A 184,045-nucleotide genomic window follows, 5' to 3' on the forward strand; every position below is an offset into this window, starting at 1 on the left:
ACCACCTTAGCCGAAGTGGGGTCGCGGGTTCGAATCCCGTCGGTTCGCTTAGAGAGGCCGGGGTGGCGGAACTGGCAGACGCACAGGACTTAAAATCCTGCGATTGGTAACGATCGTACCGGTTCGATTCCGGTCCTCGGCATAATATAATGAGCACCCTTAGCTCAACTGGATAGAGTACCTGACTACGAATCAGGCGGTTAGAGGTTCGACTCCTCTAGGGTGCATTTTTCTTTTTAACTCGGGAAGTAGCTCAGCTTGGTAGAGTACTTGGTTTGGGACCAAGGTGTCGCAGGTTCGAATCCTGTCTTCCCGATTAATTATCTGGATACTTGAGGTATCTTTTTTTCTTCTTTGTCAACTGTAGTGGGTTGAAGAAAAGTTAAGCTCTAGAAAGGACAAATTTCGTCCTTTCTTTTTTCTACAACAAAATAGGCTCCATAATATCCATAGGGGATTTACCCACTACAAATATTATAGAGCCTCTTTTTTTTATGTTTAGAGCCATATTATTTATCTTAAGGGAGAATCAGTTTGGTTCTCTCTTTTTTGGGTAAAAGTAATTCATGTTATAAAATGATAGTCAATTAAAATTATAGTATTTTTTGTTGCTAGGCTTTTTAATAACTACTGTTGTGTAGGTATACACTTGAAATGAAAGAGTTTTTATAAATCTTACTAATTTTTAAGAAAGCAATAAAAAATCTTTTGGCACAACGTATAATATATGTGCTTATAGGATAAAAATTTCAATTCTTGAGTTTTTAAATGAGTATTATTTTACGTTATAGTATGAATTGGATTTCATATCACTTTGAAGGAAATGAATATAGATTCTTATCTATTAGTGTTTTGTTGTGTAATGTTTCTTGATTCTTTTAAACAGAACCTTTTATGACATTTGTCATATCTCCTTATGACAGAAGCTTCTAGTGGCAGTAGCTTCAAAGAATTATAATAGATGTATCAAATGGAGGAAGGAAAAATGAAACATAAAGTAATTGTCGCAATGAGTTTAGTAGCAGCAGGAGTCATGACTTATCTCATGTTTTCAGGATTAGATGAAGGAGTTTATCATTTTCCTTGGGAGCTATTTGCTGGCTTTGGGATGATGTCTTGGCTTGTCAGAGAAGGTTTGAAATTAGTCTCAGATGTAAAAAAGGAGTTTGAGGAATGAAAAAAGCAATCATCTATTTCTTTATTGGACTGTCGCTAGTGGTATGGTTGGTAGAAATGTCTACAGGTTGGTTTGTTCAAGCCTTCCTTCACCAATTCATCCGTGGTGTATGGGGATTAGGATTTATGATTTTTATCGCCTTTCCAATGGGAAAGGAGTGGCTGAAAGGAGAATATTATGAACATGATTAAAGTACAAGCCTTACATAAAAACATCAAGGGTAAGGCTATTTTGAAGGATATTTCCTTTGAGGTAGCTGAAGGTGAATGTGTCGCTTTGATTGGGCCAAATGGTGCTGGTAAGACGACACTTTTGGACTGTTTACTTGGAGATAAACTGGTCACCAGTGGACAAATATCTATCCAAGGATTGCCAGTGACGAGCTCTAAGTTAGACTATACAAGATCCTATCTTCCTCAAGAGAATGTGATTGTTCAGAAATTAAAGGTCAAAGAGTTGATTGCTTTCTTTCAACGTATCTATCCAAACCCCTTGAGCGAGCAGGAAATCAATCAACTATTGCAGTTTGATAAACAACAAAAAGACCAGTTTGCAGAAAAATTGTCAGGTGGGCAAAAGCGTCTCTTTTCTTTTGTCTTGACCTTGATTGGGCGACCAAAGCTTGTCTTTTTAGATGAGCCAACTGCTGCCATGGATACCTCTACCCGTCAACGTTTTTGGGAAATTATTCAGGATCTAAAAGCGCAGGGAGTTACCATTCTCTATTCGTCCCATTACATCGAAGAGGTAGAGCATACAGCGGACCGAATCTTGGTCTTGAATAAGGGAGAGTTGATTCGCGATACAACACCTCTAGCCATGCGCAGTGAGGAGATTGAAAAGCACTTTATTCTTCCTCTGGCATACAAGGAAATTGTTGAGCAGTCTAACTTGGTTGAAAACTGGGTACAAAAACAAGATGCTCTGCAAGTAGTCACACTAGAGGCAAATGCTTTTTGGGAACTGTTAGTTCAAGCAGGATGTAGCATACAAGAAATCGAAGTTAATAACCGTAGTTTGCTAGATACAATCTTTGAAGAAACACAAAAGGGAGATGACTAAGATGAAACGATGGATCGCACTAAACAAGATAGAATTTCTATTAACCAAACGACAATTAGTCTATTATCTATTATCCGTAGGGATGCCGACAGCCTTCTATTTATTCTTTTCAGGCATGTACCAGGAAACACCAGGTGGGCCGGCTAATTTTATGCGCGACTACCTCATCTCCATGACGGCTTTTTCCATGATGTCGACAGCTATGTTTTCATTCCCAGTTGTTTTACATACCGACAAGATCAACAACTGGCAGAAAATATTACGTCATAGCCCTGTAAATATGGTAGAATATTATCTATCAAAGATAACAAGTATGATAGCTGATTATTTGGTCTCAATTCTGGTTGTTTTCTCAGTTGGGCATTTTGTAAGAGGTGTGGATATGTCTCTTGGAAACTGGATTGGGGCTGCAATTTTACTGATAGTAGGAAGTATTGCCTTTGTAGCGCTTGGCTTGACCTTGACACTCTTGCCTTCTAGTCAGCTGATGTCTGTCGTGGGCAATCTTCTTTATCTAGGCTTGGCTGTTTTAGGCGGACTCTGGATGCCCATCTCTTTATTTCCAGACTGGATGCAAGCAATCGGGAAGTGTCTACCAACTTATCAGTTGATGGAGTTGCTCAAGACCTTCTTAAACGAGGGTGGCATCAATTTATCAGCCACAGTTTATCTACTTGTTTTTTCAGCAGTTTTGTTTGGTTTGACCATTTACCTTCAAGGTCATAAGGAGAATTCTTAATGCTTGAAAGACTGAAAAGCATACACTATATGTTTTGGGCCAGTTTAATTTTTATGATTTTCCCCATCCTACCTGTAGTGACTGGGTGGCTTTCTGCCTGGCATTTATTGATTGATATTCTATTTGTAGTGGCATATTTGGGTGTTTTAACAACTAAGAGCCAGCGCCTATCTTGGCTATATTGGGCTCTCATGCTGACTTATGTAGTTGGGAATACTGCCTTTGTTGCTGTTAATTATATCTGGTTTTTCTTTTCCTATCCAATCTCTTAAGTTATCATTTCAGCGTACGTAGTTTAAAGTCTTTACATGTCTGGACTTTTCTTCTTGCTCAAGTCCTTGTTGTGGGGCAACTTGTGATTTTTCAGAGAATAGAAGTTGAGTTTCTATTCTATCTACTTGTAATTCTTGCTTTTGTCGATTTAATGACTTTTGGCTTGGTTCGGATTCGGATTGTGGAGGATTTGAAAGAAGCGCAGGCTAAGCAAAATGTCCAGATAAATCTATTGCTTGCTGAAAATGAACGCAGTCGTATCGGTCAAGATTTGCATGATAGTCTGGGGCATACCTTTGCTATGCTTAGTGTCAAGACAGATTTAGCCTTGCAGTTATTTCAGATGGAGGCTTATCTACAGGTGGAAAAGGAATTAAGAGAAATACAGCAAATTAGCAAAGAATCAATGCGTGAAGTGCGAACCATTGTGGAAAATATTAAGTCTAGAACTTTGACATCCGAACTAGAGACTGTGAAAAAGATGTTAGAAATTGCTGGAATTGAGGTGGAAATAGCTAATCAACTAGATACAGCTAGCTTAACTCAGGAATTGGAGTCAACGGCTTCCATGATTTTGCTTGAATTAGTGACCAATATCATCAAACATGCTAAAGCGTCTAAAGTCTACTTGAAATTAGAACGGACAGAGAAAGAACTCATTCTAACAGTGAGAGATGATGGCTGTGGCTTTGCTTCTATAAAGGGGGATGACCTCCATACAGTTCGAGATCGTGTTCTTCCATTTTCGGGAGAAGTAAAGGTAATTAGTTGGAAACAACCGACAGAAGTTCAGGTTCGACTACCTTATAAGGAGAGAAACTAAGATGAAACTACTTGTTGCAGAAGATCAAAGTATGTTGCGAGATGCCATGTGCCAGTTGCTCACGCTTCAACCAGATGTAGAGTCTGTCTTACAAGCCAAGAATGGGCAAGAAGCAATCCAACTATTAGAAAAGGAGTCTGTAGATATCGCCGTTCTTGACGTAGAAATGCCTGTTAAGACAGGTCTTGAAGTCTTGGAGTGGATACGAGCAGAAAATCTAGAAACAAAGGTGGTTGTGGTGACAACTTTCAAGCGTCCTGGGTATTTTGAACGTGCGGTCAAGGCTGGAGTAGATGCTTATGTATTAAAAGAAAGAAACATTGCAGACCTCATGAAAACCTTGCATACCGTCCTCGAAGGACGCAAGGAGTATTCGCCTGAATTGATGGAAGTGGTGATGACGCACCCCAATCCATTAACGGAACAAGAAATCGCAGTTTTAAAGGGAATCGCTCAGGGCTTCTCTAATCAAGAAATTGCAGATAAACTTTATCTATCCAACGGAACAGTCCGAAACTATGTCACCAATATTCTTTCGAAACTAGATGCAGGTAATCGAACAGAGGCAGCTAATATCGCGAAAGAATCGGGTTGGTTGTGATGATATAATATTTTTTTGAACATTATGTGCTAAAATCGATGGGATGGGATTGAATGGAACAATACCAAACTTTAGGAGGGGGGATTCCTCCTTTTCTTTCTTTTAGAAGCGGGATACCAGAGCTGAAATTGGTAAATTCCCAAACTAACTTCCACTGGTTTTACTAATGCTTGATTTCATCGCTTTGTAGCCGAAAGGAATCGAAAAAAAGAGCGCACAAAATCCCCTCATCTGAAAGCGTTTCAGATTAAGTTCCGCTATGGTGGAAGTTACTTTGAGAAGTTACCATTAACAATAAAAAAGAAAAATATCTTGACAACCAAGGGAAAATTTTGTTACAATAATAGACGGTACTTTTTACTTTTGGTCTCTCAAGAGTGTACAGGGACGTGCTGACAAATGTTGCAAAAGTACACACAGATGATAGCTGTCACCAAGTGTATCATCACCAAAAATAAAAAAACACAGGAGAATGTAGATGCCTACAATTAACCAATTGGTTCGCAAACCGCGTAAATCAAAAGTAGAAAAATCTAAATCACCAGCTTTGAACGTTGGTTACAACAGTCATAAAAAAGTTCAAACAAACGTTTCTTCACCACAAAAACGTGGTGTTGCAACTCGTGTTGGAACAATGACACCTAAAAAACCTAACTCAGCCCTTCGTAAATTCGCTCGTGTACGTTTGAGCAACCTTATCGAAGTTACTGCCTACATTCCAGGTATCGGACACAACTTACAAGAGCACAGCGTGGTTCTTCTTCGTGGTGGACGTGTAAAAGACCTTCCAGGGGTACGTTACCATATCGTCCGTGGTGCACTTGATACTGCAGGTGTTAACGATCGTAAACAAGGCCGTTCTAAATACGGTACTAAACGTCCAAAAGCATAAGGAAAGGGGATAAAGAGAAATGAGTCGTAAAAATAGAGCTCCAAAACGTGACGTATTGCCAGATCCGCTTTACAATTCACAACTAGTTACTCGTCTTATCAACCGCGTTATGCTTGATGGTAAACGTGGTACAGCTGCTTCAATCGTTTACGGTGCCTTTGAGCAAATCAAAGAAGCTACTGGTAACGATGCACTTGAAGTATTTGAAACAGCTATGGAAAACATCATGCCTGTACTTGAAGTACGTGCACGTCGTGTTGGTGGTTCTAACTACCAAGTCCCAGTTGAAGTTCGTCCAGAACGTCGTACAACACTTGGACTTCGTTGGTTGGTAACAATCGCTCGTCTTCGTGGTGAACACACAATGCAAGACCGTCTTGCAAAAGAAATCTTGGATGCTGCTAACAACACTGGTGCAGCTGTTAAGAAACGTGAAGACACTCACCGTATGGCTGAAGCTAACCGTGCATTCGCACACTTCCGTTGGTAATATAGGATGCGAAAGCGTTAAGAAAGTCTCAGAGAAAATAGGGAATCGAAGCAGGTTGCGATTGCAACCAATGAGATTCATCTTTTTCTCCAGACTTTTAGCTTGAGCTCAACTAGGTCATGATGCTAGGAACGGTAAGGATGCAAGGTGAGAATAGGAAACTGACGCAGTATTCGATGAATACAAGGAAGTTTATCTTTTTCACACAGCATCCCGTTCCAGCTCAAATGGGCTAACGAACTTTAGCCCGAGTTCAATTCAACTTGTAGTTCTACAAGTCGAAACCAACAATAGCATGAAAATATTGAGAACGGGTAGGTCCTGCCTATCCGTTTTTATTAAAATCGTGTTATAATAGAATAGAAATCAAAAATAAATAGGAGAAACAAACCTCATGGCACGCGAATTTTCACTTGAAAAAACTCGTAATATCGGTATCATGGCTCACGTCGATGCTGGTAAAACAACAACTACTGAGCGTATTCTTTACTACACTGGTAAAATCCACAAAATCGGTGAAACTCACGAAGGTGCGTCACAAATGGACTGGATGGAGCAAGAGCAAGAACGTGGTATCACTATCACATCTGCTGCGACAACAGCTCAATGGAACAATCACCGTGTAAACATCATCGACACACCAGGACACGTGGACTTCACAATCGAAGTACAACGTTCTCTTCGTGTATTGGATGGTGCGGTTACCGTTCTTGACTCACAATCAGGTGTTGAGCCTCAAACTGAAACAGTTTGGCGTCAAGCAACTGAGTACGGAGTTCCACGTATCGTATTTGCCAACAAAATGGACAAAATCGGTGCTGACTTCCTTTACTCTGTAAGCACACTTCACGATCGTCTTCAAGCAAACGCACACCCAATCCAATTGCCAATCGGTTCTGAAGATGACTTCCGTGGTATCATCGACTTGATCAAGATGAAAGCTGAAATCTATACTAATGACCTTGGTACAGATATCCTTGAAGAAGATATTCCAGCTGAATACCTTGACCAAGCTCAAGAATACCGTGAAAAATTGGTTGAAGCAGTTGCTGAAACTGACGAAGAATTGATGATGAAATACCTCGAAGGTGAAGAAATCACTAACGAAGAATTGAAAGCTGGTATCCGTAAAGCGACTATCAACGTTGAATTCTTCCCAGTATTGTGTGGTTCTGCCTTCAAAAACAAAGGTGTTCAATTGATGCTTGATGCGGTTATCGACTACCTTCCAAGCCCACTTGATATCCCAGCAATCAAAGGTATTAACCCTGATACAGACGCTGAAGAAACTCGTCCAGCATCTGACGAAGAGCCATTTGCAGCTCTTGCCTTCAAGATCATGACTGACCCATTTGTAGGTCGTTTGACATTCTTCCGTGTTTACTCAGGTGTTCTTCAATCAGGTTCATACGTATTGAACACTTCTAAAGGTAAACGTGAACGTATCGGACGTATCCTTCAAATGCACGCGAACAGCCGTCAAGAAATTGACACTGTTTACTCAGGTGATATCGCAGCTGCCGTTGGTTTGAAAGATACTACAACTGGTGACTCATTGACAGATGAAAAAGCTAAAATCATCCTTGAGTCAATCAACGTTCCAGAACCAGTTATCCAATTGATGGTTGAGCCAAAATCTAAAGCTGACCAAGACAAGATGGGTATCGCCCTTCAAAAATTGGCTGAAGAAGATCCAACATTCCGCGTTGAAACAAACGTTGAAACTGGTGAAACAGTTATCTCTGGTATGGGTGAGCTTCACCTTGACGTCCTTGTTGACCGTATGCGTCGTGAATTCAAAGTTGAAGCGAACGTAGGTGCTCCTCAAGTATCTTACCGTGAAACATTCCGCGCTTCTACTCAAGCACGTGGATTCTTCAAACGTCAATCTGGTGGTAAAGGTCAATTTGGTGATGTGTGGATTGAATTTACTCCAAACGAAGAAGGTAAAGGATTCGAATTCGAAAACGCAATCGTCGGTGGTGTGGTTCCTCGTGAATTTATCCCAGCGGTTGAAAAAGGTTTGGTAGAATCTATGGCTAACGGTGTTCTTGCAGGTTACCCAATGGTTGACGTTAAAGCTAAGCTTTACGATGGTTCATACCATGATGTCGACTCATCTGAAACTGCCTTCAAGATCGCGGCTTCACTTGCCCTTAAAGAAGCTGCTAAATCAGCACAACCAGCTATCCTTGAGCCAATGATGCTTGTAACAATCACTGTTCCAGAAGAAAACCTTGGTGATGTTATGGGTCACGTAACTGCTCGTCGTGGACGTGTAGATGGTATGGAAGCACACGGTAACAGCCAAATCGTTCGTGCTTACGTTCCACTTGCTGAAATGTTCGGTTATGCAACAGTTCTTCGTTCTGCATCTCAAGGACGTGGTACATTCATGATGGTATTTGACCACTACGAAGATGTACCTAAGTCAGTACAAGAAGAAATCATTAAGAAAAACAAAGGTGAAGACTAATTAGTCCTCCCTCTAGAAGGAAGTCACTTAGTGGCTTCCTTTTGTCTTTAGAAAATACCTCTAAATATGGTAAAATAGTAGAAGAATAATGTGAGGAAAATGAATGTCAAATAGTTTTGAAATTTTGATGAATCAACTGGGGATGCCTGCTGAAATGAGACAGGCTCCTGCTTTATCACAGGCTGATATTGAGCAAGTTGTGGTTCATAAAATTAGTAAGGTATGGGAGTTTCATTTCGTATTTTCTAATATTTTACCGATTGAAATCTTTTTAGAATTAAAGAAAGGTTTGAGCGAGGAATTTTCTAAGACAGGGAATAAAGCTGTTTTCGAAATCAAGGCTCTGTCTCAAGAATTTTCAAATCAACTCTTGCAGTCCTACTATAGAGAGGCTTTTTCTGAGGGACCATGTGCTAGTCAAGGTTTTAAGTCCCTTTATCAAAATTTGCAAGTTCGTGCGGAGGGAAATCAGCTCTTTATTGAAGGCTCTGAGGCGATTGATAAGGAACATTTTAAGAAGAATCATCTTCCTAATTTAGCGAAACAACTTGAAAAGTTTGGTTTTCCAACTTTTACTTGTCAAGTAGAGAAAAATGAAGTGCTGACCCAAGAGCAGGAAGAGGCCTTTCATGCTGAAAATGAGCAGATTGTTCAAGCTGCCAATGAGGAAGCGCTCCGTGCTATGGAGCAACTGGAACAGATGGCACCTCCTCCAGCAGAAGAGAAACCAGCCTTTGATTTTCAGGCCAAAAAGGCTGCGGCTAAGCCAAAGCTGGACAAGGCAGAAATTACTCCTATGATCGAAGTGACGACGGAGGAAAATCGTCTGGTCTTTGAAGGGGTTGTATTTGATGTGGAGCAAAAAGTGACTAGAACAGGGCGTGTTTTAATCAACTTTAAAATGACGGACTACACTTCAAGTTTTTCGATGCAAAAGTGGGTTAAGAACGAGGAAGAGGCCCAGAAGTTTGATCTCATCAAGAAAAATTCTTGGCTCCGAGTTCGTGGGAATGTAGAGATGAATAACTTCACACGCGATTTGACTATGAACGTGCAGGATGTGCAGGAAGTTGTTCACTATGAGCGGAAGGATTTGATGCCAGAAGGTGAGCGGCGGGTTGAGTTTCATGCTCATACTAACATGTCGACCATGGATGCTCTACCAGAGGTTGAAGAAATCGTTGCGACAGCTGCTAAGTGGGGACACAAGGCGGTTGCCATCACGGACCATGGGAATGTCCAGTCCTTCCCACACGGCTATAAGGCGGCTAAGAAAGCGGGAATACAGCTAATCTATGGAATGGAAGCCAATATCGTGGAGGATCGTGTCCCTATCGTCTATAACGAAGTGGAGATGGACTTGTCGGAAGCGACCTACGTGGTCTTTGACGTGGAAACGACGGGTCTATCAGCCATCTATAATGACTTGATTCAGGTTGCGGCCTCTAAGATGTACAAGGGGAATGTCATTGCTGAATTTGATGAATTTATCAATCCTGGGCATCCCTTGTCAGCTTTTACTACTGAGTTGACTGGGATTACAGATGACCATGTCAAAAATGCTAAACCACTGGAACAAGTTTTGCAAGAATTCCAAGAATTTTGTAAGGATACGGTCCTAGTCGCCCACAATGCGACCTTTGACGTTGGCTTTATGAATGCCAACTATGAGCGTCATGGTCTTCCTAAAATTAGCCAGCCAGTTATTGATACGCTGGAGTTTGCTAGAAACCTCTATCCTGAGTATAAACGTCATGGTTTGGGGCCTTTGACCAAGCGTTTTGGTGTGGCCTTGGAACATCACCATATGGCCAATTACGATGCGGAAGCTACTGGTCGTCTGCTCTTTATCTTTATCAAAGAGGTAGCAGAAAAACATGGTGTGACCGATTTAGCTAGACTTAACATTGATTTGATTAGTCCAGATTCTTATAAAAAAGCTCGGATTAAGCATGCGACCATTTATGTCAAGAATCAGGTAGGTTTAAAAAATATCTTTAAGCTAGTTTCTTTGTCCAATACTAAGTACTTTGAAGGAGTGCCGCGGATTCCGAGAACAGTTCTAGATGCCCATCGGGAAGGTTTAATTTTAGGTTCAGCTTGCTCAGAGGGTGAAGTTTTCGATGCAGTTGTTTCTCAAGGTGTGGATGCGGCGGTTGAGGTGGCCAAGTATTATGACTTTATCGAGGTCATGCCACCAGCTATCTATGCGCCATTGATTGCCAAGGAGCAAGTCAAGGATATGGAGGAGCTCCAGACCATTATCAAAAGTTTGATAGAAGTGGGAGACCGTCTTGGGAAGCCCGTTTTGGCTACGGGAAATGTCCACTATATTGAACCAGAAGAAGAGATTTACCGCGAAATTATCGTCCGTAGTTTGGGCCAAGGGGCGATAATTAACCGTACCATTGGTCACGGTGAGCATGCCCAACCAGCTCCTCTTCCCAAGGCTCATTTTAGAACGACTAATGAGATGTTGGATGAATTTGCCTTCTTGGGAGAGGAACTGGCTCGTAAATTGGTTATTGAAAATACCAATGCCTTGGCAGAAATTTTTGAACCTATTGAGGTGGTTAAGGGTGACTTGTACACGCCTTTCATTGATAAGGCTGAAGAAACAGTTGCTGAGTTGACCTATAAGAAAGCTTTTGAGATTTATGGAAATCCGCTACCAGATATTGTTGATTTGCGGATTGAAAAAGAACTGACTTCCATTTTGGGGAATGGATTTGCTGTGATTTATCTGGCTTCCCAGATGTTGGTGCATCGTTCCAATGAACGGGGTTACTTGGTTGGTTCTCGTGGGTCTGTCGGATCTAGTTTTGTTGCGACCATGATTGGGATTACAGAGGTTAATCCTCTCTCTCCTCACTATGTCTGTGGTCAGTGTCAGTACAGTGAGTTTATCACCGACGGTTCTTATGGTTCAGGTTTTGATATGCCCAATAAGGATTGTCCAAACTGTGGTTACAAACTCAGCAAAAACGGACAGGATATTCCTTTCGAGACCTTCCTTGGTTTTGATGGAGACAAGGTTCCCGATATTGACTTGAACTTCTCGGGAGAAGATCAGCCTAGCGCTCACTTGGATGTACGTGATATTTTTGGTGAGGAATATGCCTTCCGTGCGGGAACAGTTGGTACGGTGGCTGCTAAGACTGCCTATGGATTTGTAAAGGGATACGAGCGAGACTATGGCAAGTTTTATCGTGATGCAGAGGTAGAACGCCTCGCTCAAGGTGCTGCTGGTGTCAAACGAACGACAGGACAACACCCGGGGGGAATCGTTGTTATTCCGAACTACATGGATGTCTATGATTTCACACCTGTCCAGTATCCAGCAGATGATGTCACGGCTGAATGGCAGACCACTCACTTTAACTTCCATGATATTGATGAGAACGTCCTCAAACTCGATGTACTGGGACATGATGATCCGACTATGATTCGAAAACTGCAGGACTTGTCTAGTATTGACCCCAATGAAATCCCTATGGATGACGAAGGTGTGATGGCCCTCTTTTCTGGGACGGATGTGTTAGGGGTAACACCTGAGCAAATTGGAACGCCAACGGGCATGCTGGGGATTCCTGAGTTTGGAACCAATTTTGTCCGAGGCATGGTAGATGAGACCCATCCGACGACTTTTGCAGAATTGCTTCAGTTGTCAGGGTTGTCTCACGGTACCGACGTTTGGCTTGGCAATGCCCAAGATCTGATTAAGCAAGGAATTGCGGACCTGTCGACCGTTATTGGTTGTCGGGACGACATCATGGTTTACCTCATGCATGCGGGTCTGGAACCTAAGATGGCCTTTACCATTATGGAACGGGTACGTAAGGGATTGTGGTTGAAGATTTCCGAAGAGGAACGTAATGGCTACATCGAAGCCATGAAGGCTAATAAGGTGCCAGAGTGGTATATCGAGTCCTGTGGGAAAATTAAGTACATGTTCCCTAAAGCCCATGCGGCAGCCTACGTTATGATGGCCTTGCGTGTGGCCTACTTCAAGGTTCACCATCCCATTTATTATTACTGTGCTTACTTCTCAATCCGTGCCAAGGCTTTTGATATCAAGACCATGGGTGCGGGCTTGGATGCCATCAAACGCAGAATGGAAGAAATCTCTGAAAAACGGAAGAACAATGAAGCCTCTAATGTGGAAATCGATCTTTATACAACTCTTGAGATTGTCAATGAGATGTGGGAACGAGGTTTCAAGTTTGGAAAGCTCGATCTCTACCGTAGTCAGGCGACAGAGTTCCTTATCGATGGGGATACCCTCATCCCACCATTTGTAGCAATGGATGGTCTGGGAGAGAACGTTGCCAAGCAGTTAGTGCGAGCGCGTGAAGAAGGAGAATTCCTCTCTAAAACAGAGTTGCGCAAGCGTGGTGGACTCTCATCAACCTTGGTTGAAAAGATGGATGAAATGGGCATTCTCGGAAATATGCCAGAGGATAACCAGTTGAGTTTGTTTGATGAGTTGTTTTAAAAAATAGGAATTTTGAGTTACAGATTGAAGGGAAATACCAGACTAAAAGGTATATTTCTTCAATCTGTTTCATTGTAAAAAAGAAATTTATTGCGAATAGTATAAGTGAATTATGATATAATAGAGGTGATAGTTATCAGGAGGAAAGCTATGAGTTATAAAGATATATATAGTCCTGAGTTTTTGAAAAAATTTGGAGAATATGAACAAAATATTGCAAATATTCCTTTAGGAACAAGCCAAGAAATAGATGTCAATGCAATAGCTCGAGCATGCGATATTGATGTGAAATTTGATTTTGTTGGCCACTCTGGTTGGAGTATTAATAATGATGAAGAGAACCAACAACGAGAAATTATTGTAAATCAGTTTGAGCCTGAATATAGGCAAAGATTTACTATTGCTCATGAAATTGGACATATTATATTGGGCCATAAAGGGAAATCATATCGAACAGATGATATGACAAAATATAAAAATACTATTGATAGAATGAATGAAGTTGCTGCTAATAATTTTGCGGCAGATTTGATAATGCCTAGAAATTTAGTTATAAGTGTAATAATGGAGTCTATAGCTAATCTAGGGTATTCTGTTGATCAAAGTTTTGATGAATATGATATTTCGGAGATTACTAAATTGGCTGCTGTGACACTCAATGTATCTAAGCAAGCTCTAAGTTATAGACTGGAGAATTTACAGGTATTTATAGATGGATAATTCTAGTGAATGGACAGAAGACTCATACAATAAAATTTTTCAAAAATATAAATCTGAAGACTATTTTGATGAAGTTGAGATAGTTATAAACTATGTAAAAAATTTAGATGCTCAACCAGATGGGAGAGTATATAAAATTCAATCATTACAGATTGGTGAATATAATGAGCAAAATGATTATTTTAGCGAGTTGAAAAATTTTATTGATCTTTTTAACAATATTTTATTTGGAAATAGTTATCCTGATGATTGGCAGCTGTTTTATGTATATAAGGAATTATTTCAATTTTGCATTGGTAAAGCTAAGAAAGGTAGCTGCAACTATTTCCGAGGTCAATCGCATCATTACGATTTGGTACCTGGTATATTGAGAGGAAATGTCCAAAACTCTTATAGAAAAGAATTCGAATCATTATATTTAAAAATCGCAAATGAGTTTCCCGACAAAGTATCTTACTTTGACTTTAGATCGTCCGATAGCATAGAGCAGAGAGAGTATCAATTATCTTTATTGCAACATTATGGTTTAAAAACAAGTCTTTTAGATATAACCAAAAATCCATATATAGCCATGTTGTTTATGTTATCAGAACAATTTAATGAATATAAAGAACCAACTATTTATCTTTTTAATATAGATGAACAAGTTCATAGGAAGAAGCATCTATTTACTGAAGTGAAAAAAAGTAAGAAAAATGAACGAATAATAGCGCAACAAGGGGCTTTTTTAAATTTTGATAAGATTTTTAATAATAAATCTTTTGATATAGAAAAAATAACCTGTATAAAAATAGTCTTACATTTTTCAGAAGATTATTATACAAATTATCTAGATGAAGAGAAGGAAAATTTATCAAATATTGAAAAATTAGATGATTCTGATAGCAAGGCTGATTATGAACAATTGTTGGATAGGGAAAAACATCAAATTCAAAATTCTAAATTGAACTGTTTAAAGTTTATTAAAGATGAGCTTACTCGGAAATTGAGAGAATATTATTATTTTGAAGAGGATTTATTTCCAGATTTTGAGAAGCGAATACAGTATTTATCAGAAAAATATGAGTCAAATGGACAAGAAAAGAAAATCTCAAGCTGATTATATTTCAGTTTATTTTAAAAAATTTAAATCTGAGGCGATATGATAAGATGTCTAGCTCTTAAATATATATAAATTTATTTTAAATTGACAGATATAAAGCCATTGCTTTAGCAGGATTATTCTCTGCTTTGAAAGAAAAATAAAAATAGAAAAGAGAAAACAACATGGTTTTACCAAATTTTAAAGAAAATCTAGAAAAATATGCGAAATTGTTGGTTGCGAACGGAATTAACGTGCAACCTGGTCACACTTTGGCTCTCTCTATCGATGTGGAGCAACGTGAGTTGGCGCATCTAATCGTCAAAGAAGCTTATGCTTTGGGTGCACATGAGGTGATCGTTCAGTGGACAGATGATGTCATTAACCGTGAGAAATTCCTCCATGCGCCGATGGAGCGTCTGGACAATGTGCCAGAATACAAGATTGCTGAGATGAACTATCTTTTGGAGAACAAGGCTAGCCGTCTTGGAGTTCGTTCATCTGATCCAGGTGCCTTGAACGGTGTGGATGCTGACAAGCTATCAGCTTCTGCTAAAGCTATGGGACTTGCCATGAAGCCGATGCGTATCGCAACTCAATCCAATAAGGTTAGCTGGACGGTAGTAGCCGCTGCTGGACTTGAGTGGGCTAAAAAAGTCTTTCCAAATGCTGCGAGCGATGAAGAAGCAGTCGATCTTCTTTGGGACCAAATCTTCAAAACTTGCCGTGTCTATGAAGAAGATCCTGTTAAGGCTTGGGAAGAACACGCTGCCATTCTTAAGAGCAAGGCAGATATGCTTAATAAAGAGCAATTTTCAGCCCTTCACTACACAGCTCCAGGGACAGATTTGACACTTGGCTTGCCGAAGAACCACGTTTGGGAATCAGCTGGTGCTATCAATGCACAAGGCGAAGGATTCTTGCCAAATATGCCGACAGAAGAAGTCTTCACAGCGCCTGATTTTCGTCGTGCAGATGGTTATGTCACCTCTACAAAACCGCTTAGCTACAACGGAAATATCATTGAAGGTATTAAGGTGACCTTTAAGGATGGACAAATCGTTGACATTACTGCTGAGAAGGGGGATCAGGTTATGAAAGATCTTGTCTTTGAAAATGCGGGTGCGCGTGCCTTGGGTGAATGTGCCTTGGTACCAGATCCAAGCCCAATTTCTCAGTCAGGCATTACCTTCTTTAACACCCTTTTCGATGAGAATGCTTCAAACCACTTGGCTATCGGTGCAGCCTATGCGACTAGCGTCGTTGGTGGTGCAGAGATGAGCGAAGAAGAGCTTGAAGCTGCAGGACTTAACCGTTCAGATGTTCACGTAGATTTTATGATTGGTTCTAACCAAATGGATATCGATGGTATTCGTGAGGATGGAACACGTGTACCTCTCTTCCGTAACGGAGATTGGGCAAATTAAGGAGACAAGATGATAGGAAGTATGTTTGTTGGTCTCCTAGTGGGATTCTTGGCAGGTGCTTTGACCAATCGTGGAGAACGAATGGGGTGCTTTGGGAAAATGTTTCTCGGTTGGATTGGTGCCTTTCTGGGTCACTTGCTTTTTGGAACTTGGGGACCGATAATAGCAGGAACTGCCATTATCCCTGCAGTATTAGGAGCCATGATTGTCTTAGCGATTTTTTGGAGACGAGGAAGTTAATTTCTTAAATCTGATACTCAATGAAAATCAAAGAACAAACTAGAAAGCTAGCTGCAGGTTGCTCAAAGCACTGTTTTGAGGTTGTAGATAGAACTGACGAAGTCAGCTCAAAACACTGTTTTGAGGTTGCAGATAAAACTGACGAAGTCAGTAACATATATACGGCAAGGCGATGTTGACGCGGTTTGAAGAGATTTTTGAAGAGTATGAAACGAAAAGGAGGTTGGTCATTGTACCAGCCTCCTTTTGAGTGTGATATAATAGTTCTATGAGATTAGATAAATTTTTAGTTGCCTGCGCTGTAGGGAGTCGGACAGAGGTCAAAAACTTGCTCAAGGCTGGGCGCGTGACTGTAAATGGTAAAAAAGAAAAATCAGCTAAATTGCAAATTGATGAAGAAAGAGATGAGATTCGCTTTGATGGGCAAGTGTTGGAGTATGAAGAGTTTGTCTACTACATGATGAACAAGCCTCAAGGTGTTATTTCAGCGACTGAGGATCCCAAGCATAGAACCGTTCTGGACTTGTTGGATGACTTGGCTCGGAGCAAGGAAGTTTTCCCAGTAGGGCGCTTGGATATTGACACGCATGGTCTCTTGCTCTTGACTAATGACGGCAAGCTTGCCCATGCTCTTCTTTCGCCCAAGCGTCATGTAGACAAGACGTATCTGGCACAAGTCAAGGGAATCATGACCCAAGAAGACGTGGAGACATTTGCCAAGGGTATTTCTCTCAAAGACTTTACTTGTCAGCCTGCTATACTGGAGCTTGTGTCCATAGATCCAGAAAAGAATCAAAGCCAAATCCGTGTGACCATTGCAGAAGGGAAGTTTCATCAGGTCAAGCGTATGGTGACCTACTGTGGCAAGGAAGTGGTGGACTTGCAACGTTTGACTATGGGAACGCTAGTATTGGATGAGAGCTTGCAGAGAGGAGAATGGCGTCGCTTGACCAAGGAAGAATTAGAAATTCTCCGTGCTAGCATTGCTTAATTTGGTTTATAATCGAAAAAGGTGAGGGAGAATGTCCTTGCCTTTTATGTTTTTCAGTTGCTTCCTTTGTGAAAAGAGTTATAATAGACTGTAGAATAAAAGGAGGAATCTATGAACGCGATTCAAGAATCATTTACTGATAAACTATTTGCCAACTATGAAGCAAATGTAAAATACCAAGCGATTGAAAATGCTACTAGTCACAATGGAATTTTTGCAGCACTAGAACGTCGCCAAAGCCATGTAGACAACACACCTGTTTTCTCATTAGATTTGACCAAGGATAAGGTAACCAACCAGAAAGCGTCTGGTCGTTGCTGGATGTTTGCAGCTCTCAACACCTTCCGCCACAGACTTATCTCTCAATATAAACTGGAAAACTTTGAGTTATCACAGGCCCACACATTCTTCTGGGACAAGTATGAGAAATCAAACTGGTTCTTGGAGCAAGTCATTGTGACTGCAGACCAAGACTTGACGAGCCGTAAGGTTAAATTCCTACTTCAAACACCACAACAAGACGGTGGTCAGTGGGATATGGTCGTTTCTCTCTTTGAAAAATACGGTGTCGTGCCCAAGTCAGTTTATCCTGAATCTGTTTCATCAAGCAGTAGTCGTGAGTTGAATGCCATCCTCAACAAATTGCTTCGTCAAGATGCTCAAATCTTGCGTGACTTGCTTGCTTCTGGCGCAGACCAAGCGGCTGTTCAAGCTAAGAAAGAAGACCTCTTGCAAAAAATCTTTAACTTCCTTGCAATATCTTTAGGACTTCCACCACGTAAATTTGATTTTGCTTATCGTGATAAGGATAACAACTACCAAAGCGAAAAGGGTATCACGCCACAGGAATTTTACAAGAAATATGTCAATCTTCCTCTAGAAGACTATGTTTCTGTTATCAATGCTCCAACTGCAGACAAGCCTTACGGTCAATCTTACACAGTTGAGATGTTAGGAAATGTGGTTGGTAGTCGTGCAGTTCGCTACATCAACGTTCCAATGGAGCGCTTGAAAGAATTGGCGATTGCTCAAATGCAAACAGGTGAGACTGTTTGGTTTGGTTCTGATGTCGGCCAGCTCAGCAACCGAAAAGCTGGAATCCTTGCGACTGATGTTTATGACTTTGAATCAAGCATGGACATTAAACTTACTCAAGACAAGGCTGGACGTCTGGACTACAGCGAAAGCTTAATGACCCACGCTATGGTCTTGACAGGTGTGGACTTGGACGAAAATGGGAAATCAACTAAGTGGAAGGTTGAAAACTCATGGGGAGACAAGGTTGGTACAGATGGTTACTTTGTTGCCTCAGACGCTTGGATGGACGAATACACTTACCAAATCGTTGTTCGTAAAGAATTGCTGACAGCAGAAGAACAAGCTGCTTATGAAGCAGATCCAATCGTACTCGCACCATGGGATCCAATGGGAGCTTTGGCTGAATAAAAACATAGAAAAAAGGAATCAGATTTTAGAACCTGATTCCTTTTGAGTTTCTTGATTACATGATACCGAAGAAACGAGCTGCGATACCTACTGCAAAGAGTGCAAGGATGATTGAGATAGGTGATACTTTTTTCTTAAGCAACCACATGCAAAGGAAAGTAAGGAGAAGTCCCATCAATCCTGGGATCAATGAATTCAACTGACCTTGAAGAGTTTGTGGTTGAATCTTATCTAGGCTCAATCCACCAAGTGCTTGACCAAGGATACCTTTCAATTCAGCACCTGATACAGGACCTTCTGGGAAGTTGATGTAGGCACCTTCAGCCAATTGTTTACCTGGAAGGTTAACAGTGAAGTTGATCGATACCCAACGTTGTACAAGAACGGCAAGAATAAACATACCAAGGATAGAAGCACCTTTAGTGATGTCTTTCAAGATACCACCAGACATGTCTTTAGTGATTTCAGATCCAGCTTTGTAACCAAATTCTTGTGTGTACCATAGGAAGGCCATACGGATCGCATTCCATCCGAAGAAGAAGAGAAGTGGCCCAACCAAGTTACCAGATGCAGCAAGTGATGCACCAAGGGCTCCAAGGATAGGACGAACTGTGAACCAGAATACTGGGTCACCGATACCAGCAAGAGGTCCCATCATACCGATTTTAACCCCTTGGATAGCAGCGTCGTCGATTTCAACACCGTTAGCACGTTCTTCTTCAAGTGCAAGAGTAACCCCCATGATTGGAGCAGCTACGTATGGGTGAGTGTTGAAGAACTCAAGGTGACGCTCAAGAGCAGCAGCTTGGTCTTCTTTAGTAGTGTACAATTTTTTGATAGCTGGGATTAATGAATAAGTCCAACCCAAGTTTTGCATACGCTCGTAGTTCCAAGAACCTTGAAGGAATTGTGAACGCCACCAAACTTTTTTACGATCTGATTTTGATAATTGAAGTTTTTCAGTCATGATTGTTCCCCTTTCTAGTAGTCTTCTAGGATATCCCCGATTGGGTCGTTAGAAGTCGCAGCTCCTCCGCCACCGTTACCACCTTGTTTTGAAAGGTTAAGGTAGATGAAGGCAAGGGCAACACCGATTACACCAAGGGCAATCAAAGTCAATTGAGAAATGGCAGCAAAAGCAAAACCGAGTGCGAAGAATGGCCATACTTCACGAGTTGCCATCATGTTGATAACCATAGCGTAACCAACGGCAACGACCATAGCACCACCGACAGCCATACCACCATTCAACCAGTCTGGCATCAATTTAAGAGCGTCTTGAACGGCAGAAGCAGGGATAGCGATAAGGAAGGCAGCAGGGATAGCAATACGAAGACCTTGAAGAAGAAGTGCGATAAAGTGAGCACGTTCAACAGCCGCAATATTTCCTTCTTTTGCAGCAGCATCTGCAGTATGAACCAAACCAACTGAGATTGTACGAACAATCATAGTCAAGAAAAGTCCAGCTACGGCAAGAGGGATAGCTGTTGCTGTTGCAACGGCGATACCTTCAGTAGTAAAGTTACCACCTTTGATCAAGATGATTGCTGCGGCAACAGATGCAAGAGCAGCGTCAGGAGCTACGGCAGCTCCGATGTTTGCCCAACCAAGGGCGATCATTTGAAGTGATCCACCAAGCATAACACCTGCTTCGAGGTTACCAGTTGCAAGTCCGATAAGGGTACAAGCGACGATTGGTTGATGGAATTGGAATTGGTCGAGGATACCTTCAAGACCTGCAAGGAAGGCAACAACTACAACCAAGACAGCAGAAATAATTGAAATATCTGACATGGTTTTATTCCTTTTCTATTTAATGATAATAAAGTGAAAAATTTTCTTAGAATTCTTCGATAGTTATTGATGTCTATTATTGAACGTTGGCTTTGTTAATCAAGTCAAACAAATCTTTTTTAGTGTCGTTTGGTACTTTACGTACGTCAAATTCAACACCAAGGTCACGCATTTTTTCAAATGTAGCAACGTCTTCTTTGTCCATAGACAAAACGTTGTTGACCATTGTTTTACCTGTTGAGTGAGCCATTGATCCTACGTTAAGGGTCTTGATTGGCACGCCACCTTCGATTGCACGAAGGGCATCTTGAGGTGTTTCAAACAAGATAAGGGCATGTGTTTCTCCAAAGCGTGGGTCTTTTGAAACCTCGATTAATTTTTGAATTGGAACCACATTGGCTCTGACATTATTCGGAGCCGCTTGTTTAATCAATTCTTTACGAAGATCGTCGTTGGCAACGTTATCTGAAGCAACGATGATACGGTCTGCTTTTGAATCTGGAGTCCAAGCAGTTGCAACCTGACCGTGAAGTAGACGAGTGTCTAGACGGGCAAGATTGATTTTCAGTTTACCGTCACCGATAACAGTTCCTTCTGGGATAGCAGCTTGGGCAACTGGAGCAGCTGCAGCACTTGCAACTTCTTCAACTGGATTTAACTCTTCTGGAAGAGCTTTGATGCCATCTTTGGCTTCTTTGATAATATTCGCAGCGACTTTTTCCACACCTGCTGTAGCGTCCATGAGGCGCTCTGTATAGGCTTGGATTAACATCGGTAAGTTAAGTCCTGTGATGATGGCAAACTTACGATCAGGATTTTCTCCCATCACGCGGCTAGCTTGGTTGAATGGAGAACCACTCCAAAGGTCAGCCAAAACTAGCACCTCATCTTCTGCGTCAAATGCAGCCACAGCGTTGTTAAATTTAGCATATAGGTCATCTGGACCTTCATTTGGCATAAAGGTTACAACTTGAACCTTTTCTTGTTCACCAAAAATCATAGATCCTGACTGATGAATACCTGCAGCGAATTCACCGTGGCTCGCAATAATGATTCCGATACTCATTATTGTCATTCCTCCTTATAAAATGTTGTGCCCATTGTTTCAGAAAACTTTAAGACTAAAATAGTATAAACCGTTTTCATAAAAAAATCAACTATTTGATATAGAATTTTTTTTAAAAACAAAATACATATATTTTGAAATATTGATATATAAATGTTTTTGAGGAGAGAATATTTTTTATTTTAAAAATTTAATATAAAAAAGTTGGAAGAGGCATCCAACTTTTTTATATAGGTTTCCATTGAATTAGTTTGTGAAATCAAGTACCATACGTCCTTGAATTTGACCTTTTTCCATTTCGTCGAAAACGGCTATCGCATCTTCTACTGGACGTTTTTGGACAACTGGTACTACCAAGCCTTCTGCTCCGAATTGGAAGGCTTCTTCCAAGTCTTTACGAGTTCCTACAAGAGAACCGATGACTTGGATTCCATCTAGAACTGTTTTCACGATACTAAGTTCCATCATTTCAGAAGGAAGACCAACAGCAACTACGCGACCACCCGCACGAACTGAGTCAACCGCTTGGTTAAAGGCGACTTTAGATACAGCAGTTACGACAGCTGAATGAGCTCCGCCATCTGTTTTTTCTTTAATAAGTCCTGGTACATCTTCAACTTCGAGGCCGTTAATCACAATGTCAGCGCCTACTTCTTTTGCAAGGGCAAGTTTATCGTTGTTGATATCAACTGCGACAACATGAGCGTTGAAAACTTTTTTAGCATATTGAACAGCTAAATTACCAAGTCCACCAGCACCGTAAAGAACAACCCACTGACCTGGTTCAACTTTGGCTTCTTTAATGGCTTTATAGGTTGTTACACCAGCACATGTGATAGAAGAAGCTTGGGCTGGATCAAGTCCGTCAGGAACTTTGACAGCATAGTCTGCAGTTACAATACATTGTTCAGCCATGCCACCATCTACTGAGTAGCCAGCATTTTTCACTGTACGGCAAAGGGTTTCGCGACCAGTTGTACAGTATTCGCAAGTGCCACATCCTTCAAAGAACCAAGCAACGCTGACGCGGTCACCAACTTTAAGGCTTTTAACATCTGGGGCAATTTCTTTAACGATACCAACACCTTCGTGTCCTAGGACACGTCCTGGTACTTGACCAAAGTCACCATGGGCAACGTGGAGGTCAGTGTGGCAAACACCACAGTATTCAATTTCTACAAGTGCTTCCCCAGTTTCAAGTGGACGGAGTACTTTTTCTTCAATAGCAACACCAGTGCTTTCTGGATTTACAACAACAGCTTTCATAGCTATCCTCCTTGATATTGACCGAGAACAGGGACAACAGGACTGGATTGATTTTGTTTCAACAGAGTCGAGTGTGACGAGCTCTCTTGTATTTATATGTGAAGTATATCACAAAAGAAAGCCTTTTCCAAGGTTTTGGGGGTAAAAAATAGAACAATCGATTAACTGGTTGATGAGACTGTGAAAAGAACACAAAGACCAGCTTGCAAGCTAGTCATACTCTTCGAAAATCTCTTCAAACCACGTCAGCTTCGCCTTGCCGTATATATATGTTACTGACTTCGTCAGTTTCATCTACAACCTCAAAGCAGTGCTTTGAGCAACCTACGGCTAGCTTCTTAGTTTGCTCTTTGATTTTCATTGAGTATCAGTATAAGTTATAAGAACAAATCTTGCAGGGTTTTGGCAACCCCATCTTGGTCATTGGTTAGGGAAATTTGCTCATCTGCATAAGGGAGTAGCTCTGGGTTGGCATTTTTCATGGCATAGCCCTTCCCAGCAAAAGCGAGCATTTCGGTATCATTGTGTTCATCTCCAAAGGCAATCAAGTCCTTTTTATCACGGTTCATTACCGTGAGCAAGTAGTCCAAAGCAAAGGCCTTGTTGACACCTTTTGGGGTACATTCAAGGATATTGAGAGGTCCACCCCAGGTATTGATAGACAGTTGATGCTGGTAGAAGGCGTTCATTTCTTTTGCCAGGGCATACTTGTCACCAGCTCTGGTCTGCAGCAGAATACAGTTAGGGTCCTTGGTCACCAATTCAGGATTGAATTGATCTTCAGGCTGGAAAGCTTCTACACCAAATAGTTTGGGATTGGCAATTTCTTCATTAGGATTTGTAATGTAGAATTTTTTACGATATTCTCCAGCGATAAAATCAGCTTGAATGTCCTCAGAACGTCGAACCATATCTAAAAGATATTTTTTGTCTACGGTCAAACACTTTTCAAAGTCCCAAATTTGGTCTGGCAAATGAGTGAGAGAACCGTTGAAATTAATCATAGGAGTGTCTAAGCCTAGTTCACGGTAGAAATCTTTTGACATGCGGTAAGGGCGACCTGTCGTAATAATAACCTGATGTCCTTTTTCAGCAACTTTTTTAATGATTTCTTTGGTAAAGTCAGAAATCTGACTGTCTGAGTTGAGCAGGGTTCCATCCAGGTCAACTGCAATAATTTTTTTCGTCATATAAACCTTTCTAGTGTCTTTCCAGATAAGATGTCTTCTATTATAACAAAAAGTAGGTAGAAAAGCAGATTCCAAACAAAAAATGAAATTGCATCAATTTCTTAAATAAATCAAACAAAGATATTGAAAAAGTGAATGATAAATGATATAATTCTATTATTGTTCGTAAAAATTAAAAGGAGATTGATAATGGACAAATTATTTAAACTAAAAGAGAACGGTACAGACGTTCGTACGGAGGTTCTCGCTGGTTTAACAACTTTCTTTGCAATGAGCTATATTCTCTTTGTAAACCCACAAATTCTTTCGCAAACAGGAATGCCTGCTCAGGGTGTGTTTCTCGCTACGATTATTGGTGCAGTAGCTGGTACCTTGATGATGGCCTTCTACGCTAACTTACCTTATGCCCAAGCACCAGGTATGGGTCTTAATGCCTTTTTTACCTTCACAGTCGTATTTGGACTTGGTTATTCTTGGCAAGAAGCTCTAGCTATGGTCTTCATCTGTGGGATTATCTCATTGATTATTACCTTGACAAATGTTCGTAAAATGATCATTGAATCAATTCCGAATGCCCTTCGCTCAGCTATTTCAGCTGGTATCGGTGTTTTCCTTGCCTACGTGGGAATTAAGAATGCTGGACTTTTGAAATTTACGATTGATCCAGGCAACTATATTGTTGTGGGAGAAGGGGCTGACAAGGCTCAAGCAACGATTGCAGCAAACTCTTCAGCAGTTCCAGGATTGGTCAGCTTTAATAATCCAGCTGTTTTGGTGGCTCTTGCAGGACTTGCCATTACTATCTTCTTTGTTATCAAAGGAATTAAAGGGGGAATTATTCTCTCTATCTTGACAACAACTGTTCTTGCTATTGCAGTTGGTTTGGTAGATTTGTCTAGTATCGATTTTGCTAACAACCATGTTGGTGCAGCCTTTGAAGACTTGAAGACAGTCTTTGGTGCAGCTCTTGGTTCAGAAGGTTTGGGAGCTTTGATTTCAGATACAGCTCGCTTACCTGAAACTCTTATGGCTATTCTTGCCTTTTCGTTGACAGATATTTTTGATACAATTGGTACTTTGATCGGTACTGGTGAAAAAGTTGGTATCGTAGCTACAAATGGTGAAAATCACCAATCAGCTAAGTTGGACAAGGCTCTTTACTCTGATTTGATTGGTACTTCAATTGGTGCCATCGCAGGTACTTCAAACGTAACGACTTATGTTGAGTCTGCTGCTGGTATTGGTGCAGGTGGACGTACTGGTTTGACAGCCTTGGTTGTGGCAATCTGTTTTGCGATTTCAAGCTTCTTTAGCCCACTTCTAGCTATTGTACCAACAGCTGCTACAGCTCCAATCTTAATTATTGTTGGGATTATGATGTTGGCTAGCTTGAAAAATATTCATTGGGATGATATGTCTGAAGCGGTTCCTGCTTTCTTCACATCTATCTTTATGGGATTCAGCTACTCTATCACTCAAGGGATTGCAGTTGGTTTCTTGACTTACACTTTGACTAAGATTGTCAAAGGTCAAGCTAAAGATGTTCATGTCATGATTTGGATTTTGGATGCCTTGTTTATCCTTAACTATATCAGCATGGCCTTATAATAGGATGACCCAGGGGGATTTTCCCCCTTTTTTAATACAAAGGAGATAGGTAATGAAAGAGAAAAATATGTGGAAAGAATTATTGAATCGTGCAGGTTGGCTGTTAATCTTTCTGCTAGCGACAATTTTATATCAGATTCCTATAGGGGTTACTGCTATTTTAACTTTAAATGCAGTACCATTGTTACAGTCAGGGCTGATAGTTGCTGGTATTTCGATTGTGGTTTTGGTACTATTTATTTTTGGAGCTCGTAAAACACAGTTAGCAAGTTTTAATTTTTCTTTTTTTAGAGCTAAAGATTTGGCACGTTTGGGCTTGAGTTATTTAGTCATTATCTGTTCAAATATACTTGGTTCTATCTTGTTACAACTGTCAAATGAGACGACAACAGCTAACCAGTCTCAGATTAACGACATGGTTCAGAATAGTTCTCTGATTTCCAGTTTCTTCTTGCTAGCCGTACTTGCTCCGATTTGTGAGGAAATCTTGTGCCGTGGGATTATTCCTAAAAAGGTTTTCCGAGGTAAGGAGAGCTGGGGATTTGTAGTCGGTACGATTGTGTTTGCTTTATTGCATCAACCAAGTAATTTACCTTCTTTATTGATTTATGGAGGTATGTCGATCGTTCTGTCTTGGACGGCTTACAAGACCCAACGTTTGGAAATGTCTATCTTGCTTCACATGATTGTTAATGGTGTTGCTTTCTGTTTGTTGGCTCTTGTGGTGATCATGAGTCGGACATTAGGGATTTCTGTTTAAGATTTTTGACAATTGCTTACTTGTTTCTACTGGGAAAAAGATGAATGCAATCGTGTCCATCTTTTTCTTTTTATGGTAAAATAGAGAAATAATATGATGAAAAGCCTTGAGGGAGTGACCGATATGTCAAGTAAAGCCAATCATGCAAAGACAGCTATTTGCGGAATTATCAATGTAACCCCAGACTCCTTTTCGGACGGTGGTCAATTTTTTGCTCTTGAGCAGGCACTCCAGCAGGCTCGTAAATTGATAGCAGAAGGGGCTAGTATGCTAGATATCGGCGGAGAATCGACTCGCCCGGGCAGTAGCAGTAGCTATGTTGAGATAGAAGAGGAAATCCAGCGTGTTGTTCCAGTGATCAAAGCGATTCGCAAGGAAAGTGATGTCCTCATTTCTATTGATACTTGGAAGAGTCAAGTAGCAGAAGCTGCTTTGGCTGCTGGTGCCAATCTAGTCAATGATATCACTGGTCTCATGGGTGATGAAAAAATGGCCCATGTGGTAGCAAAGGTTGGAGCGAAAGTAGTCATTATGTTTAATCCAGTCATGGCGCGACCTCAGCATCCTAGCTCGCTCATATTTCCTCATTTTGGTTTTGGTCAAGCTTTTACAGAGGAAGAGTTAGCTGACTTTGAAACATTGCCAATCGAAGACTTGATGGAGGCTTTCTTTGAACGAGCACTAGCGAGAGCAGAGGAAGCTGGTATTGCACCAGAAAATATCCTGCTGGATCTAGGGATTGGATTTGGTCTGACCAAGAAAGAAAATCTGCTTCTTTTACGGGACCTGGATAAACTACATCAGAAGGGCTATCCAATCTTTCTTGGAGTGTCGCGCAAGCGGTTTGTCATCAATATCCTTGAAGAAAGTGGTTTTGAAGTCAATCCTGAGACGGAACTTGGTTTCCGCAATCGAGATACGGCTTCGGCTCATGTAACTAGTATCGCTGCAAGACAAGGTGTAGAAGTGGTGCGCGTGCATGATGTAGCTAGTCACAGGATGGCAGTTGAAATTGCCTCCGCCATTCGTCTGGCTGATGAAGCGGAAAATTTAGATTTAAAACAATATAAATAAGATGAAAGAAATTGAAAACAATCAGTGGATTGCTAGCTATCGGACGGATCAACCGCATTTTGGCTTGGAACGAATGGTGGAACTGTTAGCTTTGCGTGGCAATCCCCATCTCAAACTCAAGGTTATCCATATCGGAGGAACCAATGGCAAGGGCTCGACCATTGCTTTTTTGAAAAATATGCTGGAAAAGCTAGGCCTGAGAGTTGGTGTGTTCAGCTCGCCCTATCTCATTCACTACACTGACCAGATTAGCATCAATGGGGAATCGATTTCAGAAGCGAGGCTAGAAGTCCTCATGGCAGACTATCAGTTTTTGCTAGAGGGAGAAGCGGCCGCCAATTTACAGGGCACAACTGAGTTTGAGATTATTACAGCCATAGCCTATGATTACTTTGCAGCAGAGCAAGTAGATGTGGCTATCATGGAAGTCGGCATGGGTGGGCTTTTAGATAGTACCAATGTCTGCCAGCCAATTTTAACAGGCATCACGACCATTGGACTGGATCATGTAGCCCTTCTTGGTGACACCTTAGAAGCCATAGCTGAGCAGAAAGCTGGTATTATCAAACAAGGAGTTCCCTTGGTGACAGGTTGCATTTCTCTAGAAGCTTTGGCTGTGATTGACCACATTGCGGCAGGGAAAGATGCGCCGAGACTTGCCTACGGGGCAGATTATCAGGTTCGTCATCAAGAAAGTGTGGTGACAGGGGAAGTCTTTGATTATACTAGCTCTCTCAGACAAGGTCACTTCCAGACTGGCCTACTTGGTTTGCACCAGATAGAGAATGCTGGGATGGCCATAGCTTTACTTGATACTTTTTGTCAAGAAGATGGTCGAGAACTAGTAAGTAATGACTTGCTTGCTCAGACCTTGGAAGAAACAAGGTGGCCGGGGCGCTTGGAAGTTGTGTCTAGAGACCCCTTGATGATTTTGGATGGGGCCCACAATCCCCATGCCATCAAGGCTTTAGTAGCAACCTTGCAAGAACGCTTTGCGGATTATCACAAGGAAATCCTCTTTACTTGTATCAAAACCAAGGCCTTGGAGGATATGTTGGATTTGTTGGAGCAAATCCCAGATACCGAGCTTACTCTGACACATTTTGACGATAGTCGGGCGACTGATGAAAGTGTGCTGAAAGAGGCAGCTAAGTCTAGAAATCTCAGCTACCAAGATTGGCAGGATTTTCTAGAGCAGAAATTAACAGATAAAAAAGAAGAGAGAAAAACAGTTAGGATTGTCACAGGTTCCTTGTATTTCTTGAGCCAAGTGAGAGCCTATCTGATGGAGAGGAAAAACGAGAATGGATACACAAAAGATTGAAGCAGCTGTAAAAATGATTATCGAGGCTGTCGGAGAGGACGCTAATCGCGAGGGCTTGCAGGAAACACCTGCTCGTGTGGCCCGTATGTACCAAGAGATTTTTTCAGGTCTTGGTCAAACAGCGGAGGAACATTTGTCAAAATCCTTTGAGATTATTGATGATAACATGGTGGTAGAAAAGGATATTTTTTTCCATACCATGTGTGAGCACCACTTCTTACCATTTTATGGTAAAGCGCACATTGCCTACATTCCAGATGGTCGTGTGGCAGGTTTGTCTAAGCTAGCCCGTACGGTTGAAGTTTATTCTAAAAAGCCGCAAATTCAAGAACGTTTGAATATCGAAGTGGCCGATGCCTTGATGGAGTATCTAGGTGCTAAAGGAGCCTTTGTTGTTATTGAGGCGGAACATATGTGTATGAGCATGCGTGGTGTAAGAAAACCTGGCACTGCAACCTTGACGACAGTAGCTCGTGGTCTATTTGAAACAGATAAGGATCTTCGAGATCAGGCTTATCGTTTAATGGGACTATAAAAAAGAATCCGCTTTGGGCGGATTTTTCTAGAAAGGAATCATTATGGATCAACTGCAGATTAAGGATTTGGAAATTTTTGCCTATCATGGTCTTTTTCCTAGTGAGAAGGAATTGGGGCAGAAGTTTGTCGTTTCAGCCATCTTATCCTATGATATGACCAAGGCGGCTACAGACTTGGATTTAACGGCTTCTGCCCATTATGGAGAACTGTGTCAGCAGTGGACGACTTGGTTTCAGGAAACGAGTGAAGATTTGATTGAAACGGTAGCTTATAAACTGGTGGAACGTACTTTTGAGGCTTATCCTCTTGTCCAAGAAATTCAGCTGGAACTCAAAAAACCTTGGGCGCCAGTGCATTTGCCGCTAGATACTTGCTCGGTAACAATTCATCGCCGCAAGCAACGAGCCTTTATCGCCCTAGGAAGCAATATGGGAGATAAACAAGCAAACTTGAAACAAGCCATTGAGAAAATGCGAGCTCGAGGTATCCATATTCTCAAAGAGTCCAGTGTCTTGACGACGGAGCCTTGGGGTGGTGTGGAGCAAGATAGCTTTGCTAATCAAGTGGTTGAGGTTGAAACCTGGTTGCCTGCCCCAGTTTTATTAGAGACCTTGTTAGACATTGAGTCAGAGATGGGAAGGGTGAGAGAAGTGCATTGGGGACCTCGATTGATTGATTTGGACTTGCTCTTTGTGGAGGACCAGGTCATTTATACAGACGACCTCATCTTGCCCCATCCTTACATAGCGGAACGCCTTTTTGTCCTTGAGTCCTTACAGGAAATTGCACCTCATTTTATCCATCCTACATTAAAGCAACCTATCCGTAACTTGTATAATGCTTTGAAAAAATAGAAAAACTCTAGTTTTCAGTCACTTGCAACTGAAGGCTAGAGTTTTTATACTCTTCGAAAATCTCTTCAAACCACGTCAGCTTCCATCTGCAACCTCAAAGCAGTGCTTTGAGCAACCTGCGGCTAGTTTCCTAGTTGGCTCTTTGATTTTCATTGAGTATTAAAATAGGTCATTTTCTTCTGGGAGGAGGATAGTCTCTCTACCATCCATGTCTAAAACTAGTACTCTTGGGGGATAAAGAGGGTCAAAAGGATGGTTAAAGTCAAAATCAATAGCTGTAGGGAGGTGTTGACTTGAAAAGTGGAAGGTAATTTTTCCTTGGTTATTAAGCAATTGAAACTCGAGTTCTTCTTCCAATTCAAAGACATTTTTTAAGAAGTGGTCAATAATATACCAAAAAGAGTCAATGACATCATCAGGTAAACTGGTAACAATGCCAAAACTAGCCGACCGCATCTGGGTATTGGTAAAAGCCATATCTCTGCCTCCTTTCTTTTCCCTTATCATACAGCAAATAGGATTAAAAATCAAGAAAAGGTGATTTTTTCTTCATAAACATAGCTTTCTATGAAATTTTTTTCAAACAATCTTCAAAAAAAGCTTGAAAGTGTTTACAAATAGTGATAAAATGGAATAAGTAGAATCATGAAAACGAAATTTTCATACCGTCTCTTTTTTTGGAGTCTCGTGAGGTATGATATAGAAAGGAAATGAAATGAATACAGACGATACAGTAACGATTTATGATGTCGCCCGTGAAGCAGGAGTTTCAATGGCGACAGTTAGCCGTGTAGTCAATGGCAATAAGAATGTAAAAGAGAATACTCGAAAAAAAGTGCTTGAGGTGATTGACCGTTTGGATTACCGTCCAAATGCCGTGGCGCGTGGTCTTGCAAGTAAAAAGACAACCACTGTCGGTGTCGTGATTCCAAATATTACCAATGGCTATTTCTCAACGCTTGCTAAAGGGATTGATGATATTGCTGAAATGTACAAGTATAACATCGTCCTTGCCAATAGTGATGAGGATGATGACAAGGAAGTTTCAGTGGTTAATACACTGTTTTCTAAGCAAGTGGATGGTATCATTTTTATGGGGTACCACTTGACTGAAAAAATTCGTTCAGAGTTTTCTCGCTCTCGGACACCAGTTGTTCTTGCAGGGACAGTGGATGTAGAACATCAACTTCCAAGTGTCAATATTGACTACAAACAAGCTACGATTGATGCGGTGACCCACCTTGCTAAAGAAAATGAGCGTATTGCTTTCGTTAGCGGTCCACTAGTGGATGACATCAATGGTAAGGTTCGTTTGGTTGGCTACAAGGAAGCCTTGAAAAAAGCAGGTATTTCTTATAGCGAAGGATTGGTATTTGAATCTAAATACACTTATGAAGACGGCTATGCCTTGGCAGAACGCTTGATTTCATCAAATGCAACTGCAGCAGTTGTAACAGGTGATGAATTGGCAGCAGGTGTCTTGAACGGCCTTGCTGATAAGGGTGTGTCAGTACCAGAAGAATTTGAAATCATTACTAGTGATGATTCGCAAGTCTCTCGCTTTACCCGTCCAAACTTGACAACTATTGCCCAACCTCTTTATGACCTTGGAGCTATTAGTATGCGTATGTTGACTAAGATTATGCACAAGGAAGAGTTGGAAGAACGTGAAGTTCTCTTACCTCATGGTTTGACAGAACGTCGTTCAACACGAAAACGTAAATAGAAAAAATCAGGGAATCGTGAAGATTTCCTGATTTTACTTTCTAGAGAAGAGACTTAGCCTTCCATATAGTCTTTCAAAGCTTGTCCTTTTAGTCCAGCATTGAGGGCGATGAGGAGCTTCAAGCGAGCTTTTTGAGCGTTGAGTTCTTTAACAAAGAAGACACCAGATTTTTGCAACTGCACGCCTCCACCTTGGTAGGCATAAACAGGTTCTGCTATACCGTTAAAGCATCGTGAAACTAGGGCGACTGGGATTCCTCTCTGCAGAAGGCTTTCTAATTTTTGAGCCGTTTCTTTGGGAATATTACCAGCTCCGAAGGCTTGGATAATCAAACCGTCCAATTGTTCCAAATCCAGCATATCAATCAGCTCATCTGTCATACCAGCATAAGCAGAGATGATAGGGACTAAGCCTTGTATGTGATCAAGGTCAAAGCGGACGCGGGGTTCAGCTGTTTTAAAGTAGAGTATTTCCTGTTTCATGATGAGACCAAGTGGACCGTGAGTAGGAGTCTGGAAGGTGTTGACGTTGGTTGTATGCGTTTTGGTAACATACTTGGCAGCGTGGATTTCATCGTTCATAACGACCAAAACTCCTTTATCAGCAGCTCTGTCATCGCTAGCCACTCTTAAAGCGCTCAGATAATTATAAACCCCATCACTACCGAGTTCGTTGGAGCTGCGCATAGCACCTGTTAGAACGATAGGCATACGGGGAACTTCCATGGTATCAAGGAAATAGGCTGTTTCCTCTAAAGTATCGGTCCCGTGTGTGATTACCACTCCATCGTAGTTAGCAGCTTCCTCTTTGATTTTTTGGTAGAGAGCCAGCATATGCTTGGGTTTGATATGGGGGCTTGGTAGGTTAAAAAAGTCCAAGGCGTGGACTTGGATTCCTTCAAGAGGGTTGGACACATGGTTCATGGGATTATCTGAACTCGTCACAACAGCGCCAGAAGCATCGGCTTGCATGGAAATAGTCCCACCCGTATGTAAAACAAGGATTTTCTTAGGCATGATTTACTCACTCTTTCTGAAATGTGGTATAATCATTGTATCACAAAAGGGGAGATTGGGATAGGATGGAAGTCAAAGCTGTTTTTTTTGATATCGATGGAACCTTGGTCAACGATCGCAAGAGTGTTTTGAAATCCACTAAGGACGCGATTAAAATTGTTAAAGAACAAGGAGTGCTAGTTGGTGTAGCAACGGGGCGAGGACCTTTTTTTGTTAAGGAATTGATGGACGATTTGGATCTGGATTTTGCGGTAACCTACAATGGCCAGTATATCTTTACTAAAGACAGAGTCTTGTTCACGAGCCCAATTTCCAAGTTACATTTACGCCAGCTCATTACTTATGCTAAAAAAGAGGGTAAGGAGATTGCCCTAGGGACTAAGGATGACATGTTGGGTTCCAAAATCATGTCCTTTGGTCTGGGTTCTTTTTCCCAACGAATCAGTCGCTTCGTTCCCTCTGTTTTAACTCGGACAGTGAGTCATTCCTTTAATCGTATGGTCAGCAAGGTTGTTCCCCAAAAGGAAGAAGACCTGCTTCATCTGATGAATCAGCCTATCTACCAAGTCTTGATGCTGATGACACCAGAGGAATCTGAGAAGGCAGCGGCTGATTTTGAAGACTTGAAATTGACACGTAGCAATCCTTTTGCTGCGGATGTCATTAATCAAGGAAATTCTAAATTGGAAGGTATTCGTCGAGTTGGGAAAGAATATGGTTTTGACCTCAACCAAGTCATGGCCTTTGGTGACTCAGATAACGACCTAGAAATGCTGGCAGGTGTCGGTATGTCTGTTGCTATGGGAAATGGTAGTAGCAGTGTCAAGGAAGTGGCTAAGCACATTACCACCAGCAATCAGCAAGATGGAATCCATAAGGCCTTGGAACATTTCGGTGTTCTGGCCTCAGAAAAAGTCTTTGTCAGCCGTGACTATCACTTCAATAAGGTCAAGACCTTCCACCACATGATGGATGAACGGACCCAAGAAGAACCTCGAGTTTGGGATTTAGAAGGTGCAACCCACAGGGCTGGTTTTAAAATAGAAGAATTGGTGGAGTTTGTTCGAGCAGCCAGTCCTTCTGAAGAGGATTTTGGTCAAGCTCTATCGCAACTTCATCAGGCCCTTGATAAGGCAGCAGATAAAGTGGCCAAGAAGACGCCAGCCCAGGAAGATTTGGTGGGGCAAGTGGATGCTTTGATTGACACGCTTTACTTTACCTACGGTAGTTTTGTCTTGATGGGGGTGGACCCAGAACGTATTTTTGATATTGTCCATCAGGCCAATATGGGGAAAATTTTCCCAGATGGCAAGGCTCATTTTGATCCAGTGACCCACAAAATCTTAAAGCCAGATGATTGGGAAGAAAAATATGCTCCAGAACCTGCTATTAAAAAGGAACTGCAGCGTCAGCTCAAGGCTTATGAACGCCATAAAGAGAGAAATAAACAGTAAACAAAAAGGAGCTTTTGGCTCCTTTTCTTCGTGATTATAAGGTCTTTTCTTGTTCTCTCACAACCAGCAAATCGACCTTAGCATGGCGGAGAATGTATTCAGATGAAGAGCCGACCAAGAGGCGTTCAAAGGCGTTGAGACCAGTTGCGCCAACGAGGATGAGGTCCACTTCCTCAGCATCAGGAATAGTACGTGCCAATAGGGTCTTTGGATTTCCCATTTCAATGACGATATGAACATCTGCCACACCAGCATCTTTAGCACGTTTTTCGTACTCTTTCATCAGACTTTCAGCGTCGACTTGGAGTTCTTCGTAAACTTCAGCATCAAAGGTGGATACGCTTTGGAGTGCGCGTGTGTCAATGACATGTGCGATGGTGAGTTTAGCGTCGTTTCGTAGAGCAGAATGAACTCCCTTGACAAAAGCCAAGTCCGCTTCTTTAGAACCATCGATTGCGACCATGATATTTTGGTAACGTTGTGCCATAATGAAACCTCCTGAAATTTTCTTACTATAATTGTAAACCTTTTCACTATAGAAGTAAAGCAAAAAAAGTATTTTTCGAAAGAATGTTAGCGCTTAAAATCTATATAAATATATGATAAAATAAAAGAAAGGATAGCAGGAAATAAGTGAAGGGAGGGATAATGATGAAAAATGCTTTTCAAAAATCAAATTTCCTTTATTATGGAATCATCCTAGTGTCGGTCTTGGTAGAAGTTATCATGATTTGGCAATTAGATAGGTTGATTCCGCTTCTCTATCCAGGTTTTGTTGGCTTTTTAGTCTTTCACCTACTCTACCATTTGCTATTATTCCTGGTTGCAAAACGAAGTGGTCGTTGGGATTACTTGATGATATGGTGGCTTTTCATCATGTTCAATTTTCTCTATGATTCCTTTTTAGGCTTGCTTTTTCTAGGTTTATCTTTTGGTATGTGATTTCTCTCTGGCAAAATACCTGCTATCTCCCCTGTCTTGACCTCGCTTTTAGTGAGGTTTTTCTTCTATAGGAATCTAGTAACACATTTCAGCAAACTTGTCGCATTCTCTTTCTAATGGTATAATGTTACTATCATCCCGAAGAATTGAGGAAACAAGATGAAAGAATATAACAAGTCTAGTAAGTTAGAGCATGTTGCTTATGATATCCGTGGTCCTGTTTTGGAAGAAGCCATGCGGATGCGAGCAAACGGAGAAAAGATTTTACGTCTGAATACAGGAAATCCAGCAGAATTTGGCTTTACAGCGCCAGACGAAGTCATTCATGACTTGATTATGAATGCGCGTGATAGTGAAGGTTATTCTGACTCCAAGGGGATTTTCTCAGCCCGTAAAGCTATCATGCAGTATTGTCAACTGAAGAAATTCCCAAACGTAGATATTGATGATATCTACCTTGGAAATGGTGTCAGTGAGTTGATTGTCATGTCCATGCAGGGGCTTTTGGACAATGGGGATGAAGTCTTAGTTCCAATGCCAGACTATCCTCTCTGGACGGCCGCTGTCAGTCTAGCTGGAGGAAATGCTGTTCACTATATCTGTGATGAAGCTGCAGAATGGTACCCAGATATTGACGATATCAAGTCAAAAATTACTTCCAATACCAAGGCAATCGTCCTTATCAATCCAAACAACCCAACTGGAGCCCTTTATCCTAAGGAACTCTTGTTGGAGATTGTTGAGATTGCCCGTCAAAATGATTTGATTATCTTTGCGGATGAAATTTACGACCGCATGGTCATGGATGGACATGTGCATACGCCTGTGGCGAGCTTGGCACCAGATGTCTTCTGTGTTAGCATGAATGGTCTATCAAAATCCCACCGTATTGCTGGTTTCCGTGTGGGTTGGATGGTCTTGTCTGGACCTAAGACTCATGTCAAGGGCTATATCGAAGGGCTCAATATGCTGTCCAATATGCGCCTTTGTTCTAACGTTTTGGCCCAACAAGTCGTACAAACTTCCTTGGGTGGTCACCAATCAGTTGATGAATTGCTCCTTCCTGGTGGACGAATTTATGAGCAAAGAAACTTCATCTACAATGCTATTCAAGATATTCCAGGTTTGTCTGCGGTTAAACCCAAGGCAGGGCTCTATATCTTCCCTAAAATCGACCGCAATATGTACCGTATCGATGATGATGAGCAGTTTGTCCTTAATTTCTTGAAGCAGGAAAAGGTTCTCTTGGTTCATGGTCGAGGCTTCAACTGGCAGGAACCAGACCATTTCCGTATCGTTTACCTTCCTCGTGTCGATGAACTAGCCCAAATCCAAGAAAAGATGACTCGTTTCTTGAAACAGTATCGCAGATAGGGCTTACATTCGAAAAAGCAGTAAACATTTGCCTTGAGCTATTGACAAAAGTAAAAGAATCAGATAGAATAGTAAAGTATGTTTAGTAACTGATCACTTTATAGCCGGCTAAACGAATACAAAATCTATGAGGAGGTATTCATCGTGAAACGTACTTATCAACCAAGTAAACTTCGTCGTGCGCGCAAACACGGATTCCGTAACCGTATGTCAACTAAAAACGGTCGTCGCGTATTGGCAGCTCGTCGTCGTAAAGGACGCAAAGTTTTGGCTGCATAATCCAAACGAACTATATCAAAAATCAGTAGGAACTCGAGTCTACTGATTTTTATTTTTGTAAAAAAGTACAAAAAACTTTATATTTTCGCTTGAATAGTGTATAATATCTCACATACTGTAAAATTGGAGAATAATCATGAAGAAATCAAAAGTTATGCTTTTTGGAGCTATGGCTTTGACAGCAGGTCTAGCTTTAGCAGCGTGTGGATCATCTCAATCAAGTAATACAGACAAGACTTACTCTTATATCTTTGTCAATAACCCAGATACCTTGGATTATATTACCTCTACACGAGATTCTACATCTAGTATCACAACCAATTTGATTGATGGTTTGTTGGAAAATGACCAGTATGGAAATCTCATCCCGTCTATGGCTGAGTCATGGACTGTGTCAAAAGATGGTTTGACCTACACTTATAAGATCCGTCAGGGGGCTAAATGGTACACTTCTGAAGGAGAAGAGTATGCGGATGTAACAGCTCATGACTTTGTGACTGGTCTTAAGTATGCGGCTGATAAAAAGGCTGAAAACTTGTACTTGGTACAAGATTCTATCAAGGGGCTAGCAGACTATGTTGAAGGGAAATCATCTGATTTTGGAACTGTTGGTGTTAAGGCAGTGGATGATTACACACTACAATACACCCTCAATCAACCTGAGACTTATTGGAACTCTAAAACAACAGCAAGTATTCTTAGTCCTGTAAACGAAGCTTTCTTGAAGTCTCAGGGAGATGACTTTGGAAGTGTGACACCATCAAGCATCTTGTCAAATGGTCCTTACTTATTTAAATCATTCACATCCAAATCTTTGATTGAACTTGACAAAAACCCTAATTACTGGGATAAGGACAATGTTAAAATCGAGAAAGTGAAACTCTCTTTCTTTGACGGTTCTGACCAAGATAGTATTACAAGAGGATTTTTGGAAGGCAACTACACAGATGGTCGTATCTTCCCAACAAGTTCAGTCTTTGCTGAACTTAAGAAGGGAAATGAGGACAAGATTACCTATACACCGCAAAACTCAGTTACTTTCTATTATCTTTTCAACGTGAATCGTCAAAGTTACAAGCAGACTATGAAACAGTCTGATAAGGAAAAGACAGATTCACGCGCAGCTATGCAGAATAAAGATTTCCGTCAGGCTATCAACTTTGCCTTTGACCGTCATGCCTATGCGGCACAGACAAATGGTGAAGATGGAGCAGACCGTATCTTGCGTAACACAGTTACACCGAGTAACTTTGTCCAAGTTGGCGATAAGAACTTCGGTGATATTGTCAATGAAAAAATTGTCAACTACGGTAAAGATTGGGCAAATATCAACTTAAACGATGGTAAGCAAGCCTTCTTGAATCCTGAAAAGGCCAAAGAGAAATTTGCTAAGGCCAAAGAAAGTCTGCAAGCTCAGGGAGTAACCTTCCCAATTCATTTGGATATGCCAGTTGACCAGACTGCTAAGTTGGATGTGCAACAGGCTGGTTCCTTCAAGCAAACAGTAGAAACCACTCTTGGTAAGGAGAATGTAGTCATTGATGTTATCCAACTTTCTCCAGATGAAAAAGACCAAGCAACCTACTTTGCAGATACAGCAGAACAAAAAGACTACGATATTGACGTCTCAGGATGGGGTGGAGACTACTCAGATCCTAAGACTTACCTAGCGATTCTAGATCCAGAGACTGGTTCTCAGTTGAAAAACATGGGCTTGTCTGAAGGAAAAGACAAGGAAGTTAAGGATAAGATTGGTCTTGCTGACTACAAGAAACTCTTGGATCAGGCAGACGCTGAAATCACAGATACTCAGGCTCGCTATGAAAAATATGCTGAAGCCCAAGCTTGGTTGACAGATAGTGCCCTCTTCCTACCAGTTCAAAGTGGCGGAGCTAATCCAATCTTTCGTAAGACAGTACCGTTTACAGGTCCATTCTCATTTGTTGGTCATAAGGGAAATGCGGACAACTACAAATATGTTGAATTGCAAAAAGAGCCAGTAACTGCTAAACAGTACCAAGAACTCTATGAAAAATGGCTGAAAGAAAAAGCTGAGTCAAATAAAAAAGCTCAGGAAGATTTAGCTAACCACATTCAATAATATGCCTAGTCATTCTTTTCAGTTAATACTCAATGAAAATCAAAGAGCAAACTAGAAAGCTAGCCGCAGGCTGCTCGAAGCAGTGCTTTGAGGTTGTAGATGAAACTGACGAAGTCAGCTCAAAACATGGTTTTGAGGTTGCAGATAGAACTGACGAAGTCAGTAACATATATAAGGCAAGGTGAAGCTGACGTGGTTTGAAGAGATTTTCGAAGAGTATAAGCATAGTGACTGGATTTAGAAAAAGGCCTTACTAGAGCTTCTTGGTTCTGGTAGGGCCTTTTCTTTATTCTTTTAAGTGATAAGAGTAGCTAGCGACAACGACGTCTTGGTGCCAACGAAGGGCGTATTTGAGTTTGAGGCTCATCTGATTGTGCAGGATATTCTGCCAAGGTTTATTAGGGATAAACTGAGGAACGAGGACAGTGACTGTATAGTTCTTTTTCTGTGCTTCCTCGGAAATCCGTTTGACATACTTGACAGTAGGGGTGATGATGTCGCGGTAGCTGGTCTTGATATTTTTCAGAGTAATGGTTGGGAAGTAATCGGCAAATTCTTGGAGAATTTCTTGATCTTTTTCTGCTGTTTCCTTGGTAGAAATATGCATGGCTAGGACTTCGTCACCAATACTTTGAGCGTAGTTAATGGCTCCGACGCTGACTCGGGTGACATTTCCTACTAGGACCAGAACCAGATTGCCGTCGTAAGTACGTTTTTCGACTCCTTCATAGAGTCGCAGTTGTTGGGCTACTTTTTGGTAATGACTGTGAATTGCCAAGAAGAGTAGGGTGAGTACGAGAATAATCGGGAAGAAGGGCCAGATATCACTGAGACGGAAAAAGAGCAGGATCAGCACGATAGCGTAGCAAATGATTGCCCCAAGGATATTAGCAAGAGCAGGTTTTAAGAAATTTGCTCCTTTTTCCTTTTTCCAATGACGAATCATTCCAGTCTGAGAAAGGGCAAAGGGAACGAAGACCCCGATAGTATAAAGAGGAATCAAGCGTTCTGTATTGCCATTAAAAATGAGAAGAAGAATCATAGCCCCAAAAGCCAGAGTTAAAATTCCATTGGAGTAACCTAGGCGGTCTCCTTTTTCCATAAAGAGATGGGGCATGTATTTGTTTTTAGCCATATTGTAAGCTAGCATAGGGAAGGCCGAAAAGCCAGTATTTGCAGCTACGGCCAAAATCAAGGCTGTGGAGAATTGGAAGATATAATACCCAAGGTGGCCTAAGAAGGAATGACCAAGAATACCTTGAGCCATCTGTGAAAGAATAGTTTCTCCGTGTTGCGGCATAATCCCCATCCAGTAGTTTAGGAAGGTGATACCAGCAAAAAGAAAACCTAAAATCAGTGACATAATGGTCAAGGTTTGAGCGGCATTCTTTTCTTTTGGATCCTTGAAAAAGGGAACGGCATTTGAAATAGCTTCAACCCCTGTCAAAGAGGCAGATCCGCTGGTAAAAGCTCTTAGAATGAGAACGATAGACAGGCTCGGAACAGCATGCCCAATAGGTGAAGTTGCCTGATAGCTGAGAGAACCTGTCACTAGTTGAAAGATTCCATAGAGCAAGAGAAAGACAGTGCTGATGATAAAGAGATAGACAGGAATCATCAGTGAACTGGCAGATTCTTTTAAGCCCCGTAAGTTCAAGAGCATGAGCAAGCAAACCAGAAAAATGGAGATGTGGAGGTTGTAGGGGTGAAGAGCAGGGAGAGCTGCTGTGATAGCGTCAGCTCCAGAAGAAACAGATACCGCTACGGTCAACATATAGTCAACCAGAAGACTGCCTCCAGCTATCAAGCCAAGTTGGGGAGATAGATTTTCTCGAGTAACCATATAGGCCCCTCCCCCTTGAGGATAGGCATGGATGATTTGACGGTAGGAAACGGTCAGGCTAGCTAGGAGCAGGAGGACAAAGAGGCCGATAGGAAGGCTCCACCATATAGCTAGAGGAGAGAGACTAGCCAAGACGAGGACTACTTGCTCAGGCCCATAGGCAATGGAAGATAGAGCGTCGCTTGACAACATGGCTAGCGCCTGCATTTTTCCCAGTAGTCCCCCTTCGCCTTCGGTTAAGGACTTGAGAGGACGACCGATAAAGGTCTGTTTTAATTTTGTAAACATAGTTGTTTCCTTTGTTGAAAAATTCAATAAGTGTTATTATACTGCTTTGAAAAAATAGCGTCAAGAGACGACAATAGATTTTAGAATATTTTTTATAGATGAGGAGAGAGGTCAGTTTTTTTGCTATAATAGAAGATAGAAAACGAGGTTAGAAGAGATGATTTTTGATACACATACACACTTGAATGTAGAAGAATTTGCAGGTCGTGAGGCAGAAGAAATTGCCTTGGCTGCTGAGATGGGTGTGACACAGATGAATATTGTTGGTTTTGATCAACCGACGATAGAGCGTGCCTTGGAGTTGGTAGATGAGTATGACCAACTCTATGCGACTATTGGTTGGCATCCGACAGAAGCTGGGACTTACACAGAGGAGATTGAAGCTTACTTGCTTGACAAGCTCAAACATCCCAAGGTTGTGGCTTTAGGTGAAATTGGTTTGGATTATCATTGGATGACAGCGCCAAAAGAGGTGCAGGAGCAGGTTTTTCGCCGTCAGATTCAGCTATCTAAGGACTTGGATTTGCCTTTTGTTGTCCATACCCGTGATGCGCTGGAAGATACCTATGAGATTATCAAGAGTGAGGGCGTTGGTCCTCGAGGTGGTATCATGCATTCTTTTTCGGGAACTCTTGAATGGGCAGAGAAGTTTGTTGCGCTTGGCATGACTATTTCCTTCTCAGGAGTGGTGACTTTCAAGAAGGCAACTGACATCCAAGAGGCTGCTAGAGAACTTCCTCTGGACAAGATTTTGGTGGAAACAGATGCGCCTTACTTAGCACCTGTACCCAAGCGTGGTCGTGAAAATAAAACAGCCTACACTCGCTATGTGGTGGATTTTATAGCGGATTTACGTGGGATGACGACAGAAGAGCTGGCGGCAGCAACGACTGCAAATGCAGAACACATTTTTGGATTGGACAGCAAGTAATGAAAGAAAAAATTTCCCAAGTTATCGTGGTGGAAGGGCGAGATGATACGGCCAATCTCAAACGTTATTTCGATGTTGAGACCTATGAGACTCGAGGTTCTGCCATCAATGTTCAGGATATAGAGCGGATTCAGCGCCTGCACCAACGTCATGGAGTCATCGTCTTTACAGACCCAGATTTTAATGGGGAGCGGATTCGTCGCATGATTATGACGGCTATTCCAACAGTGCAACATGCTTTTCTCAAACGAGATGAGGCCGTACCTAAGTCCAAGACCAAGGGGCGGTCTCTGGGAATTGAGCATGCCAGCTATGAAGACCTGAAAACGGCTCTAGCTCAGGTGACAGAACAATTTGAACATGAGAGTCAGTTTGACATTGGTCGTAGCGACTTGATTCGTCTTGGTTTTCTAGCGGGAGTAGATAGTCGTAAGCGACGAGAATATCTAGGAGAGGCTCTCCGAATTGGCTATTCCAACGGCAAGCAACTCCTCAAACGCTTAGAGTTGTTTGGGGTCACCTTGGCAGAAGTGGAAGAAGCTATGAAAAGTTATGAGTAGGAAAGATGTAGCCGTTACAATTTTTTAAGTTTCACAGTATTTTTCGAAGCAGGTAGAAGAGGAGGCGTCTGATGTTAATTGGTCAAAAAATTAAAGAGATTCGGATAGAAAAAGGAATTAGTCGTTCAGATTTTTGTGGAGATGAGCAAGAACTGACAGTGCGTCAACTGTCGAGAATTGAAAGTGGAGCTTCGCAACCGAGTTTGCCCAAGTTAGACTATATTGCTCGCCGATTAGGAGTTCCAGCTTATAGCCTTATGCCAGATTTTTCAGCTCTTCCTTCTGCTTATTTAGAATTGAAATACCAGATTTTACGTGAACCAATCTATGGGAAAGAAGAGGAGTATGATAAGAAAGAAGCGTGTTTGGAAGAGATAGAGAACTTGTTTTATGAGCAACTTCCTAGTGAGGAAAAAGTATGGTTTGAAGCTACTAGAGCAACGATAGATGTTATTCGAAGCGGACGACCAGAATACGGGGAAACCGTACTGGACGATTATTTTAAAACAATTTATGATAAGGAATTGTTTTTGATAAATGAATTAGAAGTTATCAACTTATATTTTGCTATAGTGCTTACAAAGATAAAACAAGGTCAAAATCAGATTGAAGAAATTAACAGAATTCATTCGTTTTTAGTTCGTTTGACAAATCATGTAGAATTAATTGCACCAGAATATCTGTTTGCTTTAAGTAACACTTTGTTTTCGGGTCTAGCCTGTTTGGATAATTTATCGACTTATGATTCACTAGAAACCTATATCTTTAGCCTTAATCACATAATGGAAAAAACACAAGATTTTCAGAAGAAACCAATTATATTAATGTTGGAGTGGAAATTATCCCTAATAATAAAAAATGATTATGTTTCTGCCGAACAGTTCTATCAGAAATCGAAGCTATTTGCTGATATAATAGAAAATTCTTATTTAGTTACTATGTTAGAAAAACAATGGCAAGAAGATTTAAAAAAATATTTATAAATATCGTGAAGCAATGACAAAAATGTCCTTGTTCTTGTATCAAAACAGTTCTAAAGTTCGTCTTTAGGGCTGTTTTTTTATATATAAGCTAAAAATGTCACGAAATGGTTATATTTTAGGGACATTGATGTCCTTTGAGTTTATTTAAGAATAATTTATAATTAATTAAAACGTGAAAGGAAATTACAATATGAACTTTTTTAGTTTATTTTATTTAGTGACTTGGTGGTTTAAATAAAATTTAGTTATGTCTACTTAGTTTCAAAATAGACTCTTTAGGGCAAAGTGTCAGTTTATTAGGATAGTTATGATAAAAATGTATATTTCGAGGAGAAAATAAAATGAAAAATAAGATTTTAACAAAAACAGCAATTGTTTTAAGTTGCTTTTTAACATTAAGTACTGTTGCTCTCCCATCTGCAACTGCTTTTGCTTCTACATACTCAGTTTCGGATAAAGCAACTCAAGTTTCAAAACGTTCTACGGCAACTAATGGTGAAGGAAAACATATCTACGTAGATAACGGACGTATATTAGAATTTGATAAAGATACTGTTTCGCAAGAGGATATCCAAGCTGCTAAAATGGACAGAGGAAAGTGGTCTTTTTCAGTTACAGCTATTCGAAAAGGTTATAGTAAACTCCCTTCGAATGTTAAAAGATGGATAAATCAATATATAGGATTGAATTCTATATTGAGTACACTAGAACACTTTACTGGTTGGATTGAAGATGGAATCTACCAGGCTTGTAAGCGTGCAGGTATGCCAGATTGGATGGCTTGGACAGTAGCTAAAGCTTTGACCTTGATAGCACTATAGTTTATGAAAAAATTAAAAAAATACCTTCCATTCTTTTTCTGTCTACTATACCTAATACACGGAATACTTGATTTATCAACTTTAAATATTTTAGGTGCAATCTTTAAAATTATAATTAGTACTTTGGGTATAATAGTTACATATCCGTTTTATAAAGAAGGAAACGAATAATTTAAAGAAATAATTCTGTAATCAGTCTTACTTAGTTATTCTCATAGTAGTAGGAATAATCCGTGTTTACCATCTGCGAGTAATAAATAATAATCCTTAAAAAAGTCTCTGACAACTAGTGATTGATTTTTCTCGGATTAGTTTCACACAATTGTTTATACGAATGATTGGAGATTATGTTAAATTTACTTTGTGGTATTTTGAAATCAGAGTACATCAAATAGGCACCTTTTTATGTGTCCTTCGTTTTACAATAGGGTAAGAATATTTATAAACATAGTGAAGCAATGACAATAATGTCCTTGTTCTGGTCTTGAAATAGTTCTAAAGTTCGTCTTTAGAACTGTTTTTTTATATATAAGTAAAAAATAAAATGAAATAGTTAGATTCTAAGGACATTGACGTCCTTGATAGTTCTTGAAAAAACGGATATAATATATTTGAAGATGTTGCTAGTAGAAAGAATTTAATAAGCTTCTTAACATCGCAGTGACTGTGGTCACCTTCTCACTAAGTGACCAAGTAACTTTTTGGAGGAAATGATGAAACGTTTATTTATTTTGATTTCAATGGTATTGGTATCGCTTTATATGGTGATAACTTCCGTTGACCATCGAGAAGAGATTTTATTTGGTAACTATCCCTCTGTTGATGTGACAGGAATGGTGATAAATCAACCAGTAGCTAGTCGCGAAGAGGTGACAGAGGCTTTGAGTCACTTGGCGGTAGAGCATAATAGTCTTATCGCCCGTCGAATTGTTGAGCCAAATGAAGCTGGAGAAACACGCTTTACCTATGCCACTTACGGTCAGGGAGAGCTTCCAGAAGGTCTGACCATTTCCTCCAAGGAGAGTGCAGAAACGAGTGATTTATTAGGGTCTTACTTGATTGTGTCAGGAAGTTTGGATGGAGTGAGCTTACAGACCACCTTGAAAGAACTTGGCTATCAAGGCTTTGTTTCGAATGGAGAAGATCCATTTTCGATAGTCTTACTATTGGCGGCCACCCCTATGGGGCTACTGAGTCTAGCTATTTTTCTGCTGACCTTTATGAGTCTGACCCTGATTTATCGGATCAAGTCCCTTCGTCAGGCAGGGATTCGTTTAATCGCTGGTGAGAGCTTGTTTGGGGTGGCTCTCAGACCAGTGTTAGAAGATATGAGACAGCTTATCTGCTCAGTGCTGGTATCCAGTCTTTTGGGATTGGGGATTCTCTGGTATCAAGGTGCCTTGTTTATGGCAACGGTGCAACTGGTCATCATTGGTCTTCTACTTTATGGATTGACCTTGGCAGGGATTTCTACCTTATTAAGTGTCGTGTATCTACTTGGTTTACAGGAAAATAGTCTGGTGGATCTATTGAAAGGGAAACTCCCTCTCAAACGTATGATGACATTGATGATGGTGGGGCAACTCTTGGCTGTGCTGGTGGTCGGCTCGAGTGCGACTGCTCTCCTACCCCACTACCGTGAAATGCAGGAGATGGAGAGAGCTAGCGATAAATGGAGCCAGTCCTCAGACCGTTACCGTCTATCCTTTGGTTGGTCTAGTGCATTTGCCGATGAAGAAGGAATGCGTAAGGATAATCGTGAGTGGCAGACATTTACTGAAGAACGGTTAGCCAATACAGACTCTTTTTATATTATGAGCAATGTTGACAAATTCTCAGATGGAGCAGAAGTGGATCTAGATGGCAATCGTCTCAATGACTACACACCGTCAGGGAATGTCATCTATGTCTCACCGCGCTATCTGGTAGAAGAAAAGATTACCATTTCTTCAGAGTTTATGGACAAGATGCAAAACTTGTCTGAGGGAGAGTTTGGGCTGATCTTGCCTGAGAGCTTGCGAGAGCAGTCTGCCTACTATCAAGGATTATTTACAGATTACCTGCAAAACTTTTCATCTGAAAGTGTAGAGGCGACGAGTCAGAAACACTACCTCCCACAGGTAACGCTAGCTTTTACAGAAACAGGACAGGAACGCTTCCTCTATAACGATGGGTACAAGACGACACACCAGTACCTAAAAGATCCGATTATTGTAGTTTTAACGCCGCAAGCGACTGGAACAAGACCTGTTGCAGGAATGTTATGGGGAACTACGGCTAATAGTGCCTTAAAACTAGATCGATATGGAGATAGTATCACAGCTCTAAAAGAGCAAGGTCTGTATCACAAAGTCTCTTACTTGGTAAAAAGCCAGCTATTTTTTGCCAAGGTACTAAATGACAAACGGATGGAGTTCTACTCTCTCCTTATTGGGACGATTTTGACCCTGTCTACGGCTATCTTGTTATTTGATTCCATGAATCTTCTCTATTTTGAGCAGTTTAGACGGGAGATCATGATTAAACGTCTTTCTGGTATGACAATCTATGAGCTTCATGGCAAGTACTTACTGGCGCAAGGAGGAGTTCTCTTGCTTGGCCTAGTCCTATCTAGTGTTTTGACAGGAGATAGCTTGATTAGCGCTTTAGTTGTAGCTTTATTTACTCTTAACGCCCTCTTGATTTTAGTAAGGCAGGATAAAAAAGAAGAAGCTGGTAGCATGGCAGTATTGAAAGGAAAATAAGATGATTGATATTCAAGGATTGGAAAAGAAGTTTAATGACCGCGCGATTTTCTCTGGTTTAAACCTCAAGCTGGAGAAGGGCAAGGTTTATGCCTTAATCGGGAAGAGTGGAAGCGGAAAGACGACTTTGCTTAATATCTTAGGAAAGCTAGAAAAGATAGATGGTGGAAGGGTTCTCTATCAGGGGAAAGATTTAAAAACCATTCCCACTCGTGAGTATTTTCGAGACCAGATGGGCTATCTCTTTCAAAATTTTGGCCTTTTAGAAAACCAATCAATCAAAGAGAATTTGGATTTGGGCTTTGTTGGTCAGAAAATCTCAAAAGTAGAACGTTTGGAAAGGCAAGTGGGGGCTTTAGAAAAAGTTAATCTAGGGTATTTGGATTTAGAACAAAAAATTTATACTTTATCTGGGGGAGAGGCCCAACGAGTTGCCCTTGCGAAGACTATTTTGAAAAATCCACCCTTGATTTTAGCGGATGAACCAACAGCAGCTCTTGATCCTGAAAATTCAGAGGAGGTTATGAATCTCTTGGTGGGCTTGAAAGATGAAAATCGAATGATCATCATTGCGACCCATAATCCCCTAGTCTGGAATAAGGCCGATGAAATCATTGATATGAGGGAGCTTGCTCATGTGTGAAAAAATCCGTATTCGCAGGGTATCTGATTATCCTAGTGTCAGAGGTGGTTTAGAAGATATTCTCATCATGGAAAACATGACCAATCATCTTCTTTTAGTTCAAATCCGAGTGAATGGCTATTTGCTTGATTTTGCTAGTATTGAAGGGCAAAGGCAAAAGCATTATCGTTTGAAAAATTTACCTCAAACGGTTGAACTGACAGTGGACGATGTGGAGGAGGATGTAGATTTGACCCTACCTGAAAATCGAAGTTATCAAGAAGCTGATTTTTTCGAACGGATGTTTCGAGAGAACCGCTAAGGCCACTTTTAAAGATTTCCAAGACTATCTTTCTTCATGAGGAAAGATAGTTTTTTGGTATGATTTTCACCTCCAAAATACAAGGGGAATGTGTTACAATAGAAGTAACAGATAATAGAAAAGAGAATAGATGAGAATTGCAGATTATAGCGTGACCAAGGCAGTGCTAGAGCGTCACGGTTTTACCTTTAAAAAGTCCTTCGGGCAAAATTTCTTGACGGATACTAATATCCTTCAAAAGATCGTGGATACGGCTGAAATTGATGACCAGGTCAATGTCATTGAGATTGGTCCAGGGATTGGTGCTTTGACGGAGTTTTTGGCTGAGCGTGCAGCAGAGGTTATGGCCTTTGAGATTGACCACCGTTTGGTACCGATTTTGGCAGATACCCTGCGTGATTTTGACAATGTGACCGTAGTCAACGAGGATATTCTCAAGGTTGACTTGGCGCAACATATCCAGAATTTTAAAAATCCTGCCCTACCAATCAAGGTAGTGGCTAATCTACCCTACTACATCACGACGCCTATTCTCATGCACTTGATTGAAAGTGGCATTCCTTTTAGTGAATTTGTCGTCATGATGCAAAAGGAAGTGGCGGATCGCATCTCCGCCCAGCCAAATACCAAGGCTTATGGTAGCTTGTCGATTGCGGTGCAGTATTACATGACTGCCAAGGTTGCCTTTATCGTGCCTCGTACGGTCTTTGTGCCAGCGCCAAATGTGGATTCAGCCATCTTGAAAATGGTCCGCCGTCCAGAGCCAGCTGTAGCAGTGGAAGACGAGAACTTTTTCTTTAAGGTTTCCAAGGCTAGTTTTACCCATCGCCGCAAGACCTTGTGGAATAACTTGACAGGTTACTTTGGCAAGACTGAAGAGGTCAAGGACAAGCTGACCAAAGCTTTAGATCAGGCAGGCTTGTCACCAAGTGTGCGTGGGGAAGCTCTCAGCTTGGCAGAATTTGCCAGCCTAGCAGATGCACTTAAAGGGCAAGGACTCTAAGATGCAGGGACAAATCATTAAAGCCTTGGCTGGGTTCTACTATGTGGAGAGTGAGGGCAAGGTTTATCAGACACGGGCGCGTGGAAATTTCCGTAAAAAAGGTCACACACCCTACGTTGGGGATTGGGTAGATTTCTCTGCGGAGGAAAATTCAGAGGGCTATATTCTCAAGATTCACGAACGGAAAAATAGTCTGGTCCGTCCGCCCATTGTCAATATCGACCAAGCTGTAGTAATCATGTCTGTCAAAGAACCTGATTTTAATAGCAATTTGCTGGATCGGTTCTTGGTTCTTTTGGAGCACAAGGGCATTCATCCTATCGTTTATATTTCTAAAATGGACTTGCTGGAAGATAGAGGTCAACTGGATTTTTATGAACAGACTTATGGTGACATCGGCTATGACTTTGTGACCAGTAAGGAGGAACTTTTGCCCTTGTTAACAGGCAAGGTTACAGTCTTTATGGGGCAGACAGGTGTTGGAAAATCAACCCTCCTCAATAAAATCGCACCAGACCTCAATCTTGAAACAGGAGAAATCTCAGACAGTCTGGGTCGCGGTCGTCATACTACTCGAGCTGTTAGTTTTTACAACCTCAATGGAGGTAAAATCGCAGATACACCGGGTTTTTCATCATTGGATTATGAAGCATCAACGGCGGAAGACCTCAATCAGTCCTTCCCAGAGATTGCTACTGTTAGCCGAGACTGTAAATTCCGCACTTGTACCCATACCCATGAGCCATCCTGTGCAGTTAAGCCAGCTGTTGAAGAGGGCGCCATTGCCACCTTCCGTTTTGATAACTACCTGCAATTCCTCAGCGAAATTGAAAATCGCAGAGAAACCTATAAAAAAGTCAGCAAAAAAATTCCAAAATAAGGAGAAACCTATGTCTCAATACAAGATTGCTCCGTCAATTCTGGCAGCAGATTATGCCAACTTTGAACGTGAAATTAAACGCCTAGAAGCAACTGGGGCAGAGTATGCCCATATCGATATTATGGATGGTCATTTTGTACCGCAAATCAGTTTTGGTGCGGGTGTGGTCGAATCTCTTCGTCATCATAGTAAGATGGTTTTCGACTGCCACTTGATGGTGTCAAATCCTGAGCATCATTTAGAGGACTTTGCGCGTGCAGGTGCGGATATTATCAGTATCCATGTGGAAGCAACGCCTCATATTCATGGTGCCCTCCAAAAGATTCGTTCACTCGGTGTCAAGCCTTCAGTCGTTATCAATCCTGGTACGCCTGTTGAGGCCATTAAGCACGTGCTTCACCTAGTTGACCAAGTCCTAGTCATGACAGTTAACCCTGGATTTGGTGGTCAAGCCTTTCTGCCAGAAACCATGGATAAGGTTCGTGAGTTGGTTGCACTTCGTAAGGAAAAAGGTTTGAACTTTGAAATCGAAGTGGATGGTGGGATTGATGACCAAACTATTGCTCAGGCTAAAGCAGCTGGTGCGACCGTTTTTGTAGCAGGTTCTTATGTCTTTAAGGGAGAAGTCAATGAGCGAGTACAAACTCTCAGAAAACAACTGGACTAAGGTTGCAGTTTTTGCAGGCGGAGACCGCGGCCATTATCGGACAGATTTTGATTGTTTTGTTGGTGTAGATCGAGGCTCGCTCTGGGTCTTGGAAGAAAATCTTCCTCTTGCTCTAGCGGTTGGAGATTTTGATTCTGTCACTGCAGAAGAGCGTCAGTTGATTCAAAAACGTGCCCAGTATTTTGTCCAAGCCCGACCAGAAAAAGATGATACCGATTTGGAATTGTCTCTCTTGACCATCTTTGAACAAAATCCTCAGGCTGAGGTTACTATTTTCGGTGCTTTGGGTGGTCGTATTGACCATATGCTGGCTAACGTCTTTCTACCTAGTAATCCCAAGTTGGCACCCTATATGCGCCAGATAGAGATTGAAGATGGACAAAATTTGATTGCCTATTGTCCAGAAGGGGCCAGTCAGCTACAGCCTCGTTCAGACTACGACTATATTGCCTTTATGCCGGTTCGGGATAGCCAGCTGACTATTCTCGGAGCTAAGTATGAGTTGACAGAGGAGAATTTTTTCTTTAAAAAAGTGTACGCTTCTAACGAATATATAGATAAGGAAGTGTCGGTGACTTGCCCAGATGGCTATGTGGTTGTGCTGCATAGTAAGGACAGGAGGTAGGATGGAAAGTTTACTTGTTCTATTATTAATTGCCAACCTAGCTGATCTCTTTCTGATTTGGCAAAGGCAGGATAAGCAGGAAAAACATCTCAATAAGAGCTTGGAGGATCAGGCAGATCACTTGTCAGACCAGTTGGATTACCGTTTTGAACAAGCCAGACAAGCTAGTCAGTTAGATCAAAAAGATTTGGAAGTGGCTGTCAGTGACCGTTTGCAAGAAGTGCGAATTGAATTGCACCAAGGTCTGACTCAGGTTCGTCAAGAAATGACAGATAATCTCTTGCAAACCAGAGACAAGACCGACCAACGGCTTCAAGCCCTGCAGGAATCAAATGAGCAACGCTTGGAACAAATGCGTCAGACGGTCGAGGAAAAGTTAGAGAAGACCTTACAGACACGCTTGCAGGCTTCCTTCGAGACAGTTTCCAAGCAACTAGAGTCGGTAAATCGAGGCCTAGGAGAAATGCAGACAGTTGCCCGCGATGTTGGCGCCCTCAACAAGGTTCTCTCTGGAACTAAAACGCGAGGGATTCTGGGAGAATTGCAACTGGGGCAAATCATCGAAGACATCATGACACCTGCCCAGTATGAACGAGAATACGCAACGGTTGAAAACTCCAGTGAACGAGTGGAGTATGCCATCAAGTTACCTGGCCAAGGCGACCAAGAATATGTCTACCTACCGATTGACTCCAAGTTTCCACTGTCAGATTATTACCGCCTAGAAGAAGCTTATGAAGCAGGTGATAGGGACGAGATTGAACGTTGTCGTAAATCGCTTTTAGCAAGCGTCAAGCGCTTTGCCAAGGATATCAAGAGTAAGTACATAGCACCGCCTCGGACGACCAATTTTGGAGTTTTGTTTGTTCCGACAGAAGGTCTCTACTCAGAAATCGTCCGCAATCCTGTCTTCTTTGATGATTTGAGACGGGAGGAGCAGATTATTGTCGCAGGTCCAAGTACCCTATCAGCCCTGCTTAACTCTCTATCAGTTGGTTTCAAAACTCTCAATATCCAAAAGAGTGCCGACCATATCAGCAAGACTCTTGCCAGTGTCAAGACCGAGTTTGGCAAGTTTGGTGGCATTCTGGTTAAGGCACAAAAACACCTCCAACATGCCTCTGGCAATATTGATGAATTATTAAACCGTCGCACTACAGCTATCGAGCGGACGCTCCGTCACATTGAGTTGTCAGAAGGTGAGCCTGCGCTTGATCTATTCCATTTCCAAGAAAATGAGGAAGAATATGAAGATTAGTCACATGAAAAAAGATGAGCTATTTGAAGGCTTTTACCTAATCAAATCAGCTGACCTGAGGCAAACTCGAGCTGGGAAAAACTACCTAGCCTTTACCTTCCAAGATGATAGTGGCGAGATTGAAGGGAAGCTCTGGGATGCCCAACCTCATAACGTTGAGGCCTTTACCGCAGGTAAGGTTGTCCACATGAAAGGGCGCCGAGAAGTTTATAACAATGCCCCTCAAGTCAACCAAATTACTCTCCGTCTGCCTCAACCTGGTGAACCCAATGATCCAGCTGATTTCAAGGTCAAGTCACCAGTTGATGTCAAGGAAATTCGTGACTACATGTCGCAAATGATTTTCAAAATTGAAAATCCTGTTTGGCAACGGATTGTCCGAAAGCTCTACACCAAGTACGACAAGGAATTTTACTCCTATCCAGCTGCCAAGACTAACCACCATGCCTTTGAAACGGGTTTGGCTTATCATACGGCAACCATGGTGCGTTTGGCAGATGCTATTAGCGAGGTCTATCCTCAGCTCAATAAGAGCCTGCTCTATGCGGGGATTATGCTGCATGACTTAGCTAAAGTCATTGAGTTAACAGGACCAGACCAGACTGAGTACACGGTCAGAGGCAATCTCCTTGGGCATATCGCTCTAATTGATAGTGAAATTACTAAGACAGTGATGGAACTCGGCATCGATGATACCAAGGAAGAAGTCGTTCTGCTCCGCCACGTCATCCTCAGTCACCACGGTTTACTTGAGTATGGAAGTCCAGTCCGTCCACGCATTATGGAAGCAGAGATTATCCATATGATTGACAATCTGGATGCAAGCATGATGATGATGTCAACAGCTCTGGCTTTGGTAGATAAAGGAGAGATGACCAATAAAATCTTCGCTATGGACAATCGTTCCTTCTATAAACCAGATCTAGATTAATAATTTAAGAAAAATGAGCATTTTTCAGGATAAGAATGTTCGTTTTTTTATGTGAATATGGTATAATAGATAAAATATCAAAATTAAATGAAGTGGGAAATAGAAATGAAATTAAGAAGAAGTGATCGGATGGTTGTCATTTCCAACTATTTGATTAATAATCCTTATAAACTAACTAGTCTCAATACTTTTGCTGAAAAGTATGAATCTGCTAAATCATCCATCTCAGAAGATATCGTCATTATCAAACGTGCCTTTGAGGAAATTGAAATCGGTCATATCCAGACAGTAACTGGTGCTGGTGGTGGTGTCATTTTCACACCATCAATCTCAAGCCATGATGCCAAGGAAATGGTTGAGGACTTGTGTGCCAAGTTGTCAGAAAGTGACCGTATCTTGCCAGGTGGTTATATCTACCTGTCTGATCTGCTTAGCACACCAGCTATCTTGAAAAATATTGGTCGCATTATTGCCAAGAGCTTTATGGACCAAAAAATTGATGCAGTTATGACTGTAGCGACTAAGGGTGTTCCACTTGCAAATGCAGTTGCTAATGTCCTCAATGTTCCTTTTGTTATTGTGCGCCGTGACTTGAAAATTACCGAAGGTTCAACGGTTAGCGTCAACTATGTTTCAGGTTCAAGTGGTGATCGCATTGAGAAAATGTTCCTTTCAAAACGTAGTCTCAAGGCAGGCAGCCGTGTCTTGATTGTGGATGACTTCTTGAAAGGCGGAGGAACTGTCAACGGGATGATTAGTCTCTTGCGGGAGTTCGATTCAGAACTGGCAGGTGTTGCAGTCTTTGCGGACAATGCCCAAGAAGAACGTGAAAAGCAGTTTGACTACAAGTCACTCTTGAAGGTCACCAATATTGATGTCAAGAATCAAACCATCGATGTTGAGGTTGGAAATATCTTTGACGAAGATAAATAAGAGATAGAACTAAAGGTTGGAACGATTGTCCCAGCCTTTCTTTGCAAATAGAATAGAAGGAAGTATATGAAAACACCATTTATCAATAAAGAAGACTTAGAAGCGATTGTTGCCGAGTTCCCGACTCCCTTTCACTTGTATGATGAGAAGGGAATTCGTGAGAAGGCCAGGGCCGTCAACCAAGCCTTTTCGTGGAACAAGGGCTTTAAGGAATATTTTGCAGTTAAGGCTACTCCAACTCCAGCTATTTTGAAAATTCTCCAAGAAGAAGGTTGTGGCGTGGACTGCTCTAGTTATGTAGAGCTTTTGATGAGTCATAAACTGGATTTCCCTGGTTCTGAGATTATGTTCTCTTCAAACAACACGCCAGACAAGGAATACGCCTATGCGCGTGAATTGGGTGCGACCATTAACTTGGATGCCTTTGAAGATATTGAACATCTAGAGCGTGCAGCAGGCATTCCAGAAACCATCTCATGTCGTTACAATCCTGGAGGCGTTTTTGAGCTAGGAACAGATATTATGGACAATCCTGGCGAGGCCAAGTTTGGTATGACCAAGGATCAACTCTTTGAAGCTTTTGCCATCTTGAAGGAAAAAGGAGCTAAGACCTTTGGGATTCACTCCTTCCTAGCGTCCAATACCGTGACCCATCTCTATTATCCAGAGTTGGCGCGTCAGCTTTTTGAATTGGCTGTTGAAATCAAGGAAAAGTTGGGTATTTCGCTAGACTTTATCAATCTTTCTGGCGGTATTGGTGTCAATTATCGTCCAGACCAGGAGCCAAATGATATTGCCTTGATTGGTGAGGGAGTTCGTAAGGTGTATGAAGAGGTCCTTACGCCAGCAGATCTTGGTCAAGTTAAGATTTTCACCGAATTAGGTCGCTTTATGCTAGCCCCTCACGGTGCTTTGGTCACAAGAGTTACTCATAAGAAGAAAACCTACCGTACCTATCTAGGTGTGGATGCATCAGCAGTCAACCTCATGCGTCCAGCTATGTACGGAGCTTATCATCATATTACTAACGTGACCCATCCAGATGGACCATCTGAAGTGGTAGATGTGGTTGGTTCACTCTGTGAAAACAATGATAAATTTGCAGTGAATCGTGAACTGACTCATACAGAAATCGGTGATTTGCTGGTCATTCATGATACAGGTGCTCACGGATTTTCAATGGGCTACCAGTACAATGCCAAACTTCGTTCTGCGGAAATCCTTTATACTGAAGAAGGAAAAGCCCGTCAAATCCGCCGTGCAGAGCGCCCTGAGGACTATTTTGCAACCTTGTATGGTTTTGATTTTGAAGAATAAAATGATAATTAATTGAAAATGAAATTGAAAAACAGATTGCTTTCTAAAAAATAGGCAAAAATCTTGTTTTTCCTTCAAGTCATGATATAATAAAACTATAAAACGTTTTCAAGGAAGGTAACGATATGTCTGAAGAAACAATTGATTATGGACAAGTGACAGGAATGGTGCATTCAACGGAGAGCTTTGGTTCGGTAGACGGACCTGGTATTCGCTTTATTGTCTTTTTGCAGGGCTGTCACATGCGTTGCCAGTATTGCCACAACCCAGATACTTGGGCGATGGAGTCCAATAAATCACGTGAACGGACGGTAGATGATGTCTTGACAGAGGCCTTGCGCTACCGCGGTTTCTGGGGGAATAAGGGTGGGATTACAGTCAGTGGGGGAGAAGCCCTCTTGCAGATTGATTTCCTGATTGCCCTCTTTACCAAGGCTAAGGAACAAGGAATCCACTGTACTTTGGACACCTGTGCCCTTCCATTCCGTAATAAACCACGTTACCTTGAGAAGTTTGACAAACTCATGGCTGTCACTGACTTGGTCCTCTTGGATATTAAGGAAATCAACGAAGAACAGCACAAGATCGTTACTAGCCAAACCAATAAAAATATCTTGGCCTGTGCCCAGTATCTATCAGATATTGGGAAACCTGTCTGGATTCGTCACGTGCTAGTTCCAGGATTGACAGACAGAGACGATGACTTGATTGAACTTGGGAAGTTCGTCAAGACTCTCAAAAATGTGGATAAGTTTGAAATTCTACCTTATCACACCATGGGTGAGTTCAAGTGGCGTGAATTGGGAATCCCTTATTCGCTCGAAGGGGTTAAACCCCCAACAGCAGACCGCGTCAAGAACGCTAAAAAACTCATGGATACCGAAAGTTATCAAGACTATATGAAACGTGTACATGGATAAAAAAGAAGCCTGATGGAAACATCGGGCTTTTAAGTTTGCATAAATATACATAATTAAATAAAACAAAATTTTATACTCTTCGAAAATCTCTTCAAACCGCGTCAACGTCGTCTTGCCGTATGTATGGTTATTGACTTCGTCAGTTTCATCCACAACCTCAAACCCATGTTTTGAGCTGACTTCGTCAGTTCTATCTGCAACCTCAAAGCAGTGCTTTGAGCAACCTACGGCTAGCTTCCTAGTTTGCTCTTTGATTTTCATTGAGTATTAAATCTTTTTTACTCTCTAAATTCTGAAAAAAATCCGAAAAAGAATGTGTAAGATATAGTTACTTTTAGAAATATTAAATAGAATAGGAGAACATCATGGAACAAAGTATTACCATTAAAAATTTATGTAAGTCGTATGGCCAAACTCAAATTTTAAAAGATATTTCTTTTGAAGCAAAAGCAGGTAGAGTGACTGCTTTCCTGGGTCCAAATGGAGCTGGTAAAAGTTCAACCTTACGTATTTTATTAGGATTAGACAAAGCAACATCTGGACTTACCAAAATTGGAGATCAAACTTATAAGGAATTAAAATTTCCTCTAAAGACTGTAGGAGCTTCATTTGACAGTGTCGGTGCTCCTGATGATCGGACTGTTTATCAACATTTGAAAATTGTTGCTGCTAGTAATGGGATATCCAGTCAGCGAATTGAGCAAGTCTTGGATATGGTGGATATTAGTCATAAGAAAAAATCTAAAATTGGGAAATTATCATTAGGAGAAGGACAACGATTAGGAATTGCAACAGCTCTATTAGGAAATCCTCAATATCTGATATTGGATGAACCGACTAATGGGTTGGATCCAAGAGGAATTCGGTGGTTTAGAGAGTTTATAAAAAAACAAGCTCAAGAAGGAAAGACAGTCTTGCTATCATCTCATATATTATCGGAAGTGGAAGCAGTAACAGATGATGTAGTTATCATAAATAAAGGAAAAGTTCTTATAAAAGGGACTTTACAAGAAGTGATGAAAAATCTTTCTTCACTAGAAGAAGTCTTCTTTAGTTTGACAGAAGGAGGAAAGTGACATGGCACTTATTTACTCTCTTCATTCTGAAATATTGAAATTATTTTATAAGAGAGCTACTCATATTGTACTATTCTTGATACTCGTATTTCAAACATTTTTAGCAAATATTGGTGCTTCTCAAATTGTTTCAGTTGGTATCCATGCTACACCAGAGACAAATCCAGAATTAGCAGAAGCTATACCTCCGATTGAATTTTTAGGTTTTGATGTCACTTTATTTGGTGTTTTTATTATGATTATCCTAGGCTCAATTTACGGAGCCGAGGAGTATAAATGCTCTGCTATTCGTACAAGCCTCCTCTCTATTACAAATCGAAGTACTTTCCTAGTTTCAAAAACATTAGTTTGGCTTGTATTTTCTTTTTTCATTTCCTTTCTATCAATATTCCTGACGATTAACATGACACATTATGTTTTAGGACAAGATGGCTTATTACTTTTTTCACTAAATGGGACAGTTTGGTTCTATATATTTTTAGCCAGTATAGCTTGGACTTTGTTGGGACTGCTAGCCTATATTATGGCTTTGACATTTAAAACAGCCATTGTTCCTCTATTATTTTTGCTTCCTCAAGTCTACAATTTAGGAACATTTTTAGCAAACTATATATCGGTTGCCAAATTTCTTCCAGTTGCATTGGGGCAAGGATTGATTGCTACATCTCCTCAAATTTTAGAACATAATAGTTTACAAAATATTTTATTTTTACTTTATTGGAACTTCTCATTCTTGGCTTTAGCAATTTACCGCTTACTTAAGTCAGATATTGGAGGAGGTGAATAAGTTGAAAGAGCAACTTAAAAGTGAGTATCTCAAGTTTATGATGAATCCTTGGTACTGGTTGATTATAGGTGCTCTATTACTGTGTGTTCCAGCGTTAGTTATTTTTTTAAATAATAAGCCAGACCAGTTGACTCTACAGTTTGTTTTGGAACAGCTATTGCAAAGTCTCTATTTAGGACAGGCAGGTTTCGTTAGTCTAGCGGTTCTATTTATAGGTCAAGAATTTACAGGTTCTAGCCTTCGTACCAGTTTTCTTACCTGTCCAAACCGTTTGAAATTTATAATCTGTAAACTAGCTATTGTATTATGTGTGGAAATTGTATTATTGGTCGCTGTAATATCATTATGCATACTAATCGCGCAAGGATACTACAATATCAATCTTTTGAGTAATATTAAACATGTTCTAACAATTCTATTTCCAGCTTGTATTTCTATTCTAACCTTCGCTCTTTTAAGTGGTATTTTTGTATTTATTTCCCAGTCTTTTATCTTAATTTTGGGAATCAGTTTATCCCTTTTATTGGGGTTGGGACAAATGTTATTACAATTCAGTTCTTTTTTTAGAAATTTACCATTACTGGCTAGTATGAATTGTTTTTATACCTATCCATTGTCTCTTTATTATCCAGTATGGCAAGGCTTAGGAATACAAATAGTTTGGTTATTAATTGTTTTTCTATTTGCTATATTGATACTTATAGGAAAAAATGTACGCTAAAGACAGGGGATATCCTGTCTTTTTCTCAGTTAGTGCTATAATATATTCAGGAGGGTGAGTTATGGCTTATAAAATTTTGGTTGTAGATGATGATCTTGCTATTCTTCGCCTAATAAAAAAAGTACTAGAATATGAAAAATATGAAGTAGTCATACGAAATAAGATAGAAGAGATTGATCTTTGTGATTTTACAGGCTTTGACTTGATTCTATTAGATATTATGATGCCTGTTAGTGGTTTAGAGATCTGTCAGATGATTCGCGAACAGATAACTGTTCCTATCTGTTTTATAACTGCCAAGGATATGGATGAAGACTTAGTAGCTGGAATCAATGCAGGTGCTGATGATTATATTATGAAGCCCTTTAGTATGCAAGAATTGTTAGCACGTGTTAAAATGCACTTACGTCGTGAAGAACGGATTAAAGGAAATGTTCATCAAATAAAGATTGGGAAGCTTATACTATATACGGATAGTAAGGAACTATTTGTAAACGATGATAAGATTGCTCTGACAAGGAGGGAATTTGACATAGTGAATTTTTTGGCAAGCAACCCAAGTAAAATATATTCTATTGAGGAAATTTATAATTATCTATATCCACAAAGTTCAGAAGCGCTTTTACGTTCGGTTTCAGAGTATATTTATCAAATTCGTCAAAAGCTGAAACCTTATCAATTAAATCCAATTAAAACCTTATATGGTGGAGGATATCAATGGGTAGAATCAAAAGTTTTAGACAATTAATTCGAGAAACCTGTTGGAGAATTATTTGGCAGTTTAGTCTTGGCTTACTAATGGCCTATATTATTCCCTTAGCTTCAGTATCTATACAAATAAATGAAGACGGGAAACCTCTAAAAAATAGTGGTGTTCTATCAATCTTTTTTAATGTGTCATCATGGATATATATTTGTGTTTTATTGATTGTTCTAATAAGTTATCACATTGGAAAATTGTTGAAAAAACTGAGTTATGAAATGACTTTGATTTATGAAAATAGTATGTGGTTGGAGAGGGAATGTACAGAAAGTTTAACGGTTAAAGAATTTCGTGAGACAGGAAATCGGATTATTGTGATGCAAGATAGAATTCGACAATTAATAGTTGATGAGAAACAGCAGAAAGAAGATTTGATGTTTCAGGTTTCAGCAGCTTCTCATGATTTAAAAACTCCCTTAACCATTATTAGGGGAAATGTGGAATTTTTGCAGGCGATAACTGAAAACGACCAGTCTCAAGAATGCTTAGCAGATATAGAAAGAGCTAGTCAACAGTTACTAGATTATTTCAATCAATTGATTCACTATTCGAAAACCTATTATGATGATGAGACAGGTTGGACGGAGTATTCCTCTTCAGATTTTATCAATGAATTAGAGAAAGAAGTCTCTTTTTTGATAAAAAATCAGATGAAGTTTTCTTTTGAACAAAATGTGAAAGGAACTGAAAACTATTATATAAATCCATCTCTTCTGATTCGTGCCATACAAAATATTTTAACAAATGCTTTGGAGTATGCAGATAAACAGAATCCTAAAATTAAAATTAGGGTAGAGCAAGAGGCGAAAGAATTGAAAATAGGTATATGGAATAATGGCTCTGAATTTCCAGAGGAAGTTTTAACTAATTTTGGGAAGCTCTTTTATCGTATGGATAAAGCTAGATCGGTTAAAGAGCAACATTATGGTATTGGACTTAGTTTTGTATGTAGAGTTGCAAAACTACACAAAGGCCGAGTTGAGCTTAGAAATAGAGACGAGGGAGCAGAAGTTTTAATGACTGTGAATTGTATTAAATCATAGTGAGTTACTTGTTAATTTATGATTGAATCGTTTTTATATGTGAGCTTTTAAACTATTTAACTTTTCGATTAGTATAAGATGTAACGGTAGATAATAAAAACGAATGATGATATCTAGTTGATGAAAACTATTTATCATTCATTCGTTTTTTAATTATTGGATAATATACGTAGCTTTATCTTGAACGTTGTTTTCCAGCGTTGCGATTTTTGTGTTTTTTCTTGCTTGTGATAGCAGTTGGTTGTTCAGGGGTAACGTCTTTTCGTCCACTTGGTGTAGAGAAAGAACTTGCTTTTGGTGGGTTCTTTGCCAGTTCTTCACGGACTTTTTTGCGAAGTTTTGGACGAACGATATAGTTGACGATAAACTGTTGGAGAATCATCATGAAACCACCGACAACCCAGTAAAGTGTGACACTGGCTGGTGAAATGAGGGAGAAGACAACAATCGTGATTGGGCTTACGTAAGCCATTTTCTTGATTTGTTCTCTTTGCGTTTCATCTTCTACTCCGTGAAGTGAAAGGAGCGATTGAAGATAGTAAAGGACACCTGCGCAGGCAACCAAAATCATACTTGGAGAACCTAGAGGAATGCCTAGGTAGCTTGCTTGAGCAACCCCTTCAGTATGTTGGGCAGCAAAGTAAATTGCAGAGAAGAAAGGCATTTGAAGGAGGATAGGGAAACATCCTACACCACCAAACATGCTGATGCCGTGTTCTTTTTGAGCTGCAAAGAGAGCTTGTTGGGCTTCGAGTTTTTCTTCTTGAGTAGTCGCTTCCTTGAGACGAGTTTGATGTGGCTCAAGGACGTGCTTGAGGGCGTTCATCTTTTCAGAGTGAAGCGTTGCCTTCCATGATTGGTAGATACCAAGTGGCAAGATAATCAAGCGCACGATAATGGTTACGATGATGATAGCGACACCAAAGCCTAGACCTTGATCAGTAGCGAAGTACTTGATAGCTTCAGCCATAGGTGCTCCGAAAGTATTCCAAATAAATCCTGTTGGCTCTCCTGTTGCTTTATCGACGCTAACACAGCCAGTCAAGACAAGCAACATAGCCACTCCCATAGCCGAGAGTGCAAAATGTTTAATAGATTTCACTGTTTTTATTCCTTCTTAAAAAATTATACCTTTCTATTCTACTGTTTTTTTACAAAATATACAATAGTTCTAGAGACTTAATTTGCGATTTTAAAGTCAGGGTAGGGAGGAAAGTTGCTCAGTTTGACATCTAAGTAGCTGACTTTTGAAAAAGGTGTGGGTCCTTTGCGGATTTCTTGGATAAATTTCGCCATGATAGCAGATGAGTCTGCTTGGGCTAATATTTCCACTGTGCCATCGTCGTTATTCCATACCCGACCTGTGATGCCACCAATTTCAAGTGCCAAGCTGTAAACACCCCAACGAAAGCCGACCCCCTGCACCCTGCCTTGGGCAATCATTCTAACCTTTTGCATACCAATCCCCTTTGATTGTGTTATAATATTTCTATGACTATTATAACCTCAAAAGCCAATTCTGTGGTAAAAAATGCCAAGAAATTACACCAAAAAAAATACCGCAAGTCAGCCTATTTGATTGAAGGCTGGCACTTGTTTGAAGAAGCTGTTCAAGCTGGGGTGACGATTGAGAAGATCTTTGCCCTAGAAAATTACCGAGATCAGTTAGCCTCGTTTCCGCAAACTGTCTGGGTGTCAGAGGATATTCTGCTAGATTTAGCGGATTCTCAGACTCCACAGGGAATTGTTGCGGTGGTTCAAAAAGAAGAAGTAGGAGAAGCTGACTTTAGTCAGGGTAAATTCTTGTTTTTGGAAGATGTGCAAGATCCTGGTAATGTGGGAACCATCATTCGGACTGCAGATGCAGCAGGTTTTACTGGAGTGATTGTTTCAGATAAGTCGGCAGACATCTACAGTCTCAAGACCTTACGTTCCATGCAAGGCAGTCATTTTCATCTGCCCATTTACCGGATGTCGAGCCAAGCGCTTCTCGAGAAAGCTAAAAAGGCAGGTATCTCAGTGCTGGCAACAACCCTATCTAAAGATTCTGTTGATTACAGAGAACTGCCTCCTATAGAAAATTTTGTACTAGTCATGGGAAATGAGGGTCAAGGAATTAGTTCCCTCATGGCTGAAAGTGCAGATCAGTTGGTTCACATTAGTATGAAGGGGCAGGCGGAGAGTCTGAATGTTGCAGTTGCAGCAGGTATTTTGATTTTCCATTTAAGCTAATTTTAACTTTCTTTGTTATAATCAAGGAAAGATGTTCATAGAAAAGGAGAAAAGATGAATCACACTATTATTCACGACCGCGCAGGTCTCAATCAATTTTACGCTAAGGTTTATGCCTTTGTTGGTCTGGGAATCGGACTATCTGCTTTGGTATCAGGCCTTATGTTGACGGTCTTTCAGTCTCAGCTAGTTTACTTTTTGATGCAGGGGCGTCTCTGGTTGACCATTGCAACCTTTGCGGAACTAGCCCTAGTCTTTGTTGCCAGTAGCATGGCTTCAAAGAATAGCCCAGCGGCTCTTCCAGTATTTTTACTTTACTCAGTATTAAACGGCTTTACCCTCAGTTTTGTGGTGGCCTTCTATACTCCAGGTACCGTTTTATCTGCCTTTGTATCAAGTGCCCTTCTCTTTTTTGTCATGGCGGCAGTCGGTATGTTCACTAAGAAGGATTTGAGTGGGATTGGTCGAGCGATGATGGCAGCGCTTATCGGTTTGCTGATTGCCATGGTAGTTAATATTTTCTTGGCTAGTGGTTTCTTTGATTATATGATTAGCGTAGCCATGGTCTTGGTCTTCTCTGGGCTGATTGCTTGGGACAACCAAAGGATTCGCCTTGCCTATGAACAATCACAAGGTCGTGTAGCGACAGGTTGGGTTGTGTCAATGGCTCTCAGTATCTATCTTGATTTTATCAATCTCTTCCTAAGTATTTTACGTATCTTCGGTCGTAATGACTAAAGGTCTATGAAATCAGTGTTTTGAATGACACTGATTTTTTTTAAAATTTCTCTTTTCTTTTCTTGGAAATAGGTGTATAATGCTTTTAATTAAATTTTTGAGGAGTAGTTTATGAAGAAAAGTTTTATCCACCAACAAGAAGAAATTTCCTTTGTCAAAAACACTTTTACCCAGTATTTGAAAGACAAGCTAGAAGTCGTCGAAGTTCAAGGCCCTATCTTGAGTAGAGTCGGTGACGGGATGCAGGACAACTTATCAGGTGTTGAGAATGCCGTATCGGTCAAGGTTCTCCAAATCCCTGATGCTACTTATGAAGTGGTGCATTCACTTGCTAAATGGAAACGCCATACCTTGGCTCGTTTTGGTTTCGGTGAGGGTGAAGGTCTTTTCGTCCACATGAAGGCCCTTCGTCCAGATGAAGATTCGCTGGATGCAACCCACTCTGTCTTTGTGGATCAGTGGGACTGGGAGAAAGTTATCCCAAATGGTAAGCGTAACATCGCTTATCTAAAAGAAACAGTTGAGAAGATTTATAAGGCCATTCGTTTGACAGAACTAGCTGTTGAAGCTCGCTATGACATCGAGTCTGTCTTGCCAAAACAAATCACCTTTATCCACACAGAAGAGTTGGTAGAACGCTACCCAGACTTGACACCGAAAGAACGTGAAAATGCTATCTGTAAAGAATTTGGAGCAGTTTTCTTGATCGGTATTGGTGGTGAATTACCAGACGGTAAACCGCACGATGGACGTGCACCAGACTATGATGACTGGACAAGCGAGTCTGAGAATGGCTACAAGGGTCTGAATGGCGATATTCTTGTCTGGAATGAATCTCTGGGTGGAGCCTTTGAGTTGTCTTCTATGGGAATCCGTGTAGATGAAGAAACGCTTCGCCGTCAGGTTGCCATCACAGGTGATGAAGACCGCTTGGAATTGGAATGGCACAAGGCTTTATTGAATGGCCTGTTCCCATTGACAATCGGTGGAGGAATTGGACAATCTCGTATGGCTATGTTCCTACTTCGCAAGAAACACATCGGAGAGGTGCAAACAAGTGTTTGGCCTCAAGAAGTTCGCGATACTTACGAAAATATTTTGTAGAGAATCGAACCGCAAGGTTCGGTTTTCTTTCTCTTTTCGCCCATAATTTGGTATAATAAACGGTATGAAAATCGTATCAGGAATCTATGGGGGACGTCCCCTCAAGACACTAGAAGGAAAGACGACAAGACCTACTTCGGATAAGGTTAGGGGAGCCATTTTTAACATGATTGGTCCCTACTTTGAAGGGGGACGAGTCTTGGACCTGTATGCAGGTAGTGGTGGTTTATCTATCGAGGCAGTATCGCGTGGCATGTCCAGCGCTGTTTTGGTGGAGCGAGACCGTAAGGCTCAGACAATCGTGGCTGAAAATATTCAGATGACCAAGGAAGTTGGAAAATTTCAACTCCTCAAGATGGATGCAGAAAGAGCATTGGAACAGGTATCTGGGGAATTTGACCTCATTTTCTTAGACCCTCCTTATGCCAAGGAACAAATCGTAGCAGATATTGAAAAAATGGCTGAGAGAGCGCTTTTTTCTGAAGATGTCATGGTCGTGTGTGAGACGGATAAAGCCGTTGAACTTCCAGAAGAAATTGCCTGCCTTGGTATCTGGAAGGAAAAAATTTATGGAATTAGTAAGGTGACAGTCTATGTCAGATAAGATTGGATTATTCACAGGCTCATTTGATCCGATGACAAATGGGCATCTGAATATCATTGAACGGGCGAGCAGACTCTTTGATAAGCTCTATGTCGGTATTTTTTTTAATCCCCACAAACAAGGATTTCTTCCTATCGAAAATCGTAAACGGGGGTTAGAAAAGGCTTTGGAACATTTGGGGAATGTTAAAGTCGTGTCTTCTCATGATAAATTGGTGGTTGATGTTGCAAAAAGACTGGGGGCTACTTACCTAGTGCGAGGCTTGAGAAATGCTTCGGATTTGCAATATGAAGCCAGTTTTGATTACTACAACCATCAGCTGTCTCCTGATATAGAGACCATTTATTTACATAGCCGACCTGAACATCTCTATATCAGTTCATCAGGTGTTAGGGAGTTGTTGAAGTTCGGTCAGGATATTGCCTGCTATGTTCCTGAGAGTATTTTGGAGGAAATAAGAAATGAAAAAAAGATTAGATGGCCCTTGTACGTCATTGCGGCCTTGATTGTGACTTTTTTGGCGTTTGTAGTGCCCTTGCCCTACTATATAGAAGTTCCAGGTGGTTCGGAAGATATTCGTCAAGTCCTTAAAGTAAATGACACAGAAGATAAGGAAGCTGGGGCCTATCAATTCGTTACGGTTGGTGTCCAGCATGCCACTTTAGCTCATATGATTTATGCATGGTTGACGCCTTTTACAGATATTCGTAGTGCCCAGGAGACCACAGGTGGTTCTTCCGATGTTGAATTTATGCGGATCAATCAATTCTACATGCAAACATCGCAAAATATGGCCAAGTATCAAGGGCTAAAAACAGCTGGTAAGGATATTGAACTTAAATACCTTGGGGTTTATGTTTTGACTGTGACGGATAATTCGACCTTTAAAGGGATTCTCAACATCTCTGATACGGTCACAGCAGTCAATGATCGGACCTTTGATAGTTCCAAAGACTTGATTGATTACGTCAATTCTCAAAAACTAGGGGGCTCCGTCAAGGTAACTTATGAAGAGGATGGGCAAACCAAGTCTGCAGAAGGTAAGATTATCACCTTGGAAAATGGCAAAAATGGAATTGGAATCGGCTTGATTGACCGTACAGAAGTGACCAGTGATGTCCCAATTCGCTTTTCAACAGCTGGTATCGGCGGTCCAAGTGCAGGTCTCATGTTTAGTCTGGCCATCTATACCCAAATAGCTGACCCAGGTCTTCGTAATGGTCGTATCGTTGCCGGTACAGGGACCATTGACCGTGATGGTAATGTGGGAGACATTGGAGGTATTGATAAGAAAGTTGTAGCTTCGGCTAGAGAAGGTGCCGCGATTTTCTTTGCCCCTGATAACCCTGTTAGTGAAGAAGAACAAAAAGAACATCCAGATGCGAAAAACAACTACCAAACAGCTCTGGAAGCTGCTAAAACAATCAAGACAGATATGAAAATTGTGCCTGTTAAAACCCTACAAGATGCAATTGATTACTTGAAAAACAATCCCTAGTTTTTGAGTGAAGTTTCCAAACTAGCGCACAAACAGAGAAGATGGTATAATAGTCAAATGGTTCAATTATTATTCACTCTAAGCAGTCATATGCTCTTTATTTATGTGAGTTTTTACCTTTTAAAGGATCTTGTTAGATGGGAAAAGGTTTTAAAAGTGACAGCTGAGAATACAGGAAAAGTTCGTTTACTAGTAGCCTTTTTTAGCATTTTCATGGGCTATATCTTGAGTTCTTTCTTTATCAGCCTGTATCAGTTGTGGCAAGAAGCACTTAGAGGACTATTATAATTTGCGTGTTTAAGAAATTACTTTCAAGATATTATTAAACTTATAGGGAGAAATAGAATTCATGGATATTATAATCTTATTATTGATAACGCTATTAATTTATTTGTTACCTCAAAATAAGGAGTATCTAAATGTTAAATCTACATCAGGGCTTAGAGGATTTCTAGCTATAGGAATAATATTTCATCATTTGTCACAATGGGTTACATCTGGTGATGAATTTTCTAATTTTTCCTATATGGGAACTTATATCGTTTCTATTTTCTTTTTTTTATCAGCCTATGGATTGTATTTTCAGAACGAAAATAAGAAAAACTATCTAGATAATTTTTTAGTTAAGAGACTTTCTAAAATTCTAGTTCCATTTTTTTCTATATCTTTGATTTATATGTTTTACAGATTTTTAAACGGTCAATTAATGGATTTAAATTTTTTTGCTAATTTATTTAAAAAAGGAAGTACAATTATTTATAATGGTTGGTTTGTCGATATTATAATTTTAATGTATATATTTTTTTATATATCGTTTAAGTTTTTCAGAAATAAGTTTATTTCTATTGTTATCAATACAGTATTCATAATTGGTTATATCTGTTTAGCTATAAAATTAGGTTACGGTTTTTGGTGGTATAATAGTGTTTTTCCCTTCATTATTGGCTTAATATGGGCTAAAAATAAAGAGAAAATTGATGGAGTTTTAGATAGACATTATTTTATCATACTTGTTTTAGTAACTGTGTTACTCTTTATTTCACATCAATACGATATTTTGTTGAGGTATGTGCATTTAGAAGATAGTTATAGTTATGCGTTAGCTGCTAATTTAGATAATATTATTTTTACAATCTACTTTATTACTGTTTTTTTGAAAAAAATAAATTTTTCAAATATATATTTGATTTTAATAGGTAGTATATCATTTGAATTATATATGATACATGGATTAGTAATCTCTATTCTAGAAAAAATATTTGTGTCATCCAGAGTAAATGATGTGTTATTTACATTTTTTGTATTGATGATAAGTCTGATTTTAGCTTGGATTATTAACAAATTAGTTAATAGGTTTATTCAACAAGTAAGTCTATTTATAAAATCAACATTAAAGGAAAATACTCTATGGAAAAAATTGTAGTTCAAGGTGGCGATAATCGTCTGGTAGGAAGTGTTACGATCGAAGGAGCAAAGAATGCAGTCTTGCCCTTGTTGGCAGCGACTATTCTAGCAAGTGAAGGAAAGACTGTTTTGCAGAATGTTCCTATCTTGTCAGATGTTTTCACTATGAATCAGGTGGTTCGTGGTTTGAATGCCAAGGTGGATTTTAATGAAGAAGCTCATCTTGTTGAGGTGGACGCGACTGGCGATATCACTGAGGAAGCTCCTTACAAGTATGTCAGCAAGATGCGTGCATCTATCGTTGTCTTGGGACCAATTCTTGCCCGTGTAGGTCATGCCAAGGTATCCATGCCAGGTGGGTGTACCATTGGTAGCCGCCCTATTGACCTTCATTTGAAAGGCCTGGAAGCTATGGGGGCTAAGATTAGTCAGACAGCTGGTTACATCGAAGCCAAGGCTGATCGCTTACATGGGGCTCATATCTACATGGACTTCCCAAGTGTTGGTGCTACGCAGAACTTGATGATGGCGGCGACTCTGGCTGATGGAGTTACAGTGATTGAAAATGCTGCGCGTGAGCCTGAGATTGTAGACCTAGCCATTCTCCTCAATGAAATGGGAGCTAAGGTTAAGGGTGCTGGTACAGAGACCATTACCGTTACCGGCGTTGAGAAACTTCATGGTACGACTCATAATGTAGTCCAAGACCGTATCGAAGCAGGAACCTTTATGGTAGCTGCTGCCATGACTGGTGGTGATGTCTTGATTAAAGACGCTGTTTGGGAGCACAACCGTCCCTTGATTGCCAAATTGCTTGAAATGGGGGTGGAAGTGACAGAGGAGACTGAAGGAATTCGTGTTCGTTCTCAACTAGAAAATCTAAAAGCTGTTCATGTGAAAACCTTGCCCCACCCAGGTTTTCCAACGGATATGCAGGCTCAATTTACAGCCTTGATGACCGTCGCAAAAGGGGAATCAACCATGGTGGAGACAGTTTTCGAAAATCGTTTCCAACACCTAGAAGAGATGCGCCGCATGGGCTTGCATTCTGAGATTATCCGTGATACAGCTCGTATTATTGGTGGTCAACCTTTGCAGGGGGCAGAAGTTCTTTCTACTGACCTTCGTGCCAGTGCTGCCTTGATTTTGACAGGTTTGGTAGCACAAGGAGAAACTGTAGTTGGTAAATTGGTTCACTTGGATAGAGGTTATTACCAATTCCATGAGAAGTTGGCGCAGCTAGGTGCTAAGATTCAGCGGATTGAGGCAAGTGATGAAGATGAATAAGAAATCAGGCTACGTAGTCAAGCGTTTACTTTTAGTCATTCTGGTACTGATTTTAGGTGCTCTGGCTCTAGGAATCGGTCTAATGGTAGGTTATGGAATCTTGGGCAAGGGTCAAGATCCATGGGCTATCCTGTCTCCGGCAAAATGGCAGGAATTGATTCATAAATTTACAGGAAATTAGGCTGGAGAACCAGCCTTTTTTAAAGATAAGGAGAAATATGAACAAAAAAACAAGACAGACACTAATCGGACTGCTAGTGTTATTGCTTTTGTCTGCAGGGAGCTATTATATCAAGCAGATGCAGTCGACAGCTAATAGTCACAAAACCAAGGTTAGTCAGAAAAAACAAGCGTCTGAAGCTCCTAGTCAAGCATTGGCAGAAAGTGTCTTAACAGATGCAGTCAAAAGCCAAATAAAAGGAAGTTTGGAGTGGAATGGATCAGGTGCTTTTATCGTCAATGGAAATAAAACAAATCTAGATGCCAAGGTTTCAAGTAAGCCCTACGCTGATAATAAAACAAAGACAGTGGGTAAGGAAACTGTGCCAACCGTAGCAAATGCCCTCTTGTCTAAGGCTACTCGCCAGTACAAGAATCGTGAGGAAACGGGGAATGGTTCGACTTCATGGACCCCTCCAGGCTGGCATCAGGTTAAGAATCTAAAGGGCTCTTATACCCATGCAGTAGATAGAGGTCACTTGTTAGGCTATGCCTTAATCGGTGGCTTGGATGGTTTTGATTCCTCAACAAGTAATCCTAAAAACATTGCTGTTCAGACAGCTTGGGCAAATCAGGCGCAAGCTGAGGATTCGACGGGTCAAAACTACTATGAAAGCATGGTGCGTAAAGCCTTGGACCAAAACAAGCGTGTCCGTTACCGTGTAACCCTTTATTACGCTTCAAACGAGGACTTAGTTCCTTCAGCTTCACAGATTGAAGCCAAGTCCTCAGACGGAGAATTGGAATTCAATGTTCTAGTTCCCAATGTTCAAAAGGGGCTTCAACTAGATTACCGAACTGGAGAAGTAACGGTTACTCAGTAAAAGATAAGATAAACTCCTATGTCACTTGTGGATGTAGGGGTTCTTTTTTTACTAGTTTCAGCAGGGCTAGAATAGATACTAATACTCAATGAAAATCAAAGAGCAAACTAGGAAACTAGCCGCAGGCTGTACTTGAGTACGGCAAGGCGACGTTGACGCGGTTTGAAGAGATTTTCGAAGAGTATAAGAAAAAAATAATATGTACTGGACTATATTTTGTGATATAATAAAAGATAAGTTACTATTTTAGGAGAAGAACTATGGAAGACCCAAGTAGTCAGAATTTGTTGCTACAATTTGTTTTATTGTTTATCTTGACGGTGTTGAATGCCTTTTTCTCAGCCACAGAAATGGCCATGGTGTCACTAAACCGTGCGCGTGTTGAACAAAAGGCAGAAGAAGGAGATAGACGCTATATCCGTCTGCTGAAGGTACTAGAAAATCCTAACCACTTTTTATCAACCATTCAAGTAGGAATTACCCTGATTACGATCTTATCAGGGGCGAGTTTGGCAGAAACTCTGGGACGAGAAATTGCTTCTTGGCTTGGAAATAGCGAAACAGCTTATGCCGTTGCAAGTTTTCTATCTTTAGCATTTTTGACTTATATTTCCATCGTTTTTGGGGAATTGTATCCCAAAAGAATCGCTCTTAATCTAAAGGATGCCTTGGCGATTCGTACAGCGCCAGTTATCATTGGGCTTGGGAAACTAGTTAGTCCCTTTGTTTGGCTCTTGTCTGCATCTACCAATCTCTTGAGTCGCTTGACTCCGATGACCTTTGATGATGCTGATGAAAAAATGACCCGTGATGAAATTGAGTACATGTTGACAAATAGTGAAGAAACACTAGATGCTGACGAAATTGAAATGTTACAAGGAATCTTTTCACTGGACGAATTAATGGCCAGAGAAGTTATGGTTCCTCGAACGGATGCCTTTATGGTGGATATTCAGGATGATAGTCAAACCATTATCCAAAGTATTTTAAAACAAAATTATTCCCGTATCCCTGTTTATGATGGAGACAAGGATAATGTGATTGGGATCATTCACACCAAGAGTCTTCTTAAGGCGGCTTTTGAAGACGGTTTTGACAATATTGTATGGAAGAGAATTTTACAAGATCCACTCTTTGTTCCTGAAACTATTTTTGTGGATGACTTGCTAAAAGAATTGCGCAATACCCAAAGACAAATGGCAATCTTGCTAGATGAATACGGTGGTATGGCTGGTTTGGTGACACTTGAAGACCTCTTAGAGGAAATCGTTGGGGAAATCGATGACGAAACAGATAAGGCTGAAATCGAAGTTCATCAAATCGGAGAAGATACTTATATTGTTCAAGGTACCATGAATCTCAATGACTTCAATGACTATTTTGATGTTGAACTGGAAAGTGATGACGTTGATACCATCGCTGGTTATTATTTGACAGGAGTTGGGACCATTCCAACGACTGAGAAACTCAGCTATGAATTGGTTAGTCAAAACAAACAGCTTATCCTAACCAATGATAAGGTAAAAAATGGACGTGTTACCAAGGTAAAAGTCCAAATCACAGAAGTCGAAATAGAAGAAGAAACAGAGTAAACTAGAGGCTTTTGTCACCAGGCGTGACGAAGCTTTTTTCAGTTGATTTCAAAAGGGAATTGTGTCCTCGAAAAAACTCAGCCCAAACTTGCCCCAAAAGTTTTTTAAAGTTATACGTATTTATTCGAGGAAAAATAAAAAAGCCCTTCAAACTGGGCTTTCTGTTCGTTTGGAACCTGATAAATCAAGTTCATAGAAGGCGGTAGACGGATTTGAACCGACGATCAAGCTTTTGCAGAGCCGTGCCTTACCACTTGGCTATACCGCCTTTACTTTTATTATTATACCTTGAAAATCATTCACAGTCAATAGCTTTTTCAGATTTTTTGTATGAATAAGCCTAAATATTCTGAAAATTCGTTTACTTTTCTCGAAATCTATGTTATAATTGATAAAACCTATACTTTAATAAGAGGAGTAAAGAAATGAAAAAAAGTAGAGTCTTTGTTGCAGCAGGAGTTGCTTTATTAGCAACAGGTGTATTAGTAGCTTGTGGGAATTCAAAATCATCTGATTCGACAGCTCCAAAAACCTATGGTTATGTCTATTCGGCTGATCCAGAAACATTGGACTATCTTATCTCTGGAAAAGAGAGTACGAAAGTGGCTACTTCAAACGGGATCGATGGCCTCTTTACAAATGATAAATACGGGAATTTGACTCCTGCGGTTGCAGAAGACTGGTCTGTATCAAAAGATGGATTGACTTATACCTACAAAATTCGTAAAGGTGTCAAATGGATGACATCCGATGGTGAAGAATATGCCGAAGTGACTGCTAAAGACTTCGTGAATGGATTGAAACATGCGGCAGATAAGAAATCAGAAGCTCTATATCTAGCTGAGACTTCAGTAAAAGGTTTATCTGATTATTTGGCTGGGAATTCAAAAGATTTTTCTACAGTAGGTGTTAAAGCGGTTGATGACTATACTCTTGAGTATACTTTGAACCAACCAGAACCTTACTGGAACTCTAAGATGGTTTATTCAATTTTCTGGCCATTAAACGAAGAATTTGAAAAATCAAAAGGCTCTGATTTTGCTAAAGCGACAGATCCTACATCATTGCTATATAATGGACCTTTCTTGCTTAAAGGTTTGACTGCTAAATCTTCTATCGAATTTACTAAGAACGAGCAGTACTGGGATAAAGAGAATGTTCATTTAGATAAAGCAACACTTGCATATTTTGATGGTTCGGACCAAGAATCACTTGAGCGTAACTTTACAAGTGGAGCTTATAGTTTTGCTCGTCTTTACCCAACAAGTTCAAACTTCTCAAAGGTAGAGGAGTCATACAAGGATAATATTTTCTACACTCCGTCAGGAGCTGGTATTGGAGGTTTAGGTGTAAATATTGATCGACAAAATTACAAATATACATCTAAAACGACAGATGAAGAGAAAACATCTACTAAGAAAGCTCTTCTTAACAAAGACTTCCGCCAAGCCTTGAACTTTGCCTTTGACCGTACAGCTTATTCTGCTCAAGTTAACGGTAAAGAAGGTGCTCCTCTAGCAGTTCGTAATTTATTTGTGAAACCGGACTTTGTTTCCGCAGGTGAAAAAACTTTCGGTGACTTGGTTGCTGAAAAAGTTACGACTTATGGAGACGAGTGGAAAAATGTAAACTTTGCTGATGGTCAAGACGGTCTCTTTAATGCTGATAAAGCTAAAGCAGAATTTGCTAAAGCTAAAACTGCTCTGGAAGCAGAAGGTGTGAAATTCCCTATCCACTTGGATGTTCCAGTAGACCAAGCGTCTAAAAACTTTATTGCACGGATTCAGTCGTTCAAACAATCAGTTGAAAAAGTTTTAGGCGAAGAAAATGTTGTCATTGATATTCAACAGATTTCTAAAGATGAATTCTTTAATGCAACTTATTATGCTGCTAATGCGGCAGCTGAGGATTGGGATCTTTCAGGTGCTGTTGGATGGAATCCTGACTATGAAGATCCATCAACTTACCTTGATATCCTTAAATCAACTAATAGTGAGCAAACGAAAACTTATATGGGCTATGATGACCCATCAAATGCAGCTGCAGCTAAAGTTGGTATGAAAGATTACGATAAATTGCTTGATGAAGCTGGAAAAGAAACAAGTGATCTTAACAAACGTTATGAAAAATATGCAGCTGCTCAAGCTTGGTTGACAGACAGTTCACTCTTCTTACCAGCTATGTCTTCTAGTGGTGCTGCACCATTCATTTCTCGTGTTGTACCATTCTCAGCTTCTTATAGCCAATCTGGAGACAAAGGTTCAAATCTCTACTTCAAATATATTCAGTTACAAGACAAAGTTGTAACAAAGGCTGATTATGAACAAGCTCGTGAGAAATGGATTAAAGAGAAAAAAGAATCAAACGAAAAAGTTCAAAAAGAATTGACTAAACACGTTAAATAAATAACTCTCAAGGGAACTTTCTCTCCATGAGGAGAAGGTTCTTTTGGGATTTAAAAAGGAAACGATATGAAGAAATATATTTTTATGCGTGTCTTGCGGTCATTGGTTTCTATCTTCTTAGTAACAACCTTGACTTACACGATTATCTATACAATGGTTCCTCGAAAATTAATTTTCAAACAGGATACCAACTATAACAAGATTGCGACAACTGCTGATAAGCGTGATAACTATGAGAACACTGTTTATGAGCGTATGGGCTATATCGAGTACTACGATACCAAGGAATTGCAAGAAAAAGCTAGCCAGATGGATGCCTCTGTAACAGTTGAAGCTAATGACACCAACAAGGATATCTATGAAAAATACATCAAACAAATCGGTCATGGTTGGACTCTAGGAGAATTTACTGAAAGTGGCCAATTCTACGCTACTCGTGAAATCCCAATTTTTGAACGTGTTTTCAAATTCTATGCTAACTTGATTGACATTGACCATACTAATAAAATTCAAGACCCTGAAAATCCAGACTTGAAACGTTACCTTCGTTTCGAAAATGATCCAGCGATCGGATGGTCATTGGTCGGTTCAGGAACTAAACACAAATATCTCTTGTACTTCAACAGTCAGTTCCCATTCGTGCATCAAAACTTTGTGAACATCAATTTAGGTGACTCTTATCCGACCTATGCTAATAGCCCTGTTTTACAGGTTATTACTCAGGGGCAAGGGCAAACAAAAACGGGTCAAGTTCAGTTCCCAACAGGTAAGAAGACATCTTCTGTAAATATTTACTCAAGAACCTACAAATCACCTAGTCAGGCTGATTCTCGTGAAGTAGCTAACTACGGAAAAGATGATCCATATACTGCAACTGAAAGTAACTACCAATATCCTTCAATGATTGCCAGCTCTGCTGTTGTTGGATTGATCGGTTTGGTGATTTCTTATGCGATTGCCGTGCCACTTGGTTCAGCTATGGCTCGCTTCAAGAATACTTGGATTGATAGCTTCTCAACAGGGTTTTTGACCTTCTTGATGGCCCTTCCAACCATTGCTTTGGTTTACATTGTTCGTTTGATTGGATCATCAATTGGTCTTCCAGATTCATTCCCTATTTTGGGTGCTGGAGATTGGCGTTCGTATGTTTTACCAGCAGTTATCCTTGGTTTATTGGGTGCTCCTGGTACAGCTATTTGGATTCGTCGCTATATGATTGACTTGCAATCACAGGACTTTGTTCGTTTTGCTCGTGCAAAAGGTTTGTCTGAAAAAGAAATTTCAAACAAACACATCTTTAAAAATGCCATGGTTCCGCTAGTTTCAGGAATTCCTGGTGCTGTTATCGGGGTTATCGGTGGTGCAACCCTTACTGAAACAGTCTTCGCCTTCCCAGGTATGGGTAAAATGTTGATTGACTCTGTAAAAGCATCTAATAACTCTATGGTTGTTGGTCTTGTCTTCATCTTTACATGTATTTCTATCCTCTCTCTTCTTTTAGGAGATATTTGGATGACTATTATTGACCCACGTATTAAATTGACTGAGAAAGGAGGCAAATAATGTCTACAATCGATAAAGAAAAATTTCAGTTCGTAAAACGTGACGATTTTGCCTCTGAAGCCATTGATGCGCCAGCTTATTCATACTGGGGTTCAGTGTTTAGACAATTTATGAAGAAAAAATCAACTGTAGTCATGTTGGGAATCTTGGTAGCCATCATTTTGATGAGTTTCATCTACCCAATGTTTTCTAAGTTTGATTTCAATGATGTCAGTAAGGTAAACGACTTTAGTGCTCGTTATATCAAGCCAAATGCTGAGCATTGGTTCGGTACTGACAGTAACGGTAAATCGCTCTTTGACGGTGTCTGGTTCGGAGCTCGTAACTCTATCCTCATTTCTGTGATTGCGACAGTGATTAACTTGGTTATCGGTGTTTTTGTCGGTGGTATTTGGGGAATTTCAAAATCAGTTGACCGCGTGATGATGGAAGTTTACAACGTCATCTCAAACATCCCATCTCTTTTGATTGTCATTGTCTTGACTTACTCAATCGGAGCTGGATTCTGGAATCTGATTTTCGCCATGAGTGTAACAACATGGATTGGAATTGCCTTCATGATTCGTGTGCAAATCTTGCGTTACCGTGACTTGGAATACAACTTGGCGTCACGTACTCTGGGAACACCAACCTTGAAGATTGTTGCCAAAAATATCATGCCTCAATTGGTATCTGTTATTGTGACAACCATGACTCAAATGCTTCCAAGCTTTATCTCATACGAAGCCTTCTTGTCATTCTTCGGTCTTGGATTACCAATTACAGTGCCAAGTTTGGGTCGTTTGATTTCGGATTATTCACAAAACGTAACAACTAACGCTTACTTGTTCTGGATTCCATTGACAACCCTTGTTTTGGTATCCTTGTCCCTTTTCGTAGTTGGTCAAAACTTAGCGGATGCTAGTGATCCACGTACACATAGATAGGAGTAGAAATGACAAAAGAAAAAAATGTAATTTTAACTGCTCGCGATATTGTCGTGGAATTTGACGTTCGTGACAAAGTATTGACAGCCATTCGTGGCGTTTCCCTTGAACTAGTTGAAGGTGAAGTATTGGCCTTGGTAGGTGAGTCAGGATCAGGTAAATCTGTTTTGACAAAAACCTTCACAGGTATGCTCGAAGAAAATGGTCGCATTGCCCAAGGTAGCATTGACTACCGTGGTCAAGACTTGACTGCCTTGTCTTCTCACAAGGATTGGGAACAAATTCGTGGTGCTAAGATTGCGACTATCTTCCAGGATCCAATGACTAGTTTGGACCCGATTAAAACAATTGGTAGTCAGATTACAGAAGTTATTGTAAAACACCAAGGAAAAACAGCCAAGGAAGCAAAAGAATTGGCTATTGACTACATGAATAAGGTTGGGATTCCAGACGCAGATAGACGTTTTGATGAATACCCATTCCAATATTCTGGAGGAATGCGTCAACGTATCGTTATTGCTATTGCCCTTGCCTGCCGACCTGATGTCTTGATTTGTGATGAGCCAACAACTGCCTTGGATGTGACTATCCAAGCACAGATTATTGATTTGCTAAAATCTTTACAAAACGAGTACCATTTCACAACAATCTTTATTACCCACGATCTTGGTGTGGTAGCAAGTATTGCGGATAAGGTAGCGGTTATGTATGCAGGAGAAATCGTTGAGTATGGAACTGTTGAGGAAGTCTTCTATGACCCTCGCCATCCATATACATGGAGTCTCTTGTCTAGCTTGCCTCAGCTTGCTGATGATAAAGGGGATCTTTACTCAATCCCAGGAACACCTCCGTCACTTTATACTGACTTGAAAGGGGATGCCTTTGCCTTGCGTTCAGACTATGCAATGCAGATTGACTTCGAACAAAAAGCTCCTCAATTCTCAGTATCAGAGACGCATTGGGCTAAAACTTGGCTTCTTCATGAGGATGCTCCAAAAGTAGAAAAACCAGCTGTGATTGCAAATCTTCACGATAAGATCCGTGATAAAATGGGATTTGCCCATCTGGCAGACTAGGAGGAAGGAAATGTCTGAAAAATTAGTAGAAATCAAAGATTTAGAAATTTCCTTCGGTGAAGGAAGTAAGAAGTTTGTCGCAGTTAAAAATGCTAACTTCTTTATCAACAAGGGAGAAACTTTCTCGCTTGTAGGTGAGTCAGGTAGTGGGAAAACAACTATTGGTCGTGCTATCATCGGTCTCAATGATACAAGTAATGGAGATATCATTTTTGAAGGTCAAAAGATTAATGGTAAGAAATCGCGTGAACAAGCTGCAGAGTTGATTCGTCGTATCCAGATGATTTTCCAGGACCCTGCTGCAAGTTTGAATGAACGTGCGACTGTTGATTATATTATTTCAGAAGGTCTTTACAATCACCATCTGTTCAAGGATGAAGAAGAACGTAAAGAGAAGGTTAAAAATATTATCCGTGAAGTGGGTCTTCTTGCTGAGCACTTGACTCGTTACCCTCATGAGTTTTCAGGTGGTCAACGTCAACGTATCGGTATCGCCCGTGCCTTGGTCATGCAACCAGACTTTGTTATTGCAGATGAGCCAATTTCGGCCTTGGACGTTTCTGTACGTGCCCAAGTCTTGAACTTGCTCAAAAAATTCCAAAAAGAACTTGGTTTGACTTATCTCTTTATCGCCCATGACTTGTCGGTTGTTCGCTTTATTTCAGATCGTATCGCGGTTATTTACAAGGGTGTTATTGTAGAGGTTGCAGAAACAGAAGAATTGTTTAACAATCCAATTCACCCATATACTCAAGCCTTACTTTCAGCGGTACCAATCCCAGACCCAATCTTGGAACGTAAGAAGGTCTTGAAGGTTTACGACCCAAGTCAACACGACTATGAGACTGATAAGCCGTCGATGGTTGAAATCCGTCCAGGTCACTATGTTTGGGCTAACCAAGCCGAATTGGCACGTTACCAAAAAGGATTAAACTAATAATGGTTTTATAATTTCCATGTCAACTTTTGTGGAAATTATAAACCTTTTTTCTATCCTTAAAAGAGATAGGTTTAAAAATTTTAAAATGATAAAAACGCATAATATTAGATGTAGGCGTACTGACATTATGCGTTTTTATTATGTAAAGTTTTGATAAATTTCTCCTAATACTCTTTGATTTTCATTGAGTATAAGATTGAGTTTTTGTATAGCTTCAAACTTATGTATAAAGAATTTTAGAAATTGGAGTATGTTAGATTAGTGAAGTGAATATCAAATTCTAATAAGTTACTATCAATTGCTTATAATCATCTTATTTGATAATCTGTATCTGTTTCCAACTATTATACAATTGTTTATCCCATATTTTTATTTAAAATTGACCAATAACAACTGTACTAGTTTTCTCTAAGGAAATTGAAGAGATCGCGTCTAATAGTTCATTATAGTAGAATCCGTTTTTCAAATCTGTTTTAGTAGCTAGAGCGAACACTTCTAGCGTATATCGATGATCTTTATCAGGAGGAGTTGGTCCAACAAACATAGAATCAATTTCAGAAAAGTCAGTTTCCAATAGAGGACTTGCGAAACTATTTTTCCCTTGCGTAATAGAAGCTTTATAATCTAGACTGTAATTTTCAGGAATAATGACTGTATTATTTTTGACTTCTATATTCGTAGCAAGCCAATGAATCCAAGGGAATGAACAAACTGGAATAGCATCATAATCAATTAAAGTAATAGCTATGTATTTTGTCCCTTCTGGTAATTCGCTAATCTCAAAGGGGAAGGAGCGTACAGGATTCCCCTTAATAATGTCGGTACAATCTGCTTCTTTTCCAAATCGTTTAGGCAATAAGTTCTGGTTAAAAGGTATATTAATTTTCATCATATTGCTCCTTTCATGTAATCGAATAAATTATTCTTGATTCTATGATATAATAAATACTAACTTTTTAAAATTTGGAAAAAGTTAATAATTCATTAAATATTATTTTAGGAAGGAGAGGAGATAATGAATTTAGATTGGTATTATACATTCTTAGTATTATCTAAACACCTCAATTATCATAGAGCAAGTGAAGAATTATTTTTAACGGAACCAACACTTCACCAGCAAATAAAAAAACTCGAAAAACATTTACAAGTAAATTTATTTGAAACAGTTGGAAGAAATTTAACTCTGACTCCAACAGGACGAGAATTTATCCCTATCGTAAAAAAAATAATTGCGACATATGAAGATGGAATTAAAAAAATACAGTTAAAAAATAAAAAGTTGGAAACACATTTAAACATCGCAGTTTCACCTTACATAGCTACCTATCTGTTACCGAAATTTCTTCCAGAATTTTTTTGAAGAACAACCAGCTGTAGGTATTTCAATTACAGTTTTACAAAATGGCATCGCTCGAGAAATTGAAAATAATCAATTTGATATTGGGATAGCTAGGGAAGAACCTTATACTACAAAGATTAATTCAGAAAAAATTTGTGAGGGTAAAATTGCTCTTTTTTATCCCAAAAATGATTCTCAACTAACTGAGGTGGGGTTATTTCAAAAATATAAGATCTTATCAGATAATCATCCTGTTTATTGGAAAAAAGTAAAACAAGAAATTTCTGAAATTGTTCCAGAATCTCAATTTGTTTCTATAAAGGATATAGCAGTAACTGAGAAATTGATTGAAATGGGACAAGGGATCTCTTATCTTCCTCTGTACCTTAAAATGACTTTAAATCCTAATATTGCTACTCGAATACCAGAAGAAATTTCTATTCCACTATCTTTTACTTACATAATGACTAGAAAAAATTCGGAAGCTATTGAACTTTTCAAAAATAAATTTAAGGAATTTATTGTTTTTGAGCAAAATAAAGTAAATTTTTAACTCTTAAAAAGATGACTTGTGTATCTAGAAGCTAGTGTTAATGTATAAAATTGAAATTTCGTGTCATCTTTTCTGGGTTTAGACTGACTTTGTTATGAGTTTGAAACAGAAATCGAAAAGCTTTGAAAGAATTTTCGAAAAATTTTAAAAAATTCTGAAAAAATCTTGACAGGTGATGAAAAAGGTGGTAAGATAGGAAACATCAAAAAAGAAAGCAGAAAAAGAAATGAATAAGAAACAAGCTGTAACGATGAATCAAAACTTTTACTTTAGCTACTTTAGATAGTGTTTGTAGACATGTCACCATGGATGCAAACAGTTCAAGCAATTTGTTTGTATCTATGTGGCTAAGGTTTTTGATTGTGGTCCATATAGATGAATATCTAAATGGACTAGCAAAGTTATAACTTGTTAGATTATTTCAAGCATCCGTTTAGATAGTATCTAGGCGGTTTTTTGTTTTATCTTTTCTGAGAAGGAGTTTCATTATGAAAGTTGTTCGAAAATTGCTAGCACCCCTCTTGGTAGTGGGGATCCTCTTAACCTCTCTGATTAGTTTGCATCAGTTGAAGGCAGATAAGAAAAAAGATGTGTTTCGTATCGGTATTTCGCAATTTATTACCCACCAGTCCTTAGACGCTACTAGAAAAGGGTTTGTGGATGAGCTGGCCAAACAAGGATATGTTGAGGGGAAAAATATCGAGATTGATTTGCAAAATGCACAGGGAGAACAACGAAATCTTAAAACGATTTCTCAGCAGCTAGCAGAATCTAGTGATGTCGTTCTAGCCATCGCAACGCCTTCTGCTCAGAGCTTGGCCAATACAACACAAACGACACCGGTTATCTTTTCAGCGGTAACAGACCCTGTCAGTGCCAAGTTAGTTGAGTCAAGAGAGCATCCTGGGGGCAATGTAACTGGAACAAGCGATCAGTCATCAGATGCCATTTCAACCCAAATCAATTTGATAAAGAAAGTGTTGCCAAAAGCTAAAACGATTGGAATCCTCTATACTCAGAGCGAGCCAAACTCAGTTGTCCAAAAGGATGAAGCTAAGCGCCTTCTGGAAGAAAAAGGCTTTACCGTTGTTGAAAAAACAATCTTGGACAGTAACAACGTCAAAGCGGCTGCAGAAAGCTTGATGGCAGAGGTGGATATGGTTTTTGTACCAACGGATAATATCATTTCATCAACCATGGAAACAGTCAAGCAGGTTTCTATTAAACACAAGGTTCCAGTATTCGGTGGTTCAACAGAAATGATTGCGGTTGGTGGCTTGTATAACTACGGAACCAATTATGAAGAATTGGGAAGACAGACAGCTCGCATGCTGATTCGTGTTTTAAAAGGTGAGAAGCCAGAAAATATAGCAGTTGAGTTGCCTGAAAAACTGGAATTGCATACCAATCAAGAAATGGCAGATGCACTAGGAATTGATATTAGTAAGTTAGAGGGCAAGGAATAAGGAGGTTTAAGATGAATTTTGTGTTATCTAGTTTATCAGAAGGTTTGTTGTGGTCGATTATGGCGATTGGGGTCTACTTGACTTTTCGTATTTTGGATATTGCGGATATGACTGCTGAAGGAGCCTTTCCTCTGGGGGCAGCAGTCGTTGTATCACAGATACAGGCAGGGGCAAATCCTTGGATTGCGACCTTACTTGCTTTGCTGGCAGGTATGATTGCTGGTCTTGTATCAGGAATGCTCCACACCAAGATGAAAATCCCAGCTCTCTTGACAGGGATTGTGACCTTGACAGGGCTTTATTCCATCAATATTAAAATCATGGGAAGTGTGCCTAATCTTTCCTTAGGAGATTCTGCAACCGTCTTTAAACAATTGGCTATCTTGGGACTGACAAATGAAGAAGCTGTTTTCTCATTCAGTTTGGCCTGTCTCTTACTTGTTTGTTTGGTCTTGACTCTTTTGATGAAAACAGAGATTGGCTTGGTCTTGCGTTCGACTGGGGACAATATTCCGATGAGTGAGGCCAATGGGGTCAATGTAGACACCATGAAGATTGTTGGTTACATGATTTCAAACGGTTTGATTGCCCTATGTGGTTCCTTGTTCGCCCAAAATGATGGATTTTCAGATGTAACTTCTGGGACAGGAACCATTGTTGTTGGTTTGAGTGCAGTGATTATTGCGGAAGTCTTGATACACGACTTGACCATTGGAGGTCGCCTGTTATCTATCGGAATCGGTGCTATTGTTTACCGTTTAATTATTTTAAATATCTATGAAATTCCAAATCTAGATCAAAACTTAGTACGTCTCTTTAATGCAATCTTGTTAGCCTTAGTTTTATTTGCGCCAGAATTGCAAAAGAGATTAAAGATTCGTGGTCTGAAATTGAGAAATGAATAGGAGGAGAAAGTTATGGCAAGTTTGTTAACACTTGAAAATATTCACAAGACATTTGAAGCAGGGACGGTCAATGAGAACCATGTCCTCAAAGGATTAGACTTAGAGGTTGAAGAGGGAGATTTTATCTCTGTGATTGGTGGAAATGGAGCAGGGAAATCCACTTTGATGAATATCTTGGCTGGCAATCTATCGGTGGATGAAGGGGATCTTTTATTGGCAGGCAAATCCATTAAAAATCTGAGTGTCAGAAAGAGAGCCAAGGATATTGCCCGTGTTTTTCAAGATCCTAAGATGGGAACAGCTTCTCGTTTGACGATTGAGGAGAATATGGCTATTGCCTTGAGACGCGGGCAGAAGAGAGGGCTTGGTTGGGGTGTGAAGGAGAAGGACAGAATCCAGTTCCAAGAGGCCTTGAAGGAGTTGAATATTGGTCTTGAAAATCGCTTAAAAGTAGATACTCAATATCTCTCAGGAGGCCAAAGACAGGCCTTGACCCTAGTCATGGCAGCTCTGGTGAAACCCAAACTTTTGCTTTTGGATGAACACACTGCGGCACTTGACCCGAAAACTAGTCAAATGGTGATGGATTTGACGCAAAAGATTGTGGAACACCATCAGTTGACGACTTTGATGATTACCCACGATATGAACCATGCGATTGAGTACGGCAATCGTCTCATTATGCTCTATCAGGGTAAGATAGTGGTGGATGTCAAGGGAGAGGAGAAAAAGCATCTGACGGTTGAAGATCTCATGCATCTTTTCCAGAAAAATAGTGGCCAAAGTCTAGTTAGTGATGAATTGGTTTTGGGATAAAGAAAAAGGCTGAGATGTGGTGTCTTAGTCTTTTATTTCTTACACTGCCTATCTATGTAAATTAAACTCAGTAAGGAGCCCTCTTTTGCAGAAAAGCAGGGTTCTTTTTGCTGTCTATTCCATCCTTGAAAGCGTAAAACAAACTAGTCAGGGTGGCTAGTTTGTGGTATAATGAAAGAGACTCAAAAAGAAACAGGAGAAATATGATGGATTTACTATTAGCAATTGTATTGATTGTGCTAGCTTTTCTAGGAGGAGCTCTTGGAGGAATGTACTTGGTTCGTAAGCAAATTGAAAAAGAATTCGCTGACAACCCACGTTTGAATGCTGAAGCAGTTCGTACTCTTTTGAGTGCAAATGGTCAAAAACCAAGCGAAGCTAAGGTACAACAAGTTTACCACCAAATCATCCGCCAACAAAAGGCAGCCCTTGCTAACAATAAAAAGAAAAAATAAATAAGGAAAAGTCTGGGATGAAAATTCCAGACTTCTCACTATGTTGGCTAAGGGTTTAGGGATGAGACTTTTTCCTTGCATTCTATTGATATTTGATTATGATTAAGAGAGATAGTTGTTGCTTAGGCTGTCATTCGGTTCATAAAGATCAATAATCATAATGAACTATCAATCAGAAAAAGACTAGAAAGAAGACTGTATGGATAATCGACCAATTGGTTTTTTGGATTCGGGTGTCGGGGGCTTGACCGTTGTGCGTGAGCTCATGCGCCAGCTTCCCCATGAAGAAATCGTCTATATTGGAGATTCGGCGCGGGCGCCCTATGGTCCCCGTCCTGCTGAGCAAATTCGTGAATATACTTGGCAGTTGGTCAACTTTCTCTTGACCAAGGATGTCAAAATGATTGTCATTGCTTGTAATACTGCGACTGCGGTCGTTTGGGAAGAAATCAAGGCTCAACTAGATATTCCTGTCCTAGGTGTTATTTTGCCAGGAGCTTCGGCAGCTATCAAGTCCAGCCAAGGTGGGAAAATCGGAGTGATTGGAACACCCATGACGGTACAATCAGACATCTACCGTCAGAAAATAAACGATCTGGATCCGGACTTACAGGTGGAGAGCTTGGCCTGTCCCAAGTTTGCTCCCTTGGTGGAGTCGGGTGCCCTGTCAACCAGTGTCACCAAGAAAGTGGTCTATGAAACCCTGCGTCCCTTGGTTGGAAAGGTGGATAGCCTGATTTTGGGTTGTACCCATTATCCACTTCTCAGACCTATTATTCAAAATGTCATGGGGCCAAAGGTTCAGCTCATCGATAGTGGGGCAGAGTGCGTACGGGACATTTCAGTCTTACTCAATTATTTTGAAATCAATCGTGGTCGTGATGTCGGACCACTCCATCACCGTTTTTACACAACAGCCAGCAGCCAAAGTTTTGCACAAATTGGTGAAGAATGGCTGGAAAAAGAGATTTATGTGGAGCATGTAGAATTATGACAAATAAAATTTATGAATACAAGGATGAACAGGACTGGTATGTCGGGTCCTATGGTATTTTTGGTGGCGTCCGGACGTTGACGGATGATGACTTGGATTTTCCTCTATTGGAGTTTGCCCAAAGATTTCGAGATGAGGATCGAGGTTTTCCTGTTTCTGTTACTGTTTTACGCTATGGTTCTCTCTACCGTTTATTGTCTTTTGTGGTAGATATCCTCAACCAAGAAATGGGACGAAATGTGGAAGTCATCCAACGTCAGGGGGCTTTACTCTTAGTTGAAAATGGGCAACTCCTGCATGTAGAATTGCCTAAAGAAGGGGTTGATGTAGAAGCATTCTTTGAGACAAACAAGGTCAGAGAAACCTTATTGATTGCGACTCGTAACGAGGGCAAGACCAAGGAATTCCGAGCTATCTTTGACAAGCTAGGCTACGATGTAGAAAATCTTAATGATTATCCAGACCTACCTGAAGTAGCAGAAACAGGTATGACCTTCGAAGAAAACGCCCGCCTTAAGGCGGAAACCATTTCCCAATTAACGGGCAAGATGGTTTTGGCAGATGATTCTGGACTTAAAGTCGATGTCCTAGGTGGATTGCCAGGTGTCTGGTCAGCTCGTTTCGCAGGTGTGGGAGCTACTGACCGTGAAAACAATGCCAAACTCTTGCACGAATTGGCCATGGTCTTTGAACTCAAGGACCGCTCGGCTCAATTCCATACAACCCTAGTCGTAGCCAGTCCCAACAAGGAAAGTTTGGTTGTTGAAGCAGACTGGCCAGGCTACATTAACTTTGAACCTAAGGGTGAAAATGGATTTGGTTACGATCCTCTCTTCCTTGTAGGAGAGACAGGCAAGTCATCGGCTGAATTAACCCTTGAAGAAAAAAATAGCCAATCTCACCGCGCCTTAGCCGTTAAGAAACTTTTGGAGGTATTTCCATCATGGCAAAGCAAACCATCATTGTAATGAGCGATTCCCATGGCGATAGCTTGATTGTGGAAGAAATCCGTGATCGCTATGTGGGTAAAGTTGATGCCGTTTTTCATAACGGCGATTCTGAACTGCGTCCTGATTCTCCACTTTGGGAGGGCATCCGAGTTGTTAAAGGGAACATGGACTTTTACGCCGGCTACCCAGAACGTTTGGTGACTGAGCTTGGTTCGACCAAGATTATCCAAACTCATGGTCACTTATTTGACATTAATTTCAATTTTCAAAAGTTGGACTACTGGGCTCAGGAAGAAGAGGCCGATATCTGTCTCTATGGTCACTTGCATGTGCCAAGTGCTTGGATGGAAGGCAAGACCCTCTTTTTAAATCCAGGTTCTATCAGTCAACCACGTGGGACCATCAGAGAGTGTCTCTATGCTCGTGTGGAGATTGATGATAGTTATTTTAAAGTGGACTTTTTGACACGAGACCATGAGGTGTATCCGGGCTTGTCCAAGGAGTTTAGTCGATGATTGCCAAGGAGTTTGAGACTTTCTTGTTGGGGCAAGAGGAAACTTTTTTGACCCCTGCTGAAAATCTAGCTGTGTTAATTGATACCCACAATGCGGATCATGCGACACTCTTGCTCAGTCAGATGACCTATACCCGTGTTCCTGTTGTAACAGATGAAAAACAGTTTGTTGGGACGATTGGGCTCAGAGATATTATGGCTTATCAGATGGAGCATGACTTGAGTCAAGAAATCATGGCAGATACGGATATCGTTCATATGACGAGAACGGACGTAGCGGTTGTTTCGCCTGATTTTACCATTACGGAGGTCTTGCACAAGTTGGTAGATGAGTCCTTCTTGCCGGTTGTGGATGCGTCTGGTATTTTCCAAGGGATTATCACGCGCAAGTCTATCCTCAAGGCAGTGAATGCCCTCTTGCATGACTTTAGTAAGGAATATGAGATTCGATGCCGATGAGAGACAGGATTTCAACCTTTTTAGAGGAAAAGCAGGGCTTGTCTGCCAATTCCAAGCAGTCCTATAAGTATGATTTGGAGCAATTTTTAGACATTGTAGGCGAGCGGATTTCTGAGACTAGTCTCAAGATTTACCAAGCCCAGCTAGCCAATTTAAAAATCAGCGCCCAGAAGCGAAAGATTTCGGCCTGTAATCAATTTCTCTACTTTCTCTATCAAAAAGGAGAGGTGGACAGCTTTTATCGTTTGGAATTAGCTAAACAAGCTGAGAAGAAGACGGAAAAGCCAGAAATTCTAGACCTAGCCTCTTTTTGGAAGGAAAGCGACTATCCAGAGGGACGCTTGCTAGCGCTCTTAATCCTAGAAATGGGACTCTTGCCGAGTGAGATTTTAGCCCTCAAAGTTGCGGACATCAATCTGGACTTTCAAGTGTTGCGAATCAAGAAGGCTTCCCAACAGAGGATTGTCACCATTCCCATGACCTTGCTTTCAGAATTGGAACCCTTGATGGGGCAGACCTATCTTTTTGAAAGGGGAGGGAAAGCCTATTCTCGTCAGTGGGCCTTTCGTCAGCTAGAGTCCTTTGTCAAGGAGAAAGGTTTTCCGGCCTTATCAGCCCAAGCCTTGCGGGAACAGTTTATTCTAAGACAAGTAGAAAACAAGGTCGATTTGTATGAAATTGCAAAAAAATTAGGATTAAAAACAGTCCTGACCTTAGAAAAATATAGATAATGGATATTAAACTAAAAGATTTTGAAGGGCCTCTGGACTTGCTCTTGCACCTGGTTTCTAAGTACCAGATGGATATCTACGATGTGCCTATTACGGAAGTCATCGAACAGTATCTAGCCTATGTCTCAACCCTGCAGGCCATGCGTCTGGAAGTGACGGGCGAGTACATGGTTATGGCCAGTCAGCTGATGCTGATCAAGAGCCGTAAGCTCTTGCCAAAGGTAGCAGAAGTGACAGATTTGGGGGATGACTTGGAGCAGGATCTTCTTTCTCAAATCGAAGAATACCGCAAGTTCAAGCTCTTGGGTGAGCGCTTGGAAGCCAAGCACCAAGATCGGGCCCAGCACTATTCTAAAGCGCCGACAGAGTTGATTTACGAAGATGCGGAGCTTGTTCATGACAAGACGACCATTGACCTCTTTTTGGCTTTTTCAAATATCTTAGCTAAGAAAAAAGAGGAGTTTGCACAGAATCACACGACTATCCTGCGGGATGAGTATAAGATTGAGGACATGATGGTTATCGTGAAAGAGTCCTTGGATGGACGAGATCAATTGCGCTTGCAGGATTTGTTCAAGGAAGCTCAGAATGTCCAAGAGGTCATTACCCTCTTTTTGGCAACCTTAGAGTTAATCAAAACCCAGGAGTTGATCCTCGTGCAAGAGGAGAGTTTCGGAGATATCTATCTCATGGAAAAGAAGGAAGAAAGTCAAGTGGCCCAAAGCTAGACTTGATAGAGAGGAAAGATGAGTACTTTAGCAAAAATAGAAGCGCTCTTGTTTGTAGCGGGTGAAGATGGGATTAGAGTCCGCCAGTTAGCTGAACTCCTCTCTCTACCACCGACAGGCATCCAACAGAGTTTAGAAAAATTAGCCCAGAAGTATGAAAAGGATCCAGATTCCAGTTTGGCTCTGATTGAGACAGGGGGCGCTTATAGATTGGTGACCAAGCCTCAATTTGCAGAGATTTTGAAGGAATACTCTAAGGCGCCTATCAACCAGAGTTTATCTCGGGCTGCCCTTGAGACCTTGTCCATCATTGCCTATAAGCAGCCGATTACACGGATAGAGATTGATGCCATCCGTGGGGTCAATTCGAGTGGGGCTTTGGCAAAGTTGCAGGCATTTGATTTGATACGAGAAGACGGGAAAAAAGAAGTGTTGGGTCGTCCCAACCTCTATGTGACTACAGATTATTTCCTAGATTACATGGGAATTAACCATTTGGAAGAATTACCAGTGATTGATGAGCTTGAGATTCAAGCCCAAGAAAGCCAATTATTTGGTGAAAGGATAGAAGAAGATGAGAATCAATAAGTATATTGCCCACGCAGGTGTGGCCAGTAGGAGAAAAGCAGAAGAGCTGATCAAGCAAGGCTTGGTGACGGTCAATGGCCAAGTAGTGCGTGAACTAGCAACGACCATCAAGTCAGGCGACAAGGTCGAAGTGGAAGGCCAGCCTATCTACAACGAAGAAAAGGTCTACTATCTGCTTAACAAACCACGCGGTGTCATTTCCAGTGTGACAGATGACAAGGGCCGCAAGACGGTTGTCGACCTCTTGCCCAACGTGAAAGAGCGCATCTACCCTGTAGGTCGTTTGGACTGGGATACATCAGGAGTCTTGATTTTGACCAATGACGGGGATTTTACGGATGAAATGATTCACCCTCGTAATGAGATTGACAAGGTTTATGTCGCGCGTGTTAAAGGTGTGGCCAATAAGGACAATCTCCGCCCCTTGACCCGTGGGCTTGAGATTGATGGTAAGAAAACCAAGCCGGCTGTCTATGAGATTCTCAAAGTGGATCCAGTCAAAAACCGCTCTGTGGTGCAGTTGACTATCCATGAAGGGCGTAACCACCAGGTTAAAAAGATGTTTGAAGCTGTCGGTCTCCAAGTGGACAAGCTGTCACGGACCCGTTTTGGACATCTAGACTTGACAGGACTCCGTCCAGGAGAATCCCGTCGTCTTAATAAAAAAGAAATCAGCCAACTTCATACCATGGCTGTAACCAAGAAATAATGAAACGAATCTTAATAGCGCCTGTGCGCTTTTACCAACGGTTTATCTCCCCAGCCTTTCCACCCTCTTGTCGCTTTGAGCCGACTTGTTCTAACTACATGATTCAGGCTATTGAAAAACATGGCTTCAAGGGTGTTTTGATGGGCTTGGCTCGGATTCTACGTTGCCACCCCTGGTCGAAAACAGGTAAGGACCCTGTCCCAGACCACTTTTCCCTTAAACGGAATCAAGAAGAAAAATGAGGCTGGGTAAAAATATTTTAGTGAAATGATAAAAACGCATCTCCTATCAGGTTTGAATGAGCTTGATAGGATGCGTTTTATCATGTAAAGATGTGATTAAGTTTGAAGTTGCTTATTTCAAGCCTTTTTGTGCGTCTTCAATCATGAGTTTGGTTGATTCAAGTCCGCCTCCGCTTAGATACCAGAGGTCTGGTGTTAGTTGGATAATCTTACCATTTTTAGCGGCAGGTGTTTCAGCGATGAGGGCATTTTCTAGGACACCGTCGTTGCTAGAGTTGTCCCCACCGATGGCAAGGGTGCGGTTGATGACAAAGAGGATGTCAGGATTGATTTCTTTGACACTTTCAAAGCTGACTTCTTGTCCGTGGCGAGAATCTTCAAATTGAGTATCAGTTGGCTTGAATTTCAAGGTTTGGTACAAGAAAGAGAAACGAGATTGGGCACCAAAGGCTGCCATTTTTCCTTCATTAAGGAGGATGGCAAGGGCTTTTTTGTCAGAGCTTTCATTTTTAGTAGCGACTTCTTGAATGCTCTTGTCTAGCTTGACTAATTCTTCCTTGGCTTTCTGTGTACCAGTTTCACCAAAGGCGCTTGCTAAGGATTCTATATTAGCCTTGGTAGAAGTCCAGTAGTCGTCCTTGCTTGCTTGGAAGAGAACTGTTGGGGCGATTTCTTTGAATTTGTCTACGAATTTTTGTGTACGTATGGAAGCAATAATCAAATCAGGCTCAAGGGCGGCGATAGCTTCTAAATCAGGTTCTTTCATAGAACCAACATTTTTAACTTTTCCAGCTAGGTCTTTGAGATAGGTTGGTACTGTTTTTGTAGGCATTCCAACGATATTTTTTTCAAATCCTAGAGCACGAATAGTATCAGCAGCGCCGAGGTCAAAGGTAACAATTTTTTCAGGAACTTTTGAAAGTTTGACTTCGTCTAGTGAACTTTTAATGGTTATCTCTGTTGGAGCAGAGTTGCTTGTTTCCGACTGGCTAGTGCTTGAGTTTGTATTTGTACTGCATGCACCAAGTAGAAGCAAGAAGCTGGCCACTAGGGCAGTGAAATAAAGTTTAAGGGATGTTTTCATGATTTCTCCTTTTTAAAATGTGATAACGATTTAGGGAGTCTCTTGGTCTTATTGACTAAGAGACTGAAGGTTCTCTAACTTGAGCTTCTATGTTACTAGCTATAGATACAGATTTTTTTACCATTGATATTAGCTAGCGTGATGGGAATCTCATAAAGTTGACTGAGGAGGTTAGACTGCATGATTTGATTGGTTGTTCCCTTGCTAAAGACTTTGCCGTCCTTGAAGGCAACAATTTCATCTGCATACTGACTGGCCATATTGATATCGTGGAGGACGATGATAATGGTCTTGCCGAGTTCCTCCACCAGTCGCCGAAGAATCTGCATCATGCTAACGCTTTGTTTGATGTCGAGATTGTTGAGTGGTTCGTCCAGTAAGATAAAGTCTGTATCCTGGGCCAGTACCATAGCGATAAAGACCCGCTGGAGTTGTCCTCCAGACAGGCTATCGATGTAGCGGTCTTTTAAGTCTGTCAGTTCCAGATAGTCCAGAGTTTCTCGGATTTTTTCCCAGTCTTCTGCTATCAGGCGACCACGGCTGTAGGGAAAACGTCCAAAACTGACCAGTTCTTCCACCGTCAATTTGGCTTGGTAATTGATTTTCTGCTTTAGGATAGTCAGTTCTTTGGCTAGTTCTTGCGAATTCCAGCTCTCGATTTCACGACCTTTGATACTGAGTATTCCCTGATCCTTCTTGGTCAGTCTGCTCATGATGGAGAGGAGAGTCGACTTTCCAGCACCATTTGGACCAATAAAGGCTGTCAGTTTTTGAGGACTGACTTCAAGTGAAATACCTTGCAAAATATCCTGTTTTTGAATGGATTTGTCAATGTTTTCCAGTTTCACTGACGTGCCCTCCTATAAAGTAAGATAAAGAATAAGAGACCTCCTACACTTTCTATGATCATACTGATGCGAATTTCCAGCGCAAAGACTCGTTCAATCAGGGCTTGCCCCAAGGTCAAACTGATAAATCCAACCAGAATGGCTACGATAAAGAGTAGCTTGTGCTGATAGTCTTTGACAATCAGGTAGGTGAGGTTAGCCAGCATAAAGCCGAAGAAGGCCATAGGTCCCACCAGGGCAGTTGCTGTTGAGGTCAAAAGCACGATGCCCCAGAGGAGTTCTTTCTGTTCTTTTTCAACATTGAGTCCCAATATCTGAGATGTTTCTCTTTGCAGATGCAAGACATCCAGAATGACTGCTTTCCGAAAGAAAAAGAGTGTCAAAGCAAGGATAATCAGAGAAGCAATGGCTAGGATGGAAGTGTTGAGATGTTGAAAGGAGGCAAAGAGACTGTTCTGCAGTTTATCGTATTCGTTTGGATCCATTAGGACCTGGAGGAAGGTACTGATATTTCGAAAGAGACTTCCGAGTGCTAGACAGATTAGCAGAATGAAGACCAGATCTTGCTTCATCAGGGTCTTCAAGTAGCCTTGTAAGGCAAGAAAGAAGAGGGATTGAAGCAGAAGCAAGACTAGGAATTCTAAGATAGGGGACTTGCCAAGTTGAAGAAACTTGCTTTCAAAAACCAGTAGTAGGGTTTGTAGTAGGACGTAGAAGGATTCGATTCCTAAAATACTTGGCGTCAGAAAGCGATTTTCCGTCAGGGTTTGAAAACTAATGGTCGAAATCCCAGTCGCGATGGCTACCAAGAGATAAACGATAATCTTTTGGGAACGCAATTTCCAAGCAAAGGCTGACAAGTGAGTGATGGGCCAAAAGTAGAGAAGACAAGCTCCGATGACCAGAATAATGAGAATCCAGAAGAGCTTAGTATGTTTGCTTTTAGACTGCATCTTTTCGTCCCCCTCTCCAGAGAAGTAGGATAAAGACGAGGCTACCAATGATTCCTAGCAAGAGGCTGACAGACAGCTCATAGGGCCGAATCAGAACTCGGGATAGGATGTCGCAGGCCAGAACTAGATTGGCACCGACCAGTACGACCATGAGTTTGGTCTGACTTAGATTATCTCCATAGCGCTTGCGAACAAGATTGGGAGCAATAACTCCGAGAAATGGTAAGCCACCCACGGTAATCATGGTGACGCTTGTCGTTAATGCAATCAGAAAGAGAGCCAGTTTTTCAAGTAGAGAGTAAGAAATCCCCAAACTTTCACTGGTTTCTTTCCCTAGATTCATGATGGTAAAGGTTTGGGATAATTTCCAAACGGCTATCAGGATAATGAGGCCTAAGAAGAGCCATTCATACTGATGAGTCTGAATCATGGAGAAGGAGCCTTGGGTCCAAGCTGTCATACTCTGAACCAGATTGAAACGGTAGGCGATAACTTCTGTCACAGAACCAATAATCCCACTATAGATGATCCCAATCAGAGGTAACATCCACCTTTCCTTTACAGTAAAAATGGTCATAAAGGCTAGGAAGAAGAGGGTAAATACGATGGATGAAACAAAAGCAAAGAGCATCTTTTGAGTCAGACTAGCCGACGGAAAGACAAAGAGGCTCAGCACCATTCCCAGTTTGGCAGCTTCAGTGGTTCCAACTGTACTCGGAGCAGCAAACTGATTTTGAGTGATGGTCTGCATGAGAAGGCCTGCCATGCTCATACTAGAGGCAGTCAGAAGAATGCTAATGGTCCTTGGGAGACGGGACTCTTGAAAGAGAAGCCAGGTCTGCTGGTCGAAATCAAAGAGCTTTCCCCACGAAAAATCACTGGTCCCAATGCTAATAGAGAGAAAGACTAGGAGTAGAAGTAAGCCAATTAAGTAATAAGAAAGTTTCATACCCCGTCCTTTCATGTGGATTTGGTATCGAAAGATACCCGCGAATATTACTGTAACACGATTTTTCTAATCTGTCAATAAATTTTCTGATAATTTAATGAATGAAACAAGGAGAGAGTAACAAGACTTTCTCCTTTGTTATCCTATTATAAAATATTTTTCCCCTCTTTAACCCGCCAATGATAATCCGATAAAATAATATCTTTAAGAGAGTAGCTAGCCTTCCAATCAAGATATTTTTTAGCTTTTGATGCGTCTGCTAGGACGCTAGCTGGGTCACCAGCACGACGAGCAACAATTTCGTGTGGTATTTTTTGGTTTAATAGTTCTTCAGCAGTTTTAAAGATTTCTTTGACAGTATAGCCTTTTTCAGTTCCCAAGTTAAAGATTTGAGAAGAACTGTTTTCTTGAAATAGGTAGTTCATTCCTTTCACATGAGCCTGTGCAAGGTCCAAGACATGAATGTAATCCCGAATACATGAACCATCACGTGTATCGTAGTCATCTCCAAATATTTTTAGGCTATCATTTTGTCCCAACGCGGTTTTGTTGATATTGGGAATAATATGAGTTGGATTTTTTACACGCAGACCATTTGAAGCATCCATTTCAGCCCCAGCAACATTAAAGTAACGGAAAATGACATATTTCCAATCGTAGCGATTGGCCATCCAGTAAATCATTCGTTCGCCCATCAGTTTTGTCTCTGCATAAGGATTGACGGGGTCGAGCAGGGTGTCTTCAGTAGCTGGCTTGTCAATACAGTTATTACCATAGAGGGAAGCAGTCGAAGAGAACATGATTTTTTGAATGCCAACTTCAGATAAGACTTTGAGAACTTGGTTCATACCAGCGACATTGGCAGTGAAGTATTTGCTTGGGTTTTCAATGCTTTCGCTCACAACAATTTCACCTGCACAATGAAGAACAGCATCAATCTGATTTTCTTCCAAATAAGCTTTTAAGGCACTAGCATCATAAACGTCCAGTTGTTTAAAGCTAGCACGACTATCTACAGCCGAACGATTTCCTGTAGAGAGATTATCTAAGACATGCACCTGGTATCCAGCATTTAAAAGAGCTTTAACGGTATGAGAGCCAATGTAGCCAGCTCCACCTGTAACAAGAATTGTTTTGGTCATGATTTTTTTCCTTTTTCTAGTTTTGTACTATTTTAAATAAAAAAGAAAGGAAAGTCAATTATTTTCTGTAATTTTTACGAAAAAACTGAACAAATATAGTGTTGAATTGTTTTTTGTTTGGAAATTAAGAGTTGGATTAATCTTGGAATAGTTCTTAGATTTCACCTCACATGTAAGGGAATACAATCTTTTTCTAAGATATAGCAGGACTAAGATACTAATTTAGAAATCCACCTTCCCGCTATCCTTATCCTATAAAAAGTGGTAAAATGGATGAAAGAAAGAAGGAACTGAAATGACAACATTATTTTCAAAAATCAAAGAAGTAACAGAACTTGCTGCGATCTCAGGTCATGAAGCACCTGTCCGTACTTATCTTCGTGAAAAGTTAATACCGCACGTAGATGAAGTGGTGACAGATGGCTTGGGTGGTATTTTTGGTATCAAACATTCAGAAGCTGCAGATGCACCGCGCGTCTTGGTCGCTTCTCATATGGATGAAGTTGGTTTTATGGTCAGCGAAATCAAGTCAGATGGTACCTTCCGTGTCGTAGAAATCGGTGGTTGGAATCCTATGGTGGTTAGCAGCCAACGTTTTAAACTCTTAACACGTGATGGTCGTGAAATCCCTGTGATCTCAGGCTCTGTCCCTCCACATTTGACACGTGGAACAGGTGGACCAACCATGCCAGCTATTTCAGATATTATTTTTGATGGTGGTTTTGTGGATAAGACTGAGGCGGAAAGCTTTGGCATCCGTCCTGGCGATACCATCGTACCAGATAGCTCTGCAATCTTGACAGCCAATGAAAAAAATATCATTTCAAAAGCTTGGGACAACCGCTATGGTGTTCTCATGGTGAGCGAGCTAGCAGAAGCTCTGTCAGGTCAAAAACTCGGAAATGAACTCTATCTTGGCTCTAACGTCCAAGAAGAGGTTGGGCTTCGTGGCGCTCATACTTCTACAACTAAGTTTGACCCAGAAGTTTTCCTAGCAGTTGACTGTTCACCAGCTGGTGATGTCTATGGTGGTCAAGGCAAGATTGGGGATGGAACCTTGATTCGTTTCTATGATCCAGGTCACTTGCTTCTCCCAGGGATGAAGGATTTCCTTTTGACAACGGCTGAAGAAGCTGGTATCAAGTACCAATACTACTGTGGTAAAGGCGGAACGGATGCAGGCGCAGCTCATCTGAAAAATGGTGGTGTCCCATCTACAACTATCGGTGTCTGCGCTCGTTATATCCACTCTCATCAAACCCTCTATGCTATGGATGATTTCCTAGAAGCGCAAGCCTTCTTACAAGCCTTGGTGAAAAAATTGGATCGTTCAACGGTTGACTTGATTAAAAATTATTAAACCATAAGGGAGGTGGTTGGGATGGTAGAACCAAACCTAGAAAGCCTTATAAAAGATCTTTACAATCATGCTCGACATGATTTGAGTGAAGATTTAGTTGCTGCTCTTTTAGAGACTGCAAAAAAACTGCCTACTACAAATGAGCAATTGCTGGCAGTCCGTCTCTCAGGCCTGGTAAATCATGAATTGCTCCTAAATCCCAAACATCCAGCACCTGAGTTGCTCAACTTAGCTCGCTTTATTAAGAGAGAAGAAAACAAGTACAGAGGAACCGCAGCTTCTGCAATTATGTATGGGGAACTCTTTAAAATGCTTTGATTCCATTGTGAATCAAAGCATTTTTCTATATGGTAGAAAAGCAATTCTTGGTTAGGAAAAGAGAAAAGCCATCCTATTTAGGATAGCTTCTTGGTTATCAGATTTGTTCAGCGATGACCTTTTCAGCTAGATTCATAGCGTGATCAGATACACGAGTATAGTGGGAAATAATGTCGATAAAGTTGACCCCAGCTTGTGTTGAACACTCCCCCTTGTTGAGGCGTTTGATGTGGGTTTTTCTGAGAACACGTTCCATATTGTTGATTTTTTTATGGCGTTCAATCAGGCTTTGAGCTTTTTCAATATCATTGTTTTCTACACTATCAAGGGCATCCTTGATAAAGCCAGTGGTCTTTTGATAGATATCAGCCAATTCCTGCAAAGCAGCTTCAGAGAACTCAACATTTTTACGTTGAAGGTAGTCAGTCAGATTGATTAGTGCTTCTGCGTGATCCCCAATCCGTTCCAAATCACGGGATGAATCCAGGATGTTGGTCAGCACTTCACTTTCTTTCTGGCTAAGGGCTTCACTTGAAAGAGTAATCAGGTAACGAGTCAATTTTTCATCAATGGTATTGATGGCTTCTTCTGTCTTGTGTCCTTTTTCAGCAACCTTTTCATTGAGGTCAATGATGTAGTTGTATGAAAGGTCAAAGGCTTTAGAAGCATAATTTCCTAAGTGAAGGAGTTCTTTCTTCGCATTTCCGAGAGCGATTGATGGAGCTTGTTTAATCAAATGCTCATCGAGATAAAGTGGCTCGTACTTCACAACTTCATCTTCACCAGGGATGAGCTTGGTTACAAAGTAGGCCAAGGCTCCGATGAATGGAAATTGTACAATGGTGTTACTTACGTTAAAGGCACCGTGCGAGAAGGCGATGGTCATCTCAGGAGAGAGGTGAAGGAGTGCCTGGAAGTACTCAATCATAGACGTAAATGGACCTAATAAGATTAAGCAAAGAATAGTTCCTAAAACGTTAAAGGTAACATGGGTTGCAGCAACGCGTTTCGCAGAGACATTGGCTCCGGCTGCCGCAATGATAACTGTTAGGGTTGTCCCGATATTATCTCCGAAGAGAACTGGTAGAGAACCTTTAAGGTCAAGGAAGCCACCTGCATAGAGACCTTGTAAAATCCCGATTGTCGCAGAAGAGGCCTGAATGAGAACGGTAATCACTGCACCAGCAAAAACTCCTAAAATAGGATTTTGCCCCAAGGTTACCATATACTCCTTGAATTGTGGCAAATCTTTAAGAGGACTCATACCAGCACTGATGAGGTTGAGGGCGTAGAAGATTCCCCCTACACCAAACAGGATGCGCCCGATATTGTTTGCTGTTCTGTTTTTTGTAAAGAAGAGGAACATGGTTCCAAGGAAAATCAGGGGTAAAGCATACTCGCCAAGCTTGAAACCGATGATAAAGGAAGTAACTGTGGTTCCGATGTTGGCTCCCATGATAATTCCGATAGCCTGTCTAAGAGTTAGAAGACTAGCGCTGACCAGTCCAACCGTGATAACTGTAACCCCTGTACTTGACTGAATCAGGGCAGTCACGACAATTCCGACTAGAACACCTAAAAAGGGATTGCTGGTGTACTTGTCAATGTAAAAACGAAGGCGATCTCCAGCAGCTTGTTGCAAACCGTCTCCCATGGTCTTGATACTATATAAGAATAGTCCCAGACCACCTAAAAAGTGAAATAAAATTTCCTGCCAATTAATGGACATTTCTTTTTCCTCCGAAAAATAATAACGGAATTTCTCCTATTCTATTTTAAAGGATAAAAGTAAATCTAACAAGTGTTAAGCTAAGATTTTAGAAAGAAAATTCGTGAGAATGGGCCTTAATTATATTAATTTTACCAATTTCTAACCTAGATATAGGTATTTCCTTTTATATATTGACATTTAAAAGAAATATTTTAAAATGAGGGTGGAATTATCTTGATCCCTGTGATTGGGATAAAAAATTTTATTAAGAAAGTTAAGCGCTTTCTTTTATGCAACAAAATCAATCTTTTAGGAGGAGAAAATGAAGAATCCATTTTTCGAAAGACGTTGCCGTTACAGTATTCGTAAGTTATCAGTAGGTGCCTGCTCACTGATGATTGGGGCTGTTTTATTTGCTGGTCCAGCCTTGGCAGAAGAAACTGCAGTTCCTGAAAATAAGGGAGCCAATACAGAGCTTGTTTCAGGAGAGGGTGAGCATCCAACTAATGAAGCTGACAAGCAGCATGAAGGAGAACATGCTAGAGAAAATAAGCCAGAAAAGGCAGAAGGAGTAGAGACAGCATCTGAAACTACTTCGCCAGCAAGCAATGAAGCTGCAACTACTGAAAAAGCAGAGGCAGCTAGCGCAGCTAAACCAGAGGAAAAACCAAGTGAGGTGACTGCAGAAACACCATTTGCAGAAGCAAAACCTAAGTCTGACAAGGAAACAGAAGCAAAGCCTGAAGGAACTAGCCAAGGGGATGAGTCTAAGCCAGCAGCAGAAACTAATAAGACTGAAAAAGAAGTCCAGCCAGATGTTCCTAAAAATGTAGAAAAAACATTAAAACCAAAGGAAATCAAATTTAATTCTTGGGAGGATTTGTTGAAATGGGAACCGGGTGCGCGTGAAGATGATCCCATCAATCGTTCCTCAGTTGAACTAGCCAAGCGCCATAGAGGCCAGTTGGTGAATGAAAAAGCAAGTAGAAGAGCCAAGGTTCAGGCGCTAGCAAATACCAATTCTAAAGCCAAAGACCACGCTTCTGTTGGTGGAGAAGAATTCAAGGCCTACGCCTTTGACTACTGGCAATACTTGGATTCAATGGTCTTTTGGGAAGGTCTAGTCCCAACCCCAGATGTCATTGATGCAGGACATCGTAACGGAGTTCCCGTTTATGGAACACTTTTCTTCAACTGGTCAAATAGTATCGCTGACCAAGAGAAGTTTGCTGCTGCCTTGAAACAAGATGAGGATGGCACCTTCCCTATTGCCCGAAAACTTGTTGATCTTGCTAAGTACTATGGCTTTGATGGGTATTTTATCAACCAAGAAACAACGGGTGACTTAGTGACGCCTCTTGGTGAAAAAATGCGTCAATTCATGCTCTATACAAAAGAATACGCGGCAAAAGTTAACCATCCAATCAAGTATGCTTGGTACGATGCCATGACTTATAAATATGGTCGTTACCACGAAGATGGTCTAGGTGATTACAACTACCAGTTCATGCAAAAAGAAGGTGACAAGGTCCCTGCGGATCAATTCTTTGCCAATTTCAACTGGAATAAGGAAAAGAATGACCACTCTGTAGAAATGGCAAAATGGCTGGAACGTAGCCAATATGACGTCTTTGCAGGATTGGAATTGCAACAAGGTGGTTCTTATAAGACAAAAGTTAAATGGGATGCCCTCTTAGATGAAAAAGGCAAGTTACGTTTGTCACTTGGACTCTTTGCACCAGATACAATTACCAGTCTAGGAAAAACAGGTGAAGATTATCATAAAAATGAAGATATCTTCTTCACAGGTTACCAAGGAGATCCGACAGCTCAAAAACCAGCGGACAAAGAGTGGTATGGGATTGCTAATTTAGTTGCAGACCGCACACCAGCAGTAGGCCGAACCTTCACTACCTCCTTTAATACAGGCCATGGTAGAAAGTGGTTTGTAGACGGAAAAGTTTCTAAGGATTCTGAGTGGAATTACCGTTCAGTTTCAGGTGTTCTACCAACATGGCGATGGTTGCAGACTTCAACAGGGGAAAAACTTCGTGCAGAATATGATTTTACAGATGCCTACAATGGCGGAAATTCCCTTAAATTCTCAGGTGATGTAGCTGGTAAGACAGATCAGGATGTGAGACTTTATTCTACTAAGTTAGAAGTAACTGAGAAGACTAAACTTCGTGTTGCCCACAAGGGAGGAAAAGGTTCTAAAGTTTATATGGCCTTCTCTACAACTCCAGACTACAAATTCGATGCTGCAGATGCATGGAAAGAGCTAACCCTTTCTGACAACTGGACAAATGAAGAATTTGATCTCAGCTCACTAGCAGGTAAAACCATCTATGCAGTCAAACTCTTCTTCGAACATGAAGGAGCTGTGAAAGATTATCAGTTCAACCTAGGACAATTAACTATCACGGACAATCACCAAGCGCCACAAGCACCGACAAGCTTTTCTGTAGTGAAACAATCTCTTAAAAATGCCCAAGAAGCTGAAGCGGTTGTTCAATTTGCTGGTAATCAAGATGCCGATTTCTATGAAGTCTACGAAAAAGATGGGAATAACTGGCGTTTGTTGACAGGTTCATCTGCTTCAACCATCTACTTGCCAAAAGTTAGCCGCTCTGCTAATGCGACTGGTACGACGCAAGGATTGAAAGTCGTTGCAGTTGGTAAAAATGGCCTTCGTTCAGAAGCTGCGACGACATCCTTTAACTGGGGTATGACTGTTCAGGATACAACTCTCCCAAGACCTTTGGCTGAAAATATTGTTCCAGGGGCAAAGGTTATCGGTAGCACTTTCCCGAATACCGAAGGTGGAGAAGGTATTGAAGGTATGTTGAACGGTACCATTACCAGTCTTTCAGACAAGTGGTCTTCAGGGCAATTGAGCGGTAGTGTTGATATTCGTTTGACCCAACCACGTCGTGTTGTCAGATGGGTAATGGATCATGCGGGAGCTGGTGGTGAGTCTGTTAACGATGGTCTGATGAACACCAAGGACTTTGATCTTTACTACAAGGATACAGATGGCGAGTGGAAACTAGCCAAGGAAGTCCGTGGCAATAAAGCGCACGTTACAGATATCACTCTTGACAAACCAATCACTGCCCAAGACTGGCGTTTGCATGTCATTACATCTGATAACGGAACACCTTGGAAGGCCATTCGTATCTACAACTGGAAGATGTACGAAAGCTTGGACACAGAAAGTCAAAATATTCCAATGGCTAAGGTAGCTGCCCGTTCACTTGGAAACCATCAAGTTCAACTAGGTTTCTCTGATGTTCCAGCAGGCGCGACCATCACCGTTTACGACAAGGCAGCTTCACAAACACCAATTGCAACCTTGAAGACTGAAACTGGTGGTGATCTGGCAACAGCACCATTAGCCTTTGACAAACAACCAACTCTACTCTATTATCGTACCCAACTACCTGACAAAGAAATCAGTAACACCTTGGCTGTAGCGATTCCACAGGATGAAAGAAAAATTAAATCTGTCAGCCTTGAAAAAGGACCTAAGAAGACGGTTTATAAAGAAGGAGAAAAACTTGACCTTAGAGGCGGAACACTCCGTATTCAATACGAAGGGGGACAAGCTGACGAGCTGATTAACCTTACTCACTCAGGTGTGACGGTGTCTGGCTACGACGCTCATCAAAAAGGGGAACAAAACCTAACACTTCAATACCTTGGTTTACCAGTGTCAGGTGATCTGAAAGTCCAAGTGACAGGACAGGATGAAGGAAAAGCAAAAGAAGCAGCAGGTTTGTATATTACTAAGAAACCAAAAACAGACTATCTAGTAGGAGAAAAACTGGATCTCTCTGAAGGTCGCTTCGGCGTTCTCTATGATGATGAGACAGAAGAGACTCACAGTTTTACTGATAAAGGTGTTGAAATCACGGGCTACGATGCTCAAAAGACTGGTCGTCAGACCTTGACCCTGCATTACAAGGGGCATACAGCTGAGTTTGATGTCTTTGTTTCTCCAAAAGCAGCTGTCAACGATGAGTATCTCAAACAAGAAATCACTGCTGCCCAAGGTCGTCAGTCAACCCTTGCCTATACCTTCTCAAGTGAGGACAAAAAAGCTGTACTAGTAGAGAAACTCAATGCAGCGAAAGCTGTTGCAGAAAACCATGATGCCAGTCAAGAAGAAGTCAACAAAGCCTTGAATGAATTGAAACAGGCTGGAGCGGGATTGGATGGAAATCAACGTTACCAAACTGCTAGAGAAGAATTAGAAGGCTTGCTCGAATCCGTCCGTGAAAAAGATCCTAAAGATGAGTTGATTGCCCAAGCTGAAGCTTTATTGTCTTCACAAATACCGACTCCACAAGCTTTTGCGGAGATGAAAGAAAAGTTGAATAAGAAACTAGCTCCTGCAGAAGAAAGTCACCACGTTGGCAGCATGGATCCTAACGAAGGAGCTCCTACAGTAGAGGCTTTGCCTGAACTGGTTGTTGAAACAGAAACAACAGCCTTCGAACGTCAAGAAAGACAAAATGTGGATCTTCTAAAAGGTCAACGTCAACTTGTCCAAAAAGGAGAGGAAGGACAAATTCGTCGTCTAGTAGAAGTAGAAGCCCAAGGCAAACGCACTCTTTGCTCAACTGAGGTTCTTAAGGAGGCTATCCCAGAAATCACAGAAGTTGGAACAAAAGAAGAGCAAGTCTCACCAACAACAGACCAATCGCCTTTAGCAACGTCAGTAAAAGGTGAAGCAGCAAGCAAACAACTGCCAAATACAGGAGTAGAAACAGATGCTGGTCTAGTAGCACTGGGACTTCTCGGAGTGATGAGCGTCTATGGACTTGTAGCTTCGAAAAAGAGAGAAGATTAAGAATAGATAGTATTTCTTAAGTTGAGATTAGAAAGAAATCGTTTCAAGAAGCAACAGCTAAAAAATAGTTGTTGCTTTTTGCACCCTTTCATCCCAATGTTTTCTGAATTGAGATTGAATAGCTTGTAAGGCATCATAAAGTGTTTTTCAGAAACATAACCTTCAAATTCAGTCCGGTCATATTTCTGGACTTTAATCAGTTTATTTGATACCATGAAATTTCAGTGAAATTTTAAGGAGATGTTGTGAAATTATTTGTAAAACATGGGATATTTCTTTTTGCAACGGTTCTATCCCTCAGTACCTATAGTGTCATGGCTGATGAAGTTGTACAATCTAGTACAAAATCTAGTGTTGAAAATATGGCAAAATCTACGCCAAATGATGTCGCTGTCGGCAATCCGAACAATGCAATTTCCAATCTAAAAGAAGACAAAAATAGTGGATCTTCTGAACCTAGCATTACTAAAATTGAAGTCTCTGGTGGGGTAAATCCATCTGCGACCGGTGTCGATTTTTTCAAAGATATTGAAATTAATCTTGAGGGAAATAACCTAACTGATGATAACTTTCTCAGCAAAGAAGGACTTCATTGGTCTGATAAAACATATGTCGAAATTGATAAAGGAACTGAAAATGGCCTTTTAAATGACAGTGAACGATTTGGTGATGCCAATACTCCCTCAACCCCTGTTGTAGCATATAGTAACAATGTAGGTGATAGTGGACGAATCAATTTTGTCGGCAAAACCTTATCTGGTATAGATTTAGATTTACTATGGACGGTCATTGAAAGTGATAAAGATGAGTGGACTTCAAATTCTGGATTTCAGGATAGTCGTCCAAAAGGACTCGGTTTCTCAGGTGAGCAATTTATTCCAGGCGCAACAGGGAATTCTATCGTTGTATTGTACAACAATGCAAGTAATCTCGCTCTACATTATCAAATTGTAAAACATGGAACTAAGATTGAGCAACCCATACTTGTTAGTTTCATTTCTACCGATATTGATGCCGCTCAGGGAGTTCAAACGAACCTTGCAAATTTAGTTGAAATCATTCCGACAGAATCTAATCTCGTCAAGGAAGATGGGATTATCTATGATGCTACTTCAGGCGTAGTCGGTCTAAATGGCTCTAAAGATCTTCCGAAAGGTGGCTATCTTGGAGCTGGCTTTATTTCAAATTTTGATTATACCTTCTACTCGCCTGCCCCAAAAAGAGTGAATGATTCTTATTACTACCCAATAGCTGTAAGGTACGATATTTTTGGAAGCAGCTTGCAAGCAAATATCAATACGCGAGTTTCTAAACCGATTATTGTCCAGTATGTTGATAAACATGGAAAAGAATTAAGGAATGCAGAATTCTATAAAGGTTTCGATGATGAATCCTATAAAGTGGAGTCCCTTAATATTCCAAATTATCGATTAGTAGATGTTAAGAGATTAACAGAAAATAAGGCAAGAACAAGGATTCAGTTCGTCTATCAGAAAGAACTACCCGTAACATTAAAGTTTCAAGATGAAAAAGGGAAGGAGTTGTACGGTACTCTAACTTATAAAGTTCTTGAGGGGCAAAGACTAAAGCATACACCTAGGAAAGTAGATGGTTATGTGACGCCAACAGTATTTGAGACCTTGGTCGAACATGCTGTAGAAAAGGTTTTTGTTTATCAGAAGATTCCACAAGCTAAGGAAAATCTTCAACCTTCTAGTAAAATGACGAATCCTAACGCGGAGAAGATTATCAGACCGCAGCTGCCATCATCCTTTTCCTCAGCAAACTCTAATCACCCTGTAGAGACCTCTTTGGCAGAGGGCTCATTACCACCCTTTTCTCAGGGGTCAAACCAAGTGCTAACTGACCAAGGTCAAAGAGTAGAGGATAGTCATACCGAACCCAAAAAGCAAGAGATACCAACTAAAAAGATCCCTTTTTAACCAATACCAAGATGAATCAAGATGAGAAGAAATTGTTTCTTGATTATATCAGGACCGTTGGAGATGAAGCACGGAAAAAATATGGCAATGATCGAGATAAAATAAACCATACCATCGCTAACGCCATCGCGCGTGTCCCCTACGCAAATGATGGTCTACAGTCTATGACCAATGATTTTGGAGAAGCCCCAGATTTTTTAACTTCTAAAATTCATTATCTATTATCTGATCTGCACGCATCTCCATCATATACTATTGACTTTCCACATCTGGCTGCACCGATTGCTACCTCTTATAAAAGTAGCTCTCTAAAAGAAAAATTGAAGTTCTTCGCGGGCCTCTCTCCATTTAACCTTTTTGGCTTATCTCCAAAAACGCTTCTTTTTCAAAATAATTCTCTAACAGGAGACTTATTAACAACCATCGATGAAAAGGACACGCTCACAGATATAGATGCCTTTATCCTGAAGTATCATAGGGACTTTAAAGACTTGGATCTGGATCTAGCAATTGAAAAATATTATAGCACAGATGGTTTGGAGCAGAAACGCCAAGAGTATTATTATCAAGTGCTCAAAGAGCAGTCGGGAGATACCACTGCCGAGGGCTATAAAGATTTCTTGTTACTTGGAAGTATTGTGAGTTTATCAGGACTTGCCTTGATTGGAATGAAAAAGTTCAGTGAAGGCAAAGCTTTTAAAAAACGATTAAAGGAAGATCCTTCAGCGGCTCTTCGGGAATATCTCTGGAATCCATTGAAATCTGGAGTTGCTTCCTTTAATAAACATCCATTAAAATTTATTGAGGAGCATATTACGGCACCAATTGGCAATACTTTGGCTACTTTAGGGAGTGCTGGCTTATTTGTTGGGGCTAAAATAGTAAAAACTGTCAATGACAAGCTCGTTAAACCGGTTGTAACCTTCTTGTCAACGAATGTGGTGAAACCCCTTTACAATAGTGTCGTCAAGCCAGCGGTTGATGTTGCTGTGAATAAAGTGGCTAAACCGCTCTATCAAAAGGTTATAAAACCAGTAGTAAAACCGATTGTAAACTTTGCTTATAATGCAGTAGCAAAACCCTTCTACCATGGAGTTGTTAAACCTGCCTATAATCACGTAGTGAAGCCTATTGCGAAAGCTATCCACAACAATGTGCTTAAGCCTGTAGCAACTTTTGTGAATCGGACAGTCGTCAAACCCGTCTATAACTATGTTGTTAAACCAGTTGTCAAACCAGTCTACAATCATATTGTGAAACCAATCGTCAAACCGATTTATCAGAAGGTTGTAAAGCCAATCGCTCGGGCAACAAATCGCTATGTTATAAAACCAGTGGTAAACACTGTAAACAAATGGATCGTTAATCCCATTAAGAATTGGTTTGGGAATAGGAAAGGAAAAAGAAGATGAAAGCATTAAAAAGAATCATTATAGGAACTATCCTAGTATTTAGTATAGGGGTGGTTGTATTTTTAGGGTTGAGTTTATACGCTTATAGCAACTTGAAATATTATTCGGTCTACTATGCCCAACAGATGCCCCATAAGGAGGGAACAGAGCCCGACTTAGTTATGCTGATTGAAAATATGGGTTCGATTTATACCCCGAAAATTGAGGGGATTCGCTACGATGATGATGGAATGAATAGTATAGTTAAAAATATTGAGGGAAAGGAGTCAATATTCTCTGCATCAGGAGATTATTTAATGTTTCATTCCGGTACTGATAATCATTATCTCTTCGATGAAGTTTTTCGTATTCAAAGTGCATTTGATGAACATTATAATGATATTGAATTCAATCAACAACTAGTTTTAGATGAAATTAGAGAGACCGTTCAGCCCATACTTGATGTACAGAGTAAACCCCTCATCAACCTTCAGTGGTTGTTTAATAAAATGTATCAGGACAGGTTTAATTAGAGATGAAAGCATTAAAAGGAATCATTATAGGAACTATCCTAGTATTTAGTATAGGGGTGGTTGTATTTTTAGGGTTGAGTTTATACGCTTATAACAACTTGAAATATTATTCGGTCTACTATGCGCAACAGATGCCCCATAAGGAGGGAACAGAGCCCGACTTAGTTATGCTGATTGAAAATATGTGGTGGATTTATACACCAGAAATAGAAGGAATCCGCTATGATGATGATGGAGAAAATGCTATTATTGACACTAAAAACAATTTTGTTTTATCAGAAACCATGGGAAATTTTTCATATCATAAATATCATCTCTCTATAGGTTTTGATAGTACCTTCAGATTTCACCATGTAAGTGACTTCACAGGAGAACAGCCAAAAAGAGAAATTCATGAGGATGAAATAAAACAGGAGATTAGGGAGGTGTTTGCTCCAGTTATTGATGTCCAGCCCAAACCTCGGATCAATCTGCAGTGGTTGTTTAATAAAATGTATCAGGACAGGTTTAATTAGAGATGAAAGTATTAAAAGGAATCATTATAGGAACTATCCTAGTATTTAGTATAGGGGTGGTTGTCTTCTTAGGGTTGAGTTTATACGCTTATAGCAACTTGAAATATTATTCGGTCTACTATGCCCAACAGATGCCCCATAAGGAGGGGACAGAGCCTGACTTAGTTATGTTGATTGAAAATATGGGTTCGATTTATACCCCGAAAATTGAGGGGATTCGCTATGATGATGATGGGAATAATGCTATTGAAAATACCAAAACGGAAACAGTTCTGTCCAACTCTATGGGAAATTTTTTGTATCATAAAAATCGTGTAACTGTAGATTTTGATAGTACCTTTAGATTTTTCCATGTGACTGACTTATCAGGAGAGCAACCCAAAAAAGAGATTAATGAAGCTGAAATAAAACAGGAGATTAGGGAGGTGTTTGCTCCAGTTATTGATGCTCAGCCCAAACCGCGGATCAATCTGCAGTGGTTGTTTAATAAAATGTATCAGGACAGGTTTAATTAAAGATGAAAGCAATAAAAGTAGTAATTTCTGTAATCATTGTAGTAGTGAGCATTGGCTTAGTAGTATTTATAGGAGCGAGTATGTATGCTGTTACTACGATTAATTTGCTATCTAACTCAGTCTATTATGCACAACGGATGCCTCATAAGGAGGGAACAGAGCCTGACTTAGTTATGTTGATTGAAAATATGTGGTGGGTTGATACTCCGAAAATTGAAGGTATTCGCTATGATGATGATGGAGTGAATTTTATCGAAAATTCTATTGATTCAAGTGGTCATCCTACAAGTTTTGGTGAGTTTGATGGAGGTTATCACTACAGTGATAAAAACGATGTGTCCTATAAGTTTGATAAGAATTTTGAGCTTGAGTGGGCTCTCGATAAAGAGTATAAAAAAATTGATACTGCAACAATTGATGAAACAAAGATAAAAGGAGAGATTAGAGAGACCCTTAAACCCATACTTGATGTACAGAGTAAACCCCTCATCAATCTGCAGTGGTTATTTAATAAAAAGTATCAAGACAGATTTAATTAGAGATGAAAATGGATAAAGGTTTCATCTGATAAGCAAAGTTAATGTCAATTCTGCCATATGGAATAGAGAACTCGAAAAGTTTAGGGTTTTTCTATCTCTTTTGGTGATTTTGTGATATAATTAACACGTATAAAAAAAGAAGGAGTCATATCTAATGGCAAAATTGACTGTTAAAGACGTTGACTTGAAAGGGAAAAAAGTTCTCGTTCGTGTTGACTTCAACGTACCTGTAAAAGATGGCGTGATTACCAACGACAACCGTATCACTGCAGCTCTTCCAACGATCAAGTACATCCTTGAACAAGGTGGACGTGCTATCCTCTTCTCTCACCTTGGTCGTGTAAAAGAAGAAGCAGACAAAGCTGGTAAATCACTTGCTCCTGTAGCTGCTGACTTGGCTGCTAAGTTGGGTCAAGACGTTGCTTTCCTTCCAGGTGTCACTCGTGGTGCTGAATTGGAAGCAGCTATCAACGCTCTTGAAGATGGACAAGTTCTCTTGGTTGAAAACACTCGTTACGAAGATGTTGACGGCAAGAAAGAATCTAAAAACGATCCTGAACTTGGTAAATACTGGGCATCACTTGGAGACGGTATCTTCGTAAACGATGCATTCGGTACAGCTCACCGTGCACATGCATCTAATGTTGGTATCTCAGCAAACGTTGAAAAAGCAGTTGCTGGTTTCCTTCTTGAAAACGAAATTGCCTACATCCAAGAAGCAGTTGAAGCTCCAGAACGTCCATTCGTGGCTATCCTTGGTGGTTCAAAAGTTTCAGACAAGATCGGTGTTATCGAAAACTTGCTTGAAAAAGCTGATAAAGTCCTTATCGGTGGTGGTATGACTTACACATTCTATAAAGCACAAGGTATCGAAATCGGTAACTCACTTGTAGAAGAAGACAAATTGGATGTTGCGAAAGCTCTTCTTGAAAAAGCAAACGGTAAATTAATCTTGCCAGTTGATTCTAAAGAAGCTAACGCATTTGCTGGTTACACTGAAGTGCGTGACACTGAAGGTGAAGCAGTTTCTGAAGGCTTCCTTGGTCTTGACATCGGTCCAAAATCTATCGCTAAATTTGACGAAGCTTTGACTGGTGCCAAAACAGTTGTATGGAACGGACCTATGGGTGTATTTGAAAACCCAGACTTCCAAGCTGGTACAATCGGTGTGATGGACGCTATCGTGAAACAACCAGGCGTTAAATCAATCATCGGTGGTGGTGACTCAGCTGCCGCAGCGATTAACCTTGGCCGTGCAGACAAATTCTCATGGATTAGTACGGGCGGAGGCGCTTCAATGGAGCTTCTCGAAGGTAAAGTATTGCCAGGTCTTGCAGCCTTGACAGAAAAATAAGATTTTATAAATGAATCAAAGAAGAGAGGGGTGAAAGTTCCTCTTTTCTTTTGCTCAAAATAAAAACGCTTCCTCTCAACTATTGCTCATAAAATCAGCCATTTTATGATAAAATGGAAATAGAAAGTTGAGATTATGAGTTATTTTAAAAAATATAAATTCGATAAATCCCAGTTCAAACTTGGTATGCGAACCTTTAAAACAGGTATTGCTGTTTTTCTAGTTCTCTTGATTTTTGGCTTTTTTGGCTGGAAAGGTCTTCAAATTGGTGCTTTGACAGCCGTTTTTAGCCTGAGGGAGAGTTTTGATAAGAGTGTCCATTTTGGGACCTCGCGTATTCTAGGAAATAGTATCGGTGGTCTCTATGCCCTAGTCTTCTTCCTATTAAATACCTTTTTCCACGAAGCCTTTTGGGTGACCTTGGTTGTTGTTCCAATCTGTACCATGTTAACCATTATGACAAATGTAGCCATGAATAACAAAGCAGGGGTTATTGGTGGTGTAGCAGCTATGTTAATCATTACCTTATCAATTCCGAGTGGAGAAACGATTTTGTACGTGTTTGCGCGTGTATCAGAAACTTTCATGGGAGTTTTTGTCGCAATTCTCGTAAATTACGATATTGATCGTATTCGGCTCTTTTTAGAGAAAAAAGAAAAATAATGTTATATTTTATAACATTATCAATTGACGTTTGTCTTTTTTTAGACTATAATAGACAGAAAGAAGGAAATTGTAAATGAAGGAAAAAGAATTTCGCCGAAATATGGCTGTTTTTCCTATCGGCAGTGTTATGAAGTTGACCGATTTATCGGCGCGTCAAATTCGTTATTATGAAGATCAAGAGTTGATTAAACCCGATCGAAACGAAGGGAACCGTCGCATGTATTCCTTGAACGACATGGATCGTCTGCTTGAAATCAAAGATTACATCTCTGAAGGTTATAATATCGCTGCCATTAAGAAAAAATATGCTGAACGTGAAGCGAAATCCAAGAAAGCGGTGAGTCAGACTGAGGTGCGCCGTGCACTTCACAATGAACTCCTCCAACAGGGGCGCTTTGCTTCGGTGCAATCACCTTTTGGTCGCGGTTAGGCAACCGCAAGTAGTCATACATTAAGGAGAAAACTCATGCCAATCACAGCTGCAGATATTCGTCGTGAAGTCAAGGAAAAAAATGTTACCTTTATCCGTCTCATGTTCTCAGATATTTTGGGAACCATGAAAAACGTCGAAATTCCTGCTACAGATGAACAATTAGATAAGGTCTTGTCAAATAAGGCTATGTTTGATGGATCTTCTATTGAAGGTTTTGTACGTATCAATGAGTCAGATATGTACTTGTACCCAGACTTGGATACATGGACAGTCTTCCCGTGGGGAGATGAAAATGGAAGTGTTGCAGGTTTGATCTGTGATGTCTATACAACAGAAGGTGAACCATTTGCAGGTGACCCTCGTGGTAATTTGAAACGTGCTCTTCGTCATATGGAAGAAGTAGGATTCAAATCCTTCAACCTTGGTCCAGAGCCAGAATTCTTCCTATTTAAACTAGATGAAAATGGTGACCCAACACTTGAAGTAAATGACAAGGGTGGCTACTTTGATTTGGCACCTACGGACCTTGCGGACAATACACGTCGTGAGATTGTGAATGTCTTGACCAAAATGGGATTTGAAGTAGAAGCGAGTCACCACGAGGTTGCGGTTGGACAACACGAGATTGACTTTAAGTACGATGAAGTTCTCCGTGCTTGTGATAAGATTCAAATCTTTAAACTTGTTGTTAAAACTATTGCTCGCAAACATGGTCTTTATGCAACCTTTATGGCAAAACCAAAATTTGGTATTGCTGGATCAGGTATGCACTGTAATATGTCCTTGTTTGATGCAGAAGGAAATAATGCCTTCTTTGATCCAAATGATCCAAAAGGAATGCAGTTGTCAGAAACTGCCTACCATTTCCTTGGCGGTTTGATTAAGCATGCCTATAACTATACTGCTATCATGAACCCAACAGTTAACTCATACAAACGTTTGGTTCCAGGTTATGAAGCGCCTGTTTATATTGCTTGGGCTGGTCGTAACCGTTCGCCGCTTGTGCGCGTGCCTGCTTCACGTGGTATGGGAACTCGTCTTGAGTTGCGTTCAGTGGATCCGATGGCAAACCCATACATCGCTATGGCTGTTCTTTTGGAGGTTGGTTTGCATGGTATTGAAAATAAAATCGAAGCACCAGCTCCTATCGAAGAAAATATCTACATCATGACAGCAGAAGAGCGTAAGGAAGCTGGTATTACAGACCTTCCATCAACTCTTCACAACGCTTTGAAAGCTTTGACAGAGGATGAAGTTGTCAGAGCGGCTCTTGGAGAGCATATCTATACTAGTTTCCTTGAAGCCAAACGAATCGAATGGGCAAGCTATGCAACCTTCGTTTCACAATGGGAAATTGATAACTATTTAGATCTTTATTAATATAGAAGAAAGATTGCCTGAGGGTGGTCTTTTTTCTTGCGTTTTATATCGAGGTGTGATATATTTTATATAACGAAGTGCGATATATCGAACTGAATAGGAGGTGCTTATAAATGGAATTAACGGATAAGGTTCGTCGGGTCTATCTTCCGATGACGGAAACGGGTTTTTATATCTTGTTCTGTCTGCAAAAGGAAGGTCATGGTTATAGTATTACGCAAAAGGTCAAGGAGATGACAGATTCGCAAGTCTTGATTAGTCCTGGAACTATGTATGGAACCTTGTCAAAAATGGAAAAGGATGGTTTGATTTCCTTTGTCCGAGAAGAGGAAAAACGGAAAATCTATCAGATCACAGACTTGGGACGAAAAGTTTTAGAGATTGAATTGAAGCGTATTGGCCGACTCTACAGAAACAGTCTGGAGGGAAGATGATGGAAAAGAAGGTTGTTTATAGAATTGCTACCATTGCGGATTATGATAGAGAGGCTTTATATCTTAGAAAAATGCATGCTGAGGGCTGGAAACTCAAAGAAGTAACCTACTCTAACTTAGTAGTTGCGGTTAAGTATACTTTTGAAAAGTGCCAACCGGAGCAGGTGTCTTATCAGTTGGACTTTTATCCCATGAAAAAATCAGAGAGAGCCTCCTATTTACAACTATTTAAAGACTGTGGCTGGGAGCATATTACAAACTTTAATGGTTTTTCCTACTTTAGAAAAGTACATTCTGAAATTGAATCGGATGCAGAGTTTGAAATCTATAATGACGCGGCCGGAAAGTTAGCGATGGTCAAACAGATTTTAACGAGGCGGATGTTTCCTATTTTGCTTCTCTTTTTAGCTCTACTACCGGTTTTCTCAAAGTTTGTCACTGGAGGTAGTTCTTTCAGTTGGGAAATGTTTTTGATTGTTATAACAGATGGTGTTTTATTAATAGTTTTTGCGATTCAGATTTCTTACATTCTTTGGAGATTGTTTCAAAAGTGGAAAGAATTATCTGATAAATAAATCTGTGTATGTGTTCTAACTTGGAGGTCAGACAATGAATAGTAAAGTACAATTTCGAATGTTTACCATTCTTGATTTGGATAAGGTAGAAGATTATTTACATGAGATGCATTTGAAAGGTTGGAGGTATAGAACGAGTCGTTTTGGTTTTTTCTATTTTGACCAATGTCAACCGGACGATGTCATCTACTGTATTTATGATTCTAGATTTCTTAAAAAATATAAGCATGAACTGCAACATTTTAGAAATAGAGGTTGGGAATTGATAGAAACAGGTTTTTGTTCGATTCTTCGTAAATCGTCTTCTAATTTACTTCCAGAGGATCAAGTCTATATGAGTAAGGGGCTCAGATGGGAAGTCATGCGAAATAGACTTCGTTCATGTACAGTTGCTTTCTCAGGTGGTCTTGTTGTTTGTATAAGTTTATTTAAAGAGGAGCTTTCTATGTCTTTCTTCATTATTTTTCTTTTATATGCTTTTCTGATTTCTTATCTAATCTATGGTTATTTCAGACTAAAAAGTAAATACCAAGTAGATGAACAGTAAGTTTCTAGGTCTTTAGACTGATTTTTAGCACTCTTGATAAAAGAGTGCTAATTTTTTGAGTTTTTATCTTGACATTCTCTTCTAAGGGTGTATAATAGAATCATAAGTTAGCACTTGAGTGTATCGAGTGCTAATCGATCAGACAGAGAGGAGTGATGAGATGGTTACAGAGCGTCAGCAGGATATTTTAAATCTGATTATTGACATCTTCACCAAAACGCACGAACCTGTCGGATCCAAAGCCTTGCAAGAGTCTATTAACTCTAGCAGTGCAACCATTCGTAATGACATGGCGGCTCTAGAAAAGAAAGGTTTGCTTGAGAAGGCTCATACTTCAAGTGGTCGGATGCCAAGTGTTGCTGGTTTTCAGTACTATGTGAAACACTCACTGGATTTTGACCGATTGGCTGAAAATGAGGTATATGAGATTGTCAAAGCCTTTGACCAGGAATTCTTCAAATTGGAGGATATTCTGCAAGAAGCTGCTAATCTATTGACAGACTTGAGTGGCTGTACGGTAGTAGCATTGGATGTTGAGCCGAGCAGGCAACGGTTGACAGCCTTTGATATCGTTGTTTTGGGGCAACATACAGCCTTGGCAGTATTTACCCTAGACGAGTCTCGAACGGTTACCAGTCAGTTTCTGATTCCAAGAAATTTCTTGCAGGAGGATTTGCTGAAACTGAAGAATATCATTCAGGAACGTTTCCTTGGTCACACCGTTCTAGATATCCACTACAAGATTCGGACGGAGATTCCGCAGATTATCCAGCGTTACTTTACAACAACGGATAATGTGATTGATCTCTTTGAACATATCTTTAAGGAAATGTTCAACGAAAACATTGTGGTGGCGGGCAAGGTCAATCTCTTGAATTTTGCTAATCTGGCAGCCTATCAGTTCTTTGATCAACCGCAAAAGGTGGCTCTGGAGATTCGTGAGGGATTGCGTGAAGATCAGATGCAAAATGTCCGTGTTGCAGACAGTCAAGAGTCCTGTCTAGCTGACCTAGCGGTGATTAGTAGCAAGTTCCTCATTCCTTATCGAGGAGTTGGAATTCTAGCTATTATCGGTCCGGTCAATCTGGATTACCAACAGCTAATCAACCAAGTCAATGTAGTCAATCGTGTTTTGACCATGAAGTTGACAGATTTTTACCGCTATCTCAGCAGTAATCATTACGAAGTACATTAAGATTGAAATCATTAAAGGAGGCGAAAATGGCCCAAGATATAAAAAATGAAGAAGTAGAAGAAGTCCAAGAAGAGGAAGTTGTGGAAACAACTGAAGAAACGACTCCTGAGAAGTCTGAGTTGGACTTGGCAAATGAACGTGCAGATGAGTTCGAAAACAAATATCTTCGCGCTCATGCGGAAATGCAAAATATCCAACGCCGTGCCAATGAAGAGCGTCAAAACTTGCAACGTTATCGTAGCCAGGACTTAGCCAAAGCGATTCTCCCTTCTTTGGACAACCTTGAGCGTGCACTCGCAGTTGAAGGTTTGACAGATGATGTGAAGAAGGGCTTGGAGATGGTGCAAGAAAGCTTGATTCACGCTTTGAAAGAAGAAGGAATCGAAGAAATCGCAGCTGACGGTGAATTTGACCATAACTACCATATGGCCATCCAAACTCTCCCAGCAGACGATGAACACCCAGCAGATACCATCGCCCAAGTTTTCCAAAAAGGCTACAAACTCCATGACCGCATCCTAAGACCGGCAATGGTGGTTGTGTATAACTAAGATACAAAGCCCGTAAAAAGCTCACAGTAAAAATAGGAGATTGACGAAGTGTTCGATGAACACAAGGAAATCTATCTTTTTTACCCAGAGCTTAGGGCGTGTTCGATTAGGCAATTCTGACGGTAGCTAAAGCAACTCGTCAGAAAACGGCAATCGCTACGGCGTTTGCCTAGCCTCCTTACTAACTTGTCGTTGAAATAAAATCGATTTCGACTCCTCGTGTCGCAATTTACATAATAGAAAACTTGTCCGAAACGACAATAAACTATGAAGAAAGGTAAAACATGTTTGGCTTTGCAATAGTGAGCGAAGCGAACTAAAGACGATACTCTTCGCCGTGGCACTACTTGCGCAAACTTTGAGACCATAGGCTCAAAGTTTAGTCAAAGAGATTGACGAAGTCAAGCTCTGACGGCGCCGCCACCTAAGAAGAGTATCAAAAAGAAAAAAGAAGATAAATTTAAGGAGAAAAACACATGTCTAAAATTATCGGTATTGACTTAGGTACAACAAACTCAGCAGTTGCAGTTCTTGAAGGAACTGAAAGCAAAATTATCGCAAACCCAGAAGGGAACCGCACAACTCCATCTGTAGTCTCATTCAAAAACGGCGAAATCATTGTTGGTGACGCTGCAAAACGTCAAGCAGTTACAAACCCAGATACAGTCATCTCTATCAAATCTAAGATGGGAACTTCTGAAAAAGTTTCTGCAAACGGAAAAGAATACACTCCACAAGAAATCTCAGCTATGATTCTTCAATACTTGAAAGGCTACGCTGAGGACTATCTTGGTGAAAAAGTAACTAAAGCAGTTATCACAGTTCCTGCTTACTTCAACGATGCTCAACGTCAAGCAACAAAAGACGCTGGTAAAATCGCTGGTCTTGAAGTAGAACGTATTGTCAACGAACCAACTGCAGCAGCCCTTGCTTACGGTTTGGACAAGACTGATAAAGAAGAAAAAATCTTGGTATTTGACCTTGGTGGTGGTACATTCGACGTCTCTATTCTTGAATTGGGTGACGGTGTCTTCGATGTATTGTCAACTGCAGGGGACAACAAACTTGGTGGTGATGACTTTGACCAAAAAATCATCGACCACTTGGTAGCAGAATTCAAAAAAGAAAACGGTATTGACTTGTCTACTGACAAGATGGCAATGCAACGTTTGAAAGATGCAGCTGAAAAAGCGAAGAAAGACCTTTCTGGTGTAACTTCAACTCAAATCAGCTTGCCATTTATCACTGCTGGTGAGGCTGGACCTCTTCACTTAGAAATGACTTTGACTCGTGCGAAATTTGACGATTTGACTCGTGATCTTGTAGAACGTACAAAAGTTCCAGTTCGTCAAGCCCTTTCGGATGCAGGTTTGAGCTTGTCAGAAATCGACGAAGTTATCCTTGTTGGTGGTTCAACTCGTATCCCAGCCGTTGTCGAAGCTGTTAAGGCTGAAACTGGTAAAGAACCAAACAAATCAGTAAACCCTGACGAAGTAGTTGCTATGGGTGCTGCGATCCAAGGTGGTGTGATTACTGGTGATGTCAAAGACGTTGTCCTTCTTGACGTAACACCATTGTCACTTGGTATCGAAACAATGGGTGGTGTCTTCACAAAACTCATCGATCGCAACACTACAATTCCAACATCTAAATCACAAGTCTTCTCAACAGCAGCAGACAACCAACCAGCCGTTGATATCCACGTTCTTCAAGGTGAACGCCCAATGGCAGCAGATAACAAGACTCTTGGACGTTTCCAATTGACAGACATCCCAGCTGCACCTCGTGGAATTCCTCAAATCGAAGTAACATTTGACATCGACAAGAACGGTATCGTGTCTGTTAAAGCTAAAGACCTTGGAACTCAAAAAGAACAAACTATTGTGATCCAATCAAACTCAGGTTTGACTGATGAAGAAATCGACCGCATGATGAAAGATGCAGAAGCTAACGCTGAAGCAGATAAGAAACGTAAAGAAGAAGTTGACCTTCGTAACGAAGTAGACCAAGCCATCTTTGCGACTGAAAAGACAATCAAAGAAACTGAAGGCAAAGGCTTTGATGTAGAGCGTGATGCTGCACAAGCTGCCCTTGATAATCTTAAGAAAGCTCAAGAAGACAACAACTTGGACGACATGAAAGCAAAACTTGAAGCATTGAACGAAAAAGCTCAAGGACTTGCTGTGAAACTCTACGAACAAGCCGCAGCGGCACAACAAGCTCAAGCAGGAGCAGAAGGCGCACAAGCAACAGGAAACGCAGGCGATGACGTCGTAGACGGAGAGTTTACTGAGAAATAAAATAGTCCAGTGGACTATTTTATCCCGAGCTTGAAAATCAGGAGAGCGAGGTAGGTAAGAATGACTAATCACTAAAGTGATTGTCATTCTACGGCAATCGCTATGGCGACTTGCCTAAACGCCTTACTAGTTCTAAAACAAAGTGTAATCGACTTTGTTTTAGAACGTTGTAATGATAGGAAGAAATCCAGAGGTTGCAACCCAGCCTCTGTTTTTCGATAAAATAGAGGATGTTGCGTATGAAAAAAGTACTTTGTGTCATTTATCCTAATTTTTCTCTTTATGAGATAACCACTTTAACAAGTACTTTAGCTCTGTCTTTTGATATCACGATTGATTATGTAGCTTCTGAGAATTCGATGGTGGTCTCTGAGGATGGTTTGCCCTGTCAACCGACGAAAACATTGGATCAAATCCGTATAGAAGATTATTCTTGTGTGATTTTGCCAGGAATGGTAAATATAGGTTCTGCTCTACAAGATGAGAAATTGATCTCGTTTTTGAGAAGTCTTAATGAGCAAGATATCCTAATTGCAGCCATTTCTTCAGCGCCCCTTTTATTGGCGAAAGCAGGCTTGTTGAACAACACGAAATTTACAGGTGGAATTTGGCAAAACTTCTTTGACTATTTTGAATTTCTTCCACGTGAGAATTTCCAACCGAAAGTTCTTGTCCAAGATAAACAAATCATTACGGCTATCGGTTTTGCACATCAAGAGTTTGCAAGAAAAGTGATTCTTGGTTTAGGATTGGCAGAGAATACGGAAAACTATTTTAAAGAACAGAACGAGTATGCTGAAGAGGATTTGATATTTACTCTATCAGATGAAGAGTTTGATCAAGTGAAGCAGAGTATAGAAAACATCCTCTAAAGATTTACATGAAAATTATAGAAAGGAACAAATGTGTTCAGGGAATTGAACACGGGTTCCAAAGTTTCTGACTCAATATAAAAGAAAGGAATTGAACCCGGCCTAAATGGAGGTTTGATTCAAAATATCAATAGAAAGGAACAAATGTGTTCAGGGAATTGAACACGGGCTACGGACTGTGCCAAAAAGATAGTTTTTTCTAGGACGCAAGCGTCCGTCGTCAAAACCCCTATTTTGGCTGTGTCCGTTTGACGCCCTTTGTATCTTGAATTATGAACAATACTGAATTTTATGATCGTCTGGGGGTGTCCAAAAACGCTTCGGCAGACGAGATCAAAAAGGCTTATCGTAAGCTTTCGAAAAAATACCACCCAGATATCAACAAAGAGCCTGGTGCTGAGGAAAAGTACAAGGAAGTTCAGGAAGCCTATGAGACTTTGAGTGACGACCAAAAACGTGCAGCCTATGACCAATATGGTGCTGCAGGCGCCAATGGTGGATTTGGAGGCTTCGGTGGTGGAGCTGGCGGTTTCAACGGGGCAGGTGGCTTTGGTGGTTTTGAGGATATTTTCTCAAGTTTCTTCGGTGGAGGCGGTGCTTCACGCAATCCAAATGCTCCTCGTCAAGGGGATGATCTCCAGTATCGTGTGAACTTGACCTTTGAAGAAGCTATTTTTGGAGCTGAAAAAGAAGTTAAATACAACCGTGAAGCTAGCTGTCGTACATGTAATGGCTCTGGTGCTAAGCCAGGAACAAGCCCAGTCACTTGTGGACGCTGTCATGGTGCTGGTGTCATTAACGTCGATACACAGACTCCGCTTGGTATGATGCGTCGCCAAGTAACCTGTGATGTCTGTCATGGTCGCGGAAAAGAAATCAAATATCCATGTACAACCTGTCACGGAACAGGTCATGAAAAACAAGCCCATAGCGTACATGTCAAAATTCCTGCTGGTGTGGAAACGGGTCAACAAATTCGCCTAGCTGGTCAAGGTGAAGCTGGATTTAACGGTGGACCTTATGGTGACTTGTATGTGGTGGTTTCCGTGGAAGCCAGCGATAAGTTTGAACGTGAAGGGACTACTATCTTCTACAATCTCAACCTCAACTTTGTTCAAGCAGCTCTTGGTGATACAGTAGATATTCCAACTGTTCACGGTGATGTTGAATTGGTTATCCCAGAGGGAACTCAGACTGGTAAGAAATTCCGCCTACGTGGCAAGGGAGCTCCAAGCCTTCGTGGCGGTGCAGTTGGTGACCAATACGTTACCGTTAATGTCGTGACTCCGACAGGCTTGAACGACCGCCAAAAAGCAGCTTTGAAAGAATTTGCAGCTGCTGGTGACTTGAAAGTAAATCCAAAGAAAAAAGGCTTCTTTGACCATATTAAAGATGCCTTTGAAGGAGAATAAAAGTAAAAAGAGCCGTTGGGCTCTTTTTGTTTATAGATTTTTTAAGACTTTCCTTAAGTAATGACGGACGGTAGCGACCTTCTTCGAAGTTCCATACCTAAACTTTGAGCCTAGATCTCAAAGTTTCCGGACACCTGAAATCAAGCTGTTTCAGGTGTTTTCATTACGGCGGAAAGTCTTCGATTTAGTTATGAAACGGTGAATGAGTTGCCTAAATTATGATGTATTGTTGATGTAATATAGCTTGTTTATGTTTTAAAAAGAGCCACTCGGCTCTTTTTACTTATCTTCAGTTTCCTGCAGTTCTTTTATCACAGCTAGTCTAGTTTGGATATCTTTTTCCAAGACCTTAAACTTGTAAGTCAGGTCTTCTTGGTATTCCTTGATGAGTTCTTTTTGCTGGTCAATGATTTGTAGGCTGTTTTGGATAATATCTACATCATCCTTGATAGCTTGAACGCGGTCAGTGGTATTCAAGACTTCATCTGTGATGGTTTGGCGATTTTTTGTGACCAGATAACTTCCGGCTGCAGCTCCTGCAAATAGCAGTAGATTGGATAATTTCATGGCAACTCCTTAGGCGTTTTTGATGGTTTCAGCGACTTGAGCAAGTTTGTCAAAGTCTGGTTCGTGGGCGATAAAATCAATCTTGAGGTCATCGTCCGCACTGTAGCGAGGTACGAGGTGAACGTGGGTATGAAAGACGGTTTGCCCTGCGATTTCTTCACAGTTAGCAATGATATTCATACCAGCAGCCTTGGTAGCTTTCATGACTTTTTGAGCTACTTTTGGTACTTGGGCAAAGAGTTGGCTAGCGCTAGTAGCGTCCATCTCCAAAAGATTGCGATAGTGTTCCTTTGGCACGACTAAGGTGTGTCCTGGTGTCACTTGAGAGATATCAAGAAAGGCAAGAACCTGCTCATCTTCATATACTTTTGAAGCAGGAATTTCCCCTGCAATGATTTTACAAAAAATGCAATCTGACATAAAATCTACCTCTACTGTATTGAATTTTGATATAATATAGCTACATTATACCAGATTTGGAGAAAATATGTTAGAAATTAAAAACCTGACAGGTGGCTATGTTCATGTCCCTGTCTTGAAAGATGTGTCCTTTACTGTTGAAAGTGGGCAGTTAGTTGGTTTGATTGGTCTCAATGGCGCTGGGAAATCAACGACAATTAATGAAATTATCGGTCTGTTGACACCTTATAGCGGTTCTATCAATATCAATGGTCTGACCCTGCAAGAAGATGCAACGAGCTACCGCAAGCAGATTGGCTACATTCCTGAGACGCCTAGCCTGTATGAGGAATTGACCCTTAGAGAGCATATCGAAACGGTTGCTATGGCTTATGGTATTGAGCAGAAAGTGGCTTTTGAGAGAGTGGAGCCTTTGTTAAAAATGTTCCGTCTGGATCAGAAATTAGATTGGTTCCCTGTTCATTTTTCAAAAGGGATGAAGCAGAAGGTCATGATTATCTGTGCTTTTGTGGTGGATCCGAGTCTTTTCATCGTGGATGAGCCTTTCCTTGGGCTCGATCCGCTGGCTATTGCAGACTTGATTCAGCTTTTGGAAGTGGAAAAGCAAAAGGGCAAGTCCATTCTCATGAGTACCCACGTGCTGGATTCAGCGGAGAAGATGTGTGATGCCTTTATCATTCTTCACAAGGGAGAGGTGCGTGCCAAGGGGAATCTCCTGCAACTGCGCGAAGCCTTTGATATGCCTGAGGCTAGTTTGAATGATATTTACTTGGCTCTGACCAAAGAGGAGGAGCTATGAAAGACTTGTTTTTAAAGAGAAAGCAGGCTTTTCGTAAGGAGTGTCTTGGTTATCTGCGCTATGTTCTCAATGACCACTTTGTCTTGTTCCTGCTTGTTCTGCTGGGATTTCTAGCCTACCAGTACAGTCAACTCTTACAACATTTTCCTGAAAATCATTGGCCTATCCTTTTGTTTGTAGGAATTACCTCTGTTTTACTGTTGCTTTGGGGTGGAATTGCCACCTATATGGAGGCTCCAGACAAGCTCTTTCTCTTGGTTGGGGAAGAGGAAATCAAGCTCCATCTAAAACGTCAAACTGGCATTTCCCTAGTCTTTTGGTTCTTTGTCCAGACCCTTTTCTTGCTGTTATTTGCGCCTTTATTTTTAGCAATGGATTATGGTTTGCCTGTTTTTCTGGTCTATGTGCTTTTGTTTGGGTTAGGTAAATATTTCCTCTTTCGTCAAAAGGCCAGCAAGTTTTTTACGGAAACTGGACTGGACTGGGACTATGTCATTTCCCAAGAAAGCAAGCGCAAGCAAGTCTTACTTCGTTTCTTTGCCCTCTTTACGCAGGTCAAGGGAATTTCAAACAGCGTCAAGCGTCGTGCCTATCTGGATTTTATCCTAAAGGTTGTTCAGAAGGTGCCTGGAAAGATTTGGCAAAATCTCTATCTGCGTTCTTATCTGCGAAATGGAGATCTCTTTGCCCTCAGTCTCCGTCTGCTCTTACTTTCCTTGCTGGCTCAGGTCTTTATCGAGCAAGCTTGGATTGCGACAGCGGTGGTAGTCTTGTTTAACTATCTCTTGCTCTTCCAGTTGCTGGCTCTCTATCACGCCTTTGACTACCAGTATTTGACTCAACTTTTTCCACTAGACAAGGGGCAAAAGGAAAAAGGCTTGCAGGCGGTAGTCCGAGGATTGACCAGTTTTGTTTTACTTGTGGAATTAGTTGTCGGGTTGATTACCTTCCAAGAAAAACTAGCCCTTCTAGCCTTACTGGGAGCTGGTTTGGTTTTACTAGTTTTGTACTTACCTTATCAGGTAAAACGTCAGATGCAGGACTAATATTGCTTATATGATATTAAAAAAGAAGTTGAGTTCAGTTTATCTCAACTTCTTTTATTTTCTACAAGAGAATGGTTGGTCCGTAGAGACTCAACTTGGTCTTGACTTGGTCAAAGTGGAAGCGGTCATAGGCACGCCAAGCGGCGCGAGTAGGAGCATCTGGATTGAGAGCGCTGAGTCCCATGAGAAGACTGGAAGTCTGGTAGAATTTTTCCAGTTCAATCAAGACTCGATTATCCACTGTTTCAGCTTTGGCTAGAAAACCAAGAATAGAGTTTAATTGCTCCTGAAAGCGGACGTCGTCAGCGGTTGCCTGTTTGCATGCTTGGTAAGCTTTGTTTAACTCAGTTATCAGTGCCTGAGCAGTTTTAATTGGGTCTGTCATTTACGTGACCTCCTATATAATTTATATTTTAAGGTAAGGGATTGTGTAAGTCTCCTAGTGAGGCACCTATATTATTAGCAACATTGCCAACTATGTTGCCCCAATCAATGATACATTTACCATTATCAAGATTAGCTTTATTATATGAATATCCATTTCTACATAGTACATTATCGCTAATCATATGAAACGGAGAATACCATCCATATGGAATACTACCGCCATTTATATGAGAAAGTTCGATTGATGTTAATTGTTTTGTTTTATTTGACTTGGCCATAATTTTCTCCTTGTTATATTTACGTCAATTGCAATAGAGTATATTTATAGGGTGTTAATCATGGTGGATGTGAATAAATTATATGTACCCCTCCTTTTTTGATGATTTTTAAAGTTGTTGCAAACATAGTCTTTCTATAATCATAGTCTATCACTTTTAACTCTTTTTTTTTATTCAAATCTTTAATTGTCATTGAAATTTCCTGAATGGTACTGTTAAGATTTTATGATAAAATAATGGTAAGCTCATCATAATGTTGTAGAAAAATAGTCCTTTTAGGAGTTTTCAAAGACTGTTTAGGATTTGGTGGGCTTGTGCTAGAACTTTTCTGTTATTCTTTTCTTATACTCAATGAAAATCAAAGAGCAAACTAGGAAGCTAGCCGCAGGCTGTACTTGAGTACGGCAAGGTGAAGCTGACGTGGTTTGAATTTGATTTTCGAAGAGTATTAGGAGGAGAATCCAATGAAACATATGATTATTCAGACACAGAAAACAGTCTATAAAGTAAACGTCGACGATATCTACTATATCCAAGCACATCCAACTAAAGCCCATACTGTAAAGATTGTTACAGAAGAGGCTAGTTTTAATATGGTTCAAAATTTAAGTAATCTTGAGAACCAATATGGGGAAAACTTGATGAGGTGTCATCGAAATTGTTTGGTCAATCTTGATAAAGTAAAATCGATTGATTTTCAAGAAAGAATCCTTTTTCTTGGAGAAGAAGGTCAATACGCTGTCAAGTATGCCAGACGTCGCTATAGAGAAATTCGTCAAAAATGGTTGAAAGAAGGAGAGTAAGAAGATGAGAATATTTATTTTAGAAGATGATTTTTCCCAACAAGCTAGAATTGAAACGACCATTGAGAAACTTTTGAAAGCACATCATATCATTCCTAGCTCTTTTGAGGTATTTGGTAAGCCAGATCAATTGCTAGCAGAGGTGCATGAGAAGGGTGCGCATCAGCTATTCTTTTTGGATATTGAGATTCGAAATGAGGAGATGAAGGGTCTGGAAGTGGCTAGAAAGATTCGGGATCGGGATCCTTATGCTCTCATCGTCTTTGTGACGACTCACTCAGAGTTTATGCCCCTGTCTTTTCGCTACCAAGTGTCTGCTCTGGACTACATTGATAAGGCCTTGTCGGCAGAGGAGTTTGAATCTCGTATCGAGACAGCCCTCCTCTATGCCAATGGTCAAGACAGTAAAAGTCTAGCTGAAGATTGCTTTTATTTTAAATCAAAATTTGCCCAATTCCAGTATCCTTTTAAAGAGGTTTACTATCTCGAAACGTCCCCAAAATCTCATCATGTTATTCTCTATACCGAGACGGACAGACTGGAATTTACAGCGAGTTTAGAGGAGATTCTCAAGCAGGAGCCTCGTCTCCTGCAGTGCCATCGCTCTTTTCTTATCAATCCAGCCAATGTGATACATTTGGATAAGAAAGAAAAACTGCTTTTCTTTCCCAATGGGAGAAGCTGTCTAATCGCGCGTTATAAGGTCAGGAAAGTGTCTGAAGCTATCAATAACTTGCACTAAGTGAGGTAATGTAATGGAAATAGTTTGGAAGATAGTATATACATTTTTGATAGTTGGATTGGAATTGTTTATATTTTTTAAGGTGGATGGAATTGTTCTAACTCTGGAGAGATTTTTTAAAGCTATTCTTTTTAAGTTACTTTTAGCAGTCGTTTTTGTAACGATTAACTATATAGTAGGAAATACTTACCTATCTTATTTTACGGAACCCTTGTACGGTATAGGCTTGTCTTTCTTATTGTTAAGAGGGCTTCCTAAAAAACTCCTTTTCTTTTATGGTTTCTTTCCAATGATATTGGTGAATCTCTTTTATAGAGGTATTTCTTATTTTGTGCTTCCATTTTTGGGACAAGGGCAAGTACATGATGATTACTCTTTGATTTGGTTGTGTATAATAATTTTCAATTTCTTCATTTCTCTAGCCTTTTTGAAATGGTTAGACTATGATTTCACTAACTTGAGAAGGGAGATTCTAGATAAAGCTTTTCAAAAGTCCCTGACTAAAATTAACTGGATAATGGGGGCTTACTTTCTTGTCATGGAAAGTCTGTCTTACTTTGAATATGCATACGATATCCAATCAACGACTGTTCGCCATCTCATCCTAGTCTTTTACCTGTTCTTTTTTATGGGAATTATTAAGAAATTGGATACCTATTTGAAGGACAAACTCCATGAGAGACTGAACCAAGAACAGGCCTTGCGCTACAGAGATATGGAGCGATATAGTCGGCATATAGAGGAACTTTACAAGGAAGTTCGGAGTTTTCGCCATGACTACACCAATCTTTTGACCAGCTTACGTCTGGGCATTGAAGAGGAGGATATGGAACAGATAAAAGAGGTTTACGACTCGGTCTTAAAGGATTCTAGTGAAAAATTGCAGGACAATAAATATGACCTGGGCCGATTGGTGAATATTCGTGATAAAGCCCTCAAAAGTCTCCTAGCAGGAAAGTTTTTAAAAGCCAGAGATAAGAAGATTATCTTTAATGTCGAAGTTCCTGAGGAGATTCAGGTTGAGGGGATGAGACTGCTTGATTTTCTAACCATTGTGTCTATCCTTTGTGACAATGCTATTGAAGCCAGTGTAGAGGCTAGTCAACCTCACGTTTCAATCGCTTTTTTAAAAAATGGAGCACAGGAAACCTTTATCATTGAAAATTCCATCAAAGAAGAGAGTATAGATATTTCTGAGATTTTCTCCTTTGGAGCCAGTTCTAAAGGGGAAGAGAGGGGAGTTGGTCTCTATACCGTTATGAAGATTGTGGAAAGCTATCCCAATACCAGTCTAAATACCACCTGCCAAAATCAAGTCTTTCGTCAGGTATTTACTATAATACATACAGAATGATAAAAAATAAGACCGAGAGTTCTTGTTACTCGGTCTTATTTTTTATAGCTGAATAGGTAGTTCAAGTGCTTTTGTGATTTTAAATTTACTAAAAATTATTTCATGTAAGAGATCTTCCCACCATCCTCCACCTGTAATCTGGTTGAGTTCGGTAGTTGTTAGTTCTTGAAATGAAGTTAGGTTTTGATTCTTATCCATGTTATGATTCTCCTTTTTGATAAGATAATAAATAGTTATAGAGTGTTATCTGAAAATTAATCAGAATGGGTTAACATTTTATCTTTGAAATAATCAAAATATGTTTTCTTTGCAGTTACACTAGTGACGCGACCTTGTAAGCCGTATTGGATGAGTTTACTATCCTCATTAGATAGTTTTGCAAGAGCGGTTACTTTAAAGAGATTTCCTTGCTCTGTTCTGGTAGGAGTTTGGTCAATTGTTTGAAGTTGACCGATGATGGTAATGCCGTGATTTCCAATCTTCTCCAGTTTTAATCTTACAGTTTGTCCTTTATCTAGTAGAGGTAGATAGTCAGAAGATACGTAGTAAGTGATTAGTACTTCTCTTGTATCTGTGATGACAGGAAATATTTGAGCAATTTCTGTACCAGTTGGAATTCTATTTTTACCTTCAAATTCGCTGTTCAGATGAACGATACCTTTACTTGGAGCGGTTAAAGTATTGTTTTCTAAGCGCTGCGTTGCTTGATCTAGCTGTACTTTTAATTCTGTTAATTGATTCTCCACGGTTAGTTGTTGCTGTGAGGCTGTTTGTAAAAACTGAGTGCGGAGTACTTCAATTTTGGTTGCTAAACTATTATCATAAGTTGCTACACTTCCGATACCAGCTTGCTGAATTTTGAGGCTTGCGATAGATGATTCAAGACCTGCAATACTTTGATTAATTTGAGATAAAAATGGCTCCTCTGCAGTTCCTTGTGTTTGTCCTTGTGAGGCTACAAGATAACGATTTAAAATTGACTGGTGTGGATTGCCAGTTGGTAAGCGAGCCCTGTTATTTATGATAGCATCTCTCAGCTCTTGATATTCTCCAATTTGTTGTTGAACTTTTGTAATTTCTTGTTCGATGGCTGATGAACTGCTATTGGCAAGATTAGCTTGATTTGAAACCTCAGTGTTAGTCTTTGTGATACCCAGTTCAATATCATGAGATTGTTTAGTAAAATTCCTAAAGGTATTATGGTAGCCAAATTCATCCTCGCCAGAAAAAAGATCAGTCGCTTTTTCTAAGCTTTGTCTCAAAATTCCGAGTCCTTCTTTTTGCTTCTCAAGTCTTTGTAATTGAGTTTCTAAGGCAGTTTTCTGACTTTCTTCCATTGTTTCAGAGTATTTGATGAGTAAGTCACCTTTTTCAACTACTTGATTTGCCACTAAATGATTAGCAAGGATAGGATTATCACTTGTTGACTGAATAGATGCAATGACACTTGTAGGGGCGATTTCTCCTTGGGAAGTGACAGTAATTTCTTTTGTGGCAACAAGGGAGAAAATCAAGATGAAAGTAAACAGTAATGAAAGAGGTATAATTAACACTGTCGCATAGTTATGGTAACGTCTCTGATAAAACTCGACGCTTCTAAAAAGATTAGGATTCATGACATTCTCCTTATTTATTGAACAGATGATGGTAGAAACCTTGCGCCTGCATTAACTCTTGGTGGCTACCAACTTCAATGATTTTCCCCTGGTCAAGAACAATGACACGGTTAGTCCGTTCGGCTATACTGAGACGATGGGCTACAAAGAGAATGGTTTTATCAGTGAGGGACATAAGATTATCTATAACTTTTTTCTCAGTCAAGACATCAAGACCGCTAGTAGCTTCATCTAGTATTAAAACAGGAGCTTTAGTTAAAAGAGCACGAGCGAGGGCTATTCGTTGCTTTTGTCCTCCTGATAGACCAGCTCCATCAGAGAGCTGAGTTTGATAGCCCATAGGCATTCTTTCAATTTCTTGACGGATTTCAGCTAATTCACAAGCTTTTAGAATATCTTCTTGGCTAATCATATGATTACCGCCCAAGGTTAAGTTTTCCAAGATAGAGCCATTAAATATATAGGCTTGTTGTGGTAGGTAATTGATATGACGGCGCAAGGCTTTTTTGTCAATGTTTTTAATATCCTGATGATTGATGGAAATATGCCCTTTGTAGGGTTCAAAGAAATTGACAATCATTTTGGCTAAAGTTGTTTTACCAGAACCACTAACTCCAACTAGGCTAACCTTATCTCCTTGTTTAATCGTGAGATGAATATCTGTTAAGGTATCTCGTCCAAAACCATACTTATAAGAAAGGTCATCAAATTCAATATCGCCCATCAAAAAATGTGAATGAACAGGGTTTTCTGGGGCTTGGAATTCAGATTCGACTAAATAGACCTCGTTCAAGCGGTTATTAGCGACCTTCGCAGATTGGAGTTTGGTTTGGAGGTTGATAATATTTTCCATAGGAGTTGTAAAGTAAGAAAGAAGTGTATTAAAGGTAATCAGCTGACCGATAGAAATTTTACTCGACATGACTAATTGAGCGCCAAACCATAGGATAAGGATATTCAGAACTAATTTTGTTCCCTGCTTTAAACTCGTTTGTAAAATAGAATATTTACTGAGTTTAAAGGATTTTTCCAAATAATCTACAAATTCGCTGTCTATATTTTGATAGCGATTTTCTTCACTCGTGAGCGACTTTATAGTTTCAATCCCGTTGATATCTTCGATAATGGCAGAACTAACCATAGAATTACTTTGCATGACATCATGGTTCATTTTTTCGAAAGGCTTCATAAAAGAAAAGATGATGAACATGTATATAGGAATAGAAATAAGAGAAAGAAGGAAGAGATTAGGGTTTTGTGCCAGTAAGACGCCCCCTACAAGAATCAGAATGGAAACATCCAGAAAAAGAGAAAGAATGGTAGAAGCCAAGGCATCTATAATAGAGTTAGCATCTGTGAACCGTGAAATGATTTCTCCTGTACGACGTGTCGCAAAGAAAGACATAGGAAGTTCAAAAATATGGCGGATATAGGATAAAATCACATCAATACTTAATCTCTGACTCAGAACAGTTAGGAGATAATCTCTGGAGAAGCTCATGACTTGTTGGAGGATATAGGTGATAACCAGACCAACTGAGATGATTCCTAAAGTTGATTTCATCTGATTTGGGATGTATTCATCCAAGATTCCTTGGAGATAATAAGAACCACCTATATTGATAATCGTGACCAATAAGCTTGAGAGAACAATATAAGCAATAAGAGATTTTTGTTTGAAAATCAGAGGAAGGAAGCTTAGTAGATCATTCTTTTTATCTTTATGGGGTTGATAGCTGGGTTTGGGAGCTAGAAAAATAGCTACTCCAGTCCATTCAGAGAAAAAGCGTTCTTTTGACATTTTGGTGATTTTTACAGAAGGGTCAGGATCACCAATAACCAGATAGTCTTTCTTTGTTTGATAGACAACATAGTAATGTTGGAGTTTTCCTTCTTTGTTAACGTGAACGATAAATGGATAGGGGACATCACTCATGTCAAAGAGCGTTTTATCTGCTTGAACAGGTCTTGTTTCAAAGCCCATTTCATCAGCGGCTTTTACAATGCCAAGAGCAGTCGTTCCTTCTTTATTGGTCTTTGCAAGTTCTCTCAAGTGAGCTAGAGAAAAATCTGAACCATAGAATTTAGCAATCGAGGCTAAGGCAGCAACACCGCAGTCTCTAGCATCTATTTGAGGAACAAATGTACGTTTATAAGAAGTCATTGGCAATTCCTTTCATTTTCATATAGTAGATAGGTATATTATGCCATAAAAATAAGTTCATATTTTATGAAATCTTGAATAGTCATTGAAATGTCCTGAATGGTAAAAAAGTGATTAGAAACTGTCTTTTTATTAAAAATTTAGAGGTGATTTGAAATAAAAAGCTAATTCAAGGCGTTTCGATGACAATTCAAGATTTAGATAAGAAAATTTTAAAAACAGTGCTATACTTAAACTGTCAAGGTTGCAACAGGACAAAAATTAAAAATTAAAAAGGAGTATTTGTCATGGATACAAAAATGATGTCACAATTTTCTGTTATGGATAATGAAATGCTTGCTTGCGTTGAAGGTGGAGATGAAGTAGGGGCTGGAGAAGTTGTTCAAGCATTGGGAATTTGTACAATAGGAGGTGCAGCTCTGGGGAGTGTTATCCCAGTTGTGGGAACTTTTGCTGGAGGGATTTTAGGAGCACAGTTCTGTACAGCAGTTTGGGGAGCTTTGAGGGCAAGTTAAATTTTTAGGGATATAGCAGATTAAAATATAATAGTAACAAATTGATTAAGAGATTTAAAGCAATTTCTAAAAATGCTTTAAAAACGACATTGTGCGATGCTAGATTCAATTTACTATAGTAGTAAAAGGAGGTGATTTATATGAGATACAGGTTATTTCTTGTTATTTTCTTGAGTAGTACGTTGGATATTCTTTTAGGGACATTTTTGAAAATCTCTAATGTATCGATTGGGTGGCTTGTTCTCTACAGTGGCTTGTTTGAAGCAGGAGTTTTCCTTCTTACTAATAAAGGTTTGGCGGTAAAAATCAAGGAAGCAGACATTCAAAATCGCTTTAAATTTATTTTTGGAAAAACGGTATGGTTTCAAATCCTTTTGCTCATCTTTTTGATTTTCAAACTTTATCTTGGTTTGGATGCGAAGATGATTTTATTCTATGGCCATGTTTTCATTATTTTTAATGTCTTAATCTATCTTTTATCTACTAGCCAAATTAATTTAACAAAGAAAGTGTGAAAATAATGGAACAATCAGTAAATAATTTCATCATTTTACCTGATGAAAAACTAACAACGATAACAGCTGGTGATAAACAACTTGCAGACAGATTTTTAAGTGGAGTAGGTGGTGCAGTTGAGGGGATTTCGCTTTGTATGGAGACAATCCCTTTCCCAACTCCTCAGATTTATTTGATTTGCGCAGCAGGTGGAGCGGCAGCTTCGTTTTTATGGCCACATTAGAGAAACCCGATTATTCATAAATAACACAAAAAAGCATCCAGAATCGATATGAAACCAAGGATTCTAGATGCTTTTCTCTTTTCCCCTATTGGGTGCTGTTTTTACTGGATAAAAAGGAGTTTCTCCTTTATGATATAAGTGCAAAAAATAAAAACAAAGGAAACTTCAATGCACAGTATATCAAATAAGTCTACGAAAAACAATACTTTATCACACTTTTCTTTCGATGGTGGAAATCTGACCAATCAAGCTGGTCTTCTGCTCTTCAAAGAACTCTTCACAAAGTTGAATCTAAAAGAAATTATTTCAAAACACCTTGTGACCGATAATAAACGATGCTATTATCACTATTTGGATGCCGATATTGTCATCCAATTTCTTTGAGTGATTATCAACTTGGTTTTTATCTTAGTTACTGTTAGGATAAGAGAGTTTGAAGATGATGATTTGGTTAGTCCTAGAACCAATCAACTTATATTCATCGGCTTGACAAGATTGATGTCTATTATTTGTTTGTATAGAAGTATCACAGCAGGAAAATTATACCAACAAATAATCGCCTATATTGGCGCTGTTCTCTGCTTATGTGGGGCTTGAAGTATTATAAAAAGTAGAGCTTAATAAAGTATAAAAGGGTAAGTGTTTTCGCAATACTTACCCTTTTATAATGAAGTTTTTGCAATTCAAGATGTTTTGATGACCATTTAAGATTTATATGAATTTGTAATCTTAAATAAGGTAAGATAAAGATAACAAATGTAAAGGAGTATTCTTATGAAGAAACAAAAGATAAAATCGCTATTACTTGTACCACTTGTATTTGCATCTATTACTACGGGTGTTGTATATGCAGAAGAACAGCCTACTACTTCATCTATCCAGGCGAATGATAGTTCTGTTGTAACCCCAGAAGAGTATGAGAAGAATGTTACGGACTTTAAAAAGATAGATATTGAAGCCGTTCGTCAATCTTTTACAGAGGATCAATTGGAACATACTATTTATTTTGGTAGAAAAACTTGCTCTCATTGTCGTCAATTTTCTCCTGAATTGAAAGAATTTAATAACTTGATTGAAAAGAAGTTAGAGTATTATGATTTGGATGGTAAGGATTTTGATGGGGAAGCGAGAGAGTTTCTATTTAAAAAAGTCGGTATTCCAGGAACACCAACAATTTTGTATTTAAAAAATGGACATCCGATATCTGGATGGGTTGGTGGCGGAGCAACTGCCCAACAGGTGTATGATTATATGTACTCGAGAAACTCACCTAAGCAAACGGAGACAGTGAAATCTTCTGAGGAAACAGTAACTGAAAGTGTCCGTGATGAGAAAACCAGAAATGACAGCATGAGTATTAGTGACAAAGTTGTGAGTGACAGCAAAGGTATGAGTGATGAAAAAAGAACCGAAATGAAAATATCCAATGATAATCCCAATTCTAATAGTGAAAATAGTGGGAAAGTGGAGAGTACAAACTCAACTTCTGAAGCTAAAACTACTCAATCTGGCAATTTAGCAATGTTAGACAATAAGAATCAATTGGAAACTCCCAAACCTATTTTTGATGTTGCTCAAGAAAATAAAACTTCTTTAACTGATGTTAAGGGGACTGATTATGTAAGCGAATCTATTACTTCGAATGAAAAATTATTACCGAGAACAGGAGAGGAAGAAAGTTACCAACTGATTCGGCTGGCTGTCGCGTTTTTTATGACTTCTATAATGATTAAAGTGAAACAAAAAATTCATAAATAAAAATAGATGGTAAACAGGTGCAATGATATTATTTGTTTGTAATAACATATAGCTAACATTTGCCTATAGACACGAGTGAGGAAATAGATGTATTTAGTTTATATATAAAAGATTATAATTGTATATGAAATGGACTGAATGGTAAAAGGTCAAGTATTTCCGAAATGATTTCTTTTTCGATTATTTTAACGCCTCAAGATGTTTTGATGACCATTTATGATTTGGATGGAAAATTTTAAAAAATAGTAGTATACTAACCTTATTAAGGTTGTAATAGGACGAAAGTAAAAAGAGGTATTCCTCTTGAATGCAAAAACAATGTTACAATTGGCTATTATGGTTGCTTAAAAGCTTGAGCTTGTGTACTTGGAGGTAATTATGGATTTCAAAAGTTTTCTTATTGTTTTTGTTGTTAGTATGCATATTTCTTTTATTACTTATTTCATTAGGGAAAAATTTTTAAAATCTCCAAAGAAGAATAAAGATAGATCTAATTAGACAAAAAGATTTTTTATCGCTAGTTTAATCTACAGTGGAGTTTCTTTAATATTGTTTCGCCTGTCAAAACGATATGTGATAGCAGGATAAAAAATCTACAAATTAAGTTGGTATCAATACAGTGTAAAGGGCAAGTATGTTTTTCATGCTTGCTTTTTTAAATTTTTTACAATTCAAGATGTTTTGATGACCATTTGTGATTTGAGTGATCCAAGGTCAAAATGAGTGCTATACTAGCAGTGTAAAGGTTGTAGCTCAACAGACATTTAGGAGGAAATTTTATGAAGAAAAAAATATTTGTCATTTTCATCTTGTATCTAATTATGTCTATCCTTCTTTATCCGCTTAGGGAGAGTATTTGGTATCATCTATTTTATACCATAGCCTATATGATTGCGGTTATAATCTATCTTGCTTTAACTAAAAAGAAAGGAGCAAAGAAATGAAAACGTTTCTTGCTAAAAAACGGAACATCTTCCTTGCGAGATTGTTCTTAGGTCAGTTGCCTTTACTTGTCTCTACTTATCTATTTCTATCTCGTCAGTTTTTAAATTTTTCCTTGGTTTTCCAATTTCTTTTAGTGGTTATTAACTTGGCTTCGATTTTGGTTACTGTTTACCTCACTAGGGAGATGAGGATAAGAGAGTTTGAAGATGATGATTTGGTTAGTCCTAGAACCAATCAACTTATGTTCATCGGTTTGACAGGCTTTATGTCTATTATCTGTTTGTATAGAGGTATCACAGCAGGAGAATCCTATCAACAACTAATCGCTTATATTGGTGCTATTCTCTGCTTACTTATCATGCTGTTGCTCATTTGGGGCTTGAAGTATTATAAAAAGTAAGGGCTAATGAAGTTTTTACAATTTAAGATGTCTCGATGACAATTTAAGATTTGGATGAAAAACTTTAACAAATAGTGCTATACTGAAATTGTCAAAGTTGCAACGGGTGCTGCTACATTCTGTTAAAAATCGCTCTTAATTGATAATCTGGATTTGTTAGGAAAGGAGTAAATAATTATGGATAAGAAAAAGATAGTTTCGACTATAATATGTATAGTATTTCTTGTAGAGTCAGTGGATAATTTTTTTAGAGACTTAACCCCGTTATTGTTCATTTTAAATATTATTGGCCTAACTTGTTTTTTAGTGTTAATATACACTAACATAAAAGAGATGCTCTTAAATATACGTAAATGATGATTTGGTTAGTCCTAGAACCAATCAACTCATGTATATTGGCTTGACAGGCTTTATGTCTATTATCTGTTTGTATAGAGGTATCACAGCAGGAGAATCCTATCAACAACTAATCGCTTATATTGGTGCTATTCTCTGCTTACTTATCATGCTGTTGCTCATTTGGGGCTTGAAGTATTATAAAAAGTAAGGGCTAATGAAGTTTTTACAATTTAAGATTAGGATGAAAAAAAATTAATAAACAGTAATACTAAACTTGTTAAAGTTGCAACAAAATAAAAATAAAAAAACAAAAAAGTAGTATTTGTTATGAATATAAAAATGATGGAACAATTTGAGATTATGGATACTGATATGCTTGCTTGCGTTGAAGGTGGTTTTGGAGGTTGGGGAGATATGCTTTCTGCTTTATTGGGTGGGCTAGCACTGTCTCCAACTTTGGATCAATTAAATGGTAAGTGGCCTATTATACATTTTTCAAAACCATGTGGTTCTTATGGTATAGGGGGAACTCCAAACTCATGTAATGGTATTTAAAAAGGATTGAAGCTATGAAGGCAAAATATGGGAATCAAATTGTTGATGTTTGGGAAATTGGTCAAGCAACTCCTAAACCAAGTTGGGTAGAGGAAGCTTTTCAAAAAAATTATATGGTTTGGTTGGATAATCATGTGCGCATTCTAATGGCAGGTCTTAACACTTCTCTCGAAACGAATATCAAGTTTGGTCTAGTTGGAACAGTTGGAGGAGGATTCGCTGGTTATGGGATGTATGTTCTTGGTTATCCAGGTGATTATATAGATATCACCAATCATAGAGTTGTTTCTGCTAAAACATTTCACAAAAGTTATCAAATTTTAGAAAATGATTAGATATCATTTAATTGTAATGGAGAAAGCTATGAAAAAAAATATTTTAAAAAAACGGACCATCTTCCTTGCGAGATTGTTCCTAGGTCAGTTGCCCTTGATTGTCTCTACTTATCTATTTCTATCTCGTCAGTTTTTAAATTTTTCTTTAATTTTCCAATTTCTTTTAGTGGTTATTAACTTGGCTTCTATTTTGGTCACTGTTTACCTCACTAGAGAAATGAGGATAAGAAAGTTTGAAGATGATGATTTGGTTAATCCTAGAACCAATCAACTTATGTTCATTGGTTTGACAGGTTTTATGTCTATTATCTGTTTGTATAGAGGGATCGCAGCAGGAGAATTCTATCAACAATTAATTGCCTACATTGGTGCTATTCTCTGCTTGATTATCATGCTTCTGCTCATTTGGGGCTTGAAGTATTATAAAAAGTAGCTTTCTTTCCTCTTTTGTCAGGATATTTTAGTAGAAGGCTCTATTAAAAAGTTCGTGAAATAAATGAATGGAGGTATTTAATATGAAATACAGATTATTTCTTGTTATTTTCTTGAGTAGTATGTTGGATATTCTTTTAGGGACATTTTTACAAATCTCTAATGTATCGATTGGTTGGATTGTTCTCTACAGTGGATTATTTGAAGCAGGAATTTTCCTTCTTGCTAATAAAGGGGTGGCGGTAAAAATCAAGGAAGTTCACATCCAAAACCGCTTTAAATTTATTTTTGGAAAAACCTTATGGTTTCAAATTCTTTTGCTCCTCTTTTTGATGGTCAGACTTTATCTTGGTTTGGATGCGAGGTTGATTTTATTCTATGGACATATTTTCATTATCTTTAATGCCTTAATGTATCTATTATCTAGTAGTCAGGTTAGCCTTAAAAAGAACAAGCTGTCTTCTTAATCTTGCAGTAATAGAGCCTGACAAGAGGAGGTCATCATGCATAAACGCTTATTTTTCCTAGATTCCAAAACCTTAGACTGGTTGACACCTTATATTCTAGTCTTGGCTTCTGACACCATTGCTTTTAATGTTTTTGTGCTAACCTTTGTATCTGTTGTGGCCTTTTATTTCCTTAATCCCATGCTATCTTTAATGGCTATCTTCTTAGGTGCTGGTTATGTGGTCGGATTTTGGTTACTCAAATGGTTTGTTTTGGAAAGGTTAGAGCGAAAGGATGACGAGTAGGAAGTCTGTTGGGTGAGGAGGATAGTTTTATGAGAATTTTTAATAAATGTCATGCCTTGTTTTTTGGATTTTTAGTCTTTGCAATCGTTGGTGCAGCGGGTTATTCCATTAATCAAGGAGATCATTTTCAACACCAGTACACATTCATTGTTGTAAAGAGTCTCTTGCTTTTCCTTAGTTTTGGCTATGCGAAATGGTTTGATATGATTTCTTTGGGGATGTTAAGCAGGAAACAACTCTTGCTCTTCATTGGAATTTTTCTTCTCACTGTGCTGGTAAGTATTAGCTATCATGCTTTTTTCTCAGTTGTTTCTGGTGCTTCGGATCAACACCTTGAGGAAGCTAGTAAAGGACTTTCGCTTTCCTTTATTGTTAGTGCTACAGTTTTGGCACCTATCCAGGAGGAATTCATGTTTAGAGGGCTTCTTCAAGGTGCAGTTTTTGATAATTCTTGGCTGGGGCTTGTACTGACTTCCTCTCTCTTTTCTTTCATGCATGAACCTTATGATATTCCTTCGTTTTGCTATTATCTTTTCGGGGGCTTGTTGCTGGGCTTTGCTTATAAAAAGAGCCAAAACCTATGGGTTTCTACTCTAGTCCACATGTTTTACAACAGTTTGCCACTCTTAACTTATATTCAATGAAAATCAAAGAGCAAACTAGGAAACTAGCCGCAGGCTGTACTTGAGTACGGCAAGGCGACGTTGACGAGTATAAAATGGTTTGTTTTGGAAAGGTTAGAGCTAAAGGATGACTTGTAGGGAAGTTTGTTTGGTGAGGAGGATAATTTGATGGAGTTTTTTGATAAATTTCATGCCTTTTGTTTTGGATTTTTAGTACTAATAATCGTCATTACAGTTCCTTATACGATTAACCATGGGGATTTTTTTCAAAATGAGTCTGCATTGATTATTGTAAGTCTTCTAGTAACCTCTCTGAGTGTTGTTTATGCTAGAAAGTTTGAAATGATTTCTTTTGGGATGTTAAGCAGGAAACAACTTTTACTTTTCATTGCAATCTTTCTTCTAAGTGTGCTTGAGACGTTGGTTTATATTCATTTCTTCGCTATTTCTTCTGGAGCAGGAGTTCAACACTTGGCGGAAGTCAGCAGAGGAATTTCCCTGTCTTTGATTTTGACTTCCTCAGTTTTTGGCCCCATCCAGGAGGAACTCATTTTCAGAGGACTTCTTCAAGGTGCGGTTTTTGACAATTCTTGGTTAGGGCTTGTACTAACTTCCTCTCTCTTTTCTTTCATGCATGGACCTTCTAATGTCCCTTCGTTTATTTTTTATCTACTTGGGGGCTTGTTGCTGGGCTTTGCCTATAAAAAGAGCCAAAACCTATGGGTTTCTACTCTAGTCCACATGTTTTACAATGCTTGGCCACTCTTATATTATTTATAAAAATTATGAAAAGGTAAGTAGAAGACGGTGCTTACCTTTTTCTTTCTATAATGATAACCAAGCCAATCTAGAGGCTTTTCTTTGAGAATCGGGTGTGGAGCGGTTGACGAATAGGGCAAAAACTAGTAGAATAGTAAGGAAACTTTATACGGAGGAAAGAAATGGATTTGGGTGATAATGAGCTAACACTGACTCCCATACCTGGGAAAAGTGGCAAGGCTTATATGGGTAGCTATCCTGATGGGAAGCGCATCTTTGTAAAAATGAACACCTCTCCAATCCTACCTGGTCTAGCTAGAGAACAAATTGCTCCACAATTATTATGGAGTCGCCGTTTGGCAGATGGGCGTGATATGTGTGCTCAAGAATGGTTGACAGGCAAGATATTGACCCCCTATGATATGAATCGTAAACAAATCGTCAATATTTTAACCCGCCTTCATCGCTCACGTCCTTTGATGACGCAGTTGAGTCGTTTGGGCTATGCCATGGAAACACCTGTAGATTTACTGCAGTCTTGGCAAGAAACGGCTCCAGATGCTTTGCGTAAAAATCATTTTATCAGTGAAGTGATGGCTGATTTACGTCAGACTATTCCAGGATTTAGAGAGGACCATGCGACCATTGTCCATGGAGATGTACGACATAGTAATTGGATTGAGACAGACAGTGGCTTGATTTATTTGGTAGATTGGGATTCGGTTCGCTTGACCGACCGCATGTTTGATGTAGCTCATATGCTCTGCCATTATATTCCAGAACATCAGTGGAAGGAATGGTTGATCTACTACGGTTACAAGTACAATCAAACGGTATTGAATAAATTGTATTGGTACGGTCAATTGTCTTATTTGAGCCAGATTTCCAAGTATTATATGAACCAAGATTTAGAAAATGTCAATCGGGAGATTCATGGTTTGCGTCACTTCCGAGACAAGTATGGAAAGAGAAGATGAGAGTTAGAAATCGTAAAGGGGCGACAGAATTACTAGAGGCAAATCCCCAGTATGTGGTCCTCAATCCCTTAGAAGCCAAGGGGAAATGGCGGGATTTGTTCGGCAACGACAATCCCATTCATGTGGAAGTTGGAAGTGGAAAGGGTGCCTTTGTTTCAGGTATGGCCAAGCAAAATCCTGACATCAACTATATCGGGATTGATATTCAAAAGTCTGTTTTGAGCTACGCTTTGGACAAGGTGCTTGAAGTTGGAGTGCCTAACATTAAGCTCTTGTGGGTAGATGGTTCTGACTTGACTGACTACTTTGAAGACGGTGAGATTGATCGCTTGTATCTGAATTTTTCAGATCCATGGCCTAAAAAGCGTCATGAAAAGCGTCGGTTGACCTACAAGACCTTCTTGGATACCTTCAAGCGTATCTTGCCTGAAAATGGAGAAATTCATTTCAAGACGGATAACCGTGGCTTGTTTGAGTACAGTTTAGTGAGCTTTTCTCAATATGGCATGAAACTCAATGGTGTCTGGCTTGATTTACATGCTAGTGATTTTGAAGGCAATGTCATGACAGAATACGAGCAAAAATTCTCCAACAAGGGGCAGGTTATCTACCGAGTTGAGGCAGAATTTTAAGAAATAGCCTGAAATCAGGCTGTATAAGTGCTTTTGCTTTACATAAGTTGGTAAACGTGCTATACTAAGAGTAAGAATATGAGAAAGTGAGGCGGGGAAATATCTTCGCCTCTTGCTTATGAGGAGGTGGACGCAATCGCAACAATCGTAGAATTAGTCAGAGAAGTTGTAGAACCTGTCATCCAAGCACCTTTCGAGCTCGTGGATATCGAGTATGGAAAGATTGGCAGTGACATGATTCTCAGTATTTTTGTAGATAAACCTGAAGGAATTACCTTGAACGACACGGCGGACTTGACAGAAATTATCAGTCCTGTCTTAGACACCATCAAGCCAGATCCCTTCCCAGAACAATATTTCCTAGAAATCACCAGTCCAGGCTTGGAACGTCCTTTGAAAACCAAGGATGCCGTTGCTGGAGCGGTTGGGAAATACATCCATGTCGGGCTCTACCAAGCCATCGATAAGCAAAAGGTCTTTGAAGGAACCTTGTTGGCCTTCGAAGAGGACGAGTTGACCATGGAATATATGGACAAGACGCGTAAGAAAACTGTCCAAATTCCGTACAGTTTAGTATCAAAAGCACGTTTAGCAGTTAAATTATAGAAAAAGAAAGGATAGCTTTTGAGGATTCAAAAGTGAAGAAAACATGAGTAAAGAAATGCTAGAGGCCTTCCGCATTTTGGAAGAAGACAAGGGAATCAAAAAAGAAGATATCATCGACGCAGTAGTAGAGTCGCTTCGTTCCGCTTATCGCAGACGCTATGGTCAATCAGACAGCGTAGCTATTGACTTCAACGAAAAAACAGGTGACTTTACCGTTTATACTGTTCGTGAAGTGGTTGATGAAGTATTTGATAGCCGTTTGGAAATCAGCTTGAAAGATGCTCTTGCCATTAATTCAGCCTATGAACTTGGTGACAAAATCAAGTTTGAAGAAGCACCTGCTGAGTTTGGTCGTGTAGCAGCCCAATCTGCCAAGCAAACCATCATGGAAAAAATGCGCAAGCAAACACGTGCCATCACTTACAATACTTACAAAGAACATGAGCAAGAAATCATGTCTGGTACAGTAGAACGCTTTGACAACCGCTTTATCTATGTCAACCTTGGCAGCATCGAAGCCCAATTGTCAAAACAAGATCAAATTCCTGGAGAAGTTTTTGCTTCCCACGATCGTATCGAAGTTTATGTCTACAAGGTTGAAGACAACCCTCGCGGAGTGAACGTCTTTGTCAGCCGTAGCCATCCAGAAATGATCAAACGATTGATGGAGCAAGAAATTCCAGAAGTTTATGATGGAACTGTTGAAATCATGAGTGTGGCTCGTGAAGCTGGTGACCGTACGAAGGTTGCTGTTCGCAGTCATAATCCCAATGTGGACGCTATCGGTACAATCGTTGGACGTGGTGGAGCTAATATCAAGAAGATTACCAGCAAATTCCACCCAGCTCGCTACGATGCTAAAAATGACCGCATGGTACCAATCGAAGAAAATATCGACGTTATCGAGTGGGTAGCAGATCCAGCCGAATTTATCTACAATGCTATTGCTCCTGCTGAGGTTGACCAAGTTATCTTTGATGAAAACGACAGCAAACGTGCCTTGGTGGTTGTTCCAGATAACAAGCTTTCTCTTGCTATCGGTCGTCGTGGACAAAACGTGCGCTTGGCAGCTCACTTGACTGGTTACCGTATCGATATCAAGTCTGCTAGCGAATTTGAAGCCATGGAAGAAGCTGGTTCGGTAGATTTGGAAGCAGAAAACGATACTGTAGAAGAATAAAAGCTGCTAGAGGAGGGAAAGATGAAAACAAGAAAAATCCCTTTGCGCAAGTCTGTCGTGTCTAACGAAGTGATTGATAAGCGTGATTTGCTCCGCATTGTCAAGAACAAGGAAGGACAAGTCTTTATCGATCCGACAGGCAAGGCCAATGGCCGTGGCGCTTATATCAAGCTAGACAATGCAGAAGCCATAGAGGCTAAAAAGAAGAAGGTCTTTAACCGTAGCTTTGACATGGAAGTGGAAGAAAGCTTTTATGACGAGTTGATCGCTTATGTGGATCACAAAGTGAAAAGAAGAGAGTTAGGACTTGAATAAGCAAAAGATAAGCAATCTCTTGGGACTTGCTCAGCGAGCAGGGCGGATTATATCGGGTGAAGAATTGGTGGTCAAGGCCATTCAAGATGGCAAGGCCAAGATGGTCTTTCTAGCCCATGATGCTGGACCCAATCTGACCAAGAAGATTCAAGATAAAAGTCATTATTATCAAGTAGAAATTGTAACCGTGTTTTCAACACTGGAATTAAGCATAGCAGTCGGGAAATCGAGAAAGGTTTTGGCTGTGACAGATGCTGGATTTACAAAGAAAATGAGGTCTCTTATGGAATAGAAGAGGAGGACATGATTTGTCTAAGAAAAGATTGTACGAAATCGCAAAAGAACTTGGAAAAGAAAGTAAAGAAGTTGTAGCGCGTGCAAAAGAGTTGGGCTTGGATGTGAAAAGCCACTCATCAAGTGTGGAAGAAGCTGTCGCTGCAAAAATCGCTGCCAGCTTTAAGCCTGCAGCTGCTCCGAAAGTAGAAGCAAAACCTGCAGCACCAAAAGCAAGTGCAGAAAAGAAAGCTGAAAAATCTGAGCCAGCTAAACCAGCTGTAGCCAAGGAAGAGGCAAAACCTGCAGTCCCAAAAGCAAGTGCAGAAAAGAAAGCCGAAAAGTCTGAACCAGTAAAACCAGCTGTAGCTAAGGAAGAAGCAAAACCTGCAGCACCAAAAGCAAGTACAGAAAAGAAAGCCGAAAAATCTGAGCCAGCTAAACCAGCTGTAGCCAAGGAAGAGGCAAAACCTGCTGAGCCAGTCGCTCCTAAAACAGAAAAAGTAGCAGCTAAACCGCAAAGTCGTAATTTCAAGGCTGAGCGTGAAGCTCGTGCCAAAGAACAGGCAGAACGACGCAAGCAAAATAAGGGCAATAACCGTGACCAACAAAAGGGAAATCATCAAAAGAATGATAACCGTAATGGTGGAAAACAAGGTCAAGGCAACCGCGACAATCGTCGCTTTAATGACCAAGTTAAGAAACAGCAAGGCCAGCAAAATCGTGGAAATGAGCGTCGTCAACAAGAGGACAAACGTCCAAATCAAGCGGCTCCACGTATTGACTTTAAAGCCCGTGCAGCAGCCCTCAAAGCAGAGCAAAATGCAGAGTATGCACGTTCAAGTGAGGAACGCTTCAAACAGTATCAGGCTGCTAAAGAAGCCTTGGCTCAAGCTAACAAACGCAAGGAACCAGAGGAAATCTTTGAAGAAGCGGCTAAGTTAGCTGAACAAGCGCAACAAGCACAGCAAGTTCAAGCAGTGGTTGAAGTCGTCCCTGAGAAAAAAGAACCTGCAGTGGATACACGTCGTAAAAAACAAGCTCGACCAGACAAAAATCGTGACGATTATGATCACGAAGAAGATGGTCCTAGAAAACAACAAAAGAATCGAAGTAGTCAAAATCAAGTGAGAAATCAAAAGAATAGTAACTGGAATAACAACAAGAAGAACAAAAAAGGCAATAACAAGAACAATCGTAATCAGACTCCAAAACCTGTTACAGAGCGTAAATTCCATGAATTGCCAACAGAATTTGAATATACAGATGGTATGACCGTTGCGGAAATCGCAAAACGTATCAAACGTGAACCAGCTGAAATCGTTAAGAAACTTTTCATGATGGGTGTCATGGCCACACAAAACCAATCATTGGATGGAGAAACCATCGAACTCCTCATGGTGGATTATGGTATCGAAGCCAAACAAAAGGTTGAAGTGGATAATGCCGACATCGAACGTTTCTTTGTCGAAGATGGTTATCTCAATGAAGATGAATTGGTTGAGCGTCCACCAGTTGTAACTATCATGGGACACGTTGACCACGGTAAAACAACCCTCCTAGATACTCTTCGTAACTCACGTGTTGCGACAGGTGAAGCAGGTGGTATCACTCAGCATATCGGTGCCTACCAAATCGTGGAAAATGGTAAGAAGATTACCTTCCTTGATACACCAGGACACGCGGCCTTTACATCTATGCGTGCGCGCGGTGCTTCTGTTACCGATATTACGATTTTGGTCGTAGCTGCAGATGACGGGGTTATGCCTCAGACAATTGAAGCCATCAACCACTCAAAAGCAGCCAACGTTCCAATCATCGTAGCTATCAACAAGATTGATAAACCAGGTGCTAACCCAGAACGCGTTATCGGTGAATTGGCAGAGCATGGTGTTATGTCAACTGCTTGGGGTGGAGATTCTGAATTTGTTGAAATCTCAGCTAAATTCAACCAAAATATCGAAGAATTGTTGGAAACAGTCCTTCTTGTGGCTGAAATCCAAGAACTCAAGGCAGACCCAACAGTGCGTGCTATCGGTACAGTTATCGAAGCGCGCTTGGATAAAGGAAAAGGTGCAGTCGCAACCCTTCTTGTTCAACAAGGTACCTTGAATGTCCAAGATCCAATCGTTGTCGGAAACACCTTCGGTCGTGTCCGTGCTATGACTAATGACCTTGGACGTCGTGTTAAGGTTGCTGGACCATCAACACCAGTCTCTATCACAGGTTTGAACGAAGCGCCGATGGCGGGTGACCACTTTGCTGTTTACGAGGATGAAAAATCTGCGCGTGCGGCTGGTGAAGAGCGTGCCAAACGTGCCCTCATGAAACAACGTCAAGCTACCCAACGTGTCAGCCTTGAAAACCTCTTTGATACCCTTAAAGCTGGTGAACTCAAATCAGTTAACGTTATCATCAAAGCCGACGTACAAGGTTCTGTTGAAGCCCTTTCTGCCTCACTTCAAAAAATCGATGTGGAAGGTGTTAAAGTTACCATCGTCCACTCAGCAGTCGGTGCCATCAACGAATCAGACGTAACTCTTGCCGAAGCTTCAAATGCCTTTATCGTTGGTTTCAACGTACGCCCTACACCACAAGCTCGTCAACAAGCAGAAGCTGATGATGTGGAAATCCGTCTTCACAGCATTATCTACAAGGTTATCGAAGAGATGGAAGAAGCCATGAAAGGGATGCTTGATCCAGAATTCGAAGAAAAAATTATCGGTGAAGCAGTTATCCGTGAAACCTTCAAAGTGTCTAAAGTGGGAACTATCGGTGGATTCATGGTTATCAACGGTAAGGTTACTCGTGATTCTAAAGTCCGTGTTATCCGTGATGGTGTCGTTATCTATGATGGCGAACTCGCAAGCTTGAAACACTACAAAGACGACGTTAAAGAAGTTACAAACGGTCGTGAAGGTGGATTGATGATCGATGGCTATAATGATATCAAGATGGATGATGTGATTGAGGCCTATGTCATGGAAGAAATCAAGAGATAAGATTTTTGCTCCTTTCTTAGGTGGTGAGGGACGCAAGCAAACCGATGGTTTCATTGCTTATTTTTGAGCCTAGGGTCTCAAAAATCCCCTGTGATGGGACTGATAAATCAGTTCCATCACTTTCACCACAGCGAAAGAAGCGGATGAGTTCAAATTGAACTTCGTTTCAATTTGAACTGAAAATCAATAAGTTTAAAAATAGCTAGGTCTGCTGGCCTAGCTTTTGGTTCAAAGTAGAGAAAGGAATATCATGGCAAATCATTTCCGTACGGATCGTGTGGGCATGGAAATCAAGCGTGAAGTCAATGAGATTTTGCAAAAGAAAGTCCGTGATCCGCGTGTCCAAGGTGTGACCATCACAGATGTTCAGATGCTAGGTGACTTGTCTGTTGCCAAGGTTTACTACACCATTCTGAGTAACCTTGCTTCGGATAATCAAAAAGCCCAAGTTGGACTTGAAAAAGCAACTGGTACCATCAAACGTGAACTTGGTCGCAATTTGAAATTGTACAAAATCCCAGATTTGACCTTCGTCAAAGACGAGTCCATCGAGTATGGGAACAAGATTGACGAGATGCTACGCAATCTGGATAAGAACTAAAGAAGAGGGGCAACCCTCTTTTTTGGTGGAGAAAATAGGTGGAATTTGAAATGGAAAAATATTCTTTTAACTAGAATTCTGTATTTTTAAAGGTTAGCTAAATAGAAAATGCTTTTTTTTTTAGCAAATATGATATGATGATTTCATAAATAAAAGGAGATTCTATCAATGAATAATATAAAAAAAGTTTGTCGTTTAGCTTTGCTATGTCTTTCCGTTTCTACTCTAGTTGCTTGTAGTTCTCTATCTGAAAAAACAAGTAGCTCTTCTAGTGAGAATCAAACAGAAGCTTCATCTAGTAGTTCTGAAAAGAAAGGGTTGCTTGCCAAAGCAAAAGAAAAACTCAGTTCAGGTGATTTTAACCCACAAGATGTTAGTGATGCGACAATTGAGTCTATAAAAACTTATGAAGATTACTTGATTATGAATGAGAAAATAATCGATAATTACTATACAGAAGCAGACGAAGCCTTTAAAGGAACTGTTTTAGAAGATAGCGCTGCTATCCAAGAACTAAAAGATAGCACTAAAAAAGAGATGGAAGATTTGAAAAAACAATATGGTCCACTCAAGAAAGCACCGATTCAAGGGAAAGAAGAAGTTATTAAGGCTCTAAAAGATTATCGTGATAATCTACATGAGCAAGTGGAGCAGTGGAAAGCTAGTCTTTAATAGGAAGAGTGGAGTTCAATATGGATTATCAATTATTGCCACATGAATACATGGTTATGAATAGTGACCATGTGAGTTTTGGGAAAAATGGTTTGTCTACAGATGAATTAATTTTAACGAATCTACACTTAATATATATCAAAAAAGGTTTATGGGGAGGAAAAAAAGATCAAGTTACCATACCCATTAACCAGATTAAAATTTTTGAAGGGAAACCTCAAGTTTCAGTAACCAAAACCAATGGTGTGAAACGGCTGGAAATTTATTATAATGGCGGACAAGCTATCTTTGCATTTAATAATACTAAGGATACTGACAAGTGGGCTAGAAACATTATTAAATTGATGTCAGGTGATACAAGCAATTTTGAAACCTTGGGAGATAGCAGCTTATTTGGAGCAGATGTTTTGGCAGAAACATTTAAGGATACATTTGACACTTTTAAAGCAGGGCTTGGGATTAAGGATGCAGAGCCAGAAAAGATTTCAACCAAGTGTAGCTTTTGTGGAGCACCTTTGTCAGGTCAAGTGAAGCAAACAGTGAGATGTGCCTATTGTGATATGGAGCAGAGTTTATAAGGGGGCAATTAAATGGGGTTGATAAAAGCAATCACAGATTCTATCGGTGGGACATTTGCAGATCAGTGGAAAGAAATTATCACAGTTCAAGCTTTTGATGAACATACAGCTGTAAGTCCAGGTATTGTGCAAGAAAGTAATAATGGTAGGGGTGTCAATACGAAGGGATCTGTCGGTGTTATTTCCAACGGATCCAAGATTTTTATTCCAGAAAATACTGCTGCCTTTATCTTTAGTCAATCTGGTATCGAGGAAATTATTATAGAACCAGGTGGATATGAATACCAAAATGGTGAGAGCAGTGTTTTTAACGGTGATGGATTGAAAAAGTCACTGTTTGACAATGTTGTTAATCGTGTTGGATTCGGTGGCCAAAGTGATCAGCAAAAACAGATTTGCTTTGTTAATTTGAGAGAAATTCGTGATATTAAATTTGGGACTCGTGGCCCAGTCATGTATAACGATTTGTTTTATGGGACAGATTTAGAAGTACGTGCTTTTGGAACATTTTCTATCCAAATTACAGATGCTAAGCAATTTATCAGAAACTTTCTTCCTGCCAATGTGACTTATTATACCTTTGATAGCGCTCAAGCTAGGTCACAAATAGTAACAGAATTTCTTCAATCTTTTATTGTTGCACTTAATTCTTTGTCAACAACTTATCGTATTTCACAATTACCCTCACAAGCTTCAGTTCTTGCAACCCAAGTATCGAATGATGGACAGTATGCAGGGACTTGGAAAGAACGTTTTGGATTTGAGATTGTAAAAGTTGCCATTGCTAATATTGAGTTCTCACCAGAATCTAAGGAATTGGTTAAACAATTTTCATCAAATAAGATGAATTTAAAAGCTTATGATGATGTATCGCAGAAAGCTTCTAATATTGCAGCACAACAAAAAATTGCATCAGGAGTGGAGCAACATGGTCTAGGTGATGGTGCAGGGATGATATTTGGAATGAATATGGCTCAAAGTTTGGATGAAAAAGCCATGAAACCAAGTTTATCATTAGATGAACAAATCGAAGCCCTTACAAAACTAAAATCTCTTTTAGATGCAGGGATACTATCTCAGGAAGAATTTGATCGAAAGAAAAAAGAAATTATGGATTTATAAAATGAAACTCGAAAGTTCATAGTTAGTGTGTATTCAAGGAACATTTTAGATGAAACAATAATAGACTATCGTTCACAGATAGAATATCATGTTGTAAAGGTAGGAGTTGAATATTCGAGCTGTCTCTACAAAGACTATTAAAAATCTTTAACAAATAAGTTGCTAAGGATTTTGATTTTTTGTCTAAAAGAATAAGGAGTTTTTGAAAATTTTTGAGGGGAATTTGAAACATACTTTAAAAGAGTATGCTATCATAGAATATAACTTACAGAAGTAAAAGGAGTTTGTATATGGCTGAACAAGACTTAGCTATGCAAGTATTACAACAAGTGGTAAAACTACCTGTTGTTAAGGTTGATCGTTCGAAATTTTTAGTAGATAAGTTTTCCAAAGAATTGGATCCACAGGACGTTCCTACTTTATTAGAACAAGGCCCAACGTCTCTCTTATCTCAAGAAATATTAGATCGAGTGGCTAATGCCTGTATTAGGGATAATGTTTTATTAGCGAGTGGAACTTCTGTTTTGGCAGGATTACCTGGAGGGCTTGCTATGGCAATTACCATTCCAGCTGATGTGGCTCAATTTTATGGTTTCTCTCTGAAATTGGCTCAAGAATTAGGTTATATTTATGGTTATGAGGATCTTTGGGCTTCACGCGATGAGTTGAGTGAAGATGCTCAAAATACCCTCTTGCTTTATCTAGGCGTCATGTTGGGGGTAAATGGAACCGCTGCCTTGCTACGTGCTGGTGGTATAACAATTGCCAAACAGGTAATGAAAACAGTACCTAATAAAGCGTTAACAAAGACGCTTTGGTACCCTATTTTGAAAAAAGTCTTAAGAATATTTGGTGTGAATCTGACCAAGGGAGGGCTAGCCAAAGGAATGGGGAAATTCATTCCTATCTTGGGTGGTATCATTTCAGGTGGTTTAACCTTTGCAACTATGAAACCAATGGGGGAAAGCTTGCAGAAAGAATTGTCCAAGCTAGTCAACTATAGTGAAATTCAATATCAAGAAGATGTTGAAACAATCCGAAAAGAGGCTGAAATCATCGAAGGAGAGTGATATGGGACTCATAAAAGTTCTAGCTAAAACTTACGGGAATTACTTTTTAACCATGCAAGGTGTAAAAGTGATGAAAACGATAAAGAAAGATGACCATGCCGTTGTCGGTCTGGGAAAACTCTTTATTGCAGACAAGCTAATGGATACGGCTCGGTGGCTCATTAAGCCAGAGGATAACAAATGAAATTTTTCTGGGGACTTCTTGCCATTATTTTTATTAAACCGATTATTGGAATTGTGAAATTCCTGTGGATGATTATCTCTTTTGCAGTCCAATTGCTGTTTTACAAGATGGTATTTAAGATATTGGATTGGCTCTTTAAACTTATTTAGATAGTAATCCAAGTCGTGGGGAACTAGCAAGTCTTGTACTGCTAGTTTTTTAATCTCTTTCCTTATGGTATAATAAAATAAATAATATCATTTATAAACGATAATGGAGGTCGTCATGGATAATATCATCGATGTGTCAATTCCTGTTGCAGAAGTGGTGGATAAGCATCCAGAAGTCTTGGAAATCCTAGTGGAGCTGGGTTTTAAACCCCTTGCTAATCCCTTGATGCGTAATACTATCGGTCGCAAAGTATCGCTTAAGCAGGGGTCTAAGCTGGAAGGAACTCCTATGGATAAGATTGTCCGCACACTGGAGGCGAATGGCTACGAAGTGATTGGATTAGACTAATGGCAGATGAACGGATTCATGTCCTACGGGATATTTTGTTAGAATTGCATAATGGCGCCTCTCCTGAGTCGGTTCAGGAGCGTTTTGATGCGACCTTTACAGGCGTTTCAGCCATCGAGATTTCTCTCATGGAGCATGAGCTGATGAACTCAGACTCAGGTGTCACCTTTGAAGATGTCATGGAACTCTGTGATGTTCATGCCAATCTTTTTAAAAATGCTGTTAAGGATGTCGAAGTTGCAGATACCGAGCATCCAGGTCACCCAGTTCGGGTATTTAAAGAAGAAAATCTGGCTCTCCGTGCGGCCTTGATTCGCATTCGGAGATTGCTAGATACCTACGAATCTACGAAAGATGAAGAGATGCTGGCGGAGATGCGTAAAGGCTTGGTGCGTCAGATGGGACTTTTGGGGCAATTTGACATCCACTACCAACGTAAGGAAGAACTTTTCTTTCCTATCATGGAGCGCTATGGACACGATTCACCTCCCAAAGTTATGTGGGGAGTGGATGACCAGATTAGGGGACTCTTTCAAACAGCTTTAGCGACAGCCAAGTCACTACCAGAAGTGTTGATTAGCAGTGTAAAAGAAACTTTTGAAGCCTTTGCGACAGAGTTTGAAAGTATGATTTTTAAGGAAGAGTCCATCCTTCTCATGATTCTCCTTGAGTCCTTCACCCAAGATGACTGGCTTCAGATTGCGGAGGAGAGTGACGCCTATGGCTATGCCATCATCCGTCCGTCAGAAAAATGGGTGCCAGAAAGACAGAGCTTTGTTGAGGAAGATAGTGCAGGGGAGCCTGTACAGCTAGATACGGCAGAAGGTCAAGTTCAGCAAGTGATCGATACGCCAGAAGGACAGTTTACCATTACCTTTACTCCTAAGGAAAAGGAAGCAGTGTTGGATCGCCATAGTCAGCAGTCTTTTGGGAATGGCTATCTATCGGTCGAGCAGGCCAATCTCATCCTCAATCACCTCCCTATGGAGATTACCTTTGTCAATAAAGACGATATTTTCCAGTATTACAATGACAATACGCCAGCTGATGAGATGATTTTCAAACGGACACCGTCTCAAGTTGGGCGCAATGTTGAACTTTGTCATCCACCTAAGTACTTGGACAAGGTCAAAACCATCATGAAGGGGCTTCGTGAAGGGGTCAAGGATAAGTATGAAATGTGGTTCAAGTCTGAGTCGCGAGGAAAGTTTGTCCACATCACCTATGCCGCAGTGCACGATGAAGAGGGAGAATTCCAAGGGGTGCTGGAGTATGTTCAGGACATTCAGCCTTACCGTGAGATTGATACGGACTATTTCCGTGGATTAGAATAAGGAGAAAAAATGAGTTACGAACAAGAATTTATGAAGGAATTTGAAACTTGGGTCAATACCCAGATTATGATTAACGACATGGCGCATAAGGAAAGTCAAAAAGTCTACGAAGAGGACCAAGACGAGCGTGCCAAAGATGCCATGATTCGCTACGAAAGCCGCTTGGATGCCTATCAGTTCTTGCTTGGAAAATTTGAAAATTTCAAAGCAGGGAAGGGATTCCATGATTTGCCAGAAGGCTTGTTTGGTGAGAGAAATTATTAAACGAGATAGATTCTTGATTTTTTACTAAAATCTTGATAGAATATTTATATTAAATCCTTGTCAGAGCAGGGGTTTTTTATTGAAAGGATTTTATCATGTCAAAGAAACTCAATCGTAAAAAACAATTACGAAATAGCCTCCGTCGCGCAGGTGCCTTTTCAAGTACTGTGACTAAGGTTGTAGAAGAGACAAAAAAAGTCGTGAAACGTGCAGAACAGTCAGCAAGCCAAGCTGGTAAGGCTGTTTCTAAAAAAGTTGAGCAAGCAGTAGAAGCTACCAAAGAGCAAGCTCAAAAAGTAGCCAATTCTGTAGAAGATTTTGCAGCAAACTTGGGTGGACTTCCACTTGATCGTGCCAAAACTTTCTATGATGAAGGAATTAAGTCTGCGTCAGATTTCAAAAACTGGACTGAAAAAGAACTCCTTGCCTTGAAAGGAATCGGCCCAGCCACCATCAAGAAATTGAAGGAAAATGGAATCAAGTTCAAGTAATATTTCTTGTCCCTTGCATTTCCGAAAAAATCTTGCTACAATAGAGCCATTAGAGGTGTTTTGAATCCCGCATTTTACAGAAAGTGGCGGTGCTGAGAAGTCCACAAATGTGTCAAAACTAGTTGCTAATGGATGAAAAATTGAAATAAAAGTGTCTTTTTGTTTTAAAGACGAGAGTTGCGGGCAACTGCCCGAAATTGGGTGGTACCGCGGATAAACACATTCGTCCCTGTCATGTAGATGGCAGGGGCGATTTTTTGTAGAAAGCGAGGTATAAGGATGACAAGAACTGAACTGCCAGAACGCTTGGAAACAGAACGTCTCGTTTTACGAGTCCGTACTGTGGCGGATGCTGAGGACATCCATGCTTACGCCAGTCTCCCAGAAGTCTCTTACCCAGCTGGCTTTCTACCCGTCAAGACCTTGGAAGATGAGATTTATTATCTAGAACATATCCTTCCCGAGCGTAATCAAAAGGATAATCTTCCAGCAGGCTACGGAATTATCGTTAAAGGAGCCGATACAATCATTGGTTCTGTCGATTTCCCCCGTCGCTACGAAGACGATGTACTGGAGATTGGCTATACCTTGCATCCAGACTATTGGGGTCGAGGCTATGTACCAGAAGCAGCGCGAACTTTGATTGACCTAGGCTTTAAAGAATTAGGTCTTCACAAGATTGAGCTAACTTGTTTTGGCTCCAATGTCCAAAGTCAACGAGTCGCAGAGAAACTTGGATTTACCCTTGAAACTCGTATAAGGGATAGAAAAGATGCTCAAGGCAACCGCTGTGATGATTTGAGATATGGCTTGCTGAGGAGTGAGTGGGAGGTGAATTGATGCATCTTTTCATCATTGGTGCTCCAGCCTCAGGAAAAATGACGATTGGTCAAGAACTGTCTCGACTGACGGATGCTACCCTCTTTTATAACCATCAAGCCATCGATTTTGCACTAGAAATCTATCAGGATTATACAGAGGAGATGTGGGAATTTGTTCGTGGAATTACCTTTTCTTTCCTTGGAGCAAGTGCAAGAAATCAGCGATCAGTAATTTTAACTGACGTAATTGATTTTTCAAATCATTACCAACTGATGTATTTAAAGCAAATTCAGGATTTGTTGAATGACTATCATCAAGAGATTCTGTTTGTTGAGTTGGAAACAAGTCTTGAAGAGCGTTTACGTCGAAATCGAACGGAGAACCGGTTGAAGCACAAGCCCTTGAAACGACATATTGAGGTATCTGAAAGAGAAATTTTAGAGACAGCTGAAACACTTCAATTAAATTCCCAACATCAACCGAATGAGTTGCACCACTACTTTAAAATAAATAATACGAATCTGTCTGCAGAAGAAGCTGCTAAGCAGATTCAAAATAAAATGAACAAAATAGAGAAAGGACAAACACATATCTAAACAACTTCATGAAGACGTTCTCAAGACTCAAGAAGTTCAAAAGTCTCAATCTTTTTCGTTCGTGATTCCCACCACCAAACGTTACTGCTAAACTCTATCTTGGTCACGCTTTGGGGGGACAACCTTCAAAGCAAACGAATCACAAAAAAGCTGAGATTTACCATTAAAGCCTGTATCCGAGACCGTAAGAATATCCAATACAGCAGAGGTAGAGTCGAATCTATTGAAGGATGAATTAGAGGAGAAAATAGATGGCTAAAAAGAAAAATAGAAAAAAGAATTAAAACGCCAGCAAAAGTTGGATATCAAAGTTATTTCTGAAGAAGAGGCTGCTTGGACAGAAATAATGGCTAAAAAACCAACTTTTGTAGAACGTCGGACTATTCAAAATTTCGATGAACTACATACAGCAGTGATGCAATATGCTGATGAACACGGAGAGTATCCAGATGTTCAACTAATCAATTACCAACTGAAAAATAGGATTTTTGATTAGAATCAGGACCATGCTTTATTTAGAGAAGCTATGCATACTCCAAATACACAGAAGCGAAATGAACTGTTAAAACAAGTTTTAAAGATCAATCCAGATTATTTTGCGGCTGATTTTCACCCATTCTTATCAGAGGTTGAAGATTTTGATTTACCAACCTTTAGATTAGATTTAGGAGGCAAAGATTGAAATTAATGTATTATTTTAATACTGACAATAGATTGAGGAATCTTTTTGCTCAAACTTGGAAAATACTTATGTATGCGCTAACGTATTTTCCAATAATATCTCTAATTATATTCTGTCTTACCGATTTTAAATTAGTTATAATTTTACAATTTGCCTTGATACTAATATATGTGTTTAACTATAAAAATCGATTTAATAAGTTTAGAGTTTTTCTTACTAAAAGTACTAAATCTTTAGCTTTTATGCACGCATGGGATGGAATATTTTGCGGAATCTTGACTTACATTCTTTATAACCTAAATCTAGTTGAATCAACTTTAATCAACTTATCTCAATATTTTTTTACTAGTTATGGCATAAGTAAAAATCACATAAATAACTGGCTTATCATTGTAATACTTTTAATATTACCATTGGTATTATCTGTTATAAAAACTATAATATCAATCAAGATATTTAAAAAAGTTAATAAAATAGATATCTCCAAGGGAAAGACACTATGGAATGTATATGCCACGATGCTTATTAATTCGTTTTTATGGTATTATATCTATATTTATTACTTTATTTCTAAAGCTATTGATTTTCATTCCGATTTAATAACTGACATTTTTATATTTAATTCATTTATTGCGCTTTATTTAATATTCTGGTGGATAATTCATAATCTAATTAGATATGGTGCAAAAGATACCAAAGAAGTAATAGCATCATGGCTAACTGGAACAATCTGTATATTGTTGTTAGCAATATTTAATCAAGTTGAAAATGAATTAATAAATGCTTTAACCTGGTTTTTGCCAATATTAATTCCTAGTCTAATTGGAGAAATAAATTCTCAATTTGATACAAAAAAATATAAGAAAAAACCAATAAGAACTGAGAAAATGGATAGACACCTCTATCGAACTCAACTATATAGTTTTCTTACTCTATTAATGTTGAGTATTATTCCAAAGTTAACCGAAATTATTTGGGGGTTAAAGATTAAGATGAAATTGGTCGAATTTATAACTCCCGCAGCTGATTGGATGTCTGAATTATTTGCCTCAACTATAATTATTTTCGTTTGTTTCATATTATCATTAGTTATTGGGAAGGCTATAATTTGGTTATTACAGTATTTCTATTTAAACACCCATAATGGATATTACGTGTATCGTGACAACATGCACAGTGTATTAATAAATCGTAGATATAAAAGAAATATTCATAAAAGGAGAAAAAATAATGTCTAATCAACTTTCACCTAAATACACTCCATCCTATGGTTAGGCTGGTCGTTACCAAAAATGCCTTGATACGGATGTTTTCAAGCCGTCAGGAGATCAAAAGGCTAAGCCTTATTCAATCGTGATTACCACCACCAAACGTAACTAGAAAACTCTACCTTGATTAAGCTTGGAGTACATTCTTCAAAGTAAACGAATCACAAAGAAACTGGGATTTCCCATTCAAGCCTGTATCCGAGGCTGTAAGAATATCCAATACAGCAGAGGTAGAGTTTGATCTATTGAAGAATGAGTTAGAGGAGAAAATAGATGGCTAAAAAGAAAAATAGAAAAAAAGAATTAAAACGCCAGCAAAAGTTAGATATTAAAGTTATTTCTGAAGAAGAGGCTGCTTGGACGGAAATTATGGCCAAAAATCCAACTTTTGTAGAACGTCGGACCATTCAAAATTTCGATGAACTGCATACAGCAGTGATGCAATATGCTGATGAACACGGAGAGTATCCAGATGTCCAGCTAATCAATTACCAACTGAAAAATAGGACTTTTGATTGGAATCAGGATCATGCTTTATTTAGAGAAGCTATGCATACTCCAAATACACAGAAGCGAAATAAACTGTTAAAACAAGTTTTAAAAATCAATCCAGATTACTTTGCTGCTGATTTTCACTTATTCTTATCAGAGGTTGAAGACTTTGATTTGTCAACCTTTAAAAAAGTATTGGATTTTGAAGTTCTAGTTTTAGAAAAATGGAAAATGAATGGATACAATAGTTGGAATTATTTTGAAGCACGCCCTATCCTGTCTGCTCTGATGTTTCTGATTGAGTATTATATGATGGAGAACTTCAATTCTAAGTCTATGGAATTGATTGACCTATATTTGAGTAAGCGACCAGAACGGTTTCCTCCTAATTTTGTCTTCTGTATGCTTTCCTTGTATCATATCACCGGTCAGGAGCTAAAGGTTGAGCGTTTCTATCGTGAAGAATTAAATAAAGGAAAGCGGGATGATACCATCCTTATTCATGCCATCATCTCTGCTTTTTCTCAAGGAAAAATTGAGGAAGCCAGTCAGCTATTTGTAAAATTAGTGGAAATCAATGATGAAGCTGTTGAATTCTTCATAGAGAAAGACTGGCAATTCAATATTTTAGACATTGAAGAACAAGAATGCTATTGTCCAAATTCAGTTGAATCGCTACAAGCTAGTTTGTATCCTCTGCTTGACTATTTACAAGAAAATATTATCTTAACAGAATTTTTAACAAAAGAAGCCAAGAAATTCCGTCGTAAACCAGTATTTTCGAATCATTCCAGTATGATAAAAAATTTATCCAAGGTCACAGACTGGTACTCATTTATGAGCGAGGAAAAAATGAAGGGAATCCGGATGGATCTTGTTCGCATCTTTGTTGAAAATGGGATTCGTACATCTTCAGATTTCAAAAAATGGACTGAAAAAGAAGTTCTCGCTTTGAAGGGAATTGGTCCCGTAACCGTTAAAAAGCTGAAAGAAAACGGCATAAAGTTTAAGAAAGAGAAGTAATTGTTTATGGAAGGGGGGAGGTGAAATTGTCTTGAATGAAATTTCTAATTTCATCCTGTATACTACACCAAATGGCGACGTTCAGCTAGATATCCTTTTACAAGATGAAAATCTTTGGTTGACTCAAAAAGGTCTTGCAGAGCTCTTTGGAGTTGAACGAAGTGTCATTACAAAGCACTTAAAAAACATTTATGATAGTGGTGAGTTGGATAAGGTGTCAACTTGTGCAAAATTTGCACAGGTTCAACAAGAGGGGAATAGAGCTGTCAGGCGTGAACTTGAATATTACAATCTGGATGCTATCATTTCAGTTGGCTATCGAGTAAACTCCAGTAAGGCTACTCAATTTAGAATTTGGGCAACCAAGACTTTGAAAGAATTTATCATCAAAGGTTTTGTTTTGAATGATGAACGCTTGAAACAAGGACAGACAGTTTTCGGACAAGATTATTTCCGTGAGCTTTTAGAACGGATTCGCTCTATTCGTTCTAGCGAGCGCCGAATCTATCAACAAATCACGGATATCTTTGCTGAATGTGCCATAGATTATGATAGAAACTCAGATATTACTAAAAACTTCTATGCTATGGTGCAAAATAAATTTCATTATGCAATTACTGGAAATACTGCTGCAGAAATTATCTATCAGCAAGCCGATGCTAGTAAAGAAAAAATGGGATTAACTACTTGGAAGAATGCACCTGATGGACGAGTTCTCAAATCAGATGTAACGGTGGCTAAAAACTATTTGCAAGAAAAAGAAATTCGACAACTAGAGCGAACTGTTACAGCCTATTTTGATTATATCGAGGGTTTGGTTGAGCGCCGTAACACTTTTACCATGCGAGGATTGGCAGATAGTATTGATCGTTTTCTATCTTTTAATGAGTACGAAATTTTAGAAGGAAAAGGAAGTATTTCCAAGAAAAAAGCAGACTCAAAAGCCATCCAGGAGTATGAAAAATTTAACCGAACTCAAAAAATTCTATCGGACTTTGATAAACATATTATTAAGATAATGAGAGAAAGTTAATGTAAAATTTTCACTATTTCTTTGCTTATAAAAGATAGTGAGAAAACAAGATGAGTTGAATCAAAGTCTATCTCCTACATACTTAATTTTATTTAAAGATATTAACTAGAAAGGACAAACACATGTCTAAAGAACTTTCACCTAAATACAATCCAGCCGAGGTTGAGGCTGGTCGTTACCAAAAATGGCTTGATGCGGATGTTTTCAAGCCTTCTGGCGATCAAAAGGCTAAGCCTTATTCAATCGTGATCCCACCACCAAACGTAACTGGTAAACTTCACCTTGGTCACGCTTGGGATACAACTTTGCAGGATATCATCATCCGTCAAAAACGTATGCAAGGTTTTGATACCCTTTGGCTTCCAGGGATGGACCACGCGGGGATTGCCACTCAGGCTAAGGTTGAGGAGCGCTTGCGTGGTGAGGGCATCAGCCGCTATGACCTCGGTCGTGAATCTTTCTTGACGAAGGTCTGGGAATGGAAAGACGAATATGCCACTACTATCAAGGAACAATGGGGCAAGATGGGGCTCTCTGTAGACTACTCTCGTGAGCGTTTCACTCTTGATGAGGGTTTGTCAAAAGCCGTTCGAAAAGTCTTTGTGGACCTTTACAAGAAAGGCTGGATCTACCGTGGTGAGTTTATCATCAACTGGGACCCAGCTGCTCGTACAGCCCTTTCTGATATCGAAGTAATCCACAAGGATGTCGAAGGTGCCTTCTACCACATGAACTACATGCTAGAAGATGGCTCACACGCCCTTGAAGTGGCAACAACTCGTCCTGAGACTATGTTTGGGGACGTTGCCGTTGCGGTCAATCCAGAAGACTCACGCTACAAGGACTTGATTGGTAAAAACGTCATCCTTCCAATTGCTAATAAATTAATCCCAATCGTTGCCGACGAACATGCCGATCCCGAGTTTGGTACTGGTGTTGTTAAAATCACTCCTGCCCATGATCCAAACGACTTCTTGGTCGGCCAACGCCACAACTTGCCACAAGTTAACGTGATGAACGACGACGGAACTATGAACGACTTGGCCTTTGAATTTGTAGGTATGGACCGTTTCGAAGCTCGTAAGGCGGTCGTTGCTAAGTTGGAAGAAATCGGTGCCCTCGTTAAAATCGAAAAACGTGTCCACAGTGTTGGTCACTCAGAGCGTACAGGTGTTGTGGTTGAACCACGCTTGTCTACGCAATGGTTCGTCAAGATGGACCAATTGGCCAAGAATGCCATTGCCAACCAAGACACAGATGATAAGGTAGAATTCTACCCACCTCGTTTCAATGATACCTTCCTCCAATGGATGGAAAATGTCCACGACTGGGTCATCTCTCGTCAGCTCTGGTGGGGTCACCAAATCCCTGCTTGGTATAATGCTGAGGGTGAAATGTATGTCGGTGAAGAAGCTCCCGAAGGTGACGGATGGACTCAGGACGAAGACGTCTTGGATACTTGGTTTAGTTCTGCCCTTTGGCCATTCTCAACCATGGGCTGGCCTGATGTCGACTCAGCAGACTTCAAACGTTATTATCCAACATCAACTTTGGTGACTGGTTATGATATTATCCCGTTCTGGGTATCTCGAATGATTTTCCAAGGTTTGGAATTTACTGGCAAGTCGCCATTCAAAAATGCCTTGATTCATGGTCTCATTCGTGATGAGCAAGGACGCAAGATGTCGAAATCTCTTGGTAACGGGATTGATCCAATGGATGTTATTGATAAGTACGGAACAGATAGCCTTCGTTGGTTCCTTTCAAACGGTTCTGCACCAGGGCAAGATGTGCGCTTCTCTTACGAGAAAATGGATGCTTCATGGAACTTCATTAACAAAATTTGGAACATCTCTCGCTACATTCTCATGAACAATGAAGGTTTGACTCTTGAGCAAGCAACTGCCAATGTGGAAAAAGTTGTTAACAAGGAAGCTGGAAATGTCACTGACCGCTGGATTCTCCACAACCTCAATGAAACTATCGGCAAAGTCACTGAAAACTTTGACAAGTTTGAGTTTGGTGTAGCTGGACACATCCTCTACAATTTCATCTGGGACGAGTTCGCTGACTGGTACGTTGAGTTGACCAAGGAAGTTCTTTATAGCGACAACGAAGAAGAGAAAGTCATCACACGCTCTGTTCTCCTTTACACTTTGGACAAGATCCTTCGTCTCCTTCACCCAATCATGCCATTCGTGACAGAGGAAATCTTTGGACAAATCTCAGAAGGCTCTATCGTGACAGCAGAATACCCAACTGTTAACCCAGCCTTTGAAGACCTTGCGGCTCACACAGGTGTAGAGAGTCTCAAAGACTTGATCCGTGCCGTTCGTAATGCGCGTGCGGAAGTAAACGTAGCACCAAGTAAGCCTATCACAATTCTTGTCAAGACAAGTGATAGCGACTTGGAAGCTTTCTTTAACAGCAATGTCAATTACATCAAACGCTTCACAAATCCAGAACACTTGGAAATTGCTTCAACCATCCCTGCACCTGAACTTGCTATGTCAAGCGTTATCACAGGAGCAGAAATCTACTTGCCACTGGCAGACCTCCTCAATATCGAAGAAGAATTGGCTCGTCTCGACAAGGAACTGGCTAAATGGCAAAAAGAACTGGACATGGTCGGCAAGAAGCTCTCTAACGAACGCTTCGTAGCCAACGCCAAACCAGAAGTCGTCCAAAAAGAACGCGACAAACAAACCGATTACCAAGCTAAATACGACGCGACTGTAGCACGTATTGATGAGATGAAGAAGTTGGTGAAATAAATCAATATTAGGCAGATTCTGATCAATTAAGCTAATATCAGAACTGCTTTTTTAGTAGATTTATGGTAAAATGAAGGGTAAAACAAAATGTAATAGGAGGCCGATATGAAAATAAATGCAGTTGATTTATTTTGTGGTGTAGGCGGTCTAACGTACGGTATTCAGCAGGCGGGTATCAATGTTGTAGCTGGATATGATATTGATGAAAAAAGCAAATTTGCCTATGAGTACAACAATGATGCTAAATTTATTTTAAAAGATATAAATGGAATTGAAGATGACGAAATTTTGGGATTATATCCGTCAGATACTGACATAAAAGTACTGATTGGTTGTGCTCCTTGTCAACCATTTTCAACATACAGTCATAAATATCAGAATAATGAAAATACAAAAAAGAAGATAGACCTTTTGGATTGTTTTGGTAGGCAAGTTGAACTTGTAAAACCAGATATTGTATCAATGGAAAATGTTCCTCAAATGCAAAAAAAAGAAGTTTTTCATCGTTTTAGGACTCTATTAGAAAAGAATGGCTACAAGGTTACTTACAAGGTGGTATATGCTCCAGATTACGGAGTGCCTCAAACAAGAAAACGGTTACTTTTGCTTGCGTCAAAATTCGGAGATATTTCGTTAATTGAACCAGAGTTCAATTCAGATACTCACCCTACTCTTAGAGATACTATAGAGAAACTACCTGAAATAAAAGCGGGAGAAACTTATAAACATGATCCACTACATAGATGTAGAAATTTATCAGATTTAAACTTAAAAAGAATAAGACAATCCAAACCTGGAGGGACATGGAGAGATTGGGATGACGATCTTCTTTTAGAAGCATATAAGAAAGACAGTGGAAAGACGTTCGGGTCAGTCTATGGTCGATTAGAATGGGACAAACCTGCTAATACTATTACAACTCAGTTCCCTGGAATCGGTAATGGCAGATTTGGTCATCCAGAACAAGATAGAGCTTTAAGTTTACGTGAAGGGGCACTTTTGCAGACTTTTCCATTAAATTATGAGTTTGTTGACCCTAAACAGGGGGGGAATTATCCAATATCCCAAGTGGCGTTACAAATTGGAAATGCAGTACCACCTAAATTAGGTGAGATTATTGGTGAAAGTATTATAAATCATTTGGAGGAATATTATGCTTAAGCAAATGAAATTATTTGAAGATGAGGAAAAGCAGAAAAAAATACAAAATCAAATAGATATGTTACAATATGAACTTAATTATGATACTCGAGATTATCCTATTAGTTTTATAGTTGATTTATATAATAATGAGAATGAAATCTTTTCTCCTGACTATCAACGTAGCGAATTATTATGGAGTCCCAAGCAAAAATCAAGATTTATAGAATCATTGCTACTTGATTATCCAATTCCTCTTCTATTTTTAGCAGATACGGATGAAGGTAGTATGGAAATTGTTGATGGATTGCAAAGAATTTCAACACTATCTGAGTTTTTTTATGGAGATTTAAAATTGGTGGGCCTAAACAAACTTACAGAATTAAATGATTGCACTTTGGATGAAATGCCCAAAAATGAAATTAGACGCTTGAAAGCTAGATCTTTGAGGGTAATAGTGTTGAAACATAGTACTCCAGCAAGTGTTCGTAAAGAACTATTTGATCGACTTAACACCAGTTCCTTACGTGCTAATACAAGTGAAGTTCGAGCTGGAAGGGAACTTGATAATCCACTTATGATTTTAATAAAAACTTTAGCTGAAGATGAACTATTTAGGGAGAATACAAATCTTTCCCAAAATAAAATTAATCGGAAAGAAGATATTGAATTAGTAAGTAGGTTTTTTGCTTTTAGCAATAATTTAGATAATTATAACGGTTCAGTTATGAATTTTGTTGATGATTATATCCGAGAGGCCGGAAAAAGTTGGTCTGATGAAAAAAATATTTGTTTGAAGATGAGTTTAATAGAACAATGAGATTTGTTTCAGATAATTTTGAGAGAGGTTTTCAAAAAGAAGATCGAAATCATACACCTCGGGTACGATTTGAGGCGCTTTCAGTTGGAATTAATCTAGCACTAAGAGAATCTCCCCAATTAAATGTCTCCATTGCACAAATAGATAAGTTATTGAACAGTGACCACTTAAAAAAATGGACAACTTCTGATGCTGCAAATAATAGAACCAAGGTAATTAGTAGAATACATGGAGTTAGAGACTTTTTATTAAATGGTGACTTTAATGACTGAATATGAAAAATTGAAAATGGAAATTAATCATTTTATCAATGTAATTAGTATTTATGAAAAATCTATAATGGGGCTTCCAAATGTGTTGAACAATTTATTCGAAATACAAATAGAAAGCAGCCCAGAGGATTTGTTCGAACAAGAATACCGATTGCAGATTAAAGATAGAGATAATTTTGAAGTAATTGTTAAAATTATGAAATCCAATTCTATTTTAATGCTATATAATTTGGTTGAGTCAACTATAAGGGTTTCAATGTTAGATTATTATAGCAGTTTAAATGATAAACAATTGTCTTTTAGTCAAGCAATTGAATCAATACAAAAATTATGGATTAAAAACCATCTGAATCAAATAAATAGTAATGAGTTAAATCAAAAAGTATTTAATATGATTTTAAATGTGATAAATAATAATTACAGTGTTGAGATAGAAAGGGAATCGTTTCATCTTTCTGGGAACGCAGATGTCAAGGAGATGAAAAGGATTTTAGAAACACATGGCATTACATATAATAACGATTCATTTAGAGATTTTGGCGGAGCACTTCTTACCATTAAAAATAAGAGAAATTATTTAGCTCATGGAAATATTTCTTTTGAAGATAATGGAGGACGATTTTCAATTCAAGACATAAATGAATTAAAGAATAAGACTTATCAATGTTTAGATTACTTTATTTCTCTAATAAATTCTGCAATTATTAATCAAGAATTTATGTCACAAGATATATAATAATCTCCAAAAAAGAAATTACTATTGTCTAATCTTATAGAAAACAACTTACCACACAACAATCCCTCTAAGTTTGAACCGACCTGAGAAGTACAACATTGCAGCATTCTTCTCAGGTGTTGGGAAATTGAGTTTGGATTTGAACAGATCAACGAGTTCAGAGTGGTGTATACCAATGAATTTGATAAGTATGTGCGCAAGATTTATTCGTTTAATCAAACCATTCGTCCAACGGATATTTCAGATGAGTGCATGGAATCTTGAATATAATTTTTTCATTATGTCTCTTCATAGCATTTATTGTGAAGGATTTTTATAATTTACGCCAATTCCATACTCATTTCACCATTTACCGATGACACAGAAAAACAATTGAAAGGATATTTCTATGCAACCAACTTACAACATTGACAATCCAAACTTGTCTTATGAAGCTAAGCGTGACTTATGGCGGATAGGTTTTGGTCTGCAGAAAGTTGACAATCTAGTGCCATCAGAGTATATGGAATCTTTGGCTGAGAAACAGTCCCGGGGTGAACTGACTTACGAGCAGGTTTATGAAGATGCAACAAATTATCATCATACTATTGATGCAAGTACGGAGGAGGCAGACTTGGTTTCTTTGCGTATCGTGGAGTTATTATCTCGAAGAGGCTTTAGCTTCAGTCCTGCGACCTTACTTGCTATTCATAAGGAGTTGTTTCAAGATATATTTGAACCCTCTATTCCGGTGGGGCAATTTCGTCAGACCAATATCACAAAGAATGAACCTGTTTTGAATGGTGAAAGTGTTGTGTACTCTGATTACTCCATGATTCAAATGACCTTGGATTATGATTTTAATCAGGAAAAACAAGTTGCATATGCGACACTAACTCAGGCGGATGTGGTTAAACAAATCCAGCATTTTATTTCAGGAATCTGGCAGATTCATCCATTTCGCGAAGGAAACACTCGGACAGTAACGGTCTTTTTGATTCAGTATCTTCGTGAGTTTGGTTTTGATATTGATAATACACCATTTCAGCAACATTCCAAGTATTTTCGTGATGCCTTAGTATTAGATAATGCAAAGATTTTACAGCGACGTCCTGAGTTTTTAACAGCTTTTTTTGAAAATCTCTTGCTCGGTGGTCAAAATGATTTGTCTTCAGAAAAAATGTATCTAGATTTAGACCTCGATTTTTCATAATCCTAATACTGAGTAAACATTGAATTTCATGCAAAAATGAAGTAAATATTCTAATAAGAAAACGTATATCATCAAAGTGTTAGTGTCGCTTGATAATATGCGTTTTTTTAATTTTATAGATTGCTCGTTTAAACTCTATTTATCTCGTACTTTCAGTGCTATTCGGATTTTATTTTCGTGTACAATTTCAGCTATTCTTGTTATAATCAGCCTATAGGAATCAAGGAGGCGACTTTTATGGCTGTTTTTGTGTCTTCGGATGGAATTGTGGTAGAAGTACTTGATGTCTTTTCTTCTTTTAATGGGGATAGTGAGTTTTTCTTGTGTAAACGTCTTAAAGACAAGAGTCAGTTTGTGATGGAACGCTCTCGGTTCGAGGAGATGTTCCAACTTCAAAGTAGTCGCTTGACGACGCAAGAAAAATTACAATTGTTTACCTCTGTGTTTGCTGGCCGTTATGATGTTTATGCTAAGAGTTTTATCAATGATCAAGGGAAAATTCAGTATTTTCCTTCCTATGATTATGGTTGGAAGCAGTTGCCGCCTGAAAAACGGAGTTTCCAGACATTGACGGACTCTGTTTTGAAATCTCATTTTCGTGGGGAGATAGCTATCGGTATCTTTCCTATGCACTTAGATGATAGCTGTTATTTTTTGGTACTGGATTTGGATGAAGGAGATTGGAAAGAAGCCGGTTTAGCCATTCGAAGAATAGCCAGGGAACGCCAGATGGAAGCCCATCTAGAGATTTCTCGTTCGGGTCACGGACTCCATATTTGGTTCTTCTTTGAGGAAGCGATTCCGAGTCGAGAGGCTCGCTTGTTTGGAAAGAAACTGTTAGAACTGGCAATGCAGGAAAGTATGCAACTTTCCTTTGATTCTTTTGATCGCATGTTTCCAAATCAGGATGTTCTTCCTAAAGGTGGATTTGGTAATTTGATTGCCCTTCCTTTTCAAGGAGAAGCTTATCATCAAGGACGAACGGTCTTTGTGGATGAACATTTTCAGCCTTATGAAGACCAATGGAGGTATCTACAAGAAATTCAGAAGGTTTCAACTGCTAAAGTGGCACTGTTAATCCAAGAGGAGTTAGGCAAGCAAGAATTGGATAAGGAGTTGAAGGTCGTCTTATCCAATATGATCCAACTTGAAAAATCGTCTGTGACACCCAAGACACTGTTTTTCTTGAAAAATATGGCTTCATTTTCTAATCCCGAATTTTATTTAAAGCAGGCTATGCGACAGCCAACCTATCAAATTCCTGAGCGAATGTATTTATTTGGAGAATCCGATCATTATTTATGGCTGCCAAGAGGCTTGCTGTATCCATTGCAAGATAAATTTAAGCAGGTATCTGTGGAAGATAGGAGAAAGGTACAAAGGTCTATTAGAGTGGAATTTAAGGGAGAGCTCACTTTGGAGCAAGAGTTAGCCCTGTCAGATATGATTTCCAAAGAAAATGGTTTACTCCATGCAGAGACTGGTTTTGGGAAGACCGTTTTAGGTACTGCTCTCATCTCTGAACGGAAGACCAAAACAATTATCCTAGTTCATAATAGGCAACTCTTAGACCAATGGCTGGATCGTTTAAACCATTTTTTGACTTTCGAAGAGGAAGAAGCTACCCGTTATACGGCATCAGGTCGTGAAAAGGCAATAGGCTATGTTGGGCAGTACGCTGGGACTAAGAAATGGCTGAGTGAACTGGTTGATGTCGTTATGATTCAATCTCTATTTAAGTTGGAAAATAGTCAAAGTCTTTTGGATAAGTATGAAATGATGATTGTGGATGAGTGTCATCACGTATCTGCTTTGATGTTTGAAAAAATTGTGGCACAGTTTAGAGGGAAGTATCTTTACGGTTTGACGGCTACGCCTGAGCGTAAGAATGGCCATGAGCCTATCGTTTTTCAGAGAATTGGTGAGATAATCCATACTGCTGATAAGAGGGAAACGGATTTTAAACGGCAATTGCAATTAAGATTCACTTCTTTTGGTCATTTGGAGATTGAAAAGACCAAAGCAAGTAATTTTATACAGCTTAGTGATTGGATTGCGACAGACTCAGTGAGGAATCAGTTGATTCTCAAGGATATTCTAGCCCAAGTGGTAGAAGGGCGGAATATCTTGGTTTTAGTTAATCGAATTCAACAGATAGATGTCTTTGAAAAGTTATTAAAAGAGAAAGAGGTTGATGACTGTTATATTATTAGCGGAAAAACTAAAGTCCGAGAGAGAACAAGTTTATTGGAGATGTTAGAACAACTAGATAAAGGGTTTGTATTGTTGTCTACTGGAAAATACATTGGCGAAGGTTTTGACTTGCCTCAGTTGGACACGCTGATCTTGGCAGCACCCTTTTCGTGGAAAAATAATTTGATTCAGTATGCAGGTCGGATTCATAGAAGCTACAAGGATAAGTCTTTGGTGCGTATTTTCGATTATGTGGATATTCATGTTCCTTATTTAGAAAAGATGTTTCAGAAAAGACAAGTAGCTTATCGAAAGATGGATTATCGTGTCATTGAGGGTGAGGAGAAACAATTCGTTTATGTTGATAGTAGATATGAGAATATCTTGAGAGAGGACTTAGCAGGGGAAAGACAGGAGTGTATGCTTATTTTACCTTATGTGCACCAGACAAAACTGATGAATTTTCTAAAAGAATTTAGGATTAGTCAAATTGAGATATGTATACCAGAGACGGTTGCAAACAAATCCTGGCTAGACCAGTTGAAGAGCAAGAAGATTAAAGTGTCTTTCACTCAATCAAAAATAGTCACGCCTATTCTTTTGGTAAACAAGACCATTGTTTGGTATGGTGCAATGCCATTATTAGGGAAGGTATATGAAATGACCATATTACGTTTGGAATCAGCTAGTATAGTTTCTGAAATAGTGGCAGGTTTACGATAGAGAAAATTTTTAAAAATTTCTATGTATGCTTTTCAGTTGAAAGAACGAGAAGTCTTGGCAGGTCAACGTTTAAATGAACTGGAAATCAATGGTATTCGCTTGACTAAGTTTAAAAATGGGGAAATCGGTATTGAATTCATCTGGATTGATATTGAAAATCCACCTAGCGATACCATCGGATGGGTAGCAAAGAAATAAAAAGTCCTGTCACTTTCTCCCCCTTAACCTTTGACTATTCTGCAAAATTATCGTAAAATAAAGAGTAAATGATAAAATGAGGTCAGAGTCTGTTCGCTCTGGCGATAGTAGTATAAATGAGGAGAAACGCTTTGGAATTAGAAGTATTTGCTGGGCAAGAAAAAAGTGAACTATCTATGATTGAGGTAGCGCGTGCTATCTTGGAACTTCGTGGTCGCGACCATGAGATGCATTTTAGCGATCTTGTAAACGAAATTCAAAACTACCTTGGAACATCAAACAGCGATATCCGTGAAGCTTTGCCTTTGTTCTACACAGAGTTGAACTTTGACGGTAGCTTCATCTCACTTGGAGACAACAAATGGGGTCTTCGTTCATGGTATGGTGTGGACGAAATCGACGAAGAAATCATCGCTCTTGAGGAAAATGACGACGATGAAGTAGCACCAAAAGCTAAGAAAAAACGTGTCAATGCCTTCATGGATGGTGATTCAGATGCCATTGACTACAATGCGGATGACCCAGAAGATGAAGATGCATACGAAGCAGATCCAGCTCTTTCATACGATGATGAAAATCCAGATGATGAGAAAAATGAAGTGGAAGCTTACGATGCAGAAATCAACGAAATCGCCCCAGATGACTTGGGTGAAGACGTGGATCTCAACGAAGAAGACGACGAGTTTTCAGATGATGATGCTGAAAACATCGTGGAATAAAAGTTAGCTATTGACAATTGCCCTATTTTTAGGTATCATATTGTTCGGGCACCTCTTTTAGAGGTCGGAGCTCCCTAGTTCTTAGGGAGCTATTTTTGTTTTTTCAAGAAGTTATCTTCTTGTGTTTTATACTCAATGAAAATCAAAGAGCAAACTAGGAAACTAGCCGCAGGTTGCTCAAAGCACTGCTTTGAGGTTGTAGATAGAACTGACGAAGTCAGTAACATATATACGGCAAGGCGACGTTGACGCAGTTTGAAGAGGTTTTCGAAGAGTATTAGTTGTGAATCTGGTGCAGTAGTCCCAGATTATTCTTATTAGTAGGGTCTTGTTTTTTATGTCCCCTCGTAATTAACAAGACCTTGAGCATTTTAGAAAGAGGAATCTATGTCTACGAAATATATTTTTGTAACTGGTGGTGTGGTATCGTCTATTGGAAAAGGGATTGTGGCAGCGAGTCTGGGGCGTCTCTTGAAAAATCGTGGTCTCAAAGTAACCATTCAAAAGTTTGACCCTTATATCAATATCGATCCGGGAACCATGAGTCCTTACCAGCACGGAGAAGTCTTTGTGACAGATGATGGAGCTGAGACAGATTTGGACTTGGGTCACTATGAACGTTTCATCGATATTAATCTCAACAAATATTCCAACGTGACAACTGGTAAAATTTACAGTGAAGTGCTTCGTAAAGAACGCCGTGGAGAATACCTTGGGGCAACTGTTCAGGTTATTCCTCATATCACAGATGCTTTGAAAGAAAAAATCAAGCGTGCCGCTCTAACGACCGACTCTGATGTCATTATTACAGAGGTTGGTGGAACTGTTGGGGATATTGAGTCCTTGCCATTCCTAGAGGCCCTTCGTCAGATGAAGGCAGATGTGGGGGCGGATAATGTCATGTACATCCACACAACCTTGCTTCCCTACCTCAAGGCCGCTGGTGAAATGAAAACCAAACCAACCCAACACTCTGTCAAAGAATTGCGTGGATTGGGAATCCAACCAAATATGTTGGTGATTCGTACAGAAGAGCCAGCTGGTCAAGGAATTAAAAACAAACTAGCCCAGTTCTGTGATGTGGCACCAGAAGCCGTTATCGAGTCTTTGGATGTCGAACACCTTTACCAAATTCCATTGAACTTGCAGGCTCAAGGTATGGATCAAATTGTTTGTGATCATTTGAAATTAGACGCACCAGTAGCAGATATGACAGAATGGTCAGCCATGGTGGACAAGGTCATGAACCTCAAGAAACAAGTCAAGATTTCCCTTGTCGGTAAGTATGTTGAGTTGCAAGATGCCTACATCTCTGTGGTTGAAGCCTTGAAACACTCTGGTTATGCCAACGACGCAGAAGTTAAAATCAATTGGATCAATGCCAATGATGTGACAGCAGAGAATGTGGCAGAGCTTTTGTCTGATGCGGATGGAATCATCGTACCAGGTGGTTTTGGCCAACGTGGTACGGAAGGGAAAATCCAAGCCATCCGCTATGCGCGTGAGAATGATGTTCCAATGTTGGGAGTCTGCTTGGGAATGCAGTTGACTTGTATCGAGTTTGCTCGTCACGTTTTAGGTCTTGAAGGTGCCAATTCTGCAGAGCTTGCACCAGAAACAAAGTACCCTATCATTGATATCATGCGTGATCAGATTGATGTTGAGGATATGGGGGGAACCCTTCGCTTGGGACTTTATCCGTCTAAGTTGAAACGTGGCTCTAAGGCTGCGGCTGCTTATCACAATCAAGAAGTGGTGCAACGCCGTCACCGTCACCGCTATGAGTTTAACAACGCCTTCCGTGAGCAGTTTGAGGCAGCAGGCTTTGTCTTCTCAGGAGTTTCTCCAGATAATCGTTTGGTAGAAATTGTGGAAATTCCAGAAAATAAATTCTTTGTAGCTTGTCAGTATCACCCTGAACTGTCAAGCCGTCCAAACCGTCCAGAAGAACTCTACACTGCCTTTATTACTGCAGTAGTTGAGAACAGTAATTAGCAAAATCAGAACCTTTGAGAACAATCTCAGAGGTTTTTTGATAGCATAATTAGGAGAATATTTGCAAATTAAAAACATGGTGATATAGTTAACATAATATTCTTCAAAAATCTCTTCAAACCACGTCAGTTCTATCTACAACCTCAAAGCAGTGCTTTGAGCAACCTGCGGCTAGCTTCTTAGTTTGCTCTTTGATTTTCATTGAGTATAAGAAGTCCCTTTCCTTAAAGGAAGAGGCTTTTTACTTGCTTTTCTGCTACTTCCTCATTTGTCCTAAAGCCTTTTTTGTGTTAAAATGAATGGTATGAAAGCTAAAAAAATGTGGATGGCAGGTCTGGCTCTACTTGGTATTGGGAGCCTTGCCCTTGCTACGAAAAAAGTTTCAGATGACCGCAAGCTCATGAAGACTCAGGAAGAGTTGACAGCGATTGTGCGAGACCATTTTTCAGACATGGGAGAAATTGCGACTCTCTATGTTCAAGTTTATGAAAGCAGTCTGGAGAGCTTGGTTGGTGGTGTCATTTTTGAGGATGGTCGTCATTATACCTTTGTCTATGAAAATGAAGACCTAGTCTATGAGGAGGAAGTTTTATGATACAACCAGCAAGTTTAGAAGAATTGGCATCTTTAGTAGAAAAAGAGGGCAAGAAGGTCTTTCTTTTTGTGGCGGACTGGTGTGGCGATTGTCGTTATATCTATCCGGCCTTGCCAGAAATTGAGGAGACCAATCCAGAGTTCACCTTTATTCGTGTGGACCGAGACCAGTATATGGATTTAGCCAAACTCTGGGATGTTTACGGGATTCCTAGCCTTGTTGTTCTAGAAAAGGACAAGGAAATCGGTCGTTTTGTCAATCGCGACCGTAAAAGCAAGCAACAAATCAATGACTTTTTAGCAGGACTGAAATAGGAGAAAAAGGAAACAATGATTTTTACATATAATAAAGAACATGTCGGTGATGTCCTTATGGTCATCGTGAAAAATAGCGGAGATGCCAAACTAGATGTGGAGCGCAAAGGCAAGGTAGCTCGTGTTTTCCTCAAAGATAATGGGGAAACAGTGGCATGGAATATTTTCGAAGTTTCAAGTTTGTTTGAAATTGCAGAGCGCGGTCAAGTCTTTTTATCAGATGAGCAAGTCGCTCGTTTGAACCAAGAATTGCAGGTGGAAGGATTTACAGAAGAAATTGTCAATGACAAGGAACCTAAGTTTGTTGTTGGTGAGATTGTCGAGATGGTAGCTCATCCAGATAGTGACCACCTCAACATCTGCCAAGTTGCAGTTGCAAGTGACAAGACAGTGCAAATCGTTGCAGGGGCTCCTAATGCGCGTCTTGGATTGAAAACCATTGTGGCTCTTCCTGGAGCTATGATGCCCAAAGGCAATCTCATTTTCCCAGGCCAACTTCGTGGCGAAAAGAGTTTTGGAATGATGTGCAGTCCTCGTGAATTGCATCTGCCAAATGCTCCGCAAAAACGTGGTATTATTGAATTATCAGAAGACCAAGTTGTCGGAACACCATTCGACCCAGCTAAACACTGGACTGCCTAGGAAGTTGTCAGTATCTGATAGACCAGCTAGAAGGAAATAAGATGGCAAAAAATGTAGTGATTACAGGAGCGACATCAGGAATTGGTGAAGCGATTGCGCGTGCTTATCTGGAGCAGGGTGAAAATGTCGTTCTAACCGGACGAAGGATAGACAGATTAGAAACCCTTAAGTCAGAGTTTGCAGCAACCTATCCAAATCAAACAGTTTGGACTTTTTCACTAGATGTGACGGATATGGCCATGGTCAAGACTGTCTGCTCCGATATTCTAGAAACGATAGGTCAGATTGATATATTGGTCAATAACGCTGGACTAGCTCTTGGCTTGGCACCTTATCAGGACTATGAAGAGTTGGATATGTTGACCATGCTGGATACCAATGTCAAAGGTTTGATGGCAGTCACTCGCTGTTTCTTGCCAGCAATGGTAAAAGCCAATCAAGGACATATCATCAACATGGGCTCAACTGCAGGAATTTATGCCTATGCTGGTGCAGCAGTTTATTCAGCTACCAAGGCAGCAGTTAAGACCTTTTCGGATGGGCTTCGAATCGATACCATCGCAACAGACATCAAGGTGACAACCATTCAGCCTGGAATTGTCGAAACAGATTTTTCTACAGTGCGTTTTCATGGTGACAAAGAGCGAGCTACGTCCGTTTACCAAGGAATAGAAGCCTTGCAAGCTCAGGATATTGCAGATACAGTAGTCTATGTGACCAGTCAACCTCGTCGTGTGCAGATTACAGATATGACCATTATGGCAAATCAACAAGCGACAGGTTTCATGGTTCATAAAAAGTAAAAAATTTCCTCGAAAAGTTACAAATTTCTGTAACTTTTTTTGATTTCCTACGAATAGATAAGTAGGAGGAAGAAAAATGTATAATAAAGTTATCTTAATCGGACGCTTGACGTCTACACCAGAATTGCACAAAACCAATAATGACAAGTCAGTAGCGCGAGCAACTATCGCTGTAAATCGTCGTTACAAAGACCAAAATGGGGAACGTGAAGCTGACTTTGTCAATATGGTCCTATGGGGCAGATTAGCAGAAACCTTGGCAAGTTACGCAACCAAAGGTAGTCTTATTTCTGTGGATGGAGAATTGCGTACCCGTCGCTTTGAGAAAAATGGTCAAATGAACTACGTGACCGAAGTACTTGCCACAGGATTCCAACTCTTGGAAAGTCGTGCTCAACGTGCCATGCGTGAAAATAATGCAGGCCAAGATTTGGCAGATTTGGTTTTGGAAGAGGAGGAATTGCCATTTTAAACATTAAAAAGTCTGAGTTCCTCTCAGGCTTTTTATCTTGAGAAAGTCAGACTTTTTTCTTGACTATTTCTGACCAAGTGATACAATAGAACTATAAATTAGCACTCAGGTATAAAGAGTGCTAATAATATGTAGTTTATCATGGAGGAAATCAGATGTTGAAACCATTAGGGGACCGTGTGGTCTTAAAAGTAGAAGAAAAAGAACAAACTGTTGGAGGCTTTGTCCTTGCGGGTTCAGCTCAAGAAAAAACAAAAACAGCTCAAGTTGTGGCTACTGGACAAGGTGTTCGTACCTTGAACGGTGACTTGGTAGCTCCAAGTGTTAAGCCTGGAGATCGTGTCTTAGTTGAAGCTCACGCAGGTCTTGATGTCAAAGATGGCGATGAAAAGTACGTCATCGTAGGCGAAGCTAACATCTTGGCAATCATTGAAGAATAGAAGGAGAAAGTAAGTATGTCAAAAGAAATTAAATTTTCATCAGATGCCCGTTCAGCTATGGTCCGTGGTGTCGATATCCTTGCAGACACTGTTAAAGTAACCTTGGGACCAAAGGGCCGCAATGTTGTTCTTGAAAAATCATTCGGTTCACCACTCATCACCAATGACGGTGTAACTATTGCCAAAGAAATCGAATTGGAAGACCATTTTGAAAATATGGGTGCCAAATTGGTATCAGAAGTAGCTTCAAAAACCAACGATATCGCAGGTGACGGAACGACAACTGCAACAGTCTTGACTCAAGCAATTGTCCGCGAAGGAATCAAAAATGTCACAGCAGGTGCAAATCCAATCGGTATTCGTCGTGGGATTGAAACAGCAGTTGCTGCAGCAGTAGAAGCTTTGAAAAACAACGCCATCCCTGTTGCCAACAAAGAAGCTATCGCTCAGGTTGCCGCTGTCTCTTCTCGTTCTGAAAAAGTTGGTGAGTACATCTCTGAAGCCATGGAAAAAGTTGGCAAAGACGGAGTCATCACTATCGAAGAGTCACGTGGTATGGAAACAGAGCTTGAAGTCGTAGAAGGAATGCAGTTTGACCGTGGTTACCTTTCACAGTACATGGTGACAGATAGCGAAAAAATGGTGGCTGACCTTGAAAATCCGTACATCTTAATTACCGACAAGAAGATTTCAAATATCCAAGAAATTTTGCCACTCCTCGAAAGCATTCTCCAAAGCAATCGTCCACTTTTGATTATTGCAGATGATGTGGATGGTGAAGCTCTTCCAACTCTTGTATTGAACAAGATTCGTGGAACCTTCAACGTGGTAGCAGTCAAGGCACCTGGTTTTGGTGACCGTCGCAAAGCCATGCTAGAAGACATTGCCATCTTAACAGGCGGAACAGTTATCACAGAAGACCTTGGTCTTGAGTTGAAAGACGCTACGATTGAAGCGCTTGGTCAAGCAGCGAGAGTGACTGTGGACAAAGATAGCACGGTTATCGTAGAAGGTGCTGGAAATCCTGAAGCGATTTCTCACCGCGTTGCGGTTATCAAGTCTCAAATCGAAACCACAACTTCTGAATTTGACCGTGAAAAATTGCAAGAACGCTTGGCAAAATTGTCAGGTGGTGTAGCGGTTATTAAGGTCGGAGCTGCAACTGAAACTGAGTTGAAAGAAATGAAACTCCGCATTGAAGATGCTCTTAACGCTACTCGTGCAGCTGTTGAAGAAGGAATCGTTGCTGGTGGTGGGACAGCTCTTGTCAATGTCATTCCAGCCGTGGCTAATTTGGAATTGACAGGAGATGAAGCAACAGGACGCAATATCGTTCTCCGTGCTTTGGAAGAGCCTGTTCGTCAAATTGCCCACAATGCAGGATTTGAAGGTTCAATCGTTATCGATCGTTTGAAAAATGCTGAGCTTGGTACAGGCTTCAACGCAGCAACTGGCGAGTGGGTCAACATGATTGAAGAGGGAATCATCGACCCAGTTAAAGTGAGCCGTTCAGCCTTACAAAATGCAGCATCTGTAGCCAGCTTGATTTTGACAACAGAAGCAGTCGTAGCCAATAAACCAGAACCAGCAGCCCCAGCTCCAGCAATGGATCCAAGCATGATGGGCGGTATGATGTAAGCTTTCTGTAGATAGCAACTTATAAAAAACACAAAAGGAGGGAATGACTAACCCTCCTTTTTATGATGTTCATTTCTAAATTGATTTGAGCTCTCCTAACTTATATGATAAAATAAGACTAGAAAAAGGAGAAGAACATGATCGATGTAGAAGAAATTCTGAGCAAGATGAACCCCAATCAGAAGATTAATTATGACCGTGTCATGCAGAAGATGGTACAAGTATGGGAGAAAAATGAGCAACGGCCAACCATTCTCATGCATGTTTGCTGTGCCCCTTGCAGTACCTATACTCTAGAATATTTGACCAAGTATGCAGATGTGACCATCTATTTTGCCAATTCTAATATCCATCCCAAGGCAGAATACCACAAGCGAGCTTATGTCACCAAGAAATTTGTCAGTGATTTCAATGAGCGGACAGGAAATACGGTTCAGTACCTAGAAGCTCCCTACGAACCAAATGAATACCGTAAGTTAGTCAGAGGACTAGAGGAAGAGCCAGAAGGTGGCGACCGTTGTAAGGTTTGCTTTGACTACCGCCTGGATAAAACAGCGCAAGTGGCTATGGATTTAGGTTTTGACTACTTCGGTTCGGCTTTAACCATCAGTCCTCATAAGAATTCTCAAACCATCAACAGCATCGGAATCGATGTGCAAAAAATTTATACAACCCACTATCTTCCAAGTGATTTCAAGAAAAATCAAGGCTACAAACGTTCAGTGGAGATGTGTGAAGAGTATGATATCTACCGTCAATGTTATTGTGGATGCGTCTATGCAGCTCAAGCCCAGAATATTGACCTTGTTCAGGTTAAGAAAGATGCTACAGCCTTTATGGTAGATAAGGATATAGAGAAAGATTATTCCCACATTAAATTTACTGTTACGAAATTAGATATTTAAACGAAAACCTGCCTCGAGGCAGGTTTTTTGCTAGGAAAAGGTGATGGAGAGAAGTCGATGGACCAATCTATGAATTCCTAGTCCATGACTTGCGAGACTTCAATAAGGCTAGGACTCTTAAAAAATGAAGTTTTACTAAAAGGAGCTTTTTAAATCAAAATGAGCAATTATTAGTTCAATGTTGCTTCAAGAAAAAACGGAAAATTCAATGATATTTTGTTTTAAATCCAGGAAGTTTAGCAGTGATGTGGTAAATTTATTCCTTTTTGTATTTATACAACTTTTTTTACACTATCTTTATTCTTGTGATATAATGTCAAATTATAGAGTGGAGGTCATTTAAAATGATTGATAAAGTAATTGAACAATATAAAAGTCATGATAATCTTGATATTCGAGTAGAATTGCATAAGAAGTATTCAAAAAATAAATTGGGATTTAATAATTGGATATTTTCTAACTACCAAATCACTGATGAAGTAAAGATTCTAGAATTGGGATGTGGTACAGGAGAACTATGGAAAAGTAATTTTGATTCTATGGACAAGATGAAGCAATTGATTATAACGGATTTTTCTAATGACATGGTAGAAACTACGAAGTCAGTGATTGGAAATAGAGACGATGTCAACTATGAGATAATGGATATTCAAAAGATTTCTTTTGAGAATGAAACGTTTGATATTGTTATTGCTAATATGCTTCTACATCATGTGAATGATATTCCTAAAGCTCTCTCTGAGGTGAATAGAGTATTAAAAACCGAAGGCATTTTTTACTGTGCTACATTTGGTGAAAATGGAGTTGTAAATTATTTGGCAAATTTATTTAAAGATGAGGTTAATCAAGATTTAGAAAATAGAACGTTTACTTTACAAAATGGTAAAAGGTACCTGAGTAGATATTTTAACTCTGTCGATACATTACTCTATGATGATGAGTTACAGGTAACTAGTATAGATGACCTGGTTAAATACATCCAATCGTTTAAAGGAATTTCAGAAATAGGTTCACTAGAAGAGGAAATAATACGTAAAAGATTGGAAAGTGAGTTTAATAATGGTATGTTGATTATTCCTAAAGAATATGGTATGTTTATCGCTCGAAAAGAAAGTTAAGGGAATGAAAGTGTGAAAAATTACGGAGCAGCTTTTCGATATTTTAGAAAATTAAACGGATATTCTTTAGAGTATGCTGCAGCTAATTCTATATCAAAATCTCAACTTTCTAGATTTGAAAGAGGAGAAAATGAAATTTCTCTTTCAACGTTCTTTAAATTATTATCAAATATCAATGTTTCGATAGAGAATTTTTGTAATTACCTAGAACATTATAAAAGATCGGAGCTCGATGATTTTTTGGTTAATTTATCTCCAAATTTTTATAGTTTGAACACTAAAGGATTGGAGGAAATAAAAAATGAGCAACAAAAAACTTTTTGAGAAGAGTGGGGAAAAAACTTATAAAATAAATACAATAATGGTTCAGGGATTATTAAATCAGATAGATTGTAATCATGTAGTTAGTAGAGATGATCTGAATTTAGTATATGACTATTTATTCCAGAAGGAACGATGGGAGTCCTATGAAATAACACTGATTGGTAATTTATATCATCTTTTTGAAATAGATTATATTTACAGAGTTGGAAAAGAAATACTAGAGCGTACACATTATTACGAAAAAATTGGCAAGAATAGAAATTTAGTTGTGTCAGCTTGTTTAAATTTTTGGTTCTGTTGCCTTGAAAATTCACATCTAATATATGCAGACTACTTTGAAATGAAATTAAAAAAATTATTAAAAGATGACACAAAAGTTTTTGAAAAATCTACATTCAAATTTGTAGAAGGATATAAAATATATCTGACTGAATCTAAAGAATCTGGAATTAAGCAAATGCAAAATGTTATTAAATATTTTGAGTTTATTGAGTCTAAAAATATTGCTTTATATTTTCAAAAACGATTAAATGAGTTGGTAGATTAAATAGAATTTTCTCTGTAAAGATATTATTTTTAAAATGTTGTACTAAATGATTGATGCTATGTGGAAATACAAAAAATAAATTATTTGATACGAAGTTGACCTGTATTTTTGATACTAATCATCTCCGTATTTTTGTATTAAACGATATAAGTTTGTTGTAAACTTACAAGGAACAGAGACATTAAAAAATAACAGTATATCTATTTGTTTTATATATTTTACAAATTCTGCATAAATCTCTTTCTAGTAATGTGTTGTAACTCTACTATAATAGATTTATTCCTTTTTTGTGTCTACACAACTTATTTTACACTATCAAAAAAACAAGGTCAGGATTTTGTTCCTGACCTTTGACAACTTTACCGATTCTTTAGTTCTACATAGCGCTTGTACCAAATGTTTACATAGGCTTCTGAGAAAGGACCACGTCCATTGTTAATCCAATCAACAAGAATTTTGACATGTTCTTTTAAAATATAGTCCAAGTCATCAGAATAATTCATTTTGCGTTTGTGACGCTCATATTCCTCAACGTCCAAGAGACGTTTTTCCCCATCTGTAAAAATTTTAACATCCAAATCATAATCAATATACTTCAGTGCTTCTTCATCCAGATAGTAGGGGCTAGCCATATTGCAATAGTAGGAAATTCCATTATCGCGAATCATGGCAATGATATTAAACCAATATTTCTTGTGAAAGTAAACAATAGCAGGTTCTCGAGTGACCCAACGACGACCATCACTTTCGGTAACCAGTGTATGATCGTTGACACCAATAATGGCGTTTTCTGTTGTTTTTAGTACCATGGTGTCCCGCCAAGTTCGGTGGAGACTCCCATCATGCTTATAACTTTGAATTGTAATAAAGTCGCCTTCTTTTGGAAGTTTCATAACTAACCAACTTTCTACAATTTATAAGTTTATCGTTTACTATTGTACCATAAAAATGCCTAAAATCTGTGAATTTTACACGAAAATATTAAAGATATTCTCTAAGAGCGCTTGCTATATCCGAAAAATCGTAGCCCTTTCGTGCTAAAACTTGAGTTAAACGTTGCTTCAGTTCGTATCCTTCATACTTTCGAGCATACTTAGTATATTGCTTATCAAGCTCTTTGAAGATGAGTTCCTGAGTCGTTTCTTGGTCAACTTGACTATCCAACTCGTCAAAGGCAGTTTTAGCATCAGAATAGGAAAACCCCTTGTTGGTCAGATTTTGGATAATCTTATCTTGCAAGGCACGAGTTGGAAGTTTTCCCTTATATTTTTTCAATAGTTTATTAGCTACACGTTGAGCAACTTCCGAAAAATCAAATTCTTTCAAGTTCTCTTCTATAGTAGATTTTGAAATCCCTTTTTGTGTTAGTTTCTGAGTCAGTACATAAGGCCCCTTGTCTCCTGAAAGTTGATTGGCATTGATAATAGCATAAGCGTACTGAGCATCATTAATCCACTTATCTTCTTTAAGATTAATAATGACTTGAGAAATGATGTTTTCATCAATATCGTATTTTTTCAGATATTCTCTGACTTCTTTTTCAGTACGTGCTTTAAAGGATAAGTGGTAGAGGGCCAGATTCTTACCGTAAGAAAATTGGGCAAAGTCCTGAATCTCTTTCAATTCCTCTTGGCTTATAACCTTATCCCTCGATAACATAAAACGAACAATAGTATCTTCAGTAATGTAGCATTTGTCGCCATTATCAAGCTCCATCAGATAGAGTCTTTTTTTCTTTTCAAGTTTTGTGATTTTCATAGTTCTATTATAACTCAAAATGTGATAAGATAGGGGTATGAATCTGAAAGTGAAACAAAAAATACCGTTAAAAATCAAGCGCATGGGAATTAATGGTGAGGGAATCGGCTTTTATCAAAAAACATTAGTCTTTGTGCCTGGTGCTCTCAAAGGTGAAGATATCTATTGTCAGATTACTTCTATTAAGCGCAATTTTGTTGAAGCAAGATTATTAAAAGTTAACAAGAAGTCTAAATTTCGAGTTGTGCCAGCTTGTACTATTTATAATGAGTGCGGAGGCTGCCAAATCATGCACCTGCATTATGATAAGCAGCTGGAGTTCAAGACGGACTTGCTTCATCAAGCGCTGAAAAAATTTGCCCCTGCAGGATATGAAAATTATGAAATCCGCCCGACGATTGGAATGCAGGAACCCAAGTACTATCGTGCTAAGTTACAATTTCAGACTCGAAAATTTAAAAATCAAGTCAAGGCGGGCTTATATGCACAAAACTCTCATTATTTAGTAGAGTTGAAAGATTGTCTAGTACAAGACAAGGAAACCCAAGTGATTGCTAATCGTCTAGCGGAATTACTTACTTTTCACCAAATTCCAATCACGGATGAGAGAAAAGTTCTAGGTGTTAGAACTATAATGGTTCGACGAGCAAGAAAGACTGGACAGGTTCAGATTATTATTGTTACAAATTGTCAGCTTAATTTAACCCAACTAGTAAAAGACTTAGTTAAAGATTTCCCAGAAGTTGTGACAGTAGCTGTGAATACAAATACAGCTAAAACCAGTGAGATTTATGGTGAAAAGACAGAGATTATCTGGGGAGAAAAGAGTATTCAAGAAGGTGTACTCGATTATGAATTTTCACTATCTCCTCGAGCTTTCTATCAACTAAATCCTGAACAAACAGAAGTTCTCTATAGTGAGGCAGTAAAAGCGCTAGATGTTAGTAAAGAAGACCATTTGATTGATGCTTATTGTGGAGTAGGTACAATTGGATTTGCCTTCGCAAAGAAAGTAAAAACACTTAGAGGCATGGATATTATTCCAGAAGCTATTGAAGATGCCAAGCGAAATGCTAAAAGAATGGGATTTGACAACACACATTACGAAGCTGGAAGCGCAGAAGAGATTATTCCTCGATGGTATAAGGAAGGCTACAGAGCAGATGCACTGATTGTGGACCCACCGCGTACAGGTCTGGACGATAAGTTATTAGATACTATTCTTACCTATGTACCAGAAAAAATGGTCTATATTTCTTGCAATGTTTCGACCTTGGCTCGTGATTTGGTGAGGTTAGTAGAAGTCTATGATATCCATTATATTCAGTCGGTCGATATGTTTCCACATACCGCTCGAACTGAAGCTGTTGTAAAGCTGATAAAAAAGAGAGGTAAATTCCCAAACTAAGTTCCACCGCTAATCCAAGTAGAAGTTAGTCTGATAAAAATCATAAAAACCAGTAGAATTCCGTGTCAGGGTAAGTTCCACTGGTTTTACTAATGCTTGATTTCATCGCTTTTGTAACTAAAATGAATCGAAAAAAAGAGCGCACAAAATCCCCTCATCTGAAAGCGTTTCAGATTAAGTTCCGCTATGGTGGAAGTTAGTGTGAGACGTTTGAATGGGTTTTAGGTTAGTTTTTAGATTTTATGTTGGAGTAATGTAGAAGACTGACAGACATCTTCTGCAGGTATTTTAGAAATACCGAGAAGCTTAGGAATCTCTTCTCCATAAGTAAAGGCAAAAAGTTCATAGGCTGACTTTCCATTCAAAGCAGCGCGTTTGACGCTGTTGACATGCGAACAAACTAGATTGATGTCCTCCTGAGTTAAGTTGTCAAAAGAAGTTCCCTTAGGTAGAATGTCGCGAATTAGTGTGTGATTTTTCTCAATTCTCCCTTTCTGGTCAGAGCGATTAGGATCACAAAAGAAGAGTTTACTCTCTCCTCAAACATCCATTTCGATGTCATCAACCCTGGCAAACTCTCCACCATTATCTGTGAGGATGACAGGAAAGAGTTGACAGAAATCTTTCTCCGCTTGGTGAAGGGTGTTCTTGATATCATAGAGGTGTTTAGTAACCTCAAGGGCAGTTTTATTATCCAGAAGTCT

Annotated in this window: 190 protein-coding genes, 4 tRNA genes and 7 pseudogenes; 171 read left to right on the forward strand and 30 right to left on the reverse strand. The window is 39.8% G+C overall.

Annotated elements, in window-relative coordinates; translation table 11 throughout:
* Positions 1–56: 56 nt before the first annotated feature.
* The 19 genes and pseudogenes from HMPREF0851_RS11320 (at position 57) to pepC (ending at position 18,933) form a co-directional block, all read left to right on the forward strand.
* A tRNA-Leu gene (locus HMPREF0851_RS11320) sits at positions 57–142 on the forward strand.
* Between the two features lie 11 nt (positions 143–153).
* Positions 154–227, forward strand: a tRNA-Arg gene (locus tag HMPREF0851_RS11325).
* Between the two features lie 15 nt (positions 228–242).
* Positions 243–316 (forward strand) — tRNA-Pro (locus HMPREF0851_RS11330).
* 654 nt (positions 317–970) lie between these two features.
* The gene (locus tag HMPREF0851_RS11335; protein ID WP_025169876.1) at positions 971–1,177 is read left to right on the forward strand and encodes a hypothetical protein; all 207 of its coding nucleotides are present in this window, start codon (positions 971–973) and stop codon (positions 1,175–1,177) included.
* Complete coding sequence (locus HMPREF0851_RS11340; protein WP_000709168.1) at positions 1,174–1,368, forward strand: hypothetical protein; 195 nt, start codon at positions 1,174–1,176, stop codon at positions 1,366–1,368. Before HMPREF0851_RS11335 ends, HMPREF0851_RS11340 begins: the two co-directional genes overlap by 4 nt.
* On the forward strand, positions 1,355–2,239 hold the full coding sequence (locus HMPREF0851_RS11345) for an ABC transporter ATP-binding protein (protein WP_001055982.1): 885 nt from the start codon (positions 1,355–1,357) through the stop codon (positions 2,237–2,239). The genes HMPREF0851_RS11340 and HMPREF0851_RS11345 overlap by 14 nt, the downstream gene beginning before the upstream one ends.
* 1 nt (position 2,240) lies before the next feature.
* Positions 2,241–2,978 carry an ABC transporter permease gene (locus HMPREF0851_RS11350; protein WP_025169877.1) on the forward strand — a complete coding sequence of 246 codons (738 nt, stop codon included), beginning with the start codon at positions 2,241–2,243 and terminating at the stop codon, positions 2,976–2,978.
* Positions 2,978–4,074, forward strand: a pseudogene (locus HMPREF0851_RS11355) (sensor histidine kinase). Before HMPREF0851_RS11350 ends, HMPREF0851_RS11355 begins: the two are co-directional and overlap by 1 nt.
* A 1-nt stretch (position 4,075) precedes the next feature.
* Positions 4,076–4,675 carry a response regulator transcription factor gene (locus tag HMPREF0851_RS11360; RefSeq protein WP_000772076.1) on the forward strand — a complete coding sequence of 200 codons (600 nt, stop codon included), beginning with the start codon at positions 4,076–4,078 and terminating at the stop codon, positions 4,673–4,675.
* Positions 4,676–5,153: 478 nt separating this feature from the next.
* Positions 5,154–5,567, forward strand: coding sequence for a 30S ribosomal protein S12 (gene rpsL / locus HMPREF0851_RS11365; RefSeq protein ID WP_001142332.1), 414 nt, complete (start codon positions 5,154–5,156; stop codon positions 5,565–5,567).
* Between the two features lie 19 nt (positions 5,568–5,586).
* Positions 5,587–6,057, forward strand: a complete 471-nt coding sequence (gene rpsG / locus HMPREF0851_RS11370; RefSeq protein ID WP_000087873.1) for a 30S ribosomal protein S7 — start codon at positions 5,587–5,589, stop codon at positions 6,055–6,057.
* A 394-nt stretch (positions 6,058–6,451) separates the two neighbouring features.
* A complete protein-coding gene (gene fusA, locus HMPREF0851_RS11375; protein WP_000090354.1) occupies positions 6,452–8,533 on the forward strand; it encodes an elongation factor G in 2,082 nt (693 codons plus the stop codon).
* Positions 8,534–8,636: 103 nt separating this feature from the next.
* Positions 8,637–13,028: a PolC-type DNA polymerase III gene (locus HMPREF0851_RS11380; RefSeq protein ID WP_000071433.1), complete on the forward strand. Its 4,392-nt coding sequence runs from the start codon at positions 8,637–8,639 to the stop codon at positions 13,026–13,028.
* Positions 13,029–13,178: 150 nt separating this feature from the next.
* Positions 13,179–13,748, forward strand: coding sequence for an ImmA/IrrE family metallo-endopeptidase (locus HMPREF0851_RS11385; RefSeq protein WP_000120554.1), 570 nt, complete (start codon positions 13,179–13,181; stop codon positions 13,746–13,748).
* A complete protein-coding gene (locus HMPREF0851_RS11390; protein ID WP_000370519.1) occupies positions 13,741–14,847 on the forward strand; it encodes an FRG domain-containing protein in 1,107 nt (368 codons plus the stop codon). Before HMPREF0851_RS11385 ends, HMPREF0851_RS11390 begins: the two co-directional genes overlap by 8 nt.
* Positions 14,848–15,014: 167 nt before the next feature.
* Entirely contained in the window at positions 15,015–16,256 is a 1,242-nt protein-coding gene (locus tag HMPREF0851_RS11400; RefSeq protein ID WP_000243950.1) for an aminopeptidase, read from the forward strand.
* Between the two features lie 9 nt (positions 16,257–16,265).
* Positions 16,266–16,496, forward strand: a complete 231-nt coding sequence (locus HMPREF0851_RS11405) for a GlsB/YeaQ/YmgE family stress response membrane protein (protein ID WP_000580444.1) — start codon at positions 16,266–16,268, stop codon at positions 16,494–16,496.
* Positions 16,497–16,764: 268 nt separating this feature from the next.
* Positions 16,765–17,487 carry a pseudouridine synthase gene (locus HMPREF0851_RS11410; protein ID WP_001234890.1) on the forward strand — a complete coding sequence of 241 codons (723 nt, stop codon included), beginning with the start codon at positions 16,765–16,767 and terminating at the stop codon, positions 17,485–17,487.
* A gap of 111 nt (positions 17,488–17,598) precedes the next feature.
* Positions 17,599–18,933 carry an aminopeptidase C gene (gene pepC / locus HMPREF0851_RS11420; RefSeq protein WP_000991686.1) on the forward strand — a complete coding sequence of 445 codons (1,335 nt, stop codon included), beginning with the start codon at positions 17,599–17,601 and terminating at the stop codon, positions 18,931–18,933.
* A gap of 55 nt (positions 18,934–18,988) precedes the next feature.
* Here the strand turns inward: pepC and HMPREF0851_RS11425 are convergent, their stop codons facing one another.
* The 5 genes from HMPREF0851_RS11425 to HMPREF0851_RS11445 all read right to left on the reverse strand — a co-directional run bounded on the left by HMPREF0851_RS11425 (position 18,989) and on the right by HMPREF0851_RS11445 (position 24,249).
* Positions 18,989–19,900 (reverse strand): PTS system mannose/fructose/sorbose family transporter subunit IID, encoded by a 912-nt coding sequence (locus HMPREF0851_RS11425; protein ID WP_000136860.1) that lies wholly within the window; start codon positions 19,898–19,900, stop codon positions 18,989–18,991.
* 14 nt (positions 19,901–19,914) lie between these two features.
* Positions 19,915–20,727: a PTS mannose/fructose/sorbose transporter subunit IIC gene (locus HMPREF0851_RS11430; RefSeq protein WP_001280329.1), complete on the reverse strand. Its 813-nt coding sequence runs from the start codon at positions 20,725–20,727 to the stop codon at positions 19,915–19,917.
* Between the two features lie 76 nt (positions 20,728–20,803).
* The gene (locus tag HMPREF0851_RS11435; protein ID WP_000021963.1) at positions 20,804–21,793 is read right to left on the reverse strand and encodes a PTS sugar transporter subunit IIB; all 990 of its coding nucleotides are present in this window, start codon (positions 21,791–21,793) and stop codon (positions 20,804–20,806) included.
* Between the two features lie 246 nt (positions 21,794–22,039).
* Positions 22,040–23,059, reverse strand: coding sequence for an alcohol dehydrogenase AdhP (gene adhP, locus HMPREF0851_RS11440; RefSeq protein ID WP_000649147.1), 1,020 nt, complete (start codon positions 23,057–23,059; stop codon positions 22,040–22,042).
* Positions 23,060–23,436: 377 nt separating this feature from the next.
* A complete protein-coding gene (locus HMPREF0851_RS11445; RefSeq protein WP_000162338.1) occupies positions 23,437–24,249 on the reverse strand; it encodes a Cof-type HAD-IIB family hydrolase in 813 nt (270 codons plus the stop codon).
* A gap of 189 nt (positions 24,250–24,438) precedes the next feature.
* Between HMPREF0851_RS11445 and HMPREF0851_RS11450 the strand changes: the two genes are divergently transcribed.
* The 6 genes from HMPREF0851_RS11450 (at position 24,439) to folK (ending at position 30,406) form a co-directional block, all read left to right on the forward strand.
* Positions 24,439–25,857 (forward strand): NCS2 family permease, encoded by a 1,419-nt coding sequence (locus HMPREF0851_RS11450; RefSeq protein ID WP_000359260.1) that lies wholly within the window; start codon positions 24,439–24,441, stop codon positions 25,855–25,857.
* 52 nt (positions 25,858–25,909) lie between these two features.
* Positions 25,910–26,617: a CPBP family intramembrane glutamic endopeptidase gene (locus HMPREF0851_RS11455; protein WP_000660468.1), complete on the forward strand. Its 708-nt coding sequence runs from the start codon at positions 25,910–25,912 to the stop codon at positions 26,615–26,617.
* 93 nt (positions 26,618–26,710) lie between these two features.
* A complete protein-coding gene (gene folP / locus HMPREF0851_RS11460; protein ID WP_000978136.1) occupies positions 26,711–27,691 on the forward strand; it encodes a dihydropteroate synthase in 981 nt (326 codons plus the stop codon).
* Position 27,692: 1 nt separating this feature from the next.
* Positions 27,693–29,015, forward strand: a complete 1,323-nt coding sequence (locus HMPREF0851_RS11465; protein ID WP_000658434.1) for a bifunctional folylpolyglutamate synthase/dihydrofolate synthase — start codon at positions 27,693–27,695, stop codon at positions 29,013–29,015.
* Entirely contained in the window at positions 28,996–29,550 is a 555-nt protein-coding gene (gene folE, locus HMPREF0851_RS11470) for a GTP cyclohydrolase I FolE (protein WP_000380913.1), read from the forward strand. Before HMPREF0851_RS11465 ends, folE begins: the two co-directional genes overlap by 20 nt.
* A gap of 43 nt (positions 29,551–29,593) precedes the next feature.
* Positions 29,594–30,406, forward strand: coding sequence for a 2-amino-4-hydroxy-6-hydroxymethyldihydropteridine diphosphokinase (gene folK / locus HMPREF0851_RS11475; protein WP_000372513.1), 813 nt, complete (start codon positions 29,594–29,596; stop codon positions 30,404–30,406).
* Between the two features lie 159 nt (positions 30,407–30,565).
* On the opposite strand, the gene HMPREF0851_RS11480 is transcribed toward folK, so the two are convergent.
* The gene (locus tag HMPREF0851_RS11480) at positions 30,566–30,883 is read right to left on the reverse strand and encodes a DUF960 domain-containing protein (RefSeq protein WP_000886037.1); all 318 of its coding nucleotides are present in this window, start codon (positions 30,881–30,883) and stop codon (positions 30,566–30,568) included.
* Positions 30,884–31,121: 238 nt separating this feature from the next.
* Between HMPREF0851_RS11480 and ccpA the strand changes: the two genes are divergently transcribed.
* The gene (gene ccpA / locus HMPREF0851_RS11485) at positions 31,122–32,132 is read left to right on the forward strand and encodes a catabolite control protein A (protein WP_001090626.1); all 1,011 of its coding nucleotides are present in this window, start codon (positions 31,122–31,124) and stop codon (positions 32,130–32,132) included.
* Between the two features lie 53 nt (positions 32,133–32,185).
* Here ccpA and HMPREF0851_RS11490 read toward each other — a convergent pair whose 3' ends face one another.
* The gene (locus HMPREF0851_RS11490) at positions 32,186–33,148 is read right to left on the reverse strand and encodes an asparaginase (protein ID WP_001124767.1); all 963 of its coding nucleotides are present in this window, start codon (positions 33,146–33,148) and stop codon (positions 32,186–32,188) included.
* 65 nt (positions 33,149–33,213) lie between these two features.
* Here HMPREF0851_RS11490 and HMPREF0851_RS11495 point away from each other — a divergent pair, with 65 nt between their 5' ends.
* On the forward strand, positions 33,214–34,602 hold the full coding sequence (locus HMPREF0851_RS11495; RefSeq protein ID WP_000453114.1) for a Cof-type HAD-IIB family hydrolase: 1,389 nt from the start codon (positions 33,214–33,216) through the stop codon (positions 34,600–34,602).
* Between the two features lie 34 nt (positions 34,603–34,636).
* Here HMPREF0851_RS11495 and HMPREF0851_RS11500 read toward each other — a convergent pair whose 3' ends face one another.
* A complete protein-coding gene (locus HMPREF0851_RS11500) occupies positions 34,637–35,089 on the reverse strand; it encodes a universal stress protein (protein ID WP_000079148.1) in 453 nt (150 codons plus the stop codon).
* A 161-nt stretch (positions 35,090–35,250) separates the two neighbouring features.
* Here HMPREF0851_RS11500 and HMPREF0851_RS11505 point away from each other — a divergent pair, with 161 nt between their 5' ends.
* The 4 genes from HMPREF0851_RS11505 (at position 35,251) to HMPREF0851_RS11520 (ending at position 39,298) form a co-directional block, all read left to right on the forward strand.
* Positions 35,251–35,544, forward strand: coding sequence for a hypothetical protein (locus tag HMPREF0851_RS11505; RefSeq protein WP_009014348.1), 294 nt, complete (start codon positions 35,251–35,253; stop codon positions 35,542–35,544).
* Between the two features lie 159 nt (positions 35,545–35,703).
* Positions 35,704–36,918 (forward strand): pyridoxal phosphate-dependent aminotransferase, encoded by a 1,215-nt coding sequence (locus tag HMPREF0851_RS11510; protein WP_000666464.1) that lies wholly within the window; start codon positions 35,704–35,706, stop codon positions 36,916–36,918.
* Between the two features lie 144 nt (positions 36,919–37,062).
* Positions 37,063–37,197, forward strand: coding sequence for a 50S ribosomal protein L34 (rpmH, locus tag HMPREF0851_RS11515; protein ID WP_000831905.1), 135 nt, complete (start codon positions 37,063–37,065; stop codon positions 37,195–37,197).
* Between the two features lie 136 nt (positions 37,198–37,333).
* The gene (locus HMPREF0851_RS11520) at positions 37,334–39,298 is read left to right on the forward strand and encodes a peptide ABC transporter substrate-binding protein (protein ID WP_000748911.1); all 1,965 of its coding nucleotides are present in this window, start codon (positions 37,334–37,336) and stop codon (positions 39,296–39,298) included.
* A 286-nt stretch (positions 39,299–39,584) separates the two neighbouring features.
* Here the strand turns inward: HMPREF0851_RS11520 and HMPREF0851_RS11525 are convergent, their stop codons facing one another.
* Complete coding sequence (locus HMPREF0851_RS11525) at positions 39,585–41,429, reverse strand: APC family permease (protein WP_000494454.1); 1,845 nt, start codon at positions 41,427–41,429, stop codon at positions 39,585–39,587.
* A 157-nt stretch (positions 41,430–41,586) separates the two neighbouring features.
* Here HMPREF0851_RS11525 and HMPREF0851_RS11530 point away from each other — a divergent pair, with 157 nt between their 5' ends.
* The 21 genes from HMPREF0851_RS11530 to HMPREF0851_RS11635 all read left to right on the forward strand — a co-directional run bounded on the left by HMPREF0851_RS11530 (position 41,587) and on the right by HMPREF0851_RS11635 (position 61,336).
* A complete protein-coding gene (locus HMPREF0851_RS11530) occupies positions 41,587–42,360 on the forward strand; it encodes a TatD family hydrolase (protein ID WP_000575624.1) in 774 nt (257 codons plus the stop codon).
* Positions 42,360–42,920, forward strand: coding sequence for a ribonuclease M5 (rnmV, locus tag HMPREF0851_RS11535; protein ID WP_000660000.1), 561 nt, complete (start codon positions 42,360–42,362; stop codon positions 42,918–42,920). The genes HMPREF0851_RS11530 and rnmV overlap by 1 nt, the downstream gene beginning before the upstream one ends.
* 71 nt (positions 42,921–42,991) lie before the next feature.
* Positions 42,992–43,903: a helix-turn-helix domain-containing protein gene (locus tag HMPREF0851_RS11540; RefSeq protein WP_000904868.1), complete on the forward strand. Its 912-nt coding sequence runs from the start codon at positions 42,992–42,994 to the stop codon at positions 43,901–43,903.
* Between the two features lie 341 nt (positions 43,904–44,244).
* Entirely contained in the window at positions 44,245–44,724 is a 480-nt protein-coding gene (locus HMPREF0851_RS11545) for a hypothetical protein (RefSeq protein WP_000790985.1), read from the forward strand.
* A gap of 713 nt (positions 44,725–45,437) precedes the next feature.
* Entirely contained in the window at positions 45,438–47,468 is a 2,031-nt protein-coding gene (locus HMPREF0851_RS11550; RefSeq protein WP_000825285.1) for a bacteriocin-associated integral membrane family protein, read from the forward strand.
* Position 47,469: 1 nt separating this feature from the next.
* Positions 47,470–48,111 carry an ABC transporter ATP-binding protein gene (locus tag HMPREF0851_RS11555; RefSeq protein ID WP_000565534.1) on the forward strand — a complete coding sequence of 214 codons (642 nt, stop codon included), beginning with the start codon at positions 47,470–47,472 and terminating at the stop codon, positions 48,109–48,111.
* Positions 48,104–48,412 carry a hypothetical protein gene (locus tag HMPREF0851_RS11560; protein ID WP_000333271.1) on the forward strand — a complete coding sequence of 103 codons (309 nt, stop codon included), beginning with the start codon at positions 48,104–48,106 and terminating at the stop codon, positions 48,410–48,412. The genes HMPREF0851_RS11555 and HMPREF0851_RS11560 overlap by 8 nt, the downstream gene beginning before the upstream one ends.
* A 130-nt stretch (positions 48,413–48,542) precedes the next feature.
* On the forward strand, positions 48,543–49,415 hold the full coding sequence (gene rsmA, locus HMPREF0851_RS11565) for a 16S rRNA (adenine(1518)-N(6)/adenine(1519)-N(6))-dimethyltransferase RsmA (protein WP_001216834.1): 873 nt from the start codon (positions 48,543–48,545) through the stop codon (positions 49,413–49,415).
* A 1-nt stretch (position 49,416) separates the two neighbouring features.
* Positions 49,417–50,295: a ribosome small subunit-dependent GTPase A gene (rsgA, locus tag HMPREF0851_RS11570; RefSeq protein ID WP_001162003.1), complete on the forward strand. Its 879-nt coding sequence runs from the start codon at positions 49,417–49,419 to the stop codon at positions 50,293–50,295.
* 10 nt (positions 50,296–50,305) lie between these two features.
* Positions 50,306–50,962, forward strand: coding sequence for a ribulose-phosphate 3-epimerase (gene rpe, locus HMPREF0851_RS11575; protein WP_000085006.1), 657 nt, complete (start codon positions 50,306–50,308; stop codon positions 50,960–50,962).
* Positions 50,925–51,587 (forward strand): thiamine diphosphokinase, encoded by a 663-nt coding sequence (locus HMPREF0851_RS11580; protein WP_000006116.1) that lies wholly within the window; start codon positions 50,925–50,927, stop codon positions 51,585–51,587. Before rpe ends, HMPREF0851_RS11580 begins: the two co-directional genes overlap by 38 nt.
* Position 51,588: 1 nt before the next feature.
* A complete protein-coding gene (gene rmuC / locus HMPREF0851_RS11585) occupies positions 51,589–52,845 on the forward strand; it encodes a DNA recombination protein RmuC (RefSeq protein ID WP_000444768.1) in 1,257 nt (418 codons plus the stop codon).
* Complete coding sequence (locus HMPREF0851_RS11590) at positions 52,835–53,776, forward strand: 3'-5' exoribonuclease YhaM family protein (protein ID WP_000703191.1); 942 nt, start codon at positions 52,835–52,837, stop codon at positions 53,774–53,776. The genes rmuC and HMPREF0851_RS11590 overlap by 11 nt, the downstream gene beginning before the upstream one ends.
* A 105-nt stretch (positions 53,777–53,881) precedes the next feature.
* The gene (gene purR / locus HMPREF0851_RS11595) at positions 53,882–54,709 is read left to right on the forward strand and encodes a pur operon repressor (protein ID WP_025169881.1); all 828 of its coding nucleotides are present in this window, start codon (positions 53,882–53,884) and stop codon (positions 54,707–54,709) included.
* Positions 54,710–54,775: 66 nt separating this feature from the next.
* Positions 54,776–56,026, forward strand: a complete 1,251-nt coding sequence (locus HMPREF0851_RS11600; RefSeq protein ID WP_000856501.1) for a diaminopimelate decarboxylase — start codon at positions 54,776–54,778, stop codon at positions 56,024–56,026.
* Positions 56,027–56,151: 125 nt separating this feature from the next.
* The gene (gene pflA, locus HMPREF0851_RS11605; protein ID WP_001288288.1) at positions 56,152–56,946 is read left to right on the forward strand and encodes a pyruvate formate-lyase-activating protein; all 795 of its coding nucleotides are present in this window, start codon (positions 56,152–56,154) and stop codon (positions 56,944–56,946) included.
* 365 nt (positions 56,947–57,311) lie between these two features.
* Positions 57,312–58,022 (forward strand): ABC transporter ATP-binding protein, encoded by a 711-nt coding sequence (locus HMPREF0851_RS11615; RefSeq protein ID WP_000438101.1) that lies wholly within the window; start codon positions 57,312–57,314, stop codon positions 58,020–58,022.
* Position 58,023: 1 nt separating this feature from the next.
* Complete coding sequence (locus HMPREF0851_RS11620) at positions 58,024–58,809, forward strand: ABC transporter permease (protein ID WP_001185219.1); 786 nt, start codon at positions 58,024–58,026, stop codon at positions 58,807–58,809.
* A 1-nt stretch (position 58,810) separates the two neighbouring features.
* Complete coding sequence (locus HMPREF0851_RS11625) at positions 58,811–59,530, forward strand: ABC transporter permease (protein WP_000663012.1); 720 nt, start codon at positions 58,811–58,813, stop codon at positions 59,528–59,530.
* Between the two features lie 61 nt (positions 59,531–59,591).
* On the forward strand, positions 59,592–60,278 hold the full coding sequence (locus tag HMPREF0851_RS11630; RefSeq protein WP_000323580.1) for a response regulator transcription factor: 687 nt from the start codon (positions 59,592–59,594) through the stop codon (positions 60,276–60,278).
* A complete protein-coding gene (locus tag HMPREF0851_RS11635; protein ID WP_000532633.1) occupies positions 60,248–61,336 on the forward strand; it encodes a sensor histidine kinase in 1,089 nt (362 codons plus the stop codon). The genes HMPREF0851_RS11630 and HMPREF0851_RS11635 overlap by 31 nt, the downstream gene beginning before the upstream one ends.
* 175 nt (positions 61,337–61,511) lie before the next feature.
* Here the strand turns inward: HMPREF0851_RS11635 and yidC are convergent, their stop codons facing one another.
* Both yidC and HMPREF0851_RS11645 read right to left on the reverse strand, forming a co-directional pair.
* Positions 61,512–62,438 (reverse strand): membrane protein insertase YidC, encoded by a 927-nt coding sequence (gene yidC / locus HMPREF0851_RS11640; protein WP_000835820.1) that lies wholly within the window; start codon positions 62,436–62,438, stop codon positions 61,512–61,514.
* A gap of 77 nt (positions 62,439–62,515) precedes the next feature.
* Entirely contained in the window at positions 62,516–62,794 is a 279-nt protein-coding gene (locus HMPREF0851_RS11645; RefSeq protein WP_001174612.1) for an acylphosphatase, read from the reverse strand.
* 33 nt (positions 62,795–62,827) lie between these two features.
* Here HMPREF0851_RS11645 and HMPREF0851_RS11650 point away from each other — a divergent pair, with 33 nt between their 5' ends.
* The 11 genes from HMPREF0851_RS11650 to HMPREF0851_RS11700 all read left to right on the forward strand — a co-directional run bounded on the left by HMPREF0851_RS11650 (position 62,828) and on the right by HMPREF0851_RS11700 (position 72,838).
* Positions 62,828–63,568, forward strand: a complete 741-nt coding sequence (locus tag HMPREF0851_RS11650) for a TrmH family RNA methyltransferase (RefSeq protein WP_025169882.1) — start codon at positions 62,828–62,830, stop codon at positions 63,566–63,568.
* Between the two features lie 54 nt (positions 63,569–63,622).
* The gene (locus HMPREF0851_RS11655; RefSeq protein WP_001016908.1) at positions 63,623–64,306 is read left to right on the forward strand and encodes a Bax inhibitor-1/YccA family protein; all 684 of its coding nucleotides are present in this window, start codon (positions 63,623–63,625) and stop codon (positions 64,304–64,306) included.
* A 111-nt stretch (positions 64,307–64,417) separates the two neighbouring features.
* Positions 64,418–65,410 carry an aspartate--ammonia ligase gene (gene asnA, locus HMPREF0851_RS11660; protein WP_000748001.1) on the forward strand — a complete coding sequence of 331 codons (993 nt, stop codon included), beginning with the start codon at positions 64,418–64,420 and terminating at the stop codon, positions 65,408–65,410.
* A 64-nt stretch (positions 65,411–65,474) separates the two neighbouring features.
* On the forward strand, positions 65,475–66,014 hold the full coding sequence (gene rsmD, locus HMPREF0851_RS11665; protein WP_000706958.1) for a 16S rRNA (guanine(966)-N(2))-methyltransferase RsmD: 540 nt from the start codon (positions 65,475–65,477) through the stop codon (positions 66,012–66,014).
* On the forward strand, positions 66,004–67,512 hold the full coding sequence (locus HMPREF0851_RS0104190; protein WP_001280773.1) for a SepM family pheromone-processing serine protease: 1,509 nt from the start codon (positions 66,004–66,006) through the stop codon (positions 67,510–67,512). Before rsmD ends, HMPREF0851_RS0104190 begins: the two co-directional genes overlap by 11 nt.
* 57 nt (positions 67,513–67,569) lie before the next feature.
* The gene (locus tag HMPREF0851_RS11675) at positions 67,570–67,800 is read left to right on the forward strand and encodes a DUF1146 family protein (protein WP_000250387.1); all 231 of its coding nucleotides are present in this window, start codon (positions 67,570–67,572) and stop codon (positions 67,798–67,800) included.
* A gap of 61 nt (positions 67,801–67,861) precedes the next feature.
* A complete protein-coding gene (locus tag HMPREF0851_RS11680; RefSeq protein ID WP_000351360.1) occupies positions 67,862–68,935 on the forward strand; it encodes an acyltransferase family protein in 1,074 nt (357 codons plus the stop codon).
* A complete protein-coding gene (gene murA, locus HMPREF0851_RS11685) occupies positions 68,920–70,203 on the forward strand; it encodes a UDP-N-acetylglucosamine 1-carboxyvinyltransferase (RefSeq protein WP_000411906.1) in 1,284 nt (427 codons plus the stop codon). The genes HMPREF0851_RS11680 and murA overlap by 16 nt, the downstream gene beginning before the upstream one ends.
* Positions 70,196–70,384, forward strand: a complete 189-nt coding sequence (locus HMPREF0851_RS11690; protein ID WP_025169885.1) for a DNA-directed RNA polymerase subunit beta — start codon at positions 70,196–70,198, stop codon at positions 70,382–70,384. The genes murA and HMPREF0851_RS11690 overlap by 8 nt, the downstream gene beginning before the upstream one ends.
* A gap of 37 nt (positions 70,385–70,421) precedes the next feature.
* Positions 70,422–71,246, forward strand: coding sequence for a DNA-entry nuclease EndA (gene endA / locus HMPREF0851_RS11695; protein ID WP_001036770.1), 825 nt, complete (start codon positions 70,422–70,424; stop codon positions 71,244–71,246).
* Between the two features lie 260 nt (positions 71,247–71,506).
* Positions 71,507–72,838: a hemolysin family protein gene (locus HMPREF0851_RS11700; protein WP_000390036.1), complete on the forward strand. Its 1,332-nt coding sequence runs from the start codon at positions 71,507–71,509 to the stop codon at positions 72,836–72,838.
* Positions 72,839–73,035: 197 nt separating this feature from the next.
* On the opposite strand, the gene HMPREF0851_RS11705 is transcribed toward HMPREF0851_RS11700, so the two are convergent.
* A tRNA-Cys gene (locus HMPREF0851_RS11705) sits at positions 73,036–73,106 on the reverse strand.
* Between the two features lie 157 nt (positions 73,107–73,263).
* Here HMPREF0851_RS11705 and HMPREF0851_RS11710 point away from each other — a divergent pair.
* The 5 genes from HMPREF0851_RS11710 (at position 73,264) to HMPREF0851_RS11730 (ending at position 79,745) form a co-directional block, all read left to right on the forward strand.
* Complete coding sequence (locus tag HMPREF0851_RS11710; protein WP_000749712.1) at positions 73,264–75,243, forward strand: peptide ABC transporter substrate-binding protein; 1,980 nt, start codon at positions 73,264–73,266, stop codon at positions 75,241–75,243.
* A gap of 66 nt (positions 75,244–75,309) precedes the next feature.
* Positions 75,310–76,806 carry an ABC transporter permease gene (locus HMPREF0851_RS11715; RefSeq protein ID WP_000759917.1) on the forward strand — a complete coding sequence of 499 codons (1,497 nt, stop codon included), beginning with the start codon at positions 75,310–75,312 and terminating at the stop codon, positions 76,804–76,806.
* On the forward strand, positions 76,806–77,732 hold the full coding sequence (gene oppC / locus HMPREF0851_RS11720; protein ID WP_000103691.1) for an oligopeptide ABC transporter permease OppC: 927 nt from the start codon (positions 76,806–76,808) through the stop codon (positions 77,730–77,732). Before HMPREF0851_RS11715 ends, oppC begins: the two co-directional genes overlap by 1 nt.
* An 8-nt stretch (positions 77,733–77,740) precedes the next feature.
* Positions 77,741–78,808 carry an ABC transporter ATP-binding protein gene (locus tag HMPREF0851_RS11725; protein ID WP_000159549.1) on the forward strand — a complete coding sequence of 356 codons (1,068 nt, stop codon included), beginning with the start codon at positions 77,741–77,743 and terminating at the stop codon, positions 78,806–78,808.
* 10 nt (positions 78,809–78,818) lie between these two features.
* Positions 78,819–79,745: an ATP-binding cassette domain-containing protein gene (locus HMPREF0851_RS11730; RefSeq protein WP_001291301.1), complete on the forward strand. Its 927-nt coding sequence runs from the start codon at positions 78,819–78,821 to the stop codon at positions 79,743–79,745.
* A gap of 376 nt (positions 79,746–80,121) precedes the next feature.
* Here the strand turns inward: HMPREF0851_RS11730 and HMPREF0851_RS11735 are convergent, their stop codons facing one another.
* On the reverse strand, positions 80,122–80,637 hold the full coding sequence (locus HMPREF0851_RS11735; RefSeq protein ID WP_000700170.1) for a YbhB/YbcL family Raf kinase inhibitor-like protein: 516 nt from the start codon (positions 80,635–80,637) through the stop codon (positions 80,122–80,124).
* 126 nt (positions 80,638–80,763) lie between these two features.
* Here HMPREF0851_RS11735 and HMPREF0851_RS16505 point away from each other — a divergent pair, with 126 nt between their 5' ends.
* From HMPREF0851_RS16505 to yidD, 15 genes are all read left to right on the forward strand, one after another.
* Positions 80,764–81,108, forward strand: a complete 345-nt coding sequence (locus tag HMPREF0851_RS16505) for a LysR family transcriptional regulator (protein WP_232197012.1) — start codon at positions 80,764–80,766, stop codon at positions 81,106–81,108.
* Between the two features lie 46 nt (positions 81,109–81,154).
* Positions 81,155–81,640 carry a hypothetical protein gene (locus tag HMPREF0851_RS16510; protein WP_416068971.1) on the forward strand — a complete coding sequence of 162 codons (486 nt, stop codon included), beginning with the start codon at positions 81,155–81,157 and terminating at the stop codon, positions 81,638–81,640.
* Positions 81,641–82,128: 488 nt separating this feature from the next.
* Positions 82,129–83,106 carry an ABC transporter substrate-binding protein gene (locus HMPREF0851_RS11745; protein ID WP_000869845.1) on the forward strand — a complete coding sequence of 326 codons (978 nt, stop codon included), beginning with the start codon at positions 82,129–82,131 and terminating at the stop codon, positions 83,104–83,106.
* A gap of 11 nt (positions 83,107–83,117) precedes the next feature.
* Positions 83,118–84,011 carry an ABC transporter permease gene (locus tag HMPREF0851_RS11750; RefSeq protein WP_001012079.1) on the forward strand — a complete coding sequence of 298 codons (894 nt, stop codon included), beginning with the start codon at positions 83,118–83,120 and terminating at the stop codon, positions 84,009–84,011.
* Positions 84,012–84,023: 12 nt separating this feature from the next.
* Positions 84,024–84,827 (forward strand): ABC transporter ATP-binding protein, encoded by an 804-nt coding sequence (locus HMPREF0851_RS11755; protein ID WP_000157661.1) that lies wholly within the window; start codon positions 84,024–84,026, stop codon positions 84,825–84,827.
* A 206-nt stretch (positions 84,828–85,033) separates the two neighbouring features.
* Complete coding sequence (locus HMPREF0851_RS11760; protein WP_000364990.1) at positions 85,034–85,282, forward strand: YneF family protein; 249 nt, start codon at positions 85,034–85,036, stop codon at positions 85,280–85,282.
* A gap of 199 nt (positions 85,283–85,481) precedes the next feature.
* Positions 85,482–86,276: a glutamate racemase gene (gene racE / locus HMPREF0851_RS11765; protein ID WP_000370384.1), complete on the forward strand. Its 795-nt coding sequence runs from the start codon at positions 85,482–85,484 to the stop codon at positions 86,274–86,276.
* On the forward strand, positions 86,273–87,244 hold the full coding sequence (locus HMPREF0851_RS11770) for a nucleoside-triphosphate diphosphatase (protein WP_000182445.1): 972 nt from the start codon (positions 86,273–86,275) through the stop codon (positions 87,242–87,244). Before racE ends, HMPREF0851_RS11770 begins: the two co-directional genes overlap by 4 nt.
* On the forward strand, positions 87,220–87,741 hold the full coding sequence (locus HMPREF0851_RS11775; RefSeq protein WP_001118952.1) for a metallophosphoesterase: 522 nt from the start codon (positions 87,220–87,222) through the stop codon (positions 87,739–87,741). The genes HMPREF0851_RS11770 and HMPREF0851_RS11775 overlap by 25 nt, the downstream gene beginning before the upstream one ends.
* Positions 87,738–88,199 carry a cyclic-di-AMP-binding protein CbpB gene (gene cbpB / locus HMPREF0851_RS11780; RefSeq protein ID WP_000560718.1) on the forward strand — a complete coding sequence of 154 codons (462 nt, stop codon included), beginning with the start codon at positions 87,738–87,740 and terminating at the stop codon, positions 88,197–88,199. Before HMPREF0851_RS11775 ends, cbpB begins: the two co-directional genes overlap by 4 nt.
* A complete protein-coding gene (gene xerD / locus HMPREF0851_RS11785; protein ID WP_001205629.1) occupies positions 88,196–88,930 on the forward strand; it encodes a site-specific tyrosine recombinase XerD in 735 nt (244 codons plus the stop codon). The genes cbpB and xerD overlap by 4 nt, the downstream gene beginning before the upstream one ends.
* Entirely contained in the window at positions 88,930–89,658 is a 729-nt protein-coding gene (locus HMPREF0851_RS11790) for a segregation/condensation protein A (RefSeq protein WP_000351914.1), read from the forward strand. The genes xerD and HMPREF0851_RS11790 overlap by 1 nt, the downstream gene beginning before the upstream one ends.
* An 18-nt stretch (positions 89,659–89,676) precedes the next feature.
* The gene (gene scpB / locus HMPREF0851_RS11795) at positions 89,677–90,246 is read left to right on the forward strand and encodes an SMC-Scp complex subunit ScpB (protein WP_000105303.1); all 570 of its coding nucleotides are present in this window, start codon (positions 89,677–89,679) and stop codon (positions 90,244–90,246) included.
* On the forward strand, positions 90,233–90,955 hold the full coding sequence (locus HMPREF0851_RS11800; RefSeq protein WP_001222228.1) for a pseudouridine synthase: 723 nt from the start codon (positions 90,233–90,235) through the stop codon (positions 90,953–90,955). The genes scpB and HMPREF0851_RS11800 overlap by 14 nt, the downstream gene beginning before the upstream one ends.
* Positions 90,955–91,197, forward strand: a complete 243-nt coding sequence (gene yidD, locus HMPREF0851_RS11805; protein WP_000821624.1) for a membrane protein insertion efficiency factor YidD — start codon at positions 90,955–90,957, stop codon at positions 91,195–91,197. The genes HMPREF0851_RS11800 and yidD overlap by 1 nt, the downstream gene beginning before the upstream one ends.
* 112 nt (positions 91,198–91,309) lie before the next feature.
* Here yidD and HMPREF0851_RS11810 read toward each other — a convergent pair whose 3' ends face one another.
* The 5 genes from HMPREF0851_RS11810 to galE all read right to left on the reverse strand — a co-directional run bounded on the left by HMPREF0851_RS11810 (position 91,310) and on the right by galE (position 96,173).
* Positions 91,310–92,281, reverse strand: a complete 972-nt coding sequence (locus tag HMPREF0851_RS11810) for a siderophore ABC transporter substrate-binding protein (protein WP_000858269.1) — start codon at positions 92,279–92,281, stop codon at positions 91,310–91,312.
* 95 nt (positions 92,282–92,376) lie between these two features.
* The gene (locus HMPREF0851_RS11815; RefSeq protein ID WP_000764293.1) at positions 92,377–93,129 is read right to left on the reverse strand and encodes an ABC transporter ATP-binding protein; all 753 of its coding nucleotides are present in this window, start codon (positions 93,127–93,129) and stop codon (positions 92,377–92,379) included.
* Positions 93,126–94,082 carry an iron chelate uptake ABC transporter family permease subunit gene (locus HMPREF0851_RS11820; protein WP_001190921.1) on the reverse strand — a complete coding sequence of 319 codons (957 nt, stop codon included), beginning with the start codon at positions 94,080–94,082 and terminating at the stop codon, positions 93,126–93,128. The genes HMPREF0851_RS11815 and HMPREF0851_RS11820 overlap by 4 nt, the downstream gene beginning before the upstream one ends.
* Positions 94,072–95,031 carry an ABC transporter permease gene (locus HMPREF0851_RS11825; RefSeq protein WP_000778473.1) on the reverse strand — a complete coding sequence of 320 codons (960 nt, stop codon included), beginning with the start codon at positions 95,029–95,031 and terminating at the stop codon, positions 94,072–94,074. Before HMPREF0851_RS11825 ends, HMPREF0851_RS11820 begins: the two co-directional genes overlap by 11 nt.
* Positions 95,032–95,177: 146 nt before the next feature.
* Positions 95,178–96,173 (reverse strand): UDP-glucose 4-epimerase GalE, encoded by a 996-nt coding sequence (gene galE / locus HMPREF0851_RS11830; protein ID WP_000167824.1) that lies wholly within the window; start codon positions 96,171–96,173, stop codon positions 95,178–95,180.
* Positions 96,174–96,468: 295 nt separating this feature from the next.
* Here galE and pepA point away from each other — a divergent pair, with 295 nt between their 5' ends.
* Both pepA and HMPREF0851_RS11840 read left to right on the forward strand, forming a co-directional pair.
* Positions 96,469–97,533: a glutamyl aminopeptidase gene (pepA, locus tag HMPREF0851_RS11835; protein ID WP_000209179.1), complete on the forward strand. Its 1,065-nt coding sequence runs from the start codon at positions 96,469–96,471 to the stop codon at positions 97,531–97,533.
* A 21-nt stretch (positions 97,534–97,554) separates the two neighbouring features.
* The gene (locus HMPREF0851_RS11840) at positions 97,555–97,851 is read left to right on the forward strand and encodes a hypothetical protein (protein ID WP_000230143.1); all 297 of its coding nucleotides are present in this window, start codon (positions 97,555–97,557) and stop codon (positions 97,849–97,851) included.
* Between the two features lie 97 nt (positions 97,852–97,948).
* Here the strand turns inward: HMPREF0851_RS11840 and HMPREF0851_RS11845 are convergent, their stop codons facing one another.
* Positions 97,949–99,580: a Na/Pi cotransporter family protein gene (locus HMPREF0851_RS11845; RefSeq protein WP_000026652.1), complete on the reverse strand. Its 1,632-nt coding sequence runs from the start codon at positions 99,578–99,580 to the stop codon at positions 97,949–97,951.
* 304 nt (positions 99,581–99,884) lie between these two features.
* Between HMPREF0851_RS11845 and HMPREF0851_RS11850 the strand changes: the two genes are divergently transcribed.
* The 19 genes from HMPREF0851_RS11850 to dnaJ all read left to right on the forward strand — a co-directional run bounded on the left by HMPREF0851_RS11850 (position 99,885) and on the right by dnaJ (position 121,572).
* Positions 99,885–104,417 (forward strand): endo-beta-N-acetylglucosaminidase, encoded by a 4,533-nt coding sequence (locus tag HMPREF0851_RS11850; protein WP_000795159.1) that lies wholly within the window; start codon positions 99,885–99,887, stop codon positions 104,415–104,417.
* Between the two features lie 245 nt (positions 104,418–104,662).
* A complete protein-coding gene (locus HMPREF0851_RS11855; protein ID WP_009014360.1) occupies positions 104,663–106,360 on the forward strand; it encodes a MucBP domain-containing protein in 1,698 nt (565 codons plus the stop codon).
* An 11-nt stretch (positions 106,361–106,371) separates the two neighbouring features.
* Complete coding sequence (locus HMPREF0851_RS11860; RefSeq protein ID WP_001070717.1) at positions 106,372–107,772, forward strand: hypothetical protein; 1,401 nt, start codon at positions 106,372–106,374, stop codon at positions 107,770–107,772.
* Positions 107,769–108,284: a hypothetical protein gene (locus HMPREF0851_RS11865; protein WP_000645625.1), complete on the forward strand. Its 516-nt coding sequence runs from the start codon at positions 107,769–107,771 to the stop codon at positions 108,282–108,284. Before HMPREF0851_RS11860 ends, HMPREF0851_RS11865 begins: the two co-directional genes overlap by 4 nt.
* Before the next feature lie 2 nt (positions 108,285–108,286).
* Entirely contained in the window at positions 108,287–108,799 is a 513-nt protein-coding gene (locus tag HMPREF0851_RS11870) for a hypothetical protein (protein ID WP_000645549.1), read from the forward strand.
* A gap of 2 nt (positions 108,800–108,801) precedes the next feature.
* Positions 108,802–109,314: a hypothetical protein gene (locus tag HMPREF0851_RS11875; protein ID WP_000866172.1), complete on the forward strand. Its 513-nt coding sequence runs from the start codon at positions 108,802–108,804 to the stop codon at positions 109,312–109,314.
* Positions 109,315–109,316: 2 nt separating this feature from the next.
* Complete coding sequence (locus HMPREF0851_RS11880; protein WP_009014361.1) at positions 109,317–109,853, forward strand: hypothetical protein; 537 nt, start codon at positions 109,317–109,319, stop codon at positions 109,851–109,853.
* 154 nt (positions 109,854–110,007) lie between these two features.
* The gene (locus HMPREF0851_RS11885) at positions 110,008–111,207 is read left to right on the forward strand and encodes a phosphoglycerate kinase (protein ID WP_001096764.1); all 1,200 of its coding nucleotides are present in this window, start codon (positions 110,008–110,010) and stop codon (positions 111,205–111,207) included.
* A 135-nt stretch (positions 111,208–111,342) separates the two neighbouring features.
* On the forward strand, positions 111,343–111,870 hold the full coding sequence (locus HMPREF0851_RS11890) for an FUSC family protein (protein ID WP_000119915.1): 528 nt from the start codon (positions 111,343–111,345) through the stop codon (positions 111,868–111,870).
* A gap of 76 nt (positions 111,871–111,946) precedes the next feature.
* Complete coding sequence (glnR, locus tag HMPREF0851_RS11895) at positions 111,947–112,303, forward strand: transcriptional repressor GlnR (RefSeq protein ID WP_000659547.1); 357 nt, start codon at positions 111,947–111,949, stop codon at positions 112,301–112,303.
* Positions 112,304–112,339: 36 nt separating this feature from the next.
* Positions 112,340–113,686, forward strand: coding sequence for a type I glutamate--ammonia ligase (glnA, locus tag HMPREF0851_RS11900; protein WP_001122886.1), 1,347 nt, complete (start codon positions 112,340–112,342; stop codon positions 113,684–113,686).
* A 113-nt stretch (positions 113,687–113,799) separates the two neighbouring features.
* A complete protein-coding gene (locus tag HMPREF0851_RS11905) occupies positions 113,800–114,120 on the forward strand; it encodes a PadR family transcriptional regulator (protein WP_000423990.1) in 321 nt (106 codons plus the stop codon).
* Positions 114,120–114,695: a DUF2812 domain-containing protein gene (locus HMPREF0851_RS16720; protein ID WP_009014362.1), complete on the forward strand. Its 576-nt coding sequence runs from the start codon at positions 114,120–114,122 to the stop codon at positions 114,693–114,695. Before HMPREF0851_RS11905 ends, HMPREF0851_RS16720 begins: the two co-directional genes overlap by 1 nt.
* Positions 114,696–114,729: 34 nt before the next feature.
* Entirely contained in the window at positions 114,730–115,242 is a 513-nt protein-coding gene (locus HMPREF0851_RS11915; RefSeq protein ID WP_001086363.1) for a DUF2812 domain-containing protein, read from the forward strand.
* Positions 115,243–115,402: 160 nt separating this feature from the next.
* Positions 115,403–116,437 carry a heat-inducible transcriptional repressor HrcA gene (hrcA, locus tag HMPREF0851_RS11920; protein ID WP_000255738.1) on the forward strand — a complete coding sequence of 345 codons (1,035 nt, stop codon included), beginning with the start codon at positions 115,403–115,405 and terminating at the stop codon, positions 116,435–116,437.
* A 26-nt stretch (positions 116,438–116,463) separates the two neighbouring features.
* On the forward strand, positions 116,464–116,988 hold the full coding sequence (gene grpE / locus HMPREF0851_RS11925) for a nucleotide exchange factor GrpE (RefSeq protein ID WP_000046036.1): 525 nt from the start codon (positions 116,464–116,466) through the stop codon (positions 116,986–116,988).
* Positions 116,989–117,464: 476 nt separating this feature from the next.
* Complete coding sequence (gene dnaK / locus HMPREF0851_RS11930) at positions 117,465–119,288, forward strand: molecular chaperone DnaK (RefSeq protein ID WP_000034671.1); 1,824 nt, start codon at positions 117,465–117,467, stop codon at positions 119,286–119,288.
* A gap of 239 nt (positions 119,289–119,527) precedes the next feature.
* Positions 119,528–120,160: a DJ-1/PfpI family protein gene (locus HMPREF0851_RS11935; protein ID WP_000756354.1), complete on the forward strand. Its 633-nt coding sequence runs from the start codon at positions 119,528–119,530 to the stop codon at positions 120,158–120,160.
* Positions 120,161–120,432: 272 nt separating this feature from the next.
* Positions 120,433–121,572, forward strand: coding sequence for a molecular chaperone DnaJ (gene dnaJ, locus HMPREF0851_RS11940; RefSeq protein ID WP_009014363.1), 1,140 nt, complete (start codon positions 120,433–120,435; stop codon positions 121,570–121,572).
* A gap of 279 nt (positions 121,573–121,851) precedes the next feature.
* Here the strand turns inward: dnaJ and HMPREF0851_RS11945 are convergent, their stop codons facing one another.
* Together HMPREF0851_RS11945 and HMPREF0851_RS11950 are read right to left on the reverse strand one after the other, a co-directional pair.
* On the reverse strand, positions 121,852–122,139 hold the full coding sequence (locus HMPREF0851_RS11945; protein ID WP_000777752.1) for a hypothetical protein: 288 nt from the start codon (positions 122,137–122,139) through the stop codon (positions 121,852–121,854).
* A gap of 9 nt (positions 122,140–122,148) precedes the next feature.
* Complete coding sequence (locus tag HMPREF0851_RS11950; protein WP_001278317.1) at positions 122,149–122,559, reverse strand: HIT family protein; 411 nt, start codon at positions 122,557–122,559, stop codon at positions 122,149–122,151.
* A 67-nt stretch (positions 122,560–122,626) separates the two neighbouring features.
* Between HMPREF0851_RS11950 and HMPREF0851_RS11955 the strand changes: the two genes are divergently transcribed.
* Together HMPREF0851_RS11955 and HMPREF0851_RS11960 are read left to right on the forward strand one after the other, a co-directional pair.
* Complete coding sequence (locus HMPREF0851_RS11955; protein ID WP_000889955.1) at positions 122,627–123,358, forward strand: ABC transporter ATP-binding protein; 732 nt, start codon at positions 122,627–122,629, stop codon at positions 123,356–123,358.
* On the forward strand, positions 123,355–124,404 hold the full coding sequence (locus HMPREF0851_RS11960; protein ID WP_000653763.1) for an ABC transporter permease: 1,050 nt from the start codon (positions 123,355–123,357) through the stop codon (positions 124,402–124,404). Before HMPREF0851_RS11955 ends, HMPREF0851_RS11960 begins: the two co-directional genes overlap by 4 nt.
* A 61-nt stretch (positions 124,405–124,465) precedes the next feature.
* Here HMPREF0851_RS11960 and HMPREF0851_RS11965 read toward each other — a convergent pair whose 3' ends face one another.
* Genes HMPREF0851_RS11965 through HMPREF0851_RS16665 form a run of 3 tightly spaced genes read right to left on the reverse strand, consistent with a single transcriptional unit; the run spans position 124,466 to position 125,262 of the window.
* Positions 124,466–124,789, reverse strand: coding sequence for a hypothetical protein (locus HMPREF0851_RS11965; RefSeq protein ID WP_000131862.1), 324 nt, complete (start codon positions 124,787–124,789; stop codon positions 124,466–124,468).
* A 28-nt stretch (positions 124,790–124,817) separates the two neighbouring features.
* A complete protein-coding gene (locus HMPREF0851_RS11970) occupies positions 124,818–125,069 on the reverse strand; it encodes a hypothetical protein (RefSeq protein ID WP_001130045.1) in 252 nt (83 codons plus the stop codon).
* 58 nt (positions 125,070–125,127) lie between these two features.
* Positions 125,128–125,262 carry a hypothetical protein gene (locus HMPREF0851_RS16665; RefSeq protein ID WP_000152760.1) on the reverse strand — a complete coding sequence of 45 codons (135 nt, stop codon included), beginning with the start codon at positions 125,260–125,262 and terminating at the stop codon, positions 125,128–125,130.
* Between the two features lie 271 nt (positions 125,263–125,533).
* Here HMPREF0851_RS16665 and HMPREF0851_RS11975 point away from each other — a divergent pair, with 271 nt between their 5' ends.
* Genes HMPREF0851_RS11975 through HMPREF0851_RS11985 form a run of 3 tightly spaced genes read left to right on the forward strand, consistent with a single transcriptional unit; the run spans position 125,534 to position 127,968 of the window.
* Positions 125,534–125,872 (forward strand): LytTR family DNA-binding domain-containing protein, encoded by a 339-nt coding sequence (locus tag HMPREF0851_RS11975; protein ID WP_000682129.1) that lies wholly within the window; start codon positions 125,534–125,536, stop codon positions 125,870–125,872.
* A 4-nt stretch (positions 125,873–125,876) separates the two neighbouring features.
* Entirely contained in the window at positions 125,877–126,614 is a 738-nt protein-coding gene (locus HMPREF0851_RS11980) for a response regulator transcription factor (RefSeq protein WP_001217901.1), read from the forward strand.
* A gap of 13 nt (positions 126,615–126,627) precedes the next feature.
* On the forward strand, positions 126,628–127,968 hold the full coding sequence (locus tag HMPREF0851_RS11985; protein WP_000409120.1) for a sensor histidine kinase: 1,341 nt from the start codon (positions 126,628–126,630) through the stop codon (positions 127,966–127,968).
* Between the two features lie 42 nt (positions 127,969–128,010).
* On the opposite strand, the gene blpC is transcribed toward HMPREF0851_RS11985, so the two are convergent.
* The 3 genes from blpC to blpA are packed head-to-tail and all read right to left on the reverse strand — an operon-like array spanning position 128,011 to position 131,748.
* The gene (gene blpC, locus HMPREF0851_RS11990) at positions 128,011–128,166 is read right to left on the reverse strand and encodes a quorum-sensing system pheromone BlpC (RefSeq protein ID WP_000360257.1); all 156 of its coding nucleotides are present in this window, start codon (positions 128,164–128,166) and stop codon (positions 128,011–128,013) included.
* A gap of 56 nt (positions 128,167–128,222) precedes the next feature.
* Entirely contained in the window at positions 128,223–129,584 is a 1,362-nt protein-coding gene (locus tag HMPREF0851_RS11995; protein ID WP_001069083.1) for a bacteriocin secretion accessory protein, read from the reverse strand.
* Positions 129,585–129,594: 10 nt separating this feature from the next.
* Positions 129,595–131,748 carry a peptide cleavage/export ABC transporter BlpA gene (blpA, locus tag HMPREF0851_RS12000; RefSeq protein ID WP_000205167.1) on the reverse strand — a complete coding sequence of 718 codons (2,154 nt, stop codon included), beginning with the start codon at positions 131,746–131,748 and terminating at the stop codon, positions 129,595–129,597.
* Between the two features lie 287 nt (positions 131,749–132,035).
* On the opposite strand from blpA, the gene HMPREF0851_RS12005 reads away from it, so the two are divergent.
* From HMPREF0851_RS12005 to HMPREF0851_RS15890, 61 genes and pseudogenes are all read left to right on the forward strand, one after another.
* Complete coding sequence (locus HMPREF0851_RS12005; RefSeq protein WP_000379958.1) at positions 132,036–132,263, forward strand: Blp family class II bacteriocin; 228 nt, start codon at positions 132,036–132,038, stop codon at positions 132,261–132,263.
* Positions 132,264–132,403: 140 nt separating this feature from the next.
* The gene (locus tag HMPREF0851_RS12010; RefSeq protein ID WP_001270579.1) at positions 132,404–132,778 is read left to right on the forward strand and encodes a hypothetical protein; all 375 of its coding nucleotides are present in this window, start codon (positions 132,404–132,406) and stop codon (positions 132,776–132,778) included.
* 5 nt (positions 132,779–132,783) lie between these two features.
* Positions 132,784–133,002 carry a hypothetical protein gene (locus HMPREF0851_RS12015; RefSeq protein WP_000438254.1) on the forward strand — a complete coding sequence of 73 codons (219 nt, stop codon included), beginning with the start codon at positions 132,784–132,786 and terminating at the stop codon, positions 133,000–133,002.
* Between the two features lie 318 nt (positions 133,003–133,320).
* Positions 133,321–133,616, forward strand: a pseudogene (locus tag HMPREF0851_RS16315) (immunity protein).
* A 160-nt stretch (positions 133,617–133,776) separates the two neighbouring features.
* On the forward strand, positions 133,777–134,760 hold the full coding sequence (locus HMPREF0851_RS0104210; RefSeq protein ID WP_000744282.1) for a thioredoxin domain-containing protein: 984 nt from the start codon (positions 133,777–133,779) through the stop codon (positions 134,758–134,760).
* Positions 134,761–135,700: 940 nt separating this feature from the next.
* Complete coding sequence (locus HMPREF0851_RS12030; protein ID WP_000846941.1) at positions 135,701–136,105, forward strand: hypothetical protein; 405 nt, start codon at positions 135,701–135,703, stop codon at positions 136,103–136,105.
* A gap of 270 nt (positions 136,106–136,375) precedes the next feature.
* Positions 136,376–136,652, forward strand: a pseudogene (locus tag HMPREF0851_RS12040) (immunity protein); the annotation flags it as partial.
* Between the two features lie 119 nt (positions 136,653–136,771).
* Entirely contained in the window at positions 136,772–136,999 is a 228-nt protein-coding gene (locus HMPREF0851_RS12045) for a Blp family class II bacteriocin (RefSeq protein ID WP_001022341.1), read from the forward strand.
* 14 nt (positions 137,000–137,013) lie between these two features.
* Positions 137,014–137,334 carry a hypothetical protein gene (locus tag HMPREF0851_RS12050; RefSeq protein ID WP_000645120.1) on the forward strand — a complete coding sequence of 107 codons (321 nt, stop codon included), beginning with the start codon at positions 137,014–137,016 and terminating at the stop codon, positions 137,332–137,334.
* A 28-nt stretch (positions 137,335–137,362) separates the two neighbouring features.
* A complete protein-coding gene (locus HMPREF0851_RS12055) occupies positions 137,363–137,767 on the forward strand; it encodes a hypothetical protein (RefSeq protein ID WP_000739380.1) in 405 nt (134 codons plus the stop codon).
* Between the two features lie 82 nt (positions 137,768–137,849).
* Positions 137,850–138,233: a hypothetical protein gene (locus HMPREF0851_RS12060; RefSeq protein ID WP_000877388.1), complete on the forward strand. Its 384-nt coding sequence runs from the start codon at positions 137,850–137,852 to the stop codon at positions 138,231–138,233.
* Positions 138,234–138,269: 36 nt separating this feature from the next.
* Positions 138,270–138,518 carry an immunity protein BlpZ gene (gene blpZ, locus HMPREF0851_RS12065; RefSeq protein WP_000549546.1) on the forward strand — a complete coding sequence of 83 codons (249 nt, stop codon included), beginning with the start codon at positions 138,270–138,272 and terminating at the stop codon, positions 138,516–138,518.
* 29 nt (positions 138,519–138,547) lie between these two features.
* On the forward strand, positions 138,548–139,162 hold the full coding sequence (locus tag HMPREF0851_RS12070) for a CPBP family intramembrane glutamic endopeptidase (RefSeq protein ID WP_001218005.1): 615 nt from the start codon (positions 138,548–138,550) through the stop codon (positions 139,160–139,162).
* Between the two features lie 147 nt (positions 139,163–139,309).
* A complete protein-coding gene (locus HMPREF0851_RS12075; RefSeq protein ID WP_000394023.1) occupies positions 139,310–139,921 on the forward strand; it encodes a CPBP family intramembrane glutamic endopeptidase in 612 nt (203 codons plus the stop codon).
* Positions 139,922–140,082: 161 nt separating this feature from the next.
* Positions 140,083–140,877 (forward strand): cell cycle regulator CcrZ, encoded by a 795-nt coding sequence (gene ccrZ, locus HMPREF0851_RS12080; protein WP_000362998.1) that lies wholly within the window; start codon positions 140,083–140,085, stop codon positions 140,875–140,877.
* Positions 140,874–141,509, forward strand: a complete 636-nt coding sequence (gene trmB / locus HMPREF0851_RS12085; RefSeq protein WP_001266094.1) for a tRNA (guanosine(46)-N7)-methyltransferase TrmB — start codon at positions 140,874–140,876, stop codon at positions 141,507–141,509. Before ccrZ ends, trmB begins: the two co-directional genes overlap by 4 nt.
* Positions 141,510–141,635: 126 nt before the next feature.
* Positions 141,636–142,115: a ribosome maturation factor RimP gene (gene rimP / locus HMPREF0851_RS12090; RefSeq protein WP_000338691.1), complete on the forward strand. Its 480-nt coding sequence runs from the start codon at positions 141,636–141,638 to the stop codon at positions 142,113–142,115.
* A gap of 43 nt (positions 142,116–142,158) precedes the next feature.
* On the forward strand, positions 142,159–143,295 hold the full coding sequence (gene nusA / locus HMPREF0851_RS12095) for a transcription termination factor NusA (protein WP_000032274.1): 1,137 nt from the start codon (positions 142,159–142,161) through the stop codon (positions 143,293–143,295).
* 21 nt (positions 143,296–143,316) lie between these two features.
* Positions 143,317–143,610 carry an RNase P modulator RnpM gene (gene rnpM, locus HMPREF0851_RS12100; protein WP_000857556.1) on the forward strand — a complete coding sequence of 98 codons (294 nt, stop codon included), beginning with the start codon at positions 143,317–143,319 and terminating at the stop codon, positions 143,608–143,610.
* Positions 143,603–143,902 (forward strand): YlxQ-related RNA-binding protein, encoded by a 300-nt coding sequence (locus HMPREF0851_RS12105; RefSeq protein WP_001041392.1) that lies wholly within the window; start codon positions 143,603–143,605, stop codon positions 143,900–143,902. The genes rnpM and HMPREF0851_RS12105 overlap by 8 nt, the downstream gene beginning before the upstream one ends.
* A gap of 16 nt (positions 143,903–143,918) precedes the next feature.
* Positions 143,919–144,125 (forward strand): annotated as a pseudogene (locus HMPREF0851_RS16790) (translation initiation factor IF-2 N-terminal domain-containing protein); the annotation flags it as partial.
* 168 nt (positions 144,126–144,293) lie between these two features.
* Positions 144,294–146,885 (forward strand): annotated as a pseudogene (infB, locus tag HMPREF0851_RS12110) (translation initiation factor IF-2); the annotation flags it as partial.
* 250 nt (positions 146,886–147,135) lie between these two features.
* A complete protein-coding gene (rbfA, locus tag HMPREF0851_RS12115; protein ID WP_001273602.1) occupies positions 147,136–147,486 on the forward strand; it encodes a 30S ribosome-binding factor RbfA in 351 nt (116 codons plus the stop codon).
* Between the two features lie 168 nt (positions 147,487–147,654).
* Complete coding sequence (locus HMPREF0851_RS12120) at positions 147,655–148,158, forward strand: hypothetical protein (protein ID WP_001059610.1); 504 nt, start codon at positions 147,655–147,657, stop codon at positions 148,156–148,158.
* A gap of 20 nt (positions 148,159–148,178) precedes the next feature.
* Positions 148,179–148,736, forward strand: coding sequence for a hypothetical protein (locus tag HMPREF0851_RS12125; RefSeq protein WP_000386259.1), 558 nt, complete (start codon positions 148,179–148,181; stop codon positions 148,734–148,736).
* A gap of 12 nt (positions 148,737–148,748) precedes the next feature.
* Positions 148,749–149,858 carry an SPFH domain-containing protein gene (locus HMPREF0851_RS12130; RefSeq protein WP_000522911.1) on the forward strand — a complete coding sequence of 370 codons (1,110 nt, stop codon included), beginning with the start codon at positions 148,749–148,751 and terminating at the stop codon, positions 149,856–149,858.
* A 290-nt stretch (positions 149,859–150,148) separates the two neighbouring features.
* Positions 150,149–150,928, forward strand: a complete 780-nt coding sequence (locus HMPREF0851_RS12135; protein WP_000840394.1) for a hypothetical protein — start codon at positions 150,149–150,151, stop codon at positions 150,926–150,928.
* Between the two features lies 1 nt (position 150,929).
* Positions 150,930–151,112 (forward strand): hypothetical protein, encoded by a 183-nt coding sequence (locus HMPREF0851_RS12140; RefSeq protein WP_000522948.1) that lies wholly within the window; start codon positions 150,930–150,932, stop codon positions 151,110–151,112.
* 264 nt (positions 151,113–151,376) lie between these two features.
* The gene (locus HMPREF0851_RS12150; RefSeq protein ID WP_000368734.1) at positions 151,377–151,610 is read left to right on the forward strand and encodes a DUF1858 domain-containing protein; all 234 of its coding nucleotides are present in this window, start codon (positions 151,377–151,379) and stop codon (positions 151,608–151,610) included.
* On the forward strand, positions 151,610–152,944 hold the full coding sequence (locus HMPREF0851_RS12155; RefSeq protein ID WP_000752901.1) for a DUF438 domain-containing protein: 1,335 nt from the start codon (positions 151,610–151,612) through the stop codon (positions 152,942–152,944). The genes HMPREF0851_RS12150 and HMPREF0851_RS12155 overlap by 1 nt, the downstream gene beginning before the upstream one ends.
* A 9-nt stretch (positions 152,945–152,953) precedes the next feature.
* On the forward strand, positions 152,954–153,208 hold the full coding sequence (locus HMPREF0851_RS12160; protein ID WP_000119718.1) for a DUF1912 family protein: 255 nt from the start codon (positions 152,954–152,956) through the stop codon (positions 153,206–153,208).
* Between the two features lie 95 nt (positions 153,209–153,303).
* Entirely contained in the window at positions 153,304–153,699 is a 396-nt protein-coding gene (locus tag HMPREF0851_RS12165; protein ID WP_000038635.1) for a helix-hairpin-helix domain-containing protein, read from the forward strand.
* Positions 153,700–153,978: 279 nt separating this feature from the next.
* On the forward strand, positions 153,979–154,539 hold the full coding sequence (locus HMPREF0851_RS12170; RefSeq protein WP_000198668.1) for a GNAT family N-acetyltransferase: 561 nt from the start codon (positions 153,979–153,981) through the stop codon (positions 154,537–154,539).
* A complete protein-coding gene (locus tag HMPREF0851_RS12175) occupies positions 154,539–155,117 on the forward strand; it encodes an AAA family ATPase (RefSeq protein WP_000550020.1) in 579 nt (192 codons plus the stop codon). The genes HMPREF0851_RS12170 and HMPREF0851_RS12175 overlap by 1 nt, the downstream gene beginning before the upstream one ends.
* 298 nt (positions 155,118–155,415) lie before the next feature.
* Positions 155,416–155,613, forward strand: a complete 198-nt coding sequence (locus HMPREF0851_RS12180) for a hypothetical protein (RefSeq protein ID WP_009014376.1) — start codon at positions 155,416–155,418, stop codon at positions 155,611–155,613.
* Positions 155,614–155,643: 30 nt separating this feature from the next.
* Complete coding sequence (locus tag HMPREF0851_RS16320) at positions 155,644–155,799, forward strand: hypothetical protein (RefSeq protein WP_004237269.1); 156 nt, start codon at positions 155,644–155,646, stop codon at positions 155,797–155,799.
* A gap of 5 nt (positions 155,800–155,804) precedes the next feature.
* Positions 155,805–157,037 carry a hypothetical protein gene (locus tag HMPREF0851_RS12185; RefSeq protein WP_042764400.1) on the forward strand — a complete coding sequence of 411 codons (1,233 nt, stop codon included), beginning with the start codon at positions 155,805–155,807 and terminating at the stop codon, positions 157,035–157,037.
* 303 nt (positions 157,038–157,340) lie between these two features.
* Complete coding sequence (locus tag HMPREF0851_RS12190; protein WP_001085118.1) at positions 157,341–158,582, forward strand: hypothetical protein; 1,242 nt, start codon at positions 157,341–157,343, stop codon at positions 158,580–158,582.
* A gap of 31 nt (positions 158,583–158,613) precedes the next feature.
* Entirely contained in the window at positions 158,614–159,615 is a 1,002-nt protein-coding gene (locus HMPREF0851_RS12195; protein WP_001002883.1) for a virulence RhuM family protein, read from the forward strand.
* Positions 159,616–159,737: 122 nt separating this feature from the next.
* The gene (locus HMPREF0851_RS12200) at positions 159,738–162,389 is read left to right on the forward strand and encodes a valine--tRNA ligase (protein WP_000032156.1); all 2,652 of its coding nucleotides are present in this window, start codon (positions 159,738–159,740) and stop codon (positions 162,387–162,389) included.
* A gap of 105 nt (positions 162,390–162,494) precedes the next feature.
* Positions 162,495–163,550, forward strand: coding sequence for a DNA cytosine methyltransferase (locus HMPREF0851_RS12205; protein ID WP_000700044.1), 1,056 nt, complete (start codon positions 162,495–162,497; stop codon positions 163,548–163,550).
* Positions 163,543–164,349: a DUF262 domain-containing protein gene (locus tag HMPREF0851_RS12210; RefSeq protein WP_009014378.1), complete on the forward strand. Its 807-nt coding sequence runs from the start codon at positions 163,543–163,545 to the stop codon at positions 164,347–164,349. The genes HMPREF0851_RS12205 and HMPREF0851_RS12210 overlap by 8 nt, the downstream gene beginning before the upstream one ends.
* Entirely contained in the window at positions 164,319–164,621 is a 303-nt protein-coding gene (locus HMPREF0851_RS12215; protein ID WP_156790868.1) for a hypothetical protein, read from the forward strand. Before HMPREF0851_RS12210 ends, HMPREF0851_RS12215 begins: the two co-directional genes overlap by 31 nt.
* Positions 164,614–165,357 carry an MAE_28990/MAE_18760 family HEPN-like nuclease gene (locus HMPREF0851_RS12220; protein ID WP_000141441.1) on the forward strand — a complete coding sequence of 248 codons (744 nt, stop codon included), beginning with the start codon at positions 164,614–164,616 and terminating at the stop codon, positions 165,355–165,357. The genes HMPREF0851_RS12215 and HMPREF0851_RS12220 overlap by 8 nt, the downstream gene beginning before the upstream one ends.
* A 61-nt stretch (positions 165,358–165,418) precedes the next feature.
* Positions 165,419–165,573 (forward strand): annotated as a pseudogene (locus HMPREF0851_RS15880) (DNA cytosine methyltransferase); the annotation flags it as partial.
* Positions 165,574–165,745: 172 nt separating this feature from the next.
* Positions 165,746–166,549: a Fic/DOC family protein gene (locus HMPREF0851_RS12225; RefSeq protein ID WP_001183273.1), complete on the forward strand. Its 804-nt coding sequence runs from the start codon at positions 165,746–165,748 to the stop codon at positions 166,547–166,549.
* A 237-nt stretch (positions 166,550–166,786) separates the two neighbouring features.
* Positions 166,787–169,465 (forward strand): TOTE conflict system archaeo-eukaryotic primase domain-containing protein, encoded by a 2,679-nt coding sequence (locus HMPREF0851_RS12230; RefSeq protein WP_000268101.1) that lies wholly within the window; start codon positions 166,787–166,789, stop codon positions 169,463–169,465.
* A gap of 36 nt (positions 169,466–169,501) precedes the next feature.
* Positions 169,502–169,663 (forward strand): hypothetical protein, encoded by a 162-nt coding sequence (locus tag HMPREF0851_RS15885; RefSeq protein WP_232197013.1) that lies wholly within the window; start codon positions 169,502–169,504, stop codon positions 169,661–169,663.
* Between the two features lie 131 nt (positions 169,664–169,794).
* Entirely contained in the window at positions 169,795–170,382 is a 588-nt protein-coding gene (rpoE, locus tag HMPREF0851_RS12235) for a DNA-directed RNA polymerase subunit delta (RefSeq protein ID WP_000418406.1), read from the forward strand.
* Positions 170,383–170,769: 387 nt separating this feature from the next.
* On the forward strand, positions 170,770–172,377 hold the full coding sequence (locus HMPREF0851_RS12245; protein WP_000105245.1) for a CTP synthase: 1,608 nt from the start codon (positions 170,770–170,772) through the stop codon (positions 172,375–172,377).
* 295 nt (positions 172,378–172,672) lie between these two features.
* Positions 172,673–172,972, forward strand: a complete 300-nt coding sequence (locus tag HMPREF0851_RS12250) for a DUF4651 domain-containing protein (RefSeq protein ID WP_009014383.1) — start codon at positions 172,673–172,675, stop codon at positions 172,970–172,972.
* Positions 172,969–173,286 carry a thioredoxin family protein gene (locus tag HMPREF0851_RS12255; protein WP_000615781.1) on the forward strand — a complete coding sequence of 106 codons (318 nt, stop codon included), beginning with the start codon at positions 172,969–172,971 and terminating at the stop codon, positions 173,284–173,286. Before HMPREF0851_RS12250 ends, HMPREF0851_RS12255 begins: the two co-directional genes overlap by 4 nt.
* Before the next feature lie 15 nt (positions 173,287–173,301).
* Positions 173,302–173,928, forward strand: coding sequence for a YtpR family tRNA-binding protein (gene ytpR, locus HMPREF0851_RS12260; protein WP_000578284.1), 627 nt, complete (start codon positions 173,302–173,304; stop codon positions 173,926–173,928).
* A 41-nt stretch (positions 173,929–173,969) separates the two neighbouring features.
* The gene (locus HMPREF0851_RS12265; RefSeq protein ID WP_001107777.1) at positions 173,970–174,731 is read left to right on the forward strand and encodes an SDR family NAD(P)-dependent oxidoreductase; all 762 of its coding nucleotides are present in this window, start codon (positions 173,970–173,972) and stop codon (positions 174,729–174,731) included.
* Positions 174,732–174,807: 76 nt separating this feature from the next.
* Positions 174,808–175,203, forward strand: a complete 396-nt coding sequence (locus HMPREF0851_RS12270) for a single-stranded DNA-binding protein (protein WP_000282441.1) — start codon at positions 174,808–174,810, stop codon at positions 175,201–175,203.
* A 155-nt stretch (positions 175,204–175,358) separates the two neighbouring features.
* A complete protein-coding gene (gene groES / locus HMPREF0851_RS12275) occupies positions 175,359–175,643 on the forward strand; it encodes a co-chaperone GroES (RefSeq protein WP_000917338.1) in 285 nt (94 codons plus the stop codon).
* A 15-nt stretch (positions 175,644–175,658) separates the two neighbouring features.
* Entirely contained in the window at positions 175,659–177,281 is a 1,623-nt protein-coding gene (gene groL / locus HMPREF0851_RS12280) for a chaperonin GroEL (RefSeq protein ID WP_000031582.1), read from the forward strand.
* Positions 177,282–177,418: 137 nt separating this feature from the next.
* Complete coding sequence (locus HMPREF0851_RS12285; protein ID WP_000567570.1) at positions 177,419–178,186, forward strand: epoxyqueuosine reductase QueH; 768 nt, start codon at positions 177,419–177,421, stop codon at positions 178,184–178,186.
* Between the two features lie 344 nt (positions 178,187–178,530).
* On the forward strand, positions 178,531–179,304 hold the full coding sequence (locus HMPREF0851_RS12290) for a class I SAM-dependent methyltransferase (RefSeq protein WP_000566039.1): 774 nt from the start codon (positions 178,531–178,533) through the stop codon (positions 179,302–179,304).
* Between the two features lie 12 nt (positions 179,305–179,316).
* Complete coding sequence (locus HMPREF0851_RS0104220) at positions 179,317–179,628, forward strand: helix-turn-helix domain-containing protein (RefSeq protein WP_025169891.1); 312 nt, start codon at positions 179,317–179,319, stop codon at positions 179,626–179,628.
* Positions 179,606–180,175 (forward strand): transcriptional regulator, encoded by a 570-nt coding sequence (locus HMPREF0851_RS15890; RefSeq protein ID WP_025169892.1) that lies wholly within the window; start codon positions 179,606–179,608, stop codon positions 180,173–180,175. Before HMPREF0851_RS0104220 ends, HMPREF0851_RS15890 begins: the two co-directional genes overlap by 23 nt.
* A 359-nt stretch (positions 180,176–180,534) precedes the next feature.
* Here HMPREF0851_RS15890 and HMPREF0851_RS12300 read toward each other — a convergent pair whose 3' ends face one another.
* Together HMPREF0851_RS12300 and recX are read right to left on the reverse strand one after the other, a co-directional pair.
* Positions 180,535–181,068 carry a DUF402 domain-containing protein gene (locus HMPREF0851_RS12300; protein ID WP_000775316.1) on the reverse strand — a complete coding sequence of 178 codons (534 nt, stop codon included), beginning with the start codon at positions 181,066–181,068 and terminating at the stop codon, positions 180,535–180,537.
* Positions 181,069–181,156: 88 nt separating this feature from the next.
* Positions 181,157–181,933, reverse strand: coding sequence for a recombination regulator RecX (gene recX / locus HMPREF0851_RS12305; protein WP_000705108.1), 777 nt, complete (start codon positions 181,931–181,933; stop codon positions 181,157–181,159).
* 37 nt (positions 181,934–181,970) lie between these two features.
* On the opposite strand from recX, the gene rlmD reads away from it, so the two are divergent.
* Entirely contained in the window at positions 181,971–183,341 is a 1,371-nt protein-coding gene (rlmD, locus tag HMPREF0851_RS12310; protein WP_009014384.1) for a 23S rRNA (uracil(1939)-C(5))-methyltransferase RlmD, read from the forward strand.
* 233 nt (positions 183,342–183,574) lie between these two features.
* On the opposite strand, the pseudogene HMPREF0851_RS12315 reads toward rlmD, so the two are convergent.
* A pseudogene (locus HMPREF0851_RS12315) lies at positions 183,575–184,045 on the reverse strand (transposase); the annotation flags it as partial.

The organism is Streptococcus sp. M334, from assembly GCF_000187745.1.
Classification (GTDB): domain Bacteria; phylum Bacillota; class Bacilli; order Lactobacillales; family Streptococcaceae; genus Streptococcus.

What these genes read in the sequence shown, in the direction of transcription:
- HMPREF0851_RS11860 (WP_001070717.1), top strand. Translation starts at nt 106,372, where the DNA reads ATGAATCAAGATGAGAAGAAATTGTTTCTTGATTATATCAGGACCGTT.
- HMPREF0851_RS11875 (WP_000866172.1), top strand. Translation starts at nt 108,802, where the DNA reads ATGAAAGTATTAAAAGGAATCATTATAGGAACTATCCTAGTATTTAGT.
- rpsL (WP_001142332.1), top strand. Translation starts at nt 5,154, where the DNA reads ATGCCTACAATTAACCAATTGGTTCGCAAACCGCGTAAATCAAAAGTA.
- HMPREF0851_RS11465 (WP_000658434.1), top strand. Translation starts at nt 27,693, where the DNA reads ATGAAAGAAATTGAAAACAATCAGTGGATTGCTAGCTATCGGACGGAT.
- HMPREF0851_RS12255 (WP_000615781.1), top strand. Translation starts at nt 172,969, where the DNA reads ATGATACAACCAGCAAGTTTAGAAGAATTGGCATCTTTAGTAGAAAAA.
- HMPREF0851_RS11715 (WP_000759917.1), top strand. Translation starts at nt 75,310, where the DNA reads ATGAAGAAATATATTTTTATGCGTGTCTTGCGGTCATTGGTTTCTATC.
- HMPREF0851_RS11520 (WP_000748911.1), top strand. Translation starts at nt 37,334, where the DNA reads ATGAAGAAATCAAAAGTTATGCTTTTTGGAGCTATGGCTTTGACAGCA.
- groES (WP_000917338.1), top strand. Translation starts at nt 175,359, where the DNA reads ATGTTGAAACCATTAGGGGACCGTGTGGTCTTAAAAGTAGAAGAAAAA.
- HMPREF0851_RS11995 (WP_001069083.1), bottom strand. Translation starts at nt 129,584, where the DNA reads ATGAATCCTAATCTTTTTAGAAGCGTCGAGTTTTATCAGAGACGTTAC.
- HMPREF0851_RS11890 (WP_000119915.1), top strand. Translation starts at nt 111,343, where the DNA reads ATGAGTTATTTTAAAAAATATAAATTCGATAAATCCCAGTTCAAACTT.
- grpE (WP_000046036.1), top strand. Translation starts at nt 116,464, where the DNA reads ATGGCCCAAGATATAAAAAATGAAGAAGTAGAAGAAGTCCAAGAAGAG.
- HMPREF0851_RS12210 (WP_009014378.1), top strand. Translation starts at nt 163,543, where the DNA reads ATGCTTAAGCAAATGAAATTATTTGAAGATGAGGAAAAGCAGAAAAAA.
- HMPREF0851_RS11965 (WP_000131862.1), bottom strand. Translation starts at nt 124,789, where the DNA reads ATGACAGACCCAATTAAAACTGCTCAGGCACTGATAACTGAGTTAAAC.
- HMPREF0851_RS11755 (WP_000157661.1), top strand. Translation starts at nt 84,024, where the DNA reads ATGGCAAGTTTGTTAACACTTGAAAATATTCACAAGACATTTGAAGCA.
- HMPREF0851_RS12205 (WP_000700044.1), top strand. Translation starts at nt 162,495, where the DNA reads ATGAAAATAAATGCAGTTGATTTATTTTGTGGTGTAGGCGGTCTAACG.
- HMPREF0851_RS11555 (WP_000565534.1), top strand. Translation starts at nt 47,470, where the DNA reads ATGATTGATATTCAAGGATTGGAAAAGAAGTTTAATGACCGCGCGATT.
- galE (WP_000167824.1), bottom strand. Translation starts at nt 96,173, where the DNA reads ATGACCAAAACAATTCTTGTTACAGGTGGAGCTGGCTACATTGGCTCT.
- HMPREF0851_RS11675 (WP_000250387.1), top strand. Translation starts at nt 67,570, where the DNA reads ATGGTTCAATTATTATTCACTCTAAGCAGTCATATGCTCTTTATTTAT.
- HMPREF0851_RS11655 (WP_001016908.1), top strand. Translation starts at nt 63,623, where the DNA reads ATGAATCACACTATTATTCACGACCGCGCAGGTCTCAATCAATTTTAC.
- HMPREF0851_RS12155 (WP_000752901.1), top strand. Translation starts at nt 151,610, where the DNA reads ATGGCAGATGAACGGATTCATGTCCTACGGGATATTTTGTTAGAATTG.
- HMPREF0851_RS11480 (WP_000886037.1), bottom strand. Translation starts at nt 30,883, where the DNA reads ATGGCTTTTACCAATACCCAGATGCGGTCGGCTAGTTTTGGCATTGTT.
- asnA (WP_000748001.1), top strand. Translation starts at nt 64,418, where the DNA reads ATGAAGAAAAGTTTTATCCACCAACAAGAAGAAATTTCCTTTGTCAAA.
- HMPREF0851_RS11505 (WP_009014348.1), top strand. Translation starts at nt 35,251, where the DNA reads ATGATGAAAAATGCTTTTCAAAAATCAAATTTCCTTTATTATGGAATC.
- rsmA (WP_001216834.1), top strand. Translation starts at nt 48,543, where the DNA reads ATGAGAATTGCAGATTATAGCGTGACCAAGGCAGTGCTAGAGCGTCAC.
- HMPREF0851_RS11560 (WP_000333271.1), top strand. Translation starts at nt 48,104, where the DNA reads ATGTGTGAAAAAATCCGTATTCGCAGGGTATCTGATTATCCTAGTGTC.
- HMPREF0851_RS11850 (WP_000795159.1), top strand. Translation starts at nt 99,885, where the DNA reads ATGAAGAATCCATTTTTCGAAAGACGTTGCCGTTACAGTATTCGTAAG.
- HMPREF0851_RS11750 (WP_001012079.1), top strand. Translation starts at nt 83,118, where the DNA reads ATGAATTTTGTGTTATCTAGTTTATCAGAAGGTTTGTTGTGGTCGATT.
- rpe (WP_000085006.1), top strand. Translation starts at nt 50,306, where the DNA reads ATGTCTCAATACAAGATTGCTCCGTCAATTCTGGCAGCAGATTATGCC.
- rnpM (WP_000857556.1), top strand. Translation starts at nt 143,317, where the DNA reads ATGAAAACAAGAAAAATCCCTTTGCGCAAGTCTGTCGTGTCTAACGAA.
- HMPREF0851_RS11955 (WP_000889955.1), top strand. Translation starts at nt 122,627, where the DNA reads ATGTTAGAAATTAAAAACCTGACAGGTGGCTATGTTCATGTCCCTGTC.
- HMPREF0851_RS11915 (WP_001086363.1), top strand. Translation starts at nt 114,730, where the DNA reads ATGAATAGTAAAGTACAATTTCGAATGTTTACCATTCTTGATTTGGAT.
- ytpR (WP_000578284.1), top strand. Translation starts at nt 173,302, where the DNA reads ATGATTTTTACATATAATAAAGAACATGTCGGTGATGTCCTTATGGTC.
- pepA (WP_000209179.1), top strand. Translation starts at nt 96,469, where the DNA reads ATGACAACATTATTTTCAAAAATCAAAGAAGTAACAGAACTTGCTGCG.
- HMPREF0851_RS11580 (WP_000006116.1), top strand. Translation starts at nt 50,925, where the DNA reads ATGAGCGAGTACAAACTCTCAGAAAACAACTGGACTAAGGTTGCAGTT.
- blpC (WP_000360257.1), bottom strand. Translation starts at nt 128,166, where the DNA reads ATGGATAAGAATCAAAACCTAACTTCATTTCAAGAACTAACAACTACC.
- HMPREF0851_RS11490 (WP_001124767.1), bottom strand. Translation starts at nt 33,148, where the DNA reads ATGCCTAAGAAAATCCTTGTTTTACATACGGGTGGGACTATTTCCATG.
- blpA (WP_000205167.1), bottom strand. Translation starts at nt 131,748, where the DNA reads ATGACTTCTTATAAACGTACATTTGTTCCTCAAATAGATGCTAGAGAC.
- HMPREF0851_RS11745 (WP_000869845.1), top strand. Translation starts at nt 82,129, where the DNA reads ATGAAAGTTGTTCGAAAATTGCTAGCACCCCTCTTGGTAGTGGGGATC.
- HMPREF0851_RS11810 (WP_000858269.1), bottom strand. Translation starts at nt 92,281, where the DNA reads ATGAAAACATCCCTTAAACTTTATTTCACTGCCCTAGTGGCCAGCTTC.
- HMPREF0851_RS11880 (WP_009014361.1), top strand. Translation starts at nt 109,317, where the DNA reads ATGAAAGCAATAAAAGTAGTAATTTCTGTAATCATTGTAGTAGTGAGC.
- HMPREF0851_RS12060 (WP_000877388.1), top strand. Translation starts at nt 137,850, where the DNA reads ATGAAATACAGATTATTTCTTGTTATTTTCTTGAGTAGTATGTTGGAT.
- HMPREF0851_RS11360 (WP_000772076.1), top strand. Translation starts at nt 4,076, where the DNA reads ATGAAACTACTTGTTGCAGAAGATCAAAGTATGTTGCGAGATGCCATG.
- HMPREF0851_RS11975 (WP_000682129.1), top strand. Translation starts at nt 125,534, where the DNA reads ATGAAACATATGATTATTCAGACACAGAAAACAGTCTATAAAGTAAAC.
- HMPREF0851_RS11775 (WP_001118952.1), top strand. Translation starts at nt 87,220, where the DNA reads ATGGCAAAGCAAACCATCATTGTAATGAGCGATTCCCATGGCGATAGC.
- HMPREF0851_RS11380 (WP_000071433.1), top strand. Translation starts at nt 8,637, where the DNA reads ATGTCAAATAGTTTTGAAATTTTGATGAATCAACTGGGGATGCCTGCT.
- HMPREF0851_RS11845 (WP_000026652.1), bottom strand. Translation starts at nt 99,580, where the DNA reads ATGTCCATTAATTGGCAGGAAATTTTATTTCACTTTTTAGGTGGTCTG.
- HMPREF0851_RS12130 (WP_000522911.1), top strand. Translation starts at nt 148,749, where the DNA reads ATGGGGTTGATAAAAGCAATCACAGATTCTATCGGTGGGACATTTGCA.
- HMPREF0851_RS12300 (WP_000775316.1), bottom strand. Translation starts at nt 181,068, where the DNA reads ATGAAACTTCCAAAAGAAGGCGACTTTATTACAATTCAAAGTTATAAG.
- blpZ (WP_000549546.1), top strand. Translation starts at nt 138,270, where the DNA reads ATGCATAAACGCTTATTTTTCCTAGATTCCAAAACCTTAGACTGGTTG.
- HMPREF0851_RS16665 (WP_000152760.1), bottom strand. Translation starts at nt 125,262, where the DNA reads ATGACAATTAAAGATTTGAATAAAAAAAAAGAGTTAAAAGTGATAGAC.
- HMPREF0851_RS12160 (WP_000119718.1), top strand. Translation starts at nt 152,954, where the DNA reads ATGAGTTACGAACAAGAATTTATGAAGGAATTTGAAACTTGGGTCAAT.
- HMPREF0851_RS11615 (WP_000438101.1), top strand. Translation starts at nt 57,312, where the DNA reads ATGGAACAAAGTATTACCATTAAAAATTTATGTAAGTCGTATGGCCAA.
- HMPREF0851_RS11510 (WP_000666464.1), top strand. Translation starts at nt 35,704, where the DNA reads ATGAAAGAATATAACAAGTCTAGTAAGTTAGAGCATGTTGCTTATGAT.
- HMPREF0851_RS12055 (WP_000739380.1), top strand. Translation starts at nt 137,363, where the DNA reads ATGAAAAAAAATATTTTAAAAAAACGGACCATCTTCCTTGCGAGATTG.
- HMPREF0851_RS11335 (WP_025169876.1), top strand. Translation starts at nt 971, where the DNA reads ATGGAGGAAGGAAAAATGAAACATAAAGTAATTGTCGCAATGAGTTTA.
- HMPREF0851_RS11550 (WP_000825285.1), top strand. Translation starts at nt 45,438, where the DNA reads ATGAAACGTTTATTTATTTTGATTTCAATGGTATTGGTATCGCTTTAT.
- HMPREF0851_RS12170 (WP_000198668.1), top strand. Translation starts at nt 153,979, where the DNA reads ATGACAAGAACTGAACTGCCAGAACGCTTGGAAACAGAACGTCTCGTT.
- groL (WP_000031582.1), top strand. Translation starts at nt 175,659, where the DNA reads ATGTCAAAAGAAATTAAATTTTCATCAGATGCCCGTTCAGCTATGGTC.
- HMPREF0851_RS11545 (WP_000790985.1), top strand. Translation starts at nt 44,245, where the DNA reads ATGAAAAATAAGATTTTAACAAAAACAGCAATTGTTTTAAGTTGCTTT.
- HMPREF0851_RS12175 (WP_000550020.1), top strand. Translation starts at nt 154,539, where the DNA reads ATGCATCTTTTCATCATTGGTGCTCCAGCCTCAGGAAAAATGACGATT.
- HMPREF0851_RS11525 (WP_000494454.1), bottom strand. Translation starts at nt 41,429, where the DNA reads ATGTTTACAAAATTAAAACAGACCTTTATCGGTCGTCCTCTCAAGTCC.
- HMPREF0851_RS11350 (WP_025169877.1), top strand. Translation starts at nt 2,241, where the DNA reads ATGAAACGATGGATCGCACTAAACAAGATAGAATTTCTATTAACCAAA.
- HMPREF0851_RS11945 (WP_000777752.1), bottom strand. Translation starts at nt 122,139, where the DNA reads ATGAAATTATCCAATCTACTGCTATTTGCAGGAGCTGCAGCCGGAAGT.
- yidD (WP_000821624.1), top strand. Translation starts at nt 90,955, where the DNA reads ATGAAACGAATCTTAATAGCGCCTGTGCGCTTTTACCAACGGTTTATC.
- HMPREF0851_RS11650 (WP_025169882.1), top strand. Translation starts at nt 62,828, where the DNA reads ATGACTATTATAACCTCAAAAGCCAATTCTGTGGTAAAAAATGCCAAG.
- HMPREF0851_RS11870 (WP_000645549.1), top strand. Translation starts at nt 108,287, where the DNA reads ATGAAAGCATTAAAAGGAATCATTATAGGAACTATCCTAGTATTTAGT.
- dnaJ (WP_009014363.1), top strand. Translation starts at nt 120,433, where the DNA reads ATGAACAATACTGAATTTTATGATCGTCTGGGGGTGTCCAAAAACGCT.
- cbpB (WP_000560718.1), top strand. Translation starts at nt 87,738, where the DNA reads ATGATTGCCAAGGAGTTTGAGACTTTCTTGTTGGGGCAAGAGGAAACT.
- HMPREF0851_RS11865 (WP_000645625.1), top strand. Translation starts at nt 107,769, where the DNA reads ATGAAAGCATTAAAAAGAATCATTATAGGAACTATCCTAGTATTTAGT.
- HMPREF0851_RS0104190 (WP_001280773.1), top strand. Translation starts at nt 66,004, where the DNA reads ATGTCAGATAAGATTGGATTATTCACAGGCTCATTTGATCCGATGACA.
- HMPREF0851_RS12140 (WP_000522948.1), top strand. Translation starts at nt 150,930, where the DNA reads ATGGGACTCATAAAAGTTCTAGCTAAAACTTACGGGAATTACTTTTTA.
- ccpA (WP_001090626.1), top strand. Translation starts at nt 31,122, where the DNA reads ATGAATACAGACGATACAGTAACGATTTATGATGTCGCCCGTGAAGCA.
- HMPREF0851_RS12250 (WP_009014383.1), top strand. Translation starts at nt 172,673, where the DNA reads ATGAATGGTATGAAAGCTAAAAAAATGTGGATGGCAGGTCTGGCTCTA.
- HMPREF0851_RS11935 (WP_000756354.1), top strand. Translation starts at nt 119,528, where the DNA reads ATGAAAAAAGTACTTTGTGTCATTTATCCTAATTTTTCTCTTTATGAG.
- HMPREF0851_RS11950 (WP_001278317.1), bottom strand. Translation starts at nt 122,559, where the DNA reads ATGTCAGATTGCATTTTTTGTAAAATCATTGCAGGGGAAATTCCTGCT.
- HMPREF0851_RS11730 (WP_001291301.1), top strand. Translation starts at nt 78,819, where the DNA reads ATGTCTGAAAAATTAGTAGAAATCAAAGATTTAGAAATTTCCTTCGGT.
- HMPREF0851_RS11590 (WP_000703191.1), top strand. Translation starts at nt 52,835, where the DNA reads ATGAAGATTAGTCACATGAAAAAAGATGAGCTATTTGAAGGCTTTTAC.
- ccrZ (WP_000362998.1), top strand. Translation starts at nt 140,083, where the DNA reads ATGGATTTGGGTGATAATGAGCTAACACTGACTCCCATACCTGGGAAA.
- glnA (WP_001122886.1), top strand. Translation starts at nt 112,340, where the DNA reads ATGCCAATCACAGCTGCAGATATTCGTCGTGAAGTCAAGGAAAAAAAT.
- HMPREF0851_RS12050 (WP_000645120.1), top strand. Translation starts at nt 137,014, where the DNA reads ATGAAGGCAAAATATGGGAATCAAATTGTTGATGTTTGGGAAATTGGT.
- HMPREF0851_RS11680 (WP_000351360.1), top strand. Translation starts at nt 67,862, where the DNA reads ATGGATATTATAATCTTATTATTGATAACGCTATTAATTTATTTGTTA.
- HMPREF0851_RS16720 (WP_009014362.1), top strand. Translation starts at nt 114,120, where the DNA reads ATGGAAAAGAAGGTTGTTTATAGAATTGCTACCATTGCGGATTATGAT.
- HMPREF0851_RS11840 (WP_000230143.1), top strand. Translation starts at nt 97,555, where the DNA reads ATGGTAGAACCAAACCTAGAAAGCCTTATAAAAGATCTTTACAATCAT.
- folK (WP_000372513.1), top strand. Translation starts at nt 29,594, where the DNA reads ATGGATCAACTGCAGATTAAGGATTTGGAAATTTTTGCCTATCATGGT.
- HMPREF0851_RS12120 (WP_001059610.1), top strand. Translation starts at nt 147,655, where the DNA reads ATGAATAATATAAAAAAAGTTTGTCGTTTAGCTTTGCTATGTCTTTCC.
- HMPREF0851_RS11630 (WP_000323580.1), top strand. Translation starts at nt 59,592, where the DNA reads ATGGCTTATAAAATTTTGGTTGTAGATGATGATCTTGCTATTCTTCGC.
- HMPREF0851_RS11600 (WP_000856501.1), top strand. Translation starts at nt 54,776, where the DNA reads ATGAAAACACCATTTATCAATAAAGAAGACTTAGAAGCGATTGTTGCC.
- oppC (WP_000103691.1), top strand. Translation starts at nt 76,806, where the DNA reads ATGTCTACAATCGATAAAGAAAAATTTCAGTTCGTAAAACGTGACGAT.
- HMPREF0851_RS11970 (WP_001130045.1), bottom strand. Translation starts at nt 125,069, where the DNA reads ATGGCCAAGTCAAATAAAACAAAACAATTAACATCAATCGAACTTTCT.
- HMPREF0851_RS11430 (WP_001280329.1), bottom strand. Translation starts at nt 20,727, where the DNA reads ATGTCAGATATTTCAATTATTTCTGCTGTCTTGGTTGTAGTTGTTGCC.
- rmuC (WP_000444768.1), top strand. Translation starts at nt 51,589, where the DNA reads ATGGAAAGTTTACTTGTTCTATTATTAATTGCCAACCTAGCTGATCTC.
- HMPREF0851_RS11760 (WP_000364990.1), top strand. Translation starts at nt 85,034, where the DNA reads ATGGATTTACTATTAGCAATTGTATTGATTGTGCTAGCTTTTCTAGGA.
- xerD (WP_001205629.1), top strand. Translation starts at nt 88,196, where the DNA reads ATGAGAGACAGGATTTCAACCTTTTTAGAGGAAAAGCAGGGCTTGTCT.
- HMPREF0851_RS11635 (WP_000532633.1), top strand. Translation starts at nt 60,248, where the DNA reads ATGGGTAGAATCAAAAGTTTTAGACAATTAATTCGAGAAACCTGTTGG.
- racE (WP_000370384.1), top strand. Translation starts at nt 85,482, where the DNA reads ATGGATAATCGACCAATTGGTTTTTTGGATTCGGGTGTCGGGGGCTTG.
- fusA (WP_000090354.1), top strand. Translation starts at nt 6,452, where the DNA reads ATGGCACGCGAATTTTCACTTGAAAAAACTCGTAATATCGGTATCATG.
- HMPREF0851_RS11435 (WP_000021963.1), bottom strand. Translation starts at nt 21,793, where the DNA reads ATGAGTATCGGAATCATTATTGCGAGCCACGGTGAATTCGCTGCAGGT.
- HMPREF0851_RS12285 (WP_000567570.1), top strand. Translation starts at nt 177,419, where the DNA reads ATGATCGATGTAGAAGAAATTCTGAGCAAGATGAACCCCAATCAGAAG.
- rnmV (WP_000660000.1), top strand. Translation starts at nt 42,360, where the DNA reads ATGAAAGAAAAAATTTCCCAAGTTATCGTGGTGGAAGGGCGAGATGAT.
- murA (WP_000411906.1), top strand. Translation starts at nt 68,920, where the DNA reads ATGGAAAAAATTGTAGTTCAAGGTGGCGATAATCGTCTGGTAGGAAGT.
- HMPREF0851_RS12125 (WP_000386259.1), top strand. Translation starts at nt 148,179, where the DNA reads ATGGATTATCAATTATTGCCACATGAATACATGGTTATGAATAGTGAC.
- HMPREF0851_RS11540 (WP_000904868.1), top strand. Translation starts at nt 42,992, where the DNA reads ATGTTAATTGGTCAAAAAATTAAAGAGATTCGGATAGAAAAAGGAATT.
- HMPREF0851_RS12265 (WP_001107777.1), top strand. Translation starts at nt 173,970, where the DNA reads ATGGCAAAAAATGTAGTGATTACAGGAGCGACATCAGGAATTGGTGAA.
- HMPREF0851_RS12135 (WP_000840394.1), top strand. Translation starts at nt 150,149, where the DNA reads ATGGCTGAACAAGACTTAGCTATGCAAGTATTACAACAAGTGGTAAAA.
- HMPREF0851_RS11885 (WP_001096764.1), top strand. Translation starts at nt 110,008, where the DNA reads ATGGCAAAATTGACTGTTAAAGACGTTGACTTGAAAGGGAAAAAAGTT.
- HMPREF0851_RS12185 (WP_042764400.1), top strand. Translation starts at nt 155,805, where the DNA reads ATGTATTATTTTAATACTGACAATAGATTGAGGAATCTTTTTGCTCAA.
- HMPREF0851_RS11410 (WP_001234890.1), top strand. Translation starts at nt 16,765, where the DNA reads ATGAGATTAGATAAATTTTTAGTTGCCTGCGCTGTAGGGAGTCGGACA.
- HMPREF0851_RS11405 (WP_000580444.1), top strand. Translation starts at nt 16,266, where the DNA reads ATGATAGGAAGTATGTTTGTTGGTCTCCTAGTGGGATTCTTGGCAGGT.
- HMPREF0851_RS12245 (WP_000105245.1), top strand. Translation starts at nt 170,770, where the DNA reads ATGTCTACGAAATATATTTTTGTAACTGGTGGTGTGGTATCGTCTATT.
- HMPREF0851_RS11960 (WP_000653763.1), top strand. Translation starts at nt 123,355, where the DNA reads ATGAAAGACTTGTTTTTAAAGAGAAAGCAGGCTTTTCGTAAGGAGTGT.
- rlmD (WP_009014384.1), top strand. Translation starts at nt 181,971, where the DNA reads ATGAATCTGAAAGTGAAACAAAAAATACCGTTAAAAATCAAGCGCATG.
- folE (WP_000380913.1), top strand. Translation starts at nt 28,996, where the DNA reads ATGGATACACAAAAGATTGAAGCAGCTGTAAAAATGATTATCGAGGCT.
- HMPREF0851_RS12030 (WP_000846941.1), top strand. Translation starts at nt 135,701, where the DNA reads ATGAAAACGTTTCTTGCTAAAAAACGGAACATCTTCCTTGCGAGATTG.
- HMPREF0851_RS11425 (WP_000136860.1), bottom strand. Translation starts at nt 19,900, where the DNA reads ATGACTGAAAAACTTCAATTATCAAAATCAGATCGTAAAAAAGTTTGG.
- HMPREF0851_RS12045 (WP_001022341.1), top strand. Translation starts at nt 136,772, where the DNA reads ATGAATATAAAAATGATGGAACAATTTGAGATTATGGATACTGATATG.
- HMPREF0851_RS12165 (WP_000038635.1), top strand. Translation starts at nt 153,304, where the DNA reads ATGTCAAAGAAACTCAATCGTAAAAAACAATTACGAAATAGCCTCCGT.
- HMPREF0851_RS11790 (WP_000351914.1), top strand. Translation starts at nt 88,930, where the DNA reads ATGGATATTAAACTAAAAGATTTTGAAGGGCCTCTGGACTTGCTCTTG.
- pepC (WP_000991686.1), top strand. Translation starts at nt 17,599, where the DNA reads ATGAACGCGATTCAAGAATCATTTACTGATAAACTATTTGCCAACTAT.
- pflA (WP_001288288.1), top strand. Translation starts at nt 56,152, where the DNA reads ATGTCTGAAGAAACAATTGATTATGGACAAGTGACAGGAATGGTGCAT.
- rbfA (WP_001273602.1), top strand. Translation starts at nt 147,136, where the DNA reads ATGGCAAATCATTTCCGTACGGATCGTGTGGGCATGGAAATCAAGCGT.
- HMPREF0851_RS11400 (WP_000243950.1), top strand. Translation starts at nt 15,015, where the DNA reads ATGGTTTTACCAAATTTTAAAGAAAATCTAGAAAAATATGCGAAATTG.
- HMPREF0851_RS12270 (WP_000282441.1), top strand. Translation starts at nt 174,808, where the DNA reads ATGTATAATAAAGTTATCTTAATCGGACGCTTGACGTCTACACCAGAA.
- HMPREF0851_RS11445 (WP_000162338.1), bottom strand. Translation starts at nt 24,249, where the DNA reads ATGACGAAAAAAATTATTGCAGTTGACCTGGATGGAACCCTGCTCAAC.
- HMPREF0851_RS12150 (WP_000368734.1), top strand. Translation starts at nt 151,377, where the DNA reads ATGGATAATATCATCGATGTGTCAATTCCTGTTGCAGAAGTGGTGGAT.
- HMPREF0851_RS11390 (WP_000370519.1), top strand. Translation starts at nt 13,741, where the DNA reads ATGGATAATTCTAGTGAATGGACAGAAGACTCATACAATAAAATTTTT.
- HMPREF0851_RS11735 (WP_000700170.1), bottom strand. Translation starts at nt 80,637, where the DNA reads ATGAAAATTAATATACCTTTTAACCAGAACTTATTGCCTAAACGATTT.
- rpsG (WP_000087873.1), top strand. Translation starts at nt 5,587, where the DNA reads ATGAGTCGTAAAAATAGAGCTCCAAAACGTGACGTATTGCCAGATCCG.
- HMPREF0851_RS11985 (WP_000409120.1), top strand. Translation starts at nt 126,628, where the DNA reads ATGGAAATAGTTTGGAAGATAGTATATACATTTTTGATAGTTGGATTG.
- HMPREF0851_RS12290 (WP_000566039.1), top strand. Translation starts at nt 178,531, where the DNA reads ATGATTGATAAAGTAATTGAACAATATAAAAGTCATGATAATCTTGAT.
- HMPREF0851_RS12230 (WP_000268101.1), top strand. Translation starts at nt 166,787, where the DNA reads ATGGCTGTTTTTGTGTCTTCGGATGGAATTGTGGTAGAAGTACTTGAT.
- HMPREF0851_RS11825 (WP_000778473.1), bottom strand. Translation starts at nt 95,031, where the DNA reads ATGAAACTTTCTTATTACTTAATTGGCTTACTTCTACTCCTAGTCTTT.
- HMPREF0851_RS11980 (WP_001217901.1), top strand. Translation starts at nt 125,877, where the DNA reads ATGAGAATATTTATTTTAGAAGATGATTTTTCCCAACAAGCTAGAATT.
- HMPREF0851_RS11530 (WP_000575624.1), top strand. Translation starts at nt 41,587, where the DNA reads ATGATTTTTGATACACATACACACTTGAATGTAGAAGAATTTGCAGGT.
- nusA (WP_000032274.1), top strand. Translation starts at nt 142,159, where the DNA reads ATGAGTAAAGAAATGCTAGAGGCCTTCCGCATTTTGGAAGAAGACAAG.
- HMPREF0851_RS12220 (WP_000141441.1), top strand. Translation starts at nt 164,614, where the DNA reads ATGACTGAATATGAAAAATTGAAAATGGAAATTAATCATTTTATCAAT.
- HMPREF0851_RS11820 (WP_001190921.1), bottom strand. Translation starts at nt 94,082, where the DNA reads ATGCAGTCTAAAAGCAAACATACTAAGCTCTTCTGGATTCTCATTATT.
- HMPREF0851_RS11495 (WP_000453114.1), top strand. Translation starts at nt 33,214, where the DNA reads ATGGAAGTCAAAGCTGTTTTTTTTGATATCGATGGAACCTTGGTCAAC.
- adhP (WP_000649147.1), bottom strand. Translation starts at nt 23,059, where the DNA reads ATGAAAGCTGTTGTTGTAAATCCAGAAAGCACTGGTGTTGCTATTGAA.
- trmB (WP_001266094.1), top strand. Translation starts at nt 140,874, where the DNA reads ATGAGAGTTAGAAATCGTAAAGGGGCGACAGAATTACTAGAGGCAAAT.
- HMPREF0851_RS11455 (WP_000660468.1), top strand. Translation starts at nt 25,910, where the DNA reads ATGAAAGAGAAAAATATGTGGAAAGAATTATTGAATCGTGCAGGTTGG.
- HMPREF0851_RS11385 (WP_000120554.1), top strand. Translation starts at nt 13,179, where the DNA reads ATGAGTTATAAAGATATATATAGTCCTGAGTTTTTGAAAAAATTTGGA.
- HMPREF0851_RS11620 (WP_001185219.1), top strand. Translation starts at nt 58,024, where the DNA reads ATGGCACTTATTTACTCTCTTCATTCTGAAATATTGAAATTATTTTAT.
- rsmD (WP_000706958.1), top strand. Translation starts at nt 65,475, where the DNA reads ATGAAAATCGTATCAGGAATCTATGGGGGACGTCCCCTCAAGACACTA.
- HMPREF0851_RS12070 (WP_001218005.1), top strand. Translation starts at nt 138,548, where the DNA reads ATGAGAATTTTTAATAAATGTCATGCCTTGTTTTTTGGATTTTTAGTC.
- folP (WP_000978136.1), top strand. Translation starts at nt 26,711, where the DNA reads ATGATGAAAAGCCTTGAGGGAGTGACCGATATGTCAAGTAAAGCCAAT.
- glnR (WP_000659547.1), top strand. Translation starts at nt 111,947, where the DNA reads ATGAAGGAAAAAGAATTTCGCCGAAATATGGCTGTTTTTCCTATCGGC.
- HMPREF0851_RS12010 (WP_001270579.1), top strand. Translation starts at nt 132,404, where the DNA reads ATGAGATACAGGTTATTTCTTGTTATTTTCTTGAGTAGTACGTTGGAT.
- rsgA (WP_001162003.1), top strand. Translation starts at nt 49,417, where the DNA reads ATGCAGGGACAAATCATTAAAGCCTTGGCTGGGTTCTACTATGTGGAG.
- purR (WP_025169881.1), top strand. Translation starts at nt 53,882, where the DNA reads ATGAAATTAAGAAGAAGTGATCGGATGGTTGTCATTTCCAACTATTTG.
- HMPREF0851_RS12015 (WP_000438254.1), top strand. Translation starts at nt 132,784, where the DNA reads ATGGAACAATCAGTAAATAATTTCATCATTTTACCTGATGAAAAACTA.
- HMPREF0851_RS11340 (WP_000709168.1), top strand. Translation starts at nt 1,174, where the DNA reads ATGAAAAAAGCAATCATCTATTTCTTTATTGGACTGTCGCTAGTGGTA.
- HMPREF0851_RS11770 (WP_000182445.1), top strand. Translation starts at nt 86,273, where the DNA reads ATGACAAATAAAATTTATGAATACAAGGATGAACAGGACTGGTATGTC.
- HMPREF0851_RS15890 (WP_025169892.1), top strand. Translation starts at nt 179,606, where the DNA reads ATGAGCAACAAAAAACTTTTTGAGAAGAGTGGGGAAAAAACTTATAAA.
- HMPREF0851_RS16320 (WP_004237269.1), top strand. Translation starts at nt 155,644, where the DNA reads ATGCATACTCCAAATACACAGAAGCGAAATGAACTGTTAAAACAAGTT.
- HMPREF0851_RS11450 (WP_000359260.1), top strand. Translation starts at nt 24,439, where the DNA reads ATGGACAAATTATTTAAACTAAAAGAGAACGGTACAGACGTTCGTACG.
- HMPREF0851_RS11905 (WP_000423990.1), top strand. Translation starts at nt 113,800, where the DNA reads ATGGAATTAACGGATAAGGTTCGTCGGGTCTATCTTCCGATGACGGAA.
- hrcA (WP_000255738.1), top strand. Translation starts at nt 115,403, where the DNA reads ATGGTTACAGAGCGTCAGCAGGATATTTTAAATCTGATTATTGACATC.
- endA (WP_001036770.1), top strand. Translation starts at nt 70,422, where the DNA reads ATGAACAAAAAAACAAGACAGACACTAATCGGACTGCTAGTGTTATTG.
- HMPREF0851_RS11710 (WP_000749712.1), top strand. Translation starts at nt 73,264, where the DNA reads ATGAAAAAAAGTAGAGTCTTTGTTGCAGCAGGAGTTGCTTTATTAGCA.
- HMPREF0851_RS11500 (WP_000079148.1), bottom strand. Translation starts at nt 35,089, where the DNA reads ATGGCACAACGTTACCAAAATATCATGGTCGCAATCGATGGTTCTAAA.
- HMPREF0851_RS12190 (WP_001085118.1), top strand. Translation starts at nt 157,341, where the DNA reads ATGGCTAAAAAGAAAAATAGAAAAAAAGAATTAAAACGCCAGCAAAAG.
- HMPREF0851_RS16505 (WP_232197012.1), top strand. Translation starts at nt 80,764, where the DNA reads ATGAATTTAGATTGGTATTATACATTCTTAGTATTATCTAAACACCTC.
- HMPREF0851_RS12005 (WP_000379958.1), top strand. Translation starts at nt 132,036, where the DNA reads ATGGATACAAAAATGATGTCACAATTTTCTGTTATGGATAATGAAATG.
- HMPREF0851_RS12225 (WP_001183273.1), top strand. Translation starts at nt 165,746, where the DNA reads ATGCAACCAACTTACAACATTGACAATCCAAACTTGTCTTATGAAGCT.
- HMPREF0851_RS12075 (WP_000394023.1), top strand. Translation starts at nt 139,310, where the DNA reads ATGGAGTTTTTTGATAAATTTCATGCCTTTTGTTTTGGATTTTTAGTA.
- HMPREF0851_RS11800 (WP_001222228.1), top strand. Translation starts at nt 90,233, where the DNA reads ATGAGAATCAATAAGTATATTGCCCACGCAGGTGTGGCCAGTAGGAGA.
- recX (WP_000705108.1), bottom strand. Translation starts at nt 181,933, where the DNA reads ATGAAAATCACAAAACTTGAAAAGAAAAAAAGACTCTATCTGATGGAG.
- HMPREF0851_RS11725 (WP_000159549.1), top strand. Translation starts at nt 77,741, where the DNA reads ATGACAAAAGAAAAAAATGTAATTTTAACTGCTCGCGATATTGTCGTG.
- HMPREF0851_RS11690 (WP_025169885.1), top strand. Translation starts at nt 70,196, where the DNA reads ATGAATAAGAAATCAGGCTACGTAGTCAAGCGTTTACTTTTAGTCATT.
- HMPREF0851_RS0104210 (WP_000744282.1), top strand. Translation starts at nt 133,777, where the DNA reads ATGAAGAAACAAAAGATAAAATCGCTATTACTTGTACCACTTGTATTT.
- HMPREF0851_RS11345 (WP_001055982.1), top strand. Translation starts at nt 1,355, where the DNA reads ATGAACATGATTAAAGTACAAGCCTTACATAAAAACATCAAGGGTAAG.
- HMPREF0851_RS12200 (WP_000032156.1), top strand. Translation starts at nt 159,738, where the DNA reads ATGTCTAAAGAACTTTCACCTAAATACAATCCAGCCGAGGTTGAGGCT.
- dnaK (WP_000034671.1), top strand. Translation starts at nt 117,465, where the DNA reads ATGTCTAAAATTATCGGTATTGACTTAGGTACAACAAACTCAGCAGTT.
- HMPREF0851_RS11700 (WP_000390036.1), top strand. Translation starts at nt 71,507, where the DNA reads ATGGAAGACCCAAGTAGTCAGAATTTGTTGCTACAATTTGTTTTATTG.
- scpB (WP_000105303.1), top strand. Translation starts at nt 89,677, where the DNA reads ATGAGTACTTTAGCAAAAATAGAAGCGCTCTTGTTTGTAGCGGGTGAA.
- HMPREF0851_RS11645 (WP_001174612.1), bottom strand. Translation starts at nt 62,794, where the DNA reads ATGCAAAAGGTTAGAATGATTGCCCAAGGCAGGGTGCAGGGGGTCGGC.